This is a genomic window from Mycolicibacterium neoaurum (genome assembly GCF_036946495.1).
Classification (GTDB): Bacteria; Actinomycetota; Actinomycetes; order Mycobacteriales; family Mycobacteriaceae; genus Mycobacterium; species Mycobacterium neoaurum_B.
In genome coordinates, this window is sequence record NZ_JAQIIX010000002.1 from 1,495,055 (window position 1) to 1,725,740 (window position 230,686).

A 230,686-nucleotide genomic window follows, 5' to 3' on the forward strand; every position below is an offset into this window, starting at 1 on the left:
CGTCGTCGCCGTGGACCCGCAGGCGCGCACCGCCGAGGTGTCGGGGATGTGCACCTACGAGGATCTGGTCGCGGCCACGTTGCCCTACGGCTTGTCCCCGCTGGTGGTACCCCAGCTCAAGACCATCACCCTCGGAGGCGCCGTCACAGGACTGGGTATCGAGTCGGCATCCTTCCGCAACGGGCTACCGCATGAGTCGGTGCTCGAGCTCGACATCCTCACCGGCGGCGGGGAGATCGTGACCGCACGCCGCGACCAGCACGCCGACCTCTTCCATGCCTTCCCGAATTCTTATGGCACGCTGGGCTACTCGGTGAGGATGAAGATCGAACTGGAACCCGTGCACCCGTTCGTGACATTGCACCACCTGCGCTTCCACTCGTTGACCGAGCTGGTGTCGACGATGGAACGCATCATCGACACCCGCGGCTACGACGGCATTCCCGTTCATTACCTGGACGGCGTGGTGTTCAGCGCGACCGAGAGCTATCTGTGCCTGGGCACGCAGACCGCAACGCCCGGCCCGGTCAGCGATTACACCGGTCGCGACATCTACTACCGGTCCATCCAGGACGTCGAGCACGACCGGCTGACCATCGCCGATTATCTGTGGCGCTGGGATACCGACTGGTTCTGGTGTTCACGGGCTTTCGGCGCCCAGCACCCGGTGATCCGACGACTGTGGCCGCGACGGTACCGGCGAAGCAGCTTCTACTGGAAGCTGATCGGCTACGACCAACGCTTCCACATCGCCGACCGCATCGAGAAACATCACGGCCGCCCGCCCCGGGAGCGCGTGGTCCAGGACGTCGAGGTGCCCGTCGAACAATGCGTGCCGTTCCTGGACTGGTTCCTCGACAACGTGCCGATTGAACCGATCTGGTTGTGCCCGTTGCGTCTACGCGCCGACGAGCATTGGCCGCTGTACCCGCTGCGTCCACGGCACACCTACGTCAACATCGGGTTCTGGTCATCGGTGCCGAGCGGTCCCACGCCGGGATTCACCAACCGGCGCATCGAGGCGAAAGTCGCCGAACTCGACGGACACAAATCGCTGTACTCGGAATCGTTCTTCAGCCCAGAGGAATTCGACCAACTCTACGGTGGAGAGGCGTATCGGACCGTGAAGAAGACCTACGACCCGCAGTCCCGATTGCTCGACCTGTACGCGAAGGCGGTGCAAAGACGATGACCACCTACAAGGACCATGCCCCCGATCAGAGCCGGCTCAGCCTCGCCGAGATCTTGGAGATCTTCGCGGCGGGACAGTTGCCGTTGAAGTTCACCGCCTACGACGGCAGTTCCACCGGCCCCGATGACGCCGCCGTCGGACTGGACCTACGACGCCCGCGCGGCACGACCTACCTGGCCACCGCCCCCGGCGAACTCGGTCTCGCGCGCGCCTATGTCGCCGGCGATATCGAGCCGGTGGGCGTGCATCCAGGAGATCCATACGAGTTGTTGCGTGCCCTGGCAGCCTCGTCGGCCTTCAAGCGCCCGCCTGCGCGGGTGCTGGCCAACATCATCGCCTCGATCGGGCTGGAACATCTCGTACCGGTGGCGCCACCGCCACAAGAGGCGCTACCTCGGTGGCGCCGCGTCGCGGAAGGGTTACGGCACAGCAAGTCTCGCGATGCGGACGCGATCCATCACCACTACGACGTATCCAATGCGTTCTACGAGTTCGTGCTCGGCCCGTCGATGACCTACACCTGTGCGTGTTACCCGGACGAGTCGGCCACCCTGGAGCAGGCCCAGGACAACAAGTATCGGTTGGTGTTCGAGAAGCTCCGGCTGCGTCCCGGCGATCGCCTGCTCGACGTGGGTTGCGGTTGGGGCGGCATGGTCCGATATGCCGCGCGGCACGGTGTCCACGCGCTCGGGGTGACGCTGTCGGCCGAGCAGGCCGGCTGGGCCCAACGTGCCATCGCCGACGAGGGCCTCTCCGAATTCGCCGAGGTGCGCCACGGCGATTACCGCGATATCACCGAATCGGGTTTCGACGCGGTGTCCTCCATCGGCCTGACCGAGCACATCGGGGTCGCCAATTACCCGGCGTACTTCGCCTTTCTGCAGGCGCGGCTGCGCCCTGGCGGGCTGCTGCTCAACCATTGCATAACCCGGCCCGATAATCGCGCCGACGCCTCGGCCGGCTTCTTCATCGACCGCTACGTCTTCCCCGACGGGGAGCTGACCGGCGCCGGACGCATCATCACCGAGGCACAGAACGTCGGGCTGGAAGTCATCCATGAGGAGAACCTGCGCCACCACTATGCGATGACATTGCGCGATTGGTGTCGCAACCTGGTCGAGCACTGGGACGAGGCGGTGGCCGAGGTCGGACTTGCAACAGCGCGGGTGTGGGGCCTCTACATGGCCGGTTCGCGTCTGGGCTTCGAATCCAATGTCGTTCAGCTACATCAGGTTCTGGCCGTCAAGACCGACGACCACGGCAATGACGGCGGCCTGCCGCTACGCCCGTGGTGGACGGCCTGACGTTTCTCGATCTAGCCCTTCTCGATCCGACGGGCCCCGAGTTCGTTCTGCAGCAGCTCGATGGCCACTTCCTCGGGATCACGACGGACGACGTCGGAGGTGTCGGCGCTCGCCTCGGCAAGCATCCGCTCCTCCTCGGCTGCCGGGTCCGGCCGCGCCGCCGTCTCGGTGTCCGAGGGCACCGGCTCACCGGTGTCGGGCACACACCGGATCAGCCAATTGACGCCCAGCGCATCCTTGAGCGCCTCGCAGATCACATCGACGTTGCGCTGCTCGTTGAGCCGCTTGGCCAGCGGCGGGGCCCGGTGGCTCAACACCAGGGTGTCGCCGTCGACCGCACGGACGATCGCGTCGGCCAACATCGCGTTGACCGGCTTACTGCGGGCATTGACCTTCTCGCGCACCGTATCCCACAACGCGCGCACCGCGGCGGCATCGGGTTCTCCGACCGCGGCGGCAGCCGGTGTCGGTACCGGGGCGGGTGGTTGCGGTGAGGGTTCGGGAACCGGGACCGGTTGCGGGGTCGGTGCGGGCGGCGGGTTCGGCGCGGGCTCTGGAGCCGGTGTCGGCTCGGGCCGCGGTTGCGGTTCAGGAACAGGCACGGGCGTCGGCTCGGGAACGGGCACCGGGGTCGGCGCGGGCCGCGGTGGCGGAACGGGAGCCGGGGCCCCCGCCTCGGACTTGGCCTCAGACTTGGGCTCGGACTTGGACTCCGCCTGGGCCTGCGCACGGCTGGCACGCACGAACTGGCGGGCGGGCACCGGTGGCGTTTCGGCGGGTGCCGCATTCGGCAGCGCGCCGGGGATGGCCATGTCCAGCCGTGTCTCGATGCGCTCGATACGTTGCAGCAGAGCCGATTCGGTGTCATGTGCCGACGGAAGCAGCAACCGTGCGCAGACCACCTCCAACAGCAGCCGGGGCGCGGTGGCCCCGCGCATCTCGCCGAGTCCCGCGTGCACGACCTCCGCATAGCGGGCAAGGGTCGCTGCACCCAACCGAGTGGCCTGATCGCGCATCCGTTCGAGGACACCGTCGGGTGCATCCACCACACCACGGTCGGCGGCATCCGGAACCGCTTGCATCACAATGAGGTCGCGGAACCGCTCCAGGAGGTCGGTGGCGAAACGTCGCGGATCATGGCCGGCGTCGATCACCGATTCGACGGCGCCGAACAGCGCGGCGGCATCGCCTGCGGCCAACGCGTCCACCGCCTCGTCGATCAGGGCGACATCGGTTGCGCCCAGCAGCGACAACGCCCGCTGGTAGACGACCCGGTTGCCCTCGGCACCGGCGACCAACTGGTCGAGCACCGAGAGACTGTCACGTGGCGAGCCGCCACCGGCGCGGATCACCAAGGGGTAGACGGCGTCATCCACCGTCACACCCTCGTCGGCGCAGATCCGTTCCAGCAGCCCGCGCATGGTCTTGGGAGCCAACAAGCGGAACGGATAGTGGTGGGTGCGCGACCGGATCGTCGGTAGCACCTTTTCCGGCTCGGTGGTGGCGAAGACGAAGATCAGGTGATCCGGCGGCTCCTCGACGATCTTGAGCAGCGCGTTGAACCCGGCCGTGGTGACCATGTGCGCCTCGTCGACGATGAAGATGCGGTACCGCGACTGGGCGGGCGCATAGAACGCTCGATCGCGCAGTTCACGGGTGTCGTCGACACCGCCGTGGCTGGCGGCGTCCAACTCGACCACGTCGACATTGCCCGGGCCGTTCGGGGCCAGCGCGACGCAGGAGTCGCACACCCCGCACGGCGTCGGTGTCGGGCCCTGCTCACAGTTCAGCGAGCGCGCCAAGATGCGGGCCGAGGACGTCTTACCGCAGCCGCGCGGGCCGGAGAACAGGTAGGCGTGATTGATCCGGCCCGCCGAGAGCGCCGTCGACAACGGGTCGGTGACATGCTCCTGGCCGACCACCTCGGCGAAGCTTGCGGGTCGGTACTTGCGGTAGAGCGCCACGGTCGCCCAGGTTACCCAGCGCGGCCGACTAGTCGCGCGCCAGCAGCGCTTCGGTGGCCGACAGCAGCGCGCAGGTCGACAGACCGTCGATCGCCGAACGCAGGTCGGACTCCGAGGGGAAGCTCGGCGCGATACGAATGTTCTTGTCCTCGGGGTCTTTTCCGTACGGGAACGCCGCACCGGCGGCCGTGACGGCGATACCGGCGTCCTTGGCCAGCGCGATGGTCCGCTTGGCGGTCCCCGGGAGGACATCGAGGCTGACGAAATAGCCGCCCTTGGGATCGGTCCAGCTGGCGATCTTCGAATCCCCGAGCCGGTCTTCGAGGATCTCGGCGACCAGTGCGAACTTCGGCGCCAGCAGCTCACGGTGCTTCTGCATGTGCGCGCGGGCACCGGCGGCATCGCCGAAGAAGCGAAGATGACGCAGCTGGTTGACCTTGTCCGGACCGATCGACTTCTTGGCGGCGTGCTGTAGGTACCAGGCGATCGTGGCGTCGGAGCCGCCGAAGAAGCTCACCCCGGCTCCGGCGAAGGTCATCTTCGACGTAGAGGCGAACACCAGCGGCCGGTTCTCGTTACCGGCCTCGGCCGCCAGCCCGAGCACATCGACCTGCTCGGCGAATTCGGGCGTGATGGTGTGCACGGCATAGGCGTTGTCCCAGAACAACCGGAAGTCCGGAGCGGCCGTCGGCATCTGAACGAGCCGGCGCACGACCTCTGGCGAATAGGTGGTGCCGGTCGGGTTCGAGTAGACCGGCACGCACCACATGCCCTTCACGGCGGGGTCGTGGGCGACCAGTTCCTCGATGAGGTCGACATCGGGTCCGTCCTCGCGCAGCGGAACCGGGATCATCTCGATGCCATAGCTCTCGGTGATCGCGAAGTGCCGGTCGTACCCCGGGGCCGGGCAGAGGAATTTGACACCCGGTTCCTGCGACCACGGTCGGGGCGACTCCACACCGCCTCGTAGCAGGGAGAACACGACCGAGTCGTGCATGAACTCAAGGCTGGCATTGTTCCCGGCGATCAGATTGGACGCCGGGATGCCGAGCAGCTCACCGAAGATGGCGCGCAGTTCGGGCAGCCCGTGCAGGCCGCCGTAGTTGCGGGTGTCCGTGCCGTCGGCGTCCCGATAGGCGTCGCGACCGTTGCCGGGCAACTCCAGCAGACGGTTGGAAAGGTCGAGCTGCTCGGGAGACGGTTTCCCCCTGGTGAGGTCGAGCTGCAGGCCTTGGGCCTTGAGCTCCGCATAATTACGCTGCTGCAGTTCATGCTGCGCAGACAGTTCGTCACGGCCGAGGGACTCAAACGACACTGCGGGCCTTTCCGACAAGCCGTGAACATGAAGGGGACCCCGCGCACCCGCCAGAGCCCATTGACCCTTGCTGCCTTCCGGCCCTGGGGGAGTTCACAGGATGGACGCCGCGCGGGGTCCGAGTGACGAGTGTAGTACCCCTTCGAGATCCGCAAGACCGGTGGTTGGTCGGAGCTGGTCCCGCGGTCGGCTAACATGGCCGACGGAGGATTCGCCTAGTGGCCTATGGCGCTCGCCTGGAACGCGGGTTGGGTTAACAGCCCTCAGGGGTTCAAATCCCCTATCCTCCGCCGTTGGTCCGGGGCGTGATCGAGAACATCGCGGTCACGCCCCGGGACCACAACGATCGTCCGGGCGGACGTCAAGGGAGGAATATGCGGCGCGGTATCGCATCGCTATGGCACGCGTCGTCGCTGGTGATCGCCGGGGCTCTCTATTTTCTCTTCGTCCTGCCCCGCTGGTTCGAGCTGACCGGCCAGTGGCCCGCGACGCTGGGCACGGTCATGCGCATCGTGTGCGGCGTGTTGGTGGTCCTCACCGCGTTGCCGGTGCTGCTGACGCTGCAGCGAACCCGCAAGCCCGAACTCGGCACCCCGACCCTGGCCCTGCAGCTTCGGGTGTGGTCGATCGTCGGCCATGTCGCAGCGGGTCTGTTGATTCTCGGCGCGGGCATCAGTGAGATCTGGCTGGACCTGGACAATGTCGGCCAATGGCTTTTCGGCATCTACGGGGCAGCGGCGGCTCTCGCACTGCTCGGCGCGTTCGCCTTCTACCTGGCTTTCGTCGCCGAACTGCCACCTCCGCCGCCCAAACCGCTGGCCCCCAAGCGCGAGAAGCGTGGTCGCAAGACCGAAGCCGTCGAAGAAACCGCAGCGGCCGAGCCCGAGGCCGGGCCCGAGATCGAGGCCTCCGAGGCGGACACGGCTGAGGCAGAGTCCGAAAAAACAAAGTCCGACCAAACAGAGTCCGACGACGCCGCGACCGACGAGAAGACGGCCGACGCCACCGAGCCGGAAGAGACCGACGAGTCGGAAGCAACGGATGAACCCGCGGGCAAGCTGCGTAACCGCCGGCCTGCCGGCAAGACCCGCCGGACCCGCACCCGAGGCGGAGTCGCGACCGAGAGCTGACGGGCTCTGCGCCTGCTGACGTCGACAGTTCGCACTGGTGCAGTCAGTATTGAGGTTCAACCTGCAGAATGGGCGACACATGGGCATAGTCCACGTAACACGCTGGATCACGGCATCGGCGGTGTTTTTATCGCTGGCACTACTGGTCCCCGCCGGTTCTGCGAGTGCCGAACCCCTTGATGTCGCGGCCGCGGCCGACCGCGTCGAGCCGTCTGTGGTCCGTATCGACACCATCGTCGACTACCAGCACATCCTGGGTACCGGCACCGGCATCGTGCTCGATCCCGACGGCCAGGTCCTCACCAATTACCACGTCGTCCAAGGTGCAGACGTGATCAGCGCGGTGGTCGGCGGCGCCACCTATGGCGCCGACATCCTGGGTTATGACCGCGGCCGCGATATCGCCGTCCTCCAGCTCCGCGGCGCCGGTGGACTGGCGCCGGCACCGGTGGGGGATTCGGCGCGTCTCGTGGTCGGTGAACCAGTGGTGGCCATCGGAAATGCCCAGGGCAGCGCCAATCCACTGACCCGTGAGTTCGGCTCCATCTCCGCCCTCGGCCGCACGATCAGCGCCGAGGACGAGTTGTCCGGCACTGCGACCGAGATGACCGGTCTGTTCGAATTCGCCGCACCGGTGCGAGCGGGCGACTCCGGCGGACCCGTGGTGAACGCTGCCGGAGAGATCGTCGGGGTGACCACCGCAGCGTCGGTCAACTTCCGGATGGGCCCAGGCGGCGAGGGCTATGCCATCCCGATCAACGAGGCGATGAGCATCGCCAACCAGATCCGATCCAGGACTCCGTCCGACACGGTGCACATCGGCCCGCCCACTCTGCTCGGAGTCGGCGTCAGCAGCGCCGAGCAGCATGAGTCGTTCCCAGGCGTCCTCGTTCACGATGTGATGCCCGACGGGCCCGCGGCCGGTGCAGGCTTGGCGAACGGGGACGTCATCCTGACGATCGACGGCGTGCGGATCGAATCCGCCGCCGATCTCACCCGCGTGCTCGATCGGCACTATCCGGGCGACGTCCTGGACCTCACCTGGGTCGACCGGGCCGGCCAACACCGACTCGGCAAGGCCGCCCTGCTGGCAGGCGTCTGACCTCGACAGGTCGGTATCAGGCCGCGACACGCGGCAAACGGATGTCCCATGTGGAAATCCACCAATCATTCCGACGTTCGGGGCGGGCATCGCGGCGCCGTTGCTGGCAATGCTCCGGCGATGACAGGTGATCTACGCGACATCATCTAGAAAAGGTGTCGGCGCGCACAGATTTCAGCGGCCCAACGATGAATCCCGCCACGTCGGCGGTCCGGTCAGCGCCGCGGCCGCGCGCATGGCACTCACACGATGCCCTTGCCGCGGACGCGGTACTTCACCGCACGGATCTCGGGCCGCGACATCAGGCGCCCAGAAATCGTCGTGATCAGCGGTTATAGATATCGCAGGTCGAACCGGGGCCGGTTCGGAACCGTCATCTGCTTTCGACCTGCGACCATTCGCCGTGTCGGTGCCCGGATGGGGCCGGCCCTAGGGCGCGGAGGCCGCCAGACCTGCCCGCCGCGGGCGCGAAGGCAGCTCCAATTTTCCGCCGCCGACCCCGCGCGCTCTGGCAACGAACTGAGAGGTTGCTGGGGTCCCTTTGCCTCTTTGACCTGGCAAATGTCGGCAAACACAGGATCCACACAGCCCTTCCGCCAAGATCGGGCGGGGGCTACATTTAGCTGAACATCGCCGGCCAGGTTGTGGCTGGCACGATCCGCTTCGCCGGTGAGAGGGGAGACACCGTGGTCGAAACGGCAGTCGTCGCGTACCTGATCGGTTGGGTGGTCAGTACCGCCATCATCTTCATGGCCAGCCGACGCCTCAACGACCCCGCCAATCCCGTTCCGCACGGGCTGCTCCTCAGCGCCGTGGCGGGCACCATGTGGCCACTGCTCTTGCTCGGTGCGGCGGAGTTCAGCTCGGTCGCGGTCGCCTCCAGCGCCGCCTCGCACCTGAAGACCGAAACGCAAGAGCTCGTCGGCGCCGGAGTCGTCCCGCTCCGCTAATCGGTAATCCGGTTTCCGTCGGCATCCCAGTGCTCGGCGACCTTCTTACTCGGCTGCACACGCGGTGGTTCGCCCGGCATCTTCGGATAGCTGGGCGGGTAGGGCAAGTCCCCGAGACCACGCTCCTGCTCATCGGCAGAGGCCAGCTCCAATAAGCCCTCCAGCGAATGCGCGGTGTCGTCAATGCCGGCCCATGGATCTTCGCGCCGGGCAACGATATCGGGAACGGTCGCAATGGTGTAATCATCTGGATCGGCATCGGCCAGATCGTCCCAACTCAGCGGCATCGACACCGTCGCGATCGGTGTCTTACGAAGTGAGTACGCCGACGCGAAGGTCCGGTCCCTGGCGTTCTGGTTGTAGTCGATGAACAGCCGCTCGCCACGCTCCTCCTTCCACCAGCTGGTGGTCACCGCGTCGGGTGCGCGGCGCTCGACCTCGCGAGCCAGCGCGATGCCGGCCCGCCGCACCGCGATGAAGTCCCAGTCGGGTCGGATGCGCACGAACACGTGCACACCGCGCCCTCCGGACGTCTTGGGATATCCGACCAGCCCCAACGAGTCCAGCACCGGTTTGAGCACGTCGACGGCGATCTCACGCGCCTGTGCGAATCCGGTTCCGGGCTGGGGGTCCAGATCGATGCGCAGTTCGTCGGGGTGCTCGGTGTCCGGGCAGCGCACCTGCCACGGGTGCATGGTGATGGTCCCCATCTGGGCTGCCCATACGATCGCCGACGGGTGGGTGATCTTGAGTGCGTCCGCGGTACGCCCCGAGGGAAACGTGACGGTGCAGGTCTGCAGGTAATCGGGGTGCTTCTGCGGTACGCGCTTCTGGTAGATCTCCTCACCGTCGATGCCGTCGGGAAAACGTTGCAGGTGCACGGGGCGGTCACGCAGCAGCGCGACCATCGGCTCGGCCACCGCCAGGTAATAGTCGACAACCTTGCCTTTGGCGCCGTCGGCGCCCAGCGCAGGGAAGTAGATCTTGTCCGGATTGGTGAGCCGCACCGCGACTCCATCGACGTCGAGTTCTGTCGCAGGACGTGCCATCATCGGGTCTCCAATATGTCGCGCAGGTCGTAATTCATCGGGACGTCGAGTTGGTCGAAGGTACAGCTGGAGGGGTCGCGGTCGGGGCGCCAGCGCATGAACTTCACGGCATGCCGGAATCGGCGCTCACCGGTGTTGCCCTCCATCTGGTCATAGGCCACCTCGCAGACCCTCTCCGGCCGCACCGGAATCCACCGCTTGTCGGCCGCGGAGTTCCACCTACTCGGTTCGCCGTCGCGGACGTCGTCGCCGATGCGCAGCGGCTCAAGTTCTGCCAACAACGACACCCGCGCCTTGGCGGTGAACGAGGCTGCCCCACCGACCATCTGGAGTTCACCGTCATTGCGATAGAGACCCAGCAGGATGGATCCGATGCCTTCACCGCTCTTGTGGATGCGATAGCCGATAGCCACGCAGTCAGCATCGCGACGGTGTTTGACCTTGACCATCTCGCGCTTACCCGGCAGATAGGGTCCCTCAAGGCGTTTCGCGATCACCCCGTCCAGACCGGCACCCTCGAACTCGCGCAACCACTGTGCACCAAGGCTGGAATCCTCGGTGGTGCGGGTGACATGGCACCAGTCCCGTTCGTCGACGGCGTCGATCAGCGCTTCTCTGCGCAGTCGGAACGAGTCCTGCATCAGCGATGCGTCGCCTACAGCGAGAGCGTCGAAGCCTATGAAATGGGCCGGGGTCTCCTTCGAGAGTTTGTTGATGCGGCTCTCGGCGGGATGGATGCGCTGGCTCAGCGACTCCCAGTCCAGCCGGGTCCTGCCCGCGATATCCCGCGGCACCACGATCTCACCGTCCAGCACGCACCGCGGGGCGATCTCCGCACGCACAGCCTCGATGACCTCCGGAAAGTACCGGCCCAGGTCTTTTCCGCTGCGTGACAGCAGCACCACGGCGTCCCTGTCGCGGAAGACCAGCGCCCGGAAACCGTCCCACTTCGGCTCATAGGACCACGTGCCCGTATCGGTGGGCACTGAGGTCTGCGCCTTCGCCAACATCGGCTCCAGCGGCGGCATGACCGGTAGATCCACGACATTCATGTTCACGTAGACCCGAGTACCCCGACAATCTCATCGCGGCACCGATTGGAACAAATCGTCGTGATCAAGTGCGGCTCAGATACTCAGCCCACCGCGTTTGACGAGTTGCTTTGCGATGACGCCCTTCTGGATCTCGTTGGTGCCCTCTCCCACGATCATCAGTGGGGCGTCTCGGAAGTAGCGCTCGATGTCGTACTCGGTCGAGTACCCGTACCCACCGTGTACTCGTACCGCATCCAACGCGATCTGCATGGCCGCCTCCGAGCAGAACAGTTTCGCCATGCCGGCCTCCATGTCCACCCGCTGGCCCGAGTCGAATTTCTCTGCCGCCGACAGCAACAGCGCCCGCGCCGCGGCAAGTTTTGTGGCCATTTCGGCGAGCATGTTGCCGACGGCCTGATGCTCCCAGATCGGCTTTCCGAAGCTCTCCCGGTCCTGTGAGTATCGGAGGGCATCGTCGAAAGCCGCCCGAGCAACACCGGTCGCCCGCGCGGCAACCTGAAGTCGGCCCACCTCAAGGCCTTTCATCATCTGCGCGAACCCCCTACCTTCGTCCGCACCCAGCAGCGCGGTAACGGGGACGCGCGCGTCGGTGAAGTTCAGCTCGCAGGCTTCGACGCCCTTGTAACCGAGTTTGGGTAGGTCCTTGGAAATGGTGAATCCCGACTCCTTCTCGACGAGCAGAATGGATACGCCCTTGTGCGTCGGGTCTGCGTCCGGATCGGTCTTGCACAGCAGCGCGATCACGTCCGAACGGCGCGCATTCGAGATCCAGGTCTTGGACCCGTTGATCACGTAGTCCTCGCCATCGCGGCGGGCCACCGTGCGCATGGCTTGCAGATCCGAGCCACCACCGGGCTCGGTGAGCGCCATCGTGGCCCTTATTTCGCCGGTGGCCATCCGGGGCAGATACTGCTGTTTCTGCTCCTCGGTGCCGAACAGGAGAATCAGCTTGGACACCACGGTGTGGCCGCCCATCGCACCGGCCAGACTCATCCAGCCGCGGGCCAATTCCTCGGCGACCCGCACGTAACAAGGCATGGACACCGCGCCGAATCCGTAGGGCTCCGGGATGGAGAGCCCGAAGATTCCGATCTCCTTCATCGTGTCGATGAGGTCCTCGGGGTAGGTGTTGGCGTGCTCGAGTTCGTGCACCACCGGCCTGACCTGCTTGTCGACGAACTCTCGGACGGTTTCGACGATCGCCTCTTCTTCGGCCGCGAGCACCATGAGAGCAATGTATCGGCTACGCGGCGGACCGACCGCGACCGCTGGAAGGATGGATCCCGTGCCCATCACCACACTTCACGATCCCGATCGGCGCGGTTTCGCCAGCGACAACTATGCGGGCGCGCATCCCGAGGTCGTCGCCGCGATCACCGCGGCCAACGGCGGACACGAGATCGCCTATGGCCAGGACGCGTACACCGTCCGACTGCAGGAGGTCATCCGCGACCACTTCGGTCCGGCCGCCGAGACTTTCCCCGTCTTCAACGGGACCGGTGCCAATGTGGTGGCGTTGACCGGTCTGCTTCCGCGCTGGGGCGCGGTGATCACGGCACAGACCGCCCACATCAACACCGACGAGGCCGGCGCCCCGGAACGGGTGATGGGCCACAAACTCCTGACGGTGCCGACGCCCGATGGCAAGCTGACCCCCGACCTGATCGCTCGCGAGGCATACGGCTGGGGTGACGAGCACCGGGCCCAACCCCTGGCCGTCAGCATCACCCAGTCCACCGAGATGGGCACGCTCTACACCCCGGACGAGGTCCGTGCCGTGGCCGAGTTCGCCCACTCCCGTGGGATGTCGGTGCATGTGGACGGGGCGCGATTGTGGAATGCGGCCGCCGCTCTCGACGTTCCGTTCCGGGAGTTCACCACCGAGGCCGGCGTCGACGTGGTCAGTCTCGGCGGCACCAAGAACGGGCTGTTGGCCGCCGAGGCGGTGGTGGTGCTGGACCCCGACCGCGTCTCGGGGTTGGTCTACTTACGCAAGCTCACCATGCAGCTGTCGAGCAAGATGCGCTTCGCTTCAGCGCAGCTGCTGAGTCTGTTCGATGACGAGCTGGGACTGCGCAGCGCGCGACATGCCAACGCGATGGCCGCCCGACTGCGCACCGCCCTGGAAGCCGACCCGCCTCCCGGACTCACCTTTACCCAGGAGACCCAGGCCAACGCTATCTTCGCGATCATCCCGAACGGCGCCGCCGATCGCATTCGCGAACAGGTTCGTTTCTACGACTGGGACCGGGCCCGCGGCGAGGTGCGCTGGATGACCGCCTGGGACACCACCACCGAGGATGTCGACGAATTCGTCGACGTGATCCGTGCGGAGTTGCAGCGGGGCTAGGCCCACCCACAGGGGCGGTTTCTCTGTTCAGTTGTCAAGGTGCGCTGTGGCTTTGGGCGCTTTGGGTTATGCGGCGGTCGGTAGGTCGGTCATGGTGCGTCGGGCCTGCGATCGCAGATGCTCCGGTTCGGGTTCCCCGGGTGTGCGGGGTGGGATGAACCAGGGATGGCGATCCCTACCGAGATAGACCCGCCAGCCACCGTGATGGATCACGCCGTGATGCAGCCGACACAACAACACCCCGTTGTCCACACTCGTTGTGCCCCCGGCGCTCCAGGGTTGGATGTGGTGGGCATCGCACCAGGACACCGGGCGTCCACACCCCGGATGGGCACACCCACCATCACGCACGCCGAGTGCTGTGCGGATGGCCGGGGTGAACAGCCGTTCGGCCCGGCCGACGTCCAGCGGTACTCCGGTGTGGTCGACGACCACCGAGGTCAACGTCGCGTCACAGGCGATCAGGTCCGCGGTCGCGGCGCTGACCGGTCCGGCGAACCCGAGCCGATCCACCGCGCCCCCACTCACCCCCGGGTGCACCGGACGGATGAGGGTGACGTGTGGGAGCACCCCGCCGGACATCGGACGCCGCGACTGCGACAAATAGGTGCGCAGCACCTGCCCGATCGCCTCCGCCCGCCGGGTATCAATGGACCGCGGGTCCGGAGAGCCGTCCGGCAAGGGCACCGGTCGGCACAACGGATCCAACGCCGCACACAGCTCTTCCCCGGTCCCGACATCCAGGTCGAGAATGGCCTCAAACCGGCCCTCGGCGTTCTGGACCAAGGTCATCACATTCAGCGTGGTGTCTTCGGCGACCGGCACCACCCGCTCCTCGGGCGGAAGACTCGCGGCGCGGTCGAGGGCGATCGCCCTCGCCTTCGCCGCCACCTCGGCCGGGGTGGTCTGCACCATCAACGCGCGCACCACCGCCGCCCGATCGTCGTCGGATAAGGGCACCCGAGCCTCGATATGGGTGACACCTTTGCCGACGGCGTCGGCGAACTCGATACCGATCCCACCCAACCGCTGCGCGGTCGTCAACGCCCCCAAAGACGGGGCCATCCGCCCGACCCGTACCGCGCGGGTCGCCGCACCCGGGGCCATGCCCAACAACCGGAGCAGGTCAGTCCCGGTGCGCAGGTGCCGCCGCCCCGGCACACCCGCCCGCTCAGCCGCGGCCACCGCCGAAGCGATCACAAAATCCAGCAGATTCCGCGCCGACACCGCCGCAACCAACACCGCCAATAACGCCTGGTCATCGACCACCGGCCGAGCACAATCCAGCAACCGACCCAAGCCCGGCCCGACATCATCCTCCGAGGGCACCGCAGCGAGATCATCGATCAACGCATCAACAAACACATCAAGACAGGTGGCGTCCACAACGGAAACCGACTTCCCCCACAGCACCCAACCAAGGGCACCATCAAACACACACAGCCCGCACGACCCCCGGACAGGGACCGTCGAACCTCGCGGCGACCGAAGTCGCGGTCTGCGGCTCACCGGATCCGAGGATCGGGAACCGCGGCGCATTCGAACTTGTGTTCGACACTACGCCGAATACCGCAGCTGCGCAAGGGGGTAGCGTCATTACCTCCCAGTTCCGGCGCGAGGGAATCTACAAATCTCCCGAGCACCCCGCGGCGCCGACATACATAAGCAGTTCTTAACCAATGTAAGAATCATTAGCTGTACTGGATACCCGCAGAAGCTTAGCGTCGTCACCATGGCTTCACCGCTGTTCGTCGGCTTCCTGACCACCATGGCGCTCATCGCCGCCATCGGCGCCCAGAATGCGTTCGTGCTGCGTCAAGGCATCCGCGGCGAGCATGTCGTGCCGGTCATCGCACTGTGCACGGTGTCGGACCTGATCCTGATCGCGGCGGGCATCGCCGGCGTCGGCGCGCTCGTCACCGCCCACCCCACCGCCATCACCGTCGTCAAACTCGGCGGCGCGGCCTTCCTCATCGGATACGGCCTGCTGGCCGCACGCCGCGCGCTACGGCCGAGCGGATTGGCGCCGGCCGAGCAGACCCCGACCCGACTCATCGAAGTGTTGCTCACTGCGGCGGCCTTGACCTGGCTCAACCCGCATGTCTACCTGGACACCGTCGTGCTGTTGGGATCTCTTGCCAACGAGCACCACGAGCAGCGGTGGCTTTTCGGTGCGGGCGCCGTCGTCGCGAGCGCGTTGTGGTTCACGAGCCTGGGTCTGGGGGCGCGCAAGCTGGCCGGCCTGTTCGCGAAACCGGCCACCTGGCGCGTGCTCGATATCGTGATTGCGGTGGTGATGGTCGGCCTCGGGGCATGGATGGCCTTGTCCTGAACGGCTTTACGCCGCCAACAGCCTGTCAGGCTATACAGCGGAAGCCGATATGGGTGGTCGCACTGTCCTGGGACTGAGCAGAGCGTGCCGCCGGTCGATAGCGATGGCAGTACTCCGGTGCGCACAGGTGTGAGCCGCCCTTGAGCGTCTGGCTGACGGTCGGGTCACCGGACGGTGATGGCGGGCAGCAGCCATTGTCGGCGCCACCGTCGACGCGATGGTGTCGACTGAACCGGGTGGTGGTCCACTCCCACACATTGCCGATCATGTCGACGAGACCGAAATCATTCGGCGGGAATGCGCCGACCGGAGAGGTGCCCGACCAGCCCAGTGCGCCGTCGTTGCGATACGGGAATCGCCCCTGCCAGGTATTCGCCATCAGTCGACCGTCCGGGCACACCTGCTCACCCCAGGCATACGTGGTGTCGGAACCCGCTCGCGCCGCATACTCCCACTGCGATTCGGTGGGCAGTCGGCGGCCCGCCCAGGCGGCGTATGCGGCAGCATCCGGGTAGGCGACCTGTACCACGGGGTGGTCTGGACGGTCGGCATGAGACGAGTCGCCGCCGAAGGGCCTCCGCCAGCACGCGCCCGGTTCCCAGACCCACCACTGCCGCCAGTCCGCGAGGTTCACCGGACCGCCCGTCGGCCGGAAAACGAGGGCGCCCGGGCCCAGGTCGCTCGCCGGAACACCCGGAAAATCGGCCGGCTTTAAGGGACGCTCGGCAATGGTCAGATACCCGGTGGCCGAGACGAACTCGGCGAACTGCGCATTGGTCACCGGATGGCGTTCGATCTGGAACGGCCCGACCGTGACGGTGTGGACCGGGGCCTCCTCGGGATAGAAGGCGGTCGACCCCATTCGGTAGGTGCCACCCGGGAGGGAGACCAGTTCGGTCAGCATTGTGCCAGCGTAAACATTGACGCGCCGTGCGCGCCATCAATCCTGTTTCTGCACAGCACCTTCGGCGACACGGGCACGTTCGGGATTCCGACCGGGATGGAGGCAGGTGGCGAGACCGGGGCCGATGGTGCAGGGTTGTGTCACGACGCGGCGATGCGCGATCGGGTCCGTACCGGTCGTGATGGAACTCGCAGAATAGACACGGCCGTCAACGGGTACTCCCGTGCTCCGGAGCCACGCGCACGTTCGTCATCGAAGCTGAACATTGCGATGTGTCCGACAGAGTTCGACAGAGAAGGAACCCCATGCCGGAAACGCTCGACCCGACACCGTCCACACCGACCCAGGAGGTGTGGCCCGGGAAGGCCTATCCACTGGGAGCCTCCTACGACGGCTCCGGGACCAATTTCGCCCTGTTCAGCGAGGTCGCCGAGAAGGTCGAGCTCTGCCTGTTCGACGCCGACGGGAACGAGACGCGCTACCGGCTTCCCGAGGTCGACGGGTTCATCTGGCATGGCTTTCTTCCGACCATCGAGCCTGGTCAGCGCTATGGGTATCGGGTGCACGGACCGCACGACCCGGCCAACGGACACCGCTGCAATCCGAACAAGCTGCTGCTGGACCCCTACGCCAAGGCCATCGACGGAACGTTCCAGTGGGACCAGTCGCTTTTCGGGTACAACTTCGGTGAACCCGACAGCCGCAACGACGCGGACTCGGCCGCCAGCATGCCCAAGTCGGTGGTCATCAACCCGTACTTCGACTGGGGCGTGGACCGTCCACCGCAGCGTGAATACGCCGACAGTTTCATCTACGAGGCCCACGTCAAAGGCTTGACCCAGACTCATCCGGACATCCCGGACGCCATTCGCGGCACCTACGCCGCGATCGGGCATCCGTCGATCATCGCCCACCTGCAGTCTCTCGGCGTGACCGCGATCGAGCTGATGCCGGTGCACCACTTCGCCAACGACTCGACGCTGATCGACAAGGGCCTGTCCAACTACTGGGGGTACAACACCATCGGCTTCTTCGCCCCCGACGCCAAGTACTCCTCCAGCTCGACCCCCGGTGGTCAGGTTCAGGAGTTCAAGGCCATGGTGCGCACTCTGCACGAGGCCGGCATCGAGGTGATCCTCGACGTGGTCTACAACCACACGGCCGAGGGCAACCATCTGGGCCCGACCCTGTCGATGCGTGGCATCGACAACTGTGCGTACTACCGACTGGTCGATGATGACAAGCGCTATTACATGGACTACACCGGTACCGGCAACAGCCTCAACGTCGGCCACCCGCACTCGCTGCAGCTGATCATGGATTCGCTGCGTTACTGGGTGACCGAGATGCACGTCGACGGGTTCCGCTTCGACCTGGCCTCCACGCTGGCCCGTGAGTTCTATGACGTGGACAAGCTGTCGACATTCTTCGAACTCGTCCAGCAGGATCCCACGGTCAGCCAGGTCAAGTTGATCGCAGAGCCTTGGGATGTGGGGCCGGGCGGCTACCAGGTGGGAAACTTCCCACCCCAGTGGACGGAGTGGAACGGCAAATACCGCGACACGGTGCGCGACTTCTGGCGCGGCGAGGCGGGCAGTCTCGGTGAGTTCGCGTCCCGGCTCACCGGCTCGGCCGATCTGTACGAGCACACCGCGCGCCGACCGGTCGCCTCGATCAACTTCGTGATCGCCCACGACGGATTCACCCTGCGCGACCTGGTGTCCTACAACGAAAAGCACAACGAGGCCAACGGCGAGGACAACAACGACGGCGAGAGCCACAATCGGTCGTGGAATTGCGGAGTCGAAGGCCCCACCGACGACCCCGAGGTCCTGGCGCTGCGCGCCCAGCAGGAACGCAACTTCCTGACCACCCTGCTGTTGTCGCAGGGCGTGCCGATGATCTGCCATGGTGACGAACTCGGCCGCACCCAAGGTGGTAACAACAACGGGTACTGCCAGGACAATGAGATCACCTGGGTTAACTGGGCCGATGCCGATCAGGGGCTGCTGGATTTCACCGCCAAACTGGCACAGCTGCGCGCCGAGCACCCGGTGTTCCGCCGCCGCAGGTTCTTCAATGGCCGCCCGGTGCGCCAGCGCGGGTCCGAGGCACTGCCCGACATCTCCTGGTTCCGCCCCGACGGATCGGAGATGAGCGACGAGGACTGGGACACCGGGTTCGGCAAATCCATCGCGATCTTCCTGAACGGCAACGGCATACCCGATCTGGATGTGCGTGGCCAGCGGGTGACCGATGATTCGTTCGTGGTCTGCTTCAACGGACATCACGAGCCGATGGAGTTCACGCTGCCCCCGTCCGAGTTCGGGCAGGCCTGGGCGCCGGTGGTGGACACCGCGGCCACACCGGAGGTGGCCGAGGAGGCTGTGCCTGCCGGAGCGGCGCGTAAGGTCGCCGCGCGGTCGGTGACGGTATTCCAACAGGTGACCGACTGATTCCTGGCGCGCCCTATGCTGAGCGATCATGAGCGCGCGCGTGCGGAACAACATCACCGAGGTCGGCTGCGCCGATGCGCCCGTGCTGCTCCTGGCGCACGGGTTCGGGTGTGATCAGAACCTGTGGCGTCCGGTCGTCGAAGGATTGCGTTCGCGGTTCCGGATGGTGCTCTTCGACCACGTCGGCTCCGGGGCCTCGGACCCGGCGGCCTGGGACCCGGAGCGGTACGCGCAGCTGTCCGGCTATGCCGACGATGTTCTCGACATCGTCGAGGAGCTCGATCTCACCGAGGTGATCTTCGTGGGGCATTCGGTGGCCGCCATGATCGGGGCGCTGGCCATCATCGACCGGCCCGATCGGTTCGCCAAGCTGGTCATGGTGACCCCGTCGCCGCGCTATATCGATGACGGTGACTACCGGGGCGGCTTCTCCCCCGATGACATCGACGAGCTGCTGGAATCGATGGACGCCAACTATCTGGGCTGGTCCAGTTCCATGGCGCCGGTCATCATGGGCGATCCCGACCGGCCCGATCTGCACGATGAACTCGAAGCGGCCTTCTGCCGAACGGACCCGGAACGGGCACGCGTGTTCGCGCGGGCAACCTTCCTCTCGGACAACCGCTCCGATCTGGCGAAGATCCCGGTGCCGACGCTGGTGATCGAGTGCTCACAGGATGTCATCGCGCCGCGGGAGGTGGGCGCATTCGTGCACCGGCACGTGCCGGACAGCACGTTGGTCACCCTCGACGCGATAGGTCACTGCCCGCATGTCAGCGCTCCAGAGGCCACCGCAATCGCCATAGCGGACTTCGCCATCCGGACATGACCGAGCCGGGCGCCGCGGACTTCTGGGATGACTCGCCGTCGGGGCACGTGCTGCTGGCGGCGGATGGCCGCATCATCGCCGCGAATGCCACCTTCGCCGGCTGGTTGGGCTATCCGCGGGAGTCACTGCGAGATCGGTTCTTCGCCGACCTGCTCACGGTGGGCGGCCAGATTCATTATGAAACGCACTTCGTTCCGATGCTGCGGATGACGGGAGCCCTGGACGGGGTGACCGTCGATCTGCGCGCCGCCGACGATTCACGACTGCCGATGTTCCTGACCGCGAACGTCAAACCCGCCTCCGGTAGCCAGCCCGAGCTGTGGCGCGTCACCGCCGTCGATGCCAGCGACCGGCGCGCGTACGAGCGCGAGCTGCTGGAGCAGCGGCGCCGCGCCGAGCAGGAACGGGAACGGGCGCGGTCCTTTGCCGACACCCTTCGCCGCTCGTTGCGCCCGCCGCTGTTGTCGCCGCCCGCCGGGCTCCACGCAGCCGACCACTTCCATGCCGCCGCCGACGAAGACGTCGGGGGCGATTTCTACGACCTGTTTCCGCTGTCCACCGATACCTGGGGGTTCTTCCTCGGCGATGTCTCGGGCAAGGGTGTCGACGCCGCGGTGATCACCGGGTTGACCCGCTACGTGCTGCGTTCGGCTGCAGTGTTCGACGCCGATCCCCTCCGCGTACTGCAGAACCTCAACACCGTGCTCCATCAACGGCTCGAGGTGGCGGCGCACCGGATGTGCACGGTGGTCTATGGCAACCTGACTCGGCGTGGGTCCGGCTTCGATGTCGAACTCGCCAGCGCCGGGCACCCGCCGCCGCTGCTGCTCGGCGCAGACGGTCAGGCCTACTACGTCGACACCGTCGGCGGCCAGGCCGTCGGATTGGTCGAGGACCCACACTTTCTTTCTGTGCGAATGCATCTCGGCCCCGGGGACACCCTGGTGCTGTACACCGACGGTCTGCCGGACGCACGCGTCGGGCCAGGTACCGAACGCTTCGACGACGACGGCAAGGCCCTGCTGCGTTTCGCCGCCACGCACACGCCCACCGGTCCCGCCGAGATCGTCGATGCCATCCGTGCTCTGTTGGCCGAAATGGGCTCCGGGGTCGATGACGACGTCGCGGTGTTGGCGCTGGGTGTGCCTGGCCGGCCGGCGTGACCCGAATCAGCGTGCGGTGGAACGCAGTCGGGTCGCCAGCAGACCGTGCCGAGGACCGAACAGGTAGGCCATCGCGAACGCGGCGCCGTTGATGAGCACCACCATGGGCCCGGAAGCAGTGTCGAGGTAGTAGCTGGCGTACAACCCGACCAGCGCACTACCGGACGCGATGGCCGGCGCGATCACCAACATCCGACCGAACCGGTCGGTCAACAGGTACGCCGTCGCGCCGGGAGTGATGAGCAGCGCCACGACCAGAACGACGCCGACCGCCTGCAGTGCGACGACCGATGTCAGCGCGAGCAACCCCAGCAGGGCCGCGCTGAGCACCCGGGGGCTGATGCCGACCGCGTGGGCGTGGCTCGGATCGAAGGCGTACAACGTGAAATCGCGGCGCTTGACGACCAACACTGCGAGCACGATCGCGCCGAGCACCGCGACCTGCAGGAGATCCGACCGGGAAACCCCGAGCAGATTGCCGAAGATGATGTGGTTCAAGTCGATCTGACTCGGCGTGATCGAGATGAGGACCAAACCCAACGCGAACAGCGTCGTGAAGACCACGCCGATGGCGGCATCTTCCTTGGTGCGGCTGGTATCTCGCACCACACCGATCAGCGCCACCGCGGCGAACCCGAAGACGATGGCGCCCAGGGCGAACGGGGCACCGAGGATGTAGGCGAGCACCACCCCGGGCAACACCGCGTGCGAGACCGCGTCGCCCATCAGCGACCAGCCGATCAACACCAGCCAGCACGAGAGTGTGGCGCAGACGACCGAGGCGATCAACGTTGTCGCGAGGGCCCGCACCATGAACTCCAGCTGCAGCGGCTCGGCGAGGAAATCGAGGACACTCATCGGGCATCCGCATCGGTCGCGCCGAGCCCGAAGGCGCGCGCAAGATTCTGTGGTTGCAGCACCACGTCAGGACGATCGTGCAGGAGCACGGTGTTCATCAGCAGCACGGCCTCATCGGCGAGATCGGGAAGCGCCCGCAGATCGTGTGTGGACACCAGAATGGTGACGCCACCGTCGGCAAGGCTGCGCAGCAGGGCGCTGATGGTCGCTTCGCTGCGGGTATCCACCCCGGCGAAAGGTTCGTCCAGCAACAGCAGTTCGGCCTCTTGAGCGATACACCGCGCCAGAAAGGCCCGCTTGCGCTGGCCGCCGGAGAGCTGCCCGATCTGGCGATGGCGGTACTCGCCGAGTTCGACGCGCTCCAATGCCTGGTCGACGGCCCGTTTGTCCGCGGTGCGCGCCCGTCTGGTCGGCCCCATCCGCCCGTACCGACCGGTCATGACGACATCGTGGACCGATAGCGGGAAGGCCCAGTCGATGGCCTCGCTCTGCGGCATGTACCCGACCACGCCCGTCTTTCGGGCACGCGCCGGATCCTGCCCGAAGATCCGCACCGCGCCGTCGTCCGGGCGCACCAGGCCCATGATGGCCTTGAACAGCGTGGACTTTCCGGATCCGTTCATCCCGACCAGACCGCACACGCGACCCGGTTCGATGGTCACCGTGGCATTCCCGAGGGCCAGGACGGGTCCGTACCGCACCGTGATCGAGTCCACCTCAAGCGCAGGGACCATCACGGCACCCGGTTGGCGGTCAGTGCGGTCGCGATGGTGTCTGCATCGTGCCGGATCAGATCAAGATAGGTCGGGACGGGTCCGTCTGCCGCAGAGAGCGAGTCGACATAGAGCACGCCGCCGAAGGTCGTACCGGTCGCCTCCACGACCCGTTGCATGGCGGCATCGGACACCGTCGACTCGCAGAACACGGCAGGCACATTGTTGGTCCTGACGAAGTCGATGGCCGACGCGATCTGTTGCGGAGTGGCCTGCTGCTCAGCGTTGACCGCCCAGATGTACTTCTCCGTCAGGCCGGCATCGCGGGCCAGATACGAGAAGGCGCCCTCGCAGGTCACCAGTGCGCGCTCCCCGGCGGGCAGTGACTCGAGTTCGCTGACCAGTTCGTCGTGGACCTGCTGGAGTTGGCCGCGGTAGGCGGCGGCGTTGGCCCGGTAGTCCCCGGCATGCGCGGGATCGAGTGTGGCGAAGGCCTCCGCCATGTTGTCGGCGTACTTCTGGACGTTCAGCGGTGACATCCATGCATGCGGATTCGGCATGCCGGCGTACGCGTCATCGGCGATGTCGACCGGGGCTACCCCGTCGCTGACCACGACATGCGGGACGTCGATACCGTCGACGAACTTGGCGAACCACGCCTCCAGATTCAGGCCGTTGTCCAGGATCAGATCTGCCCTGGCCGCCTTCTTGATGTCACCTGGCGTGGGTTCATAGCCATGGATCTCCGCGCCGGGTTTGGTGATCGACTCGACGTTCAGATGCTCGCCGGCCACGTTGGCCGCGATATCGGCCAGCACCGTGAAGGTGGTGAGGACGGTCGGCCGATCCCCCGACCTGGAGTCCGCGCCGGCCTCGCAGCCCGCCGCCACGAGCACAACGATCGCGGCCGCCACACATCGGGTGACCCACGACCGACCCATCGTCATTTCGCTCACTCCACTCGGAAATTTCGGTTGGCCGAAACCTTAATGTGGAGCGGTCGCATCGGCAAGACGCCACCTGACCTGCGGGCGTTTGGCCATGGGCGTTTCCGGCTACCGCTGCACAATGACCGACACGACCGATACATCTACGAACGGCGTCATCGACGATGTCGCACCCGGCGACATCGTCTCGCTGGCCGACCGCGCGGGCGCCCACAAGGTGGTGCACAAGGAAGAGGTGGACGCGGGCTACCTCGTCACGTTCGAGACCGACGACGGTGAGACGTTCCAGCTCGAGCTGGCCGCCGGGACCCCGGCTCAGCGGACATTGGAATCCAAATGGGAGTCCACCCAGAGCCCGACCCCGCATTCGTGAGCCGGCCGGTGCGCACCGTGGAGTACGCGCCGGGCCGGTGCGCCGACGTCTACGGCACCCCGGGACCGGCGACCGCATTGCTGTGGCATGGCACGCAGACCGATTCCCGTTCGGCCGTCCGAACGCTGGCCGAAGTCCTCGCCGAGCGCGGCCTGGCCGTCATCGCCGCCGACTGGGACTCCCATGCACTCGATGCGGGACGTGCCGATCTCCTGGCATCGGCACGGTTCGCTACGCAACAGGCAGCAGGAAGCGCCCTCACCGTGATCGGCTGGTCGCTGGGCGGTGTCGCCGCGGCAGGCCTGACCTTGCGTGCCTCGGAACTCGATATCGCAGTGGGACATACCGTATGTCTCGGTGGCGCATTCTGGGCCGACGACCCGATCTCCGGCGGCGTTGTACAGTCCGGGGCGCCGGCGGGCGCCACACCCACCCCGTTCACCTTGCTCACCGGGGACGCAGATGCCGTGGTGCCGGCATCGGCATCGATCGAGTTCGCGACCGAGTTACGGGTCATCGGCTGGCCCGCAGAGGTCATCGAGGTGGCCGCCGACCACGGGTCGATCGCTGGCGCACACTACCTCGCCGCCGACGACCGATACGAGGCCGCCGACGACCCACAAACCCATGCCGTCGTCGAAACAGTCGCCGAGGTCATCATGACCCGGATCGGGGTTTAGACAGCGGCAGGCATATCAGTGCACCGGTGTGCCACCGGCCTGGCTCGGCTGCGCGGCGGTGAAGAAGGCGCCCACCACCGCGACCGCACCGATGATGGCCGCTGCCACGAACGCCGCGTGCACACCCGGCATGTCCGGGGCGCCACCAGAAGTGGACGCCTTGGCCATGACGGTCACGAACAGGGCGGTGCCGGCGGCGCCCGCCACTTGCTGCAAGGTGGTCATGATGGCGCTGCCGTGCGAATAGAGCCGATCCGGTAGCACGCCGAGCGCATCCGTCATCAGCGGTGTGAACATCATGGCCAGGCCGACCATCATGATCGTCTGCAACACAACGAGTTCCCAGAGGGGCGTGGCGGCCGACATCAGAGCGAAGCCGCACAACGCCAGGAACAACATGATCGAGCCCGGCACCACCAGCCTGCGCGCTCCGTGGCGGTCGTACACCCTACCGACCAGTGGCCCAGCCATTCCCATCAACAGACCGCCGGGCAGACTCGTCAGCCCCGCGGCCAGAGCACTGCGCCCCAGCACATCCTGGACGTACAGCGGGATCATGATGATTGCGCCGAACAGGCCCATGAAACCGATGACCACCAGACCCACCGATACCGCAAACCGTCGATACGTGAAAGGCGTCAGGTCCAGGAATGCGCGCTGCACCCGTTGCAACTGCAGCTGACGCGCCCCGAAGGCGAGCATGGCAACCGTTCCCACCACCAACGGAATCCATGCCGGCACGCCCTGCCCACCGTGACCGCCGAGTTCGGAGAGTCCGAAAACCAAGCCGGCGAACGCAATTGCCGACAGCGGTACCGATACTGCGTCGATCGGGGTGTGCTGTTCCCGATCATCGGCGACGCGCAACCACGCCAGACCTGCCGCGAATGCGAGCAGGGCGATGGGCAACACGATCCAGAACGTCCACCGCCAGTTCAGCGATCCGAGGATGATGCCGGACAGTGTCGGCCCGATCGCGGGGGCGACCGCGATCACGATCGAGATGGTGCCCATCGTCTGCCCGCGCCGCTCGGCGGGGATCAGTTTCATGACCGTCGTCATCAACAGCGGCACCATCACGGCCGTGCCGCAGGCCTGAACGATACGACCGGCCAACAGGGCCGGAAATCCCGGAGCCATGGCGGCGATCAAGGTGCCGGCGCTGAACAGTGACATCGCGGAGGTGAAGATGGTGCGTACCGAGAAGCGTTGCAGCAGTGAGCCGGACATGGGGATGACCACCGCCATGGTCAACAAGAAGCCGCTTGTCAACCATTGGGCGGTACGAGCCGCAATGTCCAGGTCGACGATCAGCACCGGCAACGCGACGCTCATGATCGTCTCGTTGAGGATCATGACGAAGGCGGAGAACACCAGCAACGCGATGATCACCGCCGCGCTCGGCGGGGCTTTCGGCAGCGCTTCGGTACGCACGATGGGCCCGGTACTCAAATCAAACTCCCTGGATTACCGCACGCGCGATGCGGTGCGGCCTTCCAGGGTAGGCGCGCAGGCATCGGTCGGGAAATCGATTATCCGGCCGTTGCGGTAGAGCGTCGAAGTCGGTGCTTATCGTCAGCCCGAGACGGCCCGGTAACGGTGTCGGGCAGCGACCGCCAACTCCATATCCGCCAGCAGCGGGTCGAGGAAGTCTCTGCGATACTCACCGTCGCCGACCGCCCGCGCGCTGACATACATGAACGTCAGAGCCGTCAACAATGCCGTGACGTGCAGGTGCGCAACCGACACCGGTAACGTCACATCGAACCAGACGCTCTGCGTGCCGGCACCGCCGGTGAGCTTCTCGGACACCACGGGGTTCAACACGATCAAGCCCATGGCGAAGAACACCGCACCGGTGATCGCGGCGAGGATCACCATCTGCGTCACCTGTGAGATGGTGGCCGCCAGAAGGAGATTGGCGCGCTCACCGCGGCTCAGCGGGCCGCTTTCCGCAACCTGTGGCATCGTCGCAAACGTTGTATCGGCCAAACCTTCGTGCCCGGCCGATCCGGCGGTCGTCGGCAGGTGGTCGCTGATGCCCGAGACGAGGAACCCCATCGCGATCACAGCCAGGAAGCCCACGAGCAGCGTCATCCGCGCCACATCGAGGTTCGAGGCGATAGCCCAGACAACGGAGTTGAAGAACACGAGCACCGTGAGCAGCACCACCGGCAACGCTCGGACGATGAGTCGTCCCGCCGAGCGGAGCTGGCGCACCGCGACGCGGGCCGACCAGCCCAGAATCGATCCGACACCGGTTCCGGTACCAATCAGAATGCCCGCAACCACGGACAGATCGACCGCGATATCCCGCAGCACATCGGCCACATCATCACCGGGCCAATCCGAGCAGACACCGACCACCACCGCGCCGACCGCGGCGAGCCTCCGGCCGCCGGCGCCGTGAATCCGTCCGACACCATATCCGGCGAGCGCCATCGCGATCGGGATGCACACCAGCACGCCCAGAGCCGCCCACTGCGACATCGTCGGGTCGTCATCGATGTCGATATCACGGTCACCCGAGGCGATGGTCACCACGAGGCTCAGCAGCATCAGCACGGCCCACGCGGTCAACCCGGGGGCCGAGCGCGGCAGAACACCTCGCCACCGGGCCCGTGCCGGCACCGCCGACGGGAGGCCCCGGTGCAGAAACCACGCCTCGGCTGCCCGCGTCGCGTCGGCGCTCGGTGTCGTCCCGGATATCGGCATGGGTGCAAAGCTATCCGGCCGGACACGCACAATGGGGAAAGGATCCACGAGAGGACATCACGGTATGGGCAAGGAACTGCGACGACTGGCATCCGGCGCCGCGCTTGTGCTGCTCGGCATGATGACCGCACCGCCCGCGTCGGCCCAGCCGACACAGTCCCAGCTGATCACGGTGCAGGCACCGAGTGCGGACTCGCCGGTCGGGACGCTCACCGCCTACGAGATGGTCGGCCGCGACTGGCAGCAGGTGATCGGGCCGATACCGGCCGATCTCGGGGAACTGGGTGTGGGTGAGCCTCAGGATGACGTCTTCCGCACTCCGCTGGGCACCTTCCCGCTCGGGATGGCGTTCGGACGCGAACCCGATCCGGGCACCGCACTGCCCTACACGCGCGTGGACGACCAGGACTGGTGGGATGAGGACGTCGACTCTCCCACCTACAACACCCTTGTGCGCTCACCGACCAAGCCGTCCAAGGACGCGGAGAATCTGGGCTCTTCGGGTGCGATGTATGACTACGCCGTGCTGATCGACCACAACCCCGCCCGGATCCCCGGCCGGTCGGCAGGCATCTTTCTCCATGTGACCGACGGCGAACCCACCTGGGGCTGTATCGCCGTGGCCCGCGACGATATGCGGGCGCTACTGCAGTGGCTCGATCCGGCGGCGTCGCCGCGCATCACCATCGGCATCGGCGAGCAGGCGCTGCCCGCCTGATGGCCGATGCGCCGTCAGCGCAGCTGGGGTAGTACATCGCGCTGCCAGGCCGCGAAGAAGCCGTCCATATCCGGACCGATCTGTGAGACGTAGACCTCGTCGATGTCCGCGTCGAGATATTGACGGACCTGCGCGGCGTGCTGATCCGGATTCGGCCCACAGGCCACCGATTCGGCGATCTCGGATTTGGGAACCAACTGTTGCAGGGCAGCGAAATCCTTTGGCCGCGGAAGGATCTGCGCCGTCTGACCGGGCAGGCCCTGGTTACCCCAGATCCGGTGCGCGGTGTCGACCGCCACATCGGCGTTTCGATCCCAGCACACTTTCGTGCCCGCCTGTACCGGCTTGTCACCGCCCCCTGATTCCCGAAAGATCTCGACCAGATTCGCTTCGGGCGTCACCAGTACGTAGCCGTCACCGATGCGGCCTGCCAATTCGGCGGCCTGCGGACCGAATCCGGACACATAGATCGGCAGCGGCTGCTCCGGACGGGTGTAGATACGCGCCTCCTGCACTTCGTAGTGCACACCGTGGTGGCTGACCTCGTCACCACCGAGAAGCAAGCGGATCACCTCGAGGGATTCCTCCAGCATCTCCAGCCGCACACCGACCGAGGGCCACGGGTCACCGAGGATGTGCTCGTTGAGAGCCTCGCCGCTGCCGACACCGAGCACGAACTTCCCGTCGAGCTGTACCGCGGCGGTTGCCGCCGCCTGGGCGATGATCGCGGGGTGGATCCGCATGGTCGGGCATGTCACTGCGGTCGACACCGGCAATGAGGTGGCTTCCGACAACGCACCGATGACACCCCAGACGAACGAGCTCTGCCCCTGTTCGTCGTTCCACGGATGAAAATGATCCGAGATCCAGAGTGCCTCGAAACCCGCGTCCTCAGCACGTTTTGCCTGGTCAACAAGCTCTTGAGGGGTGAACTGCTCGCTGGAGAGGAAGTACCCGATCTTTGCCATGGCGCAGGACTACCCCGCCGCGCCGCGTTTACTCGCCACCCGGCTCCGGGTAACCCGCGGTCAACCGGAGGAGGTCAACACACATGCGACAGGGAAAGCATGCGCGACGCACGCCGCGCAGCACGACCATCAGCCTGGCGATCTCCTTCGCCGTCGCGTTCGCTGCGGTGGCCACCGCGCTGGTGATGCACGCGATGGGTACGCAGCAACCGGCTCCGCTGCAACCGGCTGCCATCCCGGTGGCCCACGCTGTCCAACCCGTGATCGTCCAACCCGTGATGCAGGACGGCCGACTGATCGCCGTGTCGCCGACGTCCCTGACGGCGTTGGGCCCCGACGGGGTGGCACGTACCTTCCGCATCGATGATCAGACCCACGGGATAACCGCCAGCGGCAGTCAGGTCGGCGGGACCGCTGCGGCGTTCGCGGTGAACGACGAAGTGTCGATCGTCGGCGTCGCCCGAGGCGATGAGAAGATTGCCACCACGGTCGTCCATCGCGAGGCCACGAACCTCAACGGGCCGCCGATGGACTACGCGCTCCCTTGATCGGCGTCCGCCGGACCTCGACGTTGCACGAACCACCACAGCATTACACCGCCGGCGAGGATCGACAACGCGATACCCAGCTCCAACACGCCGCCGTATCCGGTGATGGAAAACCCTGTCGCTCCCACCACCAGTAGCACCGCGAGCAGGGCAGAGAGAGCCACCGACAGCGGCACGAAGGCGCGCGGCAACCGAATGGGCCTGGCCGCGTCTGGACGGTCCTTCCGCAGCAGCGCGAAGCCGGCCAGAGCCAGCACGTGGGCCAGGATGTAGCCGAGATTGCCGGTCACGATGATGGCCAGGGGCTGCTGAAGCACCACCAGCAGAACGATATTGAGCACCAACATCACATTCAGCGCCCGCACCGGTACACCCCGGCTGTTGAGCTTGCCCATTGCCCGGACGGTGATGCCCTCCTTGCCCATGTTGAACAGCACCCGGGAGGCGTCGGCGACAGAGGTCAACATCACTAGCACCAGTGATGCGATGAGGCACAACACCATTACGTCCGCGCCGGCGCCGGTCAGTTGCGAGAAGCTGGCGACGAAGAATGTCGAGGGGTTCTCGCTGATCGCCTGCTCTCCGGCGAATCCGCCGAGCGTCAGCGGGACGAGAAAGAACACCCCTAGGCAGAACAATGCGGAGGCGCGGATCGCGCGCGCGGTGTCGCGGACGGGATCACGGTACTCCGAGGCGAACGTCGCGCAGACTTCGATACCCAATGTCGTCCATGCCATCACGTACAGCCAGACGATCGCCGTGTGCAGGCCCTCCCACCCGTGCAGATTCCAGGTCAGATCCATGGGTGCCCAGTCGGCGCTGAAGAGCGGGAGTACGACGAATACCGCCAGTGGCACCATCAAGATTGCGGCGGTCACATAGACGAATGCCATCGTGACCCGTACTCCGACGATGTTGATCCCGTACAGCACGAAGATGACGATCAGCCCGACGACGATCGGGAAGCTCAGATGCAGCGGCCCGAAGTCCATCGCCCACTGCTGTTCCGGGAACCACTGCGACTGTACGAGCAGGCCGGTGAACGACCCGTACGTGGCCAGATTCGATCCCCACGGCAGCCAGTAACCCACGCCCGCCAACGGGGCGAACCACGGGACCCGCTTCTTCCATGCCTCGGCCGCGTATCCCGAGATACCGCCGGAGGCATCCGGGAACATCGCAGCCAGTTCGATGTAGATCCAGTTCACTGCCATCGAAATCGCCATCGAGATCGCCCACAACACCGCCGCACCCCAGCCGCCCAGGCCGGCGATCGACGCGCCCAAGGTGGCCACCAGTGCCGCGGGCATCGTCATGGCCATGGCGAAACCGTCGAACCAGCGCATCTTCCGAGGCAGCACTTCGTCTACCGAATGCAGTGCAGCGGGATCATCCCTGGTCGCCATGCGATCCTCCAGTGTTCTCAGAAACGAATCCCCGACATCGATGTCGGGCGTATCAAGCAGGTGCGGCCCCGGAATGGGCCATTGTCGCGTATCGCTCTGTTCCGGAAGTGTTCTCACGGATCTTCGGCGTGGTTCACACGCTAGCCGCACACGTGCGTCGCCGCATCAGATAGACGAAAATTGTTCGAGGTCAACATATTCTAGCCAGATCAGCACGCATGCAGAGCTCCGGACCGACCGCAGGATCGCTCCGGAGCTGCACTTCACGCATATTCAGACTTGTGGCACAGCGCTTTTCACGATGGACGGAACGAATCATGCGCCGCGCGGGGCGCATGTTTGACCATGATGTGCCTGGCCACCGTGTACTCGGCAACCGCGGCCTGGCTCATGTCCTTGCCGAATCCGCTCGCCTTCACGCCGCCGTGCGGCGCTTCCGAGGCGATCGGGAGGTGGTCGTTGACCCAGGTGACGCCGGCGTCGATGGAGTGCGCGACCCGTAGTGCCCGGGCCACATCGGTTGTCCACACCGACGAGGCCAGACCGTACCGACAGTCGTTGGCCAACCGAATCGCGTCCGCCTCGTCGGCGAACGGCAGCCCGACCAGCACCGGACCGAACACCTCGTTCTGCACGATCTCGTCAGACTGCTCTACCCCCGTGATCAACGTCGGCGGATAGTAGGCACCGACTCCTTCCGGAATGACGCCTCCCACCCGGACCGTGGCACCCGCGGCGACGGCACGTTCCACGAAATCATGTACACCGCAGCGATGTTCGACACTGACCAAAGGTCCGATATCAGTACGCGGATCACGTGGATCGCCGACCCGGATCTCACCGAAGACACGCACGAGGCGATCCATCAGTTCGTCGAAGACCGATGTGTGGGCGTAGACACGCGTGGCGGCCGTGCAATCCTGGCCGGAGTTGTATGTCGCCCCCATGGCGATACCGTGTGCGGCGGCATCCAGATCCGCGTCCTCGAACACCAAGCAGGGAGCTTTTCCGCCGAGCTCAAGGTGGACCCGCGCACCGCGGACTGCGGCCGACGACATCACCTGCCGACCGGCGCGCGTGGAGCCGGTGATCGAGATCAGTTGGATACGCTCGTCGGCCACCAATGCCTGCCCGATATCGTCACCACCGGTGACCACCTCAAGCACGCCGGGCGGGATACCGGCCGTGACGGCGAGTCCGGCGATGTAGAGCGTGCTTGTCGGGGTCGTCGGCGCCGGTTTGATGACGATGGTGTTCCCGGCGGCCAGCGCGGGGCCGATCTTCCACAGCCCCATGATCATCGGGAAGTTCCACGGGGCTATGCCCACCACCGGTCCCACTGGTCGGCGCACGATCATCGACGTGTAACCGGCGCTGAGAACCCCGGCGCCCGTCTCTTCGAGTGATCGGCCGGCACCGGCGAAGAACCGCAGATTGTCCGTCGCGAAAGGCAGTTCGCCATCGCGAAAGACCGCTTCCGGCTTACCCGTTTCGGCCACCTCGATAGCGGTCAACTCGTCCGAGTGAGCATCGATCAGATCGGCCCACTTCAACAGCACCCGCGCACGTTCGGCGGCGGTACGTTGCGACCAGTCGCCGAACGCCTCGGTCGCCGCCGTCACCGCGGCGGCCGCTTCGGCAACCGTGGCTTCGGTGACGGTGGCGGTGGGCTTTGCGCTGGCGGGGTCGATGAGCACCCGCTGATGCCCGGATCCGTCCGCCCTGCGGCCGCGATGAAAACGTCCAGTGGTCATGGGTCTCTCCTCAGCTGTTGAAGCCGACACCGAATCGGTCGAGGGTGCGCAAGAGCGTTCCCCTCGTGCCGGTTTCGTCCTCGCGCGCTAGTGCGGCGCGGGTGAGCTGCACGGCAGGCCAGCGCAGCGGCTCAGGCGGGAATGGCACCGCGGTGCCGGTTACCGCCTTCAGTCTTGTTCGTTCGGTCAGACGTCCATCCAAGAGGTCGAGCGCGACCCGGGCACCGAATCGGGTGGACGCCACGCCCAGGCCGGTGAAGCCGACCGCGTATGCCAGGCGGCCACGGTATGCGGTCCCGAAGATCGGGGTGAACCGGGTCGTGGTGTCGATGACCCCGCCCCACCGGTGGGTGAACGGCAGCGTGCGCAGCTGGGGGAATGTCTCTCGGAAGTGCTGTGCCAGAACACGATGGGAGGCGTCTCGTTGTTCGAGCTTGCTGTGCACGGCATTGCCGAAGTGATAGATCGCGTCGTATCCGCCCCAGACGATCCGGTTGTCACGGGTCCGCCGGAAGTAGTGGAACTGATTTCCCGCGTCGGTCAGTCCCTGATTCTCCGCCCAACCGATCGATTCCAACTGTTCGCCGGTCAACGGTGCCGTGGCGAGTACATAGTCGTAGACCGGCAGAATCCAGGCTCGTAGCCGCCGCAGCAGCGGCGGATAGGCGTTGGAGGCGAGCAAGACCTGTGACGTGTCGACGCGCCCGTCGGCGCAATGCACCGTCAGTCCGGCGCCCGACCGTTCGATACCGGTCGCTGCGGATCGCTCGAAGACCGCCGCTCCGAGCGTCTCCGCGATCGAACGCAGACCCTGGGTCAGCGCCATCGGATCGACGAGCCCGCCGCCGGATATCCGTAGTCCCCCGACGAAGGCCGGGGAATGGATGTCGGCGCGCACCTCGTCGCGGTCGAGGAAGCGCACCTCCTCGCCGCGGCGGGTGTACGTCGCCACCGCTGCCCGAAGGGCATCGGCGTCGTGAGGGGTCCTTGCCAGCGTGGTCTTGCCGACCATGCGCAGATCGACGTCGACATCGTGGCGCACGAGCAGTTCCACGATCTGCTCGACGTTCTCCCGGCCGAGACGCTGCAACTCGTCGAGTTCATCGGGCCACATCGCTTCACCGTGGGCGATGCCGTGGGTCAGGGATTCGGAGACGAAACCGCCGTTGCGGCCGGAGGCACCCGAGCCGACCCAGTCCTGTTCGAGCACGATGACGCGGCGGTCCGGGCGCTCGGTCAACGCTTCGATGGCCGCCCAGAGCCCGGTGTATCCGCCACCGACGATCACCAGGTCGGCGCGCTGCCGACCGGTCAACGGTGCGCTGCGCGGCCCCGACTCGACACCGTCCCACCAGACGGGCCGCGGCAGGGCATCGCGCAACTCGTCGGCGTCGGGTTTCATGGTGCGCTCCGGTATCTCTGCTGCATGATCGCGAACATAGTTGCACTGAAATTCAATGGCATCAATTCATAACATTGCACGTGAGGCGGGCTCGCGATGTAAAACCTGAGTAACTGTTCAAATTTTGTTCCCGCACTCGTCGGTTATCTGGCACAGTGATGTCGACAACGACTGAGGAGAACCGCCGTGCCGGTCAGCCGCACAGAACGACGGGCGAAGCTGCTCGACGCGGCGCAGCGTGCCGTGATGAAACACGGTGCCGACGTGCAGCTCAACCAGGTCGCCGCCGAGGCCGGACTGACCTCCGGGGCGGTCCTCTATCACTTTCCCGACGTCCAGACCCTGCTCGTCGAGGCCAACCGCGCCGGGATGGAACGGTTCTACGACGACCGGTTACGGGCCATCGAAGGTATTGCCGAACCCGACCGACGATTGGTCGTCACCATCGAATCCGGCCTCCCGGTGGATTCCGATGATCCGGCGGTCAAGCTCTTGTGCGAACTCGGTGGCGCTGCCGGCCGCTACCCCACCTACGGGGTACTGCTCACCGCGTTGTTCGATCGGCAGGTCGCGATGTACCAGGTCATCCTCGAATCCGGTGCGGCACAGGGCACCTTCACCCTCGCCTCCCCGTCGCTGACCATCGCTCGCAACATCGTCGCTCTCGAGGACGCCTACGGCTATCGGATGGTGGCCCGCCATCCCAGCCTCGATGCCGATGCCTCGACCGAACTCATCCTCGATTATGCGCGGGTGACGACCGGCCACCCACTGCCCCGCACAGAACATGGTGAAAGGAAGAAACGATGAGCACACCACTGACCATCATGTTCTGGCCGGAGTCCGCCTACGGACCCACCAACCAGTGCATCGGTGTCGCGGCGAAGCTGCAGGAACGCGGCCACCGCATCATCTTCGCCGCCGAGTCGTCCTGGGCAGGAAAGATCGAAAAGTACGGCTTCGTCGAAGAATTGGTCGATCTTGCCGAGCCGAGCCCGCAGGATGCCGACGCCGATGCCGGACAGTTCTGGACGGACTTCATCGCGAGCACCGCACCCGAGTTCGCCAAGCCGACCATCGAGCAGATCGAGACCTTCATCGCGCCGACGTTCCAGGCGCTGATCGACGGCGCGAAGTACAGCGAGTCCCGGCTGCGTGACATCATCGCCACGCACCGGCCCGACGTGATCGTCGAAGACAATGTCATCCTCTTCCCCGCGCTGACGACCGCGGGTAAACCCTTCGTCCGGTTCATCTCGTGTAGCCCACTGGAAGTATCGGGACCCGATGTGCCTCCACCATTCTCCGGTCTTCCCAGCGCCGATCCGTCCACCTGGGAGAGCTACCGTGCCGAGTTCGACCGCGTCCTGCGCCCGATGTGGGCGGACTTCGATGCCTGGGTCCGCGCGCAGGGTGGACCGAAGCTTCCCGAGCTTGAGTTCATGCCTCGCGACAACGCGGCAACCATCTACATCTATCCGGCCGAGGCCGATTACGTCGACCGCCGTGCACTCGACGATTCCTGGGTGCGCGTCGATTCCAGTATCCGAGAGACCGACGAGGCCTATGAGCTCCCGCCGAGCATGGCCGAACGTCCGGCGGGTAGCGCGCTGGTCTATCTGTCACTCGGCTCGCTGGGTGCCGCCGACGTCTCCCTGATGCAGCGACTGGTCGATGTGCTGGGCCGTACGCCACACCGCTTCATCGTCAGCAAAGGCCCGCAGGCCGACCGGATCACCCTGGCGGACAACATGGTCGGCGCACAGATGTTGCCCCAGACCAGGATCATCCCACTGGTCGATGCGGTGATATCGCATGGCGGGAACAACACCACCACCGAGTCGCTGCACTTCGGCAAGCCCTTGATCGTCCTGCCGTTGTTCTGGGATCAGTACGAGAACGCCCAGCGTATCGACGAGTTGAATCTCGGCGTGCGGCTGGACACCTACCACTTCGCCGACCACGATCTGATCGACGCCCTGGAACGCATCTTGGCCGACCACGAACTGCGCGAACGGGTTTCACAGATCGGGAAAAGGATCCGCGAACGAGACGGGCTCCGACTGGCGGCCGATGTGATCGAACGTGTCGGCCTCGAACACCGCGGCTGACCCGTGATCTCGGATTCGGACGATCCGCTTGCCGCCCCGCTCGATCTGCTGCCACTGGGGGATCGGCATGCGCTCGCGATCATCAGCAGCGGCGGAGCGCTCTCGGCGGTCCCGGTGGTCCGCGATGGCGTGCTGCGCCGCGCCGGCCCCGGTGACGGCGTGTCCGAAGCCCTGCTCGAGCTGATCGTGGGCACCGCGGGCCGCACCTCGACCGGCCGTTTCGGGGTGGTGTCGTGGGCTACCGGACGGGTACCGAAAGGCGAGCGCGCGGTGGGGGTCGACCAGACCAACGAGTCCGTGATCGTCGGTGACACCGCGGTGGTGAAGTGGGCGACGCATCTGGAGCGCGGGCCGCACCCCGTCCCCGGACGGCTGACCAGTCTGACGGCTTCGGGCTTCACCGCGATGCCCACGCCGTGGGGGATCATCACCTGGGCACCCGATGACGGCCCGGAAACACTCGTCGCGACGGTGACCGGATTCCTCCCGGGTGCCGTCGACGGCTGGACGTGGGCCGTCGAGCTGTTTGTGGCCGCCGCACGAACGGGTGATGCCACCGCCGTGACGCGCACCTGCGCATCCCTGGGAGAGGTGATCGCCGACCTGCATACCGCGTTGGCCGCGACGGTCACCATCGCCACCGAGACCGATGCCCTTCGTTGGCGTGACAATGCGTTCGCGACATTCGATACCGCGCGCCGACTGGCCGATCCGGACCTGGTAGACCGACTCACCCGACACGCCGACGTCATCGCGACCACGTTGCAGCGATTGGCCACTCTCGCCGGTGCGCCGATACTGGATGTGCACGGGGATCTGCACGTCGGTCAGATCCTCAGATCGACCAACACGTTGCTGGTCAATGATTTCGACGGTAATCCGGTTCTCCCGGCGGCCGAACGCATCCTGCCCGCACCGGCAGCAGTGGACCTTGCCGGCATCATCCAGTCGTTGGCACATGTCGCCATCGTCGCGACCCGCCGCGGCGAACTCTCACCCGACCGGCTGCAACCGGTCGACCTGGCTGCCCGTACTGCTCTGCACGACGCCTACCTGAGCAGGCTCACCGAGAACGGGCACGCTGCACTGCATGTCGAGGCTGCACTCACCGCCCTGCGGTTGCAGCAGGTGCTGCGTGAGATCATCTACGCCGCTCGCCACCTGCCCCGCTGGATGTATGTTCCCGATTCCGCCTTACCCGCCCTGCTCCACGAGATGAGCCGATGAACCCCGATGCTTTCGCCGCCGACCTCGCCCGCAAGCCGGAGGTGCTGTCCGAGCTGTCCACGGCTCTGGCACAGGCGAATCCGTGGACATCGGTCATCGCGGACGACATATCGCGCATCGTGTTCCTCGGCATGGGATCCTCCGCCTACGCAGCCGGCGTGGCCGCCGCACGATTGCGCGCGCGTGGTATCTGTGCAGTCTCGGAGATCGCGTCGTCGCAGCTACTGCCGGCCTGGGGTCCCGGCACCCTGGTCGTGGCGACCTCCGCATCGGGCGGATCGGTAGAAACACTCGACGCACTGGACCGCCTGGATCCGGCCACCACGACGGTGGCGCTGACCAATACCGCCGGATCGGCCATCACCGAACGCTGCTCGGCCAGCGTCGATCTCCTGGCCGAACCCGAGCTCGGCGGGGTGGCCTGCCGCAGCTTCCAGCACACCGTGGCGCTGTTGCTGGCGCTCGAATGCCACCTGACCGGAAAGTCCACCGAGGAACTGGCATCGACGGTGAGCACGGCCGCACGGGCCAGTGAGCACCTACTTGCTTCCGAAGTCGACTGGCTTCCAGTAGTTTCCGAGTGCCTGCTGGGTCCGGTCGAGACACATCTCTGCGCGCCGGCACACCGACTCTCGTCCGCCCAGCAGGGAGCACTGATGTTCCGGGAGGGTCCGCGGCGATCGGCCATCGGCTGTGAGACCGGTGATTGGAGCCACGTCGACGTGTACCGCACCAAGAACACCGATATGCGGATGCTGGTCTTCGCCGGCTCGGCATGGGAAGCGCAGCTGGCCGAGTGGACCGGACCCCGGAAGACCACCGTGGTGTCGGTCGGCGGTGAGGTACCCAGCGCGACCACCTGCGTGCGCTACCCCGGCGATGATATCGACGATGTCCGCCTGCTCACCGAGACATTGGTACCCGAGCTCGTCGCTGCCCGTGCGTGGCAGGCTCAGACCTGATACCTCAGCCGTTCAGCGACCAGATCGAATAGTTCAGCGCCGTCGCGAACAGCACCCACGCCAGGTACGGGATCAGCATCACCGCGGCAACGCGGTTGACCTTCCAGAACAAGGCGATGGTGGCTGCCACGGCGATATCGAGAAGCAGGATGTCGACAAGTGCCACCCCGCGCCACCCAAGGCCGAAGAACAGCGGCGACCACAGCAGGTTCAGAACGAGCTGGACGGCATAGCTGATCATGGCCGGGTTGGCCCACCGTGGAGCCTCCCGCCAGACCAGCCAGGCCGCGACTCCCATCAGCAGGTACAGGACCGTCCAGACCGGGCCGAAGAGATTCGGCGGCGGGGCCCAATCCGGTTGTGCGAGATTTCCATAATCGCTTGCCGCATCGGCCGATGCGAGTCCTCCCAGCGCCGCGACAAGCGCCACGGAAATCAGCGAGACGATCAGAGCCGGGATATGTCGGGACCGACCCTCGGTGGAGGTATCTGAAGTCATCTGCATCCTTTTCTGCTCGCTGTTCGGCGCCGTTGTGGTGCTGACACAATGGCTCGGATACCCACCATATTGTTCAGCGTGCTGAACAATAGCAAGTGCCTGACGAAGGAAGCTCCGATGGACGACCTGGACGGCTGGCCGACCGGTCGGCTGTTGTCGATGGCGGCTCGGCTGGTCGAACAGTCCTGGGAACACGTGCTGCGCGAATACGACCTGTCCAATGCAGGGCTGGTGGTGCTTCACGTGGTGGCGACCGGACCGGCGACCCAGCGCGAGATCGCACACGCTTGCCGGGTCACCGACCAGACGGCCAGTCGCACCGTCGAACGGCTGGAGCGGCTCGGCTATGTCAGTCGGCAGGTCGATCCGCGAGACGAGCGGCGTAAAACGGTCACCAGCACCGCGGCGGGGCGAAGGGTGTACGCCACGCTGGTGCAGCGGGAGAAGAGGGATCCGGGGTTGGTTTCCGCCATCGGCGACGACGGGCCCGAGCTACGCCGAATACTGTTGAAGCTGGTGCGCAGCCGCCGAATCGAAGACGACGACGCTGTCCCATCTCCCTGAAGTGATCAGTCCTGCGATCAGGACCGTTGCCCTGCAACACGTATCGGATTTGAGACGATCAGCCTGTCTGGCTTTGTAGTGTGATGGTGGCCGGCCCGGTCTTTGCCCCCGTCAGGCCCCGCCCCTGCGCAGTCACCGCCAGGGCGGTGCGATCACCCCTGAACAGATCTCGCGAGAACTCGTACGGGGTGCCGTACTGATCGTGTGTCACTCGAGTGATGAGCAACAGTGCGCTCTGCGGTTCGATGCCCAGCAGGCTCGCCTCCTCGTCGGTGGCGTTGACGGCCTCGATACGCTCCATCGCTTGGCCGTTGACCAGGCCGTAATGCGACTCCAGGAGTTCGTACAACGAACCGCCGAGCTGCTGTTCGAGCAGGCCCGGGAATCTGTCCGCCGGCAACTGGGCATGCTCCAGCGAGATCGGCGAACCGTCCGCCAGCCGCACCCTGGTGATATCGACGACGTAATCGCCGACACCTATCTGGAGCGCATGCCGCGTCGTCTGGTCGGCTACGCCGATCTTGGTGGACAGTACCCGCGAACCGGCGGAATAGCCCTGGCTGGCAAGGAAGGCTGGGACCCCCACCACGTCGGACAGGTTGCGCTGGACCTGGCCGTGGCTGATGAATATCCCACCGGCACGCCCGATGACCCGGTGCACCAGCCCGGCCTCCTCCAGTGCGGCCAACACCTGCCGCAGGCTGGTCCGGCTGGTGCCGTACCGCTCAGCCAGTTCACGCTCGCTGCCCAGCTTGGCTCCGGGATTCCCGGCATTCACGTCCGCGACGATGCGGCGGCGCAACTGCTCGCTGTGACTCGCCACCGCTCCCCCTGCATCCGCGTGATTGGTACATCCAATTCTAACCGGACACAGGCAGGGTCATTTCCGAGATGGCCATGTGCGACTCCGGCAGGATCTGGCCGCCGTCGACAACCAACGACTGCCCGGTGACGAACGCCGCCTCATCGGTGGCGAAGAACAGTGCGGCATTCCCGATATCGGCAACCGAGCCCAACCGACCGATCGGCACCGCCGAGGTCATCTGGTCGATGTAATCTCCGCCCATGTCCGCCAGCCCCTCGGTGCTGACATTCCCGGGCAGCACCGCATTGATGGTGATCTTGCGGGGTGCGAGTTCGATTGCGGCAGTGCGCAAGAAGCCCAGCTGGGCAGCCTTGCTGGCGCCGTAGTGCGACCATCCCGGGTAACCCGTGACAGGACCGGTGATGGACGAGGTGACGATGACCCGGCCATGTCCGCTGGCGGTGAGTGCGGCCAGCGCGGCCTGCACCATGAACACCGTCCCCTTGAAGTTGACCGCGAGCACCTGGTCGATATCGTCCGGGGTGAGTTCTTCGAGTCGGCCGGAAGGAAAGATGCCGGCATTCGCACACACGATATCCAGACCGCCGTGGCGTTCGATGGCGGCATCGACCACTCGTTGCGCCTGCTCCGGGTCCGCGACGTCGGCGCTGACCGCGCTGACCGCTCCGGACGCACCGTCGGCTGCCGCCACCGTGCGGTCGAGATCCTCCTGGTTACGCCCGGTGATGATGACGTTGACACCGACGTTGGCGAATACCTCGGCGATCCCGCGGCCGATTCCTCTGCTGCCACCGGTCACGATCGCGGTGCGACCGGCTAGTGAATGAAACATCGTTGTCCTCACTGTATGTCAGAGACTGTGTCCGTTGGATGACAGATAACGTTCGGCCAATCCGCAACTACCTTCGACGTAGCTGATGGCCTTGGTCGCCGATTCCCTGGAATGGCTGTGCGAGCCCATCCACGCGACGAGCAGCAGCCGCCTCAAGAACACGAACGAGGCCAGCATGTCCTCGTCTGCGGCGGTCAGTTCACGGCGGCTCCGGTACCCCGCCACCCAGGATTCCTGCCACTCGGGCAATGCCGGGTCGTCCTCGATGAAGGACACCGCGGTACCGAAATCGTATAGATACCAGCCGAACCCGCAGTCGTCAAAGTCGATGACCGTGATCCGGTCGGAACCCGGGTCGACCAACAGATTCGCCAGCCGCAGGTCGGCGTGCACCAGTCCGAAACGATTCGGGTCGGTACCGTAGGCATGCAGCCTGTCCTTGAGCAGCGTCTGCGCCCGCCCCAGCAGCTGCAGTTCGCGCTCTCCCATACCTGCCACGTCCTGCCAACGCCCCCAACGACCACGCTCACCCAGACTGTGTTCCCAGTCCCAGGAGAAGCGCTGGAAGCCGGTCGGCCGGCGCCACCGTTGCGCATGATCGTGCAACGCGGCGGTGATCCGGCCCAACGACTGGAAATCGTGATTGGTCAGCGCCGTTTCATCGGGTTCGGCACCGGCGACCATCTCGAATCGGACGACGTGCCGGTCGACGCCGGCCGCGTCGACCGTGACCACCCGCCGCCCGTCGACGGCAGGCAGGACGCGCGGAACGGTCACATCGCTGTCTGAGCTCAACGCGGCGAGCCAGTCGAGCTCCGATTCGATCTCGTGGGCACGGTGGTAGTTCTGCCGGTGTACCCGCAGGATGGACTGTTCGCCCTTATCGCTCACCAGATACGTGGCGTTCTCCGAGAGGTTCAGCAGTCGCAGGTCGGCATCGGCTGAGACCTCGTAATGGCCGAGTGCCCGTCTGGCGAGATCGACATCGTCGGTGATCACTGCTGCCACGAGTATCGCCTCCCTTGCACCTTCGCCATCATCAGTGCTCCCGGCCTTCGATACCTGCCAACACGTCGGTGATCCGGTCCCTGGCCACGGTGACGTCTTCGGCGCTGCCACCGATGTACAACCGCCCTGCCGCACCGATCATCTGAACATCGACGATGGTCAACCCCGGAGCGGCTCGCTCCGCCTCATTGGCCGCGACCGCGGCGAACAACGCCGGCGTCATCTCGTAGACCAGTAATGACTCACCGGGCAGGATCATCGACGCCTGCCGATTACGGTTCAGGATGACAGCGTGCTGATCGGTGATATCGGCGATGATGTCGTGATACAGCACCCGGGGCCGCAGCTGATCCTCGGCCTTGTTCTCGGTACCCGCAAGGATCGCCGCACCGGCCCGACGTACCTCGTCGAGATCGGCCGAGTGGATCTCCAGTACGCCGAATTGCCGCTCCACATAGAGGATTCCCGGCGATATGCCCGGCACCTCGCGCAGCGCCAGGTCGATAACCCGCTCGATCGCCAGGGCAGGCGACACCTCCACGATCAGGGCGTGCTCACCCGCGTACGGTGGATAGCCCCGCGCGCGGGTCGGAGTCCCGAGATATGCCGCGAACTGCCGTTGCAGATCCTCGACCAGGAGGTAGACCCGTATCTGGGTGTGGATGGAGCCCGACATGGCTACTTGCTGGACACCGCGAAGTGGGCGCCCAGCTCATTGTGCGGACGCGGGATGACATGCACGCTGACCAGTTCACCGACCTGCGAGGCGGTCTCGGCGCCGGCCTCGGTGGCGGCCTTCACGGCTCCCACCTCACCGGTCACGATGACCGCCACCAACCCGTCGCCTACCTCCTTGCGGTCGGTGATGGTGACGTTGGCCGCTTTGACCATCGCGTCGGCGGCTGCCAATGCGGCGACATATCCCTTGGTTTCGATGAGACCGATTGCATTGCTGGACATGGTTTCTCCTTATTGGTTGGGTGTTGCGTCTATGGAACCGATGATGAGCGCATCGACCGGTGGCGGTGCGCCGGTGAACCAACCCGAGGCCACCGACCCCTGCGCGATGAGCACACGCTCGCCGACACCGGTGCCGAGAACATCGAATGCGACCAACCGGGACTCTGTGCCGTCGATCTGCACCTCCAGGAAGGCTCCCGGCGGAATCCCCGCCACGTGCCGTGTCGACCACACGTTGCCGGTGACAGTTGCTGCGATCATGTCCGCTCCTTGGTGATGGTGATGCCGAGGCTGCGTGCCTTCTCCCTTGCCAGCGGTGTCAGCACCGCACGCCGGCCGAGTATCAACGTCCCGCCTGCCAGATCTGCCAGATAGCGTTCGGTGACCGCCCCGCTGTCCACCCGGTGAACCGGGCCACCCGATCCCGTGCCCGTTGCTTTCGCGGCGAGCCGGAACCGCAACCGGCCGGTCTTGAGATCCGCACGGTTCTTCGGATTCTCGAACAGCCGCAGCAGTTTTCGTACGAAGCCGTCGAGTTCCGCATCGTCGGACAGCCGAACCGTCTCGGTGCGGGTCCTTCCCTCGGACGCACGCGGCCCGGTGGGTTCCACTCCCAGCTGCTCGGCCACCGAGGCCGGTGGCGCGGTGGTCACCGGTGCAGACGGGCCCGGTTCCGGGGTCTTCAGGCTTGCGACAGCGTCGCGTACCACCTCCCGGACCAGCGCACGTAACTCGTCACGGTCGACGCTCATGACTGCGCCAGTGCCTGACGGGCCGCGTCGGCGGCCTGGCGGACATCGGCTTCGGCGCCCGCGAGATACACCCGGCCGGTCGCGCCGATCATCCGGAAGTCGACGACCTTGATATCCGCGGCCTTCTCTGCCTCGTTGGTGGCCAGGATCGCGTACGAGGCGGGTTGTACCTCCAGGACGAACAGCGACTCCCCTGCCAGCACCATGGAGCCGATCTTGTTGCGATTGATCAAGAACGCGTGCTGGTGATCGATGCTGGAGATGATGCGAGACGCCAGGATCGTCGGACGCACCGCCGCGCCACCGTCACCGCCGAGGGAATCCAGCGCGGCGTCGGCCGCAGCCTTGACCGCGCCGGTCTCACCGTGGAACTCCAGGTAGCCGAACTGGCGCTCCACCACCAGGATTCCGGCCTTGACCTCGGCGTGTTTGAGTGCCACATCGGTGACACCCTCGATGTCGAGGCCGGGAGCCACCTCGATGATCTGGGCGGCCTGGTTCGCCCGGGGCAGCGCACCCTTGATCCAGGTACCGAGATAGGACATCGTCTGCGGTTGGAGACGATCGATGAAGATGAAAGAACGCAGTTCGGCCACAAGGTCACCTCTTGATCAGTTGAGCGAGTTCCTCGACGACCAGCGCGCGCAGCTCAGCGCGCAGGACATCGAGATTCGGATCGGTCGAACGGGGCTGCGGCGCGCGCCTGGTCGGCACCGGCGGTGCGCCGTCGCCGCGATCGTTGGAGGCTCGCGGGTAGGCCGGAACACTGCCGGTGGGCGCACGCCACGGTTGGATACCGCCGAACTCGGCCATCTGGACGGCCGAGTCGGAGTTGTAGGCGATCCTGGTCCAGTTCACGAGATTATCCGGTTGTAGGTTCTCCCCGATCGAGCTGCGACCCACAAAGCCTGTGCCGATGGTCATCGACGGCGCCAGGTTGGTTTCCAGACCCGAGCTCCCGGTCGAGTTCCCCACGTTGACCGATACCCGCAAAACCGGCACCTGCGTGGCGAAGTCGGTTATCACCTCGGGGTTCTCGCTGTGGATGGCTGCCGAATGGCCGGCACCGGCGATCCGTACAACTGCACGCGCCGCCCGGATGCCGCGAGCCGTATCGGCGGCGGTGGTCATTCCGAGGACGGGGGACAACTTCTCGTGAGCCAACACCTCCTCGGAGATGACCTGGCCGAACGGCGCCACCAGCACTCGGGTCTTCGGAGTGACCCGCAATCCGGCCTGACCGGCGATCCATGCGGCGTCTCGCCCGACCACATCGGTATTGAGGTGCCCGCCCGGGAACATGAAGGCGCGCAACCGACGTGCACCATCCTCGTCGAGGACGTAGGCACCGGCCCTGGTCAACGCCGCCTGGAGCTTGTCCGCGATACCCGCCTCGGCGATGAGGACGGACTCATTGGTACACAGCACCGAGTTGTCGAAAGCCTTGCTGTCGACGATCCGTCGCGCGGCCGCGGTGATATCGGCGCTCGCGTCGACGAGCACCGGGACGTTACCCGGTCCGACACCGAGCGCAGGATTACCGGAGGAGTATGCGGCCCGGACCACCGCCGAACCACCGGTGGCCACGATGACATCGGTACGTTCGTCGGCCATCAAGGCCTCGGCCAACGGGATGGTCGGCTCGTCGACAACCTGGATGATTCCGTCGGGCGCGCCGGCCGCCTCCGCCGCGGCGGCCAACATCCTGGCCGCGTCCGCCGAGCACTGTTTGGCCCGCGGGTGCGGCGCTATGACGACAGCGTTGCGTGTCATCAACGCCAGGATGGTCTTGAAGTACACGGTGGCAACCGGATTGGTCGTCGGTGTCAGTGCCAGCACTACACCCGCCGGCCGTGGCAGTTCGACGATCTTGCGGTTGTGGTCGACTCGCGGTGACACGAAGTCCTGGCCGCGATAGTGATCGACGATGCCCCGGGAGCAGGCGCGGTTCTTGATCACCTTGTCGGCCACCACCCCCATCCCGGTTTCCTTCACAGCATCGGCGGCGAGTCGTTCGGCCTCCCGGTATCCTGCCTCGGCGACCGCGTTGACGATCGTCGACACCGTGGCCGTGTCGTATCCGGCGTAGGCCGCGGCTGCCCAGCGGGCACGTTCGAGCATGTGGCCGGCCTGTGCGGTGTTCATGATGCCCTTCTTCCGGTGGCGGCTGTCTTGGCCCGGCCCACCGCGACATCGAGGCGGTCCAGGACGTCTTCACACAGTTCACGGGACAGCAGGAGACCCGGTTTGAACTGGAGCACACGGGGATCCAGCGTCGAGAAGATCGCCCACACCCCGTTCTCATAGAGTTCGCGCATGACGTACTTGGCCCCTTCGGGATGGTCGAACTCAAGGCCGATGACGACACCGTTCTGGCGGATACCGGTCAGCCAGTCGGGATGGTCGGCCTGGATGCGTCGCAGGCCGTGATCGAACAGATCCGAGATGTAGTGGACCATCGACCGCACCTCGGGCCGGGTGCAGATCTCCAAGGTCTTGATCGCGGCGACACAGCCCAGTTCGGCGCCACCAAACGTCGAAATGTGCCCGAAGCCATCCTGATCCAGCCATTGCGCCGCCCGCTCCCCGAGCAGCGCCGCAGTGATCGGATACATTCCGCCGGACAATCCTTTTCCGGTCACGATGATGTCTGGTTCGATACCGTGCTTGGTGATCGCCCACAGTTCGCCGGTGCGCATCAACCCGGTCTGGACCTCGTCGGCGATGTACAGAGTTCCGTGTCTTTCGGTGGCGGCCTTCACCGCTTCGAGGTAACCCACTGGCGGAAGCGGGAATCCGTATGTCGCGGGGATCGTCTCCATGATCACCGCCGCCACGTCACCTGGGGCGAGGGCGCGTTCGATAGCGTCGATGTCGCCGAAGGGCACCTGTAGGAACTCGTCGGGCCGGTCGGCGAGGAACAACTTGGTGAAGCGGTCGTCACCGGTGGCCACGGCCAGGCCGGTATGGCCGTGATAGGCCTTGATGACCGAGACGATCTTGCGTCGTTGGGTGCCATGGCGTGCGCTCTTGAGCGCGATATCGATCGCTTCACCACCACCAGACCCGAAGGCCACCTTCTTGATCGACGCCGGCGCCGTTTGCACCAGACGCTGAGCGAGAGCGGTCCTCGCGACCGAGGGGAAGTGGTGGTTTCCCACATCGAAATGCGTCATGCCGTCCGAAACAGCCTGCATCACTTCAGGATTCCGATGTCCCAGATTGTAGGTGCCACCGTTGAGGTGCATATCGATCAGACGTCGACCGCCCATGTCCCACAGGAAGTAGCCCTCGCGGCGGTCGATCACCAGATCGACTCCGGAATCCGTCCAGAACTGCGTCTTGTCGGGGTTCCAGAAGGCGGTCGCCTGCTCCAGGACCTGTTCCTTGGATTCGAACGCGAACGTGCCGTAGTCGTACATGCGACTCCTCTACTGCCACGGGGAAGCTGTGACGCCGCCCACCATAAAAGGAGTAGACCAATTAAGTCAATGGTCTGTTTTTGGGTATTGCCAAGCTCAATTGGTAGTGCCAATATCGACTGGTTCGCATGTGGCCTGTGCCACACCGACTCCCAACCCTCAGCGTGGAAGGTGCGCTATCGATGTCCGTAAACTCTCGACCCGCTGGAGAAAAGCCAGTTCAAGAGGTCCAGCGACTCAAGCGCAATGCCGTGGGCACGGTGGGCGTGATCTTCATGGCCGTCGCCACCGCAGCGCCGATCACCGCCATGGTGGGTAACGTGCCCATCGCAGTCGGATCCGGAAATGGTTCACACGCCCCGGCCGGCTACATTGTCGCCACCGTCGTCCTGGGTCTGTTCGCCATCGGCTACGCAACGATGGCCAAGCACATCACCACCACCGGGGCTTTCTATGGCTACATATCCCACGGCCTGGGCCGGGTGGTCGGAATGGCCAGCGGAGGGCTCATCACGATGGCCTACGTGGTGTTCGAGGCGTCGTTGATCGGCATCTTCTCCTTCTTCGCGCAGAACATGCTGTCATCACAGCTCGGCGTGCACGTGCACTGGATCATCCCGGCATTGCTCATGCTCGCGGCGAACGCGATCTTGACCTACTTCGATGTGAACCTGACTGCGAAGGTGCTCGGCGTCTTCCTGGTCACCGAGATCGTCATGCTGGCGCTGGGCGCTGTCGCGGTGCTTTTCCGCGGGGGTGGTCCGCAGGGCTTCGCGGTGGCCGAGACCCTCAATCCCCTCGGTGCGTTCAGCCCTGCCGCCGGAATCGCCGGCGCAAGTGCGGGACTCGGCCTGTTCTTCGCCTTCTGGTCATGGGTCGGATTCGAATCGACCGCCATGTACGGAGAGGAATCGCGCGACCCCAAGCGAATCATCCCGCGTGCCACCATGATCAGTGTTCTCGGTGTTGGCGCGTTCTACGTCTTCGTGTCGTGGATGGCGATCGCAGGCACCGGTCCCGATCGAGCAATCGAACTGGCCCAGGACGCCGACACCGCCTCGGAGATCTTCTTCGCGCCCGTCCGCAGTACGTACGGCGAATGGGCGATCATGGTCTTCAACGTGCTTCTGGTGTCGGGTTCGTTTGCCTGCGGTATGGCCTTCCACAACTGCGCCTCGCGGTATCTGTACGCGCTGGGACGCGAGGGCCTGTCAACTCGTCTGCAGAAGACCATCGGCGCGACACACCCCACTCACGGGTCACCGCACATCGCATCCTTCGTGCAGAGCGGCATCACCCTGGTGATCATCCTGTCCTTCCTTTTTGCCGGCCTGGACCCCTACGTGCACATGTACACGCTGTTGGCGATTCTCGGGACGATGGCCATCTTGATCGTCCAATCGCTGTGTGCGTTCTCGGTGATCAGTTACTTTCACATCCGCAAGAACCATCCGGTGTCCAAGCACTGGTTCAAGACATTGGTCGCTCCCGGTCTCGGCGGCGTCGGCATGCTCTATGTGGTGTACCTGCTATGGCAGCACAAGGACACCGCCGCAGGTACCGCCTCGGGCACCCTGCTGTTCACGTTGACCCCCTGGATCGTCGTGGGTCTGTTCGTGTTGGGTGCGGCGCTGGCCACCTATTTCAAGCTGCGCGATCCCCGACGCTACGAGCTGATCGGACGAATCGTGTACGAGGACAGCGAGATCCGGGACTGACCCGTCATCGCGGCGTCTGGCCGGATCGGGTCACAGCAGTCCGTCCGCGACGGCCTGGTGAACGGTGCGCACCGCCGGCCGGAAGCCGAGACGCCGCGCCAGCGATCCATCCATCACCAGATGCCACGGGTTCGGCAGCGGTTCGGCCGACGGATCCATGGAGCCGCCGGCAAGGTGGACAAGTTCGTAGAGGGACATGGCGGCCTCGTCGCCGACGTTGACGATCTGGCCGTCGAGGGCTCCGGTCAGGGCCAGCCCGGTCACGGTGGCGATGTCACGGTGATGGATCATGCTCATCCGTGCGGCCGGGTGCATGCAGCGACCGGCCACCAGCGGGGGCAGCGCATCGAGGTGTCCGTCGCCGTCGCCGTAGACGAACCCGTAACGCTGGATCGACCAGGTCAAACCCGCTGTGCATAGCAACTTTTCGGCTGCGATCTTGCTGGCGGGATAGGCAGCGGTGGCGGCGACCGGATCATCTTCACGGCCCGGCCTGCCGCCACCGGGGCCGTACACGTGGCTCGTGCTGGCCATGATGAACCTGGCCTCGGGTGCGACTCTGGCCGTGGCCTCGACGAGATTGCGGGTGCCGTCGAGGTTCGTCCGCCAGATCAGGTCCTCATCGACCGAACGGAACATGGCGGCCAGGTGGATGACGGCATCCGCTTGCTCAAGTGCCTGGGCGAGCGTGTCACCGTCGAACAGGTCGCCGATCACCTCGTTGGCACCGGCGGGAGCGGACCCGGGCCGGCGCACCACCGCATGACAGTCCAGGCCCTGCTCGAGCAGCCTGCTGACCAAGCGAGATCCCACCAGTCCGGTCGCACCGGTCACCACGACCTTCATGTGTGTCCTTCCTTCCGGTATCGCTCGAGACGAGCGGTGGCCGTTCTGAGCACCCGGACGGCGATTTTCAGGTCATCGGGGTCGATTCCGTCGAAAGCCATCGCGTGAATCTGCCCCAGATCTGGTAGATCTCGCCACAGCGCGCGTCCTGCCGGGGTGATCCGCAAGAGCTTCTGGCGCATGTCATCGTCGGCGGGCACCTGCTCGATCAGCTCTTTGCGCACCAGCGCGCCCACCACCGAGCTCAACGTGGCCCGCTCGACCTGAAGGCGGCCCTGGAGCTCGCGTTGTCTGACAGGGCCGTCTTCGACCAGGAAATACAGCACGTACCACTGCGTCGCCCCGAGACCGAATGGCCGTAGCGAATCTTCCATGGCCTCGCGGGCGGCCAGGTAGCAGCGTTTGGTCCAGGCACCGATCGTGTCGCGGTGACCCCGTTCCTCATTGTCTGGCACCAGACAATATTGTCTGGTGCCAGACAAACTGTCAAGCGGACACGTCGCCGAGGAGGTGGATGGTCGCACCCGTGACGGCGAGCCGGAAAACCAGGTGCGCCGCCGCGCCGCGGCGTGATACCCCTTGTGGCCACTGAGAACTCCGATGGAGAGGCAACCATGAGTGGCATCGTCGACGTCGCCCGCAAGCACACCGAGTGCGATCCCGCGGCGATCCGACGAGTCGTTCGCACCTGCACAGGATCGCCGGGTGTGACACCGGGTAGCTAGCCCGTGACCATCGAAACCGCACTGAGTTTCGCGGGCCTGTGCCTGCTGTTGTCCATTTCACCCGGCCCCGATTCGCTACTGGTGCTCCGGCTCGCCCTGAACCGGCCGAGGGAGGGCATCTTCGTCGCCGCGGGCTCGGCGATGGGCTCGCTGCTGTGGGCCTGCGCCGTCGCGGTGGGATTGGCGCGCTTGCTGGCCGCCCACCCCGGACTGGTCGATGTCCTGCACTTCGTCGGCGGGGCCTACCTGATCTATCTCGGCATTCGCGAGGTGTTCGACACCGCCGAGCTGGTCGACGCCTCCGTCCCCCAGATGCGCGCCGAAATGGCCGGCTTCACCAAGGGACTTGTTTCATGTCTGCTCAATCCCAAGGTTGGACTGTTCTTTCTGCTGCTGGCTCCGCAGTACGCGCCCGACCTGACGGTCGGCTCGATCCTGGCACTGGGGGTCATCGACGCGGCGGTGGCCTTCCTCTACCTCACCGCGCTGGCCGTCGCAGCGGCACGCGTCTTCACACGCATCACCAATCCACGCGCGCAACGCCGCCTTCGGCTGGGATCCGGGGCGGCGATCGCCGTCGTCGGCGTCCTCGTCCTGGTGGAGGCCCTCACCTGACCGCACAGGTTGCGTATCACGCAATTTTGCGGGCCACGCACTTTTCGTGCAGGATGGCGGCATGACGACACCGCGCATCTTGATCGCCGGCGCCAGCATTGCCGGTCCCGCGACCGCTTTCTGGCTGATTCGTGCCGGTTTCGAGGTCACCATCATCGAGCAATCACCCGAGCTCCGATGTGGCGGTAACGGGGTCGATATTCGATCCGAGGCGCTGACCGTCATCGATCGCATGGGCCTCACCGAGGACGTCAGGGATCGCGCCATGGTGAACCACGGAATGCGGTTCCTCGATCGATCCGGCCGGCAACGCGTGCGCTTCCCGACCTCCGAGGTCGAGAACATGGTGGGTTCCGAAGATATCGAGATCACCCGCGGTGATCTCGCGCACCTGCTCTACGCCGCAACCGAATCCGACGTCGAATACATCTTCGGTGACACAGTCACCGAGCTGAACCAGGACGGCGCCGGGGTCGACGTCACCTTCGCCCGCACACCTGGACGGCGATTCGACGCGGTGATCGGCGCCGACGGCATCCATTCGAAGATTCGGCGGGCAGCGTTCGGTCCCGAGGACCACTATCGCGTTTTCAAGCAGCATTACTACGCCGTGATGACTGTCGATTCCGCTGTGGGCGAGCCATTTTGGACGACGTTCTATAACGAGCCCGGCAGGTCGGTGGCGATCTACTGCGATGAATCCGGACACGGATTGCTGACCTTCACCTTCCACAGCCCGACCCCGTTGAGCTATGACTACCGCGACATCACCGCTCAGCGCCACCTGGTCCGCGATGCCTTCGCCGAATCGGGATGGCACGTTCCCGCACTTCTCGATGCGGCGGACGCCGCCGACGACTTCTACTTCGATGCACTGGACCAGATTTCGATGCCGTCGTGGTCAACCGGGCGTATCGCGCTGGTCGGCGATGCCGCCTATTGCGCATCACCGGCATCGGGGGCCGGCGCACTGCTGGCGCTCACCGGAGCCTATCGTCTCGCGGGCGAACTGAGCCGCACCGATTCACCGCCGGACGCTTTCGGCCGGTACGAATCCGCCCAGCGTCCGCTGGTGGCAGCCAAGCAGAACCACCTGTTCACCTACATCACGGTTCCCCGGACCCGATTCGGCATCGCTGCCCGAAACATCATACTGTCCAGTCCGATCCCCCGCATGCTTGGGCGACGATCCCCGCACAGCACGAACAACCTTCCCGACTACTATTCTCGACCGATCAAGTGACGAGGGGACACAAGCTGTGAGTGCTGATCCGCCCTCCCCTGCAGCAGGAGATGGCCTGCGCGAGCGCAAGAAGCGAGAGATGCGCGCCCGCCTCAGCACGGTGGCGCTAGACCTCGCGATCGAGCACGGCGTCGCAGGGGTTCGCATCGAACAGATCGCGTCCGCAGCCGGAGTCTCACCGCGGACGTTCAACAATTACTTCCCCAGCAAAGAGGCGGCGATCGTAGGCGTCGCCGCGATCCGCGCCGATGTCTTCCGCGCGGCATTGCGTGCGCGCCCCGCCGACGAGCCACTTCCCGAAGCACTGCGCGCCGCCGCGGCCGCGCTGTTCGAAGATGAGCCTGACCGCGCCTGGATGGCCCGCTCTCGCCTCATCCGATCCGAGCCGTCGTTGTTCGCCGAGGAACGCAAGTCCGATATCGAGGTCGAACGGGTCCTGGCCGCCGAGATCGGTGACCGGACGGGCACCGACCCGCACGTCGACCTAACTCCACGGCTGGCCGCCGCGACCGTCATCGCCGCCATCCATACCGCGGTCCAGTACTGGCTGGATGTCCCTACCGCCGGAACGCTACGGGAGGTCGTCGAACGGGCCATCGTGGATTGCCCGCTGGGCGGGCCAGGCCCATAGCCAGCACCCCTGCCTCACACCCTTGCCTCATTCCGCAACCCGCCGTAGCGTAACCACTTGTGACGCGTAGCTTCCACGCCGGCAGACCGTTCGATACCCCCGACGCCGATATCGCCGCGGCATTGGAGCAGGTCAGCATTCCGACGCTGCTGCTGTCACTGGTTCACATCACCGGCGACCCGCGATTCATCCGCGACTTCAAACAGGCCGGCCTCTTTCTCAACGAGGTGCAAGGTTTCATGTCCGAGGAGGACAAGGCCCGCGCACGCGCCGAGGCCCTTCCCATCTTGACTGCGTACCGCGACGCCGGTTGCCCGGTACCGGAACCTCTTCCGCCGGAACTGATCCGAGAGATGCTCGATTGGGCAGCCTGTGAACACGTCGGCGAGGACAACCTGCCGCTGGTACTCGAGGAGCTCGACCTCGACGGAATCGACCCACGGCGACCGCGTGTACTAGCGAGCACCGGCGACTTCCACGTCATCGTCATCGGCTGCGGTGAGTCCGGCATCTTGGCCGGCGTTCGGCTCAAGCAGGCCGGCATCGGCTTCACCATCCTGGAGAAGAACAGCGGACCCGGCGGAACCTGGTGGGAGAACAGCTATCCCGGAGCACGTGTCGACGTCGCCAACCACTTCTACTGTTACAGCTTCGAGCCCAGCAATCACTGGGACCACTTCTTCGCCGAACAGCCGGAACTGCGGCAGTACTTCGCCGATGTGGTGGATCGCCACGAACTCGGCAAACACATCCGTTTCGACACCGAGGTACGGCAACTCGACTGGGATGGTGACCGATGGAACATCACCACCGGCGACGGCGCGACCTTCAGCGCCAACGCCGTCATCACCGCCGTCGGACAACTCAACCGCCCCAAGTTCCCGGACCTCCCTGGTGCCGAAACGTTCACCGGCCCGTCGTTCCATTCCGCTGCCTGGGATCACGGCGTCGATATCACCGGAAAGCGCGTCGCCCTGATCGGTGCCGGGGCAAGTGGATTCCAGATCGCACCCGCAATCGCCGACAAGGTGGCACGCCTCAACGTCTTTCAACGTACCGCCCAGTGGATGTTTCCCAATCCCATGTACCACGAGCCCGTGGCCGATGGCGTGCGGTGGGCAATGGAGCACCTACCGTTCTACGGCCGCTGGTATCGCTTCCTGCTGCTGTGGCCAGGCGCGGACAAGGGTTTGGACGCCGCGCTGGTCGACCCCGACTACCAAGACCAGAGCAATGCCGTCAGCGAGATCAACGCCATCGCGCGCATCATGTTCACCGATTGGATCACCAACCAGGTCGGAGATGATCCCGACCTGCTGGCCAAGGTGTTACCCGACTACCCTGCCACCGGTAAACGCACCCTGCAGGACAACGGCAGTTGGTTGAGCACACTCAAACGCGACCATGTCGAGCTAATCAGGACCCCGATAGAGCGCATCACCGAGACTGGAGTGGTCACCACCGACGGCGCCACCCATGATGCCGACATCATCGTGTACGCCACCGGATTCCGTGCCACCGACGTCTTGTTCCCGATCACCGTCACCGGCCGCGACGGTCTCGACCTGCACGAGGTGTGGGGCACCAGGCCGTATGCCTACCGCAGTATCACCGTGCCGGGCTTCCCCAACTTTTTCATGACCTACGGACCGGGCGCCCACCTGGCGCACGGCGGCAGCCTGATCCTGAACTCCGAGTTGCAAATGCGCTATATCAACCACTGCCTGGAGCACCTGGTCACCGCCAACCTGCGGTCCATCGAACCACTACCCGAGCCGACCACCGAATGGCACCGGCGGTCCCAGGATGAGATCCGCAAAACCGTCTGGGCTCACCCATCGATCACCCACTCGTACTTCAAGAACGACGACGGTGAGATCCACACCGTCAGCCCCTGGCGGCTGAGCACCTATCACGCTGCCGTGCGCGAACCCATCTGGTCGGACTTCCGAGAGGAATGAGCATGCGTTCTGTTGTCGTCGACGCCGAAGGCACCGTCAGCGTCCAGAGCCGTCCCGACCCGTCCCTGCCCGGCGCGGATGGTGCCATCATCGCCGTCGACGCAGCGGCGATCTGCGGATCAGATCTGCACTTCCTGGAGGGCCACTACCCGCTGGTCGGACCCGTCGCACTCGGCCACGAGGCAATCGGTACCGTTGTCGAAACCGGTTCGGAGGTAGCTGGTTTCGCCGTGGGCGATCGGGTATTGGTCTCCTCGGTAGCGGGCTGCGGCCAGTGTCCGGGCTGCGCAACCCGCGACCCCATCCGCTGTGTACTCGGGCCCCAGATCTTCGGATCCGGTGCGCTCGGCGGCGCACAGTCCGACTTGCTCGCGGTACCCGCGGCCGACTTCCAGCTACTCAAGATGCCGGAGGGCATCAGTACCGAGCAGGCCTTGCTGCTGACCGACAACCTGGCCACCGGATGGGCGGCAGCACTGCGCGCCGATATCCCGGTCGGCGGCACCGTGGCAGTGATCGGCCTCGGCGCGGTCGGTATGTGCGCACTGCGCAGTGCATTGACCCTCGGCGCAGCCACCGTATATGCGGTCGATCCGGTGCAGGCTCGCCGCGACCGAGCCGCCTCATGGGGTGCGGTGACCATCGATCCTCCTGCCGTGCAATCCATTCGGGAAGCCACCGGCGGGCTGGGAGTCGACGCCGTTATCGATGCCGTCGGCACCGACACCACCATCAGCGATGCCATCGAGAGTGTGCGCACCGGTGGCACGGTGTCGATCGTGGGTGTGCACGATCTGCAGCCCTATCCGCTGCCGGCACTGGCCTGCCTGATCCGCAGCCTCACGATCCGGCTGACCACCGCCCCCGTCCAACAGACCTGGCCCGCATTGATCCCGCTGTTACAGGCCGGCCGGCTCGACGTCGACGGTATCTTCACCACCACATTGCCGTTGGACGATGCCGCGGCCGGTTACGCGGCGGCGATGGCGCGGTCGGAGGACCACCTGAAGGTGCAGCTCATCCCCTGAGCTCGCCGCCTCCATCCACAGCCTGCAGATTCTTCTTGCGCGCCTGAAGATCGCGGCGTACTGTCGAACACAAGTTCGAAGCGAAAGTGGCTCCCACGAGATATCCGGTGAGCCCGTGTCGGTGATCCAGTCACCGAGAGGTTCTACAGCTCCGACAGGATCTGTGCGAACCGACGTGCCTGAATGGCATTGTGCTGGCCCTTTACGAAAGGGTGGGTCCGGTATGTAGCCACCCATCACGATTCTCTCACCGCCGTCGTGATCGGCGGTCACACTGCGAACAACGTGTCGCCTTTACGCTGCCGCAGGGCGAAAGCTGCTGTGCACCTTGACAACTACATAGTGAAACGCGCGCCTGGCGGGATCTGGTGAAAGCCGCATCCCTGGTCCCGCCACGCCGAACAGCTGCCCAACAGAACAACTGGGCCCGCGCATTTTGGTGGGCGGTCACATCCTGATCGACGGACGCGGACCCTAGACGAACGTCCGCTTCAGGTACCCCACCAGCGCGTCGGCATCCACCGCGCCGGTATAGCCCAGATGTCCGTCGGGACGCACCACCACGGCAGCGGGGCCACCCGCACCGTAAGCTGCGGCAAACTCGCCCATTCCGTCGCGCACCAAGGGCAGGGCGGTCGACTCGACATCCGCGTCGGGATGGGCGATGACGTACACGTCGAGAAGGCCGTGTGCGGCACGCTCGGCGGCCTCGGCGGCGGTCTCCAGCTCCTCGAAACCCGTTGCTGTGTCGGCATACAACAGCAGGGTATGGCGAGTGCCTGCCAACAGGGTGAACAGTCGCATCGGCTCGGTCTCGGCCGCTCGGGTCAGCCCGCGTGCATCCGGTGCCCGGCCGCCGGCACCCGGGGCCACGAGGGGACTGCCCGCGTAGCTCACCAGCAGTTGCGCCTCCCGACGGATCACGTAGTCGGGGTCGGTGGAGTCGGCACCGATCCCCTCCCGGGCGCTGCGCACGGTGCGTCCGACCACCTCCTCACCGATGGGTCGGCGCTCCACGTCATAGCTGTCGAGAAGACCGTCGGCCGCATCGCGGGTCACGGCCAACGCCAACTTCCACGCCAGGTTGTAGGCGTCCTGGATTCCGGTGTTCATACCCTGCGCACCAGTGGGCGGGTGGATGTGCGCAGCATCGCCGGCAACGAAAACGCGGCCGCTGCCGTAGGCGTCCACGATTCGGTGGCTGATCCGAAAAACCGAGGACCAGCGCATGTTCCGAGCCGTCGTCGGCTCGGGCGACAGCCGGTCCAACACCGCTTGGATGTGATGCAGCTCTGGTGTGCCTTCACCGAAGCCGTGCTGCACACCACCCTGGGTGGACAGCTCAGGTGGCACCAGCATCGACATCCGATAGCGTCCCCGGCCTGGCAGCGGAATGCACACGAGAAGGTCGTCGACCTTGCCCCCGGAGTTGTGCATGGATCGCACGGCGTAACCGGGAGGCAGCGTCCAGTCCACCTCGACGTCGGCCAGCATGTACTGCTCTTCGAAGGCGGCGCCCTCGAAGCTCAGGCCCAAGGTCTTGCGGACGATCGAGTGCGCACCGTCGGCACCGATAAGGTATTGCGCCCGAACGGGTGTCGCGTTGTCGAGCATGGCGGTGACACCGTCGGAGTCCTGTTCGAAGCCGGTCAACCGGACGCCACGTTCGATGCGCACGCCGCGCGCCGTGAGCTCCCGGCGCAATACCCGCTCCGTGCTGTACTGGGGTATCCCGATGAAGCGGAACGGCACATCGTCGGGAAGCGTCAGCTCGATATCACCGACCCGTTCACCGTTGACATACGCGATCTGCCCGCGGAAATGCACCGCCGCATCGAGGATCTGGCGCACGATACCCATCCGCTCGAACACTTCGAGGGTCCGGGGTTGTACACCAACAGCTTTGGCGTACTGAGGAGGTTCGAGCAGTGGATCGATGATCCGGACAGCCACGCCGCGCCGGGCCAACTCGATGGCGGCGGTCAGTCCGATCGGGCCGGCGCCCGCAATCAGTACGTCGGTCACGCCCGAGATTATGCCTGAGCGTCAGTTTTCACGGACGTGCGATCGCAGATTCTCACGCAACTTCACCATGCCCTTCTGGATGGCGCGCATTTCGTCGGGCTCCAAACCGGTGGCGGCCATCAAATCCATTTCTACGCCGCGCTCGCGCAGCGCGCGGCCCGCATCGGTCAGACTGACCAGCACCTGACGCTCGTCATCTGCCGAACGCTCCCGCCGGAGATAACCGGCACCCTCGAGTCGCTTCAGTATCGGGGTGAGGGTGTTGGACTCCAGGAAAAGCTTCTCGCCGAGGCCGCTGACGGTCTGGTGATCGTCTTCCCACAAGGCGACGATCACCAGGTACTGCGTGTACGTGATGCCGAGCTTGTCGAGGATCGGTTTGTACGCCTTTCCGTAGGCGAGGTTCGCCGAGTAGACGGCGAAACACAGGAACTCTGAGAGCTGTGGAAGCTGCGGCTTCATACCCCTATTCTAGCGCGCGCGATTGAATCGGGAATGAAGTAAATCGCCGTCGGGTTACACGGATCGGTCGGAGCGAAAGCCCCGGCCGCCGAACCCTCGAAGGAGAAGACCATGTCCGTCGTCTACACCGCCGCAACCCACACCACTGGCGGACGTCAGGGCGAGTCCTACAGTTCTGACGGCAATCTGGACATCCAACTGACCGCACCCGGCGCCGAGGGTACCGGTACCAATCCCGAGCAACTATTCGCTGCCGGTTGGTCGGCCTGCTATCTGAGCGCGATGGGACTGGTTGCCGGCCAACACAAGGTGAAGCTGCCCGCGGAGACCGCTGTCGACGCAGAGGTGGACCTGGTGAACGGCGACGGCGGGTTCTCGCTTCAGGCGCGTCTCAACGTCAGCATCCCCGGCGTGGACCCCGAGACAGCACGCAAGATCGTCGAGGGCGCACATGAGGTATGCCCTTACTCGAAGGCCACCCGCGGCAATATCCCGGTGACCACCAACCTGGTGTGACCCGCAAGCCCAACGGCCTGGGACAGCAGCGGCGCCCCGGGCCGTTCGGGCGGTCAGCGTGGGGAGGGTTGCTGTTGGGTGATGCAGTGAATCCCCCCGCCGCGGGCGAACAACGGCCGGGCATCCACCGATACGACCCGCCGGCCCGGGTACTGCTCGGCGAGAATGGCCGCGGCATCCCCGTCGCGGGGATCGCCGAACGCGCAGGCGATCACGCCGCCGTTGACCACGAGGTGGTTGATGTAGCTGTAGTCGACGTATCCCTCATCATCGGTGAGGACCGTCGGGGCGGGCATATCGACGATCTCGAAGCGATCACCGAGTGCATCTCGAATATTCCTGCATACCAGCGTATCCGGGTGACTGTCGGCAGACTGGGTGTGCAGTAACAGGCGACCGGGCTCGGTGAACGTTGCGACGATGTCGACATGACCGCGCGTGCCGAACCGTTGCGAGTCCCTGGTGAGGCCCATCGGCAGCCAGACCACGTCGGTGGCCCCGATGGTGCGCGCCAGTTCGTTCTCGACATCGGCCTCGGTCAGATCAGGATTGCGGCCGGGGTCCAGTTGTACGGTCTCGGTGACCAGGACGGTCCCGCGTCCGTCGACATGGATGCCACCTCCCTCGTTCACCAGGGGGGACGAGATCAGCGGTACCCCGGCCAGTTCGGCCACCACCGCACCAACCTTGCAGTCGCGGTCCCAGCGCGCCCAGTCCTGGCCACCCCAACCATTGAAGACCCAATCCACCGCGGCGACCGAACCATCGCCGGCATGCACGAAGGTCGGCCCTATATCGCGCATCCAGGCGTCGTTCAGCGGAACCTCGACAGTCTGGATGTCTTGTGAAAGATAGCGTTTCGCGACGTCGATCTCGGCGGGGTCGACCAGCATGGTGACCGGTTCGAACTCCGCGATGGCGTGTGCGACGCCCGCCCACGTCGCCCGCGCCTCGTGTTGTTCCTCGGCGGTGTCACCCAGGGAGTAGCCGGCGGAGGGGAAGGCCATCCACACCCGGTCCTGGGGCGCGCCCTCGGCGGGCATCAGATGGTTCGGCCGGTCACTCACTTGACCACCGCCGTGGCCGCGTGCCCCGCGCCGTAGGGATGCTCGACATCCACCGGTGCAGTCAGCGCGCCATAGCTGTCCGGACGACGCGTCAGCAGGAACGGGAAGAGCTCCAGCCAATCACGACGCTGATCCAGATCCAGATCGGCGATCAACACCGCCTCCTCGTCACGGGGCGCCGACACCAGCACCCGGCCGTACGGGTCAGAGATGAACGAGGACCCGTAGAACGACAGCGTGCCCTCGTCCCCGGTCCGATTGGGCACGACCATGAACAGTCCGTTGCTGATGCCGTGCCCGACAATGACGTGCCGCCACAGCGGCTGGGTATCGAACGCGGGGAACACCGGTTCCGATCCGATGGCGGTCGGATAGACGACGATCTCAGCGCCGCCGAGCGCATAACTCCGCGCCACCTCAGGAAACCATTCGTCCCAGCAGGTCGGCAAGCCCACCCGCGCACCCAACCCCTCCGGCGCATACACCGGGTACGCGTCCTGCGCCGGTCCCGGACGGAAGTAGGTGTCCTCGTAGTAGCCCGCCGAGATCGGGATATGCATCTTGCGGGTACGCCCGACCAGATCGCCCGCCGGCGAGACCAGGATCGCGGTGTTGAAACCGAGACCGTCGGCGTCCGGCGCCTTTTCGTACAAGGAGGCGTGCACGAAGATGCCGTGTCGGCGTGCCGCCTCGGCGGCCATCGAGAAGGTCGGACCGTCCAGCAGGTTCTCGGCCGAGTCACCGGGGTTGGCGCCGGCCCGGGTATCGGCGGGATAGCGCAACAGCGTGATCTCCGGCAGGAACACCGCAGTCGCGCCGGCGTCAGCGGCACGGGCGATGCCGTCGTTGAGCACCCCGATCAGCTCGGCGGCATCGGCGCGCCAGCGGTGTTGCACGAGTGCGACGCGCACCGGCGGCCGTCGCGACTCGGCGGTCCGGGAGAGCGGTTCAGCGGGCTCGGCGGTGAGAATGAGCATGTCGACACTCCTAAAACGAATTGGTTTCGTTTATTGTGAGAGGCGGCGATGCCGTTGTAAAGAGCCGAAAGGAAATCGACCAGTGGGACGACCCCGGATGGCGATTCTGTCCATCGACCGGATCGCCGATGCCGCAATGGATCTGGTCGAGAGCACCGGCGGATTCACCATCCCCGAACTGGCCCGCTCGCTCAAGGTGAGCCCGTCTTCGTTGTACAACCACGTCACCGGGCGCGAGCAGATCGTCGAGCTGCTCCGCGAAAAGGCCATGAGCGCGGTGGCCCTTCCCGCTACCGACGGGCCATGGATCGACGTCGTCGCCGACATCATGCGCTCCTACCGTCGCAGCTATGCCCGTTACCCGAGGCTGATCCCCTTGCTGACCGCTTACCCGATCGCCAGCACGCACGCCGTCGCGATGTACAACGCCCTGGCACAGACGCTGGCGGCCGCCGGGTTCAGCTCCGCCGACAGTCTGCGCGTCATCACGCTCATCGATTCCTTCGTCCTCGGTTCGGCGCTGGACGCCGCAGCGCCCGCGGCGCCCTGGGGGTCCAGTCCCGATGTCGGCCCGGAACTTGCGGCCGCGTTGGCCACCGGGTCGGGCCCGGACCGCGCCGAGGACGCCTTCGAGTTCGGTCTGGCGGTGCTCCTGCGCGGCCTGAAGCGGTAGCACGCGCCCATATGGACTCCTGCTGATCACAACCCCTGACCGCCCATCACGCCGGCCTTATCGTCGGCAGATGGCTCAACCCGTGAAGGTGAACGAGGACTGGCTGGCCGTCATCGTCGGCCTCACCCTGCTGGCACTGGTACTGGTCGGTGCCATCCCGGGCAGCATGATCCCGTGACCCACACCGAGGCCGTCGACACGACCGCCGACGAGCAGACCGACCCGCGCTCATCGCAACTCCCCTACGCAGTAGCGGGCGTGCTGGTGGTCATCGCGCTCGGCGCGGCCACCCGATTCCTGGAGCAGCAGGTACCCGGCTGGGCGGCCGACAGCCCGCTGGCCAAGGTTGCCAAGTCGATCGAGTTCCCGGTCTACGCCATCGCACTGGGGCTGCTTGGCAACGTCATCCTGTCCAAAGTCGCTCTGCGGGAGGCACTCTCACGCGGATTCCGAACAGAGTTCTTCATCAAGACCGGGCTGGTGCTGCTCGGCGCATCGATCAACCTGAAGCTGCTGGTCACCGCGGCCGGCCCGGCGATCGTCCAGGCGCTGCTACTGATCAGCATCGTCTTCGGCTTCACCTGGTGGCTGGGCGGACGCCTCGGCCTGGATGACAAATTGCGCGCACTGCTCGCCTCGGCGGTATCCATCTGCGGCGTCAGCGCTGCCATCGCGGCTGCGGGCGCGGTGCAGGCCAAACGCGAACAGCTGGCCTACGCCGCGTCCTTGGTGATCATCTTCGCCCTCCCGTCGATCTTCCTTCTACCCTGGCTGGCAACGGTGTTCGGACTGTCCGATGCCGTGGCCGGAGCGTGGATCGGCGGCAATATCGACACCACCGCTGCGGTGGCAGCCGCCGGTGCGCTCGCCGGCGAGGATGCGCTGCAGATCGCGACCATCGTCAAGACCACCCAGAACGCGCTGATCGGCATCGTCGCGATCGCTTTGACCGCCTATTTCGCGCTGAAGGTGGAACGAAAGGCGGGCGCACAAGCACGACCCTCGCTACGCGAGTTCTGGGACCGCTTCCCCAAGTTCGTACTGGGGTTCATTGCGGCATCGATCATCGGGACGTTGTATCTGCAGTTCGGCGGCGACAAGGTGAACATCGCCACCGTCAACGATCTGCGCACCTGGTTCCTGATCTTCGCATTCGTCGCCATCGGATTGGAATTCTCGCTGCGCGGACTGCGCGAGGCCGGATGGCGTCCGATCGCCCTGTTCGCCTCCGCAACCGTGGTGAACATCGTGGCCGCCCTGGGTCTGGCTCTGCTGCTCTTCGGAAACTTCACGGTGTAGCCGGTCCGCAAGCGGGTTACGCTCACGGCGTGCCGACACCCTGGTCCCGGCGAGGTTTCCTGCTGGCGCTTGCCTCCGGATCGGCGGCAGCCGCTGCCGCGTGCAGCTCCGAGCCTCGGCCAGGCGCCGTCGCCGACGACGGGTCCGTCACCGTCCAACACGCATTCGGCGAAACCCGCGTGCCCGCGCCGCCCACGCGGGTGGTCAGCGCCGGGCTGACCGGTCAGGATTGCCTGATGGCCGTCGGCGTCATCCCCGTCGGGGTGACCGAATGGTTCGGTGGGCAGCCGTTCGCCACCTGGCCATGGGCGCTCCCGGCCCTCGGCACCGCCCGACCGGTGGTGCTCAACCTCGACAACGGTATCGACGTCGACGCCATCGCGGCACTCGATCCCGATCTGATCATCGCGACCAACGCCGGCCTGGACCGTGACACCTACGACCGGTTGTCCGATATCGCGCCGACGATCGCCCAGTCCGGGACGCAGGCCTTCTTCGAACCGTGGAAGGAGCAGGCCGCAGCCATCGGCGCCGCGGTGTTCAAACACGATGAGATGACCCGGCTGATCGCCGACATCGACACCCGGTTCACGACCGCGGGTACCGAAAACCCCCAGTTCAAGGGCAAACGAGCGCTGCTCTTGCAGGGCAGCCTCGAGGGCGGCGACGTCGTGGTGACGCCACCGGGCTGGCGCACCGAGTTCCTGACCCAGCTCGGTTTCACCGTGGCCGACACCGACGCCACCGTGCCGCGCGATCGGATGGCGCAGGTGCTCGGCGCGGCCGATGTTCTCATCTGGTGCGCCGACGACGCCGAGACTGCGGTGCTGACCGCGGACCCCATCATCGCCGAACGGGGCGCACGCAACGTCTTCACCGGCCGCGACCTGGCCGCGGCGATCGCCTTCAGTTCGCCGTTGTCGCTGCCCGCGGTCGCCGACCAGCTCCCGGCCATGCTCAGGCCCGCGCTGGCCTGACAAGATATCCGGGTGAGCAGTCCGAACGACACCCAACATGGCCCGTCCTACGCGCAGGTCGGTTCGGCCTACTATCCGATCTTCGTAGCGGTCTTCACCGCACTGGTGATCATCTCCAACGTCACCGCCACCAAGGGCGTCGAGTTCGGCCCGATCATCACCGACGGCGGGTTCATCGTCTTCCCGCTGACCTATGTGATCGGCGACGTACTGTCCGAGGTCTACGGATTCAAGGCGGCCCGGCGCGCGATCCTCACCGGTTTTGCGATGAATGCCCTTGCCGCCGCAGCGTTCTGGGCAACCGTGTACCTGCCGGCCGCAGATTTCTACCCGAACCAGGAACACTTGGAGAACATCGTCAGCGCCTATACCGGGCTGATCATCGCGGGCATGGCCGGCTTTCTCGTCGGGCAGACACTGAATGCCTGGTCGTTGGTGCTCATCAAGGAACGGACCAAGGAAAAGCATCTCTGGGCACGTCTTGTCGGGTCGACCTTCGTCGGGCAGCTCGGTGACACGGTCGTGTTCTGCGCCATCGCGGCCAGCGTCATCGGTATCACCTCGTTCAGCGACTTCTTGATCTACACCGCGCAGGGATGGTTCTACAAGACCATCGTCGAGGTGGTGCTGCTGCCCGTCACCTACCGGGTGATCGCGATGGTCAAGCGTCGCGAACCGACCTATCAGCCGGTCGCGTGAACGCGCGTATGAACCTTTGTTAAGGCTCCTCTGTCAAACCCCTCAGACACGTCGAACGCCACGTTACCCGGCGGTAGCTTCGGTAGATGACGCTGACAACGGATGTCCACGTGCCCGGTGATCTGGGCACCGTTCGCGATTACGGCGATCAGGCGCTGCTGCTCGAGTTCGACGGCACCGCGGCGGTATTGGCCTGGACCGACACGCTGAAGAGCGCCGGGCTGCCCGGCGTCCTCGACATCGTGCCCGCCTCCCGGACGATCCTGGTGACACTGGCGGGCCCACGGTATCTGGCCCCCACCCGGCAACGGCTCAAAGCCCTGCGCCTGCAGCGTTCCGTCGACGCATACGGCAAGGCGGCCCAGCCCGACGTCGTGATCGAGGTGACCTATGACGGTGACGACCTGGCCGAGGTCGCCGAGCTGACAGGCCTGAGCGCCGCCGAGGTGGTCGCCGCCCACACCGGCACGCTGTGGCAGGTCGGATTCGGCGGCTTCGCACCGGGATTCGCCTACCTGATCGGTGGTGACCCGCGACTGCAGGTGCCCCGTCGCGCCGAGCCACGGACCCGGGTTCCGGCCGGATCAGTCGGTCTGGCAGGCGAATTCAGCGGGGTCTACCCCCGCGAGTCTCCCGGTGGCTGGCAGCTGATCGGACGCACATCGGCAGTTCTGTTCGACGTCACCCGCGACCGGCCCGCCCTGCTCACGCCGGGGATGACCGTCGCGTTCCGGGCGGCATCATGAGCGTCACGCTGGAAGTACTGCGCACCGGACCGCTGGCCCTGGTGGAGGATCTCGGCAGACCCGGTATGGCGCATATGGGGGTGACCACTTCGGGCGCCGCCGACCGGCGGGCGCACACCCTGGCCAACCGACTGGTCGCCAACCCCGGTGAGCACGCGACCGTCGAGGTCACCTTCGGTGGATTCTCCGCCCGCGTACACGGCGGGGATGTCACCATCGCCGTCACCGGCGCCGATACCGACCCGGCCGTCAACGGAGTTCCCTTCGGCACCAACAGCATCCACTACGCGCGCGACGGTGAGGTGATCTCATTGGGAGCACCGCACTCCGGACTGCGAAGCTACCTGGCGGTGCGCGGCGGGATCGACGTGGCCCCGGTGCTCGGTTCACGCAGCTATGACGTGATGTCGGCGATCGGCCCGGCACCTCTGCGCGTCGGTGACATGCTGCCGATCGGGGAACACAGCACCGACTTCCCCGAGCTCGACCAGGCGCCCGTGGGGTCCATCTCACCGGAGATCGTGGACCTCCAGGTCGTTCCGGGCCCGCGTGACGACTGGTTCGTCGATCCCGACATCCTGGTCCGCACCAACTGGCTGGTGACCAACCGCAGCGACCGGGTCGGCATGCGACTGGTCGGGATGCCGCTGGAGCACCGCCGACCCGATCGGCAGCTGCCCAGCGAGGGCGCCACCCGCGGGGCGATCCAGATACCGCCCAACGGTTTTCCGGTCATCCTCGGCCCCGACCATCCGGTGACCGGTGGCTACCCGGTGATCGGCGTGGTCACCGACGAGGACATCGACAAACTGGGCCAGGTGCGCCCCGGACAGACGGTCCGGCTGCACTGGTCGCGGCCGCGCCTCCCGCACGACATTTGATGGTAGAAACGGCTGTGTGCGCAGTCACACACCGGGACCGACCGCGGTCCGCGACGTCCACACCGCGCGGCTGATCCACACCGCCGACCTGGACGCCGAAACCCGCACGGACGCCCGCCGCATGGTCGTCGAGGCCTTCGCCGATGACACCGAGGACACCTTCGACGATTCGGACTGGGAGCACGCGCTCGGCGGCATGCACGCTCTGATCTTTCACCGTGGCGCGATCATCGCCCATGGAGCCGTCGTCCAACGCCGGCTGCTGTACCGCGATATGCCGCTACGGTGCGGCTACGTCGAGGCCGTTGCGGTCCGCGCGGACTGGCGTAGGCAGGGCCTGGGCACCGCCATCATGGATGCGTTGGAACAGGTGTTGCGCGGGGCCTACCAGCTGGGTGCGCTCGGCGCCTCGGAAGCCGGGATGCAGCTGTATCTGCCGCGCGGCTGGCAGCAGTGGCAGGGGCCCACCTCGGTGCTGGCGCCGAGCGGTACCACCCGCACCCCGGACGACGATGGTGGTGTGTACGTCCTTCCCGTCACTGTCGAACTGGACACCAGCGCGGAGCTCAGCTGTGATTGGCGCGCAGGCGACGTCTGGTAATGCCTGGTCAGGACCTCACCGCCGGCAACGCGCCATGGTGAGCGGAAGTTCACGGCCGGGTTATCGACAGCAGCGCCCCCGCAACAAAGCGCTCATAGCCTCAGATCGATGTTGCCCGCAGCCACCGCAGCACGGCCTGCGGCGACACCCGCGCGCAATCGCGGAGTAACAGCCCGGAAACACCGACTGAATACACAGGTGACATGACTGGACCTGACTGGGCGCCGCTCACCGGGTTCCGGGTGGCGGTGACCTCGGCGCGACGCAGTGAAGAGCTGGCCGCCCTGCTCACCCGGCGCGGTGCCGACGTGACCAGTGCCGCCGCCATCACGATGGTGCCGCTACCCGATGACGACGAGCTGCGGGCCAATACGGAGGCGCTGATCGCGTCCCCGCCCGATATCGTGATCGCGACCACCGGGATCGGGTTCCGCGGCTGGATCGCGGCCGCTGACGGCTGGGGCCTTGCCCATGATCTGACCGCCGCGCTCGGCAACGCCAGGATCGTCTCGAGGGGACCGAAGGCCACCGGCGCACTGCGCGCCGCCGGTCTGCCAGAGGAATGGTCCCCGGAGTCCGAGTCCTCCCGTGAGCTGCTGCACTACCTGTTGGAGGGCGGCATCGTCGGCATGCGCATCGCCGTTCAGTTGCACGGCACCAACGACGACTGGGACCCCTTCCCCGAGTTCCTCGACGAGTTGCGCGCCGCGGGTGCCGACGTCGTGCCCATCCGGGTGTATCGATGGAACCCGGCGCCGCGCAACGGTCCCTTCGATCAATTGGTGCTGAGCATTGCCGACCAGCGTTTCGACGCCGTCAGCTTCACCTCCGCCCCGGCGGTCGCTGCCCTGCTCTTGCGCGCGACCGATCTCGGCGTGGAGCCGGCGGTGCTGGACGCCCTGCGCACCAACGTGCACGCGATGTGCGTCGGCCCGATCACCGCCCGTCCGCTGGTCCGCCTGGGGGTGCCCACCTCCGCTCCGGAACGGATGCGGCTGGGTGCCCTGGCCCGCCACATCACCGACGAGTTGCCGCTGTTGCAGTCACGCCGGATGCGGGTGGCCGGGCATCTGCTGGAGATCCGCGGCACCTGCGTACTGGTCGACGATGTGGTCAAGGAACTACCGCCGGCGGGGATGGCCACCATCCGCGCCCTCGCTCATCGGCCGGGCTCGGTGGTGTCCCGCCAGGATCTTCTCGATGCGCTACCGGGAAGTGGCACCGACACCCACGCCGTCGAGACCGCAGTGCTGCGGTTACGAAACGCACTGGGTGACAAGAACATCGTGACAACCGTGGTCAAGCGGGGCTACCGGTTGGCCGTCGATGAGTACCCGATGGGAGTGTCATGAATCGCGACGTCTCCGCGGTGCTGGTAGCCCACGGCACCCGCAAACCGGGCGGTGTCGACATGATCGGCCAACTGGCCGAACGTGTCTCGGATCTGCTGGATCGCGAGGTCCATGTGGCTTTCGTCGATGTATTGGGGCCGACACCGACGGAGGTCTTGGACAGAGTGCCCGCCGACCGGCCCGCTGTCGTGGTGCCGGCCTTCCTGGCCGGTGGCTACCATGTTCGCGCCGACGTCCCGGCGCACGTCGCGGCCAGCACACACCCGGCCGTGACAGTGACCCCACCCCTGGGCCCGTGTCATGGCACGGTGCGCGTACTCGCCGACCGGTTGCAGGAATCCGGCTGGCGCCCGGGCGATTCGGTGGTCATGGCCGCTGCGGGCACATCGGATCGCAGCGCACAATCCGACCTGCGCCAGACCGCGGCCATGCTGTCGGCCCTGATCGGTGACCGAGTGGAACTGGGTTACGCCGCCACCGGTGCGCCCACGGTGACCGATGCCGTGCAGGCGGCACGGGCACGTGGCCGACGGATCGCGGTGGCGTCCTACCTGCTGGCCGACGGGCTGTTCCAGGACCGGCTGCGCAACTCGGGCGCCGACCTGGTTGCCGACCCGCTGGGCATCCACCCGGGGATGGTCCGGTTGATCGCCAGCCGGTTCCGCCGCGCCGCCGCCTTCCGGTTGTCGACCGCCGCCTGACCAGCCGATTCGGGCCCGGCCCATCTGCTGGGCTAGGATCGTGCAAATGGCTTCGGTGGGGCAGAGTGAGCGTTTGCGCGCGCACTTGGTGAGCGCGTTGCAACAGGAAAATCGGCCCATGACGACGGCCGAGTTGCGAGATTACGTTCTGCGACAGGGTGATTCGGTCGCGGTCATCGAGTCGGTGTATCGCAACCTGACCGTGCTGCAGCGCCGCGGTGACGTGGTGCGCCATCCCGGTCCCGGCCGCGACGCCCAGTGGGCGGCCGCGGTCACGCAGCGATCTGCACAAGACCGTCCGGCGTGACCCTGGTCCGGTAGACCGGCAACGATACCGCCGGATCGTCAAGGCAGACTCCGTCATCCAAGGCGAATGCCTGCTTCTTGATCGGAGTCTGCACGCAGGCCCGCCCGCCCCGATCCCCCACGATGCCGCGCGATATCACGGCCGCACCGGAGAACGGGTCGATGTTGCCCACCGCATGCAGCGAGCCGTCGTCGAGCCGGAACAGGGCCGCCTGCAGACCGCCGGGCAGTAACACCCCGACGCCCCGATTGGGCAGTAACCGGTCCAGCGGGCATGCTGTTGTCCAGACCGTATTCGTGTTGGCTGCAAGGTCTTTACGATCATCAGTGATGGTCATTTCGCATCCTCCTGCGGCGTGAACTTCGGCATACCGATGGCGACCGGTACCTTGCGTCCCGAGGACTCGGTGAACTCGATGGTCGGGTCGGCCACCTCGGGAGCGTTGACGAAGGACACGAAGCGCGAGAGCTTTTCCGGATCGTCGAGAACGCCTTTCCATTCGCAGGCGTAGCCGGCCACGTGCCGGGCCATCGCCTCCTCGAACTCGGCGGCCAGGCCCAGCGAGTCGTTGCAGACCACGTCGCGGACGTGATCCAGTCCACCGTCGAGCGCCTCCAGCCACGGTGCGGTCCGCTGCAACCGGTCGGCGGTACGGATGTAATACATCAGGAACCGGTCGATGTAGCGGATCAGCGTCTCGTCGTCCAGATCGCCGGCGAGCAACTGGGCATGCCTGGGCGACATCCCACCGTTGCCACATACATAGAGGTTCCAGCCCTGCTCGGTGGCAATGATGCCGACGTCCTTACTCTGCGCCTCGGCGCATTCGCGGGCACAACCGGATACCGCCATCTTGATCTTGTGCGGTGCGCGCAGACCGCGGTAGCGCTTCTCGATCTCGACGGCCATGTCGACCGAATCCTGTTGCCCGTAGCGGCACCAGGTACTGCCGACACAACTCTTGACGGTGCGCAGCGACTTACCGTATGCATGCCCGGACTCCATGCCGCCCTCGACCAGACGCCGCCAGATCTCAGGCAGTTGGTCCACCCGGGCACCGAACATGTCGATGCGCTGGCCACCGGTGATCTTCGTGTACAGGTCGAAGTCCCTGGCGATCTCCCCGATCAGGATCAGCTGCTCGGGGGTGATCTCACCGCCGGGTGATCTGGGCACCACCGAGTAGCTGCCGTTCTTCTGGATGTTGGCCAGGAAATGGTCGTTGGAGTCCTGCAGCGAGGCCTGCTCACCGTCGAGCACATGGTCGGAACTGGTCGACGCGAGAATCGAGGCGACCGTGGGTTTGCAGATATCGCAACCCTTTCCGGTGCCATACTTCTCGATCAGCCCGGAGAACGTGCGGATCTCGGTGGCCCGGATGAGTTCGAACATCTCGGCGCGGGAATGACTGAAGTGCTCACACAGGGCCTTGGACTGCTCGACACCCTCGGCCTCCAGCAACTGCTTGAGTAGCGGCACGCAGGAACCGCAGGACGTGCCAGCCAGCGTGCACTTCTTCAGACCGGCGACATCGGTGCAGCCGCCACAGATGGCCTCCTTGAGATCGCCCTTGGTCACGTTGTTGCAGGAGCAGATCTGGGCTATATCAGGCAGCGCGCCGACCCCCAGCGCGCCCGCACCGCCGTCACCGGCGGGCGCGATCAACGACAACGGGTCACCGGGCAGTTCGCTGGCCACCATCGGGCGCAGCACTCCATAGGAGGAGGCGTCGCCGACCAGGATCCCACCCAGCAGAGTTTTGGCGTCATCGGAGAGCACCAGCTTGGCGTAGGTCTGTTTCACCGGATCGTTGACGACGACGTCGAGGCTGTTGGGGGTGCGGCCCTGTGCGTCACCGAAGCTGGCGACGTCCACGCCGAGCAGCTTGAGCTTGGTCGACATATCGGCTTCGCCGAATTCGGCGGCGCCGCCCAACAATCGGTCGGCAACCACTTCGGCGCTCGTGTAACCCGGCCCGACCAGGCCATAGCAGCGGCCCTCGATGGCGGCGACCTCGCCGACTGCGTAGATATCGGGATCACTTGTCACACAACCCCGGTCGGTCATCACGCCACCACGCTGCGCGATGTCCAAACCGGCGGCGCGGGCCAGTTCGTCACGGGGACGCACACCGGCGGCGAAGACGACCACTCCGGCGTCGATGGTGGTGCCATCGTTGAGGGTGAGGCGAACGCCATCGTCATCCTGGGACTTGCGCAGCGGCCTGTTGCGCTGCGTCGGCGCAATGGTCTCGGTGCCGACACCGGTGTGCACCTCGATACCGAGTCCGCGGATCATCCGGTTGAGCAGGGCGCCACCGGCCGGATCGAGCTGGGCGGCCATGAGATGCGGCGACATTTCCAGAACGTGGGTCTGCAACCCGAAGGCGCGCAACGCATTGGCCGCCTCCAGCCCGAGCAGCCCACCGCCGATCACCACCCCGACGGGGGTCTTGGACTTGGCCGCGGCGAGCGAGCCCGCGCGGATGGCATCCAGGTCGTCCAGGGTGCGGTAGACGTGACAGTGCGGCAGGTCATGCCCGGGCACCGGGGGCACAAAGGCATACGAGCCGGTGGCCAGCACCAGCGCGTCATAGCTCAGGCACTGCCCGTCGACGGTGGTCACCGTCTTGGCTTCCCGGTCGATGGCCTTGGCGGGCATGGCAAGCCGCAACGCCACGGCGCCATCACCGGCATAGTCGTTGCCGGGCAGCGCCAGCTGCGCGCGGTCCCAGTGCTCGGTGTAACCGGTCAGACCGACGCGGTCATAGGCGGCATCGGCCTCCTCGGAGAGCACCGTGATCCGCCAGATCCCCTCGGTGTCGCGGGCCCGCAGGGCCTCGACGAAGCGGTGTCCGACCATGCCGTGTCCGACCACGATCACATGCTTGGCTGCCTTCATACCGGAGACGGTAGAAAGCCGATATTGCCGCAATGTGCCCTCGTGTGAAGTGGCCGTCACGGCTTCCTCACATGTCCGGCGCGGAACGTGTGAGTGCTTCGCTGACGGCGAACGCCCAGTTGGAACTTAAGCGTCACCGACTCAAGTTCACTATTCAGAGGACCGGCACAGGGCTGGTCGCACCGACACCATCAGCACGAGGAACAGGAGACGATCCCCATGAGCAGCACCCCCGTACGTACCCGTCCCGCGTCGCCGGTCGATATCTGGCTGCGCGATTTCTTCGGCAACCCCGCGCCGGTCTCGGCGGACTTCCATCCGGCCGCCGAGGTGGTTCGTGACGGTGACGACGCGGTCGTCCGTCTCGAGCTGCCCGGCGTCGATGTGAACCAGGATGTGCACGTCGAGCTCGACCGTGGGCAACTGGTGATCCACGGCGAGCGCCGCGACGAGCATTCCGAGGGCCGCACGCTCTCCGAGGTCCGCTACGGCGCGTTCCGGCGGTCATTCAAGGTACCCGCGCAGGTCACCGGGGAGGCCGTCACCGCGTCCTACGAGGCCGGGGTGCTGACAGTCCGGGTGGCCGGCGTGTATGCCGGCACCGAGCCCCAGCGCATCGCCATCACCACCAAGTAGGCAACACGAAACGAGGCCCCGCGACATGTCGCGGGGCCTCGCCGTGTTCTGTTCGGTTGGGCGGGAACTACTTCCAGGGGTCGACGAGCTCGGTGATGCGGCTCGTCAGCGCACCCTGCAGGAACGGGCCGAAGCTGATCCGGCCCACGCCCAGCGGTCCGAACCGAGCCGGGTCGTCCTGCCCCGGCAGCGCGATCGCGTTGACCGGCAGCGGTAATGCTTCGACGAGGCGGCGATAGGTGTCGTCGTCATGGCGGCCGACGGGATACAGACTGTCCGCCCCTGCCTCGGCGGCCAGCTTCAGCTTGTGCACCGCACGGTCGAACCGGTCGGCCTCGTCGCCGACCTGACGCAGGAACAGATCGGTGCGCGCATTGATGACGACGTGCACGCCGGCGGCGTCAGCGGCCTTGCGCAACTCCCCGACCAACGCGGCGTGGTCCTCGTCGGACCGGATGCGCCCACCCTCGGAGTGCACGGTGTCCTCGATATTGAGTCCGACCGCGCCGGCCGACAGCAGTCCCTCGATCAGACGAGCCGCCGACTCGCCGTAGCCGGATTCGATGTCCACCGAGATCGGGACATCGACCGCGCCGGTGATCTGGGCGACCCGGGTGACCAGATCGTCGTAACTCATCCCCTCGCCATCGGGCTTGCCGACGGAATCGGCGACGGGGTGACTGCCCACGGTCAACGCCGTGAAACCCGCTTCGACCACGGTTTTTGCCGACCAGGCGTCCCATACCGTCGGCAGTATCGCGGGGTCACCGGGGCGGTGCAGCGCCAGCAGCGCGTCAGCCTTCTGCTTGAGGTCGTCGTTCGACATTTACGAGCCTTTCTGCGATGTAGACGTGATCTGTCTCACTCTCAACTGCGTGTTGTGGCTAACATCGAATGCGTACTGTGATCCTTGACACCCTTCAGCCCAAGGAGGTCACCCTTGTCCACCACGACTGAGCTTGCCGAACTGCACGAACTCATCGGCAACCTTCGCCGCTGCGTCACATCGCTGCGCGCCCGATACGGCGACGCCCCTGCGATGCGCCGCATCGTCAACGACGCCGAACGCATGCTCAACGATATCGACCGGTTGGACATCGATGCCGCGGAACTGGAGATGCGTGGAGCCCCAGCGCACCCCCGTGCCGCCGAGAAGATCACCATCCCCGATCACGACTACTCCAGGGACTTCTGGAGCGGTGTCGATGACGAGGGTCTCGGCGGCAGCCGCTAGACCGCAGGGGTGAAGAGCCCCGACACAACAGAAGAAGAGGGAATCAGTGAGCGCACCGACCTCGAATCCTCAAGGTACCGGCGTCTTCTCACCAACCAGAGCGAAGATCAAGGAGCGCACACTACGCACTGATGCGTGGTGGAAGTCTCCGCTGATCACCGATCTCGGTTTCGCCGCGTTCGTGATTTACGCGACGGTGCGGGCGTTCATGCAGAACAACTACTACGTCGCCGAGTACGGGTACCTGACCCCGTTCTATTCACCGTGCGTCAGTACCGGATGCGTGCCCGAGGCCAGCCACTTCGGCCAGTTCCTCCCGGATGTCTGGTGGTTGCCCTACGCGGCGGTGTCGTTACCGTTCCTGCTGCTGTTCCGGCTGACCTGCTACTACTACCGTGGCGCCTACTACCGTTCGGTGTGGCAGTCCCCCACCGCGTGCGCCGTCGCCGAACCGCACGCCAAGTACACCGGTGAGACGCGGTTCCCGCTGATCATCCAGAACACACACCGGTACTTCTTCTACCTCGCGGTGCTGATCTCGGTGATCAACACCTATGACGCGATCATCGCCTTTCACAAGCCCGACGGCGGATTCGGTTTCGGTCTGGGCAATCTCATCCTCGTCATCAACGTAGTGCTGCTGTGGACCTACACGGTGTCCTGCCACTCCTGCCGGCACGTCGCGGGTGGGCGCCTCAAGCACTTCTCCAAGCATCCCGTCCGGTACTGGATGTGGACGCAGATCAGCAAGCTGAACACCCGGCACAAGCTGTATGCGTGGATCACCCTGGGCACCCTGATGTTCACCGACTTCTATGTCATGTCTCTGGCTGCGGGCTGGTTCCCCGACCTGAGATTCGTTGGCTGACAGCTCAATTACGGATTAGTGAGGATTTTCAATGGGTGACCTGGAACGGCACACCTACGACGTGGTCGTGATCGGTGCCGGCGGGGCGGGACTACGCGCGGTGATCGAGGCCCGCGAACGTGGCCTGCGCGTGGCGGTGGTGACGAAATCGCTGTTCGGCAAGGCACACACCGTGATGGCCGAGGGCGGTTGCGCCGCGGCGATGCGCAACGTCAACACCAAGGATTCCTGGCAGGTGCACTTCGGTGACACCATGCGCGGCGGCAAGTTCCTGAACAACTGGCGGATGGCCGAACTGCATGCCCAGGAGGCCCCCGACCGGGTCTGGGAGCTGGAAACCTATGGAGCGCTGTTCGACCGGACCAAGGACGGCAAGATCAGCCAGCGCAACTTCGGCGGACACACCTATCCCCGGCTGGCGCACGTCGGCGACCGCACCGGTCTGGAGATCATCCGCACCCTGCAGCAGAAGATCGTCAGCCTGCAGCAGGAGGACAAGCGCGAACTCGGCGACTACGACGCGCGCATCCGGGTGTTCCACGAGTGTTCGATCACCGAGATCGTCAAAGACGGCGATCGCGTGGCAGGGGCCTTCGGCTACTACCGCGAGACCGGCAAGTTCGTGCTGTTCGAGGCGCCGGCGATCGTGCTGGCCACCGGCGGGATCGGTAAGAGCTTCAAGGTGTCGTCGAACTCCTGGGAGTACACCGGCGACGGCCACGCCCTCGCGCTGCGCGCCGGGTCCGGCCTGATCAACATGGAGTTCATCCAGTTCCACCCCACCGGCATGGTCTGGCCGCTGTCGGTGAAGGGCATCCTGGTCACCGAGGGTGTGCGCGGCGACGGCGGAGTGTTGAAGAACTCCGAGGGCAAGCGCTTCATGTTCGATTACATCCCCGACGTCTTCAAGGGTCAGTACGCCGAGACCGAAGAGGAAGCCGACCAGTGGCTCAAGGACAACGACTCCGCGCGCCGCACCCCTGACCTGCTCCCCCGCGACGAGGTGGCCCGCGCCATCAACGAAGAGGTGAAGGCGGGGCGCGGTACTCCGCACGGCGGGGTGTATCTGGACATCGCCTCGCGCATGCCGGCCGAGGAGATCAAGCGCCGGTTGCCGTCGATGTACCACCAGTTCATCGAGCTGGCCGAGGTCGACATCACCAAAGACGAGATGGAGGTCGGTCCGACCTGTCACTACGTGATGGGCGGTATCGAGGTCGACCCGGACAGCGGTGGCGCCGCAACGCCGGGCCTGTTCGCCGCCGGGGAGTGCTCGGGCGGCATGCACGGCTCCAACCGCCTCGGCGGCAACTCGCTGTCGGACCTGCTGGTGTTCGGCCGGCGCGCCGGACTCGGTGCGGCCGACTACGTGCGGGCGTTGTCCGCGGACACCCGGCCGAAGGTGTCCGAGGATGCGCTCAACCGGGCGACCGAGCTGGCGCTGGATCCGTTCGAGCCCAAGGCCAACCCGGAGAACCCCTACACCCTGCATGCCGAGCTGCAGGAGTCGATGAACGACCTGGCCGGCATCATCCGCAAGGAGGGAGAGCTGCAGGAGGCACTGGTCAAGATCGACGAGTTGAAGAAGCGCTACGCCAACGTCGCCGTCGAGGGCGGCCGCGTGTTCAACCCGGGCTGGCACCTGGCCATCGACCTGCGCAACATGCTGCTGGTCAGCGAGTGTGTCGCCAAGGCCGCACTGCAGCGCACCGAGAGCCGTGGCGGTCACACCCGTGACGACCATCCGCAGATGGACCGCACCTGGCGGAACAAGCTGCTGGTCTGCAAGACAGTCGACGGTGCGGGTGACAAGCCGGGCGACCCGGTGGTCCCCGACGTCGTCGTCACCCCCGAGGAACAACCGGTGATGCGGCCCGACCTACTGGCCACCTTCGAACTGTCCGAGCTCGAGAAGTACTACACCGATGACCAACTGGCCGAACACCCGGACCGGAAGGGCTGATCATGGCTGCTTACAACGCAAAGCTACGGGTATGGCGGGGCGACGAGTCAGGCGGTGACCTGCAGGACTACACCGTCGAGGTGAACGACGGCGAGGTGGTGCTCGACATCGTGCACCGGTTGCAGGCCACCCAGGCCGGCGACCTGGCCGTGCGGTGGAACTGCAAGGCGGGCAAGTGCGGGTCGTGTTCGGCGGAGATCAACGGCCGGCCGCGGCTGATGTGCATGACGCGCATGTCGACCTTCGACGAGAACGAGACCGTCACGATCACGCCGCTGCGGACCTTCCCGGTGATGCGTGATCTGGTCACCGACGTGTCCTTCAACTACGAGAAGGCGCGCCAGATCCCGTCGTTCACCCCGCCGAAGGATCTGCAGCCCGGCGAGTACCGGATGCAGCAGGAGGACGTGAACCGCAGCCAGGAGTTCCGCAAGTGCATCGAGTGCTTCCTGTGCCAGAACGTCTGCCACGTGGTGCGTGATCACGAGGAGAACAAGGAGAACTTCGCCGGTCCGCGGTTCCACATGCGCATCGCCGAACTCGACATGCATCCCTTGGACACCGTCGACCGCCAGGAGATGGCGCAGGACGAGTTCGGGCTGGGTTACTGCAACATCACCAAGTGCTGCACCGAGGTATGCCCCGAGCACATCAAGATCACCGACAATGCGCTGATCCCGATGAAAGAGCGTGTGGCCGATCGCAAGTACGACCCGATCGTCTGGCTGGGCAACAAGCTCTTCAGACGTTAGATCCTGCCGCTGACTCTGTGCTCACGGCGCAGAAGTGTGAGTAACCCGCACCCTGGGCGCAGTGTCAACGCGTACGCGCGCCGAGCGTGCGCGTAGATCGAGTTTCCGACCGAATTCTCGATCTCCATGCACCGTCGCGGTGACGCCCCCGCTTACACCGCGGCGCGATACCTGGGCGCCGCTGGACATGAGGCGTACGGTTGGTGACACAGACCACAACCGTCCGATCAGCGATGAGAAGGCAAGCTCATGTCACATCGAGAAACGATCAGCGTCAACGATATTCGCACCGCCATCCGAGAGCTCACGGTCCGTGCGCAGCTCGCCCGCAAGGAGGGCCGCTCCGGTGACGCCGCCGAACTGGACCGGCGGATCAGCGGATACCGCGAACAGCTGGCCGCCAGGCCCTAACTGCCGAGCTTGCGGAAAGTGCTGCGGTGGAACACGATCGGCGGCACATCGTGGACGACGATATCGCTGACCTGTAGCACGACGATGGTGTGATCGCCCGCGGGCACTTCCTGGGTGATTGTGCTCTCCAGCCACACGCTGGTGCCGTGCACGAACACCGCACCGGTCTCGCGCGATTGCGTCTCCAGACCCGCGAAGCGATCACCGGTCTTGGCCGCCAGCGTGCGCGCTGCCGCGTCATGCGACTCGCCGAGCACACTGATGCCCAGCGACGGCAGATTCTTCAGTTTGGGCCACGTCTCCGACGAGTTCTGCACGCAGAACGACACCAGCGGCGGGTCCAGCGACACCGGCACGAACGTGCTGGCCGCCAGGCCGATCCGCACCCCGTCGACCTCGGCGGCGATGGCGATGACGCCGGTCGGGAAATGCCCGAATGCCTCACGCAGCGAGGCCGGGCTCAGTTCAGTGTCACTCATAACACTTCCATCTTCACATGTAACGGTTCGCCACGGCGCGATCGGGGTGACCGCGCGCGAGCGGAAACTGCGCCCACAGACAGGACACACCTTCATCTTGGCCCCGATCCGCGCCGAGTGCCATGGTCACGCTCAGGCTGACCACAACCTTTGAGTAGCCTGACCCCCATGCCCAACGCGTCCATCCTGACCGTGCTGCGGGACCGCGCTGGTGACACACCTGACGGCCTTGCCTTCACCTTCACCGATTACGACCGTGATCCCGACGGTGTGCCCGAAACGCTGACCTGGGGTCAGCTCTACCGCCGCACCCGCAATCTGGCCGAGGAAATCAGTCAACACGGCGCACCCGGGGAACGCGCGCTGATCATCGCGCCCCAGGGCCTGCCCTACATCGTTGCGTTCCTGGGCGCCATGCAGGCCGGGTTCATCGCCGTACCGCTCTCGGCGCCGGTCCCCGGGTCACACGACGAGCGCACCAGCGCAGTTGTCGCCGACACCCAACCGGCGGTGGTGCTGACGACGGCCGCACTCTCGGATATCGCGACCCAGTACGTCGACGACGGGGCGGCGATGACCGCGGTGGTGTCGGTGGACACCCTGGATCTCGACGGCCGTGAGCCCACCGATACCGCGGACATCCCCGACGGCCCGGACATCGCGTATCTGCAGTACACCTCGGGGTCCACCCGCGCCCCGGCCGGGGTGATGATCAGCCATGACAATCTGGTCGCGAACTTCGATCAGCTGATGCCCGATTACCTGCCCCAGTTCGGCGGCGTGTTCCCGCCGCACAGTGCGCTGGTGTCCTGGTTGCCCTTCTATCACGATATGGGCCTCATGCTGGGCGTGGCGGCCCCGATCCTGGCCGGCACCCAGGCCGATCTGATGAGCCCCATCGCGTTCCTGACCCGCCCGGTGCGTTGGCTGCAGGCCATGGCGCGACATTCCCATGTCGTAACCGGCGGACCCAACTTCGCGCTGGACCTCGCCGCCCGGCGCACCACCGAAGCCGAGACCGAGGGCCTGGACCTTTCCGGTGTTCTCAGCATCATCTGCGGCGCCGAGCGGGTGCACCCGCCGACGGTCGCCCGGTTCACCGATCGGTTCGGCCCGTTGGGTTTCCCGCCGGAAGCGTTGATGCCGTCCTACGGTCTGGCCGAGGCGACGGTGTTCGTCGCCAGCGGTAGCCGTGGGCGGGCACCGAAGGCCGTGGAATTCGACACCGATCAGCTGGCGCAGGGGCACGCGGTCCGCGCACCGGGCGGCACACCGCTGCTGCGCTACGGCCTGCCGGAATCCTCCCCGCTGGTCCTGATCGTCGACGCCGAGACCGGCACACCATGCCCGCACGGCACCGTCGGCGAGATCTGGACGCACGGCGCGAACGTGTCCGCCGGGTACTGGCGCAAGCCCGACCAGACCGGAACCGGTTTCGGCGCAACGCTTGTCGACGGCCCCACCGATACACCGGCGACGGATTGGCTGCGCACTGGGGACCGCGGATTCATCTCCGAGGGCGAACTGTTCATCGTCGGCCGCATCAAGGACATGCTCATCGTGCGCGGCCGCAACCACTACTCCGACGATATCGAGGCCACGGTGTCGGATCTGACCCGCGGTCGGGTGGCGGCGATCGCGGTGGCCGACGAACAGGCCGAGAAACTGGTCACCGTGGTCGAGCTGAAGAATCGCGATCAAGACCTCGATGACCTGAAAAGCACCGTGACTGCCGCAATTTCGCGCGCGCACGGTCTGCAGGTTGCCGATATCGTGTTGGTCGAGCCTGGCTCGATCCCGACCACCACCAGCGGCAAGATCCGCCGCTCGGCGTGTGTCCAGCTGTACCGACAGGGGCAGTTCGTCCGGTTGGACGCGTAGCGCGTCCCGATGTGGATCACCCTCCTGGTCATGGCTGTCGCGGTCAGCCTGGAGCCCTTCCGCGTCGGCATGTCGGTGGTGATGCTGAATCGACCACGCCCGCAACTACAGTTGGCCGCCTTCTTGGCAGGCGGCTTCTCCATGGGCCTCATCGTCGGTGCGGTGGTGCTGCTGGTGTTGGATGCCCACCTGCCGGACTCCGCCCGGTTCACGCTGCCCAAGGTTCAGATCGTCATCGGGGTTGGCGCGCTGCTGGTCGCCGCGATCATCGCCGCCACCAAGGGCAAGCCACGCACCCCGCCAGATTGGGTGCGTCGGGCCCTGGACGGGCGCTCCCTGTGGGTGGCGGGTGCGGCGGGGCTGGGGATCGCGCTGCCCTCGGTGGACTATCTGGCCGCCCTTGCCGTCATCGGTGCCGCCGACGTGAGCGTCGGAACCCAACTGGCCGCCCTGCTGGTGTTCAACACCGTGGCCTTCGCGCTGGTCGAAATCCCGCTGATCGCTTACGTTTTGGCACCTGAGCGCACCAGGGCCACGCTCGCCGGGTTCAACGACTGGCTGCGGTCGCAGGGCAGGCGCGCGGTGGCGGCACTGGTCGCCGTGGTGGGCCTGGTGCTGCTGGCAGTGGGGTTCGCCGGTCTGTAGCTGACCGCTAGGGCTTGGGCGGCGGCTGGTTGTTCAGGACGTACTGCAGCCCGGCCATCAACTGCGATACCGGATCGGCCCCGCCACCGAATGCGGCCTGGGTGGCCGGCGCGGTGACCTCGGCCGGGTCGTACCCGTTCACCGGATCGACGGTGATCGGCGCCGTCGCCGGATTGTCGTTGCGGGTGTAACCGGCATCGACATAGGGCTGCAGGACCTTGTCCAGCTCGATCAGGGTCTTCTGGTCGACGCCGAGATACTTGAACGGTAACACCAGCGGCAGGTGCTCCTCGGGGATCATGTACGTCGTCGTGCGCGCCCCGCGCGAGTTCACCGTGGTACGGATGTTTTGCGGCGGAACCATTTTCGGGTTGGTGAAGGCGACGGCGGTGTGGCCGGTCGCCAGACCGACGATGGCGTTGGCCACCGAGATCCAGTTGTCCGAGCGTTGTGGCCAGTCGGCGATGCTGTCATAGGCCGAGACGAACAGGTGGGTGTCGTACTGGCTCTCCACCTCGGGCGGCATCCGATAATCCAGCGACGGCACGACGCTGCCCACCGGGAAGTTCTGGCTCAGGAAGCTCTCACCGAAGGCGTGCTTGCCGACCGGGTTTCCATAGGTCGCGAACGCCAGCTGGTCCGGCGGCGGGGCGGTCGGGTCGTTGGCCAGCCTGATCTTGACGTCCTCAAGGACGGAGGCGCCCTCGGACAGGCCGATCGCCATGCCCGGGCCACCCTGGCGGATGGCGTTGACGAGGTTGGGTCCGCCGACATCGATGGACTCGCCGTAGCTCGGGCCGTCGATGCCCAGACCGGGGAACTGATCGTCCAGCCGCCCGATGCCGGGGAACAACCGCTCCAGGGTGTGGCCCTGGACCTGGCCGGCCGGGTAGTCGACGATCTGGCGCTTCAGGCCGGGGAACCACTCTGCGCCGGTGCGCATGATGTATTCGTCGTAGGGGATGCCGAGCACATGCGCACCGCCGAGCGCGTAGCCGCGACCCTCGATGGTGCGGGCGTTACCTGGACCTGCGGGGCCGGGCACCGCAGGGCTGGGAGCGGGCGGCGGCGGGGGTGGCTCGGCGGCCGCGATCCCGGCGGCCGACGGACCCGTCGCCGCGATCGTCAGGAGAGCGGTGGTCGCCGCGAGAAGTTTCCTCATGCGTTACCGCTCCCTCGTGCCGTGAGTCGAGATGGCCACCAGTTCGCCCGGCCGACCAACGTGGCCATGGCAGGCACGGTGACGGTCCGGACCAGGAAGGTGTCCAGCAGAATGCCGATGCCGATGACGAACCCGCCCTGCACCACAGTACCGATGCTGGAGAACAGCAGGCCCCACATCGACGCGGCGAAGATCAGACCGGCAGCGGTGATGACACCACCGGTCGAGCTGAGGGTGCGGATGATGCCGAATCTGCCCGCCGGGGCCTCGTCGCGCATCCGGGACACCAGCAGCAGGTTGTAGTCGGCTCCGACCGCCACCAACACCACGAACGCCAGTGGCGGCACCGACCAGTGCAGCTGCTGATCGAGGATCACCTGGAACAGCAGCACGCCGAGTCCCAGTGCGGCGAAGTACGAGATCACCACGGAACCAACCAGATACAGCGGCGCGATCAGCGCGCGCAGGAGCAGCATGAGGATGATCAGCACGACGATCACGGTGACGACCACGATGTAGCGGATGTCGCTCTGGTAGTAGTCACGGGTGTCGGCCAGTGCCACCGGGTATCCGCCCATCGACACCGAGGCGTCCGACAGCTCGGTGTTCGGCAGGGCGCCGCGCGCGGCGTCCTCGATGACCTTGACCTGATCCATCGCGGCCGGGCTGAACGGGTCGAGCTTGGTGAACACCAGATAGCGCGCCGTATGACCGTCCGGCGACACGTAGGCCTTGGTGGCCGCCTTGAAATCCTCCAGCTGCAGCACCTCGGGCGGGATGTTGAACCCCGACATCGCCGGCGAGTTGGCATTCTCCGCCATGGTCAGCAGGAACGCCGCGGCCTGGTCCAGCCCTGAGCGCATCAGCTGGATCTGGTCGACGATCTGGTCCACGCCGTCGGCAACCTGCCTGCTGCCGCTGGCCGAACGCTCGGCACCCTGCTGCAGCTGGGCCAGCGTCGCCTCGGCGCCGGCCGGGCTGTCCAGGCCCATCGCCTGCATGGCCTTGGTCAACCGGGTGAATGCGGTGCCGACCTGTTGCAGTGCGGCATTGAGGGACTGGCGATCCTGCAACGACTCCAACTGACCGGCCAGATCCTCGATCTCGTCCAACGTGCCATCGTTGCGTGCCGCGGCCAGCCGGGAGAGGTGGATGCGGGTCTGGCTGCACGAGACATCCAGATCGCAGACCACGTTGCCGTGCAGGGCTGCCAACACCGGAGGCACCCAGGCGAACATGTCCCTGGTCGCCATCAGGTTGACGCCCATGGAGTTGCCGAGTCGGTTGATGCTGGCCACCAGCTTGGCCGCCACATCGACGTTCTTGACCAGTTTGTCGCCACCGTACTGACCGCGCAGGGCGGCGAACGCGTCGACCATCTGCTTGAGACTGCCTGCGATATCGGTGATCTGCCCGCGGACATCGCCGAGGCTGCCTGCCAGGGTGTTCGCCCCACTGGAGAGCCGGTTGAGGTCCTTGGAGCCGTCGCTGATCATCTTGGCGCCATCGGCGAGCCGGGTACCGACGATGCCGGCCTGATAAGTGGCCCGGAACTCCGGCGGTACCGACCCCAACGGTCGGGTGATACCGGTGACCATCTGGATATCGGGCAGTTGGGTGATGCGCTCGGCGAGCTGCTCCAGATCCGCCAACGCGGCCGGGTTGCGCAAGTCCTTGTCAGAGTGGATCAGCACATAGGACGGGATCGACTGGTTGATGTCGAAGTGCTTCTCCAGCGCCGCGTAGCCCAGCGAACTCGGCTCCGAATCGGCCACGGACTTGCGGTCGTCATAGTTGAAGGTGGCGAAACCGGACAGCCCGGCCAGCAGGAGCAGCACCAGCAGGCTGCCCACCAGATGAGTCCACGGCCGCCGCACGATGCGCGTTCCCGAACGGCGCCACAACCGCGAGGTCAACTCCTTGCGGGGCGCGATCCAGCCCCGTGGGCCCACGAGTGTCAGCAACGCGGGAAGCAGCGTCATCGCGGCCAGATAGGCCACGAAGACACCGACGGCCGAGGACACGCCGACAGTCGAGAAGATGCCCATCTCGGCGAAGCTGATCGCCAGGAAGGTCAGGCCGACGGTGGCCGCCGAGGCCGTGATGACCTTGCCGACCGAACCGAGGGCCGCGCGGACCGCGTCGGTCGAGTCCTCACCCTTGCGTACGAAATCGTGATAGCGACTGATCAGGAAGACGGCGTAATCGGTGCCTGCGCCGAAGATGATGGCGCTGAGCAGGATCATCGCCTGGTTGGACACCCCGAGACCGGTCAGTTCGGACAGCCCGGCCACCGAGGACTGGGCGATCAGCAACGACATACCGATCCCGGCCAGTGGCAGCAGCATCGTCACCGGGTTGCGGTAGACGATGAGCAGCACCAGCAGCACCAGCACGGCGATGGCGATCTCGATGGGCAGCCGGTCGTTCTCGCCTGCGACGGTCAGATCCGCCACGGTCGCGGCCGGCCCCGCCAGGTGTACCTCCAGCGGGCCGCCCGCGGTGGTCTGCTCTATGAGGTCGGAGACCTGCTCGAACGACCGATACGACTGCGGGGTGCCCAGCGCTCCGGCCAAACCGACCGGCAGCACCCAGGACTTGTTGTCCTTGCTGGTCAAAGTCGAACGCAGAGCGGGTGTTCCGATGAATTCCTGCAGCATCACGACGTTGGCCTGGTCATCGCGCAGCGCGTCGACCAACTTGCGATACGTCGCCTCGTGCTCGGGACCGAGACCATCCTCGTCGGTCAGCACGACCAACAGCAGGTCGTCGGTGCCCGGCTCCTGGAATGCCTCCTCCATCTGGCGGGCGGCGATATTCGACGGCGCGTCACCCGGCAGCATGGACAGCGGATTGCGCTGCGCCATCTCGTTGAGACTCGGGACGGCCAGTGGCAATGCCACCGCAAGCGCCACCCAGATACCGATGACGGCCAGCGGCCACCGCACCACAAAACCGGCTAACCGACGCACACGTCCCCCACTACTGCCCCTCACCGAACCGGCACACCGGCTTAACCAAAACGACCCCAGTCACCGGTCTCCGCCACCTGCTCGATCACCGATTTCATCGTTGCGATGTACCGGGTGACCGACTTCTGGGCGACCTCGTTGTCCGGGAACATCACCGCCATTGCGGTGCCCGCGTCGTAGCGGAACACATACACCGTCAACTGATAGGAGAACCGGCCGTCGGAATAGATGCCGATGTTGTTCGAGTAGCCCATCTCGGCCGCCGCAAGAACGGCGTTCAGGGGCGCGGCACCACCGTGGAGGAAGTTCGACACCGGGAAGTTCGGTCGCGGATTGTCCAACCAGGGCGCCAGTTCAAGCACCCGGTAATACGGGACACGGGCCAGCTCGAGACCCGTATCGAAGGAGGTCTGTGCCGACCACGCGGCCTCGGCGAACGTCGTCGCGGCGATCGGCACGGTCAACGGCACCAGACCGGTGAACCAGCCCTGCGTCATGAAGTTGTCCGAGGTCCGCCGGGTGTCGCGCGGTGTCAGACCGTAATACGTTGCCGCGCCGGTCAGCTCATGTTCGACCATGGCTGTACAGGCGTACAGGCCACCCACGAACCGGACACCGGCGGCGACGCAGGCGGCGTCGAAACGGGCGGTCTGCTCGGCATCGAGCAGCATCTCCCCGACCATATCGGCGATCGTCGGCACCGACGGATCGCCCAGCGGCAGCGGGAACTCCGGCATGCTGTTGTTGTTGTTCTCGGCGAACTCGATCCAGGCCCGGACTTCGGGCGAGTCGACGGTCAGCGCGGCGGTACGTTCGCGTTCCTGTACGCAGAAGTCGTCGAAGTGACCGGCTTCTGGCAACGGCATGGGCTGACCGGTGGTGGTCAGCGAGGTGTACATGCCGTGCGCCTCGAGCATGGTGATACCGATCAGGGCGGCGTCCCCGTGGACATGGTCGATGCTGGCGTAGAAATCGAAATGATCCGCGCTCTGCACGATCCCGAACGAGAAGCACCCCCATTCCAGCGGCGACGGGATGTCCACGATGTGTTTGCGGGCGTCCTCGGTGGTGATCTCGCCGTGGACGACGGGTTCGAACTCGATATCGGCCGGGTCGGTGATGGTGTGGCGCACGATGTCGCCGGACCCGTCATAGGAGAACCAACTGCGGTAGGTGTCGTGCCTGCGCAGATAGGAGTTCAGGGCGTGGTTCATCGCGTCGATATCGCAGATGCCCGGGACCTCGCAGGTGGCGATGATCTGCCGGGAGTAGTCCAGCCCCTTGGCGGCCTGCTCGTAGACGCCCCGGATGTGCTGGCCCTGCATATAGCTGACCGGGACCGTGCTGACCGGCGCCTGGCGGGCCTTTGCCATCGCCGCGCTGGTCGGATGCCAGGACGTCACGACACCTGGGGCCGGCGTCCAATCATCGATCGTTCCGATCGTGATCTTCCCGATGTGCAACCTGGTCCCTCCGGGGTCTTTGCGTCGACGGTCAGCGGATGGGCAAAACCGAAGGCGACTTCACGATAGCGGCTGTCGGCACGCGGGGCCGCCCGGCAGGGGCCCTCGACGGCGGTCATGAAACCGCGTGCGATAGCACGGTACATGCAATACTGACCGCCGAGTAAGGTACCGGCGGTGAATGCCGGCAGATGAGCGGCAGTGATCGTTGCACAGGCAACCACGGCCACTGCGCGGGGTCTGGATCCTGGCACCCATATCTCATCATCCACAGTTCATCAGACCGAAGCGGGGAGTACACCTGATGGCCGAGATCGAGCACGCCGAGCCGACGCGATTCGCGATCATCGGCTACGCCGCCCGACTGCCCGGAGCGACCGATGCATCCGCGTATTGGGACGTCCTGCGCAGCGGCCGTGACGCGGTATCCCCGATCCCTGAGGACCGCTGGGACATCGACGAGTTCTTCGATGCCGACCCAGGGGCGCCCGGCAAGGTCGTCACCCGGCGCGCGGGTTTCGTCGACGACGTGACCGGGTTCGACGCACCGTTCTTCGGCGTGTCCGCCCGCGAGGCCCGCCTGATGGACCCGCAGCACCGGCTGCTGCTGGAGACCTCGTGGCGCGCGGTCGAGCATTCGGGCACCGCGCCAACGGCATTGGCCAACACCAAGACCGGCGTGTTCGTCGGGCTGTCCACGCACGACTACCTGGCCATGGCCTCCTCGGAACTGAACTACCCCGAGGTCGAGGCGTACCTGGCCATCGGCACCTCGGGCGCGGCCGGCGCCGGGCGGATCAGCTACCGGCTCGGTCTGCACGGCCCGGCCGTCACCGTCGACACCGCCTGCAGTTCTTCCCTGGTGGCCATCCACCAGGCCTGCCAGGCACTCCAATTGGGCGAGTGCGATATGGCGTTGGCCGGCGGCGCGAACGTGCTGTTGAGCCCGGCCACCATGATCACCTTCTCGCAATCACGCATGCTCGCACCGGACGGAAAGTGCAAGACGTTCGACGCGGCGGCCGACGGATATGTCCGTGGCGAGGGATGCGGCGTCATCGTGATCAAGCGTCTTGAGGACGCGGTGCGCGACGGTGACCGGATCCGCGCCGTGATCCGCGGTAGCGCTGTCAACCAGGACGGTGCCTCGGGCGGCCTGACCGTTCCCAACGGCGTCGCCCAGCAACGCGTCATCTCCGAGGCGCTGCACCGCGCCGGTGTGGCCCCCGGAGATATCGATTACCTGGAGGCGCACGGCACCGGCACGTCCCTCGGCGATCCCATCGAGGTCCAGGCCGCCGCGGCCGCTCTCGGCAAGGATCGCGATCAGCCGCTGCTCATCGGCTCGGCCAAGACCAACATCGGCCACCTGGAGGCCGCCGCCGGTATCGCCGGGGTGCTCAAGGTGGTCTTGGCGCTGGAGAACCAGGAGCTACCCAAGCACCTGAACTTCCAGCACCCGTCCCCGCACATCCCATGGGATCGCATCCCGGTCCGCGTCGTCGAGGAGGCGACCACCTGGCAGCGCTCGGACCGGCCGCGTCTGGCCGGCGTCAGCTCGTTCGGGTTCTCCGGCACCAACGCCCACGTCATCCTCGAGGAAGCGCCCGAAACCGTGCCGGCCAAGGTCGCCGCCGGCGATGACCGGCGGTTCATGGTGCTGCCGCTGTCGGCGCGCACACCCGCCGCACTGGTGCAGGCCGCCGAGGAGTACCGCACCTGGCTCGGCGAGCATCCCGAGGCCACCCTGGCCGATGTCTGCCTGACCGCCGGTGCCGCCCGGGCCCACCTCGAGCACCGGGCCGCACTGGTGGTCAACTCGTTGGAGTCGGCGCGCGACCTGCTCGGCGCGTTGGCCGACGACCGCCCCGCACCGGGTCTGGTGCGCGGTGACTGTGTCGACGCACCCAAGACCGCCTGGTTGTTCCCGGGCCAGGGCAGCCAGTACGCCGGAATGGCACGACAGCTCTTCGAGACCGAGCCGGTCTTCGCCGACACCATGACCCGCTGCGCGGATGCACTCGACATCCCGTTGCTCGATCTGATCTTCGACGCCCCCGAGGGTGACGCGACCATCCGATTGACGCAGTACGCCCAGCCCGCGATCTTCGCGGTCGAGATGGGCCTGGCCAGGCTGTGGGAATCCTGGGGCCTGGAGCCCGATATCGTGCTCGGCCACAGTGTCGGCCAGTATTCGGCGGCCTGTGTCGCCGGTGTCTTCAGCATGGAGGACGGCATCCGACTGCTCGCCGAACGCGGCCGACTCTTCGGTGAGCTGCCCGCCGGCGGCCGGATGGCAGCCATCTTCGCCGATCCCGATCGGGTCGAGCGACTCGTGGACGAGTATCCGAGCTTGTCGGTGGCCGCCTACAATGGCGCGAACACCGTGTTGTCCGGTCCTGCAACGGATCTGGAGAAGGCAATCGCCGGATTGGCCGACGCCGGGGTACGTTGCGACTGGCTGGACACCAGCCACGCCTTCCACTCCGCACTGCTGGACCCGGCGTTGGATGCGTTCGAGACGTTTGCCAATCAGTTCGAATACAAGGCGCCCCAACGTATTCTGGTGTGCAACCGGACGGGGGCCGCGCTCGGCCGAACCGCCAAGCTCGACGGCGCCTACTGGCGCAGGCACGCCAGGCAGCCGGTCGAATTCGCCAAGAGCGTGGCGACATTGGCCGAACTCGGGTGCGCGGTGCTGCTTGAGGTAGGCCCGCAACCTGTGCTGACGGCCGCCGCAATGCGCGCCTGGCCGGATCCGGCCCACACGCCCCGGGCGATCGCCTCGATGCGGCAGAACGGCGCCGATCATCGGCAGATCATCGACGCATTGGCGCAGGCGTACGTCGCCGGACACGTTCCCGATTTCGACGCCGTGGTGCACCGGCCTGCACACAAGCTGGACCTGCCCACCTATCCGTTCCAACACCGCCAGTACTGGTTCAAGGACAAGCAAGCCGACAAGGGCCGGACGGGTTGGACCGACGACGCTCCGCGCACCGAGGCCGTCCGGCTGCTCGAAGACGGCCGCATCGCCGAACTGGCCGCGCTGCTCGATGGCGCCGATGCCAATCAGACAACCATCGATGCCCTGAGCAAGCTTGCCGCACAGCACAATCGGCAGCGCGACGCGCAGTCGATCGCGGACGCCCGTTACGAGATCCGGTGGCAGCAGGGCGGCGCAGGATCGGCGTCCACTTCGGATGCAGCCTGGGTGCTCATCGGTGACGACAAGACGGCCATCGCCGGTCTGGTCGATGCCGTTGCGGCCCACGGCCACCGCCACCGGCTGCTGACGCTGCCGGTCTCCGATGCCGACGAGCAACGTCTGGTGACCGATCTGGTCGCGGCGGTGCAGGAAGAGCCGGATGTGCGCATCCTGCATGTCGCCGCTCTGGACTCCCACACCGCCCCGTCGATGCAGACCCTGTTGCGGATGCAGCACCGCGTCCTCGACGGGACCCAGCGGTTGTTCCGCGCGGCGGCCACTGCCGGCGTGCGCGCACCCATCTGGACCGTGTCACGACAGGCACAGCGGGTCACCGACGTCGACAAGGTGGCACCCGAGCAGACGCTGCTGTGGGGCTTCGGCCGGGCGGTCGCCCTGGAGTATCCCCAGGTGTGGGGCGGGCTCGCCGATGTGAGCGGCGACGTCCAGGAATGGGCGGAACTGATCCGCCAGATTCCCGGCCTACCCCGCGGTGAGGACCAGATCGTTCTCCGCGGTCGCCAGGTCTGGGTGCCGCGCCTGGTGCGGCGCACCGGTCAGCCCAACCCGAAGCCACTGGAATTGCGTTCCGAGGCAACCTATCTGATCACCGGTGGGCTGGGCTCGCTCGGCCTGGAGATCGCCGCGCATCTCGCCGCACACGGCGCCAAGCAGCTGGTCCTCACCAGCCGGCGCGCGCCGAACGAGGCTGCACAGAAACGCATTGCCGATATCACCGCCACACACGGCTGTGCCGTGCGCGTGATGACCGCCGATGTCGCCAACCCGCATGACATCGCCCACCTGATCGCGACGGTTCGCGCCGAATTGCCGGCGCTGGCCGGCATAGTGCACGCCGCAGGCGAGAACAGCACGACACCGCTGGCCACGCTGGAGGCCACCGAGCTGGACCGGGTGTTCGGCGGCAAGGTTTGGGGTGCTTGGTATCTGAGCGAGGCAGTCGAAGGTCTACCGCTGGATTTCTTCGTCTCCACATCGTCGATCTCGTCGGTCTGGGGCAGCTACGGCCAAAGCGCCTACGGCGCGGCCAACGCCTTCCTCGACGGCCTGACCTGGCGGCTGCGCGAGCAGGGCATCGCCGGCTACAGCGTGAATTTCGGTCCGTGGGCGGCCGGTATGGCCGACCCCCAGGCGCGCGCACAACTGGAACGCCGAGGGGTACGTACCCTGCCGCCGGCCGATGCGCTGGCCGGTCTGGCCGACGTATTGGTCGGGGCCAGTGTGCAATCCGTGCTCGCCCGCGTCGATTGGTCGAAGTTCCTCCCGGTGTACCTGCAGACCGGATCGCGTGCACTGCTGGCCGAGGTGGCCCGCGAAGTGCCCGACTCGGTGACCACGCCGGCACATACGTCGGGCGCCACCCCGCTGGTCGCTCAGCTCAGCACCGCACCGGTACAGCAACGTAAGAAGATCGTGCTGGAGTACCTGCGCAATGCGGTCGCCGAGGTGACGCAGGTCGATGCCGCCGACATCCGTGAGGAGGCCGGTTTCTTCGACCTCGGTATGGACTCACTCATGGCCGTGGAGCTGCGCCGCCGCTTGGAAGGAGCAGTGGGCCAAGAGCTTCCGGCGACGCTGGCGATGGATTACCCGCGCCTGTCCGATGTTGCCGATTACCTGCTCGGCGACGTGCTCAAGCTCAACGACCGATCGGCCGCCCGCACCGAGGCGCAGCCGGTCTCGCTGGCGTCGGCGGCCACCGACGAACCGATCGCGGTCATCGCCGTCGCCTGCCGGTTCCCCGGTGCACCGGACCCCGATGCGTACTGGGAGCTGCTCTCCGGCGGTGTCGATGCAATCCGGGAGATCCCCGAGGACCGTTTCGACGTCGACGAGTTCTACGACCCCGACCAGCAGACGCCCGGCAAGATCTACACCCGCAACGGCGGATACCTTGACAGCGTCGACACATTCGACCCCGAGTTCTTCGGTATCTCTCCCCGCGAAGCGATGTGGATCGACCCGCAGCAGCGGTTGATGCTCGAAATCGCATGGGAGGGCCTGGAGCGCGCCGGGTACGCCCCGTCGTCCCTGCGCGGCAGCCGAAGCGGCGTGTTCGTCGGCGTGGGAGCCAACGAGTACTCCCATCTGCTCTCGGGGAATTCGGTGGACAACCTCGAGGCCCACTTCATCACCGGTAACGCGCTGAACGCCATCGCCGGCCGCGTCGCGTTCACGCTCGGCCTGGAGGGCCCGGCCATGGCGGTGGACACCGCCTGCAGTTCATCGCTGGTCGCCGTCCACCAGGCCGCCCAGGCCCTGCATTCCGGTGACTGCGATCTGGCCCTGGCCGGCGGGGTTAACGTCCTGCTCAGCCCGGCCTCCATCGTCGCCGCATCGCAGGCGCGGATGCTGTCGCCCGACGGCCGCTGCAAGACCTTCGACGCCGCCGCCGACGGGTACGTCCGCAGTGAAGGCTGCGGTGTGCTTGTGCTCAAGCGACTCTCCGACGCCCAGCGCGATGGGGACCGGATCTGCGCGGTGATTCGCAGCAGCGCGGTCAACCAGGACGGCGCCTCCAGCGGTCTGACCGTCCCCAATGGTGGTGCCCAGCAACGTCTCATCGCCTCCGCTCTGGACCGCGCCGGCCTCGGCGGCGGTGACGTGGACTATCTGGAGGCGCACGGCACCGGCACGCCGCTCGGTGACCCGATCGAGGTGCAGGCGGCCGCGGCCGCGTACGGCCGCGGGCGTGACGCGCACCGACCACTGCTGATCGGTACCGCCAAGACCAATATCGGACACCTGGAATCCGCGGCGGGCGTCGCGGGCCTGATCAAGGTCGTGCTCTCGATGCAGCACGAGATGCTGCCGAAGACCCTGCATTTCAGCAATCCGTCACCGCACATCCCGTGGGACACCTTGCCGGTCAAGGTCGTCGACGAGGCGACCCCGTGGCAGACCAACGGTCGTCCGCGCCGCGCCGGGGTCAGCTCGTTCGGCTTCACCGGCACCAACGCCCACGTCCTGCTCGAAGAGGCACCGGTGACGCTGCCCGCCGAGCCGGCAGTCGAGCCCGAGACCCCGGCCAGGGAAACGCTTTCCGTGCTGCCGCTGTCGGCCCGTTCGGCGGCGGGGTTGACCGCGTTGGCACAGCAGTACGGGGGCTGGCTGGCCGCCAACCCCGATGCCGCGCTCGCCGATGTGGCCTTCACCGCGGGTGCGGGTCGCTCGCACTTCGAGCATCGTGCCGCGGTGGTCGCCAGTACCACCGCCGAGGCCAAGATGCTGCTGGAAGACCTGGTGGCCAACCGGTTGCGGCCGGGTGTCGTGCGCGGTGAGTGCACCGATCCCCCGACCACCGCCTGGTTCTTCCCGGGCCAGGGCAGCCAGTACCCCGGCATGGCGCGCGAACTCTTCGACACCGAGCCGGTTTTCGCCGATACCGTGCGCAGTTGCGCGCAGGCCGTCGACGGGATCCTGCCGCAGCCGCTGCTTGAGGTGCTGTTCGGCTCGGGCCGCGAGGCCGCCGAGACACTCAAGCACACCTCGTTCGCGCAGCCGGCGATCTTCGCCGTGGAGATGGGCCTGGCCCGGCTCTGGCAGTCCTGGGGTATCGAACCGGATGTGGTGCTCGGGCACAGTGTCGGCCAGTACGCGGCGGCCTGTGTCGCCGGGGTGTTCAGCCTCGAGGACGGTGCCCGGCTGATCGCCGAGCGTGGACGACTGTTCGGCAGTCTGCCCGCAGGTGGCCGGATGGTGGCGGTGTTCGCCGATCCCCAGTACGTCGAACGCGCCGCCGAGGCCTTCCCACGGGTGTCGGTCGGGGCCTACAACGGCCGCAACACGGTGTTGTCGGGCCCTGGCGAGGACCTGGAGCAGATCGTCGCCAACTGCAGCCAGGAGGGCGCCCGCTGCACCTGGCTGGAGACCAGCCATGCGTTCCACTCCGAACTGCTGGACCCGGTTCTCGACGAGTTCGAGTCGTTCGCCGCGCAGTTCGAGTATGCGGTGCCGTCTCGACCATTGGTCTGCAACCGGACCGGCGCGGTGCTCAGCGCAGAGACGCCGATCGATGCGCTGTACTGGCGGCGGCATTCCCGTCAGCCGGTGCAGTTCACCGAGAGTGTGCGCACGGTGGCCGGGTTGGGCTGCACGGTGCTGATGGAGATCGGGCCCCAGCCGATCCTGACCGCGGCCGCCCTGCAGTCGTGGCCGGAGTCTGCGGCCACGCCGCGGACCATCGTGTCACTGCGTAAGGGGGCCAACGCACAGCGTCAGGTCGCCGACGCGCTGGCCACCGCCTACATCAGCGGGCACCGGCCGGACTTCTCGGCGCGATTCCACAGCCCGGCCCACCGACTCGAGCTGCCGACCTACCCCTTCCAGCGGCGCCGCTACTGGCCCAAGGCCGCGGCGGTCCTGAGCTCGGGTGGCACGGCCGCGTCGGGGATCCTCGGCAGCCCGAAGGATCTGGCCTCCGGGGACACCGTCTACAGCAATGTGTTCTCGGTGAAGACCCAACCGTGGCTGGCCCATCACGTCATCTACGGGACCGTCGTGGTTCCCGGTGCCACCTATGCGTCGATGGCGTTGGCCGCAGCCGGTGCCCCGGCGCGGGTGACCGACGTCTACTTCTACGAGCCGATCATCCTGCCGGACAAGGCGGCCCGTGAGGTGCAGCTGACCCTGCGCACGGTGGAGGACGGCTGGAAGTTCCAGGTGCACTCCCGGCCGTACGGGGTGCGGGAGGCCGAATGGTCGCTCAACGCGGACGGCACGTTGACCTCCGGTGTCGAGATAGATCAGCCGGACGACACGATCGCCGCGCCCGACGAGGCGATCGAGCACATGAACAGGACCCGTCCGCAGGAACTGTTCGACATCTTCAACGATCTCGAACTGGCCTGGGGCCCGACGTGGTCCAGCTCGCTGCGCTCGCTGTGGGTGGGTGACGGTGAAGCCATCGGCGATGTGTCCGTCGGCGATGAACTCGCCGAGCATCTCGGCAGCGAACCGATCCACCCCGTGTTGCTCGATCTGTGCACCGGTGTCGCGTTCCCGTCGTTCCCGGCCGTACTGGCCGCCGAACAGGGCATCCATGATCTGTTCCTGCCGCTGCGATACGGGCAGGTGCAGCTGGCTGCCAAGATGCCGAGCCGGTTCTACTGCCGGGCTCGGTGGCATGAAGGTCCGCTCAATAGCGAAACACTGGTGTTCGACCTGGATTTCGTCGACCGTGACGGTCGCGTCCTGGGTGGTATCCGCGAGTTCACCGTCAAGCGCGCACCGCGTGAAGCCTTGTTGCGCGGCCTCGGTGGTGACTCGACCCGGTTGCTCTACACCCTCGGTTGGCATGAGGGCGCGGCACCGGAATCGGCCACCGAAGACACCGTGGGAACGTGGCTGATCGCCGGATTCGACGAGTTGGCCGCGCAACGGCCCGGTGCGGTCACCATCGATACGCCCACCGACCCGCAGGCCTGGCAGCAGGCCTTCGGCGGGGCCGCCGAGCGCGGGGCTGCCGTCACCGGGATCGTTTGGCGCAGCCGGACTTCAGCGCAATCCGGCGAGACGACCGCAGAGCTGGCCGTCCGGCTTGAGGCCGAGGTGAGCGCATTGCTCGCGGCCACCCAGACGGCGCTGGCCGAGCAGTCCAGCACCCTGGCGGGTGGTCTGTGGATCCTCACCGACGGCGCGGTAGCCACCGAACCCGGTGAGCCGGTCGATCCGGTGCAGTCCGCGCTCTGGGGATTCGGACGCACGTTGATCGCCGAGCAGCCGATGCTGCGGGTCCGGATGATCGACGGGGATCTCTCGGCGGACAGCTGGTTGCCCGCGGCGTTGGGCACCCCCGTCACCGAGCCGGAGATGGCCGTGCGGCAGGGCCGCTTCCTGGTGCCACGGCTGTTGCACTGGGCGCGTAACGGTTACCTGCCGATGCCGCGGTCGGAAGACTTCGTGCTCGCACCGACCGAGCGCGGGGCCATCGACAACCTGCGCCTGACCGAGAAGGACGTGACGGCACCCGAGCCCCACGAGGTGCAGGTCCGGATCGAGGCGGCCGGGCTGAACTTCCGTGACGTGCTCAACGTGCTCGGTCTGTACCCGGGAGATCCGGGGCCGATCGGTGGCGACCTGTGCGGCGTGATCACCGAGGTGGGCGAGGACGTCACCGAATTCGAGGTCGGGCAACGGGTGTTCGGCTCGATGCAGGGGGCCTTCTCCAGCCGGTTGAACGTGCCTGCGCAGCTGTTGGCGACCGTGCCCGACGGCATCAGCTCGGTCGATGCCGCGACCATTCCCGCGGCGGCTCTGACGGTGCGGCTGGCCTTCGACTGGGCGCAGATCAAGCCGGGTGACAAGGTGCTCATCCACGCTGCCAGTGGTGGCGTGGGCCTGGCGGCGGTGCAGATGGCCCGCCAGCACGGTGCGACGGTGTTCGCCACCGCGAGCACCTACAAGCGGGCGACGTTGCGGGCCATGGGTGTCGAGTATGTGTACGACTCGCGCACCGTCGATTTCGCCGACCAGATCCTGGCCGACACCGATGGTGCCGGCGTGGACGTGGTGCTCAACAGCCTGACCAACGACGGTTTCATCGAGGCGACGGTCCGGGCGACGGCACTGGGCGGGCGTTTCGCCGAGATCGCCAAGCGCGATATCTGGACCCCCGCCCAGATGGCCGCGGTGCGTCCGGATATCGACTACGAGATCATCGCGTTGGACGTGACGATGATGAGCGATCCCGACCACATCCAGCGTCTGATGTCCGAGGTCTCCGATGGTCTGGCCGATGGGGTGTGGACGCCGGTGCCCGCCGAGGTCTACCCGTTGACCGAGGCCAGGACCGCCTTCCGCCGCATGCAACAGGCGCGCCATATCGGCAAGATCGTCATCCAGATGCCCAAACCGCTGCAGCCTCAAGGTGATCGGACTTACCTGTTGACCGGCGGCCTGGGCGCGCTCGGTCTGCACACGGCTGGTTATCTCGCACAGCTCGGCGCCGGCGATATCGTGCTGACCAGTCGTCGCAGCCCCGATGCGGAGACCCAGCAGGCGATCGACGCCATCACCGAGCGCTACCACTGCCGGGTGCATGTCTTCTCGGCCGATATCGGCGACGAAGCCGAGGTGGCCGGGGTCCTGGAGCGCATTCGGCGGGAGCTGCCGCCGCTGGCCGGTGTCGCACATCTGGCCGGTGTGCTCGATGATGCGTTGCTGCCGGATCAGAATCTGGACCGGTTCCGAACAACCTTGGGCCCCAAGGCGTACGGCGCACACCACCTGCACCGACTCACCGCCGGCGAGGATCTGGACTTCTTCATCCTGTACTCCTCGGCCTCGGCGGTGCTCGGTTCGCCATCGCAGTCGAACTACGCAACCGCCAACGCGCTGCTCGATGGACTTGTCGCGCAGCGTCGCGCGGCCGGTTTGCCCGCCACCGCGGTGAACTTCGGCCCGTGGGGCCATGGCGGTATGGCCAGTTCACAGGCCGCGGTGGCCAACTTGAGCGCCCAGGGCATGATGCCGCTGGAGCCGTCGGCCGCGTTGGCTGCCCTCGGCGAGGCGATCCGACACGGCGTCGGGCAGTCCACGGTGCTCAAGGCGAACTGGCAGCGGACCGCCAAGATGCTCGGTGGTATCCGTCCGCCACTGCTGGATCAGGTTCTGCCGAGCGGTGATTCGACAGGTGGCGGCGACAGCGAGTTGCTCCAGCAGCTCCAGGAGCTTCCGGTGGCAGCGCGTGCGGGATTCGTCACCGAATTCCTGCAGCGCGAGGTGCAAGGCTTCCTGCGCCTGGCGCAGCCGCCGGCGGCCACCAGCCGATTCCTGGATCTGGGCACCGACTCGCTGATGGCGGTCGAGCTGCGCAACCGGTTGTTCGGGCAGTTCGGCGGCAAGTTCGACATCAGCCCGACGGCGGTGTTCGACTATCCGACGATCGGTGAGCTCGGTGAGCATCTGGTCTCGCAGCTGCCCGATGCCGAGGCTCCTGCCGAGTCCGAGGCCAAAGCCGGCTGAGGTGCGGGCGCAGCGGGGTTCGGCTCGGGTGTGCCGACCTGAGCCTCGCTGCGCATCGCGACGTACCCGATGTCAGCCGCCGAACAGGCGGACCCGTCCCGGCTGCAAGCAGGTAGGTAGGAAGACCAATTCACCTACCCGGGTGCAGCCACGACACCGGTGGTGGCGTTCTGGCTGAACGGAGGTATGAGATCCGGTCAGGTCCAACGCGCGGCTTCGGCCTCCGGTGCCAGCGCCGAGCGCAGCGGCACCTGGAGGCCGTCGTAGATCCCCGGCTTCTGCTCGACCAGCCAGTTCAGGGCACCGAGTAGCCGGTTGGCCGCGGTGGTGTTGCCGCCGTCGGCGCGGGTTCCGCCGGGCACGTCGGCCCTGGTCGTGATGGTCAACTGCGGGTCGCCATCCACGATGACACGGTGATCACCCACCCCTTCGTCGGGTTGCGGCCATTCCGGCGCGCAACTGGGATGGATCCGGGTGATGTGCTCGATGATGACCCGCTGCCTGCCTTGTGACCAACCGATCACCTTGAGGAAGAAGGCTCCCTGCGTGCCCTTCTCGAACGGGCCCATGACGGTGTCGACGGTCTGCTCCAGCGGCAGGCGTTCGACCTCCTCGGTGATCTCGTCGATCTCGATGCCCAGGCCGCGCCCGATCAACCGGACATTGCCGCCCCACACCATCGTGGGAATGCTCGGCAACAGCATCATCGGGGTGTCCTCCATCGATCCGCCGAAACCACAGGACACCTTCACGGCGAACGGCTGGTTGTAGGTCGAGTAGTCGAAGATCTCCTGGCAGGTGATCGTGTTGATACGGGTGCACAAGCCGGCCGCGGTGACCGCCAGCGCGTCATTGCCCCAGCCCGGATCGACACCGCTGACAAGCAGGGTGGCCCCGCCCTCCTCCGCGGCGGAGGTCAACCGCTGCACCCACTCCGACGGCGCCGAGGCGGGGTCGTAGAGCGAGTACAGCGACGGTGTGACGACGTGCTTTCCGGCCCGTAGGCATCGTTCGATATCGGCGATGGCCTCCTCGGGTCGGATGTCACCGGAGGCCATGTAGGCGACCGCGTCGGCGTCGACGAGCGCGGCGTCGACATCGGTGCCTGCCCGGATACCGGTCGGATTCGGCAGACCGGCGAACTCGGCGGCATCCCGGCCCGCCTTCTCGGCGTTGGAGGTGAGGACACCGGCCAGTTCCAGACCGGGGAAGGCGACCGTCGAGCGGATCGCCGTCGAGCCCATGTTTCCCGTTCCCCAGACCACCACACGCCTCATGCGCCTCACCTTAGAGGTTTGTTGGGGGCCTTCGTGGCGAGCATCACAATCGGACCGAAATCCCAGCTCAGGGCCAGTGCAGACGGCGTCCAGTCAGCCCAATCAACCACCGGGTTGGTTCGCTGGCGAAAATTTGCTCGCCACCCCTTTGAGATGTGGTTACCGAGCGGTATAGTTTCAAGCAGTTACTGGTGGGTAACTTAGCGCAGTCCGCACGAGAACCCAACCGACAGCTTCGATCTCACCGAGGAGAAACCGTGAGCCATTACAAGAGCAACGTCCGTGACCAGGTCTTTACCTTGTTCGATGTGCTCGGTCTCGACAAGGCGCTCGGCGAGGGCTCGTTCGCCGAGCTCGATGCCGACACCGCCCGCGAGATGATCAACGAGATGGCCCGACTGGCCGAGGGCCCGATCGCCGAGTCGTTCGCCGACGGCGACCGCAACCCGCCGGTCTTCGATCCCGCCACCCACACGGTGAAGCTTCCCGAGTCGTTCAAGAAGTCGGTCAACGCGACCATCGAAGGTGGCTGGAACAAGGTCGCCCTCGACGAGGAGCTCGGCGGGATGCCCGCCCCCAAGGCTCTGCTGTGGGCCCTCAACGAGCACATCCTCGGCGCCAACCCGGCCGTGTGGATGTACGGCGGCGGCGCCGGCTTCGCGCAGATCTTCGCGCACAACGGCACCGAAGAGCAGAAGAAGTGGGCGGCCATCGCCGCGGAGAACAACTGGGGCGCCACCATGGTGCTGACCGAGCCCGACGCGGGTTCGGACGTCGGCGCCGGCCGCACCAAGGCCACCCAGCAGGAGGACGGCTCCTGGCACATCGACGGCGTGAAGCGCTTCATCACCTCCGCCGACGCCGATGACCTTTTCCCGAACATCGCGCACCTGGTGCTGGCCCGCCCCGAGGGCGCAGGCCCCGGCACCAAGGGTCTTTCGCTGTTCTTCGTACCCAAGTTCCTCTTCGACTTCGAAACCGGCGAGCTCGGTGAGCGCAACGGGGTGTTCGTCACCAACGTCGAGCACAAGATGGGCCTGAAGGTCTCGGCCACCTGTGAGCTGACCTTCGGTCAGCACGGCGTCCCGGCCAAGGGCTGGCTCGTCGGCGAGGTGCACAACGGCATCGCGCAGATGTTCGACGTCATCGAGCAGGCCCGAATGATGGTGGGAACCAAGGCCATCGCCACCCTGTCGACCGGCTACCTCAACGCTCTGGAGTACGCCAAGGAGCGTGTGCAGGGCGCCGACCTGACCCAGATGACCGACAAGACCGCGCCGCGCGTGACGATCACCCACCACCCGGACGTCCGTCGCTCGCTGATGACCCAGAAGGCCTACGCCGAGGGCATGCGCGCGCTGTACATGTACACCGCCACCTTCCAGGACGCCGAGGTCGCCAAGGCACTGCACGATGTCGACGCCGACCTCGCGGTGCGCGTCAACGACCTGCTGCTCCCGGTGGTCAAGGGCTTCGGCTCCGAGACCGCGTACCGGTACCTGACCGAGTCGCTGCAGACCCTCGGCGGTTCGGGCTTCCTGCAGGACTACCCGATCGAGCAGTACATCCGCGACGCCAAGATCGACTCGCTGTACGAAGGCACCACCGCCATCCAGGCGCAGGACTTCTTCTTCCGCAAGATCGTTCGCGACAAGGGACAGGCCCTGGCCTACGTCTCCGGCCAGATCGACACCTTCGTCAAGAACGAGACCGGCAATGGCCGCCTCAAGGCCGAGCGCGCGCTGCTGGCCACCGCGTTGGAGGACGTGCAGGGCATGGCCGCCACGCTGACCGGTTATCTGATGGCCTCGCAGGAAGATCAGACCGCCATCTACAAGGTCGGCCTGGGCTCGGTGCGCTTCCTGATGAGCGTCGGCGACCTGATCATCGGCTGGCTGCTGCAGCGTGAGGCCGTTGTCGCGATCGAGAAGCTCGACGAGGGCGCCACCGGTGCGGACAAGGCCTTCTACGAGGGCAAGATCGCGGCCGCCTCGTTCTTTGCCAAGAACTTCCTGCCGCTGCTGACCAGCACCCGCACGGTGCTCGACGCACTCGACAACGAAGTGATGGAGCTGGACGAAGCGTCCTTCTGATTCTCCTGACCAAGAGCCCCCGGCGAATTCGCCGGGGGCTCTTGCGTTTCCGAGGGCTCATGCCTGCCGCGAGCGTGCAGTCAGATCGTCAGGTAGGCCCTTGGCGCGCTCTGGATGCACGCTCGCGTTCCAAGCGGTTGCCATTCGGCGCAGGATGTCAGGTTCGACGTGGCGTTTGGACACCCGTAGCCGCCGCCACCGGAGTTCGTCCAGATCCTCCGAACGGAGGATGTCCTTCGCGAATTGGACCGGGTCAGTCCGGTGATGGTCGCCGTCGTACTCGGCAGCCAGTTTCAAGTCCTCCCAACCCATGTCGAGGTAGTACTTTCGCCGACCGTCCGCGCTGACCACGGGGATCTGTGTACGAGGGCGTGGATAACCGGCGCGAATCAGCAACAGCCGCAACCACGTTTCGCGTGGCGACTCGGCGCCCGGGTCGTACAGGTCGAGCGCTTTGACCAATTGCCGGGCACCCCGCGCGCCACTGTGCCTCGTGTGCACCAGTTCCAGGACTTCGGCCGGGTCGAATCCCGTCGCATTACCGAGTGCGTCCAACCGGGCAACCGCACCGTCCAGCGGAGGCCGTCGTCCGAGATCGAAGGCCGTCCGCTCCGGCGTGGTGATCGCAAGGGCGCCACGGTGCATCACCTCGGAGGCGGCGAGCTGTCCTTTGTGCGTGACGATCCCCGCGGGTGGACGGCGATTCGGTGAGAACACCTCGATCTGGTGCAGATCCGGTACCCAGCGTGCGCGATGCAGCGCCGCGGCCGTCAACCCGCCGATCGTCGCGTTCCGACCCGACCACAGCCAGGCTGCGTAGGCGCGCTCCCACACAGTCGGATGCTGGTCACGGTCGATATACACATCCGGATACAACGCGGTGAATCTGCTGCGCAACTCGTGTTTGCGTAGTACGCCCGATGAGATCGCCTCACTGCCGACGAACGGAATGGCCATGCCTGAGGATGCCGCGTCGCCGGCTGACACCGAAACCCCGAAGGGCGCATCTGTGGATGGATCCGCGACTGTGCACACAGATCGCGCAGGATCACGATCGCGCGCTCTGGATGCACGCTCGCGTTCCAAGCCGTTCTGCTCAGAGCAGCGCCGGCTGCGGAAAGTGCTCAGCAGCAGGCAGAGTCGGGGCCATGACCGAGAAACCACCCCTGTTCGGCCGGCAACTACGCGAAGACCTGTACCGCAAAAGGGTTCTCGTCCTCGACGGCGGTCTCGACGACGACAACGGAGCCGTGCTGGTCGCGCAGTTGCTGACGCTGGCCGCCGACTCCGACGACGACATCGCCCTGTGGATTCACTCCCCCGGCGGGTCCGTACCGGCGATGCTGGCCATCCGCGACGTGATGCGGCTGATCCCCGCCGATGTCGCCACCCTTGCCCTTGGGCTGGCCTGCAGCGCAGGTCAATTCCTGCTCTCGGCAGGAACTCCCGGAAAGCGCTTCGCACTGCCACACGCCCGCATCCTGATGCATCAGGGCTCGGCGGGTATCGCTGGATCGGCCGTCGAAGTCGAGGTGCAGGCCGACGATTTGCGACATACCCGCGATACCGTGCTGGGGCTCATCGCCGCCGATACCGGTCAGCCGGTCGACCGCATCTTCACCGACTCGCTGCATGACCGGTGGTTCACCGCCGAGCAGGCGCGCGAGTACGGATTCGTCGACCACATCGTCGGCGACTTCGGCCAGATCGCGCCGAACCGCAAGCAGCGCTTCGGAATCGGGGCATAACAGATGAGCACCTACACCATCCCCAACGTCGTCGCCCGGACTACCGGTGGCGAGCGCATCATGGATGTCTACAGCCATCTGCTCACCGAACGCATCGTCTATCTGGGCACCGCCATCGATTCCGGTGTTGCCAACGCGTTGATCGCGCAGCTGCTGCATCTGGAGGCCGACAACCCCGAGCAGGAGATCGCGCTCTACATCAACTCCGAGGGCGGGGACCTCTCGGCGATGCTCGCCGTCTACGACACCATGCGGTTCATCAAGGCCCCGGTGGCCACGACGTGCATCGGCCAGGCCGTCGCGACCGGCGCGGTGCTGCTCGCCGCAGGCGCACCGGGACGACGAGCGGTGCTCCCCCACTCCCGAGTAGTGCTGCATCAGCCGGCCGCCCAGGGCCGAGGCACCATCCCCGACCTGATTCTGCAGGCCGACGAGGTGGTGCGTACCCGTAATCAGCTGGAGGCGATCCTGGCCCGGCACACCGGCCGCAGCACCGAGCAGCTACGCCATGACACCGACCGCGACCGGGTGTTCGACGCCGACGAGGCGGTGGCCTACGGGCTTGCCGACCGGGTGCTGCAGGAACGCGCCTAAGTGTCGTGACCTAGGCCGCCATCCGCACGGTGCCGTCGCCGGGACGAACCTGAGCACGGATGAGATCGGCCGAGATACCGCCGAGCAGACGACCCAACCCGATACCGAGCGCTCCGCACACCGCGGCGATCATCTCGCTCGACGGTTCCTTGCGGCCCCGCTCGATCTCGGAGAGGTATTGCGGGGACACCCCGGCGCGCCCAGCCACATCCACCAGTCGCTCTCCCTTGGCGCGGCGGGTATCGCGCAGCCGACGACCCAGCACCTCGCGCCACAACGGCTCCGGCGTGCGGTCCGCCTCAGCGCGGTTCGGATCGAACGGGATGACCTGGCCCATGACAGCATCCTTGCCACCGACACGACGACGCGCGCGTGTGTTCACCACCGGCTGAACGCATGAGGGCGGGTTCGGGAGGACATTCGGTTTCTCAACCTGAGGGCGTCAACTCATACCTGGCGGTATCTCGCGCGGCCGGTGTTTCACCTCTTACCCGGCTCTTTCGGATCAGTCACTCCCGAACCCGTCGTGAAACCGACTGTACGCCCGTGACCAAGATCACACCAGAGCGAATTTCAGGCCTTGTCCAGCCGACGCAGCAGGGCCCGGGTATGGTCCCTGACCTCGGGTGATCGGTCGAAGACGACGCCGACGTACTCGTCGACACCGGCGGCGGAGAGCTCGTTGATCCTCGCGGTCACCGTGGCCTCGTCTCCGATCAGTGCGGCGTCGGCGGGCCCGGCATAACCCTCACGATCGAGCATGGCGCGGTAGGACGGGAGGTGGCCGTACATGGCGAACTGCTCGGCCGCCTGGGCGCGGGTGCCGTCGACATCATCGGTGACGGCGACCGGGAGGGCGGCCACCACCCGAACCGGTCGCCCGTCGGCGGCTGCCCGCAGTCCGGGGCCGACGTGTTCGGACAGCGTCTTGGGTCCGGTCATCCAGGTGACCGTGCCCGCCGTGCGCCGGCCGGCAATCTTGAGCAACTGCGGGCCGAGCGCGGCGATGTATACCGACGGAGCCGGCGCGCCGGGCACCTGCACCGCGCCCCGGGTCGTGTAGATCTCGCCGGCGGCGTCGGCGGGCTCACCGGCCAGCAGCGGCAGCAGACCGTCGAGATACTCGTTGAGCCTGCGCACCGGACGGTCCCACGCAATCCCCCACATGCCCTCGGTGACCGCTGCGTGGGTCATGCCCAGACCCAGGATGAACCGTCCCCCGGATATCAGGCTCAGCGTCAGCGCCCGCTGCGCCAATTGCATCGGGTGCTGATTCTGGATCGGCACCACACCGGTGCCCACCTCGATGGTGTCGACCTCGCGCAGCGCCACCGCGAGCACTGTCAGCAGATCGGGTTCGTACGGCATTTGCGTCATCCAGATGCGGCGGAACCCCTCGTCACGCAGTTGGGCGAATTCCGACACGACACCGTCGATGAGGGACGTGCCACTCGATCCGGACAACGACCCGAGGATGCTGATCTCCATGACGCCAATCATGCCGGGTAGGTCGACGGCAGAACCTGGGACTCGGCTGGGCAACTTTGGACCCAACTGGTTCTCCTCGGTGATGGGCACCGGGATCCTGGTCGTTGCGGGCGCCACGCTTCCCGTGCACGTGCCGGGTTTGCGGGTGTTCACCGAGATCGCCTGGGTGGCCGCCGCGGCCCTGCTGGTAACTCTGATCATCGCGGTCAGCGTGCAGTGGTTCCGCCATCCCACGGTCGCCCGCGGACACGTGCGCAACCCGCAGATGGCGCACTTCTACGGCGCGGCCCCGATGGCTTTGATGACGGTCGGCAGTGCCACCATGCTGGTCGGCACGGATCTCATCGGCGAGCGGCTGGCCGTCGACATCAACTGGGTGCTGTGGTCGGCCGGCACGATCGGCGGCCTCTACACCGCGGTATCGATTCCCTACCTGATGTTCACCCAGCTCAACGTCGGTCCGGATGCCGCGTTCGGGGGATGGCTGATGCCGGTGGTGCCACCGATGGTCTCGGCGGCCGGTGGCGCGATGCTGTTACCGCACATGGCGCCGGGCACCGGTCGGACCACCATGTTCTTCGGCTGTCTGGCCATGTTCGGGCTGTCGCTGGTCGCGGCGCTGATCATCATCACGATGATCTGGAGCAGGCTGGCGCTCTACGGGACGTCGGGGACCGCGCGGGTGCCGACGCTGTGGATCGTCTTGGGTCCGCTCGGGCAATCGGTGACGGTGGCCGGATTGCTGGCCACCCACGCCCATCTGGCGGTCGCACCCGAACTTGCGGCCGGAGTCGGGATCTTTTCGATCCTGTTCGGCGTCCCGGTGTGGGGTTTCTGCGTGCTGTGGATCGCGCTGGCCACCGCGTTGACGATCCGCACCCTGCGCCGCGGAATGCCGTTCGCCCTGACCTGGTGGAGCCTGACCTTCCCGGTCGGCACCTTCGTCACCGGCACCACCCAGTTGGCCGTCCACACCGGACTGCCTGCCTTCGAGGTGGCGGCGGTGCCGGCCTATGCCGGGCTGCTGTGCACGTGGGCGCTGGTCGCGGTGCGGACCACCCGCGGCAGCCTGGCCGGGAGCCTGTTCGCGCCGGCCGGGGCGGGCCCGATCACGGCGTCGAAGGATCCCTAGCAGCCTAGAAAAGTAAGAGCCCCGTGTTGCCGTCGGGTCGGGGGGTCAGACGGCAACACGGAGCTATCCCATGTATCGACAGCGCTCCGGCGGGCGTTACAGCGATCGAGAAGTTTTTTCCGAAAAACTTTTCCCGGCTCGCCGAACGATGGAAAAGACCAGTTCGTCCGGTATTTCCGCCGAGGTGCCAGGTACGGTCTCAGGCCTCCAGGATGGCCGTCACGCCCTGTCCACCGGCGGCACAGACCGAGATCAGGCCGCGCACCGGCTGTCCGGTCGCTCCCCCGTTTTCTTCTTTCCTCTGCTTGAGCTGCTTGGCCATCTGAGCGACGATGCGCCCACCGGTCGCCGCGAACGGGTGCCCCGCCGCCAGCGAAGAACCGTTGACGTTGAGCTTGGCGCGGTCGATGCTGCCCAACGCCTTGTCCAACCCGAGCCGGTTCTTGCAGTAGTCGTCGGACTCCCAGGCGGCCAGGGTCGCCAGCACCACCGACGCGAAGGCCTCGTGGATCTCGTAGAAGTCGAAATCTTGCAGGGTGAGGCCGTTCCGTGCGAGCAGCCGCGGCACGGCGTAGGTCGGTGCCATCAGCAGCCCGTCGGAGCCGTTGACGTAATCCACGGCGGCGGTTTCCCCGTCGACGAAGTAGGCCAGCACCGGGATGTCGTGCGCCGCGGCCCACTCCTCCGAAGACAGCAGCGCCACCGACGCACCGTCGGTCAGCGGGGTGGAGTTACCGGCCGTCATGGTGGCGTCGCCGTTGCGGACGCCGAAGACGGGCTTGAGCTTGGCCAGCTTCTCGGCCGACGAATCGGGGCGCAGGTTGTTGTCCCGGTAGACCCCCAGGAACGGGGTCACCAGATCATCGAAGAACCCACGGTCGTACGCCGCGGCCATGTTCCGGTGACTGGCGGCTGCCAGCTCGTCCTGGTCGACGCGCTTGATGCCCATCTGCTTGGCGGTGATGGCCGCGTGCTCACCCATCGACAGTCCGGTACGGGGCTCGCCGTTGGTGGGGATCTCGACACCCAGCGCGGCAGGGAGCTTGCCGACGAGCTTCAGGCGGTCGGCGGTCGACTTTGCGCGGCGCAGGCTCAACAGCACTCCGCGCAGGTCGTCGCCGAACGCGATGGGCGCATCGGAGGTGGTGTCCACGCCACCGGCCGCGGCGACCTCGTAGCGACCCATGGCGATGCCATCGGCCGCTGCGATCGCGGACTGCAGGCCGGTGCCACACGCCTGCTGCAGGTCGAAGGCCGGCGTGTAGGGCGACAGGGAGCTGCCCAGCACGCTTTCACGCATCAGGTTGAAATCGCGGCTGTGCTTGAGCACTGCGCCGCCGATGACGGCGTCGAGCTTCTCCCCCTTGAGGTTGAAGCGGTCGGCGAGCCCGTCCAGGACGGCGGTGAACATGTCTTGGTTCGAGGCGTTCGCATAGGCGCCGTCGGAACGAACGAAGGGGATCCGGTTTCCGCCGAGCACGGCGACGCGGCGAGAATTCGTGTTAGCCATATCCCAATGTTACCCACAGTTCTTACTCTGGAGTAAGTTAGTACCCATGGCATCCGACCTGTTCTCCCAAGTGGTCAATTCCGGGCCCGGATCGTTCCTGGCCAAGCAACTCGGCGTCCCGCAGCCCGAAGAGCTGCGTCGCTACCGTCCTGGACAGCCGCCGCTGAACGGCTCGCTGCTCATCGGAGGGTCCGGACGCGTCGTCGAGCCCCTGCGTGCGGCGCTGGCCGACGACTACGACGTCGTCTCCAACAACATCGGCGGTCGCTGGGCCGACAAGTTCGGCGGACTGGTGTTCGACGCGACCGGCATCAGTGAGCCGTCCGGGCTCAAGGAGCTCTACGAGTTCTTCACCCCGGTACTGCGCAACCTCGGCGCCTCGGGGCGGGTTGTCGTGATCGGCACCACGCCGACCGAGACGGCGACCCCGCACGAGCAGATCGTGCAGCGCGCACTGGAAGGGTTCACCCGGTCGCTGGGCAAGGAGCTGCAGCGCGGCGCCACCGTGTCGCTGGTGTACCTGGCCGCCGACGCCGCCTCCGGTGTGGGCGGTCTGGAATCGACCATGCGCTTCATCCTCTCCGGCAAGTCCGCCTATGTGGACGGCCAGGTGTTCCGGGTGGGTGCCGCCGACTCGACCGCTCCCGCCGACTGGGACAAGCCCTTGGCCGGCAAGGTCGCCGTGGTGACCGGCGCCGCCCGCGGGATCGGTGCGACCATCGCCGAGGTGTTCGCCCGCGACGGTGCCGCCGTGGTGGCCGTCGACGTGCCCTCGGCCGAGGATGCGCTCAAGCAGACCGCCGAGAAGGTGGGCGGCACAGCGCTGGCACTCGACGTCACCGCCGCCGATGCGGTCGACCAGATCGTCGCCCACCTCAAGGACCACCACGGGGGCACGCTCGACGTACTGGTGAACAACGCCGGCATCACCCGCGACAAGCTGCTGGCCAACATGGACGACTCCCGCTGGGATTCGGTGATAGCGGTGAATCTCGTTGCCCCGCTGACCCTCACTGAAGGCCTGGTGGCCGCCGGTGCGCTCGCCGACGGCGGTCGGGTCATCGGGTTGTCCTCCATGGCCGGTATCGCGGGCAACCGTGGCCAGACCAACTACGCGACGACCAAGGCCGGCATGATCGGCATCGTCGACGCGTTGGCGCCGAGCCTGGCCGACAAGGGCATCACCATCAACGCCGTCGCCCCGGGGTTCATCGAGACCAAGATGACCGAGGCGATCCCGCTGGCCACCCGCGAGGTCGGTCGGCGGTTGAACTCGCTGTTCCAGGGCGGCCAGCCGGTGGATGTCGCCGAGGCGATCGCCTATTTCGCCAGCCCGGCCTCGAATGCCGTCACCGGCAACACGATCCGGGTCTGCGGCCAGGCCCTGCTGGGAGCGTGATGAGCGCTTGCGCGAAGAACCGAGAGCACCGATGAGCGCTTGCGCGAAGAACCGAGAGCACCGATGAGCGCCTGCGCGAAGAGTGGGAGGTACTGACGATGTCCCAGCCCAGCGGTCTGTTGAACATGGCCCGTGCGGTCGCCGGGGCGCTGCCGTTCGTCCCGCGCGCGGGTGGTCTGCCCGACCGCACGGTGCACGTGCCGGAGCTGCGCATCGATCCGGCCAATGTGGCCGCCTACGCCGGGGTGACCGGATTGCGCTTCGGCGATACGGTGCCGTTGACGTACCCGTTCGCTCTCACCTTCCCGAGTGTCATGTCGCTCGCTACGGGGTTCGATTTCCCGTTCGCGGCAATGGGTTCGGTGCACACCGAGAACCACATCACGCAGTACCGGCCGATCTCGGTCAGCGACACCCTGGACGTCCGGGTGCACTCGGAGAACCTGCGTGAGCACCGCAAGGGTCTGCTGGTGGACATCATCACCGAGATCAAGGTGGGCTACGACCTGGCGTGGCGGCAGACCACGACCTTCCTGCACCAGCAGCGCACCAGCCTGTCCGACGAGCCGCGCCCCGAGCCGCCCAAGCAGCCGAAACTGCCGCCGCCCAACGCGGTGCTGAGCATCTCTGCCGGGCAGATCCGCTCCTACGCGGCCATCGGTGGTGACCACAACCCGATCCACACCAGCACGGTGGGCGCCAAGCTGTTCGGTTTCCCGACCGCCATCGCACACGGGATGTTCAGTGCCGCTGCGGTACTGGCGAACATCGAGGGTCAGCTACCCGATGCGGTGACGTATTCGGTGCGGTTCGGCAAGCCGGTGCTGCTGCCCGCGAAAGCCGGGTTGTATGTCGAGAGCGTCGACGGCGGCTGGGAGCTGGCCTTGCGACACCTGTCCAAGGGGTACCCGCACCTGACCGCGACGGTCACCGCGCTCTGAACCGGCGGCGCCGAATCTGAGGACGATCACGCGAAAGCATCGAATTCGCGCCATCGTCTTCAGATTCGGCATCAGCCGGGGGTCGGCCTGCCCTTCAGACCGCGCCAGAACAGATTGATCATCAGCTCGGTCGCCTCGGCCACATCGGCATCCCCGGAGCTGACCCGGTCGGCGATCGCCTCACCGGCGCCCACCAGCGCCACCGCCATCATGTTGAAGTCGGCATCCGGTTCCGGATTGCGCGTCCCCGATTGCAGCAACCTGCCGACCAGATCGATGATCCGCTCGCGCCCCTCACGCACGGTGTGGGCGAAAGCCTGCGAGCTGGTGGCCTGGCTGTACAACACGATCCAGGACGCGCGGTGGGCGTCGATATAGCCGAGGAAAGCTCGAACGGCGTTGCTCAACATGTCTTTTGGGCTCAGCGTGAAGTCGATCTTGCCGCGCACCTCGTCGACGAAACGGTTCAGCTCGCGGTCCAGGCATGCCCCGAACAGGTCCTCTTTGGACCCGTAGTAGAGATAGAGCATCGGCTTGGAGATCTGCGCCTCGGCCGCGATGGCATCCATCGACGTCTCGTGATAGCCGTTGATGGAGAACATCTGCACCGCGGCGTCGAGCATCTGCTGCTCGCGCACCGCGCGCGGCAAGCGCTTCGTTCCTCCGGCCATCGGAACAGATTACGGCCGAACGGGCCTAGCAGTTGGGATTGGGGCCCTTGGACGCCGCCACCCGCCGCAACGAATCGTCCACCTTCGCCTGCGACAGCTCACCCGAGGCGACGGCCTGCTCGAGGCGGTCCAGCACTGCGGGAACCTCGGCGGTGGTGATCCACAGGGCGATATCCGCACCCGCCTGCAGCGATTTCAGCACCGCCTCGGCGACGCCGTATTGCTGGTTGATCGCCGCCATGCTCGACAGGTCGTCGGTGAACACCACGCCGCCGAACCCGAATTCGTTGCGCAGCAGGCCATAGGCCGCGGGGCTGAGGCTGGCCTGCTCACTGCCGGTCAGTCCGGGCACCTGCATGTGACCCACCATCACCGCCACCGGCGGCTGGTTGACCAACGTGCGGTAGGGCACCAGATCGCTGGTCTGCAGTTCGGCCAGTGGCGGGGTCGACACCGCACCGGTGTGGGAATCGCCCGCCGCGCGGCCATGCCCGGGGAAATGCTTGAGCACCGGCAGCACGCCGGCATCGCGCAGACCGCGGGCGTAGGCGCCGGCGTACTGGGTCACCGTCTCGGGATCGTCACCGAACGACCGATCGCCGATCGCGGCGCTCTCCTGCGTCATATCGACCACGGGCGCGAAATCGACGGTGATGCCCAGTCCACGCATGGCCCGGCCGCGTTCCAGCGCGATGCCGTACACCTCGTCGGGAGTCTTGGTCTCGGCGAGCACTCGGGCCGGGGGCTGGCTGCCGATCAGCCCGGACAACCGCGAAACCCGGCCGCCCTCCTCGTCGACGCTCACCCCGAGCGGCAGGGCCGTCGCCGATGCCGCGATCTGTGCCAGCGGCGCACCCAGCATGGACTTGTCGGTCCAGCTGCCGATCATGATCCCGCCGACCTTGTGATCGGTCACCGCGGACTGCGCATCGGCGGCGTTGCTGACGCCCACCATCAACAGCTGGGCCAACTTGTCGCGGGTGGACAGCGAGGTGATATCACCGCACACCTGCGGGCCAGGAGCGGCAGGCAGCGGCCGGTCCAGCGAGGCGTTGGTCGGTGTCGCGGCGCTGCTCTGGGGCTCGGGTGCCGTGGCGGTGTCCTCCGTTGCGGCCGGCGCGCAGGCCATCAGCAGTGCGGACAATGCGGTCAGGGCACCCAGGGTGCGTGACGTCGACATGGGTCCCCACAGTAACGCGGTGCCGCAATCCGGGGGCCCGGGCCGCCGGGACGCCGGTTCGGGCAGCACTCGACCGCGCGTCGCGGCGTGCTAGGTTGGCCGCATGGATCGGTTCGTCGTGCCCGCCGCCGCCAGCCTGGTGGTCGGCCTTCTCCTCGGCGCGGCCGCCATCTTCGGCGTGACCCTGATGGTCCAGCAGGACACCAAGCCCCCCGTGCAGTCCGGGGATCCGGCGTCGTCGGTGCTCAACCGCGTTGAATACGGCGACCGGGCCTAGCCCGGGCGCGCCCCTCGCCGACACAGCAGTATCGCGGCGGTGGCTTTGGCTGGTCGGAACGTTCTTCCTGGTTCTGACCTTCCTCCAAGCCCCCGGACGCATCGCGCCGGATACCAAACTCGATCTCACCGCCAATCCGCTGCGCTTCCTGGCCCGGGCGGGCGATCTGTGGAACAGCGAACTGCCGTTCGGGCAGGCGCAGAACCAGGCCTACGGCTACCTGTTCCCGCACGGTGCGTTCTTCCTGGCCGGTGACGTCCTCGGCGTCCCAGGCTGGGTCACCCAGCGCCTGTGGTGGGCACTGCTGCTGACGGTCGGCTTCTGGGGTCTGCTGCGGGTCGCGGAGGCGCTCGGTATCGGCACGACCACCGCACGCGTCATCGCTGCGGGCGCATTCGCCCTCTCCCCCCGGGTGCTGACGACGCTCGGTGCGATCTCCTCCGAGACGCTGCCCATGATGTTGGCTCCGTGGGTGCTGCTGCCGGTGATCTACGTGCTGCGCGGCGATCCGCGGGTCCGATTGCTGGCGGCCCGCTCGGCAGCTGCCGTCGCGCTGATGGGCGCGGTCAACGCCGTGGCGACGCTCACCGGGTGCCTGGCCGCCATCATCTGGTGGGCTGCGCACAAACCCAACCGACACTGGTGGCGATTCACCGGGTGGTGGCTGGGTTGCACCCTCCTCGCGGTCACCTGGTGGGCGGTCGCGCTGGTGCTGCTGGGTCGGATCAGCCCACCCTTCCTGGACTACATCGAATCCTCGGGGGTGACAACGCGGTGGCTGTCGCTGACCGAGATGCTGCGCGGCACCGACAGTTGGACACCGTTCGTCGCGCCGACGGCAACGGCCGGTTCGCCACTGGTGACCGGATCGGTCGCGGTGCTCGCCACCACGCTGGTCGCGGCCGCCGGGCTGGCGGGGCTCGCGATGCGCAACATGCCCTCCCGCGGTCGGCTGATCCTCATCCTCTTCGTCGGTGTCACCGCATTGGCGGTCGGCTATTCCGGTGGGCTCGGATCACCGATCGCCGCCGGAGTCCAATCGTTCCTCGATGCCGACGGCACGCCGCTGCGCAACGTGCACAAGCTCGAGCCACTGCTGCGGTTGCCGATCGCCCTCGGCCTCGCGCACCTGCTCGGCCGGATCCCGCTGCCGGGCAGTGTGTCCCGTCGTACCTGGATCGGCGCCCTCGCCCACCCGGAACGCGATCGACGAGTCGCGGTGGGCATCGTGATCCTGACCGCGCTGGCGGCGGGGACCTCGCTGGCCTGGACCGGCAGGCTCACCCCGCCGGGAAGCTTCGAGGCGATCCCGGCGCACTGGCACGACACCGCGGCATGGCTCGACGAGCACAACACCGACGGGGGACGGGTCCTGGTGGCGCCCGGCGCTCCGTTCGCCACCCAGGTGTGGGGTAACAGTCACGACGAGCCGCTGCAGGTGCTCGGCCACAGTCCCTGGGGAGTGCGCGATTCCATACCCCTCACGCCACCGGAGACCATCCGTGCCCTCGATTCGGTACAGCGGCTCTTCGCGGCCGGAAGACCGTCCGCGGGCCTGGCCGATATCCTTGCCCAGCAGAACATCTCGTTCGTGGTGGTCCGCAACGACCTCGACCCGGAGACCTCGCGCTCGGCCCGTCCACTGCTGGTACATCGGGTGATGGACAACTCTCCCGGACTGAGCAGGGTCGCCGAGTTCGGTGATCCGGTCGGCCCCGGCACCCTGGACGGGTTCGTCAGCGACAGCGGTTTGCGCCCGCGCTATCCGGCGGTCGAGATCTACCGCGTCGACGACGCCCGCCCAGGTCCGTATCTGACCGATGCCGACGCGCTCGCCCGTATCGACGGTGGCCCGGAAGCACTGCTGCGCATTGCCGAACGGCGGCGGCTGGCCGGCCTGCCGCCGCTCGGGCCGATGCTGCTGACCGCCGACGCCCAACGCGCGGGCCTGTCCACCCCGCTGGTCACCGTCACCGATACCCCGGTGGCCCGCGAGACCGACTACGGGCGGGTGGACAACCACTCCTCGGAGATGCGCGCGGAAGGCGATCTGCGGCACACCTTCAACCGGGTGATGGATTACCCCGCCGGCACCGACCCGCTGTACGCCCGCTGGGAGGGCGCTCGGCTCAGCGTCTCCAGCTCCGCTGCGGATTCCACTGCGCTGCCCGATGTCTCGCCCGCCGCGGGCCCGGCTGCGGCCATCGACGCGGATTCCTCGACCAGCTGGGTGTCCAGTTCCCTGCAGAGTGCGGTGGGCCAATGGATGCAGATCGATTTCGACAATCCGGTCACCAATGCCGCGATCACGATCACCCCCAGCGCGACGGCCGTCGGCGCGCAGGTGCGCCGCATCGAGGTGTCCACCGTCAACGGCAGCACCACCCTGCGCTTCGATCAGCCGGGCAAACCGCTTGCCGCCGCTCTGCCGTTCGGTGAGACACCCTGGGTGCGGATCACCGCCGTCGGCACCGACGATGGCTCGCCCGGTGTCCAGTTCGGCATCACCGACCTGACCGTCACCCAATACGACGCATCGGGTTTCGCACATCAGATACCGATTCGACGAACCCTCGATGTGCCCGGTCCGCCCCCGGGAGCCGCGGTGGCCCAATGGGATCTGGGCTCGGAGCTGCTGGGCAGGCCCGGCTGCGCGGACGGCCCGGAGGCGGTGCATTGTGCCGCGACCATGGGCCTGTCACCCGAGGAACCGGTCAATCTCAGCCGTACCTTGACCATTCCGACCGACACCGAAGCCACCCCCACGGTGTGGGTGCGGGCCCGGCAGGGGCCGCGGTTGGCCGATCTCATCCACCAGCCCGGAACCGCGAGGGCCTCAGGCGAATCCGATCTGATCGATGTTCTCGGCTCCGCCTACGCCGCCACCGACGGTGATCCGCGCACGTCCTGGACCGCGCCCCAGAACGGTGTCGCACTGCGCAAACCGGCGACCCTGACCGTATCGCTGCCCCGTCGTACCGAGGTCGCGGCACTGACCCTCACCCCGAGTCGGGCCGATGTGCCTGCCCATCCCACCCTGGTCGCGGTCGACCTCGGTGCCGGACCCCAACTGCGCCGGCTGACCGGTGACGGACCCCAGACCATCGACCTCACACCCACGGTGACCGACACCGTGACGCTGTCGATACTGGACTGGCGCGATGTCATCGACCGCACGGCACTGGGATTCGATCAGCTCAAGCCACCGGGGCTGGCCGAGGTGCAGGTGCGCGATGCGGCGGGCCGACCCATTGCCGCGGCCGATTCGGCCGACCGCGACCGTCCCATCGAGGTTCCGTGCGGGCGCGGACCGATCATCGGCGTGGCCGGGCAGTTCGTCCAGACCTCGGTACGCACCACCGTCGGCGCGCTGTTGGACGATGACCCCATAGCCGCCACACCATGTCGAACCGGTTCCATCTCATTGCCCAAGGGGCAGCAGGAACTGGTGATCAGCGCCGGTGAGACGTTCGTGGTGGACGGCATCGTACTGAGCACCCCCCGTGCCGCCGAAGTGCGTCCCGCGCAGGTGGTTCCGGCCGACATCAGCGCCTGGACCGCTGGCCATCGCGAGGTGCGACTGCAGGCTGCGGACCGCGACCGGGTGATTGTCGTCCCCGAGAGCCGCAATCCCGGCTGGGTCGCTCACACCGAGGACGGGACGGCGCTGCGTGCGATCACCGTCAACGGATGGCAACAGGGGTGGATCGTCCCGGCGGGCACCCAGGGCACGGTGACCATGACCTTCCCGTCGAACCTGACCTACCGGGTCGGGCTGTTCGGCGGGTTGGCCCTGTTGCCGATATTGGCGCTACTGGCCCTGTTGCCGAGCCGGCGACTGGTTGCCGCCCAGCCCGTTTCGACCTGGCAACCCCGTCCGGCGATCCTGGCCGCGGCCGCGGTCGCGGTGGGCACGCTGATCAGTGGTGTCGCCGGTGCGGTCGTGTTCGCCGCGGCGATCGGGGTTCGCCATCTGCTCGCCCGGCGGACCGAACTGGCCGAGAAGGTGACCGTCGGTTTCACCGCCGGTGGCCTGATTGCGGCGGGGGCGGTGCTGTCGCGCAATCCCTGGCGCTCGGTGGACGGGTACATCGGCCATTCCGCCGGTGTACAGCTACTAGCGCTGATCTCGGTGGCGGCGTTGGCCGCATCCACGGTGACATTCGGCCGAGGGCCGGGACGCGACGTAACGGGATGACGACCTACGTCAAGACCTGCACCGGGTGAGCCGACCTTCTCAGAGATCGAGGACCAGGCGCCCGTCCGCCGAACGAGATACGCAGGCCAGCATCGAATTCGCCCGCTCGGCGTTGGTGAGCCGCGTATCGCGGTGCTCCGGTGTTCCCGACAGAATCCCGACTCGGCAGGTCCCACAGAATCCTTGCCTGCAGGAGTACGCGACATCGGGCCGTACCCGCATGAGCGCGTCGAGCAGCGACTCGTCGGCGGCAACGGTGGCGACCTCACCGGTGCTGGCGATCTCGATCTCGAACGCGGTGCCATCGGTGACCGGTGGCGCGCTGAACCGTTCGAAATGCAGTGCCGAGGCCGGGGATCGGTCGAAGTTGCCGCGCACCGCCTCGATCATGGGCGGCGGGCCACACACGTAGACCGCACCACCGGGCGCGGCGCGCCCCAGCAGGTCCGCCGGCGTAGGAATGCCATGTTCCTCGTCCAGGCGGACGGTCACCCGCTGCGGATCCCATTGCCATATCTCGTCGAGGAACGGAATCGTATCGGCGTTACGACCGCAGTACACGAAATGCCAGTCGGTGCCCAGCCGTTGGGCCGCACGCACCATCGGCAGTATCGGCGTGATACCGATACCGCCGGCGATGTAGAGCGCCCGCTCGTAGGGGATGAACGGGAAGCCGTTACGCGGACCACGGACCGTGACCGTGTCACCGATACGCAGATCGTGCATCTCCAGCGATCCCCCGCCACCGCCGGGGATCTTGCGCACGGCGATACGGTATCGATCCCGATCCTGCGGGTCCCCGCACAGCGAGTACTGCCTGCGGCGACCCGACGGCAGATGGAGGTCGAGATGGCTGCCGGGTTGCCAACCCGGCAGATCGCCACCGTCCGGTGCGGAAAAGGTCAGCGCCACAACGTCTTTGTCATGGGCGACGATCTCCCGCCCGTGCAATTGCAGCGTCATCGGATCGTGCGGTGTGCGGTCGGCACGCTCATCGGCGTAATCGGCCTTGACGACTCGGTTCAGCCAGAAACGGTCGAGCAGGGTGACCACGAGATTGGTCGCCCTGTCATCGATCGGCGAACCCAGCGGCGGAGCGGTGCGCTTCACTTGACTGCGGCGCGCGCGGCGGGCGAAGAGGCCAGATAAGCCACCGCCTGTGCGGTGTCGCCGACATCACCGGGGTGGTACCGCGGCGAGAAGTACTGCAGCCCACGCCAGGTGGTGTGCATGACCGACGGTGCGACACCGCGTCGCCCGGATCGGATCAATCCGCGCCAGATCGCCTTGCGCTTGCGCGCCGACATCTTCAGGTTCGGGTCGACCCGCATCAGGTAGCGGGTGGCCTGCCACAACAAATACAGCAGCATCGGTCCGGCGACGACCTGCGCCCAGGCCCGGCGGGCGTAGTTGTGATCGAAGTAGCGCAGCACGTCATGGGACACCATGCGGTGCTCCACTTCCTCGGCGCCGTGCCAGCGCAACAGGTCGACGATCGTCGGGTCGGCGGTCTCGGCATTGAGGCGCTCGGCATTGAGCACCCAGTCGCCGAGGAAGGAGAAGATGTGCTCCAAGGCGGCCATCACGGCCAGCCGTTCGACCATGTAGTTGTGTGCCTTGGCGCCCTTGGCCGCGCGCGGCCCCAGCAGGCTGCCGAAGACCCAGTTGGCGCGATCGATCACCGGAGTCGGGTCGATACCGTGGCGCTCCAGGTACTCGTAGATGCCGGAGTGGGCGGTGGCGTGCATCGCCTCCTGCCCCATGAAGCCGATGACATCCTCGCGCAGCTTCTCGTCGTGGATCTGCGGCAACGCTTCCGTGAGCAGCTCGATGAACCATTCCTCACCGGCGGGCAGCAGCAGGCTCAACCCGTTGTAGAGGTGACTGGCGTAGGGGTCGTCATAGACGCACTGCGCGGGCACAGCGCTCAGATCGAACTGCACGGCACGCGCGTGGAGAGCAATCTGACCGCTGTCCGGGGTATCGGTGTCCAACAGCTCCATTGGCAAAACGGTACCCCTGGTACCAGGTAGATGTCGATACGCGTGATCGGGCCCGGGCATCGCGCCAGCCTCCTAGCATCGGCGAGGTGTCCAAGCTGAATACCGCACGCGGGCCCGTCGAAACCTCCCAGCTCGGCGTGACGCTCATGCACGAGCACGTGTTCATCATGACCACCGAGATCACCGAGAATTACCCGCAGGCCTGGGGTGATGAGGCCCGGCGCGAGCAGGATGCGATCGCTCGACTCAACGAACTCAAGGCGCGCGGTGTGGACACCGTCGTCGACCTCACCGTCATCGGCCTGGGACGCTATATCCCCAGGATCGCCCGCATCGCGGCCGCCACCGAGATCAACATCGTCGTCGCCACCGGTCTGTACACCTACAACGACGTGCCGTTCCGTTTTCACTTCCAGGGACCCGGCACGATGCTCGACGGACCCGAGATCATGACCGAGATGTTCGTCGGCGATATCACCACCGGGATCGCCGATACCGGCGTGAAGGCGGCGATCCTCAAGTGCGCGACCGACGAGCCGGGCGTGACCCCCGGCGTGGAAAGGGTGCTGCGGGCCGTTGCCGCGGCCCACCGCGAGACCGGTGTCCCGATCTCGACACACACCCACGCCGGCACCCGGCGGGGTCTGGAGCAGCAGCGCATCTTCGCCGAGGAGGGTGTGGACCTGAGCCGGGTGATCATCGGGCACTCCGGGGACACCACCGATCTGGCCTATTTGGAGGAGCTCATCGCCGACGGCTCCTACCTGGGTATGGACCGGTTCGGCGTGGACTCAATCCTGCCGTTCGAACAGCGGGTCGACACCGTCGCGCAGATGTGTGAACGCGGGCACGCCGAGAAGATGGTGCTGTCCCATGACGCGTCGTGCTATTTCGACGCGCTGCCCGAGGACACCGTGTCGGCACTACTACCGAACTGGCACTACCTACATATCCACAATGACGTGATTCCGGCACTGAAGCAGCGCGGTGTCACCGACGATCAGCTACACACCATGCTGGTCGACAATCCGCGCCGGATCTTCGACCACGGCGGCGGTTACTGACCGCCCGCATCGGATACCGCGCTGTCCAGCGGCGCGGCCCGATGATGCCGGTTCTCCCACCGTCGCAACGCCTCCCGGCACGGTGACTCCACCAGCGCATAGCTGACCGCGGCGATGGCGAAACCGAAGATCAGCGTCAGCACCAGCACCACCGGCATGTGCCCGTTGAACGGGAAATACCCCATGATCGGGAACACCATCGCCAAGGCGGCCAGGTGCCAGACGAACAGGCCGTAGGACCACCGGCCCAGGGTCACCATCACCGGGCTGCCCATGATCCGGTGTTGGGTGTCGGGCGCATCGAGCACCAGCGGAGCCAGCAGCGCACCGGCCACGATCGCCCCCATGCTGATCTTCACTACGAACTGGCCGACGGTCCCCGGCGTGAGGCCCTCGGGCCCGGCCAGCGGGGAGGCAGCCACGACGAATGCCACCGCGGCGATACCCGTCATGAGCAGGGGCCGCCGCGCCACCCGATGCACCCGGCCCACCGGGCTCACCGAGAGTTCGGCCAGCACGATGCCGGCTGCGAACCAGGAGAAGAACGCCGGCGGCCAGTTCAGGGGATTGACACCATAGGGCGGATCGAACGGGATGAACCCCCACGCGAGACTGGCGGCGGCGACCGCGAGCACCGCCGGGATGCGCGCAGACACCGGAAGCCGCCGGGCCAGCATTGCCAGGAACGGCAGGGCCAGATAGAAGCTCACCTCCACCGCAAGGCTCCACATCTGGGTCAAGCCCGAGGTGAGTGTCAGCGGGACGTAGATCTGGGTGAGCGTCAGGTTCGCCAGCCATACCGTCGGGTTGGCGTTCGTGTCCGGCATCAGGGTGAGGATGACGATGACGGCCACCAGATAGCCCGGCATGATGCGCACCAACCGGGAGCGCAGATAGTGCCCCGTCGGCGGACAGTGACGCAGCCCTCGGGCCGCGGCGGCGTGCCCGCGCCACAGCAGGAAACCCGACAGCGCGAAGAACACGGCGACGGCCAGATCGAAGCGGCCGAGCAGACGACCCGACACCCCGCCGGTGTGCCCGGTCTGGAACGCGACGTGGGTGATGACGACGCCGATGGCCGCGCAGGCTCGCATGCCCTCGACAGCGGGCAGGAAGCTGCGGGTGCCACCGGAGGTCGACGGACGGCCGGCCGGTGCGCGATCACCCTCGATCGCCGAGCCTCGCGGGGCAGTCATGCTGTCAGTGTGCCGCGATCTGGCGCCGACCTCACAACGGCACCGGTGAACGGCACCGCCCAACGGGCATCCGTGAAGGTCGTCATGAACATCGCGCTTACCCTGTGCTGTTAGGGTCGTCCGTGACCGAAGGGAGCTTGGGTTGAACCGAGCAGTGGCCCTGCGCTTTGCCGCATGTGGACTTCTTGGGCTGGGCGCTGCCCTTCTCATAGCGGCATTGCTGCTGTCCACCTACACCCACGGCAAGATTGCCAAGATTCCGCTGAATCTGGACGCCGACCTCGTCAGCGAGGGCACCGCCACGGCGCTGGATCCGGCGTCGCTGTCCTCACCGGAACGTTTCGTGATCAACCAGGACGTGCCGGTCGCGCTGCAGCAGCAGCTGTCGGTCGAGGCGCCGGCCAACGCCGATGTCGTGACCCTGCAGGTCGGTAGCTCGCTGCGCCGCACCGATCAGCAGCAGGACAAGGGTCTGCTGCTGGCGATGGTCGACACCGTGACGCTGGATCGCACCACCGCCGAAGCGGTGTCCAGCGACACCAACCCGGGTGGTGCGGTGCAGAAGCCGCGCACCATCGAAGACGATGCGCCGCCCACCAACATCGCGCTGCCGCACGAGGGGTTGTCCTACCGCTTCCCGTTCGGCACCGAGAAGAAGACCTACCCCTACTTCGATCCGATTGCGCAGAAGGCCTTCGACGCCAACTACGACGGCGAAGAAGATGTCAACGGGCTGACCACCTACCGGTTCACCCAGAACATCGGCTATGACGCCGACGGCAAGCTCGCCGACCCGCTGAAGTACTCCTCGCTCTACGACAACGACGAGGACTCCGAGGTGACCGCGCGGGCATCGCTGTGGGGTGTCGAGGCCGAGAATCCCGAAGACCCGATCACGATGAACCGCTACTACGCGGCCAAGAGGACCTTCTGGGTGGACCCGATCACCGGCACGATCGTCCGCGCCGAAGATCACGGCTTCCACTACTACTCGCGTGACGCGCTGCGCCCCGAGGTGACCTTCGCCGAGTTCGACGTGACCTCCACCGAGAAGACCGTCGAATCACAGGTCGCGGCCGCCCGCGATGAGGCCGATCACCTGGCGCTGTGGACCCGGATCCTGCCGATCACCTTCACCGCGCTCGGCCTGGTGACCTTGGTGGGCGGGGCGTTGCTCGGCTCGTTCGCGCTGCGCGCCGAGTCGACCCTGATCGACCCGGGCCTGGACGGCTCGGACCGCGGGTTCTTCGGCCGCCGCGATGACGAGTCCGGGCCCATGCCCGCGGCCGAAGCGCAGACCGAGAAGATCCCGACCCGGCGGCCTACCGACCTGCCGCCGGACCGACCGGTCTGACGCGGACACTCCGGACATTTCGGACACCGCACCCCACTTCGCCCGTCACCGCCGGTGGGTTGCGCCGGTCTACTCGCTGGCGCTCAGTCTGGTCGTCACCGGTCCCCTGTTGGGTCCCGGATATCTGTTGCTGCGTGATGCCGTCTCGACACCTCGGTCATATCTGACCGATGCCGCCCTCGGCCTCACCGATGCCGCGCCGCGGGCCCTGCCGCAGGATTTCGCAATCGCGTTGGCCTCGCATGTGCTGGACGGCGGAATCGTCGTCAAGGTGCTGCTTGTCCTCGGGTTGACGCTCGCCGGCTGGGGATCGGCGCGCCTGGTCGCCCAGGTTCTGCCCGATATCGCAATCGGCGGCAGGCTCGTGGCGGCAACGCTCGCGATCTGGAATCCGTATGTCGCCGAGCGTCTCCTGCAGGGTCACTGGAGCCTGCTGGTCGGATATGGCTGCCTGCCCTGGGTGGCGGCCGCCACGCTGGCGCACCGACGCTGGGCGCTGGCGTTCTGGATTGCGCTCGCCGGCCTGACCCCCACCGGGGTGCTGCTGGCCGCGGTGACGGCCTTGGTGTGCGCCCGCCGCTGGGGCACGGCCGCCGCGGCGCTGGCCGCGACCGTGGCGACCGCCCTGCCGTGGCTGGTGGCCACGGTGGTCTCGGCGTCGTTGAGCTCGACGGCGGGGGCCGGGGTTGACGCGTTCGCCGCCCGCGCCGAGCCGGGGCTCGGCACCCTCGGCAGCCTGGCCGGGCTGGCCGGGATCTGGAATGCCCAGGCGGTACCCGATTCGCGGACAACAGTTTTCGCGGTTGTCGCGACGTTGGTCCTGGTGGCTGTGGTCGCGGTCGGCGCGCCGGCGGCGGCGGCATCGCCGGTCGCCCGCCCACTGCTGGTGCTGGCGGCGGTGGCCGTGCTGGTGCCCGCGGCGTTGGCCACCGGCCCCGGACAGGCGGCGCTGGCCTGGGCGTCCGGTCAGCTGCCCGGCCTCGGCGTGCTGCGCGACGGGCAGAAGTGGGTGGCGTTGGCGTTGCCCGGCTACGTGCTGGCGGCCGCGGGTGTGGCGCGGCTCGGCCGGTCGGTTGCCGTGGTGTGCGGGGTGGCCCTGCTCGCGGTGCTGCCGGATCTCGCCTGGGGGGTCGGCGGTCAGCTGCGCGCGGTGCACTATCCGCAGGCGTGGCCCGCGGTGGCCGCACTGATCAATGCCGATCCCCGGCCGGTGGCGGTGCTACCCCCGGACAGTATGCGGCAGTTCGACTGGGCGGGCCCCGCGCCGGTGTTGGATCCCTTGCCGCGCTGGGTGTCCGCCGATGTCCTGGTCAGTGGTGATCTGCTGATCGGCGGCCAGATCATCCCCGGGGAGGGGGCGCACGGACGCGCGGTCACCCAGATGTTGCTCGACGGGGCGCCACAGCGAGAGCTTGCCGACGCCGGCGTGGGCTGGGTGGTCGCCGAGGGTCTGGGCACCCCGCTGGACCTGCCGGTGGTCTACCGCGATGCAGATCTGACCCTGTACGAGGTGGGAGGCGCTACACCGCCCGCCGACGGGCGCGGTCTGCTGATCGGTGCGCACCTGGTGTGGTTGACGACCTTGTTCGGTGCCGGGGTGGCCGCAGTGCTCAGACGACGCCGCTGACGCGGCGGCCGCAGGCGACCTCCTGGAGCACCGTGCGCATGGAGTCGGCGCTGAGCGCCCAGGAGAACTCCGCGCTGCGGATCCGCGCCTTGGCCCCGAGTTCCTCACGCAGCACCCGGTCGGTCAGTAGCCGTCGCAGGCCGTCGGCCAATTCGTCGGGACCGTCGACCAACAGCCCGGTCACCCCGTCGACGATCGAGTCGGTGAGCCCACCCGATGCGCGGTAGCCGATGGTCGGCACCCCGTGCTGGGCGGCTTCGATGACCGCCAACCCCCAGCCCTCTTTGCGCGAGGGCATCAGATGCACCCAACACTGCTGCACCACAGCATGTTTGGCGGCATCATCGATATGCCCGTGGAAGGTGACGTGGTCGGTGATGCCGAGCGCGGCGGCGTGCTCGACCAATCGCTGCTTCCACCAACCGCCACCGACGATGTCCAGGTGCAGCTCCGGGATATCGGTGCGCAGCGCGGCGACGGCGTCGAGGGCATCCTCGATCTGCTTGTGCGGCACCAGCCGCGACAGCACCGCGACCCGCGGTGTCACCGATCGCGGCGCGCTGAGGGTGTCCGCCGGCGCCTCGTCGAGTCCGTTGCGCACCACGGCGATTCGATCCGGCGTGACACCGAGCTCGGTGAGTTCGCGCGCCGAGGGCAGCGATACCGTCACGTACTGATTGCGTCGATGCAGCCGCGGTGACAGCCGCGATTCGACGAACCACCCGAATCGACCGGTCCGCTCACCGGCGACCGGCCACTGCTCCCGGTGACAGTGGTGCACCAGCAGCACCGAACGTTTCCCGTAGGCCAGCCTGGCCAGGAACGGAATACCGTTCTGGGTGTCGATGACCACATCGGGGCGGGTCCGGCGCAACGGTCCTAGACCGATTCTGGCGGCGACCATCGACAGCCCGGCCCACACGTACACCGAATAGGGACCTCCGCCGCGGCTGACGCTGACGCCGTCGATCACGTCGCGGCGCGCCGCCCCGGGGTAGCGCGCCGTACGCAGAGTGACCTCGATACCGTCTGCGGCCAGCTGGCTGCCGATGCGCTGCAGGTAGGCCTCGCTGCCGCCGCCCTGCGGATGGCCGGTATCGCGCCAGCACAGCAGCAGGACGCGCTGCACGGGAGCGTTTGCCGGGCCGGAAGTCATAACCCGGCCAGCCTAGCCTGCGCACGCCGGCGGTCGATCCTGTGGAAAGCCGGTCGCCAGGCCCCTGAGCGAGCCGAACACCTAGGGTGGCGTGGTGCGGCCCACCTCCCATTTCGCCCGTCGGGCCACCCTGCGGCGCTCCGTCGGGCTGCTGAGCTCGTTTCGGTTCGAGCAATCCGACCCGGCGCGTTTCTACGGCGCACTGGCCGATGACACGGTGGAGATGGTCGCCGACCTGTGGACGGGCCTGACCGCCTCGCCGGCCGCCGGCCGCACGGTCGTCGACGTGGGCGGCGGCCCCGGCTATTTCGCCTCGGCGTTCGCCGCAGCCGGCATGGCGTACGTCGGGGTCGAACCGGACCCTTCGGAGATGCATGCCGGGCCGGCCGGGATGCCGGGCGGCTCGGGAACCTTCGTGCGGGCCTCCGGCACCGCGCTGCCCTTCGCCGACGACAGCGTCGACATCTGCCTGTCGTCCAACGTCGCCGAGCATGTCGCGCAACCATGGCTGCTCGGCAACGAGATGCTGCGCGTCACCAGACCCGGAGGGCTGGTGGTGCTGTCCTACACGGTGTGGTTGGGGCCGTTCGGCGGGCACGAGATGGGTCTGACGCACTACATGGGCGGAGCGCGCGCCGCCGACCGGTACGCCCGCAGGCACGGACATCGGCCGAAAAACGACTACGGATCGTCGTTGTTCGCGGTCTCGGCGGCCGACGGGCTGCGCTGGGGCCGCTCGACGGGCGCGCTGGTGGCCACATTTCCCCGCTACCACCCGCGATGGGCGTGGTGGATGACCCAGGTACCAGGGTTTCGGGAGTTCACCGTGAGCAATCTGGTGCTGGTGCTGCAGCCCTGACTGCAACAGGTTCTCGTTTTCGCGTTTTCTGGGTAGTGTGACGCGTATGACACAGACGGCGTTCAAGACAACGTGGGACAAGCTGTTCATCGGAGGCCAATGGGTCGAACCGTCGACCGCCGAGGTCATCGAGGTCTACTCGCCCGCCACCGAGCAGAAGGTCGGCCAGGTGCCGATGGCGGCGAAGGCGGATGTGGATGCCGCCTGCGAGGCCGCGCGCAAGGCGTTCGATGAGGGCCCGTGGCCCCGGATGTCGCCCAAGGAGCGCGAGGCCGTGCTGGCCAAGGCGGTGGAGCTGATCGAGGCGCGCGCCGAGGAGTTCAAGCACCTGCTCAAGCTGGAGACCGGTCAGCCGCCGACCATCGTGGACATGATGCAGTTCGGCGCGGCGATGTCCACGCTGCAGTTCTATGCATCCGGTGCCGACAAGTTCTCCTGGCAGGAGATCCGCGACGGGTTGTACGGCCAGACGCTGGTGCTCAAGGAGCCCGTCGGGGTCGTCGGCGCGGTCGTCGCCTGGAACGTGCCGTTCTTCCTGGCCGCCAACAAGCTGGGCCCGGCTCTGTTGGCCGGTTGCACCATCGTGCTCAAGCCCGCCGCCGAGACGCCGCTGACCACCAACCTGATGGCCGAGGTGTTCGCCGAGGCCGGGCTGCCCGAGGGCGTGCTCTCGGTGGTGCCGGGCGGCCCGGAAACGGGTCGGGCGCTGACCGACAATCCGGCACTGGACAAGTACACCTTCACCGGCTCCAGCGCCGTCGGTAAGGAGATCGGCAAGATCGCCGCCGAGAAGCTCAAGCCGTGCACGCTGGAGTTGGGCGGCAAGTCCGCGGCGATCATCCTCGAAGATGCCGACCTGGACTCGACACTGCCCATGCTGATCTTCTCCGGGCTGATGAACTCCGGGCAGGCGTGTGTGGGCCAGACCCGCATCCTTGCCCCGCGCTCGCGTTATGACGAGGTCGTCGAGAAGGTCGCCGCCGCGGCGGCGGGCATGCAGGCCGGCCAGCCGGACGACCCGGCCTCCATGGTGGGCCCGCTGATCTCGGAGAAGCAGCGTGAGCGCGTCGAGGGATACATCAAGAAGGGTCTCGACGAGGGCGCCCGTCTGGTCACCGGCGGCGGCCGCCCCGAGGGCCTGGACTCCGGATGGTTCGTCCAGCCCACCGTGTTCGCCGATGTCGACAACTCGATGACGATCGCCCAGGAGGAGATCTTCGGGCCGGTGCTCGTGGTGATCCCCTACGAGGACGAGGCCGACGCGGTGCGCATCGCCAACGACTCGGTGTACGGGCTGGCCGGATCGGTGTACACCACCGACTACGCCAAGGCCGTCGAGATCGCCAAGCAGATCCGCACCGGCACCTACGGAATCAACATGTACGCCTTCGACGCCGGAGCCCCGTTCGGCGGCTACAAGAACTCCGGTGTCGGACGCGAGTGCGGTCCGGAGGGCATCGCCGGCTACTGCGAGTCCAAGAGCGTGCTGCTGCCGTTCGGGTACACCCCGGAGTAGCCGCTTCCTTTCGCGAGCAGACCCTTCTACCCCCAATTCCGCACGGTTTTGGGGGTAGAAGTGTCTTCTCGGCAGATGCAAGTCCACTCCTCCGGGGCTCCTCGCACCCTGATGCCCGCCCGAGAGTGACGAAGTGGCTGCCGATCCGGTGGTGAAAGCTGCCAATTCGTCGCTCTCGCTGCAATCAGGTCATCCTCGCCCGGATAGCCCTCGGTGGCAGGGGGGGTTCTAGAACGCCTCTTCGGGCAACTCCATGGTGTCCAGTCGCACCGACTCGATGACGGCGCGATCCGAACTCAACCGCGGCAGGATATGCCTGGCGAAGAACTCCGCGGCCCCGATCTTGCCCTTGTAGAACGCCCGGTCCTTGTCCGAAGCCGACTCCAGCGCCGTGACGGCGATTTCGGCATGCTCCAACAACAGCCAACCGATCAGCAGATCACCGATGGCCATCAGGAACGGCACCGACCCCAAGCCCACCCGATAGAGCTCGCGCGGTTCCTGTTGGGAGGCAACCAGATACCCGATGAGCGCGCCCACCATCGCCTGCGCATCCCCTACCGCGGTGGCCAACGCCGCCCGCCCGTCGGCCAGTTCCGGGCGGGCGTCCTCGCGATCCAGGAAAGACTGCACCTGTCCCAGCAGATGGGTCAGCGCCGCACCCTGGTCGCGGGCGATCTTGCGGAAGAAGAAGTCCTGCGCCTGGATGGCGGTGGTGCCCTCGTACAGCGAGTCGATCTTCGCGTCGCGAATGTACTGCTCGATCGGATAGTCCTGCAGATAACCCGATCCGCCGAAGGTCTGCAGCGAATCGGTCAGGTAGCGATAGGCAGTCTCCGAGCCGAAACCCTTGACGATCGGCAACAGCAGATCGTTGATCCGGGCCGCCATCTCGGGATCCGCGCCGGAGACGATCTCGGCGACCACCGGGTCGTGATGGGCCGCGGTGTACAGATACAGCGCCCGCAGTCCCTCGGCATAGGCCTTCTGCGTCAACAGCGACCGCCGCACATCGGGATGGTGCAGGATCGTCACCCGTGGCGCGGTCTTGTCGGTCATCTGCGTCAGATCGGCGCCCTGGACACGAGTCTTGGCGTACTCCAACGCATTCAGATAACCGGTGGACAACGTTGCGATCGCCTTGGTGCCCACCATCATCCGCGCATATTCGATGATCTTGAACATCTGCGCGATCCCGCTGTGCTCATCGCCGACCAACCATCCGACGGCCGGGCGGCCGTGTTGGCCGAAGGTCAGCTCGCAGGTCGCCGACGCCTTGAGGCCCATCTTGTGTTCCAGGCCTGTCACGTACACGCCGTTGCGTTCCCCGATCTCACCGGTCTGCGGATCGAAGAGGAACTTCGGGACGAAGAACAGCGAAAGGCCCTTGGTGCCAGGACCTGCACCTTCCGGTCGCGCCAGCACCGCGTGCACGATGTTCTCGTAGATATCGCCGGTGTCGCCGTTGGTGATGAATCGCTTGACACCGTCGAGATGCCAGCTCCCATCGGGCTGCTGGGTCGCCTTGGTGCGGCCCGCTCCGACATCGGAACCGGCATCCGGTTCGGTCAACACCATGGTGCCGCCCCAGTTGCGCTCGGCCATCAGCGTCGCCCAGTGCTTCTGCTGCTCGTTACCCAGGCTGTAGACGATGTCGGACAGCACCGGCCCGGAATGGCAGATGTAGGCGGCGGGCTGCGCACCGAGGGCGAACTCGGCGATCGCCCAGGTCAACGCGGCCGGTGCGGGCATCCCGCCGACGGCCTCATGCAGCCCGACCCGGAACCACTCGCCGTCCTGCCAGGCCTGCAGAGCCGCCTTGAACGGTTCCGGATAGCTCACGGTGTGCATCTTGGGATCGAAAGTCGGTGGCTGACGGTCGGTTTCGGCGAACGCCTCGGCCATCGGACCCTCGCACAAGCGCGCAGCCTCGGCCAGCATCTCCCGTACCGATGCGCCATCGAGGTCGCCGAACTCGCCGGTCGCCAAGACCTTGTCGAGTTCGAGCGCCTCGAACAGGTTGAACTCGACATCGCGAACATTGGAAAGGTAGTGCCCCATCCGGTGAGGATAAACCGGCGGCGGCCCGCGGTCCCGCCCAACCGTCAGGTTCGACGGTGAGCGGATATTCATCAGTTGTTCACCGATCACCTGCCGATACGCGAAATAGCCACGACATGCGCCGACGTTACTTTGCCTAAGCTGGACCTCACAGAAAGGAGGCGCACCGATGTTGCTGATCGAGCTCAACGTGGCAGGTCGTCGATTCACCGGGAAGCTCGGCGTTCCGCGGCCAACGATGCGCCGCCGTAATCCGCTCAGCCGGCCACCGCGGACGGATCGGGCCGCCTGAGCCAGCGGGCGCAGACGAACTCCCCGTTGCGGTCCAGCTCGGCGAGTTCCCATTCCGAGCGCACCGGCAACAGCCGCGCACCGGCACCGAGACTGCACGGCGCGTAGCTGACCACCAACTCGTCGACCAGTCCGGCCGTGACGAACTGCGCGGCGGTCCGGCCACCGCCCATCACCCAGAGGTCTTTGTCGGCGGCTGCCTCGGCCAGCGCTGAATACAGCTGTGTCACATCGCCGTCGAATGTCCGTACCGGGTGCCCGGGCGCGATGATGCCGTCCCGGCTGGTCAGCACCCAGCTGGGCTGGCGATACGGCCACTCGCCCGGCTGGTTCTCGACTATCCATTCATAGGTGCTCGACCCCATCACCAGTGCGCCGACCCCGTCGGCGAACGCGTCGTAACCGAACGGGCCCAAGGGATCGAAATCGCGGTTCACCAACCAGTCCAGGCTGTCGCGCTCGTCGACGACGAACCCGTCCAGGCTGGATGCTGTGAAGTACACGCACGCCATCTCAGTTACCTCTCATCCATTCCAGTGGGTCACCGCGGTGCACCTGGACACCGAGGCGGGAAAGCATGGCGCGCACCAATTCCCGACGGTGCGCGGAGTAGGTCAGGACGTGGGCGATGATGCCGTACAGCTGAAACGACTCCGGCGGATCGCACAGCGCGTCGATGACGGTGTCGCCCAGCCTGCCCTGTTCCCCGTACTCGCGCACCATTGCCGTCCAGCGGGCTGCGATATCGTCGTGATCGGCGGCCAGCACCCGTGCGCTGCGCTGGCCGGCGCGGGTCGGCTGATCGCGGCCCTCGATGGCGGCCAGCCAGACCTCCTTGTTCCATACCAGCGCGTCGAGCACCGCACCCACGCTCGGTTCCGGACCATCCCAGTCCAAAACCACCTGCCCGGGTGAAACCTCTTGCGTCCATTGCTTTTCGGCGAGGCCAGCGGCGAGACCGATGAGTGCAGCCGTATCGGCGATATCGTGGGCGATCATCAGCAACGAGACATCGGGGGCAGTGGTATCGCCGGGAGAGTCCAGCCACAGCGACTCCGGCGGGTGGAAGTGCACCCCGTTGGGTGCCGGCAACCGGAACCCGACGGTATCGGCCTGCGATGGCGGCACCCCGAACGCCCGCCGGAAGGCACGGGAGAACACAACCGGTGAGGACCAGCCCTCCGCCACCGCGACCGCCGCCACCCCTGCACCGCGTTGCAACCGCCAGGCCGCACGCTCGAGCATCACGCGGCGGCGTAACGCGGCCGGTGGCTCGCCGGTGAGCCGACTGACCTCGCGGGAGAAATGGAACTCCGAGGCGAAACTGCTGCGCGCCATCCCGGCGACATCGGTGTTCTGCGCATCGATGACGGCGTCGAGCAGCTCACGCAGCCGGTCACGCCGAGGGGCATTCACGTTTCGGAGCGTATTGCGACCGTGCCCGCGGCGACCATGACTTTTCCTGCTGGTTCTAGACTTGGCGATCGGTGAGTGAATTCGATGCGCTGTGCGCCAACGACGGGGACCTGGCCGAGTTGCGGTCCACGGTCCGGCAGTTCCTGGTGGCCGACAGAGACACGTTCGGCTGGCAACCCGAGATCGACTCCTGGCTGACGAGTTGGGATGCCGCTTTCAGTGAGCGGCTGGCCCGGGCCGGTTTCGTCGGGTTGACGATCCCGACCGAGTACGGCGGGCACGGCCTGGGTTTCCTGCACCGGTACGTGGTGACCGAGGAACTGCTCGGCTCCGGCGCCCCGGTGGCCGCGCACTGGTTCGCCGACCGGCAGGTGGCACCGTCGCTGCTCACCTACGGCACCGAGGAACAGCGCCGCCGGTTGTTACCCGGAATCGCGGCCGGGACGTTGTACTCGGCGATCGGGATGAGCGAGCACGGCGCGGGGTCTGATCTGGCCGCGACCGCCACCAAGGCAACCCGGGTCGACGGCGGTTGGACCATCAGCGGCACCAAGGTGTGGACCAGCGGTGGGCACCGCGCGCATTTCGCGATCGTGCTGGCCCGCACCAGCGCACTGGATCCCGAACACCGGCACGCCGGGTTCAGCCAGTTCATCGTCGCGCTGGACTCCCCCGGCGTGACCATCAGCCCGATCGTCACCCTCGACGGGCACCATCACTTCAACGAGGTCACCTTCGACGAGGTGCGCGTCGATGACGCCGACGTACTCGGCCAGATCGGCGACGGGTGGCACCAGGTGACCGCCGAACTGGGCTTCGAGCGCAGCGGACCGGAGCGCATCCTGTCCACCGCGACGCTGATCATCGACGTCATCCGGTCGCTCGGCGCGCAGACCGTCGATGATCGCACCGCGGCCGAGGTCGGCGACCTGCTCGGCCGCGCGATGGCGCTGCGCCAACTGTCGGTCTCGGTGGCCCGCGCACTGTCCGCCGGTGAGGATGCGGCGACCCGGGCGGCGCTGGTCAAGGATCTGGGTACCCGGTTCGAGCAGCAGTCGGTGGAGCTGTGCGCCGAGTTGATCGACTACGTCACCGATGCCGCGGCGGCCGATCGGTTGCGCGCGGTGCTGGCCACCGCCCGGCAGCATTCGCCCATGTTCACCCTGCGCGGCGGCACCAACGAGGTGCTGCGCGGGGTCATCGCCAGGGGACTGGGGGTCCGATAGTGGAAGAGCTCAGGCAACTGGTCGACGATATCGGCGCCAAGGCGGCACAGGCGCGGTTCGGCAACCGCCGGCTACCGGAGACCTTCGACGCCGACCTGTGGCGCGATCTGGAGGAGACCGGGCTCGCACGACTGACCACCGAACAGGACGCCGGACCCGCCGAGGCAGCGGTGGTGCTGGCAGGTCTGGCCCGCCACGCCGCGGCCGTCCCGGTCGCCGAGACCGATCTGCTGGCCGGTTGGCTGGCCGGGAAGGCCGGCCTCGATGTACCGGACGGGCCCCTGACGATCGCCATCGGCACCGACGGTGTCGCTCGCGAGGTGCCGTGGCCCGCGGATGCGGCGATCCTGTTGGCCGCTCGTACCGACGACGGTCTGCATATCGGGTGGATCGACGATCCCGAGCTCAGTATGGGGCACAACCTGGGCGGTGAACCGCGTGGCACGCTGCGCTACGCGACCCCCGGCCCGGCCGGCCTCGACGCCTCGGCGCTCGAGGAGTTGATGCGCCGCGGCGCCTGGTCCCGCTGCGTACAGATTGTCGGTGCACTGGACGCGGCGTTGTCGCTCACGGTCGCGCACACCTCCGATCGGGTGCAGTTCGGTCGGGCATTGAGCAAGTTCCAGGCCGTCCAGCATTCGCTGGCATCGATGGCCGGTGAGATCGAACAGGCTAGAGCGGCAACGGATCTGGCAACCGCGGCAGTCACCGAGTACGGTTTCGCCGATCCCCGCGCCGATTACGCGGTGACGGTGGCGAAGGTTGCCGTCGGCCGTGCCACCACTCCGGTCACGACGATCGCCCACCAGTTGCACGGCGCCATCGGGGTCACCATCGAGCATCCGCTGTGGTCGGTCACCATGCGGGCGCGCAGCTGGGCCGACGAGTTCGGCAGCACCGCGTCACATGCCCGCCGGCTGGGCCGCTGGGCGCTGGACGCCACCGACCCGTGGGATGTGTTCGTCAGTTCCCCAGCACGTGACTGATGCCCTCCGCCACATCACCGAGGCCGCTGAGTTCCAGCCCGAACCGGTTCACCAGCTGATCGACGACCTCGTCGGCCCCGCCGAGTTCGATGCGTTCGGTGCCGCCCAAGCTGTGCACGGCGAGCTGGCGGCCGCGCAGATTCCAGCGTGCGTCGTCGGTCACCAGTGCTGCGGACAACCCGGCGACGAACACCGACTTCGGATATGTCGAGACGTACCAGCTGCCGACCTCCAGGTCGATGCGCGGTCGCGGTTCGGTGGTGAACACGTAGAGGGCCTGCCACGTCTCGCGCACCAGGGCCTCCAGCCGCAGGGCGTTGGGCCCGGTGGCGACCAGCCGGTAGGGCTCATGCCGGGTCTGTTGCACGGGCCCCGCTTCCAACCGGATCGGTGACGAGAGCGTCTGGCCGCCGAAACCCACATCACACAAGTGACGACCCGCGCGCCCCGGGACATTCACCGCGAGCACGTTGTGCGTTTCGGCAGGCAGCGCGGCGCCCGGTTCCTGCATCCACACCACGCGGCCGGTCAGCCGTGCCACCCCGAACCCGAGCGCCTCCAGGACGTAGCCGAACAGTCCGTTCTGCTCGTAGCAGTATCCGCCGCGGCGGCGGTGGACCAGCTTGTCGAACAGCGCGTCGGCACCGAGGTCAGCCACGGGTGTGCCCAACACCGGATCGAGGTTCTCGAACGGGATGCTCCGGTTGTGCGCGGCATGCAGAATCTGCAGCGTATCCAGGGTGGGCGCACCGTCGCCGGTGTACCCGACGCGGTCGAAGTAGGCGGCTACATCGACGGTCATGGCTCCATGATGCCTTTGACCTCGGGCGGAATTACGTGCAAAATTAGAACACGTTCTATTTTCGACCGCCGGAGGCATGGCCATGGGCTCGACCGATATCGAACCGACCGAGATCACCAAGTTCGATCCCGGACTCACCGAGCGGGTGATGGGGTTGCTGCGGCCGTTCCTGAAGGCCTATCACCGCTCCGAGGTCCGCGGGCTGGAGAACTTCCCCGAGGGCGGTGCGCTGGTGGTCTGCAACCACTCCGGTGGGCTGTTCCCGATGGACGTACCGATTTTCGCGGCCGACTTCTACCAGCGCTACGGGTACGGCAGACCGGTCTACACCCTGAGCCACGCCATGCTGATGATCGGGCCCACCGGCGACTTCTTCAAGAAGACCGGTTTCATCCTGGCCAGCCACGAGAATGCCGACGAGGCATTGCGCTCGGGCGGCGTCGTGGTGGTCTTCCCCGGCGGTGACTTCGATGTCTACCGCCCCACCCTGGAGGCCAACAAGATCGACTTCGACGGTCGCCAGGGCTATGTCCGCGCGGCCATCAACGCCGGAGTGCCGATCGTGCCCATGGTCGGCGTCGGCGGGCAGGAAACGCAGTTCTACCTCTCCCGGGGAACCTGGCTGGCCAAACGACTCGGACCGATCGCCCGCCTGGCACGCACCAAGATCGTGCCGGTGTCCTTCGGGTTCCCGTTCGGCCTGTCCGCAGTGGTTCCGCTGAACGTCCCACTGCCCGCCAAGATCACGATGCAGGTGCTGCCGCCGGTCCACATCGAGGAACGGTTCGGGGATGATCCCGATATCGACGAGGTCGATGCCCACGTGCGCCATGTCATGCAGGGCGCTCTGGACGAGTTGGCCGCCGAGCGACGACTTCCGGTGATCGGCTGATGGGCCTGCAGGACATCCCCGGGCGCCTCGCCCGCCCCGTCGTCAACCGGGTCACCGCGACGGTCGGTCTGGTCGACACCATGGTCCGCGCCGGTGTCATCGCTCCCCTGCGCCCCGACAAGTACCTTCGCATCGCGGCGGCCATGGCACGCGAGAACATGGGAATCACATCGGGTTTCGCCAGCGCGGCGCAACGCTGTGGAGACCGCGTCGGGCTGATCGACGAGCTCGGCGCGCTGACCTGGCGCGAGATCGACCAGCGCGCCGATGCGTTGGCGGCGGGGCTTCAGGACCTGCCGTCGGGCGAGCCACACGTCATCGGCATCATGGCGCGCAACCACCGGGGCTTCGTCGAATCGCTGATCGCAGCCAACCGGCTCGGAGCCGACGTCCTGCTGCTGAACACCGCGTTCGCCGGCCCCGCGCTGGCCGAGGTGTGGCAACGCGAAACCGCGGGCCGGCCCAGCGCGGTCATCTACGACGAGGAATTCACCTCGACGGTCGAACGGGCGATGGAGGATTCACCGCAGACCACGCGCGTGGTCGCCTGGACCGACAGCACGACGGCGTTGTTCACCGTCGAGAAGCTGATCACCGAGTACGCCGGTCGGGAACCACAGCGCGCCAAGGAGAAATCCAAGGTCATCCTGTTGACCTCGGGCACCACCGGAACCCCCAAGGGGGCAAGGCATTCCGGCGGAGGACCGGAGGTACTCAAGGCGATCCTCGACCGTACTCCCTGGCGCGCCGAGGAGCCTGTGGTCGTGGTGGCTCCGATGTTCCACGCCTGGGGCTTCTCCCAGCTGGCCTTCGCCGCATCGATGGCATGCACGATCATCACCAGACGGAAGTTCGATCCCGAGGCAACCCTGGCGCTCGTCGACACCCACCGTGCCACCGGCCTCTGCGTGGTGCCGGTGATGTTCGACCGGATCGTGGAGTTACCCGACGAGGTCCGCAACCGCTACAGCGGGCGCACCCTGCGGTTCGCGGCCGCGTCCGGATCGCGGATGCGTCCCGATGTCGTCATCAAGTTCATGGACCAGTTCGGCGACGTGATCTACAACAACTACAACGCCACCGAGGCCGGCATGATTGCCACTGCCACCCCTGCCGATCTGCGCGCGGCCCCGGACACCGCCGGAAAACCGGCCGAGGGCACCGAGATCCGGATTCTGGATCCCGAGCTGCGCCCGCTGCCGGAAGGCGAGGTGGGAACGATCTTCGTCCGTAACTCCACTCAGTTCGACGGTTACACCAACGGCAAGAACAAGGATTTCCACGACGGTTTCATGAATTCCGGGGATGTCGGCTACCTGGATGCGGCCGGCCGCCTGTTCGTCGTGGGCCGAGATGACGAGATGATCGTCTCCGGTGGGGAGAATGTCTATCCCATCGAGGTGGAGAAGACCCTGGTCGCCCATGACGATGTCGCCGAGGCCGCCGTGTTGGGCGTCGACGACGAACAGTTCGGTCAACGATTGTCCGCATTCGTGGTGCTGCACAACCCGGTCACCGTCGAGGCACTCAAGGCGCATGTGCGTGACAATTTGGCCAACTACAAGGTCCCCCGCGACATCACGATCCTCGACGAGTTGCCCCGCAACAGCACCGGAAAGATCGACCGGCGCGCTTTGCAAGACCGTCTCGGTGGGTAACCAGGACCGCATGCCCGTGCTGAAACCCCGTCCTGTGCTGGGCGCACTCGCCGAAATGGTCAACGCCGCCAATGCTGTACGCCCACTCGGACGGAAGGGCTACAGCACCTTGCCGACATTCGCGTTCGGCTGGCCGACGTCGGAGAATGCGCCGCTGTTTCTGACCGGCTCACTGCTCGACGTGCTGCGCCGAAACGTGCTCGGCCATTACCGAACCCGCAACGGTCGCATCTCTTTGGTGCTCAAGGCACTGACCTGGGGCCTGCTCGTCGTGGTGCAACGCCGCGAGCAGACTTCCAAGGAGTATTTCGAAGGTCCGCTACGCACCGCACTGGGTCCGGACTATCCAGAGGCCGAGGAACCCGAACGCAAACCCCGCGGGGTCTTCGGTACCGGCTGGACGCGCCGACGCTACGTGCACGAGACGGCACGGTACGGTCCCCACGGACCCAACCTCGCCGACGTCTGGATGCGCCCGGACCTGCCGCGGGATGGCAAAGCACCGGTGCTGCTACAGGTTCCGGGCGGAGCGTGGATGATCGGGATGCGCAGACCGCAGGCCTACCCGATGCTGAGCAGGCTCGCCGAGCACGGCTGGATCTGCGTGTCCATCGGCTACCGGATCAGTCCGAAGCACACCTGGCCGGATCACATCGTCGATGTCAAACGGGCCATCGCCTGGGTCAGGGAGAACATCGGGGCCTACGGCGGTGATCCCGAATCGGTCTATATCACCGGCGGTTCGGCCGGGGGACACCTGACCGCGCTGGCGGCGCTGACCCCCAACGATCCGAAATGGCAGCCGGGCTTCGAGCATGTCGACACGTCGGTGGCGGCGGCGGTGCCGATCTACGGCCGCTACGACTGGTTCACCGACACGGGCTCCGGCCGAGGCGAATTCGTGACGATCCTGGAAAAGTTCATCGTCAAACTGCCGTTCGCGACGAACCGGCAGGCCTACCTCGACGCATCCCCGATCACCCTCGTGCACGCCGATGCCCCGCCGTTCTTCGTGCTGCACGGCGCCGACGATTCGGTCATCCCGGTGCAGGAGGGCCGTGATTTCGTCGCCGCACTGCAGGCGGTCTCGAAGGCCCCGGTCATCTACGCCGAGATCCCGCACGCCCAGCACGCTTTCGACTTCTTCGGTTCGGCGCACGGGCACAACACCGCCGCGGCGGTCGAGCGCTTCCTGAACTGGGTGCGCGGCTGAGGTTTCGGCGGCCGCCCGCTCAGCACAATGGCGTGTTACCGCAGAGGCCGGCAGGCAACTGCGGGGCCGGCAGCGCCGGCGGCGGTGGCAGCCTCGGGGCCGGTAGCGCCGGTGGCGGCGGCAGTCTGGGCGGGGGTGGCATCTGCGGTGGCGGGGGAAGCGCGGGCCCACGGGGTGCGGGCGGCGGCAGCGGAACCCCGCCATCAGCGGACTCGACCGGCGCCGGCGGCGCGCCGGGTGGCGGCTCGGTCGGCGGAGACATCGCGGCCGACGGCTGCGGCAGGGTGGCAGGCATCGCCCACACCGCGATCGGTGCCGGCGGCATCCCGAATCCCGCCGCGGCGGCAGTCAATTGCAGCTGTGTCGGCCGCATTCCGGGTTTGAGGAGGAAGAACACCCAACCATCGGTGTCGGCGCGCACCCGAGACGCCAACGGCACCGTCTTGCTCTCCAACGGGCGCGATGTCGCGACCTGTTCCCCACCGCTGAGATGTAGGCGGAATCCGCCGTCGGCGCCGGTGGCGTCGATCGGGGTCGTGACGCCGGTGAACGACACGTCGATGCCGAGTTCGACCTCTTCCCCCGCGGTACGGACCACCGTCAGATTGTCCGCGCGCGGTGTGATCGTGGCACCCTTGGCGGTCAGTGGCTGGCCCAGTGCGGCCGTGCCGGGCAGGATCGACACGGCGCCGGCGCTGTCCGTTGTGCTCGGCTGGCCCACCGCACCGTCCGACGGTTTCGCCGGTCTCGTCGAGGGCCCGTACGAGCAGCCGGCCAACACCACCGACACGCCCAGCAGCGTCAGGGCAATCCGCGCAACGGCCATCCGCGCCGGTCCCCTCCGCCATCGCATGTGGTCATTGTGAACCATCGCCGGGGTATCAGCAGTATCGCGAAGAACCGATCTCACGAGTCGACGGTGATCTCTCCGGAGAGACCGGCCGCGATCCGGATGTCCCGCAGCTCCTGCACCATCGCATCGGTGACCTCGTGTGGGTCCCGAACGGTCGCGGTATCCGACAGCACCGAGATGTTCAGCTGGTCGACATAGCTCCAGACCGTGATGTTCAGGCCGCTGGCCGCGGTGAGCGGACCGACCGAATAGATCTCCGAAACCGTCGCGCCACCGACCCGCCCGAACTGGCGGGGGCCCGGGACGTTCGAGATGTTCAGATTCAGGATCTTGTTCTGGCCGTCGACGTTGGACAACCGGCGAAACAGCGCCTCCACCCCGGCCGGGGGCATATAGGAAGCCCAGCGGGCCACCAACTCCGGGCCGATCAGCTGATTGCTCTCCTTGGCCAGCGCCGCTGTCTCGCTGGCGCGACGCACCCGGTCCAGCGGGCTATCGAGATCCACAGGCAGCGCCATCAGCACTCCGGTGAACCGATTACCGGAGATGCGGTCCGGGGAGAAGTCGAAACTCATCGGCACCGACGCGAGCAGGGGATGGTCGGCCTTGCCCTCGTAATGCAATTGGAGTTTGCGCAACGCGCCCGACGCCAACGCGAGGACCATGTCATTGATGGTGGCGCCCAAGTGTTTTCCGGTCGACTTGACGTCGGCAAGAGACAGGCTGGCGGTGGCGAACCGGCGCTCGGGGGTCAGCACGTGGTTCATGAAGCTCGGCGGCGGGGTGAACGGGCGGGTCAGTTCGGGGCCCAGTTTGCGGCTGCTGCGCCGAACGCGACCGATCCCCTCAGCGGTGTACCTGATCAGACCCGGCACTCGCGCGATATGACGCATGTGATCCAGGAACGCGGTCCTGACGAGCTCACCCGTCGACGGAGCCGGATCGGTGGCATAGGAGTCGCGGTCGCGCTGCGGTCCGTCCTGCAGATCCATTCCGCGGGCCAGCAGGTTGGCCGACGCCACGCCGTCGGCCAGCGCGTGATGGATCTTGCCGACCACTGCTATCCGATCGTCGGCAAGACCCTCGATGAAGTACATCTCCCAGAGCGGGCGGGATCGGTCGAGCGGGGTGCTGGCGATCTCGCCGATGGCCTCGTCGAGTTCGCGGCGCCCACCCGGCGTGGCTACCCGCCACGGCCGGATGTGGTACTCCAGGTCGACATCACAGTTCTCGCGCCACATCGGGTGGTGGAACTTGAACGGAATGTCCACCAACTGGTAGCGAAACGGCTCCAGCTTGTAGAGCCTGCCGTGCAACACATTCCGGAACTCTTCGACACCGAAGGTGCGGTCACCGAGTCCGTGCAGGTCGATGACGGCGACCTTCAAGGTGTGCATGTGCACGTTGGGAGCTTCCGAATAGAGCAAGAATGCATCCCAACCGCTGAGCCTCTTCACGGCTAAATCCCTCCCTGGGTGGAGGAGTCTATATAACCGCCTTGGCCTGGCGTGCCGTCGAGTTTCGGTGGATCTGATCGAGGAACAATCCGATGGCTTTGGCCATCGCGCCGGTGCGGGCACCGTCGGTCATGTCGAAACCGTGTCCGGCTCCGGGAAACTCGATGTAACTGACCGGTGCATCGGATGTCGCCTTCAACCGGTCGACGAAGCTGCGCGCCTGCGCCACCGGGATCACCGTGTCCCCGGAACCGTGGATGACGAGGAAGGGCGGCGCGTCACGGTGCACCCGGGCGATCGGCGAGGCGGCACGGAAGAGATCGGGGTGACGGGAGATCTTCCGACCGACCACGACGCGCTCCAGGAAGTCCACGAAGCGGTCGCGCTCCTCGGTGGAACGGTCCTCCCAGTCGTAACGACCGTAGATTCCCACGACGGCGTCGACCGAGGTGTCGGCCTCGTCGTCCAGTTCTGACTGCATGGCCGGGTCGTTGGGGGTGAGCCCGGCCAGGGCTGCCAGGTGACCGCCCGCCGAACAACCGGCCAGCGCGACGAAATTACGGTCCCCGCCGAACTTGTCGACATTGGCTCGCGCCCATGCGATCGCCGCCTTGACATCGGTCAGGTGACGCGGCCAGCGGTGATGCGGGGCGACCCGGTAGTCGATGGACAGGCACACCCAGCCCTGCTGGGCCAGGTGCGACATCATCGCGTAGCCCTGCAGGACACGGCTGCCGTGCACCCAGGCACCGCCGGGGATGAACAGCAGTACCGGGGCGGGCTCGCGCGGAAGTTCCGCGGGCCGCCACACGTCGAGTAGCTGCAGCGGGTGGTCGCCGTAGCGCACCGAGGTGCGGAAGACATCACGCCGATACGCCACGGTGTTCCACAGCGGCGGCATCGATTCAGGGGCGGGCCAGTCCCCGGCGAGATCGGTGGGATTGACCACGCCCCGCAGCCCGTCCTTGGCCACGTCGACCGTCTGTTCCCGCTCGGCCCTGCGGACCGGTGCGTTGCCGGGACTGAACCACGATTTGGCCGAAGCAGCGAGGAGTTCGGGGAACTGACGAAAACCCCACACTCCCATTGCCGCCAAGCCCCCGAGGGGTTCCAACTGCTTACCCACGATGGGCAGCGAGGCCGATGCGACCGACAGTGCCAGCATGCGGTCGGCGTGGTTGGCGTTCATCAACCAACGGGCGCGGCGCATAAGAGAAGGTCCGGGGCTATTTTCCGCCGGTTGTGCCGTCATGGCGCGAGCGTACCCGCGCAAGGTCGGTCTTAAGCAGACATTTCAGGCGATCTGTCTACCTGTAGCACTAATGTGACCTGTATCACTCTCATGCGCCTCAGCAGCCCCGGTAACTTCAGAAAGTCATGAGCACGTCGGCGCTGGCCATCACCGAAGAACACCGCGCCCTGGCGGCCGCAACCATCGGACAACTGCGCAGGGCCGACAGCCGTGCCGGCGCACGCGCCGCACTCGCCGCTCCCGGTGCCATCCCCGCAGACCTGTGGCAGGCCGGTGCTGACCTCGGCTGGAACGGCCTGGCCATCGCCGAGCAATTCGGCGGTTCCGGTTATGGACTCGCCGAGTTGGCGGTGGTCGTCGAGGTCACCGGCGGCGAGCTCATGCCGGGACCATTTCTGCCCACGGTCGCTGCGGCGACCGTGATCGACCGCTGCGCGCCGGATTCGGTCCGCGCACGGCTGCTCCCCGGCCTGGCCGACGGAAGCACCGTGGCCGCTCTCGGGGTGAACATCCGGGTCAACATGCGGACCGATATGACCGCCACCGCCGAGTGGCCCGCGGTCCTCGGCGCCCCGGATGCCGATGTGCTGGTGCTCTCCGCCGGTGAGGATCTGTTGGTCGTGGACGCGCGAGCCGATGGCGTCACGGTCACCCCGCTGCCGACGCTGGACCCCACCCGATCGATCGGCTCGGTATCGATGCGCGGTGCCAGCATCCCCGCCGACCATGTGTTGCGCGGGGCGTCCAGACGGGCCCGAACGGTGCTGCGGATCCTGACCGCCGCCGAGGCTGTCGGGGTCAGCTGGGCGACCTTGCACATGGCGGTGGAGTACGCGAAGGTGCGCGAACAGTTCGGCCGCCCCATCGGTACGTTCCAGGCCGTCAAACACCACGCCGCCGACATGCTCGTGGCCGCCGAGCAGACCGCCGCTGCCACCTGGACCGCAGCCCGCTGTAACGATCTCGACGAGGCCGCGCTCCCCGCCGCCGTGGCCGCGGCCCATGCCATCCGCACACAGGTATTCAACGCGCAGAACAACATCCAGCTGCACGGCGGCATCGGGTACACCTGGGAACACGACGCGCACCTGTACCTGCGGCGCGCCAGGACGATGTCGGCGCTGCTGGCCGACGGCAACGATCCGCTGGCCGAGCTTGTCGACGCGACGCGTATGGGCCTGACCGACACGGTGACGGTGCCCGTTCCCGCGGCCGCCGAACGGCATCGCGCCGCGGCGGCCCAGGCCGCCGCACAGGCGCGCACACTGCCCGAGCACGAGCGACGCCCGTTCCTGGTCGATTCGGGCTATCTCGTGCCGCACTGGCCAAGGCCGTGGGGGCGCGCCGCCGATGTACTCGAACAGCTGGTGATCGAGGAGGAGTTCCGCGGTATCGACCTGCCCGACCTGGGAATCACCGGCTGGGTGACGCTGACCATCGCCCAGGCAGGTACCGACGACCAGCGGGCCCGCTGGGTCGAGCCGGTGCTCCGCGGAGAAGTGCTGTGGTGTCAACTCTTCTCCGAACCCGGTGCAGGATCCGACGCCGCCGCGGTGCGGACGTCGGCCAGAAAGGTCGACGGAGGATGGCGGGTCGCCGGGCAGAAGGTGTGGACAAGCCTTGCCCAGCACTGTCGGTGGGGGCTGGCGACGGTCCGGACCGACCCTGACGCGCCCAAGCACGCCGGGGTGACCATGATGGCGATCGATATGACGTCCCCGGGAGTGCAGGTCAACCCGCTGCGTGGCATGACCGGAGATTCCCACTTCAATGAGGTTTTCCTCGATGACGTGTTCGTGCCCGACACCGATGTGGTGGGCGAGGTGAACAAGGGCTGGCTGGTCGCCCGCGCCACCTTGGGCAATGAAAGGGTCTCGATCGGCGGCGGCTCGGGCGCTCCGACCGGCTTCACCATCTCCGACCTCGTCGAGCTGCTCGACAGTGTTCCCACCGAGACCGCCGTGTGCCACCTGCACGATGCCGGCAGGATCATCGCCGAGACGTTGACCCTGCCAATGCTGAACATGCGGCGGATCAGTCGTGCCATCGACGGCTCCGAACCTGGCCCGGAAGGCAATGTGACCAAACTTCTGGTGGCCGAGCAATCGCAACGACTCACCGAACTGGGGATGACGCTGGCCGGAGCGACAGCCGTGACCGGCGGCAACGAGAGGTTGACCAATGCCTACCTCGGCAACCGTGCGATGACCATCGCCGGTGGCACCTCGGAGATCACCCGCAACACCATCGCCGAGCGCATTCTCGGCCTGCCGCGAGATCCACTGCTCAAGTGACCCTTACCGATCCGGCGGGTCGGCCATACTGCTGAGGTGACCACCGCCGGGACCGCTTTCCACCCCGAACTCGCCCGCATCGCAAGGTTCATTCCCCGCAAGCTCGTCACCAAGGCGAATCTTGTTCTGCTGCAGCGAATGAGCATGTTGATGGAACGTCGAGTACCGGACGGCGTGCTGCCATTGACGCTGAGCACAGGAGTCCGGGTGCGGTTGTATCGACCGCGGGAGTCGACCACGCCGAACCCTGCGCTGCTGTGGATCCATGGCGGCGGCTACGTGATCGGTAGTGCCGCGCAGGACGATGCAACCTGCCGCAGATTCGCCGACGCCCTCGGAGCCACGGTTGTGTCGGTCAACTATCGATTGGCGCCTCAGCATCCCTACCCCGCCGGGCTGGAGGACTGCTACACCGCGCTGACGTGGCTGGCCGGTCTGCCCGGTGTCGATGCCGGCCGCATCGCGATCGGGGGCGCGAGCGCCGGCGGCGGGTTGGCCGCCGCGCTGGCTCTGCTGGCCAGGGACCGCGGTGAGGTGCACCCCGCCGGGCAACTGCTGGTGTACCCGATGCTGGACGACCGTTCGGTCGGCATCGAACGCGACGATCCCGGCCATCGGTTGTGGACCCAGGAGAGCAACCGGTTCGGCTGGTCGGCCTATCTCGGTACCGCCGATCCCGACGTTGCCGTGCCGGCGCGCCGAACGGATCTCAGCGATCTGCCGCCGGCCTGGATCGGGGTGGGCACGCTCGATCTGTTCCACGACGAAGATCTCGACTACGCGAGATGCCTGCGCGCCGCCGGGGTCGCATGCGAGGTGAGCACCGTCGACGGCGCCTTTCACGGATTCGACGGCGTCGCGCCGAAAAGCACTGTTGCCAAGGCCTTTCACCAGAAGCAACGGGACTGGCTACACGATGTGTTCACGAACTCGGCGCCCGCGCGGACGGTCCGTGCGGGCGCCGAGAACGGTGCTGTCGATCAGCCGGCCATGAACTCCGAGTAGGCCGACGCCAGGTCGGGCGGAAGTACCGAGACGTTGCACTGCCGCTGGGTATCGCCGATCGGCGCCAAGATGCCGCGCAGTTCGTAGTACTCCTGCGAGTTGGCGGTGAAGTAGGCGCGGATGTTGGCCGCGGCGATATCGCGCGGCTGGGTGCGCGCCGCCTGGATCACCTGGTTGGCACCTGGATGGCTGTTCAGATAACCGGTTGCGGCACCGGTGACCGAACTGACCGTGCCGGCCACCGCATCGGGGCTGCAATTCGGTGCCGCCGACGCCGTCGGTGCCGCGATGAGCGCCGCCGACGCGGCACCCAGCAACGCACCGGCAGATGTCCGCCGGATGATCGTGGTGGTGTTCTTCATGGTGTGTTGTGTCCTTCGAGAATCGGACTTTCGCGCGCATGACCCTAGACGCGCCTGATGTCTTCCCAGACCCGAAAGCCACGGTACGCGTGCTCCGTTGGTCGTCGCGGTCGGTGCTGATGCCGAAATACCCGTCGGGCGGCGGTGTTACACCGATTGCGGGTGATGTCCGTCGCAATCCGGCTCGATCCGCTCAGGATCGGGGCCCGATCCTTAACCGGTGTGGCAAACCCTTAGATGATCGTGATCTTCCACCGTGACCGGATTGTTACCCGGTTACCCCGCCACCACCCGTATGGTGCGCAATTCCGGATCGGCAGGGTCATGCAGGTGCATACCCGCCTCGACTCCGGAACGCAGATAATCCAGCACGGCGTCATCGAGCAGTTCGCCGGGGACCACCGCCGGGATACCCGGCGGATACGGGGTCACCTGCTCGGCCGCGATGCGACCGGCGGCCCGCTCGACCGGCACCGATTCGACCCGGCCGAAGAAGGCCTCGCGCGGGGCCATCACGCTGTCCAGTTCGATGTCCGCCGGTGCCGGCAGCCGGATCTGTGCGGGCTTGTGCGACTTGTCGGCCGTGTCGCGCCACCGTGTGAGCGCACTGACCAGACGTTGGGTGGTGTCGAGTCCGTCGGCGAAGGACAGGGTGGCCAGTATCCGACGGTGGTCCATCAGGCCTACGTCGATGCGGGCGTGGCTGCGCAGCCAGTCGCCCACCTGATAACCCGAGGCGCCGGTCCCCGACACGTCGATCAGCACCTGCAACACATCGAGGTCATGTGACGCCGATGCGCCGAGCAGTTCGTCGTGCATAACTTCCAGGCCGGGAATCCGCTCGATATCGGCGCGCAACCCCCGCGCCAACGATAGTGCCCCGGTGAGTAATTCGTGTCCGTTGTCGACCATGTGGCGGCGCCACCCGTCGACGGCCGCGTAGACCATCGCGCTCGGGCTCGTGGTCATCAGCAGGTCGGCGCACTCTGCGAGGCGGTCCTTGTCGACGAGATCGCCCTGCAGGTGGAAGACCGAACCCTGCTCGAACCCGGCACCCATCTTGTGCACACTCACCACGCAGAGGTCGGCACCCGCGTCCATGGCCCAGGTCGGCAGGTCCTCGTGGAAAGGCAGGTGCGCACCCCACGCCTCGTCGACGATGAGCGGCTTACCGCGGGCATGACAGATCTCGGCCATCGAGCGCAGGTCGGCGCAGGTGCCGTACGGGCTCGGGCTGACGATCAATGCACCGGCAGCATCGGGGTGGCGGTCCCACGCCTCGGCAAGCTGCTGCGGCGACGGTGGGTGCGAAAGATGCCGGGCCGCATCCCATTGCGGTGAAACCCACCGCGCTTGCACGCCCGCGAAGATCAAACCCGCCACGATCGACTTGTGGCTGTCCCTGCCGACGATCAGGCTGCCGTCCCCGCCGGCGACCGCCATCATGGCGGCCTTGACCGATAATGAACTACCGCAGGTGGAGAACCAGGCATGATCGGCTCCGACGGCATCGGCCATCAGTTCCTCTGCATGGCGGAGGTATCCCTGGCTGGTGTGCCAGTCGTCCAATCCGCCGGCGGCCAACACATCGTCGAGGAACGGGTCGCGGCCCAGGACCCGCAGGGTGTGCGGATCGACACCCCGACCCTGCCGATGACCCGGCGGGGAGAACCCATAGCGGTGCGATCGGTGGTAATCGGTCACGGCGTCGAGGATGGGAGCAACGTTCTGATCCATGGTCTCCGGGTACCCGCGACCCGTTTCACGGAACCGCGCACCGGGTAGCCAGGCCGGGCCCGAAAGGAGGGACACGATGCCAACTGGCAAGGGCGTATACGTCGATGACGAGAACGAGCCGGAGGACGAGTCCTCCAAGAAGAAGGCGACCGAGCGGGCCGAACGTGGGGACCCGACCCCCGATGTGCCCGACCAAGGGGCCGAGCCGCCGGACTGATCGAAAGCTCCGACAACGGCCTCAGGCGTGCGGCGGTTCGCCGGTGACCCGGTGATCGGCATGGTTCAGGCCCTCGCGCACCAGCCGGCCCAGGTGGCCGTCGCGCAACCGGTAGTAGACGCGGCGGCCGTCTTTGCGGGTGTCGACCAGCCGGGCGAAGCGCAGCTTGGCCAGGTGCTGGCTGATCGAGGTACGCGACCCCCCGGTGGCCTCGGCCAGCGCGCTGACATCGGCCTCACCTTGGGTCAGCAGCCAGAGCAGGTGCAGGCGGGTCGGGTCGGCCAGCATCCGGAAGGTGTCGCTGGCCGCGTCCAGTCGGTCACGGTCCGGTGCGCCCGCGTGAACCAGACTGGGCGCGTCGGTCGGCGCGGTCGGCGTGCAGTCCATCGACGAGCTGCCCCCTCCCGCGGACCATGATACGGACCGCCGCTGCGGCCGCCCCTGTTGCGAGGATAGCCAGGATCGTGGCGGCCAGCCCGTGATCGACGCCCGCGCCCACCCACCCGGCGATCGGATAGGTCAGCAGGAACCCGGCGTGCGAGAGCGAGAACTGGGCGGTGAACACCGCGGTGCGATCCGGACCGGTGCGGGCCAGCAGTCGGCCGGCCGGGGTGGTGACCATGGCGGTGGCCGCACCGAGCGCCGCCCACAGTGCCATCAGCACCGACGGGCCGGGCGTGGTCACGCTGAGCACGGCGGCGGTGACGGCCAGGCCGGCCGCGGCGCCGACCGCACCGATCGCCATCAGGGTGCGGTCGGCGATGACGGTCAGCAACCAGGGTGTGCACAGTGCGACGGCCATCGACCCGGCACCGTAGGCGGCCAGTGTCACCGCCACGTCGGCATCATCTCCGCCCTGCAGGCCGCGGACGTAGACGACGGTGTTCACCAGCACCAGCGCGGTCGCCGCGGCGACCGCGAGGTTCATCGCGAGTAGCGCACGTAACTCGCTGCGGGCGAACATGATCCGCGTGCCCGACAGCACGCGGTCGCGCAGCGGTGCCGGCTTGGCGCGACGCGCGCCGGCCGGCACCGCCGCGTACCCGACCAGCAGGCCGGACATCAGGAAACCCGCGGCGGTCGCCACGAACAGACCGGAGTAGTCCAGCACCGTCAGCAGCGCGGCCGCGAGCAACGGGCTCAGCATCGCCTCCAAGTCATAGGCCAGCCGCGACAGCGACAGCCCGCGGGTGTAGTCGCGTTCGTCGACCAGCACGGCCGGGATGACCGCCTGGAATGCCGGGGTGAACGTCGCGGACGCGGCCTGCAGGACGAACACCAGCAGATACACCTGCCAGGTGTGCCCGACCAGTGGGAGCGACACCGCGATCGCGGCGCGCACCGCGTCGGCGCCGACCAGCACGGTCCGGGGATGCAGCCGCCCGGTCAGCGTCGACATCACCGGTGCCACAACGACATAGGCCACCATCTTGATGGCGAGCACCGTCCCGAGCACCGCGCCGGCCGCGCCGCCGGCGAGGTCATAGGCGAGCAGGCCGAGGGCAACGGTCAGCAGTCCGGTTCCGGTCAGCGCGATGACCTGGGCGGTGAACAGCCGGGCGAAGACGGACACCACCAAAGTATGCACTACATGTGCGCAATTGCGCACATGTAGGTCAGATGCCGCGACTGGCCGCCAGGCTGCCGAGCATTTTCACGGCATCCGCACTCGGTGAACCGGGTTCCGCCTGGTAGACGACCAACTCATGACCAGGCGCCGACCGCACCGCGAAGGTCTGCAGTCCGAGCGTCACCGTGCCCACCTCGGGATGTCGAAATACCTTGGTGTCCTGGGTCTTTCCCCGCACATCATGGCGGTCCCACAGGGCGGCGAACTCCGCACTGCTGGCCAACAGTTCGGTGAGCACCGCGACGACGCGCGGATCGTTGGGCTGCTCGCCGTGGTTGCGCCGGAAGCCGGCCACCGAATTCGCCGCGATCCGCGGCCAGTCGGCATAGAACTCTCGGGCCCGGGGCTCGGTGAACACCAGCGTCATCAGGTTGCCGTGCGCGCCGAAATCCCCGAACAACGCCTCCGCGATCGGGTTGGCCGCCAACACGTCATAGGCACGGTTGTAGACCAGCGCGGGATTATCAGGCCAGGCCGCCATCAGTTGCAGCAGCGCGGGATCCACCCGGTCGGGGGTCGCCGGGGCCCGTACCGGTGCCGCGTGCCCGCCTAGCCGGAACAGGTGGGCCCGCCCGTCCGTCTCGAGGTGCAGCGCGGTGGCCAACGCCTCCAACACCTGCGCCGACGGTGATCGTTCCCGGCCCTGTTCGAGACGGATGTAGTAGTCGACGCTCACCCCGGCCAGCTGCGCGACCTCTTCGCGCCGCAGACCTGGCACCCGCCGCTGCCCCACGCTGATGAGTCCCACGTCGGCGGGCCGGATCAGCGCCCGTCGGCTGCGCAGATAATCACCGAGCTCCGACATACCGCCAGCGTAGGCATGTCGGATCGCGGATGCCTGGGTGTCACGCACCCTGGCACGGCTCAGCAGAAGCCACCGACGCTGGAAGCATGACCGATAAGAAGATCGTCCTCGTCACCGGAGCCACCAGCGGGATCGGCGAAGCCATCGCCCGACGGCTCGCCGCCCAGGGCCACCAGGTGGTCGCCGGCGCCCGCCGCACCGATCGGCTGGCGGCACTGGCCGCCGACAGTCTGGCGGTCCGCAGGCTCGACGTCACCGACCGCGCGGACTTCACCGAGTTCGTCGACTCGGCGGTCGCCGAGTACGGCCGCGTTGATGTGCTGGTCAACAACGCCGGTGTCATGCCACTGTCCCGAATGGATGCGTTGCTGGTCGACCAGTGGGACACGATGATCGACGTCAACATCCGCGGCGTCCTGAACGGCATCGCGGCGACCCTCCCGCATTTCCAGCGCTCGCACAGCGGGCATTTCGTCACCGTTGCCTCGGTCGGCGCGCACGAGGTCGTCCCGACCGCGGCGGTCTACTGCGCGACCAAGCATGCGGTGTGGGCCATCACCGAGGGACTGCGACTGGAGTTGGATCCATCGATCCGCGTCACCACCATCTCCCCCGGTGTCGTCGAATCCGAACTCGCCGACACCATCACCGATCCGACCGCGGCCGATGCAATGCGCAGCTACCGCGCGGCGGCGATCGCGCCGGACGCGATCGCACGGGCGGTGGGCTACGCCATCGACGAACCTGCCGATGTCGACGTCAACGAGATGGTGGTCAGGCCCGCCCGGCAGCGCTGAGGGTCAGGAGTACCTCTCGATGAGTCCCTGCTTGTACAGCTTGCCGGTGTCGGTGCGGGGCAGCTGCGCCTCGAAGGAGATCGAGCGCGGACACTTGTAGTGCGACAGCTGATCTCGCAACCAGGCCAACAGTTCGTCGGCGAACTCGGGGGTGGCATCGGCGGGGTCGACGGTCTGCACCACCCCCTTGACGGACTGGCCCATCTCGTCGTCGGGGATGCCGAACACCGCGGCGTCCATCACCTTCGGGTGGGTGACGAGCATGTTCTCGGCTTCCTGCGGATAGATGTTCACCCCGCCGGAGATGATCATGTGATGGCGCCGGTCGGTGAGGTAGAGGTAGCCGTCCTCATCGAGATACCCGATATCACCGACCGTCTTCCAGCCGTGCGAATCCCGCGACGACGCGGTCTTCTCGGCATCGTTGAGGTACTCGAAGTCCTGCCCGCCCTCGAAGAAGATCTCACCCGGCTCGCCGGCGGGCAACTCGTTGCCGTTCTCGTCGAGGATGTGCACGATGCCGGTCATGGCCTTGCCCACCGAACCGGGGTGGGCCAGCCACTCCTCGGCGCTGATCAGCGTGGCACCGATCGCTTCGGACGAGGCGTAGTACTCGTCGACGATCGGCCCCCACCAGTCGATCATCTGCTTCTTGATTTCGACCGGGCACGGGGCGGCCGCGTGCATCACCCGCTGCAGACTCGACACGTCGTAGGAGTTGCGCACATGCTCGGGGAGCTTGAGGAAGCGGGTGAACATCACCGGGACGAACTGACCGTGCGTCACGCCGTACTTCTCGATCGCCGCGAGCGCGCCCTCTGCATCGAACTTCTCCAGCACCACGGTGGTGATACCACCGGCGAGTGCCTGCATCGACCACACCGACGGCGCCGTGTGATAGAGCGGCGCGGGGCTGAGGTACACCGCGTCGGGGTTCATCCAGAACGAGACCAGGGCGGCCATCATGCCGGGGGTTTCCGGGGGCGGAAGGTGCGGTAGCGCGCGCTTGATGCCCTTGGGACGGCCGGTGGTACCCGAGGAGTACTGCAGCAGGTCGCCGTCCCACTCGTCGGCGATGGGGGTGGTGGGCAGATCGGCAACCGCCTCGGGGTACTTCGCCCAACCCTCGAGCTCACCGGTGGTCAGCAATACGGGAGGCAGGCCGCCGGGCAGGTGCTCGGCAAGTTCCTCAAGTACCGGGGTCAGAGCGGCCGAACCGACGATCGCCTTCGCGGCGCTGTTTTCGACGATATAGGCCGCTTCGGCCGCGGTCAGGTGGGTGTTGATGGGCACGTAGTACAGACCGGAGCGCCGGGCTGCCCACATGACGACATGCATGTGCTCGTTGTTCTCGATCAGGATGGCCACCGCGTCGCCCTCGACGAGACCGTGATTGCGGAAGTAGTGCGCCAGCTGGTTGGCCCGCGCCTCCAGCTCTCCGAAGGTCACCACCGTGCCGGACGGGTGGATGATGACGGCGGGCTTATCGGGGCTGGCTGTGGCCGTGTCACGGATCTGCATGAGGCGACTTTACGATGCCGCCCCAGCCCTCCGACGATGTAGTCGGCAAAAACTTGACATCCGTCAAGTTTTCCGTGGTCGGGGGCCCACGCTGGCCGGAAGGCTTGAAGACCAATCTGAGCGGGCATCTCCTCCGAATGAGCAATGTGGGTGCACTTCGGGTTCTCGTCACGGGAGCCACCGGCTACATCGGCGGGCGCTTGGTGCCCCGACTTCTGGAGGCCGGCCATCAGGTGCGGGTGCTGGTGCGTGATCCCGCCAAGATCCGCGCGGTGCCCTGGGCCGATGATGTCGAGGTCGTGCGCGGGGATCTGACCGATGCCGCCAGCCTGCGGGAAGCTTTCCGGGATATCGACGTCGTGTACTACCTCGTGCACTCCATGAACAGCGATGGTGATTTCGAGGAGGCCGAGCGGCGCAGCGCCGAGAACGTGGCGTCAGCCGCCCGCGACGCTGCCGTGGGGCGCATCGTGTACCTGGGCGGTCTGCACGAACACTCCGACCGACTGTCCACTCATCTGCGGTCCCGAACCCAGGTCGGCGAGATCCTGATCGATTCCGGTGTTCCGACGATGGTGCTGCAGGCAGGCGTCGTCATCGGGGCCGGGTCGGCATCCTTCGAGATGATCCGGCACCTGACCAACCGTCTGCCGATCATGACGACGCCGCGCTGGGTCAACAACCACATTCAGCCCATCGCCGTCGGCGATGTCCTGCATTATCTGACGGCTGCGGCCACGGCGGCGACCCCCGAAAGTCGCACCTACGATATCGGCGGGCCCGATGTGCTGCGGTACGGCGAGATGATGCAGATCTACGCCGAGGTGGCCGGGCTGGCGCGCCGCCGCATCCTCGTATTACCGGTTCTCACACCGAAACTCGCCGGCCTGTGGATCGGGTTGGTGACACCGGTACCGCTGAGCATCGGCCGGGCGCTCATCGAGTCGCTGAGCACCGACGCCGTGGCCTACGAGCACGATATCGACGCCATCATCCCCGCACCGGGCGGCGGGCTGACGCCCTATCGCGACGCCGTGGCGCTGGCGCTGCGCAATGCCGAGAACACCGAGGCCGGGTGGGACGGCACCGCCGCCGATCCGCTGCCCACCGACCCGGCATGGACGGGTGAGATCGTTTACACCGAAAGTCGCGACGCCGAGGTCCGAGCCGATCCACAACGAGTGTGGGAGGCCCTGTTGCACTGGGCATCCCGCCACGGTCATTGGACCGTCGAGGACAAGCAGGAACCCACGCTGCTGGCGCTGCACGGACCCGGTCGAGCACGGCTGCAATGGCGTATCGAATCGGTCGCGCCGGACCGAACCCGGCTGCAGCAGCATGCCAGTTACATCCCCAAAGGCCTTCCCGGACAAATCTATTGGCTTGGCCTGAAGCCACTGCACCGGATGGGTCTGCGGCGGGCGATGCAGACCGCGATCAAGCAATCGGAGGGCCGAGAATGATCGAGTTGCAGCGCGAGGTGATCACCTCCGCAGACCCGCGGTCGGCGTTCGACTACCTCGCCGACTTCACCACCACCGAGCAATGGGATGCCGGCTCGATCCGCACCGTCCGAGTCCACGGTAACGGTGATATCGGAACGCACTATGCCAACAGCGCCAAGCTCGCCGGCCGCACCCGGGACGTCGACTATGAGGTCGTCGCGCTGACACCGGGCGCCTCGATCGAGTTGCGCGGTAAGAACTCCGCACTGTCGGCGCACGACGTCCTCACCGTTGCACCGCATCCGAACGGGTCGACGGTGACCTACCGGGTGGAATTCACCTTCCGCGGCTGGCTGCGCTACGCCGAGCCGATCTTGCGGCGCAGGATGTCGCATCTGGCCGACGACAGCGCGGCAGGCCTGCGCCGGGAGTTGGCCCGGCTGCAGGCCTGAACGCCCCGGCCTGGATCAGTCGGATTCGGCCAATCTGGTCTTGAGGGCGTCGAATTCGTCCTTGATACCCGTCGGCAGCTTCTCCCCGACGAACTCGAACCACTCCTCGATCAGCGGCAGCTCGGCACGCCATTCCTCGGCGTTGACGGCCAGCGCCTCATCGACATCGGCCGGGTCCACGTCCAGACCCGACAGATCGAGATCGGCGGCGGTCGGCACGATCCCGATCGGGGTGCTCTTGCCGTCGGCCTTGTGCTCGATGCGCTCGATAGCCCACTTCAGCACGCGGCTGTTCTCGCCGAATCCGGGCCACAGGAAGCGGCCGTCTTCGCCGCGGCGGAACCAGTTGACGAAGAACACCTTCGGCAGCTTGGACTCGTCGGCCTGCTTGCCGATGTTGATCCAGTGCTGGAAGTAGTCGCCGACGTTGTAGCCCAGGAACGGCAGCATGGCCATCGGGTCGCGGCGCACGGTGCCGACCTTGCCTTCGGCGGCGGCGGTCTGCTCGGAGCCGAGAGTGGCGCCGATGAACACGCCGTGCTGCCAGTCGCGCGCCTCGGTGATCAGCGGAACGGTGGTCTTGCGGCGCCCACCGAACAGGATCGCCGAGATCGGCACGCCCTGCGGGTCATCCCACTCCGGAGCCAGCGTGGGGCACTGCGAGATCGGGGTGCAGTAGCGCGAATTCGGGTGTGCGGCCTTGGTTTCGGTCTCGCGCAGGATCCAGTCCTGGCCCTTCCAGTCGATCAGGTGATCGGGCTCGCCTTCCAGCCCCTCCCACCAGACGTCACCGTCGTCGGTCTTGGCGACGTTGGTGAACACGGTGTTGCCCGCGGCGATCGTCTTCATCGCGTTGGGATTGGAGTCCCAGTTGGTTCCCGGTGCGACACCGAAGAAACCGAACTCCGGGTTCACCGCGTACAGCTGACCGTCCTTGCCGAACCGCATCCAGGCGATATCGTCGCCGACGGTCTCGGCACGCCAGCCCGGGATGGTCGGCTGCAGCATCGCGAGGTTGGTCTTGCCACAGGCCGACGGGAACGCGGCGGCGATGAAGTAGGCCTTGTTCTCCGGGGAGATCAGCTTGACGATCAGCATGTGCTCGGCGAGCCAGCCCTCGTCATGCGCCATCGCCGAGGCGATGCGCAGCGAGTAGCACTTCTTGCCGAGCAGGGCATTGCCGCCGTAGCCGGATCCGTAGCTCCAGATCTCGCGGGTCTCCGGGAAGTGGGTGATGTACTTGGTGTCGTTGCACGGCCAGGGCACGTCCTTCTCGCCCTCTTCCAGCGGTGCGCCGATCGAGTGCAGCGCCTTGACGAAGAATCCGTCCTCGCCGATCTTGTCCAGCGCGGCCTTGCCCATCCGGGTCATGGTGCGCATCGAGACGACGACGTACTCCGAATCGGTGATCTCGACGCCCAGCTTGGGGTCCTCGGCATCCAACGGGCCCATGCAGAACGGGACGACCCAGAGCGTGCGTCCCCGCATCGAGCCGCGGTACAGGTCGGTCATGAGGCCCCGCATCTCGGCCGGGTCCATCCAGTTGTTGGTCGGGCCCGCGTCGATCTCGCGCTCGGAGCAGATGAAGGTGCGCGATTCGACGCGCGCGACGTCGGAGGGATCCGACAGTGCGAGGTAGGAGTTCGGCTGCTTGTCCTGGTTGAGCTTCTGGAAGGTGCCGGCCGCGACGAGCTGGTCGGCAAGGCGCTCGTACTCCTCCTGCGAGCCGTCCGCCCAGGCCACCCGATCAGGTTGGGTCAGCTCGGCGACCTCACGAACCCAGGCCAACAGCCCCTGATGCGTCGTCGGTGCATTGTCGAGACCGGGAATGGTCGCTGAGGTCATCAAAGTCTCCTGCGTTGTTTCCGTGCATGTGCCGTTAACCGGCAGGTCACGATCGTCCCTGAAATAGAGGTTAACGCGGGTGACTTTGGTCCGGGGAATCGGGACGATGTCCGATCACTCACAGGAACGATTCAGATATTCCTGCTACTCGACGGTAACCGAGTCCAGCTCGGCCCGCACGGCCCGCAGCGACGTGCGCAGGGCCGATAACCGCTGCTCAGCCGGCCCGATCGCGGTCGCGATGGCCAACGCTCGAGCCCGTAGCTGTGCATCGATGGCGGCCAGCGTGGCGCGGGTTTCGGCGGCCATCCTTTCGCGCTCGGCTGCGGATTCCGCAACCAGCGCCGTCTCAGCGGACAACAACCGGGACGCGACCAGCGCCTGGAGATCCTCGCGCAGGGTGGCGGCCACGGTGCCGGTCCACCGGTCCCACCGGGCGCGGGTATGCAACACCCCGCGGACGCGGACCACCCAGGCCGCCAACAACAGGCCGACCGCAGCGCCACCGCCTGCCGCAACGGTGGCCGCCCCAGGAGCCAGCCCAGCCAACAGCCGGGCCGCCGCGAGAGCGACCCCCAGTCCGAATCCAGCACCGAGCACGGTCATCAGACGCGTCTCCAGGTCCGGTGCGGACGGGTCTGGTTCGCCGGGATGGGTCACCACCGGGATCGGCTCGGCAGACGGAGCCGACAACCCGAGCTCACCGGCGATCTGCCGCATCCGGGCAGTGGCTGCCGCGTCGACCTCGGCTGCGACCCGGTCGGCGTGCTCGGCGGCCACCGCCCCGAGGTCGATGCCTCGGCGCCAGCCGGCTGCCTCCTCGGCGAGCACGGCCCGCAGTTCCCCGCACCGGCGGTGGACCTGCCGGTTGAGGTCGATGCGGGCTTGTTGCATCCGGGTGCGCAGGTCACGGACCTGTACTGCGCTCAGCTGCCGCGCGGTGCCCAGGACGTCATCGCGTCTGCGGTGCAACGCGACGGCCACGGTATCGGGTGTGCTGAGCGCATCGATCTGGTCACACAAGGCGCTTTCTTCGACGCGCAGTCGGTTCCGCCGCGCCAGCGTCGGATCACCGAGTCCACTGATCAGCAGGTCGACGAGCTCATCGAGGACCGGAGGACCCGTACGCGGCCCGGCGGCCACGCCGACCCACGGCATCGACCGGTAACGCGCCGCATGTCTCTGCACGGCCTCGCCGGCGTCGGCGGACACCGCCCGCCAGTCCGCGTGCGCATCGATCTTGGAGACGACGCCGATCACGAGGTCGGTGCGGCGGCCCGCGTCGCCGAGGATCCGAAGATCGGAGTCGACCACCGGGGCGGCGGCAGAGACCGTGAACACGACGGCGTCCGGCTCGTCGGCGTGCTCGACGATGCAGTGCCCGGGCAGGGCGTTGCGCAGTGCCGACACGACAGTGGACACCCCGGCGAACGGCGGCCCGGTCACCAGTACGACGGGTGCCCTCACGTCGGTATTCACGGCGGCATGTCGCGCCCGGCTGCCAGCCGTAACTGACCGCGGGCCAGGTCGGCACCACAATCTCGGTGCAGCTGACTGACCGGGCCCCGGCTGTAGTGCAGCCAGCGCACCGCCGAGCGCACCGGTTCTGTCGGGGTGAGCCGCAGACCTGCCGCGCGGATCACTTCGTCGGCCGCGGCCGCCACGGTGAGCACGGTCGTGTCCGCGGCGAGCAGTTCGGCCAGCACGGGATCGGTGGCGGCCAGGGCGTGCAACCTGGTGAGCCCGGTGCGCAGCCTGCGGTAGCGCAGTGGTGCCGACAGTTCGGCGATGGCGTCCACCACCGGAGCCGGGTCATGGGTGGCCGGCGCGCACATCGGGACGGTGCGCACCCCGGTCTGCTCGGAGATCGCCGCGGCACGGCTTGCTCGGTCGGTCAGCGCATCGGCCTTGTTGAGGACGATCAGTCGCGGCCGATCGATATCCAGACCGGGACGGTCCTCGGGTTTGACGGTCTCGACGATCACCAGGGCCACCACGTCGGCGACGGCATCCTCAAGGACGCAGTCGAGTCCCCGGTCCCGCAACACCTCCGCCACCGAACGACACCCGACCCCCGGTCGACCCGTCACCGCTACCCGCACCGGCCGCCGCAGCGCGGCGATGATCGGGCTCAGGCGGGGCCGGGAACCGTCCTCGGCGAGCGCGGTCAGCTCGGAGATCAAACCCACTCCCTCATCGTGACACCGGTCACGCACCCCGGAACGCGCCGATTTGGGCCTTGATGTGGGTCACACACCGGTCCAGGCAACTGTTGGGTATCAATATGTGCCGCGATGCGGGTACCCCGGCAGCGATGAGCGACGATGGACCGATGTATGCCCAGGGGGATGAGCCCGGGGGAGTCGACCCCGCGCCGGGCGCTCCCGCCCATCATCAACGCCGGGTGACGAGCTTCCGCACCCGCCGATCCCAGCTGACCTCGGGTCAGCAGCAGACCTGGGAGCGCCGCTGGCCAGAGGTGGGCTCCGAGGCGCTGGACGCCGACGGTCGGCCGGTCGCACTCGATCCCGAGCAGTGGTTCGGCAGGCGGGCACCGCTGATCGTGGAGATCGGCTGCGGCACCGGAACCTCGACCGCCGCGATGGCCCAAGCCGAACCCGAACGCGATGTCATCGCCGTCGAGGTCTACAAGCGTGGGTTGGCGCAACTGCTGGCGGCCATCGACCGCGAGGGGATCACGAACATCCGGCTGATCCGCGGTGACGGCATGGACGTGCTGGAACACCTGGTGTCCAGCGCGTCGCTGACCGGTGTCCGGGTCTTCTTCCCCGATCCGTGGCCCAAGGCCCGCCACCACAAGCGGCGGTTCATCCAGCCCGCCTCGGTGGCCTTGATCGCCGACCGCCTTCGTCCCGGCGGGCTGCTCCATGTGGCGACCGACCACCAGGGTTATGCCGAGCACATCGCCGAGGTGGGTGACGCCGAGCCGGCGCTGCGCCGCGTCGGAATGGACGATGAGCTGCCCATATCGGTGGCTCGACCGGAGACCAAGTACGAGCGCAAGGCGCTGGCCGGACCGATCGTGACGGAGCTGCTGTGGCAACGGCGATGAGCGCTTGGACGAAGACCAGGAGGCCAAGGTGAGTATCGACACCGAGCCAGATCTCCCCGAGACGCCCGCTGCCCCGACCGAGTCGATCTCGACCGTCCAGCGCGTGCTGCTGGTGTGGGATGCGCCCAACCTGGACATGGGGCTGGGCTCCATCCTGGGCGGCCGTCCCACCGCCGCGCACCGGCCCCGCTTCGATGCATTGGGGCGCTGGCTGCTGGGCCGGACCGCCGAGCTGTCTGGACGCACGCAGGCGGATGGCGGCGCCGTGGCGACCCTGGAGCCCGAGGCCACCGTCTTCACCAATATCGCTCCGGGCAGCGCAGATGTCGTGCGGCCCTGGGTAGAGGCGCTGCGCAATGTCGGCTTCGCGGTGTTCGCCAAGCCGAAGGTGGACGAGGACAGCGATGTCGACAGCGACATGCTGGAGCACATCGCGCTGCGCCGCAGTGAGGGACTGGCCGGCGTCGTGGTCGCTTCGGCCGACGGTCAGGCGTTCCGCGCACCGCTGGAGGACATCGCTCACGACGGCGTTCCCGTGCAGGTGCTCGGATTTCGCGAACATGCCAGTTGGGCGTTAGCGTCGGATACCTTGGAGTTCGTCGACCTGGAGGACATCCCTGGTGTCTTCCGGGAACCGCTACCGCGAATCGGCCTTGATTCGCTGCCCGAGCAGGGCGCGTGGTTGCAGCCGTTCCGGCCGTTGTCAGCGCTGCTGACCTCGCGCGTTTGAACAATTGAAGCGACAATTCGCGCGCAACGAGAAACAGACCTGAAGAAGATTTTAAGGAGCTGACGTGTTCGCCTGGTGGGGTCGAACGGTGTACCAGTACCGATACATAGTCATCGGTGTCATGGTCGCACTGTGCCTTGGTGGCGGGCTGTTCGGAGCGAGTCTCGGACAGCACGTCACCCAGAGCGGTTTCTACGCTGATACCAGCGAGTCGGTGCAGGCTTCGCTGATCGGTGACGAGGTGTACGGACGTGACCGCACCAGTCACGTCGTCGCCATCCTCACGCCACCGGATGACAAGAAGGTCACCGATAAGGCGTGGCAGCGCGAGGTGACCGGCGAACTGGACAAGGTGGTCGCCGACCATCCCGATCAGATCGTCGGCTGGGTGGGCTGGTTGAAGGCGCCTGATACCGACAATCCGACGGTCAGCCAGATGAAGACCGAGGATCTCCGCCAGACCTTCATCAGCGTCCCGCTCAAGGGCGACGACGACGACACGATCCTGAAGAACTACCAAGCCGTCGAGTCCGACCTGAAGCAGGTCAACGGCGGTGACATCAAGCTCGCCGGGCTCAACCCGCTGGCCAGTGAGCTCACCGGCACCATCGGCACCGACCAGAAACGCGCCGAGATCGCGATCGTGCCGTTGGTCGCGGTCGTGCTGTTCTTCGTGTTCGGCGGCGCCGTCGCCGCCGCTCTGCCCGCCATCGTCGGCGGTCTGACCATCGCCGGGGCGCTCGGCATCTTGCGCTTCATGGCCGAGTTCGGTCCGGTGCACTTCTTCGCCCAGCCCGTGGTGACGATGATGGGATTCGGTATCGCCATCGACTACGGCCTGTTCATCGTGAGCCGGTTTCGCGAGGAGCTTGCCGAGGGGTACGACGTACCGGCGGCGGTGCGCCGCTCGGTGATGACCTCGGGCCGCACCGTCGCGTTCTCCGCGGTGATCATCGTTGCGTCGTCGCTTCCGCTGTTGCTGATCCCGCTCGGGTTCCTCAAATCGATCACGTACGCGATCATCACGTCGGTGCTGCTGGCGGCATTCCTGTCGATCACGGTGCTGCCCGCGGTGCTGGGCATCCTCGGGGCGAACGTCGATGCCCTGGGCGTCCGCACCCTGCTGCGCGTGCCCTTCCTGGCCAACTGGCCGTTCTCCCGCAAGATCATCGACTGGTTCATCGAGAAGACCCAGAAGACGATGACGCGCGAAGAGGTCGAGAAGGGCTTCTGGGGCAAGCTGGTCAACGTCGTGATGAAGCGTCCGATCGCGTTCGCCGCGCCGATCCTCGTCGTGATGACGCTGCTAGTCATCCCGATCGGTCAGATGGCGCTCGGCGGCCTGAGCGAGAAGTACCTGCCGCCGGACAACCCGGTGCGCATGGCGCAGGAACAGTTCGACCGCGAGTTCTCCGGATTCCGCACCGAACCGCTGACGCTGGTCATCCGCAGCGACAACGGCGAACCGCTGACCGATCAGCAGGTGGCGGCCGTCCGCGCCGACGCCCAGACGATTCCCGGTTTCGCCGGCGCCGACAAACCGTCGGAGATGTGGCAGGAACGGCCGGCTCAGGAGAGCGGGTCCAAGGATCCGTCGGTCCGGGTGATCCAGAACGGTCTGGTCGACAACAGCACCGCGCCCAAGAAGATCGAGGAACTGCGCGCGCTGACGCCGCCGCGCGGCACGACGATCCTGGTCGGCGGCACCCAGGCGTTGGCTCAGGACAGCATCCTGACGCTGTTCGACAAGCTGCCGTTGATGGTCGTGATCCTGGTCATCACCACCACGATCCTGATGTTCCTGGCATTCGGGTCGCTGGTGTTGCCGATCAAGGCGGCGTTGATGTCCGCCCTCACGTTGGGCTCCACCATGGGCATCCTGACCTGGATGTTCGTCGAGGGCGGACATGGTTCCGGGTTGTTCAACTACACCCCGCAGCCGTTGTTCGCCCCGATGATCGGCCTGATCATCGCGGTGATCTGGGGCCTGTCGACCGACTATGAGGTGTTCCTGGTCTCCCGCATGGTCGAGGCGCGCGAACGCGGGCTGTCGACGGCCGAGGCCATCCGCATCGGTACCGCCACCACGGGTCGACTGATCACCGGTGCCGCACTGGTGCTGGCGGTCGTGGTCGCGGCGTTCGCCTTCTCCGATCTCGTGGTGATGAAGTACCTGGCCTTCGGTCTTCTGATCGCGCTGCTGCTCGACGCCACCGTGATCCGCATGTTCCTGGTTCCGGCGATCATGAAGCTGCTCGGTGACGATTGCTGGTGGGCGCCACAGTGGATGAAGCGCGTTCAGGAGAAGATCGGTCTCGGTGAGACCGAACTGCCCGATGAGCGCAAGCGTCCCGGGTTCCGCGAACCCGACGAGGAACCGGCCGACGAGGCGGCTCTGGTGGGAGCCGGCGCGCCGGCACGCCCGCAGCACGATCCCGGGCATCCCATCGCTCCCCCGCCCCGCGGTCTGCCGCCTGTGCGTCCCACCGGCCCGTCTGCGGTCGGGACGAGTCGGATCCCGACGCCCACGCCCCCGCCGGCACCCGAGCCCCCGACAACACGCTTTGCGGCGCAGCCGGATTCGGCCGCCACGTCGGCGATCAACGCGGTCAACACACCGACCGAACGCCGTCCGCGCACCGAGCAGAATCCCGCGCGAGAGAAGCGCGAGATCGAGTCGTGGCTGGGCGAGTTGCGTGGCAGTGCCGCGCCCACGACGGCCATCCCGAGTGCAGGCCCGGGCGCCCAGCAGCCCAGCGCACCTGCCGCTGGCGACAGTGAGCAGACGACGGCCATTCCTGCGCAACGGGATTCCGGAGATCCGGAGCCAACGGAGAAGCTCGACACCCGCGCTGCTCGGGAGTCCACCGACGATGCCCCCACCCGTCGCAGTGGTGGTGTCAGCGCGGCCGATCTGCTTCGCCGGGAGGGCCGTCTGTAAGCGCTTCGGGCTCCAGTTCGGCGACCACCTGTTCCTGCTCGGCCTCCGGATCGTCGGCCAGCAGGACCCGGATTGCGCTGTTGAGCACCGCCAGGATCGGGACCGCCAGCAGCGCACCGAGAATGCCGGCGAGTACGCCCCCGGTGGCGATCGCCAGCACTACCGCGAGGGGATGGACCGACACCGCACGGCCCATCACCAGTGGCTGCAGCACATGCGATTCGAGTTGCTGTACCGCGAGAATGAGCCCGAAGGTGATCAGCGCGTATATCCAGCCCTTGGCGATCAGCGCGACGATCACCGCGACACCGCCGGTGAGCACCGCACCGATCAGCGGCACGAAAGCGCCGAGGAACACCAGGGACGCCAATGGCAGTGCCAGTGGGATACCCATGATGGCCAGTCCGGTGCCGATACCGACCGCATCGACGAGTGCCACCAGGCAGGTAGCCCGCACGTAGCCGGTGAGCGATCCGAATCCGGCCCGGCCTGCCTCGCGGACCCGCTCCCGCACCGTGGTCGGGAAGATCCTGGTGACGTAGGTGAAGATCTCTCGGCCACCCAGCAACAGGAAGATCAGGGTGAACAGCACCAATAGCGCGCCGGTCAGTATCTCGGTGACGGTGGCCGCCGTGGAGAGCGCACCGCTGGTGACGCGGGCCTGATTCTCCTGCAGGGTGCTGATCACCGCATCGCCCGCGTGGTCGATCTGGTCTCGGCTCAGGTGCAGCGGCCCGTCGATCAGCCAGCCTCGAACACCATCCACGCTGGCCGACACCTGATCCGCCAATGCGGGTGCGCCGCTGATGAATTGGCTGACCACGAAGCTGAGCAACCCGCCGACGATCGAGATGGAGCTCAGTAGCACCACCGCCACCGCCCAGCCGCGGGGCGCGCGATGACGATGCATGAAGTCGACCAACGGTGTCAGCAGTGCCGCGAACATCGTCGCCAATGCCACCGACACGACGATCAGCATCATGTGGCTGAACACCCATAGCAGTGCCACCACCGCCGACCCGATCACCAGCAGTCGCCACGACCAGGCCGCTGCCTTGCGGACCAACGGATGTACCGACTGATCGGCGACCGGATCTAATGCCATGGGCTTACCGTACGCGCGACTCGCCGAGTTATCGCAGGTCATGCGCCACTTGGCGCGGCTACCCTTGATCATGTGTCGCATGACGCGCCGATGAGCGACGCCCACGACCGCGACGTCCGCACCCGCGGCAAATACTGGTGGGTCCGCTGGCTGGTCATCATGGTCGCGGTGACGGTGCTGGCTGTCGAGCTGACCCTGGTCTGGGATCAGCTGGCCAAGGCGTGGCGGAGCTTGCTCTCCGCGAACTGGTGGTGGGTGCTCGCGGCCGTCATCGCGGCGATGGCCTCGATGCACAGCTTCGCTCAGATTCAGCGAACGTTGCTGCGCTCGGCCGGCGTCCAGGTCCATCAGTGGCGTTCGGAAGCGGCGTTCTACGCAGGTAATGCGCTGTCCACGACATTGCCCGGCGGCCCGGTGCTCTCGGCGACATTCGTCTACCGCCAGCAGCGGTTGTGGGGCGCGTCCCCGGTGGTGGCGTCCTGGCAGCTGGTCATGTCGGGGGTCCTACAGGCCGTCGGTCTTGCGTTGCTCGGTCTGGGTGGAGCTTTCCTGTTGGGCGCGAGCCGGAATCCGTTGTCGTTGATCTTCACCCTGGGCGGGTTCTTCCTGCTGCTGGTCCTGGCGCAGTCGGTGGCCGCCAATCCGCAGCAGATCGACGGTATCGGCGTTCGACTGCTGTCCTGGTTCAACGCGCTGCGCAACAAGCCCGCCGACACGTGGCTGGACAAGTGGCGCGAACTGTTGTGTCAGCTGGAGTCGGTGCGGTTGAGCCGCCGGGCGTTGGGCAACGCGTTCGCGTGGTCGTTGTTCAACTGGATCGCCGATGTCGCCTGCCTTGCCTTCGCCGCGTACGCCGCGGGCGGGCATCCCTCGCTTGCGGCGCTGACGGTGGCCTATGCCGCGGCTCGCGCGGTGGGATCCATCCCACTGATGCCCGGCGGTCTGCTGGTGGTCGAGGCCGTGTTGGTACCAGGGCTGGTGTCCAGCGGTATGTCGCTGGCCTCGGCCATCTCTGCGATGCTGATCTATCGATTGGTCAGTTGGATCTTCATCTCCGCCATCGGCTGGGTGGTGTTCTTGTTCTTGTTCCGCACCGAGATGGACGTCGACCCGGACGCACCTGCCGAGCCCGAAGATAAGGAAGTGCCGTGATACCTAGAGGTGCCTGCATCGCTGTGCTTTTCGCTGCAGCATTGGCGGTGTCGGCATGTTCGCCGACCACCGAGCAACCCGCCCCGAGCACCGATGGGTCGTCCACCGGCTCCCCGACCGCACCGACCACCGGCACAGCGACCGCCTCGCCCACTCCGACTCCCGTCCCCCCGGCCGAGGCCCCCGTGGCCACCCCGGTGCTGGCTCGGGCTGTGGCGGCACCCGTCCCGGTCCCGGCCACCGATGGCCGCACCCATCTCGCCTACGAGTTGCTGTTGACCAACGCGATGGATCAAGACATCACCGTCGATTCCCTACAGGTCCGCGCCGGCGCCGCCGGGGAGTCCCTGCTGACACTCAGCGGCACCGATTTGGCCGAACGCACCAGGATTCTGGGCACCACTGCGCCGACCGCCCGCCTCGGACCAGCACAGTCGGCGTTGGTGTGGCTCGATGTCAGTACCGACAAGTACGTTGTACCAACCGAACTCGACCATCAGGTCCAGGTCACCCTCACTACACCGATGCCGCCGCTGTTGCCCCCGCAGCTGACCGAAACCGTCGCCCCGGTCACCGTCCAGGCACGCGAACCGGTGGTCATCGCGCCGCCACTGCGCGGCCCGCAGTGGTGGGATGCCAATGGGTGCTGCGGGATGACGCCCCACCGAATGGCGATCAATCCGATCGACGGTGCGCTCTGGGGCGCCGAGCGGTACGCCATCGACTATGTGCAACTGCTGCCCGATGGTCGTTTGTTCACCGGCGATGTCGCGGACACGACGTCCTATGCCTACTTCGGCGCCGACGTGCATGCCGTGGCCGATGGTCCCGTGGTCGCAGTGCTCGACGGACTCCCCGAGCAAACACCTGGAAAGAGTCCTACCGGGCTGCGTCTGGACCAGTACGGCGGAAACCATGTGGTGCAGGACATCGGCGGCGGAAACTATGCGTTCTACGCTCACTTGAAGACGGGGTCGGTGGCGGTGAAGCCCGGTGACCGATTGAGCACAGGCCAGGTACTGGGCTCCCTGGGTAACAGTGGTAACACCGACGCTCCTCATCTTCATTTCCACGTCATGGACTCCCCCGATCCGTTGAAGGCCGACGGCTTACCGTTCGTCTTCGACAACTTCCGGCTGACCGGACGGACCGACGACCGGCTCGGCCCTGACGGTGATGCCATCGACACCGTGCAGGCGGGTAAGCCGGCGCCTATGGTGCCGGACTTCACCGCTCGCGACGAAACCCGAGTAGCACCACTGGTTTCCGATGTGATGGACTACTCCGGTGAGTGAGCAAACCGGGGTGCAGCCGACCAGACCAGCCGTCGCGCTACTCGCCGATGTGGCATGTGTCCTGGTGTTCTGCACCATCGGCCGACGCAGTCACGCCGAAGGATTGACGCTCACCGGCATCGCCGAGACCGCATGGCCGTTCATCACTGGCACAGTGGCCGGTTGGCTCGCTGCCCGCGCCTACTCCGGCGCCTTCAGGCCCTCGGCGATATACCCCACCGGTCTCATTGTGTGGGCCAGCACCGTGATCGTCGGCATGTTGTTGCGCAAGGCGACGTCGGCGGGCACCGCGCCGAGCTTCATCGTCGTGGCCACACTGACCACCGCCGCGCTGCTCCTCGGCTGGCGCGCTGTCGCCGCCGCTATTGCACGCCACTAGAACACTGCGATTCTCACGCTATCCGGCTGCACGCCAACACCATCCACGCCGCCAGCTTCACTATGTAGTTGTCAAGGTACGTTTTAGCTGACCTGCCCTACATGTTTCGACACTGTGACACCACCCAGATCGATCTCAGTGCGCGGCAGAAGACGACGCTGCTGAGCCACATCCGATTTGCCCACCCCGGCGCTGCACCGACCGAGGTTGACCCAATCACTTACGGATCGCGCGCGCTGAACAGCCGGTCACCGCCGACGGCATCAACTCGCATCCTGCGCCAACCGACGATTGCCGATGCGAGAGCGCCGCCCCGAGCAATCCGGCCGGCACCGCCAGCGTGGAAGTGCGTACCGGAACCCGTTGCTTCCAAGAGCTTTTCAGCATCGCGCACGCTCGCGGCCGATCGCCCCCCGACGCAGTTCTGCATATCTACGAACACCCGAGATTGATGACATTCATCCTTGTACCTAACCTCTCGGACAAGGCCCGCACACGTAGCCCAAAGGGCAACAAGACCCGTACACCGCCGCCAGGGCGAGCAGAGTCACTCTCGACGACTTCAGAACCATCGAGACGGGCTCACCAGATCAACATTGCGAGCCACCAGCATTCGAACTTGTGTTCGACCTTACGCCCGATGATCGGATCGCGCAAGGCCGACGTAAACCCCTTGTGCAAGTGTCGCGCTCGGCGTAGTGTCGAACACAAGTTCGAATGCGCCGCGGTTCCCGATCCTCGGATCTGGTGAGCCGCAGACCGCGACTTCGGTCGCCGCGAGGTTCGACGGTCCCTGTCCGGGGGTCGTGCGGGCTGTGTGTGTTTGATGGTGCCCTTGGTTGGGTGCTGTGGGGGAAGTCGGTATCCGTTATGGACGCCACCTGTCTTGATGTGTTTGTTGATGCGTTGATCGATGATCTCGCTGCGGTGCCCTCGGAGAATGATGTCGGGCCGGGCTTGGGTCGGTTGCTGGATTGTGCTCGGCCGGTGGTCGATGACCAGGCGTTATTGGGTGTGTTGGTTGCGGCGGTGTCGGCGCGGAATCTGCTGGATTTTGTGATCGCTTCGGCGGTGGCGGCGGCTGAGCGGGCGGGTGTGCCGGGGCGGCGGCACCTGCGCACCGGCACCGATCTGCTCAAGCTGTTGGGCATGGCCCCGGGTTCGGCGACCCGGGCGGCCAGGGTGGGCCGGATGGCCGCGTCTTTGGGGGCGTTGACGACCGCGCAGCGGTTGGGTGGGATCGGTATCGAGTTCGCCGACGCCGTCGGCAAGGGTGTCACCCACATCGACGCGCGGACGCCGTTGTCGGAGGACGAACGAGCAGTCGTGGTGACCAAACTGATGGTGCAGACCACCCCGGCCGAGGTGGCGGCGAAGGCGAGGGCGATCGCCCTCGACCGCGCCGCGAGTCTTCCGCCCGAGGAGCGGGTGGTGCCGGTGGCCGAGGACACCGCGCTGAATGTGATGACCTTGGTCCAGAACGCCGAGGGCCGGTTTGAGGCCATTCTCGACCTGGATGTCGGGACCGGGGAAGAGCTGTGTGCGGCGTTGGATCCGTTGTGCCGACCGGTCCCGCTGCCGGACGGCTCTCCGGACCCGCGGTCCATTGATACCCGGCGGGCGGAGGCGATCGGGCAGGTGTTGCGCACCTATTTGTCGCAGTCGCGGCGTCCGATGTCCGGCGGGGTGCTCCCGCACGTCACACTCATCCGACCAGGGCACGGCGGTGATAGCAAGGTGGATCGGCTCGGGTTCGCCGGGCCGGTCAGTACCGCGACCGCGGACCTGATCGCCTGTGATGCCACCCTGACCTCGGTGATCGTCGATCACACCGGGGTACCGCTGGACGTTGGCCGTGCCGAGCGACTGTTCACCCCGGCCATCCGCAAAGCGCTCGGGGTGCGTGATGGTGGGTGTGCTCATCCGGGGTGTGGACGCCCGGTGTCGTGGTGCGATGCCCACCACATCCAACCCTGGAGCGCCGGGGGCGCAACCAGTCTGGACAACGGGGTGTTGCTGTGTCGGCTGCACCACAGTCTCATCCATCACGGTGGCTGGCGGGTCTATCTCGGTAGGGATCGCTATCCCTGGTTCGTCCCACCCCACGCACCCGGGGAACCCGAACCGGAGCATCTGCGATCGCAGGCCCGCCGCACCATGACCGACCTACCGACCGCCGCATAACCCAAAGCGCCCAAAGCCACAGCGCACCTTGACAACTGAACAGAGAGGCCGGGTCCGAGGAACGAGCGATCCAGCTGTAACAGCCCTTCCCAAGCCACGCGGGTCCGTCCGCGCCCACCCCGTATGCGGATCACTCGTTACGGCACGGCTGGGTGCACGTGGCCCTCGGCCGTTCAGGGACCAACCGGGTAATGGCTGGTGATCGCGATGCGGTTCCACCCGTTCATGACCACCACCAGCCAGGTGACCGCGGCGATCTGCTGCGCGGTCAGGGCCGCCTGGATATCGACCGGATCTGGCGCGGCGGTGTGCTCATCACCTATTCGCGTGACACGCTCTGCAAGAGTCAAGGCCGCCTGCTCCTGTTCGGTGAAGTACTGCGACTCCCACCACGCAGGCAAGACGGCGAGTCGATCGGTGCTCTCGCCCGCAGCCAGCGCGTCGCGCGTATGCATCCGCAGACAGAAGGCACAGCCATTGATTTGTGACACTCGTATCTTGACCAGCTCGGCCAGCTGCACGGGAAGTTCTGCCTGCTCAATGGCAGCCTCGACCTGAGCGTCCAGCGCCGCGAAGGTCTTGTACGGTTCGGCGAACTGCTTGCTGATGTTCACGGGCGGGAGCATGTGTCCTCTTTCCGGTCGTACGTGATCGTCCCCAAGTAGACGAAATGACCGGGCCATATGTGACCGCACGAGTCGTCGGCGAGGCTGCCCGATCATCATCAGTCACTTTGTTAACATCGCGCCGTGCAACTCTCGCGGCGGGACGCGCTGCGCTATGCCGCGGCGACAACGGCCCTGGCAGGGCTCGGTGCCGCAACCACGGGGACGCCGACGGCGTCCGCCGCCGCGCCCACCCTCATCGACTTCGCCATGCGTCAGATCCCCGCTGCTGACATCCGCGCGGCGGGTCATGCCGGCGTCATCAACTACGTGTCGACCTCGCGGCCCGGCTCGTCATTCGGGGCCAAGCCGATCACGCTGCCCTATGCGCAGTCACTCACGGCGGCCGGCCTGGTGATCGTCAGCAACTTCCAGTACGGCAAACCCGGCGGAACCGCTCCGTCGGACTTCACGCGGGGGTTCGCGGGCGGGGTTGCCGACGCCCGCACCGCATGGCAACTCCACACCGCCGCCGGCGGAGGGCAGACCGCACCGGTGTACTTCAGTGTCGACGACGACATCGATCGCGAAACGTGGGACACAGTGGCACTGCAGTGGTTCCGGGGTATCAACTCCGTCATCGGACCCATGCGCACCGGCATCTATGCCGGTATCCGGCCCTGCGAGTGGGCCATCACCAGCGGTGTCGTCGGCCGCTCGAGCACACCCGGTAAGGCCTGGGTGTGGCAGACCCGGTCCTGGTCGGGCGGACAGATCCATCCCGCCGCCGTCCTGTACCAACGGATCATCGACACGGCATCCAATCCAGGACCGGTGGTCGGCGGTATCCGGGTCGACGTCAACGACGTGCTGGCGTCAGACGTCGGGCAGTGGAATCTGCACCCCTGACGGGATCAGACCAGGCCGAGCTTGCCGGCAAGCTCCAGCACAGCTTCGGCACGCGCACGCGTGGGGCCGACACTGCCGTCATACGGCCCGGTGGGTGAGTCCAACCGGGCAAGGGTTCGCCGCGCCTCGTCGATGTCCAGCGTCGAGGGACTGAGTAGCCCGTTGATCGTCTCGGCGTGCCCGGGATCCAGGCACAACCGTGCGGTCATGCCCGCAGCCTTGGCGACCTCGGTTTCGCGGGCCAGGTGACGCGACTGGTCACGCAAGGTCGGGCCGTCGATGGGTGCGGGCAACCGCGCGGCACGACTGGCGATCACCAACCGAGCCCGCGGATAGGCCAACACCGACGGATCAGCACTCATCCCGGTGTCCCGACGAAAATCGCCGAGCCCGAACGCCATTCGATAGCACCCCGGCGTCCGCGCGATCTCCGATGCCGCCTCGATACCGAGTGCCGACTCGACCAGCGCCACCACCGGAGTGCCGGCCGGCAGACGCGCAGCGGTAGCGGCGATATCGTCTCCGGACTCCACTTTGGCCAGCATCACACCCCGCAGTCCGGGAGCGTCGGCGATCGCCTCCAGGTCGGTCGCCCACGCCGACGTCGACACGCTGTTGATCCGGACCCACGCCTGGCCGGCGTTCAGCCAGTCGGCCACCGCGGCTCGTCCAGCCGCCTTCTGCTGATCCGGCAGGCCGTCTTCGATGTCGAGCACGACCACATCGGACAGCCCAGCGACCGCAGCATCGAAAGCGGCGTCGCCGTCGGGCAGTCCGGGCTGCAACAGCCAGGTCCGGGCCAGCGACCAGTGCGGCTTCCGGTGTCGTTCGGTTGTCTGCGCTGAAGCTGTCACGCATTGACCTTCCGCTCGGGGTGTTCATCCATCGTCTCGCCCCCGCACCGTATCGCCCACATTAAGCACATAATGTTCACTCCCGATTGCCGGGGTCGCCACCACACCGGTGAGCGACCGGAACAAGCCCGCGGCTCGAGCTGTTGACCGCCAAGAGATCTACCGACACTTGGAGGCCACATGCACATCGGCATCATCGGAGCGGGACACATCGGGGGCACACTGACCCGCCGGCTGCGAGAGCTCGGTCACGAGGTACGGGTTTCCAACTCCCGCGCGCCCGAGACACTGGCCGATTTGGCCGCCGAAACGGGTGCAACGCCGGTATGGGCACGTGACGCGGCAACCGATGCGGATCTGGTCATCGTGAGCATTCCGCAGAAGAACGTTCCCGATCTGGCCGACGGCATCGTCGACGCCCGCAAACCCGGCGCCCCGGTGATCGAGACCAACAACTACTACCCGCAACAACGTGACGGGGAGATAGCCGCAATCGAGGACGGTCAGGTCGAGAGTGCCTGGGTCGCCGAGCAGATCGCGGCGCCCGTCTACAAGGTGTTCAACGGCATCTTCTGGAAGCATCTGCTCGAACGGGGAACCCCGAGCGGGACCCCCAACCGGATCGCGCTGCCGGTCGCGGGCGCGGACGGCGCGGGCCGCGAGCTGGTGCACCGGATCGTCGAAGAGCTCGGATTCGACCCGGTCGACGCGGGCCCGATCTCAGAGTCGTGGCGTCAGCAGCCCGGCACACCGGTATACGGCAAGGACTTCGATGCCGATGCCACCCGCACGGCACTCGCGGAGGCAAAGCCCGAGCGGACCGCCGAGTGGAGCGCCCGCACGACCTAACCGGGGGCGCGTTGCGTTTGCCGGCCTTGTCCGGCCGCTGACCGCATGGTGTGATGGACGCCACGCCCTCAGCAAACTCCCCCGATGACTGGAGCGCCGTGTGTTGAACCATGTCGGCGCAGCAGCGCATATCGGTCGTATTGGCGTCTTGGCCGCGGCGCTCGGGATCGGCGCGGCGGTGTTCTGCGGCACCGGAACAGCCGCCGCTGCGCCGGCCGAATCATCGAACAGTTCGGCCGACGCGGCAACGCCCAACGATCCACCGCCATCGCCGGCAAAAGACTCAACATCCCCGGCCGAGCAGTCCACTCCCACTGCGGTGACGTCGGAGCCGTTTGCGCCCCACAAGACCCGTTCGGGAACAGCGAGTACGGCCAGCGCGACAGAAGAAACAGAAACAGACGAGTCCGCGATCGACCTGGCCAAGCTGGAACCCCTGGACCCTTTAGAACCCGAGGACCAGGACAAACGCGAACCCGTGATCTCGACACCGACCATCGACATCACCGCGACGGTGGCCGACGAGCACGTCGCACCCGACTTCGAAGACGAGGACGAGCCGACGACGCCCGTCGACACCCCGTTGTCGTGGACGGTTGCGGCGGCGGCCAGCAGGAACACCCTCGCACCCACACCCGCGCCCGCGGCAGCGACACCACTGGCCGCACAGCTGATCGACCCGGTCACGCATGCACCGGTGATCGCGACGCCGCGAACGCCGCTGCTCGAACCGTTGCAGTATCTACCGATCATCGGCCCGCTGTTCGTCACCCCTGTCGTCGCGTTCGTCAACCAGATACCGGTGATCAGCGACCTGTTGCACCCGATCCTCGGCTATCCCCTCCAGTGGGATGCGCCACCGGGCACCCCGCGGCCACGAGATGTCATGGTCACCTCGTTCGACGGCACGCAGATCTATGTCCACTTCATGCCCGCGGCCGGTCTGAAGAGCGGCGAGAAGGCCGCAACGATCCTGCAGGGTCCCGGCCTACTCCTGCCCGGGGCCACCAATCTCACGCCCACCCTGCTCGACGGCATCATCGCCGACACCTCGGGACTGGTGTACACCGGAACACTGCGCACCGCCGGATACAACGTCGTCACCTGGGATCCACGCGGTGAGCACAGCTCCGGTGGCCGGCTCGAACAGGATTCACCGGACTTCGACGCCAAGGACGTCTCGGCGATCATCAGCTGGATTGCCACCCAACCGGAGGCCCGGCTCGATCCGGGCCTGCTCGACCCGCGCATCGGGATGACCGGCGCCTCCTACGGAGGTGGTATCCAATTGGTCAGCGCCGCAACCGATCCCCGCATCGACGCCATCGTTCCGGCGATCGCCTGGAACACACTGAACACCGCGCAGTACAAGAACGATGCGTTCAAGAGCAGCTGGGCGGCCATCCTCACCGCCGGCATCACCCTGTTCACCCGGCCGAATCCGGCCATCCTGCCCGCCACGATCTACGGCGTCCTGACCGGCCAACAGACCGCCGCCGAGCAGGAACGCCTGGCACAGCTCGGCCCCGGCGGCCCACGCGATCTCGTCGGCAAGATCACCGCACCGACACTGCTTATCCAGGGCACCGTCGACACGCTGTTCTCGCTGCAGGAAGCAGACACCACCGCGGCAGCCCTCATCGCCAATGGTGTGCCCACGAAGGTGATCTGGTTCTGCGGCGGCCACGGCCTGTGCGGCAACCTCTTCGACCCCACCGACGGCGTCCTGATCCAACGCGCCACGCTCGCGTGGCTGGATCGCTATGTCAATGGCAACACCGCCACGGTGACCGGTCCGCAGTTCGAATTCGTCGACCAGCGTTGGCAGTACTACGCATCCGACCGCTACCCGATCACCACCGACAGCCCGGTGGTGGCCACCGGATCGGGCGGCCATCTGCCGCTGATCCCCTTCCTCGGGGGATCGGGACCGCTGTTGGGGGTGCTGCCCTTCGCCGCGTCGAAGGCCTACAACGCGCTCAACCTCACCACCGCGCCGGCCGCGACGACGACCCATATCGTGGGCGCACCGCAGCTGACGGTGAGTTACAGCGGAACGGGTACCGCCCGGCACGTCTACGCCCAACTCGTCGACGACTCCACCGGACAGGTGCTGGGTCACCAGATCACACCGATTCCGGTCACCCTGGACGGGCAGCCCCACAAGATCACCATCGCGTTGGAACCGGTGGCCCACACCCTTCGGCCGGGTCAGACGGTGACACTGCAGTTGGTCGCGTCGTCGACGACCTATGCCACCCTCACGTCCTTCGGTTCATTGCAGGTGACCGGCATGAAGCTGAGCCTGCCGACCGCCGACCCGACGACCATCCGGCCGATCGCCATCTGACATCCGCGCCGCGATGCGTAGGGTTCGACCCATGACGCGCGCACCCGAATCGTTTCCACCGCACTGATGCGGATGGACGTTCTGATCGTGGGCGCGGGTCCCGCGGGTGTCGCCCTGGCGGGAGAGTGCGCCCGCCTCGGTCTGGACACCGGCCTGCTGGACCCGGCCCAGGACCGGACATGGACCGCCACCTACGGCATGTGGAGTCGGGAACTACCTGCCGATGTGCCCGCATCCGTGGTTGCGGCCCGGGCCGCCGGTCGGGCCATCGCTCGTACCGAACACCGGTTGGGCTGGGAGTACGCGGTATTGAATGTTCCTGCGCTGCAGGCACATCTGACCGATCGGCTCGGAGCGGTGCGGTTGTACCGAGGGCGAGCGGTCGCAAGTCCCACTGCCGGGGTGGTCGCCCTCGCCGACGGTGATGAGTTGCATGCCGCGGTGGTCGTCGATGCCGGCGGCCAGCGACGACCACTCGACCCGGCGACGCCACCGTCGACGGCGGCCGCTGCTCAAACGGCGTATGGGGTGGTGGTCGACGCGGACCAGGCGATGGCGCTGGCGGCCCCCGGTGAGGCGCTGTTCATGGACTGGCGCGCCGACCACGGTGAGAGCGGCTGGCCCACGTTTCTCTACGCGGTGCCGCTGGGCGGCGGGCGGATCCTGCTGGAGGAGACCTCGCTGGCGCGGCGGCCCGGTCTGCCACTGACCACGCTGCGGCGCCGGTTGCATGCCCGGCTGGCCCGGCACGGCATCGCGGTACCCGAGGATGCGCCGACGGAGAAGGTGTCCTTCCCGCTCGATCAACCGCGGCACCGCGTCCCGGACGTCCTCGGATTCGGAGCGGCGGCGCCGCTGATCCACCCCGCGACGGGTTTCAGCGTGGCATCCGCGCTGCGGCTCGCCCCTCGCGTGGCGGACGCGCTGGCGGCGAACCTCCCGCTGGGTCAGGAGGCCGCACTGACGGCGGCGCATCGCGTCGTCTGGTCGCGATCGGCACGGGCCATCCACCGGTTCCGGCGGATCGGTCTGGAAGCACTCCTGCGCATGCCTGCCGACGAGGTGCCCGATTTCTTCGACACCTTCTTCTCGCTGCCCTCGGCACACCGCTGGACGTATCTCACATCTCGCGATGACGTCATGGGGACCGCCGTGGCGATGGGCCACCTGTTCCGAATCGCGAACCCGCGGTTGCGCCAGCACCTGGTCGGCTCGGCGGTCCGGCGGCCGGTCAGCGCCGTGTCACCGTGAGGTGCACGTGGTCGAAGTGGCCGTATCCGGACGCCTGCGGACCCGCGGGCGTGTAGTACGTGCCTCGCCAGATCACATCCTGCAGTCCGAAGCGACCGGCGTTGGCCAGCGCATAGGCCATGATCTGGTCCCCCAGCGCGATGCCCTCGGGGCTGCCTGCGTTGGGGATCATGATGTCGATGGCCAGCCCACTGGGATGCCAGGGTTTGGAGTCCGGGCGCACCCCGCCGATCTCGGATATCTGCGGGAACTGCTGGCTGACGGCTCGCGCGGCCAGAACCGCATTCGGCTGCAGACCTGACTCGTTGGCGACGCCGACCGGGAGTGCGGCGGCCTCCGGGATGTCGACCCGGGCGGCGGCGAGCGAGGGCTGGCCGGGCATCGCCACAATCGCCGGATCGTTGGGCGCCGGAGCGGCAGGCGGAGCGGCAGGCGGCGGCGCGCTGTCGACGATCGCCTGCTGCTGCGGCGTCAACGCCGCGTACTGGGCTTCGGCGGCGGCGAGCTGGCGCAACAACTCGCTCAGTGCGGTCTGCAGGTCGGTCCGAACCGCGGCGGATTGCTCGGCGGCCGCGCGTGCCGCCGCAGCGGAGGTCTCCGACGTCCGGGCTGCCACGGCGGCCTGCTCCCGAACCACCCGCAGATCCGCCATCCGGTCCGCCGAATGGGTGGCGACGGCCTGCTGCAGGGACATGTTGTCGATCAGCTGCTGTGGCGACGACGCGGTCATCAGCGACTGGAGCTGACCGGTGCGCCCGCTGGTGTACGTCATCACCGCCACCCGGTCGGCGGCGGCCTGCACGGGTGCCAGCCGGGCGTGGGCGGCGGCGAGAATCTCGGCGTCGGCGCGTTGCCGGGCGTCGGCGGCAACCTGCTCCGCGAGCTTGGTGTCGGCATCGCGCTGGGCGGCGGTCACGGCTTCGCGGGTCTGGAGGGCCTGGCTGGAGAGCTCTTCGAGCTTGGCCAGCGCATCGGCGGCCGGATCGGCATTCACCACGCCGACCGAGCTCACCGAGAGGGCCGAGACACCCGTGACCACGGCCGCGGCCACCGACATGGACACGGTTCGCCACGGTGTTCTACGCACCCGGGTGATACGGATTGTCACGGTCCTTCGATTGCGCGGACCGATCCTGGCCCAGCTTGCACGTCCTCCGACAGGCTACGAACTGCCGTTGCCGATGTCCACCCGGCCGCCGCGTTCAGGTCTTGGCGGCAAGCTGCTGGATGGTCTGAATCTCGCTGGTACGGAAGGCGCGTCCGTCGGGGTGAACCAGATCATGCATCCATTTATCGGGCACCTTGTCGTAGGGCTTGTCCCACGAATCCCACGGGTAGTAGGTCTGGGTGCGCCCGGCGACCAGACCCCAGTTGTAGGCGCCCACGCCGCGTCGCTTGGCGACCGGCAGGATGCCCTCGACGGTGCTGTCGTCCTCACGGGCCAGGTACTCGGTGCACAGGATCGGCCGGCCCAACGGTTCGAGCTCGTCGATCTTGTCCTCGAAAGTCGACGGCTCTGCGTAGCTGTGGAACGAGATGATGTCGGAGTTGTCCAGTTGGGTGGCCACGATGCCGGACGGTTTGCGCCACGACCCCCGCCACACCCCGCTGGTCAGGGGTTGACTCGGGTTCACCGCCCGCGCCCATTCGAACACCTGCGGGAGCAGCTCGCCGACCACCTTGAGTTTGTCGCTGCGTTCCATTGCCTTGTACTGGCTTGCCGGGCTGTCCGGTTCGTTCCACAGATCCCAGCCAAGCACCCGGTTGTCGGCACCGAAAGCGCCGATGACACCGGTGACGTAGTCGCGCAGCACCGGCCGGTACCGCGGGTTGTCGATCAAGTCGGCGCCGGGTCCCTGCACCCACCGGGAGTTGTGCACACCGGGCCGCGGTGCGGGCTGCGGACCGAGCTTGGGGTGCGGGTCCCAGCAGGAGTCGAACAACACGAACAGTGGCTTGATGCCCTGTCCGGCCGCGATATCGACGAACTGGGAGACCCGGCGTAGGAATCCGGCGCGGTCCTGCGCCCACAGCTGGTCGTGCAGGAACACCCGAACGGTGTTGAACCCGATGGTGCGCGCGACCTGCAGTTCACCGCTGATGCGACGCGGGTCGTAGGTCCCGGCCTGCCACATCTCGATCTGGTTGGTCGCCGTGGCGGGGATGTAGTTCGCGCCCACCAGCCACCCCTGCTGGCGATACCAGGCGTTCGCGCGCTCCGCCGTCCACCGGGTGCCCTCGGCCGCTGCCACGGGTGCCCTACCGATCAATGCGCCCGCGGCCGCCACCGCGGACAATTGCAGCAGGGTTCGGCGGTGCACCTGAAGAATCTAGGGCGCCGCAGCCGAGCCCGGCCAGCGCAGAACCACACTGCAACCTCGACGGTGGCAAACCGTTATCTACTCACCGGAGCAGAGGTGCAACCGCACGAGTTCCGGTGGTGGAATGTGGTCGGCACCCGGATGTGTCGCGGGGGTTCCTCGGAGCCACGGATACGGGCCAGCAGCAGTTCGACCGCGGTGACACCGATCGTCTCGACATCCTGGGCGGCGGCGGTCAGCCGGGGTTCGAAAAGGTCCGACCACTCGAAGTCGTCGTAGCAGACGAAGGCCACATCCTGGGGTATGGACAGACCGAGCCCCCGGATCGCCTTCAAGGTGCCGATGGTCATCGCATTGTTGAGCGACACCAGCGCCGTCGGCCGGTCGGCGCGGGACATCAGCGCCCGGACCTCCCGTTCGGCGACATCGGTGCTGGATTCCCCGTCGACGACCAACGTTGGGTCGACGGTGATTCCGCGGGCGGTCAATGCCGCACAGTGGCCGTCGAAACGTTCGATGGTCGACGAGATTCCGGCCAGCCCGCGCACGACCGCGATCCGGCGATGACCGAGATCGAGCAGATGATCGGTCAATCCCTTCGCCGACGAGAAGTTCTCCGGGACGATGCGGTCGAACCCGACATCCTCGCCGCGGTCGATGAGCACCATGGGGGTCCGGGAGCGGGTGATCTCGGGCAGGGTGGTCCGCTCGGATCCCGCCGCCGGAGCGACGATCATCCCGTCGACCTGGCGGTCCAGCAGCGAACCGGTGACGCGCTGTTCGGAGGACACGTCATCGTGGGAATCACCGACGATCAACACGTAGCCGGCATCGGAGAGGGCACGCTCCACGGCATGGACGAGGCTGCCGAAGTAGGGGTTGGTCAGCGCCGAGATCGACAGTCCGACGGTATGTGTGCGGCCGGCCGCCAACGATCGCGCCACACCGTTGCGGCGGTAGCCGACCTCCTCGATGGCTGCCTCCACCCGCAGTCGGGTGGCCGCGTTGACGTTGCGGGTGCCGTTGAGCACATGGGACACGGTGGAGGCGGACACGCCGGCAAGTCGGGCGACATCGCCCATGGTGGTCATCGGACCCGCACAATACGGTCGGCGCGACCGGCGGTCGATTCGATCAGTCGGGCATTGCGCTCGTCAGAGCCCAGCGCCCAGAATTCGGCTTCCTGCAGCGATTTCCCGTACACCTGGTGTCGCCGCACCAGCCGTTCGTGTCGGATATCGGTGTCGGGGGCCAGGAACCACACCTGGTCGATGTGGGATCGCGCGATCGGCCAGGTATCGCATTCCAGCAGAAGGTAGTTGCCCTCGGTGACGACCAGCGGAACGCTGCCTGCCACCGGGATTGAGGAGCCTATCGACTCCTCGATCTCCCGCCGGAATCGTGGCGCGTAGACGACGGGATCATCGGTACGTTGGGTCCTCAGCGCGTGCATCAGCCGCGAGTAACCACCGTCGTCGAAGGTGTCGTGGGCACCCTTGCGGTCCAGGCGTCCCAGTTCGATGAGGACCTCGTTGGCCAGATGGAAACCGTCCATGGGCACCAGCACCGCCACCTCGGGACCGAGTGCGGTGACGAGTTGTTCGGCGAGGGTGGACTTTCCGGCACCGGGAGCACCGGTCAGACCGAGGATGCGGCGTTCGCCGGCGACGACCAGCGCCGCGGCCGCATCGACCAATTGATCCAGCGTCGCGTCCTGGACGTCCTGCTCGGGGTTCACCGCTCCTGCTTCCGGATGAGATCTGCTCGCAATCGGTCCAACCATGCCCGTGGCCCGACTATCGAACACCGTAGTGCCGCCACGCGCGCGGCGTCGCCGAGGTGTTGTTCAAGGTCCCCGGACCCGGCGCGATAATAGGAGTACGCACCGTGGAAGGCGTCGCCGGCGCCGAGGGTGTCGACGGCGGTCACCGCGGGAACCGGCACATATCCCGAGCGGCCCGCCGACCACCAGCGGATCGGATCACCGCCGTGTGTGGTCACCACGGTGTCCACTCCCTTTTCGAGCAGTGTCGACGCGGTGGATTCGGATGACTCGGTGCCGGGAAACCGGAAGTCGTTGGAGCACAACATGTCCGTGACATGCGGGATGAGATCGGCCATCACCGGCTTCCACCTGCCGGCGTCGGTGACAAGTGCCGTCCCGTGTGCCGTTGCCTGCGCGGCAGCAGCCCGTGCCATGCGTGGGTGATGCCCGTCGACCAGGACCATGTCGGCCTCGGCGATCAGATCGCCGAGACCTTCAGGGGCCGGGACATCGGAACGCACGGCATCGAGGGAAACGACCGACCGCTCACCGGTGGACTCAAGCACCGAGACGGCCGATATCGGCACCGGTCGGTGCTCACCTCCGGCACCGTCGACGATGCGGACACCGTGGGCCGCCAGATCCGCGCGCACCAGATCGGCGACGGGATCGACACCCAGCGCGGTCACCAGGACAGCACGGCCGCCGAGGGCGGCGAACGTGACGGCGGCGTTGGCCGCCGGTCCGCCCGCAGCGACGAACTGATCACGCGCGGTGACCTTCTCGTTGACCGAGGGTGGCGCGCTGATGCGATGGATCACATCCAAGGTGGCCAATCCGACGAAGACCCCGATCGGGGTCTTCTCAGCGAGCGGCGCGTTCCTCATCGGTCGGCTCCTCCGCACCGGTCATCAGCGCGACCACCTCGGACATGGAGCGCTTCTTCGGATCGACCACCCCGGCACGCTTCCCGAGCCGGTGGATGTGGATCCGGTCGGCCACCTCGAACACGTGCGGCATGTCATGGCTGATGAGCACCACCGGGATACCGCGGTCGCGGATCGACCGGATCAGATCGATCACCTGACCGGATTCCCGGACACCGAGCGCGGCGGTCGGCTCGTCCATGATGATCACACCCCGACCGAAGGCAGCGGCACGGGCCACCGCAACGCCCTGGCGCTGCCCGCCCGAAAGCGTTTCGACCGCCTGGTTCACCGATTTGATCCCGATCTTCAGATCCGCCAGATGTTGTGCGGCGTCGCCTCGCATTCCGGGCATGTCGAGGCGGCGGAACACCCGGCCGGCAATGCCCTTTCGGCGCACCTCGCGGCCCAGGTACAGGTTCGAGGCGATATCGAGGGCCGAGACCACGGCAAGGTCCTGGTAGACGGTTTCGATGCCGGCGGCCCTGGCGTCCCTGGTGTTCTTGAACGACACGGGCGTGCCGTTCATCAATATCTGACCCGAGTCCGGGATGACCGCGCCGGCAAGGGCTTTGATCAAGCTGGACTTGCCCGCCCCATTGTCGCCGATGACGGCCAGGACCTCACCGGCATGCAGTGCGAAGTCGGCACCGTTGATCGCGGTCACGCTGCCGTACTTCTTGACGAGGCCGCGTGCCTCGAGCACGGGTGTGTCACTCATTGTGATCTCCTGCGCGCGAACTGATCCAACGCCACCGCGACGATCACCAGGATGCCGGTGGCGATGTTCTGATAGAGGTTGTCGACGCCGGCCTGGGTAAGCCCGTTGCGCAGCACGCCGACGATCAGCGTGCCGACCAAGGTCCCGCCCACACCGCCGCGCCCACCGAAAAGACTGGTGCCACCGATCACCACCGCGGTGATCGACTCCAGATTGGCGTTCTGATACGCATTGGGATCGGCGTTGGGGATGCGGCCGAGTGCGGCCCAGGCGGCGATGGCCGCTATCACACCGGTGGTGATGTAGACCGAAACCAGCACGCGCCCGGACTTGATCCCCGACAGATCGGCGGCCTGACGATTGCCTCCGACTGCGTAAACATGCTTACCCCAGGCAGTTTGGCTCAAGGCATACCAGACCACCAGGTAGACCAGCAGCATGGCCACCACGCCGTAGGTGGTCGAGAACGACCCGAGCCGGAACGAGGTCCCCAGAAAGGTCAGTGGTCCCTGTTCGACACGGTAGGTCTCCGATCCGGCCAGCAGCCGGGTCGCCGCCTGGATCGCGGTGAAGGTCCCCAGGGTCACGATGAACGGTGGTAGCCGCAGCATCGTGACCAGTCCACCGTTGATCGCGCCGAAGAGGACACAGACCAGCAGCGTCGATCCCAGAGCCACGAAAGGCCCATTGGCGCCGGCACTCTGGGCCAGCACGATGCTGCCGAACACCGCGATCGCGCCGATCGACAGGTCGATTCCCGAGGTGAGGATGATCAGCGTCTGCCCGACCGCCAGAATGCCCACGACCACCGACTGCTGCAGGATCAGCGACACGTTCTGCGGATTGAGGAACGAGTCGGTGATCGAACTGAAGATGACGATGGCCAGGACGAGCGCCACCAGGGGACCGAGCAGAGGTTCGCGCAGGATGCTGTCTACGTTGAACCGGCTCGATACCGGCGGCTTGGCCGTGGTCGGTGCACCGGAGTTCATGGGTGCACTCAGCCCCAGCAGTTCTGTTCGCCCCAGGCGGTGTCCTTGGAGTCCAGCCCCGGAACCGGCTTGTCGGTGATCAGCTCGGATCCGGTGTCGTTGAATCCGCTCGGCTTGGTGCCGTCCTTGGCGAACTTCACGACGGCCTGCACACCTTGTTCGGCCATCTTGGCCGGGAACTGCATGACCGTCGCGCCGATCTTGCCGGATTTCACGTCGGCGACGCCCGTGCAGCTGCCGTCGATCGAGCCGATGGTGATCTGGTCGGCGCGACCGGCGGACTGGATGGCCTGGTAGGCGCCGGCGGCGGCCGGCTCGTTGATGGTGTACAGCGCGTTGATGCCGGGAGCGCGCTGCAGGATGTTCTCCATGGCGGTCTGCGCCTTGGTCTGATCTCCGTTGGTGTTCTCCTGGCCGACGATCTCGGGGGATCCCTCGGTGATGCCGAAGCCCTCCAGGAATCCGTCGTGCCGGAAGGTGTCCACCGTGCCACCGGGTGTCCCGTCGAGCATCACGACCTGCGGCGGTGCGTCACCGAGTGCGGCCCGCACCCACTTGCCCTGGCTCACCCCGGCCGCGAGGTTGTCGGTGGCGAAAGTGGCGTCGACCGCGTCCTCGGGGTCGGTTGCCGTGTCCAGGGCGATGACGACGACGCCGGCGTCGCGCGCTTTCTTGATGGCGTCCAGCACACCGGTGGACGAGTTGGGGGTGATCAGGATGCCCTTGACGCCCTGGCCGACCATGTTCTCGATGGCCGCGACCTGGCCTTCGTTATCGCCGTCGAAGGCGCCGGCGAGCGCCACCAACTGGGCTCCGTCTTTCTCGGCCTGTGCCTGTGCCGCCTCGCGGAGCTTGACGAAGAACGGGTTGGAGTCGGTCTTGGTGATCAGGCCGACCTTGATGCTGTCCGAGTCCGATCCCCCGCAGGCTGTCATCCCGAGGACCAGCGAACCGGCCATCAGGATCATCCCGACGGCGTGTGTGCTGCGCTTACCGATCATGTGGACTCCTTTGTCCTGTGTGACGCGGGTCGCGTCGGGCGTGACTGGCAGCGTAGGTCCACGCAAGCGCTTGCGCATGCGCTTTCGTAAAATCGACTCGCCGGCCGCCTGTGCTCAGCTGTCGACGGTGTCCCGCCGCTCTTCGCTGTCGGCCTGCCAGCGCACGCTGGTTACCGACGGCTCCATGCTCAGCCTGCTGACGGCCGATTCCATCTGCCGGTCGTCGCGCTGATCGCTGGCCAACTCCGCGCGGACCTCCACGCCACCGCCGTCGATGTTGGTGCTGGCGATGGACTGGAGTCGGAAATCTGTGCGCGTCAGTGCCTGCACGATCAGGGCGCGGATATGCGCCTCGTGTTCGTCCCGTGTGGTCGCCACGAAGAGATAGTTGGTCGGATGCTCGTCACCGGTATCGGGGCGCCGGTCCACGGCGCGGCCCAGGTAGCGTAGGGCCACATTCACGGCGACGACGACGCCGGTGCCCGCCGCGGCGACAGTGAACAGGCCGGCGCCGCACAGCGCTCCCACAGCCGCCGAGCACCACAGTGTGGCCGCCGTGTTCAGGCCGCGCACGGTCAACCCGTCCCGCAGGATCACACCGGCGCCCAGAAACCCGATGCCCGAGACGATCTGGGCCGCCACTCGGGTCGGGTCGGGGGTCCCCGAATCGCCGACGAAGCCGTGTGCGGACAGCAGCACGAACAGCGTCGATCCCACCGCCACCAGGGCGTTGGTACGTAGGCCTGCCATCCGGGCCCGATACTGACGTTCCAGGCCGATCAACGTGCCCAGTCCCACACCGGCACCCAGCCGCAGCAGCATCTCCACGGTCGTCATCGCCGGACTCCTTTCGCATGGTGTCGCCCACCATGGCAGCGGGGCCTAGCGGCGACGGGGTCAGATGGCGCGTTTCACGCGCGATTGAACGCGGCGATCCTTGGTGTTTGTTGTGGATCGCCGCGCGATGGTTCCGGCCGCCTGGGTCGGGAAACCAGGTCAGCGGTGGGTGAACCGGAGGGAAACCGCGAGGGCGGCGTCCGCGCCCGGACGAATACTGCCACTCGGCATCAGGCCACACACCTCGCTTTCCTCTCGACAGGCATCTGTCATGCCCGGACCATTAGGACCCCGGTCGGAGAAAAAGTCAATCGATATCCGGGCTCGCTGAGATGAGGATCACCAGAACAACTCTCACGGAGCGACGAAACAGTAGACCCGCGCCGGGTCGGTGTAGGAGACCACCCGAGCGTCGGCCGGACATCCGACCGCTTCACTGGCACCGTCTATCCGGCGCGCCACCCGGATGCTGGCTCCCGGTTCTGTGCAATTGGTAGGGGTGACGGTTCCACCGATGGCGTAGCACTGGTTTTCACGCAGGTTGAGCATGAAGCAATGAGTGCGTACCTCATTGGTGAGCGCCGGATAGATGGGACTGCGCCGCAGGCCATCCGGGCAGGTGGCAGTGCTGTCGCCCTTGGACACCAGCTCCATCGTCGCATCCGACCGGCGGCAGTCGACGGGCTCGGAGTTCATCCGGCCCTGGTCGTAGGCCTGCGCCGTGATGCATTGGCCTACAGCAACATTGCCCGTCGACTGGACTCGGCCGGAGGACACCAGGGCCGAGAAGACATGTGCAGCACCGAGCACCAGCAGCACCACACCGACGACGATGGGAACGGTTCCCTTGCCCGACGGTCGTGACGGGCGCGGCGGTAGGTCCTCTGGTAGTCCGTCGAACTCGCCATAGGGATCGGTGACCGTGTCATCACCGCCTGAAGACGCCTCCGGGGCCAGCAGCCGATCGTCGTCGCTGCTGTTCCATCGGTTGAAGGCACGCCGGCGAAGCATCCCGACGACCAGTAACAACACCCCGACCGTCGGAAATATCAGCGCGAAAGCCGCCTGCCCGAGGCGGTAAGCGCCAAGTCCGTCCGCCAGCACATCCATCCACACAGATCCCCCCACAGTGCTCTGTCCTGGGTAGCGTAACCGCTGAGAGCGCGGATGCGGGCAGAGATTTCCGGTGGCGACGAAGGGTCAGCCCCGGTCGGTGTCGGCGACCTCATATTGTTGGTACCGCCGCAACTCGGTGCGGACCGCCTCGTCGAGCGCCCGGTCAAGACTGGCGTGTGCCGAGCGCCGGGCCACCCGCCGCATCGCATCGACAAGGTCTGCTGCCCAAGCCAATTCAGGATCGTTGGACGGGTACCAACCGGCCCCGCGCTGCCGGACCACCTCGCTGTGACCGGCTCCGGCCAGCTCGCGGGCTGCCGCGTCGAGGTGGGCGTCGACGGCCGCGGTGGTCTGCAGGATGGTCGCCAGCGGCATCCCCCGTGCGATCAGGGTCGCGAAATCGTCGATGACGCGTTGGTCCCGGACGAGGAACTGATCCGGTTTCTCGGTCTCCTCGACGATCCGGTCCGCCAACAACCCGGCCAGCGTGGCCGCATCGAGCGTGCCGAGCCGGCTCTCCAGCTCGGCACGGCTCACGGTGGCGGTGACCGGGCGTGACCACGGCTCGGTGACCAGCTCGCCGAGATCTGCCAGGTCGAGCACCTGTGCCAGATCTTGACCCCGTTGCAGGCCGGTGAGGAACCTCAGGATGTGTTTGACCGTGAAACCCTCACCGAGCAAACGAATGATCGCCTCGAGTTGACGCAGATGCCGGTCGGTGTAGATGGCCACCCGCCCGCGGCGATGCGGGCGCGGGAGCAGACCGCTCTCCTGGTACACCCGGACGTTGCGAGCGGTCGTCCCGGCGCGGCGAGCCAGGTCGTCTATCCGGTATTCGGTCACCGGCGAATCTTATGCGCCGACCAGTTCGTCGACCGTGATGCGGTAATCCTGCAGGTCGAGGGTCTTGAGTTGATTGACGTACTGGGTGGCGAACCCCGGGTACATCGTCGCGTTGAAGCCGTCCTCGGTCAGATACCAACTCTGGCATCCGGAATTCCAGGTGGTCGACTGCAGCCGACGCTGGATGTCTGCGTTGTAGCGCTCCTGAGCGTCGGGGCGTACGTCCAATGACTTCCAGCCGAAGCGTGTCAGGGTGCCGATGGCCTTGGTGATGTAGTCGATCTGCGCCTCCATGTACACCAGCGCCGAGCTGTGCCCCGGGCCGGAATTCGGCCCGAAGGTGAAGTACAGGTTGGGATAGCCGGACACCGCCACGCTGCGGTACGCGTATGCCCCCGAACTCCATTCCGCGGCCAGTTCACGCCCGCCTGATCCGATGACCGGGAACGGCGTCCCGGCCTTGGAGACGTCGAAACCGGTGGCGAAGACGATGGCGTCGAACTGATGCTCGATACCTTCCACGGTGCGGATCCCACGCGGTGACAGCCTCGCGATCGGCCAGGTAACCAGCTTGCAGTTGTCGGCCTGCAACGCGGGGTAGTAATCGCTGGACATCAGCAGCCGTTTGCAGCCTGCGGAGAAGTCGGGCTTGAGTTGCCGACGCAACCACGAATCTTTCACCTGCATACGCAGATTGGCCAAGCTGAGCGCCTCCACGACGCGGGTCAGCGGAGTGTCCCACACGACGCCGAGGGCCACCGACTCGTGTCCCCAAAACCAGGCCGAGCGCGCCAGTTTCTCGGTCAGCGGCACCGAGCGGTAGAGGCGTCTGGCCCAGTCACCGGTCTCGGTGTTGACCCGCGGCAGCACCCAGCCGGGTGTGCGTTGGAAAACCTTGACCGAGTCCGCCACCTTGACCAGTTCGGGGATGATCTGCACCGCGCTGGCGCCGGTACCGACGACGGCGACCTTCTTGCCGGCGAAGTCGTAGTCGTGATCCCAATGGGCACTGTGGATCTTCTTGCCCTCATAGGTCTCGATACCCGGTATATCCGGCAGACTGGCGTTGGCCAGCGGCCCGGGCGCCATCACGATCGAGCGCGCTCGGGTGGGTTCCCGGTCGCGGAACCGGATCGTCCAGATGCCATCGACGTCGTCGTACTCCAGTGCTGTCACCTCGTGACCGAACTGGATGCGGGGCCGCAGATCGCAGGTGTCGACCATGCGGTTGATGTACTGCAGGATCTCGGCGCTGCCGGAATAGGTATGCGACCAGTCGGGATTGGGGGCGAAGCTGTAGGAGTACAGCCGCGAGGGGATATCGCAGGCAGCGCCGGGATAGGTGTTATCCCGCCATGTTCCACCGATATCGGTCCCGCGCTCGTAAATGACGAAGTCGGTGATGCCCTCGTCTTTGAGGCGGATGGCCGCACCGATCCCGGCGAATCCCGCTCCGATGATCGCGACGCCGCGGATGTCCTCGCTCATGCCACGGGCTCGTAGGTCAGCTCTTCCGACCAGGTCGGCGTATAGCGCACCAACGGCATCGGAATGACACCGGTCACCTTCACCAACGAATCCGCCAGCCAGTGATACTTCGAGCTGCGGTCGATCACCTTCTTGCTGTGCCAGCTGATGAATCGGTACATGGGGACCCGATTCACGTAATCGCTGCGCTCACCGACACTGCGGAACCGCCGCATGGCCTGATAAAGGCGCTCCTCGTTGACCCCCATCGCGACGATGTTGTCGCGCATCTTGTTGAGCAGCGGGAAGTAGCTCAGCGTTCCGATGACCAGGGCCGGGTTCATCCAGCTACCGACGAAGTCGACCGCAAGCTTGCGCACATTCGCGTGGCCGAGGATGTCCATGACCTCGAAATCGACTGCCAGGTGGCGGGACTCGTCGGAGTTGATGCGCTTGAACACCTCCTGGGCCACCGGGTCTTTGACCTCGTCGGTGATGAACTTGATCAGCGCGCCGTCGAGGGCCACTTCGAGCATGGGGATGACGGTGCCCAGGATGGACAGCGACATTCCGTCGGAGAACTTGTCCAGCCAGGTGATCACCAGCTGCACGTTCACACTCGGAGGCGGAATCTCGTCGTTGTCGAGCATGCCCCAGCGGCGCATGAGCGCCAGCTCGGCGTTGGCATGCTTCTGCTCCTCGGCGTGGAAATGTTCGTAGATGCTCTTCAAGGTCGGGGTCGGCGCCTTCTTGGCCAGTGCCGCGAAACCGCGTGCGCCGACGTTCTCGATCCACATCAGATCGGTCATGAACGGTTTGAGCTTGGCCCAGAGCTCTTCGTCGATGAGCTCGGCTCCCGGCGCATCCCAGTCGATATCGACCAAGGACCACTGCTTGTCCTTGATCATCTGCAGCATCTTGTCCAGATCCATTGCCATGGTCGTTCCTTTCAGTTGGACGGGAGCAGCCGGCCGAGCAATCCGGCGCCGTGCGCGTAGAGAGCGGGAACATGACGCTTCAGGTGCCATACGACCTTCGCGTCCAGCTGGGGCACCACGTAGAGGCTGCCGCGATCGTGCGCGTCGAGGGTGCGAGTGGCCACGCCCTCGGCAGAGACGCCGGTCCAGCTCGCCAGTTGCTGACTGAGGTTCATCGACCCGGGCGTGATGCGTCCGTCGGTGAACACATTGGTCTTGACGAAGGTGGGGCACAGCACCGTGACCGCGATACCGGTGCCGCTGAGTTCGGCAGCCAGTGTCTCCGACAGGGACATCACGCCGGCCTTGGACACGTTGTAGGCCGCCATCGACGGTGCCGCGGCGAAGCCGGCGGCCGACGCGACGTTGATGATGCCGCCCCTGCCGGCGCGACGCAGGATCGGGGTGAACACCTCACAGCCGTAGATCACGCCCCACAGGTTGATCCCCAGCGCCCAATCCCAATCGTCGAAACCGATGTCACCGACCGGTTTTCCGCCGATTCCGACGCCCGCGTTGTTGATGACGCAGGTGGGTGCGCCGCCGAAGACGTCCTCGGCCTGCTTGGCCAACAGTTCGATGGCGTTGCGGTCGGACACGTCGCACTGCACGGCATGCGCGGTTCCGGTGCCCAGATCCTCGATCAGAGCGACCGTCTCCGCGGCCCGCTCGGCGTCGATATCGGCGCAGATGATCTCACCACCGCGCCGCGCGAGCTCCAGTGCGAATGCACGTCCGATGCCACTGCCGGCACCGGTCACCACGGCCTTGGCATCGGCGGTGCGTCGCGGACCACCGAAGAGGCTGCCTATCAAGAGGTCTCCTGAAGTTGCTCATCGAATCGAGACCTGACCGGTCGAACGGTCGTCACCGAAGATTGCGTCACGCTCCAAAGACCATCACCAAATGTGCCATTTGTCAATGTCGCCTTTTATGAGTGGCACATTTGTTACCGGTGAGATTGCTACCAGGGCAGCGCACCCTCTCGGCCGATGAATGTGCCCGAGGTGTACTGCCCAGTGGCGGCACGCACAATCGGTTCGGCCCCCTCAGCGGCGGTCAGCGGGGCCTGATCACGGTTGATGGGCGAGAAGTCGGTCTGCACGAAACCGGGGTCGACCGACACTGCACGGATCCCGGAGGCGCTCAGCGCTTTGTCCACCGTGATGGTGATGCTGTTGAGTGCCGCCTTCGAGGCCTGGTAGGCAGGGACGACGAGAGTGTCGGGTGCAGCCGCCGCCTGCAGCGCGAGCGAGCCCATGAAGGACGACACGTTGACGATGCGGGGATCCGAACTCGCGCGCAGCAGCGGCAGGAACGCCTCGATCATGTACAGGACACCGAGGACGTTGGTGTCGAAGGTGATGCGCGCGGCGTCCGGATGGACGAAGCCGGTCGACGAGGGATGCGACCACTCCCCCGCGACGCCGGCGTTGTTCACCAGGACGTCGAGGCGGTCGTGTCGACTCCGTACCCGCTCCAGCAGGTGCCGCACGCTCTCCGGTGACACCACGTCGAGGAGTTCCGCCTCCACCCGGACACCACGTCCCGCCAGTTCCTCGGTGGCCGCCGCCAGCGTCGCTGGCGTGCGACCGGTGATGATGACGGTGGCGCCGAGAAGGCCCAGCGCGGAGGCGGTTTCGAACCCGATTCCTCGGGAGCCGCCAGTGATCAGAACGATGTCGGTCATGATGCCCTTTCTGAGTGCAACCGCCGACGACGCTAGATCCGCCGCCCGTCAGGCGCTGGCGGATTTGCGACGTCGCACTCAGCGTTCCGAAGCCACACTCCCGTCCAACGTCCGCGCGTACCGCACCTCGTGCACCAGATCAGCGCCGATGTCATCGTTTCGCTCCGTACCGTCGAACCGCCATCCCGCGGACTCGTAGAAGCGGCGAGCCCGCACGTTGCCCGAAAGGACCCATAGGCCGGCCTTTTCGCACCCCTGCCGGGCCAGCTGGATGCAACCTGCGGCCAGCAGCCGACGGCCGATTCCTTCCCCCCATCTCGACGGATCCACATAGAGCGCCCAGATTTCCCCGGCGCCCGCGAGATCGGGGTCTCTACTCAGCCCGGTGGTGACATGGCCACAGATGGTCGCCCCGTCGGCGGCCACCTGAGTGAATGGACCTGCGAGGTCCATCCGCTCGAATCCGTAGCGTCTGGCCCTGTCCTCGGCGCGAAGCGCGTCGAGATGATCCTGCGAGATCAGGCCTCGGTAGCCGACCTGCCATGCACGCACATGCGCCTCGGCAACACTCATCGCATCGTGTGCCGTCGCGAGCCTGATCTCGACCACCGCCGCCTCCCGCCGATAGTGAACGAGGACATCGTCTCAGCCGAACATGGTTGAGCCAAAGCATTTTCTACGGCAGGGGCAAGTTCCGATATTCGCGCATTTTCGGGGCTGAGTTCACCCCGGCACGGTTCCGAACCCTTGCATGTCTCGGGCGAACTCGAATGGCTGATCATCGGCAAAGATGTCGGCAGAGAAGTCGCGATGCGCTATGGCCCCCCATGCTCGCCGACGCTGCATCGCGAGATTCCCGGCGTCATAGAGCGGAAAAACGACAGCCTCACGATAGAGTTTGGCAAGCGGGAAACGCGTGTCGAGTGCGTTCACACCGACGATCCTCATGCAGTCGAACACCACACTCTGCATCAGGTCTCCACAGAATGTCTTGTTCATCCCGCTGAGCGCGTGCCCCTGCCCAGGATGACGGTCCAGATAATGCGCTGCCTTCCAACAGAAGTACCGAGCCGCCTCGATTCGGGCCGCGACCTCTGTCAGCAGGTTCCCGACCGCCTGATGGTGGATGATCGGCGACGAACCGCCGCCGGTGTAGGTCTTCGCCCACTTGAGAGCAAATTCAAACGCGCAGCGGGCAACTCCGACCGCGGCGATGCCGGCTATGGGAGCCGACCAGGTGAAGTTCCGGTTGATCAACAGATCGCCATCACCGTGCGCCAACACATTCTGCTCGGTCACCGCCACATCGCGGAATGTCATGGTCACGTTCTGACAGGTTCGGTGACCCAGCTTGTCGATCACCTCGTACTCGATGCCGGGGGTGCCCCGTTCCACGACGAAGACACTCAGAGCACCGGCGCTTCCCTTCGTGCAATCCGTCCGTGCGACACACACATTGAGATCGGCACCCCGCAGATCCCAGCCACCGGAGTTGCACGGCCAGTGCTTCTCTCCGTTGAGCACGTATCGCCCATGCCGCGGCTGGTGCCGGGCCAGCAACTGGATGCCCGCAGACGGGCTCGGGTGGTCGAAATTCGCGGTGCCACCACGTTCGCTGACCACCCAGCCGGCCAGGAAGGAGCCGTCGCGGTCGGATGCGGCGCGGCCGATCCACCTGTCGCGTTGTTCATCGCTGCCATGCCACAGAATCGGCATCAGGGCCAGGCCGTTGACGAGGATCGTCGTCGGGAATCCCGGGTCTACCGCGCAGAGTTCCTCGATGGCGATGAGGAAGTCGACGTTCGACGCACCGCCCCCGCCGTATTCGCGAGGTAAGAACATGGTCGTGAATCCCGCTGCAGCGGCCTGCCGATACACCGGACGCATGGCAAGGAAAGCCTGTTGCGGATCAGTCAGACCGTCGGCCTGTTCGGCCACCGGGCGGAGCACTTCTCTGGCGAACTCCCTTGCCCGGTGCTTGAGTGCGCTCTGTTCGGCGGTCATCGTGAAGTCGATGGACATGCAGGAACTCCTTAACGCCGAGTGGTCACGTGTTGCCGGCAGACGCCACGGCGGCCGGCCGCGGGTTCGATCCTCCTGAAACGGCTCAGCCGCTTGTGAGTCCCAGCGCGCCGCGCAGTCCGTAGTCGTTACTGGCGATGTCTTCCAGGGTCGATCGATCGAGCACCTCGAAGTAGGCCTCCAAGGCATCGGAGAAGACGCTGCGGGCACCGCACACCCCGGCGACACGGCAGAAGCGGGCGGGACCGAGGCATTCCACTACGGCGTAGTCGGACTCCATGGTCCGCATCACCTCTCCGATGCGAATCGAGGACGGATCACGGGCCAATTCGACCCCGCCCGAGCGACCCCGTGTCGTGTGCACCAAACCCGCCGCCGACAATCGTTGAACCACCTTGTCGAGATGGTGACGAGAGATCCGGTGGGCCTCGGCGATCTCGGTCACCGAGCCGCGCCGGTCAGGTGCCACGCGCAGGTAGAGCAGCACACGTAGCGCATAGTCGGCATGGTTGGTGTGCTTCATATGGCGACAGCTCCCCTTGATGATTGCTCCGGTCCACTGTGCCACGGCAGATGCACCACGGCGCGGCGGGCATGTGGTCCGAAGTACAGGATCCGGCGCGCCTGCCCGGGTCCGACAAACTCCAGAAGTGTCGGGCCCGGGCGGGGACACGCACTCAGCCGGCCATGGTGCCGATGCCTTCGTGCTGCTTGCCGAACTGGACGTACTCGTCCTCCATGATCGCGCGCGGGTTGAAATCGGGATCGGCGATGATGCCGTGGACGCGACGACGCTGCATCCCCATGTTGCCCCCGTCGTAGATCGGGAGAACCGCTGCCTCGCGCAAGATCTTGCCGAAGCCGTTCTTCGTCTCCAGGCTGTTCACGCCAACGATCTGCATGCACTTGTAGACACAGTCGAACATCATCTCGGTGACCTGGATCTTGTTCATGGCCCCGACCAACTCCGCGTGTTGATCATGCTTGTCGAGATAGTCGGCTGCCCGCCAGGAGAATGTACGGGCCATCTCGATCTTGGCGGCCACATCGCCGAGCACGTAGCCGACATTCTGGAAGCCGATGATCGGGGCGATGCCGCCGGCCGTGTTGTTCTTTGCCCAGTCGAGCGCCATCTCATACGCGGCCCTGGCCATGCCGACAGCCGCGATGGCCGCAACCGGCCCTGACCACGCGAAGTTGCGGTTGATCACCAGATCGCCGTTGCCCTGTGCGCCCGGCAGGAGGTTGGCGGCAGGGATGCGTGCGTCTTCGAAGATGATCTCGGCGTTGGAGGCGAGTCGGTGACCGATCTTGTCGAGATGGCGGAACGTCACCCTGGGAGTGTCCCGTTCCAGGACCAGTGCCGAGAGCCCCTCGGTACCGCCCTTTTCGGAGTCGGTCCGAACGATCAGCGTTCCGGCATTGACCCCCCGCTCGTCCCAACCGGCCGACGACGGCCAGTACTTGCGACCGTTGACGATGTAGTCGTCACCATCGCGGACGGCCGTCAGGCCCACGCCCGCGGGCCGTGGCAGGGGGATGTCGAAGTTCGCCGTCCCAGAGGGATTTCCGGGCGGCTCGCTGGCAGTCCAGCCACCGAGGTACTCACCGGTCGGGTCGGACGTAGCCGCCCGGAGGAAACGCTCCTTCTGTTCATCACTGCCGTACCACGCGACCGGCATGAGACCCAGGCCGTTACACAGCACGGTACATGCGAACCCGGGGTCGACAACGCAGATCTCTTCGGCAGCGATGACGAGATCGACACACGAAACACCTCCGCCACCATAAGCTTTCGGCAGCATGCACATTGCGATACCGGCGTGGTAGGCCTCGACATAGGCCGGTTTGGTCAGTTGAAAACCCTTCAACGGATCGGGTTCGGCATCGGCCGCCGCCACCGCAGGCGCCAATACCTCCTCGGCGAACGTGCGCACCTCGTATTGCAGCTTTCGCTGTTCGTCGGACATGGTGAAGTCGATCGTCATTGCTACTCCAGGTGTGTGGTGAACGCAGTGGGTGGTGATCTGCCGCGCCATAGAGGCAGACCACCAGAGGTTCCTAAATCGGTATTTCGAATACCGTGTTTTCAGGTTTCGACTACGTTGCCACGAATTACACCTGCCTCACGGCGCGCAAAGCGGACATGTGAGGCCTTTACGGCTGCGGCACAACCGTCGTCGGAGATCTCGCAGCACCCCGCATCCCCGTACCTGGATTCACCAATGCCAGGCGCTACCACCCACATTGACGATGGTGCGCTGCAGCACCTCGATGGTGGTGGCGTAGTCCTCGTCGGAAACTCCCTGGCGTCGCTCGTCATTGAGTTCCTTCTGCACCGCGGCGGCGGCGTCGAACTGCGTCAGTCCCAGCTCCGTCAGGCGGACGCGATCTCCCCCTCGACTGAGCCACCCCTTGTCGACACCGGCCGCGATCGCCCGCACGATGCTCTCGTCGGACTCGTTGGGGCCGACGATCGCCACCAGATCGGCCTCACTCATGCCGCGCGAGTGCATCGACAACTGGTGCAACACCCACCACTCGGGCTGGCTGACGCCGAGTTCGGACAGTCGGCCGCGGGTACGCGCCCGGATGGCTTCTCCTGCACGAACCGACCAGAATCCAAGGGGCTGGAGCGCAGCGGGTTGCATTTCTCTTGTCATGAGCCGACCGTAAAACCTGAACTCTTGTTGATGTCAAGGCACCGGATCAGCTGGTCGCTATTATTCCGGCGACTTTTTGGTCAACTGATCTGTTTTCAGATCAGCTCTTCAGAAAAAAGTCATTTCGTCCTACGTTCGGAGCATGCCGACCACCCCGGTGCATACGCAGTCCTTCATCCGTTCCGCGCGACGGGCACAGATCGTCGCAGCCGCCATCGACGTCATTTCTGAGGTCGGGTACCCGCAGGCATCGATCCGCAAGATCGCCGACCGTGTCGGTATCGCCATGAGTGCGGTGCTCTATCACTTCGGCACGAAGGACAAACTCGTCGAGGCGATCATCGAGCACATGTACCGCACCATGCTGGACTCGGTCGCTCCGGCGCTGGCTGGTCAGCACACCGCATCGACCAAGCTGGACGCGTATATCCGTTCCAGCATCGACTATTTCGCCACGCATCGTGTCGCGTTGAAGGCGCTGGCCTCCCTCGGGACCACCTACATCCCGGCCGACGGACGGCGCTTCGAGGAACTCGGACTGGACGCCGACCTCGCCGGCCAACTCACCGAACTCGACCCGACTGACATATTGGACACCGGGCGGCGAGACGGCGAGTTCGCCGACTTTCCGGTCGCGTCCACAGCGATTGCCTTACGTGGAGCGGTCAACGGTGTCGTGGAGCCGATTCTGCGCGAGCCGCATTTCGATGCATCCCGTTACGCCGAAGATCTGATCGTCATGTTCGGTCGCATCGTCGGCAGGCGACGTTGAGCACCATCGCGATCGCCGCGGTCGGCAGCCGCGGCGACGTCGTGCCGTTGACCGGCCTTGGTGCCGCACTACGGCGTGTTGGTCACCGCGTCGTCATCGCCGCGTACACGCCCTTCGCGGAGTTGGTCAGCAGGTCCGATTGCGAATTCCGTGATATGCCTTCGGACTTCACCCCTGGGGCGAGTGATTCCGACGTCCGCACGAAGGAGGTTCTGGCGGCGATGTTCGGCCCGGGCGGGCAACGTGACACCGGACAGCTCATCCTGGATGCCCTCGCCGACATCCCCGCCGACCTGCTGTTGATCCCTCCGTTGGCCGAGCTGGCCGGACACCCGCTGGCAGAGGCCCGCGGCATTCCGTCGATCGGTGTTCGTCTGCAGCCTCTCTCGCCAACCGCCGACCACCCTCCCAGCCTGCTCGGCGCCTGGTCTGCCGGGAAACTCGGTAACCGAGTTGGCGGCGCTGCCAGCGCGTGGGCTATCGATCGACTCTACGGCGGTGTCGTCGCGGACTTCCGCCGCCGGCTCGGACTGCCAGCCATCTCGACGCGGACACTTCGTCATCGACGAACCCTCGCAGATTGGCCTGTTTTGCATGGCTATTCGTCCCTGGTTGCTCCGCGTCCTGCCGACTGGCGACCCGGTCTGCAGGTGACCGGTTACTGGTGGCCGCCGCAGCAGCGAGACTGGCAACCATCTCCTGAGCTTGCTGATTTCCTCGCCGCCGGCCCGCCACCGGTCTTTCTCGGGCTGGGCAGCACCGTGGTCACGCGAGCACGCGCCAAGCAACTCTGCGATGTCATCGCGACGGGTCTTCAGAAGGCTGGCGTTCGTGGTGTCGTCCAATCCGGTTGGGCAGGCCTCGACGTCAGCGGAACGGATATCCTCACCATCGGCGAGACGCCACACGACTGGCTGTTCCCCCGGATGGCCGCAATTGCCCACCACTGCGGAGCCGGCACCACGGCCGCCGCGCTCCGCGCCGGGCGGCCAAGCATTCCGATGCCGGGGCCAGCTGGCGATCAATCGTTCTGGGCCAAACGCCTTCACATTCTCAGCGCTGCAACAAGAATTTTCCCGCAGCGGTCGCTGACAGCCGACAATATCGCCGCCGCCATCACCGCGACAGTCGATGACGACGCGCTGATTCATACGACAAACGCACTTGCGGCGCGCATCGGAGGGGAGGACGGCACCGCCGTGGCAGTCGCCTCCATCGAGAGAGTCCTCGCCTCGCCACGTCACTGAGCGGAAAACCAGAAAGCCGGTGAAGCAACGGGCCGGCATCATCGGTCCCCTGCCTCACGCCGGGATCGTATGAAGGGAGGTACGGCCCAGCGCTCCGTCGGCATCCTTCACATGAAAGCCGCCTCCGCCTCACCTATTCCATCTGCGCTGCCTTCCTTCAGATTGCGCGTTCCTTGAACGGTGATCTCAGTTTGGTTGTGCCGGTTGTGGACGATGTCGAGGATGCGCTTCTTAACCTGGGCCCGCTACCCAAGCCTGCGAGTGCGCCACCGCGACAGATCCGCCTCCAGCACGGCGGCATCACGCTCGGCGAAAACCTCATCGGTGATCTCCACGCGGCGGATGCGGTCGAGGTGAAACCCACGGATACCTTCGCGTAGTCGACACCACCCTGCGAACACCCAGGCATCACCTCCGCGCAGCAGACCCATTGCCTCCACGTCACGGGTAGTCAGAGTCTGGTGGTCGGCAGCGGTGTACTCGAGCCGTACAACTCGGCGCGCGGCAATCGCCTCGGGGATCAGGGAGACCGCCGACTCAGATGGCGGCGGAGCGTCGATGACGAACATCGACGCCAACGCTCGATCGATGGGTGCGAGCTGATCCTCCCTACTGGCCGCGAGAATCTTCGCCCGCGCTCGGCGCGCAGCAGCACCGTAGGGCGAAGTCTCCAACAAAGCCAGCCCCGCGAGCACCGCGAGCGACTCCGGCACCGTGAAGTTGAGGGGCGGCAGCGAGTGTTCACGCAAGATCGAATAACCACCGGACACACCGTGGTCGGCATAGATCGGGACTCCTGCGAGCTGGAGGGACGAAATATCACGCTCGATAGTTCGCTTGGACACCTCGAACTCGGCGGAGAGCCGCGCGGCAGACACGGGCCGGCGTGATCCCCGCAGCAGATCTACCAACGCGTACATCCGCTCGGCTCTCCTCATGGCTCCAACTTTGCCGTGTTTACGTGGAGTGCGTGCGCGTACCGCCCACCGACCACACCTCGCGGATCAGCCCGCCATCGGTGAAGTCGAACACATCGATCCCACCCGTAGCGTGCTCAGCGGCTCGTACGTTCCACAGCAGCCGCCCGTGCAGACCGTCGACTGACCGCGACACTTCGGTGAACACGGTTCCCGGGTGCAGTTCGCGATATGACTCCAAGAAGCGGACGAAGCTCTCCGCACCCAGCACATCGTCCCCAGGGTTCGACCCATCGGTATCAGAGTTGAGAAAGTGAATCCGGAAGTCGTCAGTGCAGATCCGACGTGCGATCTCGCCGTCGGTATTCCACATCCTCAACCACACCGCGAGCGCGGCGTCGGCAGCAGGCAAGTCAGTCGCCACATCATTCGTGTTGTCGGTCATCGCGCCAGCATCAGACATCGGGGCGACAACAGTATGTCGGTGTTCGGTACGTCATCGTTGATGGAACCCGGGTCGGACCGGTCCCCGGAGCTGTCTGAGCGAGAGGGATACCTGGCCGGCTCCGCCTTGGGGCTGTGCATAGGTGACGACGACGTGACCGCCATCGGCAAAGCGGTCAACAGCATCGCGCAATGGAACAGAGGTTCACCCCCCCATTCCGACCGGCCTGTCACGTCCCGGGACACTGTTCGACGCTGAGGCGTGCCACCCTTGACACGTGGGCACCGCAAACCTCTCGCACATCCGCTGTGTGGTGTTCGACGTCGGTGAAACGCTGGTCGACGAAACTCGAATGTGGGGCGCGCGTGCACATCAGGTCGGATTGACGCCCTTTACCCTGTGCGGACTCATCGGCGCCTTGATTGCAGAGGGCAGGGACCACAACGAGGTATGGGACATGATAGGCGTGGGTCGGCCGGCTGCCGGCGTCAACCCCACTCATGAGGACCTTTACCCTGACGCGCTCGAGGCTGTGGCTGCCGTGCGGGATCTCGGGATCACCGTCGGTGTAGCCGGAAACCAGCCCGCAGCAGTCGAATCCGTGCTGATCGCGGCCGGGCTGCACCCGGATTTCTTGGCGTCCTCGGAACGGTGGGGCGTGGCCAAGCCCGATCCCGACTTCTTCCTCCGGATCGTCACTCAAGCGGGAGTCGCTGCCGGTGAGATCTTGTACGTGGGTGATCGCATCGATAACGACGTGTTGCCCGCCCGATCGATTGGCATGCGTACGGCGTTTGTTCGACGTGGGCCGTGGGGTTACTTCCACGCTTCGACAGCCGCAGTGCATCTTGCTGATCTGCGCCTGAATTCGCTACTCGAGCTCACCGCTGCGCTAAGCACATAAGGCATTCATCGGTGTCGGCTGCGATTTTCACTGCCTGCGCGCGTCATACGCGGCTCGGGCAGCGTCAACTGTGTCCATGTTGACGTCCGCCCAACTCTTGAGCTGGAGGAACACCCCGACCAGTGAATGGCCAAGCGGGGTCAGTTCGTAATCCACCGTCAACGGGACAGTGGGTGTGACTGTCCGGGTGAGCAATCCGTCGCGCTCCAAGTTGCGCAGCGTCTGAGTCAACATCTTCTGGCTGACACCGGTAATTCGCCGTGCCAGGACCGAGTGGCGAGCCGGCCCGTCGATGAGCGCGCAAAGCACGAGTGTCACCCACTTGTCCGCCAGCCGGGACAACAACTGGCGGCTACTACAAGTCACCAGGAACGCATCGTGATCCGCGCTCCGCGCCGTGCCGATGTCGTCATGCATGCCGATAAGACCTTCCGAACCTCGCACTGCCCCTTGATGGGCACTTTAAGGTACCTACTTTCCAAAAGTGACCTTCTCCGACCAAGCTGGTTGCACCGCGCCACCCACGACGAGGAATGCCACCATGCCTGAGGGCCCATCTCTTCGCTGCGCCACGGCAGACACTGCGCGCCCCTCACACCCGTGGTGCGCTGTGCTCAGTGTGACGCTGGCGGTGTTCGCCGTGACGGTGACCGAAATGCTGCCCGCCGGGCTCATCCCGCAGATGGCCGATGATCTGCAGGTCTCCGATGGAGCAGCGGGCCTGACCGTCACGGTGTACGGCGTGATCGCTGGGCTGACGGCTCCGGCCACCACCAAGTGGACACATCGCATGGACCGACGAAGCCTGTTGCTGGCCATTATCGGAGTGTTGATCGTCGGCAACCTCATGGCCGGGTTCGTGACAAGCTACCCGCAGCTGCTGGCCATCCGACTGGTGATGGGATTCGCTCACGGACTGATGTGGTCCATCACCGCTACCATCGCAGTCCGCCTTGTCCCGCCGTCGTCCGCGGCGACAGCAACCACAACTGTCTTCTCCGGCATATCCCTTGCCCTGGTCCTCGGGGTGCCAGGTGGCACGCTCATAGGTGCCTGGATCGGCTGGCGATCGGCATTCCTCGCCGTCGTTGCGCTGGCCGCAGTCGCGTGGACCGCCGTACTCATCGTCGTCCCGCGATTGCCACAGACCCACCCACGACGCCCTGGGCAGTGGCGAACCCTGCTGTCCGGGCGACGCGGAATCCAGAAAATCCTCGTTGTCACCGTCCTTGCCGTGGTCGCCAACTACGCCGCGTACACCTATACGGCACCCTTCTTGATTCACCGCCTCGACATGACCGCGGCCGCAGTCAGTGTTTACCTGCTCGTATACGGCGTTGCCGGCGTCATCGGCAATGTCGTCGCTGGGGCCTTGATGGCCTACACATCAGCTGTCCGCATTCTGCTGTGCAGTTTCCTCGGTGCCGCGTCGGTGTCGATACTGTTCCTCGTTTTCTCCCGTCAGTCGGGATGGGCCACTGGCCTCCTCATCGCCATATGGGGACTGTCCTATTCCGCGTTGCCGGTACTCCTGCAGACCGCGATCCTGCAGCGCGCCCCGGACGCGCGTGAAGCAGCGACGTCGATATACGTCATGGCATTCAACATGTCGATCGCAGCAGGTGCGCTCGGCGGGGCGCTGGCCATCGACCAGATATCCACTGCTGCACCACTCATGCTCGGCGCCCTGTTGTGCATGTCCGCCGCTGTGGCAACCAGATACGTTCACGTTGGTTAGCGATGCCACAACGCGGGGTACTTGTCATCGATCACATCGACGTGTGGAGGAGGGGTGCGATGGGTGCAGGCCTGCGTTCACTGCTCGTTCTCACCGCGATGGGTTTCGCAACACTGTGCGGGACGGGCACCGCCGCGGCCGGCGAATTGGATGGCTACCTCTGGAATCACCGCCCACTGCTGGTGTTCGCGCCCAGTGCCGACGACTCTCGACTCATCGAGACACTGGCTCGCATAGAGTCCAGCCGGTGTGAGTTCACCAGTCGCGACATGGTCCTCGCTCAGGTACTTGCGGACGGCACCAGCATGCTCGACGGCCGAGTGCTCGAGGCCGGCGCCGCCCGCCAGTTGGCGGGCCGATACGGAGTCCGCGACAACGGCTTCGCTGTGCTGCTGATCGGCAAGGACGGCTACCAGAAGTTACGCGTCGACGCCGTGCCGAACCTCCAGACGGTGTATGCCGTGATCGACGAGATGCCGATGCGCGGCCAGGAGATGAGCGAGAACGACAGTGAGTGCTGACACCGGATATCGATCACTGCGTGGGAAGATCCAGCGCACTTCTGCCCTCTTGATCGGGACCTGTACGACGTTCTCGCTCGTCGCATGCGGTAGCGCCGCACAGGCGGAGGACACGGCACCGTCGTCGCCTCCCGCCGCTACGGAGACCGTCATCGTCGATCTCGATGTCGCCGACGCGGCCGCTGCGTGGACGACCATGAATGATCCCGTCATGGGTGGCAGATCGACGTCCGAAGTCGCGTTCGACGATGGCGGCCTGCGGTTTTCGGGAAACATCTCCGTGGACAACAATGGTGGGTTCGCCTCGACGCGTGGACCAGTCGACCCTGACATCGGGCGCAAGGCCGCGGGCGCACGGTCTTTGGGAGTACGTGCCGAGGGTGATGGAAAGACCTACCTGTTGAAGGTGCGCGACAACGCCCAACCCTGGTCGTACGTTCAGCGCTTCGCCACCGAAGCAGGCGTAATGCGAACCTACGCACTACCAGTCGACAAGTTCGAACCCGTAGGCATGCGCATGAATCCCGCGCCCGAAGCGCCTGCGACCCTTGATCCATCGACCATCGATCAGGTAGCGATCTACATCCTGGACAGGCAGCAGGGCCCCTTCCAGATCACCATCAACAGCATCTCCGCCGTGACCTGAATCAGCGCCCGATCAGGTCTCGGGACGAGATGCATGCGGTAACGGCGTAGGACCGCTGATCGGGCAGTGCACTTCTTGTTCGACGTGCATGCGTCCACGCACATCGCCGCGCCTCGGCCGGATCCCGACGGCAGCAAGAACTGACGCACCTACCAGCAGGGATGCGGCGATCACCATCGTGGTGCGAAAGCCGGCCCCGAATGCGGCGGGATCGGCGTAATCCGCGCCTCCGATACCGGCGAGCACCGGTATCACGGCCACAGCCAACAGCCCTCCCGCACGAGCCACCGCATTGTTGACTCCCGACGCCGACCCGGCCAGACGGTCCGGGGCGGCGTCGAGGACTGCGGCCGTCAGGGGCGCCACCACCAGCGCCAGGCCGGCACCGAATACCAGAGCAGCGGGAAGGACATCGGCAACCCATGATGCCTGTGTACCGATGCGTAGCATCAGCAATAATCCCGCCGCCGACAGCAGTGGGCCCAGCGTCATCGGTATCCGTGGTCCGATCCGGCCCGCAAGCGCACCGGCACGTGCCGAGAAAACCAGGAGAACTGCCGTGACCGGGAGCAGCGCAGCTCCCGCCTCGATCGGGCTGAACCCCGCAACCGTCTGCAGCTGCAGTACCAGAATCAGGAAGACCACCCCCAAGGCACCGTAGATCATCAGCGTTATAACATTGGCCGCCCGAAAGATGTTGTTGGTGAACAGTTCTGGCGGAACCAACGGATGCGGGGAACGCCGCTCGATCACCACGAACAGCGCCAGTGCCAGCATCCCGGTGCCGACCGCGACAAGGCCGGTCGCAGTGACGTCGGCGCCGAGGCTGGTCAGTCCGAATGTCAAGGCTCCCAGACCAAGGACGGCCAGGACCGTGCCGGCGATGTCCAGACCTGGTGGCGATTCTGTGTCGCGACTCTCGGGAACCCGCAGCACCGTCAGGATGACGAGCCCGGCGGCCAGTGGCACATTGATGAGAAACACTGCCCGCCAGTTCCACTCGACGAGGAATCCCCCGAGGAAGGGTCCCACCGCACCGGCCAGCCCGCCCAGACCGGACCACGCCCCGATCGCGGCGGAACGATCGTCGGCGCGGAACGACGCCGAGATCAGTGCCAAACTTCCGGGCGTGAGCAGGGCGCCGCCGATGCCTTGGAGGGCACGCGCGGCGACCAGTGTTTCGATATTGGGCGCCAGGCCGCAGGCGGTCGAGGCCACCGCGAACCACACCACCCCGATCAGGAAGACACGCCTGCGCCCGAAGTGGTCGCCGAGTGAACCGCCCAACAGGATGAAGGAGGCCAAGGTCAGCGTGTAGGCGTTGACGACCCATTGCAGACCGCCGAAGCCGGTGTTCAGGTCTGCGCCGATATGCGGCAATGCCACGTTGACCACCGTGCCGTCGATCATCGCGATGCCAGAACCGAGGACCGTCGCAAGGAGCACCCACCGACCCGAGGCAGTCCTCAGCTGCAATCCGCCCGAATCCGCCATGTCCCATTCCCTCCTGCGCGTCGAAGCCCCCTGCCGGAGTCACTCGGCGGGCGGAACATCGACGTTGATCGTTAGAACACCACACATCGACAACCCTCATCCCTCGAAACTGGTGCCCTACCGACTCTTTTGCCCGTGCGACGATGGAATGCAGAAGGCGAGGGGGCAGAAGTTGTCGGTGACGGTGTCGACGGTGCAGGCGTCGCGACCTGAGCAGTTGGTCGCTTCCGCCGCCGATCTCGGCACCAAGATCGCCGCCCTCGATACCACGATGGCCGCGCAACGGCAGGCGTTGGCGCAGCTGAGGTCCTCGTGGCAGGGCCAGGCGGCCTCGGCGGCGATCATCAAGGCCGAGCAGAACCTCAATCGGCAGGAAGAGCTGCGCGCTCGCCTCAGCGCGCTGCAGCAGGCACTCCACACCGGCGGCACCCAGATGGGATACACCCGCACCGGGCTGCTCGCGACCGTCGCGATGTTGCGTGCGGTCGGCTGGCAGGTTGCCGACGACGGCACCGCCACCCCACCTCCGCTGCCCCCGATCCTGCGGCTGATGGCCCCGGCATGGACCGCCATCTTGCAGAAGATGCTCGCGGTGTTCGCGCAGATCGACGCTCAGACGGCGGCCGCCATCCAGGCCGCGGTCGGTGGCCCGGTGCCGCAGACGCCGCCGGGCACCCTCGGCGATCCACGCCGACTACCGGCGTCCGGGACCAGCCCCGAGGATGTCAAGAAGTGGTGGGATTCGCTGAGCCAGTTCGAGAAAAGCCAGCTGATCGCCGATCACCCGCCCGAGCTCGGCAATCTCAACGGAATCCCGGCCGAGGTCCGCGATCAGGTGAACCGGGCGGTGCTGGCAGACGATGTGGCTCGGGTGACCGATGCGGCCAACCAGCATGGCGTGTCCACCGACGAGGTGTTGGCCAACCCCGGCAACTATGGGCTGACCTCGGCGGACGCCACCCGCTACACCAATGCCGTGCAGACCCAGAAGGGGCTGAACAAGACCGCCGACCCCGAGGACGCCAACCGACCGACGATGCTCTGGGCTTACGACCCACTGGCGTTCCACGGCGAGGGCAAGGCCGCCATCGCCATCGGCAATCCGGACAAGGCCCAGAACACCGCGGTGGTCGTCCCCGGCACCGGAAGCAGCGTGAAGGCAGGTTGGCTGGAGGGTGACAACGCCACCAACCTGTACGACCAGATGATCGCCGCGGAACCCGACGAACCCACCTCGGTCATCGCCTGGATGGGCTATGACACACCCGACAGTCCCACCGACCCGGCCATCGCCACCCCGACACTGGCCCGCGCCGGGGGTGATCTGCTGGCCGCCGATGTCAACGGGCTGGCCGCCACCCACGAGGGCGTGCCCGCCAATCTCACTGTCATCGGGCATTCGTACGGCTCCACCACGGTGGCCGACGCGTTCGCCGGCAGCGGTATGAAGGCCGATAACGCCGTGCTGATCGGCAGCCCCGGAACCGACTTGGCCAACAGTGCGTCGGATTTCCATCTGCCCGAGGGCGGCAAGGTGTACGTCGGGGCCGCCTCCACCGACCCGGTCAGCTGGATCGGACAGGCCGGCCCACTCCCCGACATCATCAACCGCGAGTTGAACTATCCGCTGGGTTTGGAGGCCGGCTTGGGCCGAGATCCTGCCGGTGACGGCTACGGTTCGGTGCGCTTCGATGCCGAGGCGGTGGGACGCGACGGTTTGTCCTTCGATGATCACTCGAAGTACTACCAGATCGGCAGCGAATCCCTGCGTGCGATGACCGATATCGCCACCGGTGACGGCGGCACCCTCGGAGACAACGGATTGTTGGCCGAGGGGCGACGTCAACCGCATATCGGACTGCCCGACAAGATCGATCTCCCGGGTCTGCCGCCGATCGACCTGCCCGACTGGGACACTCGAGTACCTGGCCTACCCGCACTTAATGATCCCGAAGGGGACCGTCCACAAGGATCGATCACCAATGACCATGGCTACTGAGATCGCCGGGCCCGTTCGACGTGTGGCGGCCGCTGGCATCATTGCCTTGTCTGTACTGCTGTTGGGAGGATGTGCTGACATGGGTTCACCTTCGGATGCCTCCAGTGAGCTGGACGGTCCCGCGCTGACCGATGACCAGATACGCGCTCAGGTGGTAGACCCCGCCCGTGAGATCGTGCGTGCCGCGCGGCTGGAGAGTGTCAGCGGGTCCTTCAAATTCGGCTCGTGCAACGACCAGAACGAGCCGCCATTCCGCGGTATCGCCGGTTTCCGCTTCGCCATTCCCGCAGGCACGCCGCCGGATACCTATCTGGCGCAGGTCGAGGCGACGATGATCGACCAGGGCTGGACCCCCGGGCCACCACCGGGCGCGGTGCCACACGGCCGGGTGGTCCACCAGGGCAAGATCATGGCGATCCTGACCGAACATCAGGGTGGCGGCCGAGTCCAGGTGCTCGGCGAATGCCGGAGTACGACCGATCAGGTGAAAGCCGGTGGTATGCAGCCGGTGTCGATCACCGACGAGCTGACATCATGACTCAGCCGGCGACGGCATCGCGGACGCTCCGGCGCTGAGTGTCACGGTAGTAGTCCACCAACGCGAGTTCGGCGGCCGCCTCCTCGTCGATGACCACGACGGCGTTCTCGTGATGCTGCAGGATGGATGCCGGGCACAGTGCCGATACCGGGCCCTCCACCGCGCGGGCGACTGCACCGGCCTTGGCCGTACCGGTGGCGATCAGCAGGGTCATCCGGGCAGCCATGATGGTGCCCAAACCCTGGGTGACACATTCGCGTGGAACGTCGTCGGGTGAGCTGAAGTAGCGCGCGTTGTCCTGCCGGGTCCAACTTGCCAGCGACGCCACCCGCGTGCGGGAGGCGAACGACGAGGTGGGCTCGTTGAAACCCAGGTGCCCATTTCGTCCGATCCCGAGTATCTGGATGTCGATACCACCGGCCGCGCGGATGGCGTCCTCGTAGGCGAGGCATTCGGCGTCCAGATCATCACCGATTCCCGTTGGTACGTGGACATTTTCGGGGTTCAGTCGGAGTGGCTCGGTGACCTGGGTCCGGATGACGTAGGCGTAGCTGCGCGGATCGTCCGGGGCGAGCCCGACGTACTCGTCGAGTGCGAAACCGGAGAACCCACTCATGTCCAAACCCGCCGCGACACGCTCGGCCAACTCGGCGTAGAGCCCCAGCGGACTGGAACCGGTGGCAAGCCCCAGCGTCCCGTGCGGCTTACGGCCGACCAGATCGGTCACGATATCGGCGGCGGTGGTGGCGACCGCGGACAGGTCGGGGCAGATGACGACTCTCATATCAAACCTCATTCCTTGTATGACAATGTAGGTAGTTAGATGGCCGTACCCAGGACGCACCGGTGTCCTGCGCTACCGGCCGGCAGCTCACCGGGGAGGGTTTGTGAACGACGACGGCACCGGCAAGACCGCGCGCCCACTGCGATATCAGCAGGTTTACGACCTCGTCGTATCGCTCATCGAGGAGCAAAATCTGCGCGAGGGTGATCAGCTGCCGAGCACGGCCGAACTCGCCGAGATGGCCGATGTCAGCGTGATCACGGTGCGTCGCGCGCTCGATGAACTCACCCACAGCGGAAAGATCGTGCGGCATCAGGGTGTCGGAACGTTCGTGGCCCCGCAGCGGATCGTCAGTGAACCGTCGCGTCCCGGCGCGCTGCTGGAGACGCTCAAGGGACACGACGATGGCGTCGAACTCGCCACCGAGCTCGTCAGCCTGATGGTCGGGCAGCCGAGTGACAACCACGCCGCGGCGTTGCGGATCGACGCCGGACAGCCAGTGTGGGAGATCTGCAGGCTGCGCCGGCTGGGCAACGTGCCCAAGCTGTTGGAGAAGGCCGTGCTGCCGCTGAGCCTTGTGCCGTCCCTGGACGAGGAACGGCTCGCCACCGGCGCTTCCTTGTACGGATTTCTCGCCGAACGTTACGGATTCACTGATGATTTCGTGGAACAGGTCTTCGAGGTCGACCATCCCAACTCGCTGGAGCGTGAGCATCTGAAGCTGACGGCGAAGGACAACGTGGTGCGGATCCGCGGTGTGAGCGTCAATGCCGAGGGGACCGCTTTCGACAGCTTTCAGCAGACCTACCCGGCGCGCGAGTTTCTGTTCTACGTCTCGGGGACGTCTGGACGCCGCCTGGTGGAGCCGGCCCGTACCGGGCCGTGGTCGGTGCGCCCCTTCGGATCTGCGCCCACCACCGGGGAATGACCGGCGCCACGGCTCAGGAGGCGCGGTGGCGTGTCGGGTCCGGACTCGGCACACTGTCCAGCAGCTTTCGGGTGTAGGGATCGGCGGGCTCGTTGACGATCTGCCAGGGTCTGCCCGTTTCCACGATGCGCCCCTCGCGCATGACGATGACACGGTCGGCGTAGGCCGTCGCCGTCGACAGGTCGTGGGTGATCATCAGGATGCCCATCCGGTGTTCACGGCGCAGCCGGTCGAGCAGCTCCAGCACTCCGGTGCGCACAGATACGTCCAGCATCGACACCGGCTCGTCGGCCAGCAACAACCGGGGACGCAGCACGAGGCTGGCCGCGATCGCGACGCGTTGACGCTGGCCGCCTGACAGTTCGTGCGGATAGCGTTGGGCCAGTCGAGAGGGGTCCAGACCCACGTCACGGAGCGCCTGGGCCACCAGGGTTCGACGTTCCGCCCTGTTCGCGCCGATACCGTGCACCACCAGCGGTTCGGCCATCGTGTCTTCGATGCGCAACCGACCGTCGAGCGCCTCGTAGGGATCTTGATAGATCATCTGGACATGGCGACGTAGCGGTCGCCACGCACGTGCGCTCAGGCCGGCGACCTCCACCCCGTCGATCTGGATGGACCCGGATCGCACAGGCTGCATGCCCAGGACTGCCTGCAGTGTCGTCGTCTTACCGCAGCCCGACTGCCCGACCAAGGCGACGAGTTCGCCCTCGGCAACCTGGAGGCTGACACCGTCGACAGCGTCGGCCGGCGCAGCGGCCGCTACCGACTGTCGGCCCATGGCACGCCTGAGCCATTGTCGTGGAGGCCTTTTCACGCCCTCGCTGTAGGTCACGTGCAGGTCCTGCACGATCAACGTCGGCGCTTCCGAGCGAACGGATGTGGTGACAGCGGCTACGTCGTCGAGGTTCGGAGTCGCCTCGAAAAGGGTGCGGGTGTAGGGGTGGGCCGGGCGATGATAGAGATCATCGACGGTCCCCTCTTCCACGATCTCACCGTTGTACATCACCGCCGCCCGTGTGCAGGCCTGCGCCACCACGCCCAAGTCGTGGGTGACCAGTACCAGCGCCAAGCCGAGCTCACTGCACAGGCGAACGAGCAGCCGAAGCACCTGATCCTGGACTACGACATCCAGAGCAGTGGTGGGCTCGTCGGCCAACAGCACCTTCGGGTCGCAGGCGAGTGCCATCGCGATGACGGCACGTTGCTTCATGCCGCCGGAAAGCTGGTGCGGGAAACGCTCATCGCTATCCGGCGGCAGACCGACGAGGTCGAGCAGCTCGCGGCACCGGGCCACCGCCTGCTTCCCGTGGGCGACGTCATGAAATCTCAGGGCTTCCCGAATCTGCCATCCGATGGTCTTCACGGGGTTGAAGGCGCTCATCGCACCCTGGAAGACCATGGCGATATCGGTCCACCGGTGGCCGTTGATACCGGCCTCGCCGGCACCGATGATGTTCGTACCGTTGACGCGCACTTCACCACTGACGGTGGCCGTGGACGGCAACAACCCCATGGCGGCCAGAATGGTGGTGGTCTTGCCGCAGCCCGACTCGCCGACCAGGCCCACCCGCTCCCCGGGCGCCACGCGCAACGAGAGGTTCTTCACGGTGTGGACGGGATCGGCCGCACGAGTGTCGCGCGGTTCGAACCACACATTGAGATCGACGATCTCCAAGGCGTTCTGCGCACTCACAGTGCGTCCTTTCCGCGGCCCACCAGTGGGCGCATCATCCACGACTTCCGGGAAAGATGAGATGAGCGCAGCCGGGGATTGAGGGTGTCCTCGATCGAATTGCCCAGCAAATAGCACCCCATGATCAGGATTGCGACGCACAGTCCGGCAGGAACGATGGCCCACCATGCCCCGGTGCTGATGGCGCCTCGGACGAACGCGTGTTCCATGATCGTTCCCCAGGTGACCGCCGTCGGATCGGACAGGCCGAGGAAGGCCAGGGCGGTCTCGTTGAAGATCGCCAGCGTGATGGCCAGCACCGCGTTGGCGATGAGCAAGGGTCCCAACTGAGGAAGTATGTGGTGGAGGATGATTCGCGGGTGTCCAGCGCCTATCGACACCGCCCGCTGAACATAGACACGTTCACGCAAGGTCTTCACCTGCGCACGCACCACGCGGGCGGTGCTGGTCCACATGAGGAAGCCGATGACCACGATGACGTGGCTCAGCTTTGGGCCCCACACCGCCGCCACCACGATCATCAGCACGATCTGCGGTATGACCATGAAATAGTCGGTCACCCGCATCAGGATCGAATCCACCCAGCCGCCGAAGTATCCGGACAGCACACCCACGGTTGCGCCGATGGCGATCGCAATGACCGCTGCGGTGAATCCCACGAACATCGATATCTGCCCGCCCTGCAACACCAGGCTCACCATGTCGATGCCACCATCGTCGCAACCCAGCCAGTGTTGTGGTGAGGGCGGCTCGAACACCGCGCAACTGGGCGCAGATGTGCTGTAGGGCTTCAGGTAATGCGACAGTGCCGAGACCACGAGGAACAGGCCGATGATGCTCAGCCCGATGATGGCGGGCACGGTGGCCATGGCGGTGCGCAGCGCCCCCCAGGCGCCACGCCTGTGTATCGGCTCCCCTGCGGCCGGATCATTGACGTCGGCGGGATGATCCTCGTGGTTCACTGTGAAATCCTCGGGTCGAGCCGGAAGTACAGGATGTCGGCGAGATAGTTCAACACCACGACGGTGACGGTGATGGCCAGAAAGCCGCCTTGCAACATCGGGTAATCACGTTGCAGGACTGCGTCATAGAGCGCGCGGCCGACTCCCGGCCAGGAGAAGATCACCTCGACGAGGATCGATCCGCCCACAATGGTCCCCAACGAGAGAGCAATTTGGGTGATCGTCGGCAGAGCGGCGTTACGCAGTGCGTAGGACCACACGATGCGCCGACGGGTCAGGCCCTTGGCCCGTGCAGTCAGGATGTAGTTCTCGCCAAGGGTTTCCAGCATCGCAGACCGCACGATCAAGGCGCTTTCGGCGTACAGGGTGAGCACCAGCGTCGCGACCGGCAGGATCATGTGCCGGGCGAGGTCCAGCAGTTGCTCCCCTGGCGACAGGCCCACTGCGAAGGGGTCCGACATCCCGACCGACGGCAACGTGCCGGCGAACATGATCAGCAGCATCATGCCGAGGAACTGTGTGGGTAACGCATAGAAGAGCACAGCGATGCCGGTGGCCGCGTGGTCACCGACCGATCCCCGGTGCAGCGCAGCGAACATGCCCACCACGATCCCGAGGACTATTGCGATCAGCGTGCCGGTGGCGACCATCGGCACGGTATTGCCGAACGCCTCGATCAGATTGTCCAGGACCGGCTGGCGGTTGGTGTACGAGACGCCGAGGTTGCCTTGGCACAGCTGTTGCAGGTAGCGGAGATACTGCTCGAACACGGGCTTGTCGAGTCCGAACTCGGCGCGCAGCGCCTCCTTCATGGCCGGCGAGGCGTTGGGTATCCGCGATATCTGGCTGACCGCATCCCCCGGGAGCACCCGGAACAGGATGAAGTTGACCGTGAGCGCGACGAAGATCGTCACAGCGGCGAACAGGGTTCGCTTCCAGAGGTACCCGCGCACTCGGGCCCCTTTCGTCTTGACGGCCTAGGTGATGGTCCTCATACTAAGCACACAAAGTGACGGGAATGTAATACCACGTTGCAATTTCGGTTGAAGTTCCGTCCGGGTCGCCAGCACGTGAATGTCGCCACCTCGATGCTCTAGGGAAGGTTCTCCATGAAACCCGCTCTGCGAATCCTGGCACTCATCAGCGGCGCGCTGGTGGCCGTTTCGATGATTGCCGGCTGCAGTTCCGCGACGTCACGCAGCGTCCTGCGGATCGGGGTCAGTGTGGCGATCGACTCGCTCAACCCGTTCGTGTCAACATCGGATTACAGCAATGTCGTCTACCAGTACGTCTATCCGCACCTCACCGAGTACGACACGACGGACATGTCGTTGAAGCCGTCCTTCGCGACCAGCTGGAAGACCTCACCGGACGGCCTGGTCTGGACCTTCGAGATCGTCAAGGACGCCCAGTGGTCGGACGGAGAACCGCTGACGGCCAAGGATGCGGCATTCACACTCAACATGATTCGCCAGTTCGAGGACGGACCGACGGGCAAGCTGGCCGGCTTCATCCGCAGTCTGACATCGGCATCGGCCGAGGGAGACACCCTGACGCTCACCTACTCGCAGCCGGTGTCCAATGTGCTGGCACAGATGCAGCAGCTGCCCGTTCTTCCCGAGCATGTCTGGTCGCAGTACGCGACCGGGGACGGCAAGGCCATCACGACGTTCCAGAATGAAGCGCCCGCGGTGTCCGGCGGACCGTTCGTCCTGGATGAGTACAAGAAGGACCAGGTCGCGATGTTCTCGCAAAACCCGAAGTGGTGGGGCGAAACAAAGCCGCATATCTCCGGTTTCGGTCTGCAGTTCTTCGCCAACTCCGATGCCATGGTCACGGCGTTGCGGACCGACCAGGTCGACATGATCGGTGCCAGCACTCCTGCCACCGCAGTCCCGTCCATCAAGGAGGCCGGGATGGAGGTCGGCACGGCACCGGGCTCGGGCTTCTACAACTTCATCATCAACACCAATCCGAAGAAGAAGAACCATCCCGAACTCCTGAACCCGGATGTCCGTAAGGCCTTCGAACTCGCCATGAACCGGGAGGAGATGATCGGCACCGCGTGGCTGGGAATGGCGACCACAGGATCGACAATCGTCGCTCCCGCAACGGGGTGGCATGACGACGCGATCAAGGGCCTACCGTTCGACGTGGCACAGGCGAACGCCATTCTCGATGGCCTCGGCTATGCCAAGGGACCGGACGGTATCCGGGTCGCCGACGGTAGCCGGATGTCCTATGAGGTCATCTTCCCCACTGACATCAACGGTGCCGGCGACCGGATGTTCCAGATCATCCAGAACGGCTTTCGTGAATCAGGCGTCAATCTGGAGATGCGCAAGATGGACACCGACGCCGCGACCACCGCAATCCTGGGCCCCGACAACGGATACGACGAGTTCGACCTCGCCATGTGGACATGGATTCCCCCGGTGGACCCGGACTTCCAGCTCAGCGTGCTGACCTGTGAGCAATGGGGAAACAACAACGACAGCGGATACTGCAACCCGGCCTACGACAAGCTCTACGAGGCGCAGGGCATCGCCCGCGATCGGGCCGAACGTCAGGACATCATCAATCAGATGCAGCGCATCGCCTTCGATGACCGGCCGTACATCGTGTTGCTGTACCAGAACGTGATCGAGGCCCACTCACCGAAGTGGACGGGATTCCAGATGTCCCCACTGGTGGGTTCGGTCAACAACCTGTCGACCCAGACACTGCTCCAGGTCAAGCCCGCCGAATGAGCGATGCCGCGCTGAGGCGCGTCTACTCCCGAGATCTCGTCGACGCGCTGACGGCACGGCAGCACACCGAGGTGGTGATCGGCATCCCCGCCGGCCGCCGCGGTCGCGGTTCGCAGTTGCTGAGTGACATCGCCGGATTCGACTGCACCGACGTAGCCTCCGCTGACCGGGATTTCGACGCGCACGCGGGTTCGCATATGACGTTGTCGCTCCCGGTATCCGGCGCGGCGGCGCGGGTGACACTGGTCGGCCTCGGCGCCGGTGAGATCGGTGCCGCGGAGCTCTTCGATGCCGCGCTCGGTGCGGGAGCCCGGGGCAACATCGTCTCGCTGCTGGCGCTGGAAGCGCCTGGGATGCCCGAGGTCCTGGGCGCCGTCGCGCAGGGGCATGCGATCGGGTCGTGGCGGTATCAGCGCCACGGCGGACCGGTTGCCCCCGCACTGTCGGTCATGGTGGTCTGCGACGACCCGCAGGCTGCCGACGAGGTGCTGCTACGCGCGAGCATCGTGGCCCGTGCGACGTCGTGGGTGCGACAAATGGTCGAAACACCGCCGAATGCCCTGCGCCCACTCGCTTTTGCGCAGGCCGTCGCGGACTTCGCCACCGAACTGGCCCCCGGCGCGGTCCTTGTCGAGACCTGGGACGAGGACGTGCTCACCCAACACGGTTTCGGTGGCACGCTCGGTGTCGGAGCGGGTAGTGCCGAACCATCACTGGTTCTGGCCCTGCAGGTCCCCGGGGATGGTCCGCTGACGGCTCTGGCCGGCAAGGGGATCACCTTCGATTCGGGTGGTGTCAACCTCAAGCGCGATGCGCACGAGCTCAACTGGATGAAAACCGATATGGCCGGGGCCGCTTCGGTGGCGGCCGCAGTGATCGCGGCCGCCGCGCTCGGAGCCACAGGCCCCATCACCGCGGTCTTACCCGTGGCGGAGAACATGCCCGGCAGCGGGGCGCTGCGCCCCGGTGACGTGCTCACCCACCCCCGCGGGCGGACCACCGAGGTGGTCGACACCGACTGCGAAGGGCGCCTGGTGCTTGCCGATGCGCTGGAGTGGCTCGCTGCTCAGAATCCGGCACGGATCGTTGATGTCGGAACGCTGACGGACTCCGGTGGCGTGGGGACGGCGTTCTGGGGATGTTGGGGAACCTCGGCCGATCTGACGACCGAGGTCATCGAGGCGGGCAGGCGTGGATTCGACCGCGGCTGGGCCTTACCGCTGCATCACAGCTATGCCGCCCAGCTAACGTCCAGAGTCGCCGATATTGCCAATGCTCCTGTTTCGGTTCCTGATTCGGGTCAACTGGCAGCCACCTATCTGCGCTCCTTCGTCGGCTCGGTGCCCTGGGTTCACATCGACAACGGCTCCGCGGCCTGGTTGGTCGATCCGGCCTACCCCTGGCCGGCGGGGCCGACAGGCACTCCGGTGCGCGCGCTCATCGAGCTGTTGGCCCCGACGACCACACTCGCTTGACAACATACTTAGTATGAGAAGTATGACTGGGTTGGCCAGTTCGTTCACAGGAAGAGCATGTCCATGACGACGTTTGACACCGCGTACGCCGAGCGGACCGCGATCACCAAGAACCTCTATGACCGCGCCCGCAAGACCATCCCCGGCGGCGCCGGCAGTACCGCCCGGCTCCCCCGCAACGGCTGGAAGCCCTACCCGCTCTTCATATCCGAGGGGCAGGGTTCACGGCTCAGGGACGTCGACGGCAACGAATACATCGATTACCTGCTCGGGCTGGGACCGATGATCCTGGGGCATCGCCATCCCGGGGTGACCAAGGCCGTCACCGACGCCGTCGCCGAGTACGGCACCTGCTTCGGGCTGCCCTACGAATTGGAGATCGAGGCGGCCGAGAAGGTTGCGGCCGCGGTTCCCGGCGTGGAGCAGGTGCGCTTCACCAATTCCGGCTCCGAGGCCGTGGGTACGGCCGTCCGACTTGCTCGGGCGACCACCGGACGACGGCTGATCGTGCGCTTCGAAGGTCACTACCACGGCTGGCAGGACACCGTGTACTGGTCCAACCACGTCGATCCGACCCTCGCCGGACCTGCCGACCGGCCCCGCCCGGTCGCCATGGGCGGCGGCGTGCCCGCGGAACTGGAGAGCACGCTGGTGGTGCTCACCTGGAACGACCCGGAGAGCTTCATCAAGCTGATGGAAGAACGCGGCGAGGAGGTGGCCGCCGTGCTCACCGAGCCCGCCGTGTTCAACACCGGCTGCATCCTGCCCGAGCCGGGATACCTGGAACTGTTGCGTGAGCAGACCACCAAGTACGGTGCCATGCTCATTTTCGACGAGGTCATCACCGGTTTCCGCTTCGCTCGAGGCGGCGCCCAGGAGTGGTTCGGCATCAAGCCCGATCTGACGACCTATGCCAAGGGCATCGGCGGCGGCTTCCCGGTGGCCGCGGTCGGGGGGACCACCGAGGCGATGCGCCTGATCGCCGATGGCACCTATTCGCATTCGGGAACCTACAACGCCAATGTCGTAGCGTGCGCTGCGGTTTCGGCCACCATGGATATTCTGGCCACGCCGGGGCTGTACGAACGTCAGCGCGCGTTGGGTCACCGGCTCGGCGAAGGTTTGAAGACCCTGGCACAGGACAAGGGTATCGACGCCTATGTGGAGGGCATCGGTACGGTATTCCAGCTGTGGTTCACCGACCGGCCGATCAAGAACTGGCGCGATGCGGCCGCCCACGCCCACGAGGATGTCTTCACCCGTTGGTATCAGGAGATGGTGGTGCGCGGCGTACTGTTTCATCCGCTGCAGTTCGAGAACCTCTTCGTCTCGCTTGTCCACACCGACGCCGATATCGATGAGACGCTCAACGCCGCCGATGCCGCGCTGAGCGTGGTGGCTCGTGAATTCTGACCGGTCTGCGGGCCGATCGTGAGCGTCTGGCAGGGAGGGCCCGTTGACCGGTAATGGTGTGCTGGCCATCGGCGTCGATCTCGGGACAAGCAGCCTGAAGGCTGTCGCGGTCGGCGCCGACGGTCGGTGCGTCGCGCGTGCCCGGGTCGGCTACCCGACCGAGCAGCCGGAACCGTATGCCGCCGAGCAGGATCCAGCCGACTGGGTGGCGGCATGCCATGCCGCGCTGGACGAACTCGCTCGACAGACCGACCCGGCGACGTGGGGGGTACTCGGCCTCTCGGCGATGTTGCCCACCTTGGTCAGCCTGGATATCGGTGGACGTCCGATCGGGCCGGCGATCACCTGGCGGGACGGACGGGCCGAGGCCGACGGCGAGAGCATCGCCTCGGCCGTCGGTCCCGGCCACCTGTATCGGCGTACCGGGCAACAATTCGACGGCCGCTATCTGCTGGCGATGCATGCCCGACGGTGCCGGCTGGGGCTGGCCGCCGACGCGACGGTGGCCGGCGCCAAGGACTACCTGTTCCAGATGCTCACCGGGCATTTGCTGACCGATCCCAGTACCGCATCGGGTTTCGGAGCCTACGACCTACACCGCCGGGCGTGGGACACCGCCATACTGGCGACAGCCGGCGCACGCGTGGTTCCCGCGGTCATCGAATCACGCGACCATCGGCCATTGCGTCCGGAGCTCGCGGCCCGGTGGGGATGCCCAGCCGGAATTCCGGTGCTCGTGGGCGCGGCCGACTCGGTCCTGGGCGCCTACGGACTCGGGGTGCGAGATCCGGGAATGGTGGCATACATCGCCGGCACCAGCAACGTCATCTTGGGCAGTGCTGCCACCGCGGATGTCGACGAGCACGGACGCTATCTGGTCACCCCGATGGCAGACGGCGGGTACGGGCGGGAGATGGATCTCCTGGCGACCGGGTCCGCGCTGGAGTGGCTGGCCGGGTTGCTCGGCATTTCCGGAGGAGCGTCAGCGGTGGCCGACCTCGCGGCCGGCGCCGATCTGACCGATGCGCCGCTGGTGCTGCCGTACCTCTCCCCCGGCGAGCAAGGTGCCCTGTGGGACCCCGGTCTGGTCGGCAGTATCGAGGGCGTGACATTGCGGACCACGGCAGCCGATCTCGCTCGCGGTTTGATGGCGGGCATCGTGTTGGAGTCTCGCCGCTGCCTGGAAGTTCTCGCCGATGCCGCGCCGGGCGAATCACCAGGCCCCATCATGATGAGCGGCTCCGGGGCATTGTCTCCGGCATTCCGGCAGGACCTCGCCGATGCGACGGGCCGCGCAGTCCACACCGACACCGACGAACCAGACCATTCCGCAGTCGGCGCCGCCCTGTTGGCCGGCCGGACCGTGCTGGACTGGCCCGATATCGCACCGGACCGATCTACCCGCGAAGTCATCGAACCGGACCCGCGGGGGGCCGGCCTGTGGGCCGAACGCTTCGCACGGCATGACGCGGCATGCCGTGCCCAACAAGCGCGGAACTCCCGGTGAACACGTCGCACTACTCGAAGGTGAGCCGATGGCTGACACGCTGACACCCGCCGATATCGACCTCTCGCTGTACCCGGAGGGCACCGAACTGGATTCCGAAAACCGTCTGCTGATAGGCGGTTGCCCGGTAGCGCAACTGGCGGCCGAGTACGGCACACCGGCGTATCTGATCGACGAGGGCGCGCTCCGCCGCACCGCGCGCGACTACATCCGCGCCTTCACCAGCCGCCACCCGCGGTCACTGGTCCTGTTCGCATCGAAGAGTTTTCCCTCGGCGTCCGTGATCGGGGTGCTCGCCCAGGAAGGTTGCGGTACCGATGTGGCGTCGGCCGGCGAATTGGGGCTGGCGCTGGCCGGGGGTGCGGACGCCGGCCGCGCGGTCTTCCATGGCAATGCGAAAACCGACGAGGACATCAGCGCCGCGGTTCGGGCCCGAGTTCGTTACATCGTGATCGACAATCTCGATGACGTGGAACGGCTTGCGCGCCTGGCACAATCACCCGTCCCGGTACTACTGCGAGTCAGCCCGTCGCTGGATGCCAAGACACATGCGGCCATGATGACCGGCCATGACAGCTCCAAGTTCGGCATCCCGGCCGATCAGGTCGAGGACGTCATCACCGAGATCCGGCGCCAGCCCATGGTGGACCTACGCGGCCTGCACGCCCATGTGGGGTCACAGCTTCTCGACCTCGCCCAATTCGAGGCGGCGGTGACGGCACTGGCCGAGTTCGAGCGCTTCGGCGTCTACGACTTCGGCGGTGGCCTCGGGGTCCGCTACGTCAGTGAAGACGAGGCGCCCTCGGTCGAGGACTACGCCGAGGCACTGGTCTCCGCGGTGCACCGCAAGCTCGGCACCGACGTGGAACTTCTTGTGGAACCGGGTCGATCCATGGTGGCGCGCAACGGCATCACCGCCTATCGAGTGGTGACGGTCAAGCGCGGCGTACGATCCCATGCCGCAGTAGACGGCGGCATGGGCGACAACCTTGAGGTCTCCCTCTACGGACAGCCATTCCAACCATCGGTCATCGATCGCAGCGGACCCGCCGAGACGGTCGACATCGTCGGGCGGCACTGCGAATCCGGTGACCGGATCGCCGAACAGGTGCAGGTGGTGGCCCCTGCGGTCGGCGATCTGGTGACGGTGCCGGTGACCGGGGCGTACTGCTACACGATGTCGAACAACTACAACACCGCGCTGCGGCCGCCGGTCGTATTCTGCGACCAAGGTTCGGCACGGCTGGCCGTGCGCCGGGAGACATTCGGTGACCTACTTCGTCGCGAACAGCTTATCGACGCCACGGAGCAGGCCTGCAGATGACCGAGTCAGCCCGCGCTGTCATCAACGCCATCGCCGAGAAGTGGGCAGTACCCGGCGGAGTCGTGGTGGCCGTCGACCGCGAGGGCGAGACCTTGCGTCACCGATTCGGATTCGCCGATCTGGAGCGCGGTAAACCCGTTGAGGCACAGCATCTCTTCCAGATCGGATCGATCAGCAAAGTCGTCACTTCGATGGCGGTGCTGCAGCTGGTCGAGCAGGACATGATCACCCTGGACACGCCGGTGGGCGACGTTCTGAGCTGGCTTCCGGTCGCGATGCGCGCCCCGGACATCACCATCAGACGCTTGCTCACCCACACCTCCGGGCTGGTCGCCAGCGTGGACGCCGTGCCGGACGAGATCGGTCAGGCCACCCTGTACAGTGGATCTCCCTCCCCCGCAGCAGTCGGAAAGATGTTCCACTACTCGAATTTTGGTTACATCCTGCTCGGACTGGTGGCCGCCCACCTCTCGGCGACATCACTGCCCGAACTCGTCGCGCAACGCATCCTGCAACCGCTCGGCATGTCGGACACCATTGCCTGCGTCACGCATGAGGACTATCCGGTGCTGGCCCGCGGATATCAGCCACTGCGCGATGACCGGCCCTGGGTGCCCGGCGATCCATTGATCACCGCGCCGTGGATGGAGGTGGCCGGGGCTGACGGGAACCTCGCCTGCACAGCTTCGGATCTCGGCCGGTTCGCGCGGATGCTCTTGGGCCGCGGCGTGCTGGACGGCACCCGCATCCTGCAGGACCCCACCTTCAAGGCGATGGTGTCGGCACTCGCCCCCACCGGGGAGGACGTCCTCGACCTGCCGGGGGTGGCTCTCGGACAGTCCAGCCGGTACGGACTGGGCATCAACGTCGAACAGGTCGACAGCGCTACCGTACTCACCCACGGTGGCGGGATGGTCGGCTATGCATCATTCCTGCTCGTCGATCTCGATAGCGGTACAGCGGTGTGCGTGATGACCAACGCCAACGGCGACACCCCCGTGGCCGAGGCGATTGCGCGCTGCGTGGCCACCGAGTTGCGCACACCGGGTGCAGTGCCGATCGATCGGCTGGACCCGGGTGCGTGGGATGCCGATGAGGTGCAACGGCTCGGCTGTACGGGCGAATTCGTCTCGTCGTCAGGTGAGCCCGTGCGCGTCGCAGCCACCGAACAGCGACACGGCGTCGTTGGGCTCACCGTGTCATCGGGCGGCGAGCAAGCGCCACTGCTCAGAACGTGGGGGCGTCGTGTCGTGACTCGGCTACCGACGCTACGGCGCTATGCACTGGTCTTCGACGCGGACCGCTGGGTCTGGGGTCCAGAAGACCTCAACCCGATCTGCGCACAACGGGATCCGGCGGCCGGAACAATGACGACCAGGAGCGAGTTCTGTGGGCACTATCGCTCGTACTCGCCGTGGTTCACCAATTTCCGGGTGGTGCAACGTGGTGGTGCGCTGGTGTTGATAGCGCCCGGCGGGGTCGAGGCCCCGGCCGAGGACGTCGAGCTGGTGCAAGTGGCGCCATCAACGTTTCGCATCGGGCTCGATGAGGCTCTGCCCGAACGCATCACCTTCGGTCCCCTGATCAACGGTGTCGCGGCCTGGGCCGACCGCGACGGATGCCGCTACTCGAGGGCGTTCACCGACTGAGTAACGACAGGTACGCCCACCGCTATCGGCTGGGGTTCAACCGGAGTTCCTTAACCATCGCAACGCCCAGCGGACCGTGCCCTCGGCCGTCGGTACGGAAGCCTCTGCGTTCATAGAGTCTTCGCGCTCGATTTCGGGAGTGGACGTTGGCGCACAACGCTTCGAATCGTGGCGCGAGTTCGGCGAACAGTGCTTCCAGCAGCATCGCACCGATGCCGCCTCCGCGCTGCGGCGGGATGACCGCCATGCACAGTTCGGGTAGCGGAGCACCATCAGCGCCTGTCCGCAGCGGCGGGCTGCTGTAGTACGTCCACGCGGCTCCGACAGGTGATCCGTACCGATCCTCGGCAATGATCGTCACGGTTCCTGGCGCAGGCAACATCTCCACAACCTCGTCGTCAGCTGGATCAGGCAGCGGTCGGTCCTCGATCACAGAGGCGTGCCGTGCCATCTCCACGAGGAACCCCAGATCGTTCCGCGTGGCAGCACGCAACCGGACCTCAGGATCGGATTGGTTGAACACCAAGCCCTCAGTCGCAGCAATACTCTCGTGAACGACCGGCAGATCAGCGCGCATCCGCCAACGGATATCGGTCTCCGCGACCATGACGAATCCCAGGCGTCGATAGAGCCGACGAGCATCCGTGTTGACCTTCAACACATTCAGGCATACCCCTCGTCCAGCGGTGAACGCATCATCGAGCACCTCTCGAAGGACGCGTGTGCCGATCCCGCGGCGCTGAAAGACCGGCGCCACCTCGAGCAAGCCGACATATACGTCACCGTCACGCTCTGCAAGGTCCAACCTGCCGGCATCGGCCCCGTCGGCAACAATCACCTGCGTAGCCGCAAAGTCAATACTGCGGCCCAAGTATGCGCGTTGAACGTCGTGGTCCCAGCCCCACTCCTGAGCCACGTAGGGGCCCAACGTGGCCTTGTGCAATTCGAAGAAGAACTCGAAATCTTCGACTGTCGAAGCGCGGAAGGTGACTGTGGTCATCACAGGCGCCGCACGTCCAGGGCCGTCTCCAGCACGCCACCATCACCCGCCGAAACGAAGTAGGCACCAGCAGAGTTCTTCTCCGCAACCGCCTCCACGAACGTGGTACCCCGGTAGAGCAACCCGGCGCCGTCATCAGTGGCGTAGGCAGCCGGCAACGTTCCGTTGCCGACAAATGTCTGCAGCATCGGACGCCGCTGTGCCTCGGTGTCGTAATGCACACCATTGGCGTATGGGAGGAATCGCAATCCGTCGACGATCGGCTGCAGGGTCGGGCCGAAGGAATCGGTCATTCCTCCGCTGTGCCAGCAGATCGAGCCCGCGGAGATCCCGGTGAGCACCACCCCGGCCTCCCATGCCGTGTGCAGGGCTGTGTCGAGTCCGTGCACACGCCATAGTGCGAGCAGGTTGGCGACACTGCCGCCGAACACCCAGACCACGTCCTGCTCCAACAGGTGCGCTGTCGCGTCGGCGACGGTCGGCATCGGGAACAGCGAGATGTGCGACGGGATGAACCCGCGTGATTGTGCCGCCTCGGTCAGATAGTGCAGCGTGGCCTTGTCGTCACCCATCGCGGTGGCCAGGAAGCAGACGCGCGGCGCACGACCTTCGACCCCGGACAATTCCACCGCGAAATCGGTCAACGCCGTGAACTCGAAGCGAGTGCGCAGCCCAGCACCAATTCCCCCGCTGGTAGCGAGGATCGTCGGCGCATCGGCAGGCATTCATCGACGGTAAGGGGAGCTCACGTTGCTGCACAACCGATTAGTTCTCCACTGGCAGCACCGTTTGTCGCCGCCTGTCACACTGCAGAGATGGAGATCATCAGCCTCCCGAGAAGCTCGTTGGACGGCGACGGTTTCGGCAGCCGTGGCATCGCGATATGCAGCATCTCCGGACACGACGCCGACCTGGAGGCTCGCGTGCATATTGCGTGGTGTGAACCCCACGGTGTGCTCGGGTGTCATCGCGCAGGACGACACCAACTCTTCGCAATCATCAGTGGAAGTGGGTGGGTAGCCGGAGCCGATGGCGTGCGTGTGCCCGTCAGCGTTGGTCAGGCTGCGTTATGGAGTCCCGGCGAGGTGCACGAGTCGGGCTCCGAGAACGGAATGACTGCTCTCATTGTCGCGAGCGATCGGCCGTTCTCCTGAAAAGGGCGTCGCCAACGCTCGGAACCGTTTTTTCACATCGACTTTCCGCGGGTCGGTCGAGACCTTCGCCGAGGAACACCGCATGGGTCTCTACACCTGCGCCGAGTATCCCGCGGCGCTCGATGATGCTGGCCTAGAAGAGATCGAGCATGATCCCAATGGACCCATTGGCCGGGAGCTGATCACCGCCATCAAGCATTGACCGCCGGGTACAGGGCGACAAAGGTTCCTAACAGGCGGCGAGCATCCGGCGATAGGTCGCATTGGTTTCGGCCAGTTGGTGATGTGGGGCCACCTGGAGGGGGCGTCCCCGGCAGATAAACGCAACTTGGGTGACATTGGGCGCGAGGTGCATTCGGTGGCTGACGATGAAAGTGGTCTTGCCGGTGCAGCGGTCGAAGATGAGGTCGCTCAGGTGGTGGTCAGCGATGGGATCCAGGGCTGTGGTGGGTTCATCGATGACGGCTACGGTCGCGGTGGACAGGGCCAACAGGAATCGCGCAATGGCCAAGCGTTGCCATTGACCTCCCGACAGGTCGGTGCCGGTGTTGAGGTTTGAGGACAGCTCGGTATCCAGTCCGTCCGGCGTGTGCTCGAACTTGTCGAGTAGACCCACATCACGCAACGCTTCGACCATCGCGGCATCGGAGACTGGCGCCACAGTGGACTGGAGACAGTCTCGCACCGAGAGCGGAAGCCGAACAGGATCCTGCACGAGAACCGCTGTACGACGGCGATAATCGACGATGTCGATATCCCGCAGATCGACCCCGTCGGCAGTCAGCGCTCCATGCGTGGGGTCGTAAAATCGACATAGCAGCTTTGCGAGAGTGGTTTTTCCGGCGCCGTTTTCGCCCACCACCAGGGTCGCACTGCCGGCCGGAAGCACCAGGTCGATGCCGCTGAGCACCTCAGGTTCGGAAGGGTTGTAGCCGAAAGCCACCTCTGTGAAAGCGATGGTCGGCGCCACAGCGTTCGCCTTCCGTGCAGATCCAGCGAGCGGCCCGATGATGTCCCGATCAGGGTCGAGCGCAATAGCGGGCTTGGTGTCTTCGAACTGCCAGAGCGCGTTCAGCTGCCGGGCGGCTCCTGTGAGTTCGCCGGCGTTGGCGCACACAATGAACAGGCTCCTCCGCAATTCGGGAATCAGCCCGATGAACAACGCCAAGGTTCCCAGTGAGATGTCACCGGAGATGGCCTCGCTGATCACGAAGCCGTAGGGCACCAGCAGCCCGACCCCGCTCATCGTCGCCAACAGCAGGACCATGACGGCGCCCCGATTCTTGACCATGCGCCGAGCGGTGACGAGTGCCCGGGCCTGGGACCGCCAGCGCGGCAAGAGGCTGGCGTGCAGAAGATAAGCGCGGATGTCACCGGCGCCACGTGGATTGACCATCGTCGAGCGCAGTTGTTGTACACGGTTGTTGAGGTCTACGTGTGAAGCCTCGACGTCCCATGCTTTACGTTCATAACGCAACTGCATCAGCGTCGCCGGAATCGTTGTTGCGAGAACCAACAGGGGAATCCACAACCCCAGTGACCCCGCGATGATCAGGGTGGGGGCGGCAAGCAGCAGACCGGTCATCAGGTTCGACAGCAGTTGCACCAGGTACTGGGCGTGTTCGGTCGCGTTCGCCGCCAGGGTCAGCAGCTTCTTGATCTCAGGGCGGTCGAAGAGTGCGAGGTCGTGATGGGCCAACGATTTGGTTACCGTGCGGTCTTCGACCTCGAGCCCGATCTGATCGCGCAGCGTCGAGATCTTCAGCAGCTGAAGTGTTTCCGCAGAATCCGCGATGACGTTGACCACAAAGTAGCCCGCCATCGGTGCCCACATCGCAGCGATCCAAGCCCACGTCTCCGGGCGCGATGCGGTCAACTCCGCCACGTGATCGACCAGATACTTGACGATGAACAGCGTGACCAGGGGTGAGGCCGCTGCCAGCGCCGACACCGCGAACAGGACAAACCAATCGCGCGAACGAAGGCGACTCAGCAGCGACACCATGCGCCGCCACCCCAGACCGGACCCCACCACCCACCGCCTCCCCCGTAAAACGCCCCTCAACCGTGCCGCCGGAAGCCCGCGGAAGCAACCGAATTCTTCGCGATGCAGAGAAAAGGCTCACCTACGGTAGTCGGCGCCACCTACATAGGTCGTTTCGGCGACCTCGGGTTGTAGTGCTGCGTCGGTAATGGCAGTGGCGAACTCTTCGACGGTGGGCAATGGCCCGTGATCGCGGCGGGCTTGCACCGCGGCGGGGTCTTTGCGGTGCAAGAGCCGGACAATGATGGTTCCGTCGATCATGTCCCCCGACACCACCTTCAAGACGATTCCGCGTTCTGCCAGTGCGGGTTTGGCGGCAAGCAGCGCGTCTTCACCCGCACGCTTGCTCGCCGCGATCGGTTCGTATCCCTCGGGAACCGGTCGATCAGGAGAGAAATGCGCTTGGTGGCTGGTGACAAACACGATGCGTGCACCCTCGGGCATGTGCGGCACTGCACGGGTGACCAATTCGCATTGCGCATCGCGATTCAATCGCATCGCATAGCCCGGGTCCGCGCCGCGCTCCAGCCCACCGGACGCGTTGAGCACCAACACATCGAGCGCCCCGAATCGGTAGTTGATCGTCTCGAGCAGCGCCCGAACCTGCTCTTCCTCGCAGACGTCGGCGCCCATCGCGGTGGCGTGGCCGCCTGCGGCACGAATCTCGTCGACCACCGCCTGGGCCCGTTTGGCTTTCTCGCGGTAGTTGATCACCACGTGCAGACCGCGGGCGCCGAGCTGTCGTGCCACCTGAGCCCCGATACCGCGGGAGGCACCGGTTACCAAGGCAACCCGTCGTCGCGACTGTGCACCGCATGTGGGCTCCTCTTCTTTGCGTTGAGTCAAAGCCATCGCCTCCCGTCCGACACCATCCTTAGACTCTACTTAATTTAGCCTTATTTTTCTTATTTTGGGGTTAGCGTTCGGTATCACTCCACACGCAAAGAGAGGCGTGCACGCTATGACCGCTCATGCTGTAGTCCTGGGCGCCGGTATCGCGGGCCTGCTCGCTGCCGCAACGCTCGCCGATTCAGGCCACGACGTCACCATTGTCGAACGAGACCAACTACCCGACAGCCCATCTCCACGACGCGGCATTCCCCAGGGCCCGCACCTGCACAGCGTGTTGTCCAAGGGATGGCAGACGATAGAGGACCTGGTGCCCGATGTACTCGGCGATCTGGTCGACGCTGGCGCACAGGTCGTTGACGACGCTCAGTTGGGTGCACGGATGTACCTTCAGAGCGGTCGTTACGGTTTCAACCGCACCGACGCCCTCGCTGACCCGGCAGCGCTGGCCAACTATTTGGTGACGCGACCACAGTTGGAGTACGTGTTGCGCCGTCGTGTCATCGACCGACCCACCGTCATGGTTGCCGACGGCCACGACGTCGGCGAACTCGTCGCCTCCCGGCCCGGGCGCATCACCGGCGTCACTGTCACCGACCGACAGACCGGCACCACACGCACGCTAGATGCTGAATTGATTGTCGATGCCAGCGGACGTGCCACCCGCACACCCCTGCTTCTCGAACAACTGGGTTGCCCACGCCCACCCCAACGCACGTTCCGGGTGCGCGGTGTGTACTACAGCCAACACCTGACCATCGACGACCAGGATTCCTTCCCGGAGCGGCTCATCCTGGTCATCCCGCCCGGCGGCACCGGCCGCGGCGGCCTCATCGCCGGCGAGCATGAGGTCTGGACATTGACCATTGCCACCCACGACAGCGACGACCGGCCCCCACCAGACACTCTGTCGGACATGTTGTCCCGCGCTGAATCGTTCATGCCGGCACACATCACAGGAGCGCTGCGCCGAGCCAGAGCTGTGTCCGACATCGCGGTGTATCGCTACCCCGGCGGCACCTGGCACCGCTACGACCAGGCCGAGACGCTTCCTGACGGACTCCTTGTCATCGGGGATGCCTTGTGTTGCCTGGATCCCATCCACGGCCAAGGAATCACCATGGCTGCGCGGCACGTTCATGCGCTACGCGAGCACCTAGGCGCGCACGGCCTCGGCAATTCCCAGACTTTCTACCGTTCACTCGCCGAGATCATTGCGCCGGTTTGGGCGACCAACAGGCCGCCAACCCCTCACCGGCAAATCAGGATCATCGAGCGAGCACAGCGCCGGGCGCTGCACTGGACCCAGCACCAGATACTCGCTGCCGCCCGCGATGACATCGTGATCACCGAACAACTCGTCCGCATCGTCAACATGATCGACTCGCCACGACGGCTCTTCGAGCCCAGGATTCTCGGACGGGTTGCCGCATATCACCTGCGTCTAGCCGTGCCATCACGCGGCCCACGCAGGTTCCCGAAGATCGCGAATGACATCTGACATCGCCGACCTCAGTTGTCGCGCACAGACTCCCCAGCCCAGCCCGTGCGCATCGTCAAAACCAACGCGCCAAGGATGCACACCGCGGCCGTACCTGTCAGGCCGAGCACCATGCCCCACTGCGCACTGTGGGGTTGGCTGACGATCTCATCACTTGTCGACGACACGAAACCGGTGAGACCCAAGATCCCGCCATAAACAGCGGCTCCGGCTGCGGCCGCGATTGTCTCACCGGCCGACCACAGTCCGACGAGGACTCCGGCTCGACGTTCGCCCGACTCACCGGCATCTTCAGCCAAGGTATCGGCGAGCATGGTGTTGGCCAGCAATTGCGCTCCAGCGAAACCGGTTCCGGCAATGGCGAATACCGCGCAGGCCAAGGGCAATCTACTCGACTCAGCGAGCAGAGGCAGCGCGGTTGCCGAGCAGGTCCCCGCGCCGAAAACTGTCAACGCAACCTGAAGGCAACGCCTGTCTCCGAATCGGACCGCGGCCCGGGTCCATAAAGGCATCGTCAGCAGCAGTGGACCCAGCACACTGACGAACAGCGGTGCGATCGCCTCTTCGGATCCCAGGAACTGGGCCGCCATGTATGGCAATCCCGCCAATGCCGCGGCGATCACGACCTCGACGAGGAGAAAAACGGCGAACAGAATCGAGAAGCGTTGATTGCGGCGAGCTGCGGACAGCGCTGTGCGCAGGGATCCGGCACCGTCGGCTATGGCCGCATTCACCGCCGCATGGGCGTGGCGGCGCGCGCTGAACAACGCGGCACACGTGCCGACAAAGATCACACCGCCCATGGCGACCGCCATGACGCGATATCCCTGCGCACCGCCGCCGCCCACTGCGGTCAGCAGTGGCGCCACGCCACCCGCCGCCAGAATGGCCACGCCGAGAAACCCCATCCGCCATGCCGTCATAAACTTTCGTTCCTGCGCACCGGCCCCCAGTTCAGCAGGTAATACGCCGTACGGAACCGCAAATGCAGAGAAGCCGACACCCGCCAGCGCGAGTGTGATCCCGACCCAACAAGCCGCTGCGACCCCCGTGAACGGAGAACAGAACACCGCGACGAATGCCACGGGGAACGAGATTGCCCCGGCAGCCAACCACGGACGGCGAGGGCCCCAACGGGACGTCGTTGCATCCGATAGGCGCCCCACGATGGGGTTGTAAACCAGATCCAACAGCTTGGGCAGAAAGACCACCAAACCGGCCACGCCCGCTGCGACGCCAAGCACGTTCGTCAGGTAGTAGAGCAGGACGAGCCCCGGAACCACGGCATAGGTCGCCGTCGCCAGCGACCCGGCACCGAATGCAGCCCGTTCCAGCGTGGTGAGTGCGTAAACCGCGCCATTTCGGTCTCGGGCCGCCGTCATCGGCATCTGATCATCAGAAGCCACTGCAGGTCCCGACCGGGTGTCATGGCCGGGGTGCCGCGGTGATCCACACGGCGAGATAGCCAACCGATGCGATCAGAAAAACGAGCGCAGAGGAGTATTCCCGGACTCCATCCCCGGCACGGCGGTGAGTGACCACCGCTGCGATAAGAAGGGCGCTCATACCGATCGCCGCGAGCAGTCCCAAAGTGGGAGTGACGATGCCGGCGAAGACAGCAACAGCGGCCGCCAATTCCACCACGCCGACCAGACGGTAGCGTGACCACCGGATACCGAAATGCTCTGCAGAGGCGCGCATCTTGGCCACACCACTCAACTTCATCGCTGCCGGCACCAGGCACATCAGCCCGTACCCGACGGACACGGCCACATAGATCGAGCTCATCTCACCGATTCCCTTCCTCCGGTCAGCCGGCGGATTGAGCGAGATTGCGCACGGACGCGGTGCACGAGCGTCCCACCGAGGCAAACATCGGCGCGGCAATCTCATGGCCGTACTCGGTAGCGGCGTAGACGTATCGATCGGGTCGCACCACAAGGAAATTCACACCGTGAGCACGCATGGCATCCCACAGCTGCCCGGCCGGGTCACCGAGCTCGTCACCCTCCACCACGGATGTGCCCGGTCGGATGGTCAAAAACTTCGCACCGAACTGCTCCCAAGCCTGCACAGTGCTTTCCAGCATTGCGTCGCGGGGATCAGCGTCGAGACCGAGGATGGCCCAACCGTGCCCGAGTGCGTCGTCGATGTACATCGATCCGGCACCGAATAATGCGACGCGGGCAGGTGTGATGAGGTATCCCACCATGCCGCGTCCCCGGCCCGCAGACAGGCATCCCGGTCCCAACGGTGTCGGTGCGCCGATACGGCGGACCAACGCCGCCATGACACCGGGGATCTTTGTGGCCGTGCGCGCCACCTTGTCGCGCAGTCGAGCGACAAGGGGGCGTTGGGTCATGACGATCTTGCCGAACATCACTGCACGGCGGGTCATGGCGTCGTGGTGAGGTTCGCGCTCGGTTTGATAGGTGTCGAGAAGCGCGTCGCCGGCGCGGCCGCGGATGACGGCGTCGAGTTTCCACACCACGTTGGCGGCATCCCGGAAGGCGCCCGAAATTCCTTGCCCGGCGAAGGGCGGCATCACATGGGCAGCGTCTCCCAGCAGCAGCACTCGACCGACCCGCCACCGTTGGGCTTTACGCACGTGGAAGGTATAGGACCAGGTCCGAGCAATTTCGATATCGTCAGCGGTGACGCCTTCGTCGGCCAGCATGCGCCAGATGTTGTCCTCACTGAGCATGGCGTCGGCGTCCTCGCCGGGGTTGATGCGCCACTCCCACCGGTAGTAGCCGCCCGGGCAGGGACACCTGACACCTGGGCGTTCCGGAGAACAGACGAAGTCGAAGTGCGGGGGTCGATGCAGTGGACGTTTGACGCGCGCCTGCACGTCCATCCATTGCTCGGCATACGACGTGCCTGCGAACGGGATTCCGAGCTGCTTGCGCAACGGGCTGCTGCCACCGTCGCAGGCCAAGACATAACGACCGCTCACATTCGTCGTATCACCCTGTTCGTCGGATAACTCCAACGCCACCGACTGAGGGCCCTGCCCGACCAGTGACGCGGTCCACCCCGCCCTGACCTCCACGCACGGGAATCGTCTGAGACCGTCGCGCAGGGCGTGTTCGAGGGCGGGTTGATGAAAGAAGTTCGCCAACGAGTAGCCGGTGTAGGACGTGGGGGCCGATGGCGTGGACAGGAACGGCTTACCGTCCATGCCCACGAACCGCGCGGTGACACCCAGGTGCATGTGCGCAGTGATCTCTTCGAACAGGCCGAGGCCCCGAATCACCCGTAAGGCCTCATCATCCAGCGCGATGGCACGTTGCCGTTCGAAAATCTCCAGGTCGCGTTCGACGACGAGGGTACGCAATCCGAGTGCGCCCGCGGCATTGGCTGCCGCGGCACCAGATGGACCCAAACCGACGATGATGACGTCGAAGATCTCGGTCTCAGACATGGGCGTGTTCCTTTTGGCATTTCTCATGCGGCGATGAGGCGGATGGGAAGTTGGGCGTAACTGCGGATGATGTTGTTGACTCCCCAGATCGGTTGGCCGGTCACCTCGATGCGGTCGACGCGCTCGATCAGCGCCTTGAGCATCGCTGTGGTCTCCAACCGGGCCAGGCCCTGTCCGGCGCAGGCGTGTGCACCGCTGCCGAACCCGACGTGCCGTCCGGCATCGTTACCGATGTCGAACACATCTGGGGCATCCCATTCCCGTTCGTCCCGGTTGGCCGAGGCGTACATCACCAGCACCCGGGCACCTGCCGGTAGGCGGACGTCCGACACGACGCACTCCCGTGCCGTCTTGCGGGTAAAGGCCCGCAGCGGCGACTCGAAGCGGACCACTTCGTTGATGGCGTGGGGAATTCGGGCCGGATCATCTTTCAACAGTTGCCACTGCTCGGGGTGGGTGGCGAACAGATACAACGCACTGGAGATTGCGCTGATCGTCGTGTCCAGCGACGGCGCGATGTAGTCGATGAGCAGCGG

General features: G+C 66.2%; 202 protein-coding genes, 1 tRNA gene and 1 other RNA gene (2 of these 204 cut by a window edge). 97 read left to right on the forward strand and 107 right to left on the reverse strand.

Translation table 11 applies throughout. The annotated features are described in order from the left end of the window. Nucleotides 1-1,192 carry the 3' portion of an FAD-binding oxidoreductase gene (locus tag PGN27_RS12615; protein ID WP_335326422.1) on the forward strand. Its footprint begins 179 nt before the window's first position, so the window shows 1,192 of its 1,371 coding nt (coding positions 180-1,371); its start codon lies off the left edge, out of view; the stop codon is at nucleotides 1,190-1,192. Continuing rightward, nucleotides 1,189-2,496 carry a class I SAM-dependent methyltransferase gene (locus PGN27_RS12620; protein WP_335326423.1) on the forward strand — a complete coding sequence of 436 codons (1,308 nt, stop codon included), beginning with the start codon at nucleotides 1,189-1,191 and terminating at the stop codon, nucleotides 2,494-2,496. The genes PGN27_RS12615 and PGN27_RS12620 overlap by 4 nt, the downstream gene beginning before the upstream one ends. Nucleotides 2,497-2,507: 11 nt before the next feature. Here PGN27_RS12620 and PGN27_RS12625 read toward each other — a convergent pair whose 3' ends face one another. From PGN27_RS12625 to ffs, 3 genes are all read right to left on the reverse strand, one after another. After that, nucleotides 2,508-4,460 carry a DNA polymerase III subunits gamma/tau gene (locus PGN27_RS12625; RefSeq protein WP_335326424.1) on the reverse strand — a complete coding sequence of 651 codons (1,953 nt, stop codon included), beginning with the start codon at nucleotides 4,458-4,460 and terminating at the stop codon, nucleotides 2,508-2,510. Nucleotides 4,461-4,488: 28 nt separating this feature from the next. After that, nucleotides 4,489-5,775 (reverse strand): aspartate aminotransferase type Ic, encoded by a 1,287-nt coding sequence (locus PGN27_RS12630; RefSeq protein ID WP_335326425.1) that lies wholly within the window; start codon nucleotides 5,773-5,775, stop codon nucleotides 4,489-4,491. Between the two features lie 28 nt (nucleotides 5,776-5,803). Further along, an RNA gene (ffs, locus tag PGN27_RS12635) (signal recognition particle sRNA small type) lies at nucleotides 5,804-5,898 on the reverse strand. Between the two features lie 81 nt (nucleotides 5,899-5,979). On the opposite strand from ffs, the gene PGN27_RS12640 reads away from it, so the two are divergent. From PGN27_RS12640 to PGN27_RS12655, 4 genes are all read left to right on the forward strand, one after another. Continuing rightward, nucleotides 5,980-6,065, forward strand: a tRNA-Ser gene (locus tag PGN27_RS12640). 84 nt (nucleotides 6,066-6,149) lie between these two features. Continuing rightward, nucleotides 6,150-6,905: a lipid uptake coordinator LucA gene (gene lucA / locus PGN27_RS12645; RefSeq protein WP_335326426.1), complete on the forward strand. Its 756-nt coding sequence runs from the start codon at nucleotides 6,150-6,152 to the stop codon at nucleotides 6,903-6,905. Nucleotides 6,906-6,984: 79 nt separating this feature from the next. After that, nucleotides 6,985-8,007, forward strand: coding sequence for a S1C family serine protease (locus PGN27_RS12650; RefSeq protein WP_335326427.1), 1,023 nt, complete (start codon nucleotides 6,985-6,987; stop codon nucleotides 8,005-8,007). A 686-nt stretch (nucleotides 8,008-8,693) separates the two neighbouring features. Further along, nucleotides 8,694-8,957, forward strand: a complete 264-nt coding sequence (locus tag PGN27_RS12655; protein WP_138158210.1) for a hypothetical protein — start codon at nucleotides 8,694-8,696, stop codon at nucleotides 8,955-8,957. Here the strand turns inward: PGN27_RS12655 and ligD are convergent. From ligD to PGN27_RS12670, 3 genes are all read right to left on the reverse strand, one after another. Further along, on the reverse strand, nucleotides 8,954-10,006 hold the full coding sequence (gene ligD, locus PGN27_RS12660) for a non-homologous end-joining DNA ligase (RefSeq protein WP_335328722.1): 1,053 nt from the start codon (nucleotides 10,004-10,006) through the stop codon (nucleotides 8,954-8,956). The genes PGN27_RS12655 and ligD overlap by 4 nt on opposite strands. Further along, the gene (locus PGN27_RS12665) at nucleotides 10,006-11,058 is read right to left on the reverse strand and encodes an ATP-dependent DNA ligase (protein WP_335328723.1); all 1,053 of its coding nucleotides are present in this window, start codon (nucleotides 11,056-11,058) and stop codon (nucleotides 10,006-10,008) included. Before PGN27_RS12665 ends, ligD begins: the two co-directional genes overlap by 1 nt. Before the next feature lie 75 nt (nucleotides 11,059-11,133). Continuing rightward, on the reverse strand, nucleotides 11,134-12,288 hold the full coding sequence (locus PGN27_RS12670) for an acyl-CoA dehydrogenase family protein (RefSeq protein ID WP_335326428.1): 1,155 nt from the start codon (nucleotides 12,286-12,288) through the stop codon (nucleotides 11,134-11,136). 58 nt (nucleotides 12,289-12,346) lie between these two features. Here PGN27_RS12670 and PGN27_RS12675 point away from each other — a divergent pair, with 58 nt between their 5' ends. Next, nucleotides 12,347-13,411 carry a threonine aldolase family protein gene (locus PGN27_RS12675; protein ID WP_335326429.1) on the forward strand — a complete coding sequence of 355 codons (1,065 nt, stop codon included), beginning with the start codon at nucleotides 12,347-12,349 and terminating at the stop codon, nucleotides 13,409-13,411. A 66-nt stretch (nucleotides 13,412-13,477) separates the two neighbouring features. Here PGN27_RS12675 and PGN27_RS12680 read toward each other — a convergent pair whose 3' ends face one another. Further along, nucleotides 13,478-14,797 (reverse strand): HNH endonuclease signature motif containing protein, encoded by a 1,320-nt coding sequence (locus PGN27_RS12680; protein WP_335326430.1) that lies wholly within the window; start codon nucleotides 14,795-14,797, stop codon nucleotides 13,478-13,480. Nucleotides 14,798-15,143: 346 nt separating this feature from the next. Between PGN27_RS12680 and lysE the strand changes: the two genes are divergently transcribed. Continuing rightward, nucleotides 15,144-15,743: an L-lysine exporter gene (lysE, locus tag PGN27_RS12685; RefSeq protein ID WP_335326431.1), complete on the forward strand. Its 600-nt coding sequence runs from the start codon at nucleotides 15,144-15,146 to the stop codon at nucleotides 15,741-15,743. Between the two features lie 25 nt (nucleotides 15,744-15,768). Here the strand turns inward: lysE and PGN27_RS12690 are convergent, their stop codons facing one another. Further along, nucleotides 15,769-16,647, reverse strand: a complete 879-nt coding sequence (locus PGN27_RS12690) for a formylglycine-generating enzyme family protein (protein WP_335326432.1) — start codon at nucleotides 16,645-16,647, stop codon at nucleotides 15,769-15,771. Between the two features lie 305 nt (nucleotides 16,648-16,952). Here PGN27_RS12690 and glgX point away from each other — a divergent pair, with 305 nt between their 5' ends. From glgX to PGN27_RS12705, 3 genes are read left to right on the forward strand one after another with little or no spacing between them, the layout of a single operon-like run. Beyond that, the gene (glgX, locus tag PGN27_RS12695; protein ID WP_335326433.1) at nucleotides 16,953-19,103 is read left to right on the forward strand and encodes a glycogen debranching protein GlgX; all 2,151 of its coding nucleotides are present in this window, start codon (nucleotides 16,953-16,955) and stop codon (nucleotides 19,101-19,103) included. 28 nt (nucleotides 19,104-19,131) lie between these two features. After that, nucleotides 19,132-19,932 carry an alpha/beta fold hydrolase gene (locus PGN27_RS12700; protein ID WP_335326434.1) on the forward strand — a complete coding sequence of 267 codons (801 nt, stop codon included), beginning with the start codon at nucleotides 19,132-19,134 and terminating at the stop codon, nucleotides 19,930-19,932. Next, complete coding sequence (locus PGN27_RS12705) at nucleotides 19,929-21,095, forward strand: SpoIIE family protein phosphatase (protein WP_335326435.1); 1,167 nt, start codon at nucleotides 19,929-19,931, stop codon at nucleotides 21,093-21,095. The genes PGN27_RS12700 and PGN27_RS12705 overlap by 4 nt, the downstream gene beginning before the upstream one ends. A 6-nt stretch (nucleotides 21,096-21,101) precedes the next feature. On the opposite strand, the gene PGN27_RS12710 is transcribed toward PGN27_RS12705, so the two are convergent. Genes PGN27_RS12710 through PGN27_RS12720 form a run of 3 tightly spaced genes read right to left on the reverse strand, consistent with a single transcriptional unit; the run spans nucleotide 21,102 to nucleotide 23,613 of the window. Further along, complete coding sequence (locus tag PGN27_RS12710) at nucleotides 21,102-21,953, reverse strand: metal ABC transporter permease (RefSeq protein ID WP_335326436.1); 852 nt, start codon at nucleotides 21,951-21,953, stop codon at nucleotides 21,102-21,104. Continuing rightward, nucleotides 21,950-22,687: a metal ABC transporter ATP-binding protein gene (locus PGN27_RS12715; protein WP_335326437.1), complete on the reverse strand. Its 738-nt coding sequence runs from the start codon at nucleotides 22,685-22,687 to the stop codon at nucleotides 21,950-21,952. Before PGN27_RS12715 ends, PGN27_RS12710 begins: the two co-directional genes overlap by 4 nt. Next, entirely contained in the window at nucleotides 22,687-23,613 is a 927-nt protein-coding gene (locus tag PGN27_RS12720; RefSeq protein ID WP_335326438.1) for a metal ABC transporter substrate-binding protein, read from the reverse strand. Before PGN27_RS12720 ends, PGN27_RS12715 begins: the two co-directional genes overlap by 1 nt. A gap of 121 nt (nucleotides 23,614-23,734) precedes the next feature. Between PGN27_RS12720 and PGN27_RS12725 the strand changes: the two genes are divergently transcribed. Beyond that, a complete protein-coding gene (locus PGN27_RS12725; protein WP_335326439.1) occupies nucleotides 23,735-23,986 on the forward strand; it encodes a hypothetical protein in 252 nt (83 codons plus the stop codon). After that, nucleotides 23,950-24,666, forward strand: coding sequence for an alpha/beta hydrolase family protein (locus PGN27_RS12730; protein ID WP_335326440.1), 717 nt, complete (start codon nucleotides 23,950-23,952; stop codon nucleotides 24,664-24,666). Before PGN27_RS12725 ends, PGN27_RS12730 begins: the two co-directional genes overlap by 37 nt. Before the next feature lie 15 nt (nucleotides 24,667-24,681). Here PGN27_RS12730 and PGN27_RS12735 read toward each other — a convergent pair whose 3' ends face one another. Both PGN27_RS12735 and PGN27_RS12740 read right to left on the reverse strand, forming a co-directional pair. Then, nucleotides 24,682-26,118, reverse strand: coding sequence for a DHA2 family efflux MFS transporter permease subunit (locus PGN27_RS12735; protein WP_335326441.1), 1,437 nt, complete (start codon nucleotides 26,116-26,118; stop codon nucleotides 24,682-24,684). 123 nt (nucleotides 26,119-26,241) lie between these two features. After that, nucleotides 26,242-27,381, reverse strand: a complete 1,140-nt coding sequence (locus tag PGN27_RS12740) for a hypothetical protein (protein ID WP_335326442.1) — start codon at nucleotides 27,379-27,381, stop codon at nucleotides 26,242-26,244. A 64-nt stretch (nucleotides 27,382-27,445) separates the two neighbouring features. Between PGN27_RS12740 and PGN27_RS12745 the strand changes: the two genes are divergently transcribed. After that, nucleotides 27,446-28,099: a L,D-transpeptidase family protein gene (locus PGN27_RS12745; protein WP_335326443.1), complete on the forward strand. Its 654-nt coding sequence runs from the start codon at nucleotides 27,446-27,448 to the stop codon at nucleotides 28,097-28,099. A 14-nt stretch (nucleotides 28,100-28,113) separates the two neighbouring features. Here the strand turns inward: PGN27_RS12745 and PGN27_RS12750 are convergent, their stop codons facing one another. Further along, complete coding sequence (locus tag PGN27_RS12750; protein ID WP_335326444.1) at nucleotides 28,114-29,067, reverse strand: TIGR03557 family F420-dependent LLM class oxidoreductase; 954 nt, start codon at nucleotides 29,065-29,067, stop codon at nucleotides 28,114-28,116. An 83-nt stretch (nucleotides 29,068-29,150) separates the two neighbouring features. On the opposite strand from PGN27_RS12750, the gene PGN27_RS12755 reads away from it, so the two are divergent. Next, nucleotides 29,151-29,615, forward strand: a complete 465-nt coding sequence (locus tag PGN27_RS12755; protein ID WP_335326445.1) for a hypothetical protein — start codon at nucleotides 29,151-29,153, stop codon at nucleotides 29,613-29,615. On the opposite strand, the gene PGN27_RS12760 is transcribed toward PGN27_RS12755, so the two are convergent. From PGN27_RS12760 to PGN27_RS12770, 3 genes are all read right to left on the reverse strand, one after another. Then, a complete protein-coding gene (locus PGN27_RS12760; RefSeq protein WP_335326446.1) occupies nucleotides 29,600-31,021 on the reverse strand; it encodes an APC family permease in 1,422 nt (473 codons plus the stop codon). The two genes, PGN27_RS12755 and PGN27_RS12760, sit on opposite strands and share 16 nt — an antisense overlap. A 296-nt stretch (nucleotides 31,022-31,317) precedes the next feature. Beyond that, the gene (locus PGN27_RS12765) at nucleotides 31,318-32,775 is read right to left on the reverse strand and encodes an aldehyde dehydrogenase family protein (RefSeq protein WP_335326447.1); all 1,458 of its coding nucleotides are present in this window, start codon (nucleotides 32,773-32,775) and stop codon (nucleotides 31,318-31,320) included. Between the two features lie 10 nt (nucleotides 32,776-32,785). Further along, complete coding sequence (locus PGN27_RS12770; protein WP_335326448.1) at nucleotides 32,786-34,177, reverse strand: NAD(P)/FAD-dependent oxidoreductase; 1,392 nt, start codon at nucleotides 34,175-34,177, stop codon at nucleotides 32,786-32,788. A 186-nt stretch (nucleotides 34,178-34,363) separates the two neighbouring features. Here PGN27_RS12770 and PGN27_RS12775 point away from each other — a divergent pair, with 186 nt between their 5' ends. Genes PGN27_RS12775 through PGN27_RS12790 form a run of 4 tightly spaced genes read left to right on the forward strand, consistent with a single transcriptional unit; the run spans nucleotide 34,364 to nucleotide 38,477 of the window. Continuing rightward, nucleotides 34,364-34,987: a TetR/AcrR family transcriptional regulator gene (locus PGN27_RS12775; RefSeq protein WP_335326449.1), complete on the forward strand. Its 624-nt coding sequence runs from the start codon at nucleotides 34,364-34,366 to the stop codon at nucleotides 34,985-34,987. After that, complete coding sequence (locus tag PGN27_RS12780; protein WP_335326450.1) at nucleotides 34,984-36,288, forward strand: nucleotide disphospho-sugar-binding domain-containing protein; 1,305 nt, start codon at nucleotides 34,984-34,986, stop codon at nucleotides 36,286-36,288. Before PGN27_RS12775 ends, PGN27_RS12780 begins: the two co-directional genes overlap by 4 nt. 3 nt (nucleotides 36,289-36,291) lie before the next feature. Next, nucleotides 36,292-37,515, forward strand: coding sequence for a glucosamine kinase (locus PGN27_RS12785; protein WP_335326451.1), 1,224 nt, complete (start codon nucleotides 36,292-36,294; stop codon nucleotides 37,513-37,515). Then, entirely contained in the window at nucleotides 37,512-38,477 is a 966-nt protein-coding gene (locus tag PGN27_RS12790) for an SIS domain-containing protein (protein ID WP_335326452.1), read from the forward strand. Before PGN27_RS12785 ends, PGN27_RS12790 begins: the two co-directional genes overlap by 4 nt. 4 nt (nucleotides 38,478-38,481) lie before the next feature. Here PGN27_RS12790 and PGN27_RS12795 read toward each other — a convergent pair whose 3' ends face one another. Further along, nucleotides 38,482-38,976 carry a TspO/MBR family protein gene (locus PGN27_RS12795; RefSeq protein ID WP_335326453.1) on the reverse strand — a complete coding sequence of 165 codons (495 nt, stop codon included), beginning with the start codon at nucleotides 38,974-38,976 and terminating at the stop codon, nucleotides 38,482-38,484. A gap of 117 nt (nucleotides 38,977-39,093) precedes the next feature. Here PGN27_RS12795 and PGN27_RS12800 point away from each other — a divergent pair, with 117 nt between their 5' ends. Continuing rightward, entirely contained in the window at nucleotides 39,094-39,540 is a 447-nt protein-coding gene (locus PGN27_RS12800; protein WP_335326454.1) for a MarR family winged helix-turn-helix transcriptional regulator, read from the forward strand. Nucleotides 39,541-39,598: 58 nt separating this feature from the next. On the opposite strand, the gene PGN27_RS12805 is transcribed toward PGN27_RS12800, so the two are convergent. From PGN27_RS12805 to PGN27_RS12850, 10 genes are read right to left on the reverse strand one after another with little or no spacing between them, the layout of a single operon-like run. Then, nucleotides 39,599-40,363 (reverse strand): GntR family transcriptional regulator, encoded by a 765-nt coding sequence (locus PGN27_RS12805; protein ID WP_335326455.1) that lies wholly within the window; start codon nucleotides 40,361-40,363, stop codon nucleotides 39,599-39,601. 37 nt (nucleotides 40,364-40,400) lie between these two features. Next, nucleotides 40,401-41,198 (reverse strand): 3-oxoacyl-ACP reductase FabG, encoded by a 798-nt coding sequence (gene fabG, locus PGN27_RS12810; protein WP_335326456.1) that lies wholly within the window; start codon nucleotides 41,196-41,198, stop codon nucleotides 40,401-40,403. A gap of 18 nt (nucleotides 41,199-41,216) precedes the next feature. Beyond that, nucleotides 41,217-42,206 (reverse strand): phosphotransferase enzyme family protein, encoded by a 990-nt coding sequence (locus tag PGN27_RS12815; protein ID WP_335326457.1) that lies wholly within the window; start codon nucleotides 42,204-42,206, stop codon nucleotides 41,217-41,219. Between the two features lie 31 nt (nucleotides 42,207-42,237). Beyond that, a complete protein-coding gene (locus PGN27_RS12820) occupies nucleotides 42,238-42,882 on the reverse strand; it encodes a microcompartment protein (protein WP_335326458.1) in 645 nt (214 codons plus the stop codon). Between the two features lie 2 nt (nucleotides 42,883-42,884). Further along, complete coding sequence (locus tag PGN27_RS12825) at nucleotides 42,885-43,166, reverse strand: BMC domain-containing protein (protein WP_019511670.1); 282 nt, start codon at nucleotides 43,164-43,166, stop codon at nucleotides 42,885-42,887. A gap of 9 nt (nucleotides 43,167-43,175) precedes the next feature. Beyond that, a complete protein-coding gene (locus tag PGN27_RS12830; protein WP_030136887.1) occupies nucleotides 43,176-43,427 on the reverse strand; it encodes a EutN/CcmL family microcompartment protein in 252 nt (83 codons plus the stop codon). Further along, entirely contained in the window at nucleotides 43,424-43,918 is a 495-nt protein-coding gene (locus PGN27_RS12835) for a hypothetical protein (protein WP_213448670.1), read from the reverse strand. The genes PGN27_RS12830 and PGN27_RS12835 overlap by 4 nt, the downstream gene beginning before the upstream one ends. Then, nucleotides 43,915-44,514 carry a BMC domain-containing protein gene (locus PGN27_RS12840; protein ID WP_036463436.1) on the reverse strand — a complete coding sequence of 200 codons (600 nt, stop codon included), beginning with the start codon at nucleotides 44,512-44,514 and terminating at the stop codon, nucleotides 43,915-43,917. Before PGN27_RS12840 ends, PGN27_RS12835 begins: the two co-directional genes overlap by 4 nt. 4 nt (nucleotides 44,515-44,518) lie before the next feature. After that, complete coding sequence (locus tag PGN27_RS12845) at nucleotides 44,519-46,063, reverse strand: aldehyde dehydrogenase family protein (protein WP_213448669.1); 1,545 nt, start codon at nucleotides 46,061-46,063, stop codon at nucleotides 44,519-44,521. Beyond that, nucleotides 46,060-47,340, reverse strand: coding sequence for a class-III pyridoxal-phosphate-dependent aminotransferase (locus PGN27_RS12850; RefSeq protein WP_335326461.1), 1,281 nt, complete (start codon nucleotides 47,338-47,340; stop codon nucleotides 46,060-46,062). Before PGN27_RS12850 ends, PGN27_RS12845 begins: the two co-directional genes overlap by 4 nt. A 182-nt stretch (nucleotides 47,341-47,522) precedes the next feature. Between PGN27_RS12850 and PGN27_RS12855 the strand changes: the two genes are divergently transcribed. Then, nucleotides 47,523-49,058 carry an APC family permease gene (locus tag PGN27_RS12855; RefSeq protein ID WP_030136882.1) on the forward strand — a complete coding sequence of 512 codons (1,536 nt, stop codon included), beginning with the start codon at nucleotides 47,523-47,525 and terminating at the stop codon, nucleotides 49,056-49,058. Nucleotides 49,059-49,088: 30 nt separating this feature from the next. Here the strand turns inward: PGN27_RS12855 and PGN27_RS12860 are convergent, their stop codons facing one another. Both PGN27_RS12860 and PGN27_RS12865 read right to left on the reverse strand, forming a co-directional pair. Then, complete coding sequence (locus PGN27_RS12860) at nucleotides 49,089-49,904, reverse strand: NAD-dependent epimerase/dehydratase family protein (RefSeq protein WP_335326462.1); 816 nt, start codon at nucleotides 49,902-49,904, stop codon at nucleotides 49,089-49,091. After that, nucleotides 49,901-50,359, reverse strand: coding sequence for a MarR family winged helix-turn-helix transcriptional regulator (locus tag PGN27_RS12865; RefSeq protein WP_335326463.1), 459 nt, complete (start codon nucleotides 50,357-50,359; stop codon nucleotides 49,901-49,903). Before PGN27_RS12865 ends, PGN27_RS12860 begins: the two co-directional genes overlap by 4 nt. 273 nt (nucleotides 50,360-50,632) lie before the next feature. On the opposite strand from PGN27_RS12865, the gene PGN27_RS12870 reads away from it, so the two are divergent. The 5 genes from PGN27_RS12870 to PGN27_RS12890 all read left to right on the forward strand — a co-directional run bounded on the left by PGN27_RS12870 (nucleotide 50,633) and on the right by PGN27_RS12890 (nucleotide 56,107). Next, nucleotides 50,633-51,244 carry a LysE family translocator gene (locus PGN27_RS12870; protein WP_335326464.1) on the forward strand — a complete coding sequence of 204 codons (612 nt, stop codon included), beginning with the start codon at nucleotides 50,633-50,635 and terminating at the stop codon, nucleotides 51,242-51,244. A gap of 61 nt (nucleotides 51,245-51,305) precedes the next feature. Next, complete coding sequence (locus PGN27_RS12875; RefSeq protein ID WP_335326465.1) at nucleotides 51,306-52,487, forward strand: FAD-dependent monooxygenase; 1,182 nt, start codon at nucleotides 51,306-51,308, stop codon at nucleotides 52,485-52,487. A 16-nt stretch (nucleotides 52,488-52,503) separates the two neighbouring features. Then, a complete protein-coding gene (locus tag PGN27_RS12880) occupies nucleotides 52,504-53,118 on the forward strand; it encodes an acyl-CoA-like ligand-binding transcription factor (RefSeq protein ID WP_335326466.1) in 615 nt (204 codons plus the stop codon). A 59-nt stretch (nucleotides 53,119-53,177) separates the two neighbouring features. Beyond that, complete coding sequence (locus tag PGN27_RS12885) at nucleotides 53,178-55,079, forward strand: flavin-containing monooxygenase (protein WP_335326467.1); 1,902 nt, start codon at nucleotides 53,178-53,180, stop codon at nucleotides 55,077-55,079. A 2-nt stretch (nucleotides 55,080-55,081) separates the two neighbouring features. Next, nucleotides 55,082-56,107 carry an alcohol dehydrogenase catalytic domain-containing protein gene (locus tag PGN27_RS12890; protein ID WP_335326468.1) on the forward strand — a complete coding sequence of 342 codons (1,026 nt, stop codon included), beginning with the start codon at nucleotides 55,082-55,084 and terminating at the stop codon, nucleotides 56,105-56,107. Between the two features lie 474 nt (nucleotides 56,108-56,581). On the opposite strand, the gene PGN27_RS12895 is transcribed toward PGN27_RS12890, so the two are convergent. Next, nucleotides 56,582-58,132, reverse strand: a complete 1,551-nt coding sequence (locus PGN27_RS12895) for an FAD-dependent monooxygenase (RefSeq protein WP_335326469.1) — start codon at nucleotides 58,130-58,132, stop codon at nucleotides 56,582-56,584. 21 nt (nucleotides 58,133-58,153) lie between these two features. After that, entirely contained in the window at nucleotides 58,154-58,594 is a 441-nt protein-coding gene (locus tag PGN27_RS12900; RefSeq protein ID WP_335326470.1) for a MarR family winged helix-turn-helix transcriptional regulator, read from the reverse strand. 111 nt (nucleotides 58,595-58,705) lie between these two features. On the opposite strand from PGN27_RS12900, the gene PGN27_RS12905 reads away from it, so the two are divergent. Then, nucleotides 58,706-59,110, forward strand: coding sequence for an organic hydroperoxide resistance protein (locus tag PGN27_RS12905; protein WP_335326471.1), 405 nt, complete (start codon nucleotides 58,706-58,708; stop codon nucleotides 59,108-59,110). A 53-nt stretch (nucleotides 59,111-59,163) separates the two neighbouring features. On the opposite strand, the gene PGN27_RS12910 is transcribed toward PGN27_RS12905, so the two are convergent. Together PGN27_RS12910 and PGN27_RS12915 are read right to left on the reverse strand one after the other, a co-directional pair. After that, nucleotides 59,164-60,153, reverse strand: a complete 990-nt coding sequence (locus PGN27_RS12910) for an agmatine deiminase family protein (RefSeq protein WP_335328724.1) — start codon at nucleotides 60,151-60,153, stop codon at nucleotides 59,164-59,166. Between the two features lie 20 nt (nucleotides 60,154-60,173). Further along, nucleotides 60,174-61,154, reverse strand: coding sequence for a nitrilase-related carbon-nitrogen hydrolase (locus PGN27_RS12915; RefSeq protein ID WP_335326472.1), 981 nt, complete (start codon nucleotides 61,152-61,154; stop codon nucleotides 60,174-60,176). An 82-nt stretch (nucleotides 61,155-61,236) separates the two neighbouring features. On the opposite strand from PGN27_RS12915, the gene PGN27_RS12920 reads away from it, so the two are divergent. The 10 genes from PGN27_RS12920 (at nucleotide 61,237) to PGN27_RS12965 (ending at nucleotide 69,390) form a co-directional block, all read left to right on the forward strand. Next, nucleotides 61,237-61,827, forward strand: a complete 591-nt coding sequence (locus tag PGN27_RS12920) for a TetR/AcrR family transcriptional regulator C-terminal domain-containing protein (RefSeq protein WP_418888595.1) — start codon at nucleotides 61,237-61,239, stop codon at nucleotides 61,825-61,827. 174 nt (nucleotides 61,828-62,001) lie between these two features. Further along, the gene (locus PGN27_RS12925; RefSeq protein WP_335326474.1) at nucleotides 62,002-63,126 is read left to right on the forward strand and encodes a YeiH family protein; all 1,125 of its coding nucleotides are present in this window, start codon (nucleotides 62,002-62,004) and stop codon (nucleotides 63,124-63,126) included. 29 nt (nucleotides 63,127-63,155) lie between these two features. Next, the gene (locus PGN27_RS12930; RefSeq protein ID WP_335326475.1) at nucleotides 63,156-64,103 is read left to right on the forward strand and encodes an ABC transporter substrate-binding protein; all 948 of its coding nucleotides are present in this window, start codon (nucleotides 63,156-63,158) and stop codon (nucleotides 64,101-64,103) included. 12 nt (nucleotides 64,104-64,115) lie between these two features. After that, nucleotides 64,116-64,802, forward strand: a complete 687-nt coding sequence (locus PGN27_RS12935; RefSeq protein WP_019511707.1) for a queuosine precursor transporter — start codon at nucleotides 64,116-64,118, stop codon at nucleotides 64,800-64,802. 86 nt (nucleotides 64,803-64,888) lie between these two features. Beyond that, the gene (locus PGN27_RS12940; protein WP_036463421.1) at nucleotides 64,889-65,548 is read left to right on the forward strand and encodes a 5-oxoprolinase subunit B family protein; all 660 of its coding nucleotides are present in this window, start codon (nucleotides 64,889-64,891) and stop codon (nucleotides 65,546-65,548) included. Continuing rightward, complete coding sequence (locus PGN27_RS12945; RefSeq protein ID WP_030136853.1) at nucleotides 65,545-66,429, forward strand: 5-oxoprolinase/urea amidolyase family protein; 885 nt, start codon at nucleotides 65,545-65,547, stop codon at nucleotides 66,427-66,429. The genes PGN27_RS12940 and PGN27_RS12945 overlap by 4 nt, the downstream gene beginning before the upstream one ends. Nucleotides 66,430-66,445: 16 nt before the next feature. Continuing rightward, nucleotides 66,446-67,030 (forward strand): GNAT family N-acetyltransferase, encoded by a 585-nt coding sequence (locus PGN27_RS12950; protein WP_051937426.1) that lies wholly within the window; start codon nucleotides 66,446-66,448, stop codon nucleotides 67,028-67,030. A gap of 203 nt (nucleotides 67,031-67,233) precedes the next feature. After that, entirely contained in the window at nucleotides 67,234-68,382 is a 1,149-nt protein-coding gene (locus tag PGN27_RS12955) for a uroporphyrinogen-III synthase (protein ID WP_335326476.1), read from the forward strand. Beyond that, nucleotides 68,379-69,083 (forward strand): sirohydrochlorin chelatase, encoded by a 705-nt coding sequence (locus PGN27_RS12960; RefSeq protein ID WP_335326477.1) that lies wholly within the window; start codon nucleotides 68,379-68,381, stop codon nucleotides 69,081-69,083. The genes PGN27_RS12955 and PGN27_RS12960 overlap by 4 nt, the downstream gene beginning before the upstream one ends. 118 nt (nucleotides 69,084-69,201) lie before the next feature. Continuing rightward, nucleotides 69,202-69,390 carry a hypothetical protein gene (locus PGN27_RS12965; protein WP_042509514.1) on the forward strand — a complete coding sequence of 63 codons (189 nt, stop codon included), beginning with the start codon at nucleotides 69,202-69,204 and terminating at the stop codon, nucleotides 69,388-69,390. Here PGN27_RS12965 and nirD read toward each other — a convergent pair. Both nirD and nirB read right to left on the reverse strand, forming a co-directional pair. Next, entirely contained in the window at nucleotides 69,356-69,727 is a 372-nt protein-coding gene (gene nirD, locus PGN27_RS12970) for a nitrite reductase small subunit NirD (RefSeq protein WP_241472441.1), read from the reverse strand. The genes PGN27_RS12965 and nirD overlap by 35 nt on opposite strands. Then, nucleotides 69,724-72,291, reverse strand: a complete 2,568-nt coding sequence (nirB, locus tag PGN27_RS12975) for a nitrite reductase large subunit NirB (RefSeq protein WP_335326478.1) — start codon at nucleotides 72,289-72,291, stop codon at nucleotides 69,724-69,726. The genes nirD and nirB overlap by 4 nt, the downstream gene beginning before the upstream one ends. 219 nt (nucleotides 72,292-72,510) lie before the next feature. Between nirB and PGN27_RS12980 the strand changes: the two genes are divergently transcribed. Then, the gene (locus PGN27_RS12980) at nucleotides 72,511-72,927 is read left to right on the forward strand and encodes an Hsp20/alpha crystallin family protein (RefSeq protein WP_030136846.1); all 417 of its coding nucleotides are present in this window, start codon (nucleotides 72,511-72,513) and stop codon (nucleotides 72,925-72,927) included. 67 nt (nucleotides 72,928-72,994) lie between these two features. Here PGN27_RS12980 and PGN27_RS12985 read toward each other — a convergent pair whose 3' ends face one another. Further along, nucleotides 72,995-73,753: an isocitrate lyase/PEP mutase family protein gene (locus PGN27_RS12985; protein ID WP_036463418.1), complete on the reverse strand. Its 759-nt coding sequence runs from the start codon at nucleotides 73,751-73,753 to the stop codon at nucleotides 72,995-72,997. 114 nt (nucleotides 73,754-73,867) lie between these two features. On the opposite strand from PGN27_RS12985, the gene PGN27_RS12990 reads away from it, so the two are divergent. The 5 genes from PGN27_RS12990 to PGN27_RS13010 all read left to right on the forward strand — a co-directional run bounded on the left by PGN27_RS12990 (nucleotide 73,868) and on the right by PGN27_RS13010 (nucleotide 78,155). Continuing rightward, on the forward strand, nucleotides 73,868-74,161 hold the full coding sequence (locus tag PGN27_RS12990; protein ID WP_019511717.1) for an Rv0250c family protein: 294 nt from the start codon (nucleotides 73,868-73,870) through the stop codon (nucleotides 74,159-74,161). Between the two features lie 46 nt (nucleotides 74,162-74,207). Further along, entirely contained in the window at nucleotides 74,208-75,029 is an 822-nt protein-coding gene (locus PGN27_RS12995; protein ID WP_036463417.1) for a succinate dehydrogenase subunit SdhC, read from the forward strand. 31 nt (nucleotides 75,030-75,060) lie between these two features. Beyond that, the gene (locus PGN27_RS13000) at nucleotides 75,061-76,992 is read left to right on the forward strand and encodes a fumarate reductase/succinate dehydrogenase flavoprotein subunit (RefSeq protein WP_335326479.1); all 1,932 of its coding nucleotides are present in this window, start codon (nucleotides 75,061-75,063) and stop codon (nucleotides 76,990-76,992) included. A gap of 2 nt (nucleotides 76,993-76,994) precedes the next feature. Continuing rightward, the gene (locus PGN27_RS13005; RefSeq protein WP_030136842.1) at nucleotides 76,995-77,744 is read left to right on the forward strand and encodes a succinate dehydrogenase/fumarate reductase iron-sulfur subunit; all 750 of its coding nucleotides are present in this window, start codon (nucleotides 76,995-76,997) and stop codon (nucleotides 77,742-77,744) included. A gap of 249 nt (nucleotides 77,745-77,993) precedes the next feature. Further along, the gene (locus tag PGN27_RS13010; RefSeq protein ID WP_335326480.1) at nucleotides 77,994-78,155 is read left to right on the forward strand and encodes a hypothetical protein; all 162 of its coding nucleotides are present in this window, start codon (nucleotides 77,994-77,996) and stop codon (nucleotides 78,153-78,155) included. Here the strand turns inward: PGN27_RS13010 and PGN27_RS13015 are convergent. Beyond that, nucleotides 78,152-78,634, reverse strand: coding sequence for a flavin reductase family protein (locus PGN27_RS13015; protein ID WP_335326481.1), 483 nt, complete (start codon nucleotides 78,632-78,634; stop codon nucleotides 78,152-78,154). The genes PGN27_RS13010 and PGN27_RS13015 overlap by 4 nt on opposite strands. Nucleotides 78,635-78,802: 168 nt before the next feature. Here PGN27_RS13015 and PGN27_RS13020 point away from each other — a divergent pair, with 168 nt between their 5' ends. Both PGN27_RS13020 and PGN27_RS13025 read left to right on the forward strand, forming a co-directional pair. Next, entirely contained in the window at nucleotides 78,803-80,515 is a 1,713-nt protein-coding gene (locus PGN27_RS13020; protein ID WP_335326482.1) for an AMP-binding protein, read from the forward strand. Between the two features lie 9 nt (nucleotides 80,516-80,524). Continuing rightward, nucleotides 80,525-81,160, forward strand: coding sequence for a GAP family protein (locus tag PGN27_RS13025; protein ID WP_335326483.1), 636 nt, complete (start codon nucleotides 80,525-80,527; stop codon nucleotides 81,158-81,160). A 7-nt stretch (nucleotides 81,161-81,167) separates the two neighbouring features. On the opposite strand, the gene pe is transcribed toward PGN27_RS13025, so the two are convergent. The 3 genes from pe to PGN27_RS13040 are packed head-to-tail and all read right to left on the reverse strand — an operon-like array spanning nucleotide 81,168 to nucleotide 86,757. Then, nucleotides 81,168-82,322 (reverse strand): acyltransferase PE, encoded by a 1,155-nt coding sequence (gene pe / locus PGN27_RS13030; RefSeq protein ID WP_036463413.1) that lies wholly within the window; start codon nucleotides 82,320-82,322, stop codon nucleotides 81,168-81,170. Further along, complete coding sequence (locus PGN27_RS13035) at nucleotides 82,319-85,294, reverse strand: MMPL/RND family transporter (protein ID WP_030136838.1); 2,976 nt, start codon at nucleotides 85,292-85,294, stop codon at nucleotides 82,319-82,321. Before PGN27_RS13035 ends, pe begins: the two co-directional genes overlap by 4 nt. A 41-nt stretch (nucleotides 85,295-85,335) precedes the next feature. Beyond that, on the reverse strand, nucleotides 85,336-86,757 hold the full coding sequence (locus tag PGN27_RS13040; protein WP_335326484.1) for a condensation domain-containing protein: 1,422 nt from the start codon (nucleotides 86,755-86,757) through the stop codon (nucleotides 85,336-85,338). Nucleotides 86,758-87,061: 304 nt separating this feature from the next. Here PGN27_RS13040 and PGN27_RS13045 point away from each other — a divergent pair, with 304 nt between their 5' ends. Continuing rightward, a complete protein-coding gene (locus PGN27_RS13045) occupies nucleotides 87,062-97,951 on the forward strand; it encodes an SDR family NAD(P)-dependent oxidoreductase (RefSeq protein WP_335326485.1) in 10,890 nt (3,629 codons plus the stop codon). Nucleotides 97,952-98,148: 197 nt separating this feature from the next. Here PGN27_RS13045 and PGN27_RS13050 read toward each other — a convergent pair whose 3' ends face one another. Next, nucleotides 98,149-99,228: an NAD(P)H-dependent amine dehydrogenase family protein gene (locus PGN27_RS13050; protein WP_335326486.1), complete on the reverse strand. Its 1,080-nt coding sequence runs from the start codon at nucleotides 99,226-99,228 to the stop codon at nucleotides 98,149-98,151. Nucleotides 99,229-99,485: 257 nt separating this feature from the next. Between PGN27_RS13050 and PGN27_RS13055 the strand changes: the two genes are divergently transcribed. After that, nucleotides 99,486-101,321, forward strand: a complete 1,836-nt coding sequence (locus tag PGN27_RS13055) for an acyl-CoA dehydrogenase (RefSeq protein WP_335326487.1) — start codon at nucleotides 99,486-99,488, stop codon at nucleotides 101,319-101,321. Nucleotides 101,322-101,378: 57 nt separating this feature from the next. Here the strand turns inward: PGN27_RS13055 and PGN27_RS13060 are convergent, their stop codons facing one another. After that, a complete protein-coding gene (locus PGN27_RS13060; RefSeq protein WP_335326488.1) occupies nucleotides 101,379-102,278 on the reverse strand; it encodes a type IV toxin-antitoxin system AbiEi family antitoxin in 900 nt (299 codons plus the stop codon). A gap of 191 nt (nucleotides 102,279-102,469) precedes the next feature. On the opposite strand from PGN27_RS13060, the gene PGN27_RS13065 reads away from it, so the two are divergent. After that, entirely contained in the window at nucleotides 102,470-103,069 is a 600-nt protein-coding gene (locus tag PGN27_RS13065; protein ID WP_335326489.1) for a ClpP family protease, read from the forward strand. Nucleotides 103,070-103,072: 3 nt separating this feature from the next. Next, the gene (locus tag PGN27_RS13070; protein WP_335326490.1) at nucleotides 103,073-103,663 is read left to right on the forward strand and encodes a ClpP family protease; all 591 of its coding nucleotides are present in this window, start codon (nucleotides 103,073-103,075) and stop codon (nucleotides 103,661-103,663) included. 10 nt (nucleotides 103,664-103,673) lie between these two features. Here PGN27_RS13070 and PGN27_RS13075 read toward each other — a convergent pair whose 3' ends face one another. After that, nucleotides 103,674-104,000 carry a helix-turn-helix domain-containing protein gene (locus PGN27_RS13075; RefSeq protein ID WP_335326491.1) on the reverse strand — a complete coding sequence of 109 codons (327 nt, stop codon included), beginning with the start codon at nucleotides 103,998-104,000 and terminating at the stop codon, nucleotides 103,674-103,676. 236 nt (nucleotides 104,001-104,236) lie between these two features. Further along, the gene (locus PGN27_RS13080; RefSeq protein WP_335326492.1) at nucleotides 104,237-105,151 is read right to left on the reverse strand and encodes a TIGR03564 family F420-dependent LLM class oxidoreductase; all 915 of its coding nucleotides are present in this window, start codon (nucleotides 105,149-105,151) and stop codon (nucleotides 104,237-104,239) included. Here PGN27_RS13080 and PGN27_RS13085 point away from each other — a divergent pair. Next, on the forward strand, nucleotides 105,150-106,283 hold the full coding sequence (locus PGN27_RS13085) for a TDT family transporter (RefSeq protein WP_335326493.1): 1,134 nt from the start codon (nucleotides 105,150-105,152) through the stop codon (nucleotides 106,281-106,283). The genes PGN27_RS13080 and PGN27_RS13085 overlap by 2 nt on opposite strands. A 199-nt stretch (nucleotides 106,284-106,482) precedes the next feature. On the opposite strand, the gene PGN27_RS13090 is transcribed toward PGN27_RS13085, so the two are convergent. After that, complete coding sequence (locus PGN27_RS13090) at nucleotides 106,483-107,793, reverse strand: acetyl-CoA C-acetyltransferase (RefSeq protein WP_335326494.1); 1,311 nt, start codon at nucleotides 107,791-107,793, stop codon at nucleotides 106,483-106,485. A 46-nt stretch (nucleotides 107,794-107,839) separates the two neighbouring features. Here PGN27_RS13090 and PGN27_RS13095 point away from each other — a divergent pair, with 46 nt between their 5' ends. After that, entirely contained in the window at nucleotides 107,840-109,192 is a 1,353-nt protein-coding gene (locus PGN27_RS13095) for a 3-oxoacyl-ACP reductase (protein ID WP_335326495.1), read from the forward strand. Nucleotides 109,193-109,290: 98 nt separating this feature from the next. Beyond that, a complete protein-coding gene (locus tag PGN27_RS13100) occupies nucleotides 109,291-110,133 on the forward strand; it encodes a MaoC/PaaZ C-terminal domain-containing protein (protein WP_335326496.1) in 843 nt (280 codons plus the stop codon). Between the two features lie 71 nt (nucleotides 110,134-110,204). On the opposite strand, the gene PGN27_RS13105 is transcribed toward PGN27_RS13100, so the two are convergent. Together PGN27_RS13105 and PGN27_RS13110 are read right to left on the reverse strand one after the other, a co-directional pair. Then, nucleotides 110,205-110,804: a TetR/AcrR family transcriptional regulator gene (locus PGN27_RS13105; protein ID WP_023985149.1), complete on the reverse strand. Its 600-nt coding sequence runs from the start codon at nucleotides 110,802-110,804 to the stop codon at nucleotides 110,205-110,207. A 25-nt stretch (nucleotides 110,805-110,829) separates the two neighbouring features. Next, a complete protein-coding gene (locus PGN27_RS13110) occupies nucleotides 110,830-111,984 on the reverse strand; it encodes a glycoside hydrolase family 3 N-terminal domain-containing protein (RefSeq protein ID WP_335326497.1) in 1,155 nt (384 codons plus the stop codon). 103 nt (nucleotides 111,985-112,087) lie between these two features. Between PGN27_RS13110 and PGN27_RS13115 the strand changes: the two genes are divergently transcribed. Together PGN27_RS13115 and PGN27_RS13120 are read left to right on the forward strand one after the other, a co-directional pair. Continuing rightward, nucleotides 112,088-112,261, forward strand: coding sequence for a DUF2613 domain-containing protein (locus PGN27_RS13115; protein WP_019511741.1), 174 nt, complete (start codon nucleotides 112,088-112,090; stop codon nucleotides 112,259-112,261). Next, nucleotides 112,239-116,459: an alpha-(1->3)-arabinofuranosyltransferase domain-containing protein gene (locus PGN27_RS13120; RefSeq protein WP_335326498.1), complete on the forward strand. Its 4,221-nt coding sequence runs from the start codon at nucleotides 112,239-112,241 to the stop codon at nucleotides 116,457-116,459. The genes PGN27_RS13115 and PGN27_RS13120 overlap by 23 nt, the downstream gene beginning before the upstream one ends. A 39-nt stretch (nucleotides 116,460-116,498) precedes the next feature. Here the strand turns inward: PGN27_RS13120 and PGN27_RS13125 are convergent, their stop codons facing one another. Next, nucleotides 116,499-117,569 carry a PDR/VanB family oxidoreductase gene (locus PGN27_RS13125; protein WP_335326499.1) on the reverse strand — a complete coding sequence of 357 codons (1,071 nt, stop codon included), beginning with the start codon at nucleotides 117,567-117,569 and terminating at the stop codon, nucleotides 116,499-116,501. Beyond that, nucleotides 117,566-118,462, reverse strand: a complete 897-nt coding sequence (locus tag PGN27_RS13130; RefSeq protein ID WP_335326500.1) for a metal-dependent hydrolase — start codon at nucleotides 118,460-118,462, stop codon at nucleotides 117,566-117,568. The genes PGN27_RS13125 and PGN27_RS13130 overlap by 4 nt, the downstream gene beginning before the upstream one ends. Nucleotides 118,463-118,548: 86 nt before the next feature. Between PGN27_RS13130 and PGN27_RS13135 the strand changes: the two genes are divergently transcribed. Continuing rightward, the gene (locus PGN27_RS13135) at nucleotides 118,549-119,526 is read left to right on the forward strand and encodes a phosphotriesterase family protein (protein WP_335326501.1); all 978 of its coding nucleotides are present in this window, start codon (nucleotides 118,549-118,551) and stop codon (nucleotides 119,524-119,526) included. Here PGN27_RS13135 and PGN27_RS13140 read toward each other — a convergent pair. Further along, the gene (locus tag PGN27_RS13140) at nucleotides 119,520-120,722 is read right to left on the reverse strand and encodes an acyltransferase family protein (RefSeq protein WP_418888596.1); all 1,203 of its coding nucleotides are present in this window, start codon (nucleotides 120,720-120,722) and stop codon (nucleotides 119,520-119,522) included. The genes PGN27_RS13135 and PGN27_RS13140 overlap by 7 nt on opposite strands. Nucleotides 120,723-120,864: 142 nt before the next feature. Between PGN27_RS13140 and pgfA the strand changes: the two genes are divergently transcribed. Both pgfA and PGN27_RS13150 read left to right on the forward strand, forming a co-directional pair. Continuing rightward, nucleotides 120,865-122,076: a cell envelope lipid trafficking protein PgfA gene (pgfA, locus tag PGN27_RS13145; RefSeq protein ID WP_030136818.1), complete on the forward strand. Its 1,212-nt coding sequence runs from the start codon at nucleotides 120,865-120,867 to the stop codon at nucleotides 122,074-122,076. Between the two features lie 109 nt (nucleotides 122,077-122,185). Further along, nucleotides 122,186-123,703 (forward strand): MmpA family trehalose lipid delivery protein, encoded by a 1,518-nt coding sequence (locus PGN27_RS13150; RefSeq protein WP_335326502.1) that lies wholly within the window; start codon nucleotides 122,186-122,188, stop codon nucleotides 123,701-123,703. Here the strand turns inward: PGN27_RS13150 and PGN27_RS13155 are convergent. Further along, a complete protein-coding gene (locus PGN27_RS13155) occupies nucleotides 123,687-124,859 on the reverse strand; it encodes a glycosyltransferase family 4 protein (protein WP_335326503.1) in 1,173 nt (390 codons plus the stop codon). The two genes, PGN27_RS13150 and PGN27_RS13155, sit on opposite strands and share 17 nt — an antisense overlap. Nucleotides 124,860-124,953: 94 nt before the next feature. Here PGN27_RS13155 and PGN27_RS13160 point away from each other — a divergent pair, with 94 nt between their 5' ends. Together PGN27_RS13160 and PGN27_RS13165 are read left to right on the forward strand one after the other, a co-directional pair. Next, complete coding sequence (locus PGN27_RS13160) at nucleotides 124,954-125,718, forward strand: class I SAM-dependent methyltransferase (RefSeq protein WP_335326504.1); 765 nt, start codon at nucleotides 124,954-124,956, stop codon at nucleotides 125,716-125,718. Between the two features lie 46 nt (nucleotides 125,719-125,764). After that, entirely contained in the window at nucleotides 125,765-127,234 is a 1,470-nt protein-coding gene (locus PGN27_RS13165) for an aldehyde dehydrogenase (protein ID WP_335326505.1), read from the forward strand. A 228-nt stretch (nucleotides 127,235-127,462) separates the two neighbouring features. Here the strand turns inward: PGN27_RS13165 and PGN27_RS13170 are convergent, their stop codons facing one another. The 3 genes from PGN27_RS13170 to PGN27_RS13180 form a co-directional block, all read right to left on the reverse strand. After that, entirely contained in the window at nucleotides 127,463-129,295 is a 1,833-nt protein-coding gene (locus tag PGN27_RS13170; RefSeq protein WP_335326506.1) for an acyl-CoA dehydrogenase, read from the reverse strand. A 257-nt stretch (nucleotides 129,296-129,552) separates the two neighbouring features. After that, nucleotides 129,553-130,098, reverse strand: coding sequence for a dihydrofolate reductase family protein (locus tag PGN27_RS13175; protein ID WP_335326507.1), 546 nt, complete (start codon nucleotides 130,096-130,098; stop codon nucleotides 129,553-129,555). Nucleotide 130,099: 1 nt separating this feature from the next. Next, the gene (locus tag PGN27_RS13180; protein WP_335326508.1) at nucleotides 130,100-131,002 is read right to left on the reverse strand and encodes a helix-turn-helix domain-containing protein; all 903 of its coding nucleotides are present in this window, start codon (nucleotides 131,000-131,002) and stop codon (nucleotides 130,100-130,102) included. 71 nt (nucleotides 131,003-131,073) lie between these two features. On the opposite strand from PGN27_RS13180, the gene PGN27_RS13185 reads away from it, so the two are divergent. Both PGN27_RS13185 and PGN27_RS13190 read left to right on the forward strand, forming a co-directional pair. Continuing rightward, entirely contained in the window at nucleotides 131,074-132,228 is a 1,155-nt protein-coding gene (locus tag PGN27_RS13185; RefSeq protein WP_335326509.1) for an acyl-CoA dehydrogenase family protein, read from the forward strand. After that, complete coding sequence (locus tag PGN27_RS13190; protein ID WP_335326510.1) at nucleotides 132,228-133,214, forward strand: acyl-CoA dehydrogenase family protein; 987 nt, start codon at nucleotides 132,228-132,230, stop codon at nucleotides 133,212-133,214. The genes PGN27_RS13185 and PGN27_RS13190 overlap by 1 nt, the downstream gene beginning before the upstream one ends. On the opposite strand, the gene PGN27_RS13195 is transcribed toward PGN27_RS13190, so the two are convergent. Continuing rightward, nucleotides 133,192-134,016, reverse strand: coding sequence for an arylamine N-acetyltransferase family protein (locus PGN27_RS13195; RefSeq protein ID WP_335326511.1), 825 nt, complete (start codon nucleotides 134,014-134,016; stop codon nucleotides 133,192-133,194). The genes PGN27_RS13190 and PGN27_RS13195 overlap by 23 nt on opposite strands. Before the next feature lie 82 nt (nucleotides 134,017-134,098). On the opposite strand from PGN27_RS13195, the gene PGN27_RS13200 reads away from it, so the two are divergent. Genes PGN27_RS13200 through PGN27_RS13210 form a run of 3 tightly spaced genes read left to right on the forward strand, consistent with a single transcriptional unit; the run spans nucleotide 134,099 to nucleotide 137,779 of the window. Continuing rightward, nucleotides 134,099-134,908, forward strand: coding sequence for a 1-acyl-sn-glycerol-3-phosphate acyltransferase (locus PGN27_RS13200; RefSeq protein WP_335328726.1), 810 nt, complete (start codon nucleotides 134,099-134,101; stop codon nucleotides 134,906-134,908). Next, the gene (fadD12, locus tag PGN27_RS13205) at nucleotides 134,908-136,566 is read left to right on the forward strand and encodes an acyl-CoA ligase FadD12 (protein ID WP_335326512.1); all 1,659 of its coding nucleotides are present in this window, start codon (nucleotides 134,908-134,910) and stop codon (nucleotides 136,564-136,566) included. The genes PGN27_RS13200 and fadD12 overlap by 1 nt, the downstream gene beginning before the upstream one ends. 10 nt (nucleotides 136,567-136,576) lie before the next feature. Beyond that, nucleotides 136,577-137,779, forward strand: coding sequence for an alpha/beta hydrolase (locus PGN27_RS13210; RefSeq protein WP_335326513.1), 1,203 nt, complete (start codon nucleotides 136,577-136,579; stop codon nucleotides 137,777-137,779). Nucleotides 137,780-137,798: 19 nt separating this feature from the next. Here the strand turns inward: PGN27_RS13210 and PGN27_RS13215 are convergent, their stop codons facing one another. From PGN27_RS13215 to PGN27_RS13225, 3 genes are read right to left on the reverse strand one after another with little or no spacing between them, the layout of a single operon-like run. Then, nucleotides 137,799-138,632 carry a hypothetical protein gene (locus PGN27_RS13215; RefSeq protein WP_335326514.1) on the reverse strand — a complete coding sequence of 278 codons (834 nt, stop codon included), beginning with the start codon at nucleotides 138,630-138,632 and terminating at the stop codon, nucleotides 137,799-137,801. A 53-nt stretch (nucleotides 138,633-138,685) separates the two neighbouring features. Then, nucleotides 138,686-140,089, reverse strand: coding sequence for a WS/DGAT/MGAT family O-acyltransferase (locus tag PGN27_RS13220; RefSeq protein ID WP_335326515.1), 1,404 nt, complete (start codon nucleotides 140,087-140,089; stop codon nucleotides 138,686-138,688). A 28-nt stretch (nucleotides 140,090-140,117) separates the two neighbouring features. After that, nucleotides 140,118-141,341, reverse strand: coding sequence for an alpha/beta hydrolase fold domain-containing protein (locus tag PGN27_RS13225; protein WP_335326516.1), 1,224 nt, complete (start codon nucleotides 141,339-141,341; stop codon nucleotides 140,118-140,120). Between the two features lie 125 nt (nucleotides 141,342-141,466). Here PGN27_RS13225 and PGN27_RS13230 point away from each other — a divergent pair, with 125 nt between their 5' ends. Next, on the forward strand, nucleotides 141,467-143,635 hold the full coding sequence (locus PGN27_RS13230; RefSeq protein WP_335326517.1) for an acyl-CoA dehydrogenase family protein: 2,169 nt from the start codon (nucleotides 141,467-141,469) through the stop codon (nucleotides 143,633-143,635). A gap of 36 nt (nucleotides 143,636-143,671) precedes the next feature. Next, the gene (locus PGN27_RS13235) at nucleotides 143,672-144,640 is read left to right on the forward strand and encodes an alpha/beta hydrolase (protein WP_335326518.1); all 969 of its coding nucleotides are present in this window, start codon (nucleotides 143,672-143,674) and stop codon (nucleotides 144,638-144,640) included. Here the strand turns inward: PGN27_RS13235 and PGN27_RS13240 are convergent. Both PGN27_RS13240 and PGN27_RS13245 read right to left on the reverse strand, forming a co-directional pair. Next, nucleotides 144,616-145,002: a heme-binding protein gene (locus PGN27_RS13240; RefSeq protein WP_335326519.1), complete on the reverse strand. Its 387-nt coding sequence runs from the start codon at nucleotides 145,000-145,002 to the stop codon at nucleotides 144,616-144,618. The genes PGN27_RS13235 and PGN27_RS13240 overlap by 25 nt on opposite strands. Nucleotides 145,003-145,278: 276 nt before the next feature. Beyond that, nucleotides 145,279-146,739, reverse strand: coding sequence for an aminotransferase class I/II-fold pyridoxal phosphate-dependent enzyme (locus PGN27_RS13245; RefSeq protein ID WP_335326520.1), 1,461 nt, complete (start codon nucleotides 146,737-146,739; stop codon nucleotides 145,279-145,281). Nucleotides 146,740-146,815: 76 nt separating this feature from the next. Between PGN27_RS13245 and PGN27_RS13250 the strand changes: the two genes are divergently transcribed. Then, nucleotides 146,816-146,956 carry a hypothetical protein gene (locus PGN27_RS13250; protein WP_335326521.1) on the forward strand — a complete coding sequence of 47 codons (141 nt, stop codon included), beginning with the start codon at nucleotides 146,816-146,818 and terminating at the stop codon, nucleotides 146,954-146,956. Nucleotides 146,957-146,977: 21 nt separating this feature from the next. On the opposite strand, the gene PGN27_RS13255 is transcribed toward PGN27_RS13250, so the two are convergent. From PGN27_RS13255 to PGN27_RS13265, 3 genes are read right to left on the reverse strand one after another with little or no spacing between them, the layout of a single operon-like run. Next, entirely contained in the window at nucleotides 146,978-147,343 is a 366-nt protein-coding gene (locus PGN27_RS13255) for an ArsR/SmtB family transcription factor (RefSeq protein WP_335326522.1), read from the reverse strand. Then, on the reverse strand, nucleotides 147,276-148,529 hold the full coding sequence (locus tag PGN27_RS13260; RefSeq protein ID WP_335326523.1) for an MFS transporter: 1,254 nt from the start codon (nucleotides 148,527-148,529) through the stop codon (nucleotides 147,276-147,278). Before PGN27_RS13260 ends, PGN27_RS13255 begins: the two co-directional genes overlap by 68 nt. 43 nt (nucleotides 148,530-148,572) lie before the next feature. Next, nucleotides 148,573-149,391, reverse strand: a complete 819-nt coding sequence (locus tag PGN27_RS13265; RefSeq protein WP_335326524.1) for a helix-turn-helix domain-containing protein — start codon at nucleotides 149,389-149,391, stop codon at nucleotides 148,573-148,575. 86 nt (nucleotides 149,392-149,477) lie between these two features. Here PGN27_RS13265 and PGN27_RS13270 point away from each other — a divergent pair, with 86 nt between their 5' ends. Further along, nucleotides 149,478-150,188 carry an SDR family oxidoreductase gene (locus PGN27_RS13270; protein WP_335326525.1) on the forward strand — a complete coding sequence of 237 codons (711 nt, stop codon included), beginning with the start codon at nucleotides 149,478-149,480 and terminating at the stop codon, nucleotides 150,186-150,188. A gap of 3 nt (nucleotides 150,189-150,191) precedes the next feature. Here the strand turns inward: PGN27_RS13270 and fadD4 are convergent, their stop codons facing one another. Beyond that, a complete protein-coding gene (fadD4, locus tag PGN27_RS13275; protein ID WP_335326526.1) occupies nucleotides 150,192-151,709 on the reverse strand; it encodes a fatty-acid--CoA ligase FadD4 in 1,518 nt (505 codons plus the stop codon). Between the two features lie 137 nt (nucleotides 151,710-151,846). Between fadD4 and PGN27_RS13280 the strand changes: the two genes are divergently transcribed. Together PGN27_RS13280 and PGN27_RS13285 are read left to right on the forward strand one after the other, a co-directional pair. Further along, a complete protein-coding gene (locus PGN27_RS13280; protein WP_335326527.1) occupies nucleotides 151,847-153,172 on the forward strand; it encodes an SDR family oxidoreductase in 1,326 nt (441 codons plus the stop codon). Beyond that, nucleotides 153,169-153,606: an SRPBCC family protein gene (locus PGN27_RS13285; RefSeq protein ID WP_335326528.1), complete on the forward strand. Its 438-nt coding sequence runs from the start codon at nucleotides 153,169-153,171 to the stop codon at nucleotides 153,604-153,606. The genes PGN27_RS13280 and PGN27_RS13285 overlap by 4 nt, the downstream gene beginning before the upstream one ends. Nucleotides 153,607-153,621: 15 nt before the next feature. Here the strand turns inward: PGN27_RS13285 and PGN27_RS13290 are convergent, their stop codons facing one another. From PGN27_RS13290 to PGN27_RS13300, 3 genes are all read right to left on the reverse strand, one after another. Continuing rightward, nucleotides 153,622-155,451 carry a phosphoenolpyruvate carboxykinase (GTP) gene (locus tag PGN27_RS13290; RefSeq protein ID WP_335326529.1) on the reverse strand — a complete coding sequence of 610 codons (1,830 nt, stop codon included), beginning with the start codon at nucleotides 155,449-155,451 and terminating at the stop codon, nucleotides 153,622-153,624. 144 nt (nucleotides 155,452-155,595) lie between these two features. Further along, complete coding sequence (locus PGN27_RS13295; RefSeq protein WP_335326530.1) at nucleotides 155,596-156,930, reverse strand: hypothetical protein; 1,335 nt, start codon at nucleotides 156,928-156,930, stop codon at nucleotides 155,596-155,598. Beyond that, entirely contained in the window at nucleotides 156,927-157,640 is a 714-nt protein-coding gene (locus tag PGN27_RS13300) for a hypothetical protein (RefSeq protein WP_335326531.1), read from the reverse strand. The genes PGN27_RS13295 and PGN27_RS13300 overlap by 4 nt, the downstream gene beginning before the upstream one ends. 125 nt (nucleotides 157,641-157,765) lie before the next feature. Here PGN27_RS13300 and trmB point away from each other — a divergent pair, with 125 nt between their 5' ends. The 3 genes from trmB to mmpL3 all read left to right on the forward strand — a co-directional run bounded on the left by trmB (nucleotide 157,766) and on the right by mmpL3 (nucleotide 162,195). Continuing rightward, nucleotides 157,766-158,524, forward strand: a complete 759-nt coding sequence (gene trmB, locus PGN27_RS13305) for a tRNA (guanosine(46)-N7)-methyltransferase TrmB (RefSeq protein WP_418888597.1) — start codon at nucleotides 157,766-157,768, stop codon at nucleotides 158,522-158,524. Between the two features lie 34 nt (nucleotides 158,525-158,558). Next, nucleotides 158,559-159,254, forward strand: a complete 696-nt coding sequence (locus PGN27_RS13310; protein WP_418888654.1) for an NYN domain-containing protein — start codon at nucleotides 158,559-158,561, stop codon at nucleotides 159,252-159,254. 64 nt (nucleotides 159,255-159,318) lie between these two features. Beyond that, on the forward strand, nucleotides 159,319-162,195 hold the full coding sequence (gene mmpL3 / locus PGN27_RS13315; protein WP_335326532.1) for a trehalose monomycolate exporter MmpL3: 2,877 nt from the start codon (nucleotides 159,319-159,321) through the stop codon (nucleotides 162,193-162,195). Here mmpL3 and PGN27_RS13320 read toward each other — a convergent pair. Then, nucleotides 162,155-163,300 (reverse strand): AI-2E family transporter, encoded by a 1,146-nt coding sequence (locus tag PGN27_RS13320; protein ID WP_335326533.1) that lies wholly within the window; start codon nucleotides 163,298-163,300, stop codon nucleotides 162,155-162,157. The genes mmpL3 and PGN27_RS13320 overlap by 41 nt on opposite strands. A gap of 72 nt (nucleotides 163,301-163,372) precedes the next feature. Here PGN27_RS13320 and PGN27_RS13325 point away from each other — a divergent pair, with 72 nt between their 5' ends. The 4 genes from PGN27_RS13325 (at nucleotide 163,373) to PGN27_RS13340 (ending at nucleotide 168,310) form a co-directional block, all read left to right on the forward strand. Then, nucleotides 163,373-164,452: a lysylphosphatidylglycerol synthase transmembrane domain-containing protein gene (locus tag PGN27_RS13325; protein ID WP_335326534.1), complete on the forward strand. Its 1,080-nt coding sequence runs from the start codon at nucleotides 163,373-163,375 to the stop codon at nucleotides 164,450-164,452. Between the two features lie 23 nt (nucleotides 164,453-164,475). Then, complete coding sequence (locus tag PGN27_RS13330) at nucleotides 164,476-165,747, forward strand: M23 family metallopeptidase (RefSeq protein ID WP_418888598.1); 1,272 nt, start codon at nucleotides 164,476-164,478, stop codon at nucleotides 165,745-165,747. Further along, the gene (locus PGN27_RS13335; RefSeq protein WP_335326535.1) at nucleotides 165,740-166,126 is read left to right on the forward strand and encodes a DUF3054 domain-containing protein; all 387 of its coding nucleotides are present in this window, start codon (nucleotides 165,740-165,742) and stop codon (nucleotides 166,124-166,126) included. Before PGN27_RS13330 ends, PGN27_RS13335 begins: the two co-directional genes overlap by 8 nt. An 870-nt stretch (nucleotides 166,127-166,996) precedes the next feature. Continuing rightward, nucleotides 166,997-168,310, forward strand: coding sequence for an HNH endonuclease signature motif containing protein (locus PGN27_RS13340; protein ID WP_335326536.1), 1,314 nt, complete (start codon nucleotides 166,997-166,999; stop codon nucleotides 168,308-168,310). Between the two features lie 173 nt (nucleotides 168,311-168,483). Here PGN27_RS13340 and PGN27_RS13345 read toward each other — a convergent pair whose 3' ends face one another. Next, complete coding sequence (locus PGN27_RS13345; RefSeq protein WP_335326537.1) at nucleotides 168,484-168,936, reverse strand: carboxymuconolactone decarboxylase family protein; 453 nt, start codon at nucleotides 168,934-168,936, stop codon at nucleotides 168,484-168,486. Between the two features lie 123 nt (nucleotides 168,937-169,059). On the opposite strand from PGN27_RS13345, the gene PGN27_RS13350 reads away from it, so the two are divergent. Beyond that, entirely contained in the window at nucleotides 169,060-169,824 is a 765-nt protein-coding gene (locus PGN27_RS13350) for a DUF1906 domain-containing protein (protein WP_335326538.1), read from the forward strand. Nucleotides 169,825-169,829: 5 nt separating this feature from the next. On the opposite strand, the gene PGN27_RS13355 is transcribed toward PGN27_RS13350, so the two are convergent. Beyond that, nucleotides 169,830-170,678 (reverse strand): HpcH/HpaI aldolase/citrate lyase family protein, encoded by an 849-nt coding sequence (locus PGN27_RS13355; protein ID WP_335326539.1) that lies wholly within the window; start codon nucleotides 170,676-170,678, stop codon nucleotides 169,830-169,832. Nucleotides 170,679-170,858: 180 nt separating this feature from the next. On the opposite strand from PGN27_RS13355, the gene PGN27_RS13360 reads away from it, so the two are divergent. The 3 genes from PGN27_RS13360 (at nucleotide 170,859) to PGN27_RS13370 (ending at nucleotide 175,128) form a co-directional block, all read left to right on the forward strand. Next, nucleotides 170,859-171,527 carry an NADPH-dependent F420 reductase gene (locus PGN27_RS13360; protein WP_335326540.1) on the forward strand — a complete coding sequence of 223 codons (669 nt, stop codon included), beginning with the start codon at nucleotides 170,859-170,861 and terminating at the stop codon, nucleotides 171,525-171,527. Between the two features lie 100 nt (nucleotides 171,528-171,627). Then, a complete protein-coding gene (locus PGN27_RS13365; protein WP_335326541.1) occupies nucleotides 171,628-173,877 on the forward strand; it encodes a CocE/NonD family hydrolase in 2,250 nt (749 codons plus the stop codon). A 72-nt stretch (nucleotides 173,878-173,949) separates the two neighbouring features. Continuing rightward, complete coding sequence (locus tag PGN27_RS13370) at nucleotides 173,950-175,128, forward strand: lycopene cyclase family protein (RefSeq protein WP_335326542.1); 1,179 nt, start codon at nucleotides 173,950-173,952, stop codon at nucleotides 175,126-175,128. On the opposite strand, the gene PGN27_RS13375 is transcribed toward PGN27_RS13370, so the two are convergent. From PGN27_RS13375 to PGN27_RS13470, 20 genes are all read right to left on the reverse strand, one after another. After that, entirely contained in the window at nucleotides 175,109-176,224 is a 1,116-nt protein-coding gene (locus PGN27_RS13375; RefSeq protein ID WP_418888655.1) for a coiled-coil domain-containing protein, read from the reverse strand. The two genes, PGN27_RS13370 and PGN27_RS13375, sit on opposite strands and share 20 nt — an antisense overlap. Before the next feature lie 106 nt (nucleotides 176,225-176,330). Continuing rightward, complete coding sequence (locus PGN27_RS13380) at nucleotides 176,331-177,449, reverse strand: cellulase family glycosylhydrolase (RefSeq protein WP_335326543.1); 1,119 nt, start codon at nucleotides 177,447-177,449, stop codon at nucleotides 176,331-176,333. 74 nt (nucleotides 177,450-177,523) lie between these two features. Further along, the gene (locus tag PGN27_RS13385) at nucleotides 177,524-178,540 is read right to left on the reverse strand and encodes a LacI family DNA-binding transcriptional regulator (protein WP_335326544.1); all 1,017 of its coding nucleotides are present in this window, start codon (nucleotides 178,538-178,540) and stop codon (nucleotides 177,524-177,526) included. Further along, on the reverse strand, nucleotides 178,537-179,187 hold the full coding sequence (locus tag PGN27_RS13390) for a nucleoside/nucleotide kinase family protein (protein WP_335326545.1): 651 nt from the start codon (nucleotides 179,185-179,187) through the stop codon (nucleotides 178,537-178,539). The genes PGN27_RS13385 and PGN27_RS13390 overlap by 4 nt, the downstream gene beginning before the upstream one ends. Then, nucleotides 179,184-180,101: a PfkB family carbohydrate kinase gene (locus PGN27_RS13395; protein WP_335326546.1), complete on the reverse strand. Its 918-nt coding sequence runs from the start codon at nucleotides 180,099-180,101 to the stop codon at nucleotides 179,184-179,186. The genes PGN27_RS13390 and PGN27_RS13395 overlap by 4 nt, the downstream gene beginning before the upstream one ends. Next, the gene (locus PGN27_RS13400; protein ID WP_335326547.1) at nucleotides 180,079-180,861 is read right to left on the reverse strand and encodes an ATP-binding cassette domain-containing protein; all 783 of its coding nucleotides are present in this window, start codon (nucleotides 180,859-180,861) and stop codon (nucleotides 180,079-180,081) included. The genes PGN27_RS13395 and PGN27_RS13400 overlap by 23 nt, the downstream gene beginning before the upstream one ends. Then, complete coding sequence (locus PGN27_RS13405; protein WP_335326548.1) at nucleotides 180,858-181,853, reverse strand: ABC transporter permease; 996 nt, start codon at nucleotides 181,851-181,853, stop codon at nucleotides 180,858-180,860. The genes PGN27_RS13400 and PGN27_RS13405 overlap by 4 nt, the downstream gene beginning before the upstream one ends. An 8-nt stretch (nucleotides 181,854-181,861) precedes the next feature. After that, nucleotides 181,862-182,854, reverse strand: a complete 993-nt coding sequence (locus PGN27_RS13410; protein WP_030132881.1) for a substrate-binding domain-containing protein — start codon at nucleotides 182,852-182,854, stop codon at nucleotides 181,862-181,864. A 114-nt stretch (nucleotides 182,855-182,968) separates the two neighbouring features. Beyond that, nucleotides 182,969-183,691 (reverse strand): MgtC/SapB family protein, encoded by a 723-nt coding sequence (locus PGN27_RS13415; RefSeq protein ID WP_335326549.1) that lies wholly within the window; start codon nucleotides 183,689-183,691, stop codon nucleotides 182,969-182,971. Between the two features lie 354 nt (nucleotides 183,692-184,045). Further along, on the reverse strand, nucleotides 184,046-184,801 hold the full coding sequence (locus PGN27_RS13420; RefSeq protein ID WP_335326550.1) for a hypothetical protein: 756 nt from the start codon (nucleotides 184,799-184,801) through the stop codon (nucleotides 184,046-184,048). A gap of 90 nt (nucleotides 184,802-184,891) precedes the next feature. Further along, nucleotides 184,892-185,650, reverse strand: a complete 759-nt coding sequence (locus PGN27_RS13425) for a MerR family transcriptional regulator (protein ID WP_335326551.1) — start codon at nucleotides 185,648-185,650, stop codon at nucleotides 184,892-184,894. A gap of 9 nt (nucleotides 185,651-185,659) precedes the next feature. Next, nucleotides 185,660-187,138 (reverse strand): flavin-containing monooxygenase, encoded by a 1,479-nt coding sequence (locus tag PGN27_RS13430; RefSeq protein WP_335326552.1) that lies wholly within the window; start codon nucleotides 187,136-187,138, stop codon nucleotides 185,660-185,662. Next, a complete protein-coding gene (locus PGN27_RS13435; protein ID WP_335326553.1) occupies nucleotides 187,135-188,055 on the reverse strand; it encodes a ferritin-like domain-containing protein in 921 nt (306 codons plus the stop codon). The genes PGN27_RS13430 and PGN27_RS13435 overlap by 4 nt, the downstream gene beginning before the upstream one ends. A gap of 11 nt (nucleotides 188,056-188,066) precedes the next feature. Continuing rightward, the gene (locus PGN27_RS13440; RefSeq protein ID WP_335326554.1) at nucleotides 188,067-188,909 is read right to left on the reverse strand and encodes an SDR family NAD(P)-dependent oxidoreductase; all 843 of its coding nucleotides are present in this window, start codon (nucleotides 188,907-188,909) and stop codon (nucleotides 188,067-188,069) included. Between the two features lie 149 nt (nucleotides 188,910-189,058). Then, on the reverse strand, nucleotides 189,059-189,784 hold the full coding sequence (locus PGN27_RS13445) for an SDR family NAD(P)-dependent oxidoreductase (protein WP_335326555.1): 726 nt from the start codon (nucleotides 189,782-189,784) through the stop codon (nucleotides 189,059-189,061). A 78-nt stretch (nucleotides 189,785-189,862) separates the two neighbouring features. Further along, nucleotides 189,863-190,393: a GNAT family N-acetyltransferase gene (locus PGN27_RS13450; RefSeq protein ID WP_335326556.1), complete on the reverse strand. Its 531-nt coding sequence runs from the start codon at nucleotides 190,391-190,393 to the stop codon at nucleotides 189,863-189,865. Between the two features lie 114 nt (nucleotides 190,394-190,507). Beyond that, on the reverse strand, nucleotides 190,508-191,806 hold the full coding sequence (locus PGN27_RS13455; RefSeq protein ID WP_335326557.1) for an acyl-CoA dehydrogenase family protein: 1,299 nt from the start codon (nucleotides 191,804-191,806) through the stop codon (nucleotides 190,508-190,510). 85 nt (nucleotides 191,807-191,891) lie between these two features. Continuing rightward, on the reverse strand, nucleotides 191,892-192,329 hold the full coding sequence (locus PGN27_RS13460; protein WP_281568173.1) for an RrF2 family transcriptional regulator: 438 nt from the start codon (nucleotides 192,327-192,329) through the stop codon (nucleotides 191,892-191,894). Nucleotides 192,330-192,483: 154 nt separating this feature from the next. Next, nucleotides 192,484-193,794, reverse strand: a complete 1,311-nt coding sequence (locus PGN27_RS13465; protein ID WP_335326558.1) for an acyl-CoA dehydrogenase family protein — start codon at nucleotides 193,792-193,794, stop codon at nucleotides 192,484-192,486. Between the two features lie 231 nt (nucleotides 193,795-194,025). Next, nucleotides 194,026-194,469 (reverse strand): MarR family winged helix-turn-helix transcriptional regulator, encoded by a 444-nt coding sequence (locus tag PGN27_RS13470; protein WP_335326559.1) that lies wholly within the window; start codon nucleotides 194,467-194,469, stop codon nucleotides 194,026-194,028. 142 nt (nucleotides 194,470-194,611) lie between these two features. Here PGN27_RS13470 and PGN27_RS13475 point away from each other — a divergent pair, with 142 nt between their 5' ends. Together PGN27_RS13475 and PGN27_RS13480 are read left to right on the forward strand one after the other, a co-directional pair. Continuing rightward, nucleotides 194,612-195,241 carry a TetR/AcrR family transcriptional regulator gene (locus PGN27_RS13475; RefSeq protein WP_335326560.1) on the forward strand — a complete coding sequence of 210 codons (630 nt, stop codon included), beginning with the start codon at nucleotides 194,612-194,614 and terminating at the stop codon, nucleotides 195,239-195,241. Next, nucleotides 195,238-196,488 carry a glycosyltransferase gene (locus tag PGN27_RS13480; protein ID WP_335326561.1) on the forward strand — a complete coding sequence of 417 codons (1,251 nt, stop codon included), beginning with the start codon at nucleotides 195,238-195,240 and terminating at the stop codon, nucleotides 196,486-196,488. The genes PGN27_RS13475 and PGN27_RS13480 overlap by 4 nt, the downstream gene beginning before the upstream one ends. 245 nt (nucleotides 196,489-196,733) lie before the next feature. Here PGN27_RS13480 and PGN27_RS13490 read toward each other — a convergent pair whose 3' ends face one another. Beyond that, on the reverse strand, nucleotides 196,734-197,426 hold the full coding sequence (locus tag PGN27_RS13490) for a helix-turn-helix transcriptional regulator (protein WP_335326562.1): 693 nt from the start codon (nucleotides 197,424-197,426) through the stop codon (nucleotides 196,734-196,736). 19 nt (nucleotides 197,427-197,445) lie between these two features. Beyond that, nucleotides 197,446-197,850 carry a nuclear transport factor 2 family protein gene (locus tag PGN27_RS13495; protein ID WP_335326563.1) on the reverse strand — a complete coding sequence of 135 codons (405 nt, stop codon included), beginning with the start codon at nucleotides 197,848-197,850 and terminating at the stop codon, nucleotides 197,446-197,448. A 277-nt stretch (nucleotides 197,851-198,127) separates the two neighbouring features. On the opposite strand from PGN27_RS13495, the gene PGN27_RS13500 reads away from it, so the two are divergent. Then, nucleotides 198,128-198,754 (forward strand): HAD family hydrolase, encoded by a 627-nt coding sequence (locus PGN27_RS13500; protein WP_335326564.1) that lies wholly within the window; start codon nucleotides 198,128-198,130, stop codon nucleotides 198,752-198,754. A 27-nt stretch (nucleotides 198,755-198,781) separates the two neighbouring features. Here the strand turns inward: PGN27_RS13500 and PGN27_RS13505 are convergent, their stop codons facing one another. Then, complete coding sequence (locus PGN27_RS13505) at nucleotides 198,782-199,171, reverse strand: winged helix-turn-helix transcriptional regulator (RefSeq protein ID WP_036463503.1); 390 nt, start codon at nucleotides 199,169-199,171, stop codon at nucleotides 198,782-198,784. A 193-nt stretch (nucleotides 199,172-199,364) separates the two neighbouring features. Here PGN27_RS13505 and PGN27_RS13510 point away from each other — a divergent pair, with 193 nt between their 5' ends. The 3 genes from PGN27_RS13510 to PGN27_RS13520 are packed head-to-tail and all read left to right on the forward strand — an operon-like array spanning nucleotide 199,365 to nucleotide 201,659. Beyond that, nucleotides 199,365-200,492: an MFS transporter gene (locus PGN27_RS13510; protein WP_335326565.1), complete on the forward strand. Its 1,128-nt coding sequence runs from the start codon at nucleotides 199,365-199,367 to the stop codon at nucleotides 200,490-200,492. A gap of 59 nt (nucleotides 200,493-200,551) precedes the next feature. Continuing rightward, nucleotides 200,552-201,013 (forward strand): DUF4174 domain-containing protein, encoded by a 462-nt coding sequence (locus PGN27_RS13515; RefSeq protein ID WP_335326566.1) that lies wholly within the window; start codon nucleotides 200,552-200,554, stop codon nucleotides 201,011-201,013. Next, entirely contained in the window at nucleotides 201,003-201,659 is a 657-nt protein-coding gene (locus tag PGN27_RS13520; RefSeq protein ID WP_335326567.1) for a CIA30 family protein, read from the forward strand. The genes PGN27_RS13515 and PGN27_RS13520 overlap by 11 nt, the downstream gene beginning before the upstream one ends. Before the next feature lie 12 nt (nucleotides 201,660-201,671). On the opposite strand, the gene PGN27_RS13525 is transcribed toward PGN27_RS13520, so the two are convergent. Continuing rightward, complete coding sequence (locus tag PGN27_RS13525; RefSeq protein ID WP_335326568.1) at nucleotides 201,672-203,153, reverse strand: MFS transporter; 1,482 nt, start codon at nucleotides 203,151-203,153, stop codon at nucleotides 201,672-201,674. A gap of 148 nt (nucleotides 203,154-203,301) precedes the next feature. On the opposite strand from PGN27_RS13525, the gene PGN27_RS13530 reads away from it, so the two are divergent. After that, nucleotides 203,302-205,152, forward strand: coding sequence for an alpha/beta hydrolase (locus PGN27_RS13530; RefSeq protein ID WP_335326569.1), 1,851 nt, complete (start codon nucleotides 203,302-203,304; stop codon nucleotides 205,150-205,152). Nucleotides 205,153-205,231: 79 nt separating this feature from the next. Further along, nucleotides 205,232-205,690, forward strand: a complete 459-nt coding sequence (locus PGN27_RS13535; RefSeq protein WP_335326570.1) for a lipoprotein LppJ family protein — start codon at nucleotides 205,232-205,234, stop codon at nucleotides 205,688-205,690. 1 nt (nucleotide 205,691) lies between these two features. On the opposite strand, the gene nagB is transcribed toward PGN27_RS13535, so the two are convergent. Then, on the reverse strand, nucleotides 205,692-206,474 hold the full coding sequence (gene nagB, locus PGN27_RS13540) for a glucosamine-6-phosphate deaminase (RefSeq protein WP_335326571.1): 783 nt from the start codon (nucleotides 206,472-206,474) through the stop codon (nucleotides 205,692-205,694). Between the two features lie 103 nt (nucleotides 206,475-206,577). Here nagB and PGN27_RS13545 point away from each other — a divergent pair, with 103 nt between their 5' ends. Then, nucleotides 206,578-207,402, forward strand: a complete 825-nt coding sequence (locus PGN27_RS13545) for a GntR family transcriptional regulator (RefSeq protein ID WP_335326572.1) — start codon at nucleotides 206,578-206,580, stop codon at nucleotides 207,400-207,402. Between the two features lie 13 nt (nucleotides 207,403-207,415). Here the strand turns inward: PGN27_RS13545 and PGN27_RS13550 are convergent, their stop codons facing one another. Genes PGN27_RS13550 through PGN27_RS13560 form a run of 3 tightly spaced genes read right to left on the reverse strand, consistent with a single transcriptional unit; the run spans nucleotide 207,416 to nucleotide 211,013 of the window. Next, nucleotides 207,416-209,098 carry a dipeptide ABC transporter ATP-binding protein gene (locus tag PGN27_RS13550; RefSeq protein WP_335326573.1) on the reverse strand — a complete coding sequence of 561 codons (1,683 nt, stop codon included), beginning with the start codon at nucleotides 209,096-209,098 and terminating at the stop codon, nucleotides 207,416-207,418. Further along, nucleotides 209,095-210,060 carry an ABC transporter permease gene (locus tag PGN27_RS13555; RefSeq protein WP_335326574.1) on the reverse strand — a complete coding sequence of 322 codons (966 nt, stop codon included), beginning with the start codon at nucleotides 210,058-210,060 and terminating at the stop codon, nucleotides 209,095-209,097. The genes PGN27_RS13550 and PGN27_RS13555 overlap by 4 nt, the downstream gene beginning before the upstream one ends. Next, the gene (locus tag PGN27_RS13560; RefSeq protein ID WP_335326575.1) at nucleotides 210,057-211,013 is read right to left on the reverse strand and encodes an ABC transporter permease; all 957 of its coding nucleotides are present in this window, start codon (nucleotides 211,011-211,013) and stop codon (nucleotides 210,057-210,059) included. The genes PGN27_RS13555 and PGN27_RS13560 overlap by 4 nt, the downstream gene beginning before the upstream one ends. A gap of 156 nt (nucleotides 211,014-211,169) precedes the next feature. On the opposite strand from PGN27_RS13560, the gene PGN27_RS13565 reads away from it, so the two are divergent. The 6 genes from PGN27_RS13565 (at nucleotide 211,170) to PGN27_RS13590 (ending at nucleotide 220,178) form a co-directional block, all read left to right on the forward strand. Further along, nucleotides 211,170-212,810: an ABC transporter substrate-binding protein gene (locus PGN27_RS13565; protein WP_335326576.1), complete on the forward strand. Its 1,641-nt coding sequence runs from the start codon at nucleotides 211,170-211,172 to the stop codon at nucleotides 212,808-212,810. Beyond that, the gene (locus PGN27_RS13570) at nucleotides 212,807-214,285 is read left to right on the forward strand and encodes a leucyl aminopeptidase family protein (RefSeq protein WP_335326577.1); all 1,479 of its coding nucleotides are present in this window, start codon (nucleotides 212,807-212,809) and stop codon (nucleotides 214,283-214,285) included. Before PGN27_RS13565 ends, PGN27_RS13570 begins: the two co-directional genes overlap by 4 nt. Nucleotides 214,286-214,348: 63 nt before the next feature. Next, entirely contained in the window at nucleotides 214,349-215,698 is a 1,350-nt protein-coding gene (locus PGN27_RS13575; RefSeq protein ID WP_335326578.1) for an aspartate aminotransferase family protein, read from the forward strand. Between the two features lie 43 nt (nucleotides 215,699-215,741). Further along, a complete protein-coding gene (locus tag PGN27_RS13580) occupies nucleotides 215,742-217,205 on the forward strand; it encodes a xylulokinase (protein WP_335326579.1) in 1,464 nt (487 codons plus the stop codon). A 28-nt stretch (nucleotides 217,206-217,233) separates the two neighbouring features. Next, complete coding sequence (lysA, locus tag PGN27_RS13585; RefSeq protein ID WP_335326580.1) at nucleotides 217,234-218,529, forward strand: diaminopimelate decarboxylase; 1,296 nt, start codon at nucleotides 217,234-217,236, stop codon at nucleotides 218,527-218,529. After that, nucleotides 218,526-220,178, forward strand: coding sequence for a serine hydrolase domain-containing protein (locus tag PGN27_RS13590; protein ID WP_335326581.1), 1,653 nt, complete (start codon nucleotides 218,526-218,528; stop codon nucleotides 220,176-220,178). The genes lysA and PGN27_RS13590 overlap by 4 nt, the downstream gene beginning before the upstream one ends. Nucleotides 220,179-220,200: 22 nt before the next feature. On the opposite strand, the gene PGN27_RS13595 is transcribed toward PGN27_RS13590, so the two are convergent. From PGN27_RS13595 to PGN27_RS13610, 4 genes are all read right to left on the reverse strand, one after another. Continuing rightward, nucleotides 220,201-221,094 (reverse strand): GNAT family N-acetyltransferase, encoded by an 894-nt coding sequence (locus PGN27_RS13595; protein ID WP_335326582.1) that lies wholly within the window; start codon nucleotides 221,092-221,094, stop codon nucleotides 220,201-220,203. Nucleotides 221,095-221,177: 83 nt separating this feature from the next. Next, on the reverse strand, nucleotides 221,178-221,903 hold the full coding sequence (locus PGN27_RS13600) for a Type 1 glutamine amidotransferase-like domain-containing protein (protein WP_335326583.1): 726 nt from the start codon (nucleotides 221,901-221,903) through the stop codon (nucleotides 221,178-221,180). A gap of 658 nt (nucleotides 221,904-222,561) precedes the next feature. Next, the gene (locus PGN27_RS13605) at nucleotides 222,562-224,337 is read right to left on the reverse strand and encodes an ATP-binding cassette domain-containing protein (RefSeq protein ID WP_335326584.1); all 1,776 of its coding nucleotides are present in this window, start codon (nucleotides 224,335-224,337) and stop codon (nucleotides 222,562-222,564) included. A 117-nt stretch (nucleotides 224,338-224,454) separates the two neighbouring features. After that, the gene (locus PGN27_RS13610; RefSeq protein WP_335326585.1) at nucleotides 224,455-225,228 is read right to left on the reverse strand and encodes an SDR family oxidoreductase; all 774 of its coding nucleotides are present in this window, start codon (nucleotides 225,226-225,228) and stop codon (nucleotides 224,455-224,457) included. 109 nt (nucleotides 225,229-225,337) lie between these two features. Here PGN27_RS13610 and PGN27_RS13615 point away from each other — a divergent pair, with 109 nt between their 5' ends. Next, nucleotides 225,338-226,726: an NAD(P)/FAD-dependent oxidoreductase gene (locus PGN27_RS13615; protein WP_335326586.1), complete on the forward strand. Its 1,389-nt coding sequence runs from the start codon at nucleotides 225,338-225,340 to the stop codon at nucleotides 226,724-226,726. Between the two features lie 11 nt (nucleotides 226,727-226,737). Here PGN27_RS13615 and PGN27_RS13620 read toward each other — a convergent pair whose 3' ends face one another. The 4 genes in view from PGN27_RS13620 to PGN27_RS13635 are tightly spaced (at most 37 nt apart) and all read right to left on the reverse strand, a layout consistent with a single transcriptional unit that may run on beyond the window. Continuing rightward, on the reverse strand, nucleotides 226,738-228,114 hold the full coding sequence (locus PGN27_RS13620) for an MFS transporter (RefSeq protein ID WP_335326587.1): 1,377 nt from the start codon (nucleotides 228,112-228,114) through the stop codon (nucleotides 226,738-226,740). A gap of 37 nt (nucleotides 228,115-228,151) precedes the next feature. Further along, nucleotides 228,152-228,514 carry a DoxX family protein gene (locus tag PGN27_RS13625; protein ID WP_335326588.1) on the reverse strand — a complete coding sequence of 121 codons (363 nt, stop codon included), beginning with the start codon at nucleotides 228,512-228,514 and terminating at the stop codon, nucleotides 228,152-228,154. Nucleotides 228,515-228,536: 22 nt separating this feature from the next. Continuing rightward, a complete protein-coding gene (locus PGN27_RS13630) occupies nucleotides 228,537-230,150 on the reverse strand; it encodes a bifunctional 3-(3-hydroxy-phenyl)propionate/3-hydroxycinnamic acid hydroxylase (RefSeq protein WP_335326589.1) in 1,614 nt (537 codons plus the stop codon). A gap of 23 nt (nucleotides 230,151-230,173) precedes the next feature. Continuing rightward, nucleotides 230,174-230,686, reverse strand: partial view of a cytochrome P450 gene (locus PGN27_RS13635; RefSeq protein ID WP_335328730.1) — the 3' end only. Its footprint extends 588 nt past the window's final position; 513 of the gene's 1,101 nt are visible here — the last part of the coding sequence; its start codon lies off the right edge, out of view; it ends in the stop codon at nucleotides 230,174-230,176.

Bases quoted from the DNA above. Each gene is read 5' to 3' on its own strand.
- PGN27_RS12620 (WP_335326423.1), top strand. From the start codon at position 1,189: ATGACCACCTACAAGGACCATGCCCCCGATCAGAGCCGGCTCAGCCTC.
- lucA (WP_335326426.1), top strand. From the start codon at position 6,150: ATGCGGCGCGGTATCGCATCGCTATGGCACGCGTCGTCGCTGGTGATC.
- PGN27_RS12650 (WP_335326427.1), top strand. From the start codon at position 6,985: ATGGGCATAGTCCACGTAACACGCTGGATCACGGCATCGGCGGTGTTT.
- ligD (WP_335328722.1), bottom strand. From the start codon at position 10,006: ATGGCACGTCCTGCGACAGAACTCGACGTCGATGGAGTCGCGGTGCGG.
- PGN27_RS12665 (WP_335328723.1), bottom strand. From the start codon at position 11,058: ATGAATGTCGTGGATCTACCGGTCATGCCGCCGCTGGAGCCGATGTTG.
- PGN27_RS12670 (WP_335326428.1), bottom strand. From the start codon at position 12,288: ATGGTGCTCGCGGCCGAAGAAGAGGCGATCGTCGAAACCGTCCGAGAG.
- lysE (WP_335326431.1), top strand. From the start codon at position 15,144: ATGGCTTCACCGCTGTTCGTCGGCTTCCTGACCACCATGGCGCTCATC.
- PGN27_RS12690 (WP_335326432.1), bottom strand. From the start codon at position 16,647: ATGCTGACCGAACTGGTCTCCCTCCCGGGTGGCACCTACCGAATGGGG.
- glgX (WP_335326433.1), top strand. From the start codon at position 16,953: ATGCCGGAAACGCTCGACCCGACACCGTCCACACCGACCCAGGAGGTG.
- PGN27_RS12700 (WP_335326434.1), top strand. From the start codon at position 19,132: ATGAGCGCGCGCGTGCGGAACAACATCACCGAGGTCGGCTGCGCCGAT.
- PGN27_RS12705 (WP_335326435.1), top strand. From the start codon at position 19,929: ATGACCGAGCCGGGCGCCGCGGACTTCTGGGATGACTCGCCGTCGGGG.
- PGN27_RS12710 (WP_335326436.1), bottom strand. From the start codon at position 21,953: ATGAGTGTCCTCGATTTCCTCGCCGAGCCGCTGCAGCTGGAGTTCATG.
- PGN27_RS12715 (WP_335326437.1), bottom strand. From the start codon at position 22,687: ATGGTCCCTGCGCTTGAGGTGGACTCGATCACGGTGCGGTACGGACCC.
- PGN27_RS12720 (WP_335326438.1), bottom strand. From the start codon at position 23,613: ATGACGATGGGTCGGTCGTGGGTCACCCGATGTGTGGCGGCCGCGATC.
- PGN27_RS12725 (WP_335326439.1), top strand. From the start codon at position 23,735: ATGACCGACACGACCGATACATCTACGAACGGCGTCATCGACGATGTC.
- PGN27_RS12730 (WP_335326440.1), top strand. From the start codon at position 23,950: ATGGGAGTCCACCCAGAGCCCGACCCCGCATTCGTGAGCCGGCCGGTG.
- PGN27_RS12740 (WP_335326442.1), bottom strand. From the start codon at position 27,381: ATGCCGATATCCGGGACGACACCGAGCGCCGACGCGACGCGGGCAGCC.
- PGN27_RS12745 (WP_335326443.1), top strand. From the start codon at position 27,446: ATGGGCAAGGAACTGCGACGACTGGCATCCGGCGCCGCGCTTGTGCTG.
- PGN27_RS12750 (WP_335326444.1), bottom strand. From the start codon at position 29,067: ATGGCAAAGATCGGGTACTTCCTCTCCAGCGAGCAGTTCACCCCTCAA.
- PGN27_RS12755 (WP_335326445.1), top strand. From the start codon at position 29,151: ATGCGACAGGGAAAGCATGCGCGACGCACGCCGCGCAGCACGACCATC.
- PGN27_RS12760 (WP_335326446.1), bottom strand. From the start codon at position 31,021: ATGGCGACCAGGGATGATCCCGCTGCACTGCATTCGGTAGACGAAGTG.
- PGN27_RS12765 (WP_335326447.1), bottom strand. From the start codon at position 32,775: ATGACCACTGGACGTTTTCATCGCGGCCGCAGGGCGGACGGATCCGGG.
- PGN27_RS12770 (WP_335326448.1), bottom strand. From the start codon at position 34,177: ATGAAACCCGACGCCGACGAGTTGCGCGATGCCCTGCCGCGGCCCGTC.
- PGN27_RS12780 (WP_335326450.1), top strand. From the start codon at position 34,984: ATGAGCACACCACTGACCATCATGTTCTGGCCGGAGTCCGCCTACGGA.
- PGN27_RS12790 (WP_335326452.1), top strand. From the start codon at position 37,512: ATGAACCCCGATGCTTTCGCCGCCGACCTCGCCCGCAAGCCGGAGGTG.
- PGN27_RS12795 (WP_335326453.1), bottom strand. From the start codon at position 38,976: ATGACTTCAGATACCTCCACCGAGGGTCGGTCCCGACATATCCCGGCT.
- PGN27_RS12800 (WP_335326454.1), top strand. From the start codon at position 39,094: ATGGACGACCTGGACGGCTGGCCGACCGGTCGGCTGTTGTCGATGGCG.
- fabG (WP_335326456.1), bottom strand. From the start codon at position 41,198: ATGTTTCATTCACTAGCCGGTCGCACCGCGATCGTGACCGGTGGCAGC.
- PGN27_RS12820 (WP_335326458.1), bottom strand. From the start codon at position 42,882: ATGTCGGGCTCCATCCACACCCAGATACGGGTCTACCTCCTGGTCGAG.
- PGN27_RS12825 (WP_019511670.1), bottom strand. From the start codon at position 43,166: ATGTCCAGCAATGCAATCGGTCTCATCGAAACCAAGGGATATGTCGCC.
- PGN27_RS12830 (WP_030136887.1), bottom strand. From the start codon at position 43,427: ATGATCGCAGCAACTGTCACCGGCAACGTGTGGTCGACACGGCACGTG.
- PGN27_RS12835 (WP_213448670.1), bottom strand. From the start codon at position 43,918: ATGAGCGTCGACCGTGACGAGTTACGTGCGCTGGTCCGGGAGGTGGTA.
- PGN27_RS12845 (WP_213448669.1), bottom strand. From the start codon at position 46,063: ATGAACACCGCACAGGCCGGCCACATGCTCGAACGTGCCCGCTGGGCA.
- PGN27_RS12850 (WP_335326461.1), bottom strand. From the start codon at position 47,340: ATGTACGACTACGGCACGTTCGCGTTCGAATCCAAGGAACAGGTCCTG.
- PGN27_RS12855 (WP_030136882.1), top strand. From the start codon at position 47,523: ATGTCCGTAAACTCTCGACCCGCTGGAGAAAAGCCAGTTCAAGAGGTC.
- PGN27_RS12860 (WP_335326462.1), bottom strand. From the start codon at position 49,904: ATGAAGGTCGTGGTGACCGGTGCGACCGGACTGGTGGGATCTCGCTTG.
- PGN27_RS12875 (WP_335326465.1), top strand. From the start codon at position 51,306: ATGACGACACCGCGCATCTTGATCGCCGGCGCCAGCATTGCCGGTCCC.
- PGN27_RS12890 (WP_335326468.1), top strand. From the start codon at position 55,082: ATGCGTTCTGTTGTCGTCGACGCCGAAGGCACCGTCAGCGTCCAGAGC.
- PGN27_RS12900 (WP_335326470.1), bottom strand. From the start codon at position 58,594: ATGAAGCCGCAGCTTCCACAGCTCTCAGAGTTCCTGTGTTTCGCCGTC.
- PGN27_RS12905 (WP_335326471.1), top strand. From the start codon at position 58,706: ATGTCCGTCGTCTACACCGCCGCAACCCACACCACTGGCGGACGTCAG.
- PGN27_RS12910 (WP_335328724.1), bottom strand. From the start codon at position 60,153: ATGCCCGCCGAGGGCGCGCCCCAGGACCGGGTGTGGATGGCCTTCCCC.
- PGN27_RS12915 (WP_335326472.1), bottom strand. From the start codon at position 61,154: ATGCTCATTCTCACCGCCGAGCCCGCTGAACCGCTCTCCCGGACCGCC.
- PGN27_RS12940 (WP_036463421.1), top strand. From the start codon at position 64,889: ATGACGCTGACAACGGATGTCCACGTGCCCGGTGATCTGGGCACCGTT.
- PGN27_RS12945 (WP_030136853.1), top strand. From the start codon at position 65,545: ATGAGCGTCACGCTGGAAGTACTGCGCACCGGACCGCTGGCCCTGGTG.
- PGN27_RS12955 (WP_335326476.1), top strand. From the start codon at position 67,234: ATGACTGGACCTGACTGGGCGCCGCTCACCGGGTTCCGGGTGGCGGTG.
- PGN27_RS12960 (WP_335326477.1), top strand. From the start codon at position 68,379: ATGAATCGCGACGTCTCCGCGGTGCTGGTAGCCCACGGCACCCGCAAA.
- PGN27_RS12965 (WP_042509514.1), top strand. From the start codon at position 69,202: ATGACGACGGCCGAGTTGCGAGATTACGTTCTGCGACAGGGTGATTCG.
- nirD (WP_241472441.1), bottom strand. From the start codon at position 69,727: ATGACCATCACTGATGATCGTAAAGACCTTGCAGCCAACACGAATACG.
- nirB (WP_335326478.1), bottom strand. From the start codon at position 72,291: ATGAAGGCAGCCAAGCATGTGATCGTGGTCGGACACGGCATGGTCGGA.
- PGN27_RS12980 (WP_030136846.1), top strand. From the start codon at position 72,511: ATGAGCAGCACCCCCGTACGTACCCGTCCCGCGTCGCCGGTCGATATC.
- PGN27_RS12985 (WP_036463418.1), bottom strand. From the start codon at position 73,753: ATGTCGAACGACGACCTCAAGCAGAAGGCTGACGCGCTGCTGGCGCTG.
- PGN27_RS13000 (WP_335326479.1), top strand. From the start codon at position 75,061: ATGGGTGACCTGGAACGGCACACCTACGACGTGGTCGTGATCGGTGCC.
- PGN27_RS13005 (WP_030136842.1), top strand. From the start codon at position 76,995: ATGGCTGCTTACAACGCAAAGCTACGGGTATGGCGGGGCGACGAGTCA.
- PGN27_RS13010 (WP_335326480.1), top strand. From the start codon at position 77,994: ATGTCACATCGAGAAACGATCAGCGTCAACGATATTCGCACCGCCATC.
- PGN27_RS13015 (WP_335326481.1), bottom strand. From the start codon at position 78,634: ATGAGTGACACTGAACTGAGCCCGGCCTCGCTGCGTGAGGCATTCGGG.
- PGN27_RS13020 (WP_335326482.1), top strand. From the start codon at position 78,803: ATGCCCAACGCGTCCATCCTGACCGTGCTGCGGGACCGCGCTGGTGAC.
- PGN27_RS13025 (WP_335326483.1), top strand. From the start codon at position 80,525: ATGTGGATCACCCTCCTGGTCATGGCTGTCGCGGTCAGCCTGGAGCCC.
- pe (WP_036463413.1), bottom strand. From the start codon at position 82,322: ATGAGGAAACTTCTCGCGGCGACCACCGCTCTCCTGACGATCGCGGCG.
- PGN27_RS13045 (WP_335326485.1), top strand. From the start codon at position 87,062: ATGGCCGAGATCGAGCACGCCGAGCCGACGCGATTCGCGATCATCGGC.
- PGN27_RS13050 (WP_335326486.1), bottom strand. From the start codon at position 99,228: ATGAGGCGTGTGGTGGTCTGGGGAACGGGAAACATGGGCTCGACGGCG.
- PGN27_RS13060 (WP_335326488.1), bottom strand. From the start codon at position 102,278: ATGGCCATTCCGTTCGTCGGCAGTGAGGCGATCTCATCGGGCGTACTA.
- PGN27_RS13065 (WP_335326489.1), top strand. From the start codon at position 102,470: ATGACCGAGAAACCACCCCTGTTCGGCCGGCAACTACGCGAAGACCTG.
- PGN27_RS13070 (WP_335326490.1), top strand. From the start codon at position 103,073: ATGAGCACCTACACCATCCCCAACGTCGTCGCCCGGACTACCGGTGGC.
- PGN27_RS13075 (WP_335326491.1), bottom strand. From the start codon at position 104,000: ATGGGCCAGGTCATCCCGTTCGATCCGAACCGCGCTGAGGCGGACCGC.
- PGN27_RS13085 (WP_335326493.1), top strand. From the start codon at position 105,150: ATGACGCCAATCATGCCGGGTAGGTCGACGGCAGAACCTGGGACTCGG.
- PGN27_RS13080 (WP_335326492.1), bottom strand. From the start codon at position 105,151: ATGGAGATCAGCATCCTCGGGTCGTTGTCCGGATCGAGTGGCACGTCC.
- PGN27_RS13090 (WP_335326494.1), bottom strand. From the start codon at position 107,793: ATGGCTAACACGAATTCTCGCCGCGTCGCCGTGCTCGGCGGAAACCGG.
- PGN27_RS13095 (WP_335326495.1), top strand. From the start codon at position 107,840: ATGGCATCCGACCTGTTCTCCCAAGTGGTCAATTCCGGGCCCGGATCG.
- PGN27_RS13100 (WP_335326496.1), top strand. From the start codon at position 109,291: ATGTCCCAGCCCAGCGGTCTGTTGAACATGGCCCGTGCGGTCGCCGGG.
- PGN27_RS13105 (WP_023985149.1), bottom strand. From the start codon at position 110,804: ATGGCCGGAGGAACGAAGCGCTTGCCGCGCGCGGTGCGCGAGCAGCAG.
- PGN27_RS13110 (WP_335326497.1), bottom strand. From the start codon at position 111,984: ATGTCGACGTCACGCACCCTGGGTGCCCTGACCGCATTGTCCGCACTG.
- PGN27_RS13115 (WP_019511741.1), top strand. From the start codon at position 112,088: ATGGATCGGTTCGTCGTGCCCGCCGCCGCCAGCCTGGTGGTCGGCCTT.
- PGN27_RS13130 (WP_335326500.1), bottom strand. From the start codon at position 118,462: ATGGAGCTGTTGGACACCGATACCCCGGACAGCGGTCAGATTGCTCTC.
- PGN27_RS13140 (WP_418888596.1), bottom strand. From the start codon at position 120,722: ATGACTGCCCCGCGAGGCTCGGCGATCGAGGGTGATCGCGCACCGGCC.
- PGN27_RS13155 (WP_335326503.1), bottom strand. From the start codon at position 124,859: ATGACTTCCGGCCCGGCAAACGCTCCCGTGCAGCGCGTCCTGCTGCTG.
- PGN27_RS13165 (WP_335326505.1), top strand. From the start codon at position 125,765: ATGACACAGACGGCGTTCAAGACAACGTGGGACAAGCTGTTCATCGGA.
- PGN27_RS13170 (WP_335326506.1), bottom strand. From the start codon at position 129,295: ATGGGGCACTACCTTTCCAATGTTCGCGATGTCGAGTTCAACCTGTTC.
- PGN27_RS13175 (WP_335326507.1), bottom strand. From the start codon at position 130,098: ATGGCGTGCGTGTACTTCACAGCATCCAGCCTGGACGGGTTCGTCGTC.
- PGN27_RS13195 (WP_335326511.1), bottom strand. From the start codon at position 134,016: ATGACCGTCGATGTAGCCGCCTACTTCGACCGCGTCGGGTACACCGGC.
- PGN27_RS13200 (WP_335328726.1), top strand. From the start codon at position 134,099: ATGGGCTCGACCGATATCGAACCGACCGAGATCACCAAGTTCGATCCC.
- fadD12 (WP_335326512.1), top strand. From the start codon at position 134,908: ATGGGCCTGCAGGACATCCCCGGGCGCCTCGCCCGCCCCGTCGTCAAC.
- PGN27_RS13210 (WP_335326513.1), top strand. From the start codon at position 136,577: ATGCCCGTGCTGAAACCCCGTCCTGTGCTGGGCGCACTCGCCGAAATG.
- PGN27_RS13215 (WP_335326514.1), bottom strand. From the start codon at position 138,632: ATGCGATGGCGGAGGGGACCGGCGCGGATGGCCGTTGCGCGGATTGCC.
- PGN27_RS13225 (WP_335326516.1), bottom strand. From the start codon at position 141,341: ATGACGGCACAACCGGCGGAAAATAGCCCCGGACCTTCTCTTATGCGC.
- PGN27_RS13230 (WP_335326517.1), top strand. From the start codon at position 141,467: ATGAGCACGTCGGCGCTGGCCATCACCGAAGAACACCGCGCCCTGGCG.
- PGN27_RS13240 (WP_335326519.1), bottom strand. From the start codon at position 145,002: ATGAAGAACACCACCACGATCATCCGGCGGACATCTGCCGGTGCGTTG.
- PGN27_RS13245 (WP_335326520.1), bottom strand. From the start codon at position 146,739: ATGGATCAGAACGTTGCTCCCATCCTCGACGCCGTGACCGATTACCAC.
- PGN27_RS13250 (WP_335326521.1), top strand. From the start codon at position 146,816: ATGCCAACTGGCAAGGGCGTATACGTCGATGACGAGAACGAGCCGGAG.
- PGN27_RS13255 (WP_335326522.1), bottom strand. From the start codon at position 147,343: ATGGACTGCACGCCGACCGCGCCGACCGACGCGCCCAGTCTGGTTCAC.
- PGN27_RS13265 (WP_335326524.1), bottom strand. From the start codon at position 149,391: ATGTCGGAGCTCGGTGATTATCTGCGCAGCCGACGGGCGCTGATCCGG.
- PGN27_RS13270 (WP_335326525.1), top strand. From the start codon at position 149,478: ATGACCGATAAGAAGATCGTCCTCGTCACCGGAGCCACCAGCGGGATC.
- fadD4 (WP_335326526.1), bottom strand. From the start codon at position 151,709: ATGCAGATCCGTGACACGGCCACAGCCAGCCCCGATAAGCCCGCCGTC.
- PGN27_RS13280 (WP_335326527.1), top strand. From the start codon at position 151,847: ATGAGCAATGTGGGTGCACTTCGGGTTCTCGTCACGGGAGCCACCGGC.
- PGN27_RS13285 (WP_335326528.1), top strand. From the start codon at position 153,169: ATGATCGAGTTGCAGCGCGAGGTGATCACCTCCGCAGACCCGCGGTCG.
- PGN27_RS13290 (WP_335326529.1), bottom strand. From the start codon at position 155,451: ATGACCTCAGCGACCATTCCCGGTCTCGACAATGCACCGACGACGCAT.
- trmB (WP_418888597.1), top strand. From the start codon at position 157,766: ATGAGCGACGATGGACCGATGTATGCCCAGGGGGATGAGCCCGGGGGA.
- PGN27_RS13320 (WP_335326533.1), bottom strand. From the start codon at position 163,300: ATGGCATTAGATCCGGTCGCCGATCAGTCGGTACATCCGTTGGTCCGC.
- PGN27_RS13340 (WP_335326536.1), top strand. From the start codon at position 166,997: ATGGACGCCACCTGTCTTGATGTGTTTGTTGATGCGTTGATCGATGAT.
- PGN27_RS13345 (WP_335326537.1), bottom strand. From the start codon at position 168,936: ATGCTCCCGCCCGTGAACATCAGCAAGCAGTTCGCCGAACCGTACAAG.
- PGN27_RS13360 (WP_335326540.1), top strand. From the start codon at position 170,859: ATGCACATCGGCATCATCGGAGCGGGACACATCGGGGGCACACTGACC.
- PGN27_RS13370 (WP_335326542.1), top strand. From the start codon at position 173,950: ATGGACGTTCTGATCGTGGGCGCGGGTCCCGCGGGTGTCGCCCTGGCG.
- PGN27_RS13385 (WP_335326544.1), bottom strand. From the start codon at position 178,540: ATGACCACCATGGGCGATGTCGCCCGACTTGCCGGCGTGTCCGCCTCC.
- PGN27_RS13395 (WP_335326546.1), bottom strand. From the start codon at position 180,101: ATGAGGAACGCGCCGCTCGCTGAGAAGACCCCGATCGGGGTCTTCGTC.
- PGN27_RS13400 (WP_335326547.1), bottom strand. From the start codon at position 180,861: ATGAGTGACACACCCGTGCTCGAGGCACGCGGCCTCGTCAAGAAGTAC.
- PGN27_RS13405 (WP_335326548.1), bottom strand. From the start codon at position 181,853: ATGAACTCCGGTGCACCGACCACGGCCAAGCCGCCGGTATCGAGCCGG.
- PGN27_RS13410 (WP_030132881.1), bottom strand. From the start codon at position 182,854: ATGATCGGTAAGCGCAGCACACACGCCGTCGGGATGATCCTGATGGCC.
- PGN27_RS13415 (WP_335326549.1), bottom strand. From the start codon at position 183,691: ATGACGACCGTGGAGATGCTGCTGCGGCTGGGTGCCGGTGTGGGACTG.
- PGN27_RS13420 (WP_335326550.1), bottom strand. From the start codon at position 184,801: ATGGATGTGCTGGCGGACGGACTTGGCGCTTACCGCCTCGGGCAGGCG.
- PGN27_RS13430 (WP_335326552.1), bottom strand. From the start codon at position 187,138: ATGAGCGAGGACATCCGCGGCGTCGCGATCATCGGAGCGGGATTCGCC.
- PGN27_RS13435 (WP_335326553.1), bottom strand. From the start codon at position 188,055: ATGGCAATGGATCTGGACAAGATGCTGCAGATGATCAAGGACAAGCAG.
- PGN27_RS13445 (WP_335326555.1), bottom strand. From the start codon at position 189,784: ATGACCGACATCGTTCTGATCACTGGCGGCTCCCGAGGAATCGGGTTC.
- PGN27_RS13455 (WP_335326557.1), bottom strand. From the start codon at position 191,806: ATGTCCATCGACTTCACGATGACCGCCGAACAGAGCGCACTCAAGCAC.
- PGN27_RS13460 (WP_281568173.1), bottom strand. From the start codon at position 192,329: ATGAAGCACACCAACCATGCCGACTATGCGCTACGTGTGCTGCTCTAC.
- PGN27_RS13465 (WP_335326558.1), bottom strand. From the start codon at position 193,794: ATGACGATCGACTTCACCATGTCCGACGAACAGCGAAAGCTGCAATAC.
- PGN27_RS13470 (WP_335326559.1), bottom strand. From the start codon at position 194,469: ATGACAAGAGAAATGCAACCCGCTGCGCTCCAGCCCCTTGGATTCTGG.
- PGN27_RS13475 (WP_335326560.1), top strand. From the start codon at position 194,612: ATGCCGACCACCCCGGTGCATACGCAGTCCTTCATCCGTTCCGCGCGA.
- PGN27_RS13490 (WP_335326562.1), bottom strand. From the start codon at position 197,426: ATGAGGAGAGCCGAGCGGATGTACGCGTTGGTAGATCTGCTGCGGGGA.
- PGN27_RS13495 (WP_335326563.1), bottom strand. From the start codon at position 197,850: ATGACCGACAACACGAATGATGTGGCGACTGACTTGCCTGCTGCCGAC.
- PGN27_RS13505 (WP_036463503.1), bottom strand. From the start codon at position 199,171: ATGCATGACGACATCGGCACGGCGCGGAGCGCGGATCACGATGCGTTC.
- PGN27_RS13515 (WP_335326566.1), top strand. From the start codon at position 200,552: ATGGGTGCAGGCCTGCGTTCACTGCTCGTTCTCACCGCGATGGGTTTC.
- PGN27_RS13525 (WP_335326568.1), bottom strand. From the start codon at position 203,153: ATGGCGGATTCGGGCGGATTGCAGCTGAGGACTGCCTCGGGTCGGTGG.
- PGN27_RS13530 (WP_335326569.1), top strand. From the start codon at position 203,302: ATGCAGAAGGCGAGGGGGCAGAAGTTGTCGGTGACGGTGTCGACGGTG.
- PGN27_RS13535 (WP_335326570.1), top strand. From the start codon at position 205,232: ATGGGTTCACCTTCGGATGCCTCCAGTGAGCTGGACGGTCCCGCGCTG.
- nagB (WP_335326571.1), bottom strand. From the start codon at position 206,474: ATGAGAGTCGTCATCTGCCCCGACCTGTCCGCGGTCGCCACCACCGCC.
- PGN27_RS13565 (WP_335326576.1), top strand. From the start codon at position 211,170: ATGAAACCCGCTCTGCGAATCCTGGCACTCATCAGCGGCGCGCTGGTG.
- PGN27_RS13570 (WP_335326577.1), top strand. From the start codon at position 212,807: ATGAGCGATGCCGCGCTGAGGCGCGTCTACTCCCGAGATCTCGTCGAC.
- PGN27_RS13575 (WP_335326578.1), top strand. From the start codon at position 214,349: ATGACGACGTTTGACACCGCGTACGCCGAGCGGACCGCGATCACCAAG.
- lysA (WP_335326580.1), top strand. From the start codon at position 217,234: ATGGCTGACACGCTGACACCCGCCGATATCGACCTCTCGCTGTACCCG.
- PGN27_RS13590 (WP_335326581.1), top strand. From the start codon at position 218,526: ATGACCGAGTCAGCCCGCGCTGTCATCAACGCCATCGCCGAGAAGTGG.
- PGN27_RS13600 (WP_335326583.1), bottom strand. From the start codon at position 221,903: ATGCCTGCCGATGCGCCGACGATCCTCGCTACCAGCGGGGGAATTGGT.
- PGN27_RS13605 (WP_335326584.1), bottom strand. From the start codon at position 224,337: ATGGTGTCGCTGCTGAGTCGCCTTCGTTCGCGCGATTGGTTTGTCCTG.
- PGN27_RS13610 (WP_335326585.1), bottom strand. From the start codon at position 225,228: ATGGCTTTGACTCAACGCAAAGAAGAGGAGCCCACATGCGGTGCACAG.
- PGN27_RS13615 (WP_335326586.1), top strand. From the start codon at position 225,338: ATGACCGCTCATGCTGTAGTCCTGGGCGCCGGTATCGCGGGCCTGCTC.
- PGN27_RS13620 (WP_335326587.1), bottom strand. From the start codon at position 228,114: ATGCCGATGACGGCGGCCCGAGACCGAAATGGCGCGGTTTACGCACTC.
- PGN27_RS13625 (WP_335326588.1), bottom strand. From the start codon at position 228,514: ATGAGCTCGATCTATGTGGCCGTGTCCGTCGGGTACGGGCTGATGTGC.
- PGN27_RS13630 (WP_335326589.1), bottom strand. From the start codon at position 230,150: ATGTCTGAGACCGAGATCTTCGACGTCATCATCGTCGGTTTGGGTCCA.